The organism is Streptomyces sp. NPDC020884 (genome assembly GCF_044333935.1).
In the GTDB taxonomy this organism is placed as follows: Bacteria; Actinomycetota; Actinomycetes; order Streptomycetales; family Streptomycetaceae; genus Streptomyces.
Window position 1 is genome coordinate 731544 of sequence record NZ_JBIRRY010000001.1, and the last position, 225819, is coordinate 957362.

Annotated in this window: 217 protein-coding genes, 3 tRNA genes and 4 pseudogenes (2 of these 224 running past the window's edge); 107 read left to right on the forward strand and 117 right to left on the reverse strand. The window is 70.2% G+C overall.

Translation table 11 applies throughout. The features are described from left to right. The 3 genes and pseudogenes from xdhB to ACH4UK_RS03350 all read left to right on the forward strand — a co-directional run. Window positions 1-526, forward strand: the final stretch of a protein-coding gene (gene xdhB, locus ACH4UK_RS03340; protein ID WP_398354386.1) for a xanthine dehydrogenase molybdopterin binding subunit. It extends 1889 nt beyond the left edge of the window; 526 of the gene's 2415 nt are visible here — the last part of the coding sequence; the start codon falls outside the window, past its left edge; the stop codon is at window positions 524-526. A gap of 1 nt (window position 527) precedes the next feature. Continuing rightward, window positions 528-1331 (forward strand): annotated as a pseudogene (gene xdhC / locus ACH4UK_RS03345) (xanthine dehydrogenase accessory protein XdhC); the annotation flags it as partial. A 219-nt stretch (window positions 1332-1550) separates the two neighbouring features. Beyond that, window positions 1551-2111 (forward strand): hypothetical protein, encoded by a 561-nt coding sequence (locus ACH4UK_RS03350; protein ID WP_398354387.1) that lies wholly within the window; start codon window positions 1551-1553, stop codon window positions 2109-2111. Between the two features lie 144 nt (window positions 2112-2255). Here the strand turns inward: ACH4UK_RS03350 and ACH4UK_RS03355 are convergent, their stop codons facing one another. Genes ACH4UK_RS03355 through ACH4UK_RS03385 form a run of 7 tightly spaced genes read right to left on the reverse strand, consistent with a single transcriptional unit; the run spans window position 2256 to window position 8177 of the window. After that, entirely contained in the window at window positions 2256-3473 is a 1218-nt protein-coding gene (locus tag ACH4UK_RS03355; protein WP_398354388.1) for a M20 family metallopeptidase, read from the reverse strand. After that, on the reverse strand, window positions 3473-4735 hold the full coding sequence (locus ACH4UK_RS03360; RefSeq protein WP_398354389.1) for an MFS transporter: 1263 nt from the start codon (window positions 4733-4735) through the stop codon (window positions 3473-3475). The genes ACH4UK_RS03355 and ACH4UK_RS03360 overlap by 1 nt, the downstream gene beginning before the upstream one ends. Then, window positions 4732-5439, reverse strand: a complete 708-nt coding sequence (locus ACH4UK_RS03365) for a TenA family transcriptional regulator (RefSeq protein WP_398354390.1) — start codon at window positions 5437-5439, stop codon at window positions 4732-4734. The genes ACH4UK_RS03360 and ACH4UK_RS03365 overlap by 4 nt, the downstream gene beginning before the upstream one ends. 2 nt (window positions 5440-5441) lie before the next feature. Beyond that, entirely contained in the window at window positions 5442-5987 is a 546-nt protein-coding gene (locus ACH4UK_RS03370; protein ID WP_398354391.1) for a GNAT family N-acetyltransferase, read from the reverse strand. Window positions 5988-6044: 57 nt separating this feature from the next. Continuing rightward, window positions 6045-7169 (reverse strand): PLP-dependent cysteine synthase family protein, encoded by a 1125-nt coding sequence (locus ACH4UK_RS03375; protein ID WP_398354392.1) that lies wholly within the window; start codon window positions 7167-7169, stop codon window positions 6045-6047. 46 nt (window positions 7170-7215) lie between these two features. Further along, entirely contained in the window at window positions 7216-7806 is a 591-nt protein-coding gene (locus ACH4UK_RS03380) for a hypothetical protein (RefSeq protein WP_398354393.1), read from the reverse strand. Between the two features lie 56 nt (window positions 7807-7862). Continuing rightward, window positions 7863-8177 (reverse strand): hypothetical protein, encoded by a 315-nt coding sequence (locus ACH4UK_RS03385; RefSeq protein ID WP_398354394.1) that lies wholly within the window; start codon window positions 8175-8177, stop codon window positions 7863-7865. Window positions 8178-9087: 910 nt separating this feature from the next. Between ACH4UK_RS03385 and ACH4UK_RS03390 the strand changes: the two genes are divergently transcribed. Continuing rightward, window positions 9088-9585 carry an IS3 family transposase gene (locus tag ACH4UK_RS03390; RefSeq protein ID WP_398354926.1) on the forward strand — a complete coding sequence of 166 codons (498 nt, stop codon included), beginning with the start codon at window positions 9088-9090 and terminating at the stop codon, window positions 9583-9585. A 605-nt stretch (window positions 9586-10190) separates the two neighbouring features. Here ACH4UK_RS03390 and trxA read toward each other — a convergent pair. From trxA to ACH4UK_RS03405, 3 genes are read right to left on the reverse strand one after another with little or no spacing between them, the layout of a single operon-like run. After that, window positions 10191-10532, reverse strand: a complete 342-nt coding sequence (gene trxA / locus ACH4UK_RS03395) for a thioredoxin (RefSeq protein WP_328777531.1) — start codon at window positions 10530-10532, stop codon at window positions 10191-10193. 8 nt (window positions 10533-10540) lie between these two features. After that, complete coding sequence (gene trxB, locus ACH4UK_RS03400) at window positions 10541-11524, reverse strand: thioredoxin-disulfide reductase (protein ID WP_055643698.1); 984 nt, start codon at window positions 11522-11524, stop codon at window positions 10541-10543. Continuing rightward, window positions 11521-11934 (reverse strand): arsenate reductase ArsC, encoded by a 414-nt coding sequence (locus tag ACH4UK_RS03405; RefSeq protein WP_055643697.1) that lies wholly within the window; start codon window positions 11932-11934, stop codon window positions 11521-11523. The genes trxB and ACH4UK_RS03405 overlap by 4 nt, the downstream gene beginning before the upstream one ends. Before the next feature lie 92 nt (window positions 11935-12026). On the opposite strand from ACH4UK_RS03405, the gene ACH4UK_RS03410 reads away from it, so the two are divergent. From ACH4UK_RS03410 to ACH4UK_RS03420, 3 genes and pseudogenes are all read left to right on the forward strand, one after another. Then, the gene (locus ACH4UK_RS03410) at window positions 12027-12335 is read left to right on the forward strand and encodes a helix-turn-helix transcriptional regulator (protein ID WP_055643696.1); all 309 of its coding nucleotides are present in this window, start codon (window positions 12027-12029) and stop codon (window positions 12333-12335) included. Then, the gene (arsB, locus tag ACH4UK_RS03415; protein ID WP_055643695.1) at window positions 12332-13438 is read left to right on the forward strand and encodes an ACR3 family arsenite efflux transporter; all 1107 of its coding nucleotides are present in this window, start codon (window positions 12332-12334) and stop codon (window positions 13436-13438) included. Before ACH4UK_RS03410 ends, arsB begins: the two co-directional genes overlap by 4 nt. Before the next feature lie 136 nt (window positions 13439-13574). Then, window positions 13575-14632, forward strand: a pseudogene (locus ACH4UK_RS03420) (ArsO family NAD(P)H-dependent flavin-containing monooxygenase). Between the two features lie 17 nt (window positions 14633-14649). Here ACH4UK_RS03420 and ACH4UK_RS03425 read toward each other — a convergent pair. The 3 genes from ACH4UK_RS03425 to ACH4UK_RS03435 all read right to left on the reverse strand — a co-directional run bounded on the left by ACH4UK_RS03425 (window position 14650) and on the right by ACH4UK_RS03435 (window position 17029). After that, window positions 14650-15393, reverse strand: a complete 744-nt coding sequence (locus tag ACH4UK_RS03425; RefSeq protein ID WP_055643694.1) for a TIGR02391 family protein — start codon at window positions 15391-15393, stop codon at window positions 14650-14652. Window positions 15394-15467: 74 nt separating this feature from the next. Beyond that, entirely contained in the window at window positions 15468-15824 is a 357-nt protein-coding gene (locus tag ACH4UK_RS03430) for a helix-turn-helix transcriptional regulator (RefSeq protein WP_055643693.1), read from the reverse strand. Window positions 15825-15955: 131 nt separating this feature from the next. Continuing rightward, window positions 15956-17029 (reverse strand): NAD(P)/FAD-dependent oxidoreductase, encoded by a 1074-nt coding sequence (locus ACH4UK_RS03435; RefSeq protein ID WP_055643692.1) that lies wholly within the window; start codon window positions 17027-17029, stop codon window positions 15956-15958. A 115-nt stretch (window positions 17030-17144) separates the two neighbouring features. Between ACH4UK_RS03435 and ACH4UK_RS03440 the strand changes: the two genes are divergently transcribed. From ACH4UK_RS03440 to ACH4UK_RS03450, 3 genes are all read left to right on the forward strand, one after another. Further along, window positions 17145-18542 carry an NAD(P)-binding domain-containing protein gene (locus ACH4UK_RS03440; protein WP_055643691.1) on the forward strand — a complete coding sequence of 466 codons (1398 nt, stop codon included), beginning with the start codon at window positions 17145-17147 and terminating at the stop codon, window positions 18540-18542. Further along, window positions 18539-19768 (forward strand): MFS transporter, encoded by a 1230-nt coding sequence (locus ACH4UK_RS03445; RefSeq protein ID WP_055643690.1) that lies wholly within the window; start codon window positions 18539-18541, stop codon window positions 19766-19768. The genes ACH4UK_RS03440 and ACH4UK_RS03445 overlap by 4 nt, the downstream gene beginning before the upstream one ends. A gap of 397 nt (window positions 19769-20165) precedes the next feature. Then, window positions 20166-21206 (forward strand): C40 family peptidase, encoded by a 1041-nt coding sequence (locus ACH4UK_RS03450; RefSeq protein ID WP_055643689.1) that lies wholly within the window; start codon window positions 20166-20168, stop codon window positions 21204-21206. 81 nt (window positions 21207-21287) lie between these two features. Here ACH4UK_RS03450 and ACH4UK_RS03455 read toward each other — a convergent pair whose 3' ends face one another. The 5 genes from ACH4UK_RS03455 to ACH4UK_RS03475 form a co-directional block, all read right to left on the reverse strand. Continuing rightward, the gene (locus ACH4UK_RS03455; protein WP_055643688.1) at window positions 21288-22199 is read right to left on the reverse strand and encodes a M56 family metallopeptidase; all 912 of its coding nucleotides are present in this window, start codon (window positions 22197-22199) and stop codon (window positions 21288-21290) included. Then, the gene (locus tag ACH4UK_RS03460) at window positions 22196-22567 is read right to left on the reverse strand and encodes a BlaI/MecI/CopY family transcriptional regulator (RefSeq protein WP_055643687.1); all 372 of its coding nucleotides are present in this window, start codon (window positions 22565-22567) and stop codon (window positions 22196-22198) included. Before ACH4UK_RS03460 ends, ACH4UK_RS03455 begins: the two co-directional genes overlap by 4 nt. Window positions 22568-22819: 252 nt before the next feature. After that, window positions 22820-23614, reverse strand: a complete 795-nt coding sequence (locus tag ACH4UK_RS03465; RefSeq protein ID WP_055643686.1) for an alpha/beta fold hydrolase — start codon at window positions 23612-23614, stop codon at window positions 22820-22822. Window positions 23615-23813: 199 nt separating this feature from the next. Continuing rightward, entirely contained in the window at window positions 23814-26078 is a 2265-nt protein-coding gene (locus ACH4UK_RS03470) for a cation-translocating P-type ATPase (protein WP_055643685.1), read from the reverse strand. Window positions 26079-26169: 91 nt separating this feature from the next. Continuing rightward, window positions 26170-26451: a heavy-metal-associated domain-containing protein gene (locus tag ACH4UK_RS03475; RefSeq protein ID WP_055643684.1), complete on the reverse strand. Its 282-nt coding sequence runs from the start codon at window positions 26449-26451 to the stop codon at window positions 26170-26172. Between the two features lie 179 nt (window positions 26452-26630). Between ACH4UK_RS03475 and ACH4UK_RS03480 the strand changes: the two genes are divergently transcribed. Continuing rightward, window positions 26631-27596 carry a hypothetical protein gene (locus tag ACH4UK_RS03480; protein WP_055643683.1) on the forward strand — a complete coding sequence of 322 codons (966 nt, stop codon included), beginning with the start codon at window positions 26631-26633 and terminating at the stop codon, window positions 27594-27596. Between the two features lie 86 nt (window positions 27597-27682). Here the strand turns inward: ACH4UK_RS03480 and ACH4UK_RS03485 are convergent, their stop codons facing one another. The 4 genes from ACH4UK_RS03485 to ACH4UK_RS03500 all read right to left on the reverse strand — a co-directional run bounded on the left by ACH4UK_RS03485 (window position 27683) and on the right by ACH4UK_RS03500 (window position 34269). Continuing rightward, window positions 27683-28405 (reverse strand): hypothetical protein, encoded by a 723-nt coding sequence (locus ACH4UK_RS03485; RefSeq protein WP_055643682.1) that lies wholly within the window; start codon window positions 28403-28405, stop codon window positions 27683-27685. Between the two features lie 217 nt (window positions 28406-28622). After that, window positions 28623-29927, reverse strand: a complete 1305-nt coding sequence (locus ACH4UK_RS03490) for an MFS transporter (RefSeq protein ID WP_055643681.1) — start codon at window positions 29925-29927, stop codon at window positions 28623-28625. Further along, the gene (locus ACH4UK_RS03495) at window positions 29924-31045 is read right to left on the reverse strand and encodes a PLP-dependent cysteine synthase family protein (protein WP_055643680.1); all 1122 of its coding nucleotides are present in this window, start codon (window positions 31043-31045) and stop codon (window positions 29924-29926) included. Before ACH4UK_RS03495 ends, ACH4UK_RS03490 begins: the two co-directional genes overlap by 4 nt. Window positions 31046-32877: 1832 nt before the next feature. Beyond that, the gene (locus tag ACH4UK_RS03500) at window positions 32878-34269 is read right to left on the reverse strand and encodes an MFS transporter (RefSeq protein ID WP_398354927.1); all 1392 of its coding nucleotides are present in this window, start codon (window positions 34267-34269) and stop codon (window positions 32878-32880) included. A gap of 88 nt (window positions 34270-34357) precedes the next feature. Between ACH4UK_RS03500 and ACH4UK_RS03505 the strand changes: the two genes are divergently transcribed. Further along, window positions 34358-34960, forward strand: coding sequence for a TetR/AcrR family transcriptional regulator (locus ACH4UK_RS03505; protein ID WP_055643677.1), 603 nt, complete (start codon window positions 34358-34360; stop codon window positions 34958-34960). A 430-nt stretch (window positions 34961-35390) separates the two neighbouring features. Here ACH4UK_RS03505 and ACH4UK_RS03510 read toward each other — a convergent pair whose 3' ends face one another. Next, a complete protein-coding gene (locus tag ACH4UK_RS03510; RefSeq protein WP_398354395.1) occupies window positions 35391-36863 on the reverse strand; it encodes an MFS transporter in 1473 nt (490 codons plus the stop codon). A 113-nt stretch (window positions 36864-36976) separates the two neighbouring features. On the opposite strand from ACH4UK_RS03510, the gene ACH4UK_RS03515 reads away from it, so the two are divergent. From ACH4UK_RS03515 to ACH4UK_RS03540, 6 genes are all read left to right on the forward strand, one after another. Further along, a complete protein-coding gene (locus tag ACH4UK_RS03515) occupies window positions 36977-37570 on the forward strand; it encodes a TetR/AcrR family transcriptional regulator (RefSeq protein ID WP_055643675.1) in 594 nt (197 codons plus the stop codon). Window positions 37571-37843: 273 nt separating this feature from the next. Next, entirely contained in the window at window positions 37844-38245 is a 402-nt protein-coding gene (locus tag ACH4UK_RS03520; RefSeq protein WP_055643674.1) for a DUF6153 family protein, read from the forward strand. Window positions 38246-38368: 123 nt separating this feature from the next. Then, window positions 38369-38995: a DUF305 domain-containing protein gene (locus ACH4UK_RS03525; RefSeq protein WP_055643673.1), complete on the forward strand. Its 627-nt coding sequence runs from the start codon at window positions 38369-38371 to the stop codon at window positions 38993-38995. Between the two features lie 46 nt (window positions 38996-39041). Then, window positions 39042-39986, forward strand: a complete 945-nt coding sequence (locus tag ACH4UK_RS03530) for a F510_1955 family glycosylhydrolase (RefSeq protein WP_398354396.1) — start codon at window positions 39042-39044, stop codon at window positions 39984-39986. A 72-nt stretch (window positions 39987-40058) separates the two neighbouring features. Then, window positions 40059-40598: a DUF4396 domain-containing protein gene (locus ACH4UK_RS03535; protein WP_398354928.1), complete on the forward strand. Its 540-nt coding sequence runs from the start codon at window positions 40059-40061 to the stop codon at window positions 40596-40598. Window positions 40599-40737: 139 nt separating this feature from the next. Continuing rightward, window positions 40738-41148 (forward strand): four-helix bundle copper-binding protein, encoded by a 411-nt coding sequence (locus ACH4UK_RS03540; protein ID WP_055643671.1) that lies wholly within the window; start codon window positions 40738-40740, stop codon window positions 41146-41148. 136 nt (window positions 41149-41284) lie between these two features. Here the strand turns inward: ACH4UK_RS03540 and ACH4UK_RS03545 are convergent, their stop codons facing one another. Then, window positions 41285-41704 carry a heavy metal-responsive transcriptional regulator gene (locus ACH4UK_RS03545; RefSeq protein WP_055643670.1) on the reverse strand — a complete coding sequence of 140 codons (420 nt, stop codon included), beginning with the start codon at window positions 41702-41704 and terminating at the stop codon, window positions 41285-41287. A gap of 82 nt (window positions 41705-41786) precedes the next feature. Here ACH4UK_RS03545 and merB point away from each other — a divergent pair, with 82 nt between their 5' ends. Further along, window positions 41787-42761, forward strand: coding sequence for an alkylmercury lyase family protein (gene merB / locus ACH4UK_RS03550; protein ID WP_055646320.1), 975 nt, complete (start codon window positions 41787-41789; stop codon window positions 42759-42761). 107 nt (window positions 42762-42868) lie between these two features. Here the strand turns inward: merB and ACH4UK_RS03555 are convergent, their stop codons facing one another. Together ACH4UK_RS03555 and ACH4UK_RS03560 are read right to left on the reverse strand one after the other, a co-directional pair. Then, complete coding sequence (locus ACH4UK_RS03555; RefSeq protein ID WP_079037620.1) at window positions 42869-43132, reverse strand: SpoIIE family protein phosphatase; 264 nt, start codon at window positions 43130-43132, stop codon at window positions 42869-42871. A 302-nt stretch (window positions 43133-43434) separates the two neighbouring features. Beyond that, the gene (locus ACH4UK_RS03560) at window positions 43435-43872 is read right to left on the reverse strand and encodes a pyridoxamine 5'-phosphate oxidase family protein (RefSeq protein ID WP_398354397.1); all 438 of its coding nucleotides are present in this window, start codon (window positions 43870-43872) and stop codon (window positions 43435-43437) included. A gap of 678 nt (window positions 43873-44550) precedes the next feature. Here ACH4UK_RS03560 and ACH4UK_RS03565 point away from each other — a divergent pair. From ACH4UK_RS03565 to ACH4UK_RS03580, 4 genes are all read left to right on the forward strand, one after another. Next, the gene (locus ACH4UK_RS03565) at window positions 44551-45129 is read left to right on the forward strand and encodes a hypothetical protein (protein ID WP_055643667.1); all 579 of its coding nucleotides are present in this window, start codon (window positions 44551-44553) and stop codon (window positions 45127-45129) included. A gap of 3 nt (window positions 45130-45132) precedes the next feature. Then, window positions 45133-46248, forward strand: coding sequence for an MAB_1171c family putative transporter (locus ACH4UK_RS03570; protein ID WP_055643666.1), 1116 nt, complete (start codon window positions 45133-45135; stop codon window positions 46246-46248). A gap of 23 nt (window positions 46249-46271) precedes the next feature. Continuing rightward, window positions 46272-47459 (forward strand): amidohydrolase family protein, encoded by a 1188-nt coding sequence (locus tag ACH4UK_RS03575; protein WP_055643665.1) that lies wholly within the window; start codon window positions 46272-46274, stop codon window positions 47457-47459. 128 nt (window positions 47460-47587) lie between these two features. Further along, on the forward strand, window positions 47588-48136 hold the full coding sequence (locus ACH4UK_RS03580; protein WP_230883006.1) for a hypothetical protein: 549 nt from the start codon (window positions 47588-47590) through the stop codon (window positions 48134-48136). Between the two features lie 40 nt (window positions 48137-48176). Here ACH4UK_RS03580 and ACH4UK_RS03585 read toward each other — a convergent pair whose 3' ends face one another. Beyond that, window positions 48177-49013, reverse strand: a complete 837-nt coding sequence (locus ACH4UK_RS03585) for a helix-turn-helix transcriptional regulator (RefSeq protein WP_230883007.1) — start codon at window positions 49011-49013, stop codon at window positions 48177-48179. A 375-nt stretch (window positions 49014-49388) separates the two neighbouring features. On the opposite strand from ACH4UK_RS03585, the gene ACH4UK_RS03590 reads away from it, so the two are divergent. From ACH4UK_RS03590 to ACH4UK_RS03690, 21 genes are all read left to right on the forward strand, one after another. Then, complete coding sequence (locus ACH4UK_RS03590; protein WP_063785779.1) at window positions 49389-49703, forward strand: hypothetical protein; 315 nt, start codon at window positions 49389-49391, stop codon at window positions 49701-49703. Further along, on the forward strand, window positions 49703-50077 hold the full coding sequence (locus ACH4UK_RS03595; protein ID WP_230883009.1) for a helix-turn-helix domain-containing protein: 375 nt from the start codon (window positions 49703-49705) through the stop codon (window positions 50075-50077). Before ACH4UK_RS03590 ends, ACH4UK_RS03595 begins: the two co-directional genes overlap by 1 nt. 56 nt (window positions 50078-50133) lie before the next feature. Then, a complete protein-coding gene (locus tag ACH4UK_RS03600) occupies window positions 50134-50715 on the forward strand; it encodes a WhiB family transcriptional regulator (protein WP_079037619.1) in 582 nt (193 codons plus the stop codon). Window positions 50716-50776: 61 nt separating this feature from the next. Next, window positions 50777-51136, forward strand: a complete 360-nt coding sequence (locus ACH4UK_RS03605) for a hypothetical protein (protein WP_152335263.1) — start codon at window positions 50777-50779, stop codon at window positions 51134-51136. Beyond that, a complete protein-coding gene (locus ACH4UK_RS03610) occupies window positions 51136-51996 on the forward strand; it encodes a hypothetical protein (RefSeq protein ID WP_152335262.1) in 861 nt (286 codons plus the stop codon). The genes ACH4UK_RS03605 and ACH4UK_RS03610 overlap by 1 nt, the downstream gene beginning before the upstream one ends. Before the next feature lie 2 nt (window positions 51997-51998). Beyond that, window positions 51999-52724 (forward strand): ATP-binding protein, encoded by a 726-nt coding sequence (locus tag ACH4UK_RS03615; RefSeq protein ID WP_398354398.1) that lies wholly within the window; start codon window positions 51999-52001, stop codon window positions 52722-52724. Continuing rightward, on the forward strand, window positions 52724-53071 hold the full coding sequence (locus ACH4UK_RS03620) for a DUF4326 domain-containing protein (protein ID WP_079037618.1): 348 nt from the start codon (window positions 52724-52726) through the stop codon (window positions 53069-53071). Before ACH4UK_RS03615 ends, ACH4UK_RS03620 begins: the two co-directional genes overlap by 1 nt. Next, a complete protein-coding gene (locus tag ACH4UK_RS03625; protein WP_055643661.1) occupies window positions 53071-53490 on the forward strand; it encodes a DUF6195 family protein in 420 nt (139 codons plus the stop codon). Before ACH4UK_RS03620 ends, ACH4UK_RS03625 begins: the two co-directional genes overlap by 1 nt. Continuing rightward, a complete protein-coding gene (locus tag ACH4UK_RS03630; RefSeq protein ID WP_055643660.1) occupies window positions 53490-54608 on the forward strand; it encodes a DUF2637 domain-containing protein in 1119 nt (372 codons plus the stop codon). The genes ACH4UK_RS03625 and ACH4UK_RS03630 overlap by 1 nt, the downstream gene beginning before the upstream one ends. A 41-nt stretch (window positions 54609-54649) precedes the next feature. Then, window positions 54650-55243: a hypothetical protein gene (locus ACH4UK_RS03635; RefSeq protein ID WP_398354399.1), complete on the forward strand. Its 594-nt coding sequence runs from the start codon at window positions 54650-54652 to the stop codon at window positions 55241-55243. Window positions 55244-55721: 478 nt separating this feature from the next. Further along, window positions 55722-56291 carry a hypothetical protein gene (locus ACH4UK_RS03640; RefSeq protein ID WP_230883010.1) on the forward strand — a complete coding sequence of 190 codons (570 nt, stop codon included), beginning with the start codon at window positions 55722-55724 and terminating at the stop codon, window positions 56289-56291. 10 nt (window positions 56292-56301) lie between these two features. Beyond that, window positions 56302-57279 (forward strand): bifunctional lytic transglycosylase/C40 family peptidase, encoded by a 978-nt coding sequence (locus ACH4UK_RS03645; RefSeq protein ID WP_055643658.1) that lies wholly within the window; start codon window positions 56302-56304, stop codon window positions 57277-57279. Between the two features lie 50 nt (window positions 57280-57329). Next, complete coding sequence (locus ACH4UK_RS03650; RefSeq protein WP_007447287.1) at window positions 57330-57668, forward strand: hypothetical protein; 339 nt, start codon at window positions 57330-57332, stop codon at window positions 57666-57668. Window positions 57669-57671: 3 nt separating this feature from the next. After that, window positions 57672-58982, forward strand: coding sequence for a hypothetical protein (locus tag ACH4UK_RS03655; RefSeq protein WP_230883012.1), 1311 nt, complete (start codon window positions 57672-57674; stop codon window positions 58980-58982). Beyond that, window positions 58963-60594, forward strand: a complete 1632-nt coding sequence (locus ACH4UK_RS03660; RefSeq protein ID WP_230883013.1) for a hypothetical protein — start codon at window positions 58963-58965, stop codon at window positions 60592-60594. The genes ACH4UK_RS03655 and ACH4UK_RS03660 overlap by 20 nt, the downstream gene beginning before the upstream one ends. 6 nt (window positions 60595-60600) lie before the next feature. Then, a complete protein-coding gene (locus tag ACH4UK_RS03665; RefSeq protein ID WP_148901585.1) occupies window positions 60601-62127 on the forward strand; it encodes an SCO6880 family protein in 1527 nt (508 codons plus the stop codon). Continuing rightward, window positions 62124-63560, forward strand: a complete 1437-nt coding sequence (locus ACH4UK_RS03670; RefSeq protein WP_055643655.1) for an ATP/GTP-binding protein — start codon at window positions 62124-62126, stop codon at window positions 63558-63560. The genes ACH4UK_RS03665 and ACH4UK_RS03670 overlap by 4 nt, the downstream gene beginning before the upstream one ends. Before the next feature lie 62 nt (window positions 63561-63622). After that, window positions 63623-63943 (forward strand): DUF6238 family protein, encoded by a 321-nt coding sequence (locus ACH4UK_RS03675; protein WP_230883014.1) that lies wholly within the window; start codon window positions 63623-63625, stop codon window positions 63941-63943. Further along, on the forward strand, window positions 63943-64206 hold the full coding sequence (locus ACH4UK_RS03680; protein ID WP_055643653.1) for a hypothetical protein: 264 nt from the start codon (window positions 63943-63945) through the stop codon (window positions 64204-64206). Before ACH4UK_RS03675 ends, ACH4UK_RS03680 begins: the two co-directional genes overlap by 1 nt. Window positions 64207-64249: 43 nt before the next feature. Next, on the forward strand, window positions 64250-65698 hold the full coding sequence (locus ACH4UK_RS03685; protein WP_055643652.1) for a type IV secretory system conjugative DNA transfer family protein: 1449 nt from the start codon (window positions 64250-64252) through the stop codon (window positions 65696-65698). Next, window positions 65695-66201: a hypothetical protein gene (locus ACH4UK_RS03690; RefSeq protein ID WP_055643651.1), complete on the forward strand. Its 507-nt coding sequence runs from the start codon at window positions 65695-65697 to the stop codon at window positions 66199-66201. The genes ACH4UK_RS03685 and ACH4UK_RS03690 overlap by 4 nt, the downstream gene beginning before the upstream one ends. Before the next feature lie 558 nt (window positions 66202-66759). On the opposite strand, the gene ACH4UK_RS03695 is transcribed toward ACH4UK_RS03690, so the two are convergent. Next, the gene (locus ACH4UK_RS03695) at window positions 66760-67392 is read right to left on the reverse strand and encodes an HAD-IA family hydrolase (RefSeq protein ID WP_055643649.1); all 633 of its coding nucleotides are present in this window, start codon (window positions 67390-67392) and stop codon (window positions 66760-66762) included. 174 nt (window positions 67393-67566) lie between these two features. Here ACH4UK_RS03695 and ACH4UK_RS03700 point away from each other — a divergent pair, with 174 nt between their 5' ends. The 12 genes from ACH4UK_RS03700 to ACH4UK_RS03755 all read left to right on the forward strand — a co-directional run bounded on the left by ACH4UK_RS03700 (window position 67567) and on the right by ACH4UK_RS03755 (window position 79865). Beyond that, window positions 67567-68787 (forward strand): helix-turn-helix domain-containing protein, encoded by a 1221-nt coding sequence (locus ACH4UK_RS03700; RefSeq protein WP_055643648.1) that lies wholly within the window; start codon window positions 67567-67569, stop codon window positions 68785-68787. A gap of 565 nt (window positions 68788-69352) precedes the next feature. Beyond that, window positions 69353-69769 (forward strand): ATP-binding protein, encoded by a 417-nt coding sequence (locus ACH4UK_RS03705; protein WP_262388013.1) that lies wholly within the window; start codon window positions 69353-69355, stop codon window positions 69767-69769. Beyond that, the gene (locus ACH4UK_RS03710; RefSeq protein WP_148901584.1) at window positions 69769-70284 is read left to right on the forward strand and encodes a hypothetical protein; all 516 of its coding nucleotides are present in this window, start codon (window positions 69769-69771) and stop codon (window positions 70282-70284) included. Before ACH4UK_RS03705 ends, ACH4UK_RS03710 begins: the two co-directional genes overlap by 1 nt. Then, entirely contained in the window at window positions 70278-70742 is a 465-nt protein-coding gene (locus tag ACH4UK_RS03715; protein WP_079037616.1) for a DUF6302 family protein, read from the forward strand. Before ACH4UK_RS03710 ends, ACH4UK_RS03715 begins: the two co-directional genes overlap by 7 nt. 53 nt (window positions 70743-70795) lie before the next feature. Continuing rightward, window positions 70796-70999: a DUF5999 family protein gene (locus ACH4UK_RS03720; protein WP_055643646.1), complete on the forward strand. Its 204-nt coding sequence runs from the start codon at window positions 70796-70798 to the stop codon at window positions 70997-70999. Next, window positions 70996-71643, forward strand: coding sequence for a hypothetical protein (locus ACH4UK_RS03725; protein WP_063785778.1), 648 nt, complete (start codon window positions 70996-70998; stop codon window positions 71641-71643). The genes ACH4UK_RS03720 and ACH4UK_RS03725 overlap by 4 nt, the downstream gene beginning before the upstream one ends. A 203-nt stretch (window positions 71644-71846) precedes the next feature. Further along, entirely contained in the window at window positions 71847-73085 is a 1239-nt protein-coding gene (gene fxlM / locus ACH4UK_RS03730) for a methyltransferase, FxLD system (protein ID WP_055643645.1), read from the forward strand. A 51-nt stretch (window positions 73086-73136) separates the two neighbouring features. Beyond that, a complete protein-coding gene (fxlA, locus tag ACH4UK_RS03735; RefSeq protein WP_030881377.1) occupies window positions 73137-73340 on the forward strand; it encodes an FxLD family lanthipeptide in 204 nt (67 codons plus the stop codon). 96 nt (window positions 73341-73436) lie between these two features. Then, complete coding sequence (locus ACH4UK_RS03740) at window positions 73437-76502, forward strand: lantibiotic dehydratase (protein ID WP_055643644.1); 3066 nt, start codon at window positions 73437-73439, stop codon at window positions 76500-76502. Further along, on the forward strand, window positions 76499-77728 hold the full coding sequence (locus ACH4UK_RS03745) for a lanthionine synthetase C family protein (protein WP_055643643.1): 1230 nt from the start codon (window positions 76499-76501) through the stop codon (window positions 77726-77728). Before ACH4UK_RS03740 ends, ACH4UK_RS03745 begins: the two co-directional genes overlap by 4 nt. 2 nt (window positions 77729-77730) lie before the next feature. Next, window positions 77731-78699 (forward strand): thiopeptide-type bacteriocin biosynthesis protein, encoded by a 969-nt coding sequence (locus ACH4UK_RS03750; RefSeq protein ID WP_316248008.1) that lies wholly within the window; start codon window positions 77731-77733, stop codon window positions 78697-78699. A 632-nt stretch (window positions 78700-79331) separates the two neighbouring features. Next, a complete protein-coding gene (locus tag ACH4UK_RS03755; RefSeq protein ID WP_057950454.1) occupies window positions 79332-79865 on the forward strand; it encodes a hypothetical protein in 534 nt (177 codons plus the stop codon). Here the strand turns inward: ACH4UK_RS03755 and ACH4UK_RS03760 are convergent. The 4 genes from ACH4UK_RS03760 to ACH4UK_RS03775 are packed head-to-tail and all read right to left on the reverse strand — an operon-like array spanning window position 79775 to window position 83288. Then, window positions 79775-80380: an isoprenylcysteine carboxylmethyltransferase family protein gene (locus ACH4UK_RS03760; RefSeq protein ID WP_055643641.1), complete on the reverse strand. Its 606-nt coding sequence runs from the start codon at window positions 80378-80380 to the stop codon at window positions 79775-79777. The genes ACH4UK_RS03755 and ACH4UK_RS03760 overlap by 91 nt on opposite strands. 39 nt (window positions 80381-80419) lie before the next feature. Beyond that, window positions 80420-80926 carry a signal peptidase II gene (locus ACH4UK_RS03765; protein WP_055643640.1) on the reverse strand — a complete coding sequence of 169 codons (507 nt, stop codon included), beginning with the start codon at window positions 80924-80926 and terminating at the stop codon, window positions 80420-80422. Window positions 80927-80929: 3 nt separating this feature from the next. Further along, window positions 80930-82894: a cation-translocating P-type ATPase gene (locus tag ACH4UK_RS03770; RefSeq protein ID WP_055643639.1), complete on the reverse strand. Its 1965-nt coding sequence runs from the start codon at window positions 82892-82894 to the stop codon at window positions 80930-80932. Further along, on the reverse strand, window positions 82887-83288 hold the full coding sequence (locus ACH4UK_RS03775; protein WP_055643638.1) for a helix-turn-helix transcriptional regulator: 402 nt from the start codon (window positions 83286-83288) through the stop codon (window positions 82887-82889). The genes ACH4UK_RS03770 and ACH4UK_RS03775 overlap by 8 nt, the downstream gene beginning before the upstream one ends. A 322-nt stretch (window positions 83289-83610) precedes the next feature. On the opposite strand from ACH4UK_RS03775, the gene ACH4UK_RS03780 reads away from it, so the two are divergent. The 11 genes from ACH4UK_RS03780 (at window position 83611) to ACH4UK_RS03830 (ending at window position 96221) form a co-directional block, all read left to right on the forward strand. Further along, window positions 83611-84309 carry a response regulator transcription factor gene (locus tag ACH4UK_RS03780; protein WP_262388159.1) on the forward strand — a complete coding sequence of 233 codons (699 nt, stop codon included), beginning with the start codon at window positions 83611-83613 and terminating at the stop codon, window positions 84307-84309. A gap of 64 nt (window positions 84310-84373) precedes the next feature. Beyond that, window positions 84374-85792 (forward strand): HAMP domain-containing sensor histidine kinase, encoded by a 1419-nt coding sequence (locus ACH4UK_RS03785; RefSeq protein WP_148902888.1) that lies wholly within the window; start codon window positions 84374-84376, stop codon window positions 85790-85792. A gap of 311 nt (window positions 85793-86103) precedes the next feature. Next, window positions 86104-88293, forward strand: a complete 2190-nt coding sequence (locus tag ACH4UK_RS03790; RefSeq protein WP_230883015.1) for an MMPL family transporter — start codon at window positions 86104-86106, stop codon at window positions 88291-88293. 271 nt (window positions 88294-88564) lie between these two features. After that, window positions 88565-89689 carry an acyl-CoA dehydrogenase family protein gene (locus tag ACH4UK_RS03795; protein ID WP_055643635.1) on the forward strand — a complete coding sequence of 375 codons (1125 nt, stop codon included), beginning with the start codon at window positions 88565-88567 and terminating at the stop codon, window positions 89687-89689. A 193-nt stretch (window positions 89690-89882) separates the two neighbouring features. Next, entirely contained in the window at window positions 89883-90938 is a 1056-nt protein-coding gene (locus ACH4UK_RS03800) for an SDR family oxidoreductase (protein ID WP_055643634.1), read from the forward strand. Continuing rightward, window positions 90935-92221: an aspartate aminotransferase family protein gene (locus tag ACH4UK_RS03805; RefSeq protein ID WP_055643633.1), complete on the forward strand. Its 1287-nt coding sequence runs from the start codon at window positions 90935-90937 to the stop codon at window positions 92219-92221. Before ACH4UK_RS03800 ends, ACH4UK_RS03805 begins: the two co-directional genes overlap by 4 nt. Before the next feature lies 1 nt (window position 92222). Next, a complete protein-coding gene (locus ACH4UK_RS03810) occupies window positions 92223-92714 on the forward strand; it encodes a type II toxin-antitoxin system RatA family toxin (protein WP_055643632.1) in 492 nt (163 codons plus the stop codon). After that, the gene (locus tag ACH4UK_RS03815; RefSeq protein WP_063785777.1) at window positions 92711-93238 is read left to right on the forward strand and encodes a flavin reductase family protein; all 528 of its coding nucleotides are present in this window, start codon (window positions 92711-92713) and stop codon (window positions 93236-93238) included. The genes ACH4UK_RS03810 and ACH4UK_RS03815 overlap by 4 nt, the downstream gene beginning before the upstream one ends. Window positions 93239-93285: 47 nt before the next feature. Beyond that, window positions 93286-94128, forward strand: coding sequence for an SDR family oxidoreductase (locus tag ACH4UK_RS03820; RefSeq protein WP_055643631.1), 843 nt, complete (start codon window positions 93286-93288; stop codon window positions 94126-94128). Next, complete coding sequence (locus tag ACH4UK_RS03825) at window positions 94125-94805, forward strand: sterol desaturase family protein (RefSeq protein ID WP_055643630.1); 681 nt, start codon at window positions 94125-94127, stop codon at window positions 94803-94805. Before ACH4UK_RS03820 ends, ACH4UK_RS03825 begins: the two co-directional genes overlap by 4 nt. Before the next feature lie 195 nt (window positions 94806-95000). Next, entirely contained in the window at window positions 95001-96221 is a 1221-nt protein-coding gene (locus ACH4UK_RS03830; RefSeq protein ID WP_055643629.1) for a nitric oxide synthase oxygenase, read from the forward strand. Between the two features lie 20 nt (window positions 96222-96241). On the opposite strand, the gene ACH4UK_RS03835 is transcribed toward ACH4UK_RS03830, so the two are convergent. The 7 genes from ACH4UK_RS03835 to ACH4UK_RS03865 form a co-directional block, all read right to left on the reverse strand. After that, on the reverse strand, window positions 96242-97207 hold the full coding sequence (locus ACH4UK_RS03835) for a sterol desaturase family protein (RefSeq protein WP_230883016.1): 966 nt from the start codon (window positions 97205-97207) through the stop codon (window positions 96242-96244). A 12-nt stretch (window positions 97208-97219) separates the two neighbouring features. Next, on the reverse strand, window positions 97220-97945 hold the full coding sequence (locus ACH4UK_RS03840; RefSeq protein WP_230883017.1) for an AraC family transcriptional regulator: 726 nt from the start codon (window positions 97943-97945) through the stop codon (window positions 97220-97222). Window positions 97946-98485: 540 nt separating this feature from the next. Next, a complete protein-coding gene (mobF, locus tag ACH4UK_RS03845) occupies window positions 98486-102922 on the reverse strand; it encodes a MobF family relaxase (RefSeq protein WP_230883018.1) in 4437 nt (1478 codons plus the stop codon). Between the two features lie 224 nt (window positions 102923-103146). Next, window positions 103147-103944, reverse strand: a complete 798-nt coding sequence (locus tag ACH4UK_RS03850; protein ID WP_055643626.1) for a helix-turn-helix transcriptional regulator — start codon at window positions 103942-103944, stop codon at window positions 103147-103149. Beyond that, window positions 103941-105473, reverse strand: a complete 1533-nt coding sequence (locus tag ACH4UK_RS03855) for a hypothetical protein (protein WP_055643625.1) — start codon at window positions 105471-105473, stop codon at window positions 103941-103943. Before ACH4UK_RS03855 ends, ACH4UK_RS03850 begins: the two co-directional genes overlap by 4 nt. Beyond that, window positions 105470-106234 carry an ATP-binding protein gene (locus ACH4UK_RS03860; RefSeq protein ID WP_055643624.1) on the reverse strand — a complete coding sequence of 255 codons (765 nt, stop codon included), beginning with the start codon at window positions 106232-106234 and terminating at the stop codon, window positions 105470-105472. The genes ACH4UK_RS03855 and ACH4UK_RS03860 overlap by 4 nt, the downstream gene beginning before the upstream one ends. Further along, a complete protein-coding gene (locus ACH4UK_RS03865) occupies window positions 106234-107820 on the reverse strand; it encodes a Mu transposase C-terminal domain-containing protein (RefSeq protein ID WP_055643623.1) in 1587 nt (528 codons plus the stop codon). Before ACH4UK_RS03865 ends, ACH4UK_RS03860 begins: the two co-directional genes overlap by 1 nt. 280 nt (window positions 107821-108100) lie before the next feature. Here ACH4UK_RS03865 and ACH4UK_RS03870 point away from each other — a divergent pair, with 280 nt between their 5' ends. Then, window positions 108101-108766, forward strand: coding sequence for a recombinase family protein (locus ACH4UK_RS03870; protein WP_055646309.1), 666 nt, complete (start codon window positions 108101-108103; stop codon window positions 108764-108766). A 66-nt stretch (window positions 108767-108832) separates the two neighbouring features. Here the strand turns inward: ACH4UK_RS03870 and ACH4UK_RS03875 are convergent, their stop codons facing one another. Then, entirely contained in the window at window positions 108833-109246 is a 414-nt protein-coding gene (locus ACH4UK_RS03875; RefSeq protein ID WP_196479078.1) for a MerR family transcriptional regulator, read from the reverse strand. A 397-nt stretch (window positions 109247-109643) separates the two neighbouring features. Here ACH4UK_RS03875 and ACH4UK_RS03880 point away from each other — a divergent pair, with 397 nt between their 5' ends. From ACH4UK_RS03880 to ACH4UK_RS03890, 3 genes are all read left to right on the forward strand, one after another. Further along, window positions 109644-111146: a SulP family inorganic anion transporter gene (locus tag ACH4UK_RS03880; RefSeq protein WP_055643622.1), complete on the forward strand. Its 1503-nt coding sequence runs from the start codon at window positions 109644-109646 to the stop codon at window positions 111144-111146. 119 nt (window positions 111147-111265) lie between these two features. Beyond that, window positions 111266-112543 carry an APC family permease gene (locus ACH4UK_RS03885; RefSeq protein ID WP_055643621.1) on the forward strand — a complete coding sequence of 426 codons (1278 nt, stop codon included), beginning with the start codon at window positions 111266-111268 and terminating at the stop codon, window positions 112541-112543. 106 nt (window positions 112544-112649) lie between these two features. Next, window positions 112650-113156, forward strand: a complete 507-nt coding sequence (locus ACH4UK_RS03890; protein ID WP_055643620.1) for a DoxX family protein — start codon at window positions 112650-112652, stop codon at window positions 113154-113156. Between the two features lie 13 nt (window positions 113157-113169). On the opposite strand, the gene ACH4UK_RS03895 is transcribed toward ACH4UK_RS03890, so the two are convergent. Further along, a complete protein-coding gene (locus tag ACH4UK_RS03895; protein ID WP_055643619.1) occupies window positions 113170-113475 on the reverse strand; it encodes a PadR family transcriptional regulator in 306 nt (101 codons plus the stop codon). A 166-nt stretch (window positions 113476-113641) separates the two neighbouring features. On the opposite strand from ACH4UK_RS03895, the gene ACH4UK_RS03900 reads away from it, so the two are divergent. Together ACH4UK_RS03900 and ACH4UK_RS03905 are read left to right on the forward strand one after the other, a co-directional pair. After that, window positions 113642-114439 carry a phosphatase PAP2 family protein gene (locus ACH4UK_RS03900; protein WP_063785776.1) on the forward strand — a complete coding sequence of 266 codons (798 nt, stop codon included), beginning with the start codon at window positions 113642-113644 and terminating at the stop codon, window positions 114437-114439. 14 nt (window positions 114440-114453) lie between these two features. Beyond that, window positions 114454-114567 carry a three-helix bundle dimerization domain-containing protein gene (locus ACH4UK_RS03905; protein WP_368082021.1) on the forward strand — a complete coding sequence of 38 codons (114 nt, stop codon included), beginning with the start codon at window positions 114454-114456 and terminating at the stop codon, window positions 114565-114567. A gap of 269 nt (window positions 114568-114836) precedes the next feature. Here ACH4UK_RS03905 and ACH4UK_RS03910 read toward each other — a convergent pair. From ACH4UK_RS03910 to ACH4UK_RS04000, 19 genes and pseudogenes are all read right to left on the reverse strand, one after another. Continuing rightward, window positions 114837-115251: pseudogene (locus ACH4UK_RS03910) on the reverse strand (nuclear transport factor 2 family protein). 501 nt (window positions 115252-115752) lie between these two features. Continuing rightward, complete coding sequence (locus ACH4UK_RS03915; protein ID WP_181396643.1) at window positions 115753-115929, reverse strand: hypothetical protein; 177 nt, start codon at window positions 115927-115929, stop codon at window positions 115753-115755. Between the two features lie 3 nt (window positions 115930-115932). Then, window positions 115933-116586 (reverse strand): hypothetical protein, encoded by a 654-nt coding sequence (locus tag ACH4UK_RS03920; RefSeq protein WP_230883019.1) that lies wholly within the window; start codon window positions 116584-116586, stop codon window positions 115933-115935. A gap of 44 nt (window positions 116587-116630) precedes the next feature. Next, entirely contained in the window at window positions 116631-116909 is a 279-nt protein-coding gene (locus tag ACH4UK_RS03925; RefSeq protein ID WP_055643617.1) for a DUF6211 family protein, read from the reverse strand. A 199-nt stretch (window positions 116910-117108) separates the two neighbouring features. Beyond that, the gene (locus ACH4UK_RS03930) at window positions 117109-117717 is read right to left on the reverse strand and encodes a DUF6349 family protein (protein WP_057950456.1); all 609 of its coding nucleotides are present in this window, start codon (window positions 117715-117717) and stop codon (window positions 117109-117111) included. Next, window positions 117714-118112, reverse strand: a complete 399-nt coding sequence (locus ACH4UK_RS03935) for a DUF6181 family protein (RefSeq protein WP_055643615.1) — start codon at window positions 118110-118112, stop codon at window positions 117714-117716. Before ACH4UK_RS03935 ends, ACH4UK_RS03930 begins: the two co-directional genes overlap by 4 nt. A 44-nt stretch (window positions 118113-118156) precedes the next feature. Further along, the gene (locus ACH4UK_RS03940; RefSeq protein ID WP_055643614.1) at window positions 118157-118585 is read right to left on the reverse strand and encodes a DUF6197 family protein; all 429 of its coding nucleotides are present in this window, start codon (window positions 118583-118585) and stop codon (window positions 118157-118159) included. A gap of 62 nt (window positions 118586-118647) precedes the next feature. Next, window positions 118648-119298 carry a hypothetical protein gene (locus tag ACH4UK_RS03945; protein WP_055643613.1) on the reverse strand — a complete coding sequence of 217 codons (651 nt, stop codon included), beginning with the start codon at window positions 119296-119298 and terminating at the stop codon, window positions 118648-118650. A 72-nt stretch (window positions 119299-119370) separates the two neighbouring features. Further along, complete coding sequence (locus ACH4UK_RS03950; RefSeq protein WP_055643612.1) at window positions 119371-120771, reverse strand: DUF3560 domain-containing protein; 1401 nt, start codon at window positions 120769-120771, stop codon at window positions 119371-119373. A gap of 330 nt (window positions 120772-121101) precedes the next feature. Beyond that, window positions 121102-121524 (reverse strand): DUF6409 family protein, encoded by a 423-nt coding sequence (locus ACH4UK_RS03955; RefSeq protein ID WP_055643611.1) that lies wholly within the window; start codon window positions 121522-121524, stop codon window positions 121102-121104. Between the two features lie 119 nt (window positions 121525-121643). Then, entirely contained in the window at window positions 121644-122534 is an 891-nt protein-coding gene (locus ACH4UK_RS03960; protein ID WP_055643610.1) for a hypothetical protein, read from the reverse strand. A gap of 121 nt (window positions 122535-122655) precedes the next feature. Beyond that, complete coding sequence (locus ACH4UK_RS03965; RefSeq protein ID WP_055643609.1) at window positions 122656-123015, reverse strand: hypothetical protein; 360 nt, start codon at window positions 123013-123015, stop codon at window positions 122656-122658. A 72-nt stretch (window positions 123016-123087) separates the two neighbouring features. Next, complete coding sequence (locus tag ACH4UK_RS03970; RefSeq protein ID WP_055643608.1) at window positions 123088-123720, reverse strand: hypothetical protein; 633 nt, start codon at window positions 123718-123720, stop codon at window positions 123088-123090. 457 nt (window positions 123721-124177) lie between these two features. After that, window positions 124178-124729, reverse strand: a complete 552-nt coding sequence (locus ACH4UK_RS03975) for a hypothetical protein (protein WP_055643607.1) — start codon at window positions 124727-124729, stop codon at window positions 124178-124180. Between the two features lie 897 nt (window positions 124730-125626). Beyond that, window positions 125627-126844, reverse strand: coding sequence for a hypothetical protein (locus tag ACH4UK_RS03980; protein ID WP_055643606.1), 1218 nt, complete (start codon window positions 126842-126844; stop codon window positions 125627-125629). Between the two features lie 135 nt (window positions 126845-126979). Next, window positions 126980-127402, reverse strand: a complete 423-nt coding sequence (locus tag ACH4UK_RS03985) for a hypothetical protein (protein WP_055643605.1) — start codon at window positions 127400-127402, stop codon at window positions 126980-126982. A 62-nt stretch (window positions 127403-127464) separates the two neighbouring features. Further along, window positions 127465-129240 (reverse strand): ParB/Srx family N-terminal domain-containing protein, encoded by a 1776-nt coding sequence (locus ACH4UK_RS03990; RefSeq protein WP_055643604.1) that lies wholly within the window; start codon window positions 129238-129240, stop codon window positions 127465-127467. Between the two features lie 93 nt (window positions 129241-129333). Beyond that, window positions 129334-129797, reverse strand: a pseudogene (locus ACH4UK_RS03995) (DUF6197 family protein). Between the two features lie 72 nt (window positions 129798-129869). After that, window positions 129870-130610, reverse strand: coding sequence for a DUF2786 domain-containing protein (locus ACH4UK_RS04000; RefSeq protein WP_187452135.1), 741 nt, complete (start codon window positions 130608-130610; stop codon window positions 129870-129872). Window positions 130611-131239: 629 nt separating this feature from the next. Here ACH4UK_RS04000 and ACH4UK_RS04005 point away from each other — a divergent pair. Both ACH4UK_RS04005 and ACH4UK_RS04010 read left to right on the forward strand, forming a co-directional pair. Next, window positions 131240-131599, forward strand: a complete 360-nt coding sequence (locus ACH4UK_RS04005; protein WP_055643601.1) for a hypothetical protein — start codon at window positions 131240-131242, stop codon at window positions 131597-131599. Then, window positions 131589-132224, forward strand: a complete 636-nt coding sequence (locus ACH4UK_RS04010) for an HNH endonuclease (RefSeq protein WP_055643600.1) — start codon at window positions 131589-131591, stop codon at window positions 132222-132224. The genes ACH4UK_RS04005 and ACH4UK_RS04010 overlap by 11 nt, the downstream gene beginning before the upstream one ends. 27 nt (window positions 132225-132251) lie before the next feature. Here ACH4UK_RS04010 and ACH4UK_RS04015 read toward each other — a convergent pair whose 3' ends face one another. Together ACH4UK_RS04015 and ACH4UK_RS04020 are read right to left on the reverse strand one after the other, a co-directional pair. Then, entirely contained in the window at window positions 132252-132821 is a 570-nt protein-coding gene (locus ACH4UK_RS04015; RefSeq protein ID WP_055646307.1) for an ImmA/IrrE family metallo-endopeptidase, read from the reverse strand. A 22-nt stretch (window positions 132822-132843) separates the two neighbouring features. Further along, complete coding sequence (locus ACH4UK_RS04020) at window positions 132844-133206, reverse strand: helix-turn-helix domain-containing protein (protein WP_230883020.1); 363 nt, start codon at window positions 133204-133206, stop codon at window positions 132844-132846. Window positions 133207-133355: 149 nt separating this feature from the next. Here ACH4UK_RS04020 and ACH4UK_RS04025 point away from each other — a divergent pair, with 149 nt between their 5' ends. Genes ACH4UK_RS04025 through ACH4UK_RS04035 form a run of 3 tightly spaced genes read left to right on the forward strand, consistent with a single transcriptional unit; the run spans window position 133356 to window position 135152 of the window. Further along, window positions 133356-133616, forward strand: coding sequence for a multiubiquitin domain-containing protein (locus ACH4UK_RS04025; protein ID WP_033248701.1), 261 nt, complete (start codon window positions 133356-133358; stop codon window positions 133614-133616). Then, window positions 133591-134754: a ThiF family adenylyltransferase gene (locus ACH4UK_RS04030; protein ID WP_055643599.1), complete on the forward strand. Its 1164-nt coding sequence runs from the start codon at window positions 133591-133593 to the stop codon at window positions 134752-134754. Before ACH4UK_RS04025 ends, ACH4UK_RS04030 begins: the two co-directional genes overlap by 26 nt. A 50-nt stretch (window positions 134755-134804) precedes the next feature. After that, the gene (locus ACH4UK_RS04035) at window positions 134805-135152 is read left to right on the forward strand and encodes a DUF6527 family protein (protein ID WP_079037949.1); all 348 of its coding nucleotides are present in this window, start codon (window positions 134805-134807) and stop codon (window positions 135150-135152) included. Between the two features lie 74 nt (window positions 135153-135226). Here the strand turns inward: ACH4UK_RS04035 and ACH4UK_RS04040 are convergent, their stop codons facing one another. The 4 genes from ACH4UK_RS04040 to ACH4UK_RS04055 all read right to left on the reverse strand — a co-directional run bounded on the left by ACH4UK_RS04040 (window position 135227) and on the right by ACH4UK_RS04055 (window position 137027). After that, on the reverse strand, window positions 135227-136462 hold the full coding sequence (locus tag ACH4UK_RS04040; RefSeq protein WP_055643598.1) for a tyrosine-type recombinase/integrase: 1236 nt from the start codon (window positions 136460-136462) through the stop codon (window positions 135227-135229). A gap of 101 nt (window positions 136463-136563) precedes the next feature. After that, window positions 136564-136640 (reverse strand) — tRNA-Ile (locus ACH4UK_RS04045). A 236-nt stretch (window positions 136641-136876) separates the two neighbouring features. Further along, window positions 136877-136949, reverse strand: a tRNA-Asn gene (locus ACH4UK_RS04050). A gap of 5 nt (window positions 136950-136954) precedes the next feature. Further along, window positions 136955-137027 (reverse strand) — tRNA-Asn (locus tag ACH4UK_RS04055). 182 nt (window positions 137028-137209) lie between these two features. Between ACH4UK_RS04055 and ACH4UK_RS04060 the strand changes: the two genes are divergently transcribed. The 4 genes from ACH4UK_RS04060 (at window position 137210) to ACH4UK_RS04075 (ending at window position 142845) form a co-directional block, all read left to right on the forward strand. Next, a complete protein-coding gene (locus ACH4UK_RS04060; protein ID WP_398354929.1) occupies window positions 137210-137515 on the forward strand; it encodes a YtxH domain-containing protein in 306 nt (101 codons plus the stop codon). Between the two features lie 77 nt (window positions 137516-137592). After that, entirely contained in the window at window positions 137593-139044 is a 1452-nt protein-coding gene (locus ACH4UK_RS04065) for an FGGY family carbohydrate kinase (protein ID WP_398354400.1), read from the forward strand. Between the two features lie 139 nt (window positions 139045-139183). Continuing rightward, complete coding sequence (locus tag ACH4UK_RS04070) at window positions 139184-140917, forward strand: ABC transporter ATP-binding protein (RefSeq protein WP_398354401.1); 1734 nt, start codon at window positions 139184-139186, stop codon at window positions 140915-140917. Next, complete coding sequence (locus ACH4UK_RS04075; RefSeq protein ID WP_398354402.1) at window positions 140917-142845, forward strand: ABC transporter ATP-binding protein; 1929 nt, start codon at window positions 140917-140919, stop codon at window positions 142843-142845. The genes ACH4UK_RS04070 and ACH4UK_RS04075 overlap by 1 nt, the downstream gene beginning before the upstream one ends. Window positions 142846-142861: 16 nt before the next feature. Here the strand turns inward: ACH4UK_RS04075 and ACH4UK_RS04080 are convergent, their stop codons facing one another. From ACH4UK_RS04080 to ACH4UK_RS04100, 5 genes are all read right to left on the reverse strand, one after another. After that, window positions 142862-143953 (reverse strand): RNA polymerase sigma factor, encoded by a 1092-nt coding sequence (locus ACH4UK_RS04080; RefSeq protein WP_398354403.1) that lies wholly within the window; start codon window positions 143951-143953, stop codon window positions 142862-142864. A 210-nt stretch (window positions 143954-144163) separates the two neighbouring features. Beyond that, window positions 144164-146086 (reverse strand): DNA primase, encoded by a 1923-nt coding sequence (gene dnaG / locus ACH4UK_RS04085; protein WP_398354404.1) that lies wholly within the window; start codon window positions 146084-146086, stop codon window positions 144164-144166. Window positions 146087-146178: 92 nt separating this feature from the next. Beyond that, a complete protein-coding gene (locus tag ACH4UK_RS04090; protein ID WP_398354405.1) occupies window positions 146179-147438 on the reverse strand; it encodes an NAD(P)/FAD-dependent oxidoreductase in 1260 nt (419 codons plus the stop codon). Window positions 147439-147563: 125 nt separating this feature from the next. After that, entirely contained in the window at window positions 147564-148904 is a 1341-nt protein-coding gene (locus ACH4UK_RS04095; RefSeq protein ID WP_398354406.1) for a deoxyguanosinetriphosphate triphosphohydrolase, read from the reverse strand. A 54-nt stretch (window positions 148905-148958) separates the two neighbouring features. Beyond that, the gene (locus ACH4UK_RS04100; RefSeq protein ID WP_398354407.1) at window positions 148959-149885 is read right to left on the reverse strand and encodes a sirohydrochlorin chelatase; all 927 of its coding nucleotides are present in this window, start codon (window positions 149883-149885) and stop codon (window positions 148959-148961) included. Window positions 149886-150333: 448 nt separating this feature from the next. Here ACH4UK_RS04100 and ACH4UK_RS04105 point away from each other — a divergent pair, with 448 nt between their 5' ends. After that, window positions 150334-151080 carry a vancomycin high temperature exclusion protein gene (locus tag ACH4UK_RS04105; RefSeq protein ID WP_398354930.1) on the forward strand — a complete coding sequence of 249 codons (747 nt, stop codon included), beginning with the start codon at window positions 150334-150336 and terminating at the stop codon, window positions 151078-151080. Between the two features lie 65 nt (window positions 151081-151145). Here ACH4UK_RS04105 and ACH4UK_RS04110 read toward each other — a convergent pair whose 3' ends face one another. The 3 genes from ACH4UK_RS04110 to ACH4UK_RS04120 all read right to left on the reverse strand — a co-directional run bounded on the left by ACH4UK_RS04110 (window position 151146) and on the right by ACH4UK_RS04120 (window position 152703). Next, a complete protein-coding gene (locus ACH4UK_RS04110) occupies window positions 151146-151646 on the reverse strand; it encodes a gamma-glutamylcyclotransferase family protein (RefSeq protein ID WP_398354408.1) in 501 nt (166 codons plus the stop codon). A gap of 8 nt (window positions 151647-151654) precedes the next feature. Then, window positions 151655-151996 carry a divalent-cation tolerance protein CutA gene (cutA, locus tag ACH4UK_RS04115; RefSeq protein WP_398354409.1) on the reverse strand — a complete coding sequence of 114 codons (342 nt, stop codon included), beginning with the start codon at window positions 151994-151996 and terminating at the stop codon, window positions 151655-151657. Between the two features lie 71 nt (window positions 151997-152067). Next, complete coding sequence (locus ACH4UK_RS04120; protein WP_398354410.1) at window positions 152068-152703, reverse strand: NADPH-dependent FMN reductase; 636 nt, start codon at window positions 152701-152703, stop codon at window positions 152068-152070. Window positions 152704-152799: 96 nt separating this feature from the next. On the opposite strand from ACH4UK_RS04120, the gene ACH4UK_RS04125 reads away from it, so the two are divergent. From ACH4UK_RS04125 to ACH4UK_RS04140, 4 genes are all read left to right on the forward strand, one after another. After that, entirely contained in the window at window positions 152800-153612 is an 813-nt protein-coding gene (locus ACH4UK_RS04125) for an aminotransferase class IV family protein (protein ID WP_398354411.1), read from the forward strand. 56 nt (window positions 153613-153668) lie between these two features. Then, complete coding sequence (locus tag ACH4UK_RS04130; RefSeq protein ID WP_398354412.1) at window positions 153669-154139, forward strand: DUF5990 family protein; 471 nt, start codon at window positions 153669-153671, stop codon at window positions 154137-154139. A gap of 383 nt (window positions 154140-154522) precedes the next feature. After that, window positions 154523-155068 carry a hypothetical protein gene (locus tag ACH4UK_RS04135; RefSeq protein ID WP_398354413.1) on the forward strand — a complete coding sequence of 182 codons (546 nt, stop codon included), beginning with the start codon at window positions 154523-154525 and terminating at the stop codon, window positions 155066-155068. 82 nt (window positions 155069-155150) lie between these two features. Further along, window positions 155151-155783 carry a class F sortase gene (locus ACH4UK_RS04140; protein WP_398354414.1) on the forward strand — a complete coding sequence of 211 codons (633 nt, stop codon included), beginning with the start codon at window positions 155151-155153 and terminating at the stop codon, window positions 155781-155783. A 32-nt stretch (window positions 155784-155815) separates the two neighbouring features. On the opposite strand, the gene ACH4UK_RS04145 is transcribed toward ACH4UK_RS04140, so the two are convergent. Further along, window positions 155816-156607, reverse strand: coding sequence for a TSUP family transporter (locus ACH4UK_RS04145; protein ID WP_398354415.1), 792 nt, complete (start codon window positions 156605-156607; stop codon window positions 155816-155818). A gap of 177 nt (window positions 156608-156784) precedes the next feature. Between ACH4UK_RS04145 and nirB the strand changes: the two genes are divergently transcribed. From nirB to ACH4UK_RS04160, 3 genes are all read left to right on the forward strand, one after another. After that, window positions 156785-159373 (forward strand): nitrite reductase large subunit NirB, encoded by a 2589-nt coding sequence (gene nirB, locus ACH4UK_RS04150; protein ID WP_398354416.1) that lies wholly within the window; start codon window positions 156785-156787, stop codon window positions 159371-159373. After that, a complete protein-coding gene (gene nirD, locus ACH4UK_RS04155) occupies window positions 159373-159732 on the forward strand; it encodes a nitrite reductase small subunit NirD (protein ID WP_398354417.1) in 360 nt (119 codons plus the stop codon). The genes nirB and nirD overlap by 1 nt, the downstream gene beginning before the upstream one ends. 177 nt (window positions 159733-159909) lie before the next feature. Further along, window positions 159910-161076: an alkaline phosphatase PhoX gene (locus tag ACH4UK_RS04160; protein WP_398354418.1), complete on the forward strand. Its 1167-nt coding sequence runs from the start codon at window positions 159910-159912 to the stop codon at window positions 161074-161076. Window positions 161077-161155: 79 nt separating this feature from the next. On the opposite strand, the gene ACH4UK_RS04165 is transcribed toward ACH4UK_RS04160, so the two are convergent. The 8 genes from ACH4UK_RS04165 to ACH4UK_RS04200 form a co-directional block, all read right to left on the reverse strand. Further along, window positions 161156-161566, reverse strand: a complete 411-nt coding sequence (locus tag ACH4UK_RS04165) for a VOC family protein (protein WP_398354419.1) — start codon at window positions 161564-161566, stop codon at window positions 161156-161158. A gap of 161 nt (window positions 161567-161727) precedes the next feature. Further along, window positions 161728-162759, reverse strand: a complete 1032-nt coding sequence (locus ACH4UK_RS04170; RefSeq protein ID WP_398354420.1) for an ArsR/SmtB family transcription factor — start codon at window positions 162757-162759, stop codon at window positions 161728-161730. A 634-nt stretch (window positions 162760-163393) separates the two neighbouring features. Further along, a complete protein-coding gene (gene ppdK / locus ACH4UK_RS04175; protein WP_398354421.1) occupies window positions 163394-166105 on the reverse strand; it encodes a pyruvate, phosphate dikinase in 2712 nt (903 codons plus the stop codon). A gap of 340 nt (window positions 166106-166445) precedes the next feature. Further along, a complete protein-coding gene (locus ACH4UK_RS04180; protein WP_398354422.1) occupies window positions 166446-167138 on the reverse strand; it encodes an HAD family hydrolase in 693 nt (230 codons plus the stop codon). Continuing rightward, window positions 167135-168289, reverse strand: coding sequence for an ABC transporter ATP-binding protein (locus tag ACH4UK_RS04185; protein ID WP_398354423.1), 1155 nt, complete (start codon window positions 168287-168289; stop codon window positions 167135-167137). The genes ACH4UK_RS04180 and ACH4UK_RS04185 overlap by 4 nt, the downstream gene beginning before the upstream one ends. Window positions 168290-168295: 6 nt before the next feature. Further along, window positions 168296-169192: an ABC transporter permease gene (locus ACH4UK_RS04190; RefSeq protein ID WP_398354424.1), complete on the reverse strand. Its 897-nt coding sequence runs from the start codon at window positions 169190-169192 to the stop codon at window positions 168296-168298. Then, entirely contained in the window at window positions 169180-170097 is a 918-nt protein-coding gene (locus ACH4UK_RS04195; RefSeq protein WP_398354425.1) for an ABC transporter permease, read from the reverse strand. The genes ACH4UK_RS04190 and ACH4UK_RS04195 overlap by 13 nt, the downstream gene beginning before the upstream one ends. Then, entirely contained in the window at window positions 170097-171275 is a 1179-nt protein-coding gene (locus ACH4UK_RS04200) for an ABC transporter substrate-binding protein (protein WP_398354426.1), read from the reverse strand. The genes ACH4UK_RS04195 and ACH4UK_RS04200 overlap by 1 nt, the downstream gene beginning before the upstream one ends. A 279-nt stretch (window positions 171276-171554) precedes the next feature. Here ACH4UK_RS04200 and ACH4UK_RS04205 point away from each other — a divergent pair, with 279 nt between their 5' ends. After that, window positions 171555-172310, forward strand: a complete 756-nt coding sequence (locus ACH4UK_RS04205; protein ID WP_398354427.1) for a GntR family transcriptional regulator — start codon at window positions 171555-171557, stop codon at window positions 172308-172310. A gap of 60 nt (window positions 172311-172370) precedes the next feature. Here ACH4UK_RS04205 and dusB read toward each other — a convergent pair whose 3' ends face one another. After that, complete coding sequence (gene dusB / locus ACH4UK_RS04210; protein WP_398354428.1) at window positions 172371-173519, reverse strand: tRNA dihydrouridine synthase DusB; 1149 nt, start codon at window positions 173517-173519, stop codon at window positions 172371-172373. Window positions 173520-173939: 420 nt separating this feature from the next. Here dusB and ACH4UK_RS04215 point away from each other — a divergent pair, with 420 nt between their 5' ends. Both ACH4UK_RS04215 and ACH4UK_RS04220 read left to right on the forward strand, forming a co-directional pair. Then, window positions 173940-174455: a hypothetical protein gene (locus tag ACH4UK_RS04215; protein ID WP_398354429.1), complete on the forward strand. Its 516-nt coding sequence runs from the start codon at window positions 173940-173942 to the stop codon at window positions 174453-174455. A 33-nt stretch (window positions 174456-174488) separates the two neighbouring features. Further along, window positions 174489-174854 (forward strand): hypothetical protein, encoded by a 366-nt coding sequence (locus ACH4UK_RS04220; RefSeq protein WP_398354430.1) that lies wholly within the window; start codon window positions 174489-174491, stop codon window positions 174852-174854. A 53-nt stretch (window positions 174855-174907) separates the two neighbouring features. Here the strand turns inward: ACH4UK_RS04220 and ACH4UK_RS04225 are convergent, their stop codons facing one another. Then, window positions 174908-175795: a helix-turn-helix domain-containing protein gene (locus ACH4UK_RS04225; RefSeq protein WP_398354431.1), complete on the reverse strand. Its 888-nt coding sequence runs from the start codon at window positions 175793-175795 to the stop codon at window positions 174908-174910. Between the two features lie 101 nt (window positions 175796-175896). Between ACH4UK_RS04225 and ACH4UK_RS04230 the strand changes: the two genes are divergently transcribed. Further along, window positions 175897-177369, forward strand: coding sequence for an MFS transporter (locus ACH4UK_RS04230; RefSeq protein ID WP_398354432.1), 1473 nt, complete (start codon window positions 175897-175899; stop codon window positions 177367-177369). Window positions 177370-177420: 51 nt separating this feature from the next. Here the strand turns inward: ACH4UK_RS04230 and ACH4UK_RS04235 are convergent, their stop codons facing one another. Both ACH4UK_RS04235 and ACH4UK_RS04240 read right to left on the reverse strand, forming a co-directional pair. Continuing rightward, complete coding sequence (locus ACH4UK_RS04235; RefSeq protein ID WP_398354433.1) at window positions 177421-178107, reverse strand: TetR/AcrR family transcriptional regulator; 687 nt, start codon at window positions 178105-178107, stop codon at window positions 177421-177423. A gap of 16 nt (window positions 178108-178123) precedes the next feature. Beyond that, the gene (locus ACH4UK_RS04240) at window positions 178124-178567 is read right to left on the reverse strand and encodes a hypothetical protein (RefSeq protein WP_398354434.1); all 444 of its coding nucleotides are present in this window, start codon (window positions 178565-178567) and stop codon (window positions 178124-178126) included. Window positions 178568-178719: 152 nt separating this feature from the next. Here ACH4UK_RS04240 and ACH4UK_RS04245 point away from each other — a divergent pair, with 152 nt between their 5' ends. Continuing rightward, entirely contained in the window at window positions 178720-179316 is a 597-nt protein-coding gene (locus ACH4UK_RS04245) for an SMI1/KNR4 family protein (RefSeq protein WP_398354435.1), read from the forward strand. A gap of 30 nt (window positions 179317-179346) precedes the next feature. Here the strand turns inward: ACH4UK_RS04245 and ACH4UK_RS04250 are convergent, their stop codons facing one another. The 5 genes from ACH4UK_RS04250 to ACH4UK_RS04270 all read right to left on the reverse strand — a co-directional run bounded on the left by ACH4UK_RS04250 (window position 179347) and on the right by ACH4UK_RS04270 (window position 183544). Then, entirely contained in the window at window positions 179347-180315 is a 969-nt protein-coding gene (locus ACH4UK_RS04250) for a glutaminase (RefSeq protein ID WP_398354436.1), read from the reverse strand. A gap of 68 nt (window positions 180316-180383) precedes the next feature. Beyond that, the gene (locus ACH4UK_RS04255; protein WP_398354437.1) at window positions 180384-181286 is read right to left on the reverse strand and encodes a MerR family transcriptional regulator; all 903 of its coding nucleotides are present in this window, start codon (window positions 181284-181286) and stop codon (window positions 180384-180386) included. 187 nt (window positions 181287-181473) lie between these two features. Next, complete coding sequence (locus tag ACH4UK_RS04260) at window positions 181474-181692, reverse strand: DUF6243 family protein (protein WP_398354438.1); 219 nt, start codon at window positions 181690-181692, stop codon at window positions 181474-181476. Window positions 181693-181866: 174 nt separating this feature from the next. Further along, complete coding sequence (locus ACH4UK_RS04265) at window positions 181867-182070, reverse strand: hypothetical protein (RefSeq protein ID WP_398354439.1); 204 nt, start codon at window positions 182068-182070, stop codon at window positions 181867-181869. A gap of 91 nt (window positions 182071-182161) precedes the next feature. Beyond that, a complete protein-coding gene (locus ACH4UK_RS04270) occupies window positions 182162-183544 on the reverse strand; it encodes a glycine--tRNA ligase (protein ID WP_398354440.1) in 1383 nt (460 codons plus the stop codon). A 229-nt stretch (window positions 183545-183773) separates the two neighbouring features. Here ACH4UK_RS04270 and ACH4UK_RS04275 point away from each other — a divergent pair, with 229 nt between their 5' ends. The 4 genes from ACH4UK_RS04275 (at window position 183774) to ACH4UK_RS04290 (ending at window position 187070) form a co-directional block, all read left to right on the forward strand. Beyond that, window positions 183774-184805 (forward strand): metal ABC transporter substrate-binding protein, encoded by a 1032-nt coding sequence (locus ACH4UK_RS04275; RefSeq protein WP_398354441.1) that lies wholly within the window; start codon window positions 183774-183776, stop codon window positions 184803-184805. Window positions 184806-184852: 47 nt separating this feature from the next. Then, window positions 184853-185647, forward strand: a complete 795-nt coding sequence (locus ACH4UK_RS04280; protein ID WP_398354931.1) for a metal ABC transporter ATP-binding protein — start codon at window positions 184853-184855, stop codon at window positions 185645-185647. Beyond that, window positions 185647-186546: a metal ABC transporter permease gene (locus ACH4UK_RS04285; RefSeq protein ID WP_398354442.1), complete on the forward strand. Its 900-nt coding sequence runs from the start codon at window positions 185647-185649 to the stop codon at window positions 186544-186546. Before ACH4UK_RS04280 ends, ACH4UK_RS04285 begins: the two co-directional genes overlap by 1 nt. 89 nt (window positions 186547-186635) lie before the next feature. After that, window positions 186636-187070: a Fur family transcriptional regulator gene (locus tag ACH4UK_RS04290; RefSeq protein WP_398354443.1), complete on the forward strand. Its 435-nt coding sequence runs from the start codon at window positions 186636-186638 to the stop codon at window positions 187068-187070. A gap of 79 nt (window positions 187071-187149) precedes the next feature. On the opposite strand, the gene ACH4UK_RS04295 is transcribed toward ACH4UK_RS04290, so the two are convergent. From ACH4UK_RS04295 to leuA, 4 genes are all read right to left on the reverse strand, one after another. Next, window positions 187150-187995 (reverse strand): isoprenyl transferase, encoded by an 846-nt coding sequence (locus ACH4UK_RS04295; RefSeq protein ID WP_398354444.1) that lies wholly within the window; start codon window positions 187993-187995, stop codon window positions 187150-187152. Window positions 187996-188056: 61 nt separating this feature from the next. Next, window positions 188057-188803, reverse strand: coding sequence for a DNA repair protein RecO (gene recO / locus ACH4UK_RS04300; protein ID WP_398354445.1), 747 nt, complete (start codon window positions 188801-188803; stop codon window positions 188057-188059). A 100-nt stretch (window positions 188804-188903) separates the two neighbouring features. After that, window positions 188904-189608: a TerB family tellurite resistance protein gene (locus ACH4UK_RS04305; RefSeq protein ID WP_398354446.1), complete on the reverse strand. Its 705-nt coding sequence runs from the start codon at window positions 189606-189608 to the stop codon at window positions 188904-188906. Between the two features lie 224 nt (window positions 189609-189832). After that, on the reverse strand, window positions 189833-191617 hold the full coding sequence (leuA, locus tag ACH4UK_RS04310) for a 2-isopropylmalate synthase (RefSeq protein WP_398354447.1): 1785 nt from the start codon (window positions 191615-191617) through the stop codon (window positions 189833-189835). 289 nt (window positions 191618-191906) lie between these two features. Here leuA and ACH4UK_RS04315 point away from each other — a divergent pair, with 289 nt between their 5' ends. Next, window positions 191907-192983 (forward strand): M4 family metallopeptidase, encoded by a 1077-nt coding sequence (locus ACH4UK_RS04315; RefSeq protein WP_398354448.1) that lies wholly within the window; start codon window positions 191907-191909, stop codon window positions 192981-192983. Window positions 192984-193056: 73 nt separating this feature from the next. After that, window positions 193057-193323 carry a protealysin inhibitor emfourin gene (locus tag ACH4UK_RS04320; RefSeq protein ID WP_398354449.1) on the forward strand — a complete coding sequence of 89 codons (267 nt, stop codon included), beginning with the start codon at window positions 193057-193059 and terminating at the stop codon, window positions 193321-193323. A 31-nt stretch (window positions 193324-193354) separates the two neighbouring features. Here ACH4UK_RS04320 and era read toward each other — a convergent pair whose 3' ends face one another. From era to ACH4UK_RS04345, 5 genes are all read right to left on the reverse strand, one after another. Beyond that, window positions 193355-194320, reverse strand: a complete 966-nt coding sequence (era, locus tag ACH4UK_RS04325) for a GTPase Era (RefSeq protein ID WP_398354450.1) — start codon at window positions 194318-194320, stop codon at window positions 193355-193357. Window positions 194321-194424: 104 nt separating this feature from the next. Further along, window positions 194425-195384 carry a WxL protein peptidoglycan domain-containing protein gene (locus tag ACH4UK_RS04330; protein ID WP_398354451.1) on the reverse strand — a complete coding sequence of 320 codons (960 nt, stop codon included), beginning with the start codon at window positions 195382-195384 and terminating at the stop codon, window positions 194425-194427. A gap of 126 nt (window positions 195385-195510) precedes the next feature. Then, a complete protein-coding gene (locus ACH4UK_RS04335) occupies window positions 195511-196857 on the reverse strand; it encodes a beta-xylosidase (RefSeq protein ID WP_398354452.1) in 1347 nt (448 codons plus the stop codon). Window positions 196858-197096: 239 nt separating this feature from the next. After that, complete coding sequence (locus tag ACH4UK_RS04340; RefSeq protein WP_398354453.1) at window positions 197097-197450, reverse strand: cytidine deaminase; 354 nt, start codon at window positions 197448-197450, stop codon at window positions 197097-197099. 38 nt (window positions 197451-197488) lie between these two features. Further along, window positions 197489-198382, reverse strand: coding sequence for a helix-turn-helix transcriptional regulator (locus tag ACH4UK_RS04345; protein WP_398354454.1), 894 nt, complete (start codon window positions 198380-198382; stop codon window positions 197489-197491). A gap of 101 nt (window positions 198383-198483) precedes the next feature. Between ACH4UK_RS04345 and ACH4UK_RS04350 the strand changes: the two genes are divergently transcribed. Then, window positions 198484-199908, forward strand: coding sequence for an MFS transporter (locus tag ACH4UK_RS04350; RefSeq protein WP_398354455.1), 1425 nt, complete (start codon window positions 198484-198486; stop codon window positions 199906-199908). Window positions 199909-200013: 105 nt separating this feature from the next. On the opposite strand, the gene ACH4UK_RS04355 is transcribed toward ACH4UK_RS04350, so the two are convergent. The 5 genes from ACH4UK_RS04355 to ACH4UK_RS04375 all read right to left on the reverse strand — a co-directional run bounded on the left by ACH4UK_RS04355 (window position 200014) and on the right by ACH4UK_RS04375 (window position 204536). After that, on the reverse strand, window positions 200014-200367 hold the full coding sequence (locus ACH4UK_RS04355; RefSeq protein ID WP_398354456.1) for an MmcQ/YjbR family DNA-binding protein: 354 nt from the start codon (window positions 200365-200367) through the stop codon (window positions 200014-200016). Further along, entirely contained in the window at window positions 200364-201662 is a 1299-nt protein-coding gene (locus tag ACH4UK_RS04360) for a hemolysin family protein (protein WP_398354457.1), read from the reverse strand. The genes ACH4UK_RS04355 and ACH4UK_RS04360 overlap by 4 nt, the downstream gene beginning before the upstream one ends. Beyond that, window positions 201659-202156 carry an rRNA maturation RNase YbeY gene (ybeY, locus tag ACH4UK_RS04365; protein ID WP_003969265.1) on the reverse strand — a complete coding sequence of 166 codons (498 nt, stop codon included), beginning with the start codon at window positions 202154-202156 and terminating at the stop codon, window positions 201659-201661. The genes ACH4UK_RS04360 and ybeY overlap by 4 nt, the downstream gene beginning before the upstream one ends. 12 nt (window positions 202157-202168) lie before the next feature. Continuing rightward, a complete protein-coding gene (locus ACH4UK_RS04370; protein WP_398354458.1) occupies window positions 202169-203233 on the reverse strand; it encodes a PhoH family protein in 1065 nt (354 codons plus the stop codon). Between the two features lie 163 nt (window positions 203234-203396). Beyond that, a complete protein-coding gene (locus tag ACH4UK_RS04375) occupies window positions 203397-204536 on the reverse strand; it encodes a carbohydrate kinase family protein (protein ID WP_398354459.1) in 1140 nt (379 codons plus the stop codon). Between the two features lie 356 nt (window positions 204537-204892). On the opposite strand from ACH4UK_RS04375, the gene ACH4UK_RS04380 reads away from it, so the two are divergent. Continuing rightward, window positions 204893-206269 (forward strand): MFS transporter, encoded by a 1377-nt coding sequence (locus ACH4UK_RS04380; protein ID WP_398354460.1) that lies wholly within the window; start codon window positions 204893-204895, stop codon window positions 206267-206269. Here the strand turns inward: ACH4UK_RS04380 and ACH4UK_RS04385 are convergent. The 7 genes from ACH4UK_RS04385 to hrcA all read right to left on the reverse strand — a co-directional run bounded on the left by ACH4UK_RS04385 (window position 206233) and on the right by hrcA (window position 212801). Beyond that, entirely contained in the window at window positions 206233-207225 is a 993-nt protein-coding gene (locus tag ACH4UK_RS04385; RefSeq protein ID WP_398354461.1) for an adenosine deaminase, read from the reverse strand. The two genes, ACH4UK_RS04380 and ACH4UK_RS04385, sit on opposite strands and share 37 nt — an antisense overlap. 57 nt (window positions 207226-207282) lie before the next feature. Continuing rightward, on the reverse strand, window positions 207283-208194 hold the full coding sequence (locus tag ACH4UK_RS04390) for a ribonuclease Z (protein WP_398354462.1): 912 nt from the start codon (window positions 208192-208194) through the stop codon (window positions 207283-207285). 30 nt (window positions 208195-208224) lie between these two features. Next, the gene (locus ACH4UK_RS04395) at window positions 208225-208584 is read right to left on the reverse strand and encodes a histidine triad nucleotide-binding protein (RefSeq protein WP_398354463.1); all 360 of its coding nucleotides are present in this window, start codon (window positions 208582-208584) and stop codon (window positions 208225-208227) included. A gap of 111 nt (window positions 208585-208695) precedes the next feature. Further along, entirely contained in the window at window positions 208696-209442 is a 747-nt protein-coding gene (locus ACH4UK_RS04400; RefSeq protein WP_398354464.1) for a 16S rRNA (uracil(1498)-N(3))-methyltransferase, read from the reverse strand. Continuing rightward, the gene (locus ACH4UK_RS04405; RefSeq protein ID WP_398354465.1) at window positions 209439-210512 is read right to left on the reverse strand and encodes a nitronate monooxygenase; all 1074 of its coding nucleotides are present in this window, start codon (window positions 210510-210512) and stop codon (window positions 209439-209441) included. Before ACH4UK_RS04405 ends, ACH4UK_RS04400 begins: the two co-directional genes overlap by 4 nt. A 132-nt stretch (window positions 210513-210644) precedes the next feature. Continuing rightward, window positions 210645-211784, reverse strand: coding sequence for a molecular chaperone DnaJ (gene dnaJ / locus ACH4UK_RS04410; protein WP_398354466.1), 1140 nt, complete (start codon window positions 211782-211784; stop codon window positions 210645-210647). Then, window positions 211785-212801, reverse strand: coding sequence for a heat-inducible transcriptional repressor HrcA (hrcA, locus tag ACH4UK_RS04415; protein ID WP_361868511.1), 1017 nt, complete (start codon window positions 212799-212801; stop codon window positions 211785-211787). It abuts the gene before it with no gap. A gap of 165 nt (window positions 212802-212966) precedes the next feature. On the opposite strand from hrcA, the gene ACH4UK_RS04420 reads away from it, so the two are divergent. The 3 genes from ACH4UK_RS04420 (at window position 212967) to ACH4UK_RS04430 (ending at window position 217664) form a co-directional block, all read left to right on the forward strand. Further along, entirely contained in the window at window positions 212967-213698 is a 732-nt protein-coding gene (locus ACH4UK_RS04420) for an MBL fold metallo-hydrolase (protein ID WP_398354467.1), read from the forward strand. A gap of 121 nt (window positions 213699-213819) precedes the next feature. After that, window positions 213820-214638 (forward strand): DUF3097 domain-containing protein, encoded by an 819-nt coding sequence (locus ACH4UK_RS04425; RefSeq protein ID WP_398354468.1) that lies wholly within the window; start codon window positions 213820-213822, stop codon window positions 214636-214638. Between the two features lie 149 nt (window positions 214639-214787). After that, window positions 214788-217664, forward strand: coding sequence for an ABC transporter substrate-binding protein (locus tag ACH4UK_RS04430; protein WP_398354469.1), 2877 nt, complete (start codon window positions 214788-214790; stop codon window positions 217662-217664). A gap of 15 nt (window positions 217665-217679) precedes the next feature. Here ACH4UK_RS04430 and hemW read toward each other — a convergent pair whose 3' ends face one another. From hemW to lepA, 4 genes are all read right to left on the reverse strand, one after another. Continuing rightward, entirely contained in the window at window positions 217680-218921 is a 1242-nt protein-coding gene (hemW, locus tag ACH4UK_RS04435) for a radical SAM family heme chaperone HemW (RefSeq protein ID WP_398354470.1), read from the reverse strand. A gap of 31 nt (window positions 218922-218952) precedes the next feature. Further along, window positions 218953-220953, reverse strand: a complete 2001-nt coding sequence (locus ACH4UK_RS04440) for a SpoIIE family protein phosphatase (protein ID WP_398354471.1) — start codon at window positions 220951-220953, stop codon at window positions 218953-218955. A 354-nt stretch (window positions 220954-221307) separates the two neighbouring features. Then, the gene (locus ACH4UK_RS04445) at window positions 221308-223197 is read right to left on the reverse strand and encodes an AMP-dependent synthetase/ligase (protein ID WP_398354472.1); all 1890 of its coding nucleotides are present in this window, start codon (window positions 223195-223197) and stop codon (window positions 221308-221310) included. A gap of 287 nt (window positions 223198-223484) precedes the next feature. Then, window positions 223485-225359 carry a translation elongation factor 4 gene (lepA, locus tag ACH4UK_RS04450; RefSeq protein WP_398354473.1) on the reverse strand — a complete coding sequence of 625 codons (1875 nt, stop codon included), beginning with the start codon at window positions 225357-225359 and terminating at the stop codon, window positions 223485-223487. A 215-nt stretch (window positions 225360-225574) separates the two neighbouring features. Here lepA and rpsT point away from each other — a divergent pair, with 215 nt between their 5' ends. Next, window positions 225575-225819: the 5' portion of a 30S ribosomal protein S20 gene (gene rpsT, locus ACH4UK_RS04455; protein WP_018961227.1), read on the forward strand. The gene runs 22 nt beyond the window's last position; 245 of the gene's 267 nt are visible here — the first part of the coding sequence; the start codon lies at window positions 225575-225577; its stop codon lies beyond the right edge, outside the window.

Here is a 225819-nt window from a genome sequence, read left to right on the forward strand (position 1 = left end):
CACCGGCGCGTACCGCATCCGGCGGGTGGACATCGTGCACGACGTCGGCGACAGCCTCTCCCCGATGATCGACATCGGCCAGGTCGAGGGCGGTTTCGTGCAGGGCGCGGGCTGGCTGACGCTGGAGGACATGCGCTGGGACACCGGTGACGGGCCGGGCCGCGGCCGGCTGCTGACCCAGGCGGCGAGCACGTACAAGCTGCCCAGCTTCTCGGAGATGCCGGAGGAGTTCCACGTCCGGCTGCTGGAGAACGCAACCGAGGAAGGCGCGGTCTACGGCTCCAAGGCCGTGGGCGAGCCTCCGCTGATGCTGGCGTTCTCGGTACGGGAGGCGCTGCGGCAGGCCGCCGCGGCGTTCGGGCCCGCCGGAGTGAGCGTGGAACTCGCCTCGCCCGCCACACCGGAGGCGGTGTACTGGGCGGTCGAGGCGAGTCGGGCCGCCGCTTCCCCGGACGGTCACCCCGGCGACGGGTTCGCCAGCGGGGCCGGGGCGCCGACCGGGACAGCAGCGTTGAGCGGTGCCTGAGATGACCTGGTTCGCCGCGGTCGCACGGCTGCGAGCACGCCGGGAGCCCGGCGTGCTGGTGACCGTCGCGACCGTGCGCGGCCACGCCCCTCGCAACAGCGGCGCGAAACTCGTCGTGGGGCGGAGCGAGACATGGGGCTCGATCGGTGGCGGCAACGTCGAGGCGGTCACGATCGACCGGGCCCGGGAGCTGATCGCCGCGTCCGCGGCCGAACCGGAGCTGCTGGATTTCGCCCTGAACGACAAGGTGACCAACCGGCACGGTGTCCAGTGCTGCGGCGGCACGGTCTCGGTGCTGCTCGAACCGCTTCCGGTGGTACGGGCGGTGGCCATCTTCGGCGTCGGCCACGTCGGGATGGAACTGGCGCGCGTCCTGGCACGGCAGGACCTCGACCTCCATCTGGTGGACAGCCGCTCGGACATGCTCGCCGAGGAGCGGCTCGCCGTCCTCGCGGACGCGGTGGCGGGGGTGCGGGTGCACCACACCCCGCTGCTGCCCGAGGAGGTCCTCGAGACGTTGCCGCGCGGCACCCACGTCCTGATCATGACCCATGATCACGCCGAGGACGCCGCTCTGTGCGACGCCGCCCTGCGGACGACCCACCTTGGTTCCGTCGGGCTGATCGGGTCGGCGGCCAAGTGGGGGCGGTTCCGCAGACGTCTCCTCACGGAAGGAGGTCACGACGAGGCGGCCATCGATCGGATCAAGACCCCGATCGGGCTGGCCGACATCGCCGGCAAGGACCCCGCGACCATCGCCGTGAGCGTCGCGGCCGATCTGCTACGCACCTTCGAGGCGGAGGGGAACGGGGCGGAGGGCAGCGCGGCGGAGGAACACCACCGTGACGGGCCGATGGACGCCGACATCGACGAGAATGCACAGGCGGCCGCCCAGGGCGGGTTCCGGCCCACAGGTACGAACATCACCTATGTGTCCCCACACTTGAAAACGGTCGTCTGATCGCATGGACGAGGACGGCGCCCGCAGCGCCGTCCTCGTCCGCACTCCGAAAGGCTTCTGACGTTGTCTGTCCAGGGATCTCTCCGACGTCACCGGTTCATCGGCAGGGTCGCCTCCCTGTCGGCCGCCGTCGCCCTCGCCGCCACCCTGTCGGCGTGCTCCGGCGACGAACCGCCCGAGAAGGCGTACACCGTGCCCACCTCCCTGTGTGGGATCACCGTGGACCCCGCACTCGTGAAGGCCGCCCTGCCCGGCGGCGACTCCCTCACCTCGGCCACCACGAAACCGAACGGCGGAACGGTCCGCTGCAACCTGTCCGTGGACGGCAAGGAGGCTCTGAGCCTCGCCCAGGCCTGGTGGGGGGACAGGGACAACGCGGCAGGGGTCGCACAGGGATACGCCAACACGGACGACGGGAGACTGTCGGACGACCTCCGCTTCCTTCACACCGGGAAAGCCGGCGTCGGCAAGACCGTTTCCTCCTGCGAGGTGCCGGAACACCCGGAGCAGGACCTCTACGTGGTGGTGGAGACCCGCGACTCCGGCATCGACGACCCGGCCGCCATCGAGAAACTGCTCATCGCCTACACCAAGGCGGTCGAGAGGTCAGCGGCCTGCCGGTGATCCGCCGCCGGATCTTGATCTGAGCGAAATGAACGGGGGCCGCCGCTGGAGGGCGACGGCCCCGTCCTCAACGTGAGCCAACGCGGTGGAACACCCGCCCAGGCTCAAGGCCAGTCCCAGGGCAGTGTTGATTGCCCTGCAGCACTACCGTCGGCCACAGATCGCAGCAGCCACCGCGGCGTGCAGGGCCGCGCCAGAGGCCAGGACCGACTCGTCCAGACGCATCTGCGGCGAATGGCAGGCGGCCGCCGTCACAGGGTCGGCAACGTCGGGCGGGCACGCACCCAGCAGCACCATGCAGCCAGGCCACCTCTGGAGGAAGTAGGAGAAGTCCTCCGCGGTCATCACCGGTGCGGGCAGCTCCTGCCAAGCCAGCGCCGGCAGACCGGTCACCGCCTTGCGCGCCGTGCTGATCGCCTCAGGGTCGTTCACTGTGCAGGGGTAGTTGACCAGGGAGGACAGCTCGGCCGAGACGCCGTCACCCACGGCTTCCGCCGCCGCCCGGATGCGGCTCAGGGAGAGCTGGCGGCTCGCCTCGTCCAAGCATCGCAGGGTGAACAACAGCCGCCCGCTGTCCGGGATCACGTTGTGTGTGGACCCCGCCGACACCGACGTCACCGTGACAAGCGCGTCATCGCTCGTCCTGCCCGCCTCCCCGTGGATGGCACCCGACGACAGCCGAAAAGCGAGGTCGGCCAGCGGAGGCACCGGGTTGGCGCTGAGCTGGGGCAGCGCCGCGTGCCCGCCCCTCCCGCGCAGCTCGATCGCCAGCCCGTCGGTGGACGCCATCAGCGTACCGGCGCGCGAGAAGACCGCACCCGACGGCAGGTTGGGGGTGATGTGCATGGCGAAGGACTGGGTGACGCCCTCCGGGGTCAGCAGGTCCGCGAACGCTTCGTCCGCGAGCAGTGCTCGTGCCCCGTCGTGCCCCTCCTCGCCGGGTTGGAAGACGAGCAGGACGTCCCCGCACAGTTCCTCTCGCCGGGCTACAAGCAGATGGGCGGCGCCGAGCAGCATCGCGACATGAGCGTCGTGGCCGCAGGCGTGGCAGGTCCCGGGTACCTGGCTGGCGAAGTCCTCCCCGGAGTCCTCCGCCACCGGCAGCGCGTCGGTGTCGGCGCGGAGCAACGCGGTGCCACCGGGGCGTCCCGTGCGCAACCGGGCGACGACGGAGGTACCGCGGCTCCCCCGGCGGACCTCGATCCCCTCGATGGCGGAGAGTTCGTCAACGATGAACTGCTGGGTACGGGGGTTGTCGATCCCCGTCTCGGGCCAGGAGTGCAACGCCCGGCGCACCCGCACGGTGTAGTCGGCGATGCTCTCCGCCTTTTGGTTCGGCGCGCCGGCGGCCGGGCTGGTCATCACGTGGTTGCCCCCATCGGATCAGAGCTCTGCCGCGAAGCAGGCGGTTGCGGGGAGAACGGGGTGGCGGCGACCACGAAGGCGGCGACAAGCCCCATGCAGCCGGTCGCGACCATCAGCGGAACGTACGAGTGCATGAGGTCGTAGATGATGCCGCCCAACTGGCTGCTCAGTGCTGCGCCGATCTGGTGCGCGGTCCAGATCAGGCCCATCGCCACGCCCTTGATCTCCATCGGGAAGACCCGCATCACCCATACCGAGGTGGCGACCACGGTGACCAGGTAACTGGCGCCGAACATGATGCCGAAGACGAGCACGAGGACGGGCGTCGGATCGATCGCGATGACGAACATCGAGGCTCCGCGCAGGAGATAGCCGCTCATCAGCACCCGCTTGACGAGCCCCTTGTCGCACAACTGGCCCGCGACAAGCGAGCCCACGATCTCGCAGGCACCGAGAAGTACCAGACTGGCGGAGGTGACACCGGACGAGATGTGATGGTCCGACAGATACGTGATCTGGTGCACGTCGATGAAGGCCATCGACGCACCGCAGGCGAAGAACGCACCGGCCAGACGCCACAGAACGGCCGAGTGCAGGACCAGGCCCCAGCGGGAACGCAGCGAACTCTCGGCTACTTTCTCACCCGCTGCCGTACGGGCCGGGGACTGGCGCTGAAGCAGCGCGGTCAGCGGCGCGATGACCACCAGGAGGAAGATGCCCAGGCCGGTCAGTACCCGCTGCCAGCTGGTGTGTTGCCCCAGCCAGGTCCACAACGGAACGAGCAGGATGAACCCGCCGGCTGTGCCGTTGGTGAGGAGCGCGTAGAAGAAGCCCTTGCGCCCGTCGCTGAACAGCCGGTCGACCAGCACCCCGATGGGCACGTACGAGAGCATCGTGTACGCGCACGACGCCAGGATCCCGTAGGTGAGCACGAAGAGCGGGAAGGACGACATCTGGGCGCCCCCCAGCATGGAGACCCCTGCGAGGACCGTGCCGGCCAGGAGCACGCGAGCCGGGCCGATGCGGTCGGCGAGCATGCCCGTCAACGGCGCCGCGACGGCGTAGGTGAGGGCGAAGACGGTCGTGGCGAGCGCGAAGGAGCCCCGGTCCTGGCCGAAGGAGTGCGCCATCGGCTCGAAGAACACCTGCACGGTGTTCTTCAGCGATGAGCCGAGCAGACAGACGATGAAGCCGAGCAGGACCGCGAGGGCGAGTCCGATGGGAAGGGTTTTCGTCTGCCGGGGTGTCCGGGCGCTCATTCGGCGGTTGCCAGGTGGCGCTCGGCGACTCCCTCGTACATGCCCTGGAAGAGCTTGCAGGTGTGCTCGATCACTTCGAGGGCTTCCTGTTGCATGGCGGCATCCGTGCACAGGTCGCTCACGAGGGCGATGCCCTCGCGTACGTGGCCGACGTCCTCCTTCGCGTGGACCGAGAAGAACAGGGTGTCCTGCTCGGTGATGCCGTACACCTTGCCGAGCAGCGAGTGGCGGTTCTGACCCGCTGTGTCCTCCAGGTTCTGCCCCTCGCTGGCCACCATGACGGCAGCGGCCCCCAGGTGGTAGCGGGACGTGTCCTTCACCAACTCCATGCGGTAGTCGATGAGTTCCTGGGTCTGCGGGTAGGCGACGGCGGCGTCGCGCATCTCGTCGTCGATGCGGATGGCCCGGACGAAGTCCTCCATGAGCCGCACGTGATTCTTGGTGCCGGACAGGCGGCCGGTCTCCTCTTCGTACATGTTCACCAGCAGTGCCTTCTTGTGCTTCGGCAAGGGGCAGTGGAAGAAGAGGTGCTCGATGTAGGTGAGGAAGTTCTTGGTCAGCTGGTAGCCCTGGAGGGTGAGGGCCTGGAGCAGATCCCAGTTCGCCTCGGGCTTGACCAGTTCGGCCACCAACGGGTGAGCGACGGAGGTGTGCTCGTCAATGATCTCGTAGCACCTGTCACGGAACTCGGGGCGGGTCAGCATGGTTAGGCCTCCTGGTTGGATATGCGGTTCATCAACTGGGCTACGGGTTGGGCCAGGTAGATCCCGGCGTAACTCTCGGCGCCGACCCGGCCGTAATCCGGCAGGCGCCCGTACTCGGTGAAGCCGAACTGCCGCCAGATCCGTTCCGCGGGGATGCCCTCGCGGACGTCCAGGCGCAGCAGTTCGATGCCGCGTTGCTGGCAGCGGCGGCCGACCTCGGCGAACGCCCGGCTGACGAGGCCGCCACCGCGGTGCTCCGGATGGATGGCGCCGGTCGTCAACTCCGCGATGTGGCCTTGGTTCTTCGTCGGTGGCTGGGACAGCGCCACACAACCGATGGTGCGGCCGGCCTCGGTGCGGATGGTCAGCAGGTGCGTACGGCCGGACGCGATTCCCGAGCGCAGGCGTGCGGTGAGTTCCCGCACGTCCTCCTCGGCCGGGTCCGGCGGCAGGCCGATGAACGGATCTGTCCTGGATACTTCGACCACCAGCGCCGGAACGTCCTCGGTCAGGTCATCTGCGGCGTCGATCCACTGGTAGCTGTACACGGATTACTCCAGAGACTTGGGCTCTTGACGGACGGTGAAGGTGATGAGCCCTGCGGCTCACACGGCCGTCAGGGGAGAGCTCACCGGGGCCATCGCCTCGGCGGCCTTCCTGTTCAGCACGGCGGTGGTGGTCGGGGCGAACGAGGAAGTGAACGGCTCTGCGGAGCGCACCGATTCGAGCACGCGCTGCCGCGGCAGCGGGGTCAGCTCCGCGGCCCGGTCACGCAGTTCGGCGAGCGGAACGGAGACCTTCAGACCACGCTCGGCCACCCAACCGTCGTGGTACACGGTTTCGAGGTAGCGCTGGCCGGTGTCGCTCAGCACACAGAGGATGCGCGACTCCGGGGCGACCTTCTGCGCCAGGTGCAGTCCGACGAACGCCACCGCACCGCTCGATGCCCCGGCCAGCAGACCTTCACCGCGTGCAAGGTGGCGGCAGGTGGCGAAGGCATCCTGGTCCTCCACCTTGTACATGAGGTCGATCAGGTCCAGGTCGAGGTTGGACGGCGGCCACGCCAGACCGATGCCGGACTGCAGATACGCGTGCCGGGCGCCTCCGAAGGCCCCGGATCCCACGGCGTCCACGCCCACGACCTGGGTGCTCGGTGAGTGCTGCCGGAGGTATTCCGAGAGTCCGCGCAGTTGGCCGGCCGTGCTGACGGCGACCACCAGATAGTCGAGTCGCCCGCCCATCTGGGCCAAGATCTCGGGCCCCGTCTCCTGGTAGTGGGCGGCCGCGTTCATCAGGCTGAAGTGCTGGTCGGGCCGGAAGGCTCCGTCGATCTCCACTGCCAGCCGGTTGGCCGTTTCCATACGGGTGCGGAAGTACCCGCCGGACTCGTCAGGCTCCGTCACCTCGACCAGCTCGGCTCCGTACGCCTGCATCACCTGCTTGTGCGCGGGCGGCACCTTGGGGTCGACGACGACAACCACGCGGTGTCCGAGCACGGCGCCGACCATGGCCAGGGCGATCCCGAAGTTGCCGCTCGTGGCTTCGACGATGACACCCTGGGGCTTCAGCAGCCCCAGCCGCTTGGCCTCCATGACCAGGTGCCGCGCCGGACGGTCCTTGACGCTGCCTCCGGGGTTGAGAGCTTCCCACTTCGCGTACAGAGCTGCCGAATCGGGCAGCGCCAGCCGGTCGAACTGAACGAGTGGTGTGTCGCCTATGGCATCTAGCACATTCACAAGTTTCCCCCATAGCAATTCTCATGGCAGTTCTGTTCTGTCAGCGCTTGGTGGATATCGGAGTCCCGCGGATGCTGTACCGAAGGCCCGCTTTCCGAAATCCGGAGGGCGGAGTCACTCTCTTTCCGTCTAGACTTACCAAGACCAGCTTGTTACGGAACTCGCCCCTGCCGGGGTCACACCGCTGGGGATCACCTCTCCAGGCGATGAGCGCGTCGTCGTCGACACAGGCCCGGTCGCTCCTCTCATAGGTACCGGTAGCCGAGTCGAGCAGGCTCCACTCGAACTCGACGGACCCGTCTCCGTTCGGCTGCGTCACGGACCTCGACGTGCAGTACTCCGAATCGGCAATCTTCCCTGCGGAGATGAGAGCTCTGGGGGGCGATTGCTCCGGACGCGCCGCCACGCCCGCGGCGGGAAGCGCGTCCTTGGAGCGCCCCTGCGCACGACGCGCACCGCCACTGCCGTCGACGGCCGACGACACGACGAAACCCGAGACAACGCCCCCCGCAACGCCCCCGGTCACCACGGCTACGCGTCCATTGCGCCGACGCCGCGACCGGGACAGCCGCTCGTCGGGAGAACGCCCCGTCTCTTCGGCAGCCTCTAAGGCCGTTTGTTCGCTTGTCATGGGCGTACCTCCGCAGGAAGGAAATCTGATGGCCGCGTAAACGAAATAAACGAGCTCTAAACCACGGAGCCAGGCTCATTCGTTGAACCACCCGGACTGGGCCTGGGGGCCCCGCCATTCCATGAGAGCTGCATCTGGTACGACCCGAACTGGCGACCGACGACGCCGTGGCCGTCCGCCTTGGTGTCGCAGACCTGGAACATGTCCCCGCCATCGAAGATGGTCATCGCGCCCCGGCCGTCCCGGAGAGAGATCGTCTTGTCGGTGGAGAGGGGGCCCGCTTCGGCGGCCTGAGCCGTCGTCACCGTGCCCGCGAAGAAGGTCATGAGGGCTGCGCCAGCCACCGCTATGCGGGTGATGGACTTAGTCATTATCATTGGTTCCTCTTCTGCTCCAGGACTGCGAAGCAGCCTGAGGTACGGACCACCATAAGCACGCAGCGACGAGCAGGGAAACGTTTTTAGCCACCCATGAACATAGGCACTGTTCACGCAATGTGATCGGAATGAAGAATTCCGGGCGCCGGCCTCCGTATCAAAGGGGCATAGAAACGCGCGCAATCGGACCTCAGAGGTGCACGCTCCGGGTACGGGATCGGCGATCAAGTGACCCACATCACGCTCGACGGCCTGCCCCCGAGGTCCGCCACTGGCCATCTGTTGACTGATGTCCCGGCGGCCCAGCGGTTGTTGAGTTGGCGTCAGAAGCCCTAGCTCAACCGATCTTGGAGCGTCCAGACCGAAGGGCAGACGGCTATCTTCGCCCACCCCGAACGTCACCATGTCGCCGTTCTCGCCCGCCATGGCCTGGACACCTTTGAATTGGGCCTCGTGCACCAGGTGTTCGGGCAAGCCGCGGAGGGGGAGAAGAGGCAGGGGGAGGCGCTGTACGAGGTCGCTTCCTGTGCGTTGCGGGCTGGCAGCGTGCGCACCGACGGCGACTTTACGCTCGCTGTCCCGCACGGGCCGGAAGCAAAGGAGAACGCCGAACTCCGCCGCGCGAACGACATCTTGAAGGCCGCGGCGCGTTTCTTCGCGGCCGAGCTCGACCGGCCACACACGCTCGTAGCGTTCATCGACGAGCACGGGACCCGCTTCGGCGCCGTCGAGCCGATCTGCCGCGTGCTCACCGAACACGACTGCAAGATCGCCCCTTATACCTACTACGCCCATCACCAACGGCTGGCCGAGCCGTCCGCGAGGACCGTGCGCGACGCCGAGCCGAAAGGAGAAGATCAAGGAGATCTACGCGTCCAACTACCGCGTCTACGGGGCGCGCAAGATCTGGCGCGAGCTGAACCGCCAGGACATCCCGGCGGCCCGCTGCACGGTCGAGCGGCTGATGCGCGAGCTGAACATCGCCGGCGCGGTGCGCGGAAGGAAGGCCATCACCACGATCCCGGACGAGAAGGCCGAGCGGGCACCGGACCGCGTCGAGCGCGCTTCGTCGCCGACGCACCGGACCGCACCTGGGTCGCGGGCTTCACCCACGTGGCGACCTGGGCCGGCGTCATCTACGTCGCCTTCGTCGTGGACACCGTCTCCCACCGCATCGTGGGCCGGTCCGCCTCCACGTCGAAGGAGACCCAGGTCGAGCCGGCCACCGTTGAATGGGTCGACTGGTACTGCCACCGGCGCCTTCACGATGAGATGGGCCACGTCCCGCCCGTCGAGTACGAGAACAACCACTACCTCGAAACGACGAAACCCCAGGTCACAACCACTATCTGAGGTCTCTGCCGAACCCGGGGCGATGCATAGGCGTTATGTCGACCGCTGAACTCCCTGACCGTCCGAAATCCAGGCGGGTGGGATCCCTCGACGGCGCTCCCACGGAGTCGTCGGCACAAAGCCCCAGGTCAAAGCCCTCCAAAGCTCGTCTTCGCTGTGCGAGGACCCGCGTTCGCCACACCACCGCGAGGCGACCGCCACACGCGAAACGCCCCCGAAAAACGCGTCTCCCCAGGTCAGAACGATTCTGCCTGGGGACGCTCGGTGGGGCGGGTGGGACTCGAACCCATCCAAGTGACGCCTCTCACCTGCAACGATGCCAAAACAACGGACAAAGTGCCCTGTTTCCGTCCGCCTGGATCCCGCTCGATCCGACTGCAACGGGAACCGTGCGGCGTTCGCCGCACCACCGCCTCACGCAAGAACTGCCGCAGAGGAGCCCGGGGGAACGATCGCTCTCGCCATCGCCGGATCTTCATGATCTTGCAATTTCGGCCTACCGCCCCTCACCTGCGCGCAGCTACTTTCCGTAGCGAGCAACTCCCATTTTCGCTGACACGGAAAGCGTTGAGAGGCACAAGCTACGGCTCGGTCGTCGGTCGGGACGGAGCGGTAGGCGGATCCAGCACCGCGCTGGGCCAGCGTGGTGCCCGGTCAGACGATGACGTCGCCGAGGTCGCGTTCGAGCGCGGCTTTCGGCTTGGCGCCGACCATGGTCTTGGCCACCTCGCCGTTGACGTAGAGGTTCATCGTCGGGATCGACATGACGCCGTACTTGGCGGCCGTGGCCGGGTTCTCGTCGATGTTGAGCTTGACGATATCGATCTTCTCGCCGTGCTCGGCCGCGATCGCTTCCAGGGACGGCGCAAGCTGGCGGCAAGGTCCGCACCAGGGCGCCCAGAAGTCGACAAGGACGGGCTTGCCGCTCTTGAGGACGTCCGTTTCGAAGGAATCGTCGGTCACGTTCTTGAGGGCCATCGGAACCTCCTTGCCTATCGGGTCAGTCAGACAGTGGCCGCAGCCGGGGCCGGCTCGGCGGTCTTCTCGGCGTCGGCGAGGGCAGCGAGGTAGCGCTCGGCGTCCAGGGCTGCCGCGCAGCCGGAACCGGCAGCGGTGATGGCCTGACGGTAGGTGTGGTCGACGACATCGCCCGCGCCGAAGACGCCGGGGATGTTCGTGCGGGTGGAGGGAGACTCGACCTTGAGGTAGCCCTCGTCGTCCAGTTCCAGCTGGCCCTGGAAGAGTTCGGTGCGCGGGTCGTGGCCGATCGCGATGAACAAGCCCGTCGCGTCCAGGTCCCGGGTCTTGCCGGTGAAGGTGTCACGGAGCACGACCCCGGCGAGCAAGCCGTTCTCCTCCTTGATCTCGGCGATCTCATTATCGAAGACGAAGGAGATCTTTTCGTCGGCGAAAGCGCGGTTCTGCATGACCTGGGAGGCCCGCAGGGTCGAGCGTCGATGGACAACGGTCACCGACTTGGCGAAGCGCGTGAGGAAGGTGGCCTCTTCCATCGCGGTGTCGCCGCCACCGACCACGACGATGTTGCGGTCACGGAAGAAGAAGCCGTCGCAGGTCGCGCACCAGGAGACGCCACGGCCCGAGAGTGCGTCCTCGTTCGGCAGGCCGAGCTTGCGGTAGCCGGAGCCGGTCGAGACGATCACGGCCTTCGCCCGGTGAACGGTGCCCTCGCTGTCGGTGAGCTCCTTGATGTCACCGGTCAGGTCGACGGAGACGATGTCGTCGTCGATTATCTCGGCTCCGAAGCGCTCGGCCTGGGCCCGCATGTTTTCCATGAGGACCGGTCCGTCGATTCCCTGCGGAAAGCCGGGGAAGTTCTCCACCTCGGTAGTGGTCGTGAGCGCACCCCCGACGAAGATCGAACTGCCGAACACGACGGGCTTCAGCTGGGCGCGCGCGGCGTACATCGCGGCGGTGTAGCCGGATGGGCCGGAGCCGATGACGATGACGTTGTGTATGTCGGCGCTCATGCCTTCTTCTCCGGGGCGATCTCGGCGATCAGGCCCTCGACCATGACCTTGATCTCGTCACGGATCGGGCGCACAGCTGCCACACCCTGACCGGCCGGGTCTTCGAGCTTCCAGTCCAGGTAGCGCTTGCCGGGGAAGACGGGGCAGGTGTCGCCGCAGCCCATCGTGATACAGACGTCCGACTCCTTGACCGCGTCGACGGTGAGGATCTTCGGAGTCTCGGCGGAGATGTCGATGCCGACCTCGGCCATCGCCTCGACGGCGGCCGGGTTCACCGCGTCGCCCGGGTTCGAGCCGGCGGAGCGGACCTCGACGCGGTCGCCGGCCAGGTGAGTCAGCCACGCGGCGGCCATCTGGGAGCGGCCGGCGTTGTGGACACAGACGAACAGCACAGAGGGCTTCTCGGACATCAGGAGGTCTCTCTCGTCTCATGATCAGTTCAGGCACAAGTGACATCAGCACCTGATGGCATCAGCGGCCACTGATGTGAGAGTATCAGTACATGATGACGTCAGTCGACACTGAACTGATCAGGGTGCTGGGCGATCCGCTCCGCTTCCAGATCGTGACCCTGCTCGCCCGCGAGACGCTGTGCGCCAGCCACCTGGTGGAGGAGACCGGCGCCCGGCAGACCAACCTCTCCAACCATCTGAAGGTGCTCCGGGAGGCGGGTGTGGTGGAGACAGAGCCGTGCGGCCGCTTCACGTACTACAAGCTCCGACCCGACGTCATCGCCCAGCTCGCCGACCGGTTCGCCGATCTGGCCGAGTCCGCCCGTACCGCTGCCGAGAACAAGAGGGCCTGTCCGTGACCCCCACCGAAGCACCCACGACGACCGAGGACGCCTCAGTCGTCCAGAAGCTGTCCACCCTGGACCGCTTCCTCGCCGTCTGGATCCTCCTGGCCATGGCCCTGGGCCTTGGCCTCGGCCGCTTGATTCCCGGCCTGAACGACGCACTGGCGAAGGTGGAAATAGGCGGCATCTCACTGCCCATCGCCGTCGGCCTGCTGATCATGATGTACCCGGTCCTCGCCAAGGTCCGCTACGACAAGCTCGACGCGGTCACCGGCGACCGCAAGCTGATGGTCTCCTCGCTGGTCATCAACTGGATCATCGGCCCGGCCGTCATGTTCGCGCTGGCGTGGATCTTCCTGCCTGACCTGCCCGAGTACCGCACCGGCCTGATCATCGTCGGCCTGGCCCGATGCATCGCCATGGTCATCATCTGGAACGACCTGGCCTGCGGTGACCGTGAGGCCGCCGCCGTCCTGGTGGCCCTGAACTCGGTCTTCCAGGTCATTGCGTTCGGTCTGCTCGGGTGGCTCTACCTCGACCTGCTGCCGGGCTGGCTCGGCCTGGGCGAAGGCGAGACGCTCGACATCTCCATGTGGAAGATCGCCCTGAACGTCGTCATCTTCCTCGGCGTGCCCCTGCTCGCCGGCTTCCTCACCCGACGCCTGGGCGAGAAGAGGATGGGCCGCGAGTCCTACGAGGCGAAGTTCCTGCCGAAGATCGGCCCCTGGGCCCTGTACGGCCTGCTCTTCACGATCATCATCCTCTTCGCCCTCCAGGGAAAGACGATCACCTCGCAGCCGCTGGACGTGGTCCGCATCGCGCTGCCGCTCCTCGTGTACTTCGCGATCATGTTCTTCGGCAGCTTCCTTATCGGCAAGGCCATCGGCCTGGCCTACGACCGCACCGCGACCCTCGCCTTCACCGCGGCGGGCAACAACTTCGAGCTCGCCATCGCGGTGGCCATCGGCACCTTCGGCGTGACCTCTGGCCAGGCGCTTTCCGGCGTCGTCGGCCCGCTGATCGAGGTCCCGGTCCTGATCGCGCTGGTCTACGTGTCCCTGGCCTGGCGGAAGAAGTTCACCTCATCCGCGCTCACTACCAGCACCACACAGCACTGATGCACAGCCTCGGCTCTCGCCCACACCCCGCTGCCTGCACTTCGGCCCGCGTCATCATCCGGCCGATGGTGGGGGGAACGCTGCGCAGGGATGCGGCGGGAGCCGAGGTGCCCAGCTTCGGTACGGTGGTGGCCTCGTGACGCGAGCGGTGGATGTAGTGGTGATCGGCGGCGGCCAAGCAGGGCTCGCCGCCGGTTACTACCTGCGTCGCCAGAACCTCGACTTCGTCATCCTCGACGCCCAGCCCACAACAGGCGGCGCGTGGCAGCACACATGGGACTCCCTCCGCCTGTTCTCCCCGGCCGCATACTCCTCCCTCCCGGGCTGGCTGATGCCCGTCCAGGACGGAGCGGAGTACCCGGACGCGGATCACGTCGTCCGGTACCTGTCCGCGTACGAAGAGCGCTACGCCCTGCCCGTTCAGCGGCCGGTCCAAGTAGAGGCCGTACGCCGTGATGGTGAGCGGTTGCGGGTGGAGACGGACACGGGTGCCTGGTCCGCTGCACGGTGTGCAGCTGGCGGCCGGCGAACGTCTCGCGGCCGGGGACGGCAGGGAGAAAGGGCCGCCACCAGGTCCCGGTCGCCGAGACGACCGCGCGGGCGTACCGCAGCCCTCGCGAGTTCGCAGGGCAGCGGGTCATCGTTGTCGGAGGAGGCAACTCCGGGGCACAGATCGCCGCCGACCTCGCAGCGCACACGGACCTGACCTGGGTCACCCAACGGCCTGCGCGTTTCCTGGCCGACGACATCGACGGCCGCGCACTCTTCGACGCCGCCACCGCCCGCCGCCGCGCCGTGGACACCGGGGACACGGATACAGGAGGCGTCGCCTCGCTGGGCGACATCGTCGCCGTCGCACCGGTCCGCGCCGCACGGGATGCCGGCCTCCTCAAGGCACAGCCGATGTTCGCCCGGCTCACCGAGGACGGTGCGGAGTGGGCGGACGGAACGAGAGCGGAAGCCGCAGCGGTCATCTGGTGCACTGGCTTCCGGCCCGCCCTGTCTCACCTCGCCCCGCTGGGCCTGCGCGGCGATCGCGGCCACATCCCCACCCACGGCACCCGGGCGGTGGACGAACCGCGCCTGCATCTCCTCGGCTACGGCGATTGGACGGGACCCGCCTCGGCCACGCTGATCGGCGTCGGCCGCCCAGCCCGGGACGCCGTCCGCGACATCACCACCCTGTTGGGCTGACACTTCCTCGGGCGGAATCAGGGTTCGTCGAGGGCCGCGGCGTCCACCCAGCGCGCCAGGACGCTGAAGGCCGCGAGCTGTTCCAGGGCTTCGTGCTCCGGCAGTTCCGGCAGCCCGTCCTCATGACTGTTGGGATTCCGGATGCCCGCAAAGCAGCCCTCGGCGAAGGACATCGCACCGCGGTGCACACTGCGGAAGGTGTCACTGCCGTCGTCCGCCATCAGACGAAGGCGAGGCTGACCGAGCTTGGCCGCGTCCTTGGAGAACACACTCTGGAACAGGGCGGTTTCGCTCACGTCGCGGCGTGCAACCTTGTTCTGGGTCTCGGCGTTGACCTTCCTGGCGGCGGCGGTGACCGCCTCACGGAAGTGCCCGCTCCGCCACAGGGACCTGGCCCCATCCCACACCCACCGGTGCATGGCCGCCGCACTGACCTGGGGTGCGTCGTCCCCGAGCCGCTCGCGCACCTCCGCCTCCCGCAGCAGGACAGCGTCAGCACGCTGGACCGCTTCACGGTGCTGGCACCAGCGGTTGACGGACTTGTTCCGGTCGTCGGGAACCTCAGTGCGCCATCGCGGCAGGACCCGGTCCAGGATCTGTTCCACGACCTGGGCACTCGCCACGATCTCGCGGCCTCCGCCGCGGTTGGCCAGGCGGCTGCTGAAGACGACCACGCCAGGTGGATCGGGCGGCGAGTACAGCTCGGTCAGCTTCAGGAAGCTGGCCAACTCGGCCCGGGCCCATTCGATATCGATGCTCATCAGAACATCATCCCTGCGGCCACTGACACCACACCGGCCTTTACCAGCAGCGGATGGCGGGCCTGCCAGGGAGGTCAGGCGGCGGCAGACAGCAGCTGCCCCATGGCCGCGAGGACAGAGGGCTCCACGCGGTAGTAGACCCACGTTCCGCGCCGCTCAGAACTGAGCAGGCCAGCCTCCCGCAGCTTCTTCAGGTGATGGGAGACCGTCGGCTGGGAGACGCCTACGTCGGAGATGTCGCAGACGCACGCCTCGCCGCCCTCGTGCGACGCGACAGCGGAGAAGAGGCGCAGGCGGACCGGGTCACCGAGCGCCTTGAACATCTTCGCCGTCCGCTCGGCCTCCTCCGCACTCAAGGGCCGTTCGGTCAGCGGCGGGCAGCACGGCACGACAGCCTCCTCCAGCACGGGCAACGACCTGAGATTCGACATACGCCTATGTTGACACACATCGAATCAGCGGGCGAGGGGTGGCAGCCCACGCCCCTGCGAGCCGGCCGGGCCGGGGGCGGGGCGGGGGGCGTCTTGCCCCTGACCCGCCCCCAGCCTCGCGGGCCGGCGGCTCAAAGGCCGGCGGCGGCCGGTGCCTTGCGGATGTGGGCGGCTAGGGGAGGAATGACGTATGCGGCGTCGCGGCCCACACCGCGCAGAGTGTTGGAGGCGAAGGACCGCTGGAATTCCAGGCCCAGGTAGACCAGGCCGGGATGGGTCAGGGACAGTCCGCCGCGGTGCAGCGGCATGCCGTCGGCGTCCAGGGCGCCGAGCGGCTTGAGATAGTCCAGGCTGGACCGGTATCCGGTGGCCAGCAGCACGGTGTCGGTCTTCTCGCGGCTGCCATCGCCCCAAACGACCGCGTCGCCTTCGAGGGCGGTGAACATCGCGCGCCTGGCCAGGTGACCGCTCTCCAGGGCCTTCCGGTAGCGACCGCCGTCCAGGACGAGGGTGCCACCGATGTAGTGGATCAGCCAGGCCGGCGGCAGCTGGTCGAACCCGGTGGACGTCAGCCAGTGGTGCACATCCCGGCCCTCCCGTATCTGTGCGAGGAACTGCACGGGGTTGCGGCTGGCGAGCGTCACGTCAGCCACTTCCGCGAGTTCGTAGCCGACCTGGACAGCGGTATTGCCGCCCCCCACGACAATGACCCTCTTGCCCGCATACGGTGCGGGGCGGCGGTAGTCGGCGGCGTGCACCACCTCACCGGTGAAGCCCTCCTGGCCAGGCAGGGCGGGCAGCAGTGGATTACCGAAAGCGCCCGTGGCCGCGACGATTCCGGCCGCCTCCACCCTCCGGCCGTCGGCGATTGTCACGCTGAACCCGCCCCCGTCGTGCTCAACGCTGACGACGCGGGTACGCGTACGGACTTCGACATCCAGGCGGTCCGCGTAGCGGCTCAGGTAATCAACCACGTCATCCCGGTGGGGATAGCGGTCTCCGTCCCCGCCGAATGGCAGGCCCGGCAGGGCGCTGAACCGCGCCGGGGAAAACAGCGTGAGGCTGTCGTAATACCGCGGCCACGAACCGGTCGCACGGTCCGAGGCTTCCAGAACGACCGGCCGAAGCCCCTCCCCCACCAGAGCTTCGGCAGCAGCAAGGCCGGACTGCCCGCCGCCGATCACCACAACATCGAATTGCTCCATCACGCACTCACACCAGTCTGGGTTCGACGAATGTCTATGTTGACGTCTATCAATACAGGTGCCATGCTGGCCATGCAAGCCATCGACGGACGTCGAAACAATCTGGGGAGTCACCGTGAACGCGCCCACCACCGCCCTGCCCACCGTGGTGATCGGAGCTGGCCCCGCCGGCTTGGCTGCCGCCGCCCACCTCACCGGGCACGGTATGGAAACCCTGGTCCTGGAGGCCGGCCCCACAGCGGGCAGCGCGGTGCGCGAGTGGGGGCACGTGCGGCTGTTCTCGACGTGGTCCGAGGTTGTGGATCCGGCCGCCGAGAAGCTCCTGTCCCCCACTGGCTGGACTGCGCCCGACGGCGACACCTACCCCTCCGGCGCGGACTGGGCGGAGAAGTACCTCCAGCCGCTCGCCGACCTCCTCGGCGACAAGGTCCGCTACGGCACCACCGTCACCGGCGTCTCCCGCCTCGGCCGCGACCGCATCGTCGACGCCGACCGTGAGCAGCAGCCCTTCACCGTGCGCATCAAGAGCGCGGACGGCACCGAGGAGCGGATTCTCGCCCGAGCCGTGATCGACGCCTCCGGCACCTGGTCCACCCCCAGCCCTATCGGCGCCGACGGACTTCCCGCCCTCGGCGAGCACGCTGCCTCGGCGCGGATCTCCTACCGCATCCCCGACCTCAAGGACCCCGCCGTCCGCGCCCGGTACGCCGGGAAGCGCACCGCCGTCATCGGCTCCGGTGCCTCCGCCTTCACCGCTCTCGCCACGCTCGCCGACATCGCGAAGGACGAACCCGGCACCCACTCCGTCTGGATCCTGCGCCGTGGGATCAGCGGCTCCACCTTCGGCGGCGGCAGCGCAGACCAGCTCCCCGCCCGTGGCGCCCTGGGCCTGGCGGCGAAGGCCGCTGTCGACAACGGGTATGCCGATGCAGTCACCGGTTTCCGCACCGAAGTCATCGAGCGCAGTGACGACGAGCGCCTGACCCTGGTGGCTGAGGACGGGCGCCGCCTCGACCCGGTGGACGAAGTCATCGTCCTGACCGGGCTGCGCCCCGACCTGTCGTTCCTGTCCGAGCTCCGCCTTGGTCTGGACGAGCGCCTTCAGGCACCGGTGGAGCTCGCCCCGCTGATCGATCCCAACCAGCACTCCTGCGGCACCGTCTATCCCCACGGCCACCGCGAACTGTCCCACCCCGAGCAGGGCCTCTACCTCGTCGGCATGAAGTCCTACGGCCGCGCCCCCACCTTCCTCGCCATGACCGGATACGAGCAGGTCCGCTCCATCACCGCAGCCCTCGCCGGTGACGTGGAGTCCGCCGACCGCGTCGAGCTCACTTTGCCTGAGACCGGAGTCTGCGGCGGCGCCGGGCTCTTCGACGATCCTTCTGCGGGAGAGGCGGACGGCGGCGGTTGCTGCGCTCCGGCACCCGCTCTGGTGCAGATCGGTGCTTCCTCGCCCGCCTCCGCTGCGAGTGCCGAGGAGCCCGCGCCGTCCGGTGGCTGCTGCGCGTGACCGAGATCGACGCCCGCGGGGCCGCGACCGGAACAGAGGACCGGTCGCGGCCCCGCGCCGTACTCCCAGCCCTGTGCGCCACACAGATCACCAGCTGGGGCATCGTCTTCTACGCCTTCCCCGTCCTCAACCCCCAGATCACCGCAGACACCGGCTGGTCGGCCGGGGCGACCACGGCAGCGTTCTCCCTCGCCCTGCTCATCTCCGCCTTCGCCGGAATACGCGTGGGCCGGATCATCGACCACCGCGGCCCCCGTACCGTCATGACAGCCGGCTCCGTGGTCGGCGTACTCGGCATCCTCGTCATCGCCGCCGCCCCGAACCTGCCGGTCTTCTTCGCCGGTTGGGTACTGGCGGGCTTCGCCATGGCGGCCACCTTCTACCAGCCCGCCTTCGCCGCCATCACCCACTGGTGGGCCCCCGACCACGTCCGCGCACTGACCATCGTGACCCTTGCCGGCGGACTGGCCTCCACCCTCTTCGCACCCCTCACCGCAGCACTGGCCGAACACCTTTCCTGGCGCGCGACCTATGCCGTGCTCGCCGTCGTCCTCGCCGCCGTCACCATCCCCGCCCACGCCCTGGCACTCAGAGCCCCATGGCCCCCCGCGCCATCCCCCTCGATGGCGCATGCCGGAGCATCCGCGGAAGAAGCGGCCCGCAGCCGCCCGTTCCGCGTGCTCGCGGTGGCACTCACGCTCTCCGCCTTCGCCGTGTCCGCCGTGGTCGTCGCCCTCGTCCCCCTGCTCCTGGAACGCGGCTACTCGACCAGTGAGGCGGCATGGGCTCTGGGACTGGGCGGCGCAGGACAGACCCTCGGACGCACCCTGTACGCAACCCTCGCCCGCCGCACCGCAGTCACCGCCCGCACCACCACACTGATCGCCCTCGGCGGCCTCACCACCGCCGCACTCGCGATCACCCCCGGCCCGTACGCCCTCCTGATCGCTCTTTCGATCATCGTCGGAATGGTCCGCGGCAACCTCACCCTGCTCCAAGCCACCGCGATCACCGACCGATGGGGCACCACCCATTACGGCCGTCTGTCGGGACTCCTGGCGGCACCGACCACCACCGCCTCCGCCCTCGCCCCCTTCGCAGGAGCTGCACTGGCGATACGGCTGGGCGGCTACCCCCAATTGTTCGGAGCGTTGGCAGCTGTTTCCGTAATCGCCTCCGTGGCCGCACTTCGCGCCGCTCCGCGTAGCACTGTCCCTGGTCGGTAGGGGCGCGCTGACGGAACCAGGAAAGCTGGCCTCGCCCGCTTCCGAGGCCGGTACATCCGTAGCACCAGCCCGCTGGCCGGCGCTGGCATAACTGCTGTGCCCCGTCCGGTGGGCGGTGCACGGAGACCTCTTCTCAGCCTGCCGACAGGACCATGCCGACGGGTCAACCCACACCGACGAGCCTCTACATGCTCTGCAAGCGGGGCTGAGCTTACGGCGACGACATTGAAACTAAGCTACTTAACAGATTAGTGTGATGCCTCGAACCTCTGCACGGTCGGCCGCTCAGCCGGGGCGGCAGCGGGGGGTGCCGCCACATCCGCCACCTTCAGGCGGGTCAGGCGGGGGCGTCGTCCCTCGCTGGACAGGCGGGTTGAGCAAGAAGGAGTTCGCCTCAGTGGCGTCCCACCGTCGTCCTAAGCAGCAAACCCGGAGCTTCGCGACCGCGCTCTCCGTGACAGCAGCGGCGGCCGTCGCCCTGTCGACACAGTCGGCTTCGGCCGACCCCCTTCCCGACCCGAACAAGAAGGGCGTCAAAGCTCAGGTCGACCGCCTGTACGAGGAAGCCACGCAGGCTACCGAAAAGTACAACGGGGCGAAGGAGAAGTCCGACGGGCTCCAGAAGCAGGTCACCAATCTGCAGGAGGCGACCGCGCGCAAGCAGGCTGAACTCAATGAGCTGCGCGGCAGCCTGGGAGCGGCAGCGGCGGCACAGTACCGGTCCGGTGGACTGGACCCGTCGGTACAGCTCTTCCTCTCAGCGGATCCTGACGCCTACTTGGAGCAGGCGTCAGGTCTCGACCGCATAAGTTCCAGGCAAGCCACCGCCCTGGAGCAGTACCTGAAGCAGCAGCGTGCGCTCCAGCAGCAGCGCAGCCAGGCATCGCAGAAGTTGAAGGATCTCGACGACACACGCAAGGAACTGGGGACCAAGAAGAAGGAGATCCAGGGCAAGCTGGCCGAGGCGCAAAGGCTGCTGAACACGCTGACCGCCAAGGAGCGCGCGAAGATCACCGATGAAGAGGACCGCGCCAACCGCTCCAGCGACCGCGTCGACCTCGGCAATGAAGCCAGCGCGTCCCAGCGCACCGCCTCGGCATTCAGCGCGGCCAAGAGCCGCGTCGGCATGCCCTATGTCTGGGGAGCGACCGGCCCGTCCTCCTTCGACTGCTCCGGACTGACCTCCTGGGCGTTCCGCCAGGCCGGGGTCTCCCTGCCTCGCACCTCCCAAGCGCAGGCCAACGCCGGAACCCGCATCAACTCCCTGAGCGCCCTCAAGCCCGGCGACCTCATCATCATGCGCAGCGACCTGAGCCATGTCGGCTTCTACGCCGGCAACGGACAGATACTTCACTCCCCCAAGCCCGGCGCTCAAGTACGGTACGAGTCCATCGCCCGCAGCGGGATGCCCTTCATGTGGGGCGTACGGATCAGCTGACGCACCACAAGCGAACTGGCGAGATCCGAAGACCGCTTCAGTGAAAGCGCCCCGGCGCCCCGTGAGATCGTGCGGGCGACGTCAGGCGAGGTTCGGCGGGCACGCCAGGAGCAGGGGAAGCAGCGGTGCAACAGCGGCAGCGACAGCCGCAGCGCCGATGACGACGGGGTGAGGATCACCGTCCGGTCCCAGAACGCGGCGCAAGCGGATGAGTACGGTGTGGCCGCCCACCGCGAAGGCGCCCCGCGGGGCGCGCACCGCCGCCATCTCGTACATCGCGGTGGCGAAGACGGCATGCGAGTGCGTGCGCACCGCGCGGTCGTCGGCGATCATCTCCAGCAGGAGTGCGGTCTGTTCCCGGGTGTGCCGTGCGAGTGGCACCCGTCGGAACACTGAAACGAATGCCTCCGCTGTCGCCAGTACCAGATGGTGGCGGCCCGCTACGTGGGCCCGCTCGTGTTCCAGGACAGCGTCGAGCTGCCGAGCCGAGAGCAGCCGCACAGCCGAATCGCTGACGACGATTCGAGGAGCGTGCCCGGGCAGGCAGTAGGCCGCCGGGGCGCCGTACGGAAGCACCGTCGCGTGCAGGCGGTCCGAGCGGTAGCCCACGATGTCCAGGGTTCTCCGGTGCCGGTTACGCGCCCTGCGCGCTCGCACCACATGCCATACGAAGCTGCCGAACAGCGACAGCAGAACGACTCCCGGCAGAGCGGTTGCCAGTTGTTCCGCGGTGCCAGGGTCCGGCCTGCCGACGCCATCATGCAGTCCGCACGCGTGCAGCACACCAACGAAGCCAGCGTGAAGATGTTCCGTGGGAGTGGCGAGGTGGTACGCCGTAAGCGCGGCCGAGAGGGAGAACGACAGCGCCAGGGCCTGCCACACGAGCACCGCCAGGACAGGTGCTCGGTGCGGCCATTTGCTGCGCAGCATCAGTGGGGGCGCAGCGAAACCGACCATGGCCATGTAGCCGATCAGGGCCGGTGCCGCGTTCATTCCTCGGCCTGCATACCGACAGTCCGCAGCGCTTCACGCAGCGCGGCCACCTCTTCCTCCGACATGTTTTCGACGAAGTGAAGAAGAGTGGCGGGGCGGTCGGTGCTGGCGCCCAGGCCGTCCTCCATGAGCGCCGCCGCGTATGCCTCACGGCTGCGGACCGGCGTGTAGAGCCAGGCCCGCCCCTGCTTCTTGTCGCGCAGCAGCCAGCCCTTGCTGTGGAGGATGTTGGTCACCGTCATCACGGTGCTGTAGGCAACAGGCCGCTGAGTGTTGATGTCGTCAACGATCTCGCGGACGGTCGCCGGACGGTCCCACGCCCAGAGACGGTCCATGATCTCCGCCTCCAGATCCCCCAGCCGTCGCATGACCCCGTTCCTTCCTCAGCGTATTTGCGAACTCATAGTAGGTGCCGACGGGACGGCCTGCCGCTGCGCCTGCGGTCCGAGCCGGGCCGCACCCGCTTCCCTAAGATCAGCTCGGACCGCAGAGATCGAACTCACGGACTGTGCAGGCCCAGGTGCACCAGGACATGGAGTACAGCAGTCCGGCCTCGTGATCGTTCTTGCCGAAGTCCGTCGCAGTGCTTGTCTCCGAGGCCAGACACGCTGTGTGCACGGTCAGCGATGTGTGATCAGAAAGTCCCGGATGGCTGGTGCCAGAGCTTCGGCCAGGTCAACCGCCGTTTCCAGGCTGGCTGACAGGGATACGTCGGCGAGATGACCGTGCGGCAGGATGCGAGCTGCCTCGCTGGCCAGGGCTGCGGGGTGGCGTGCGTCGGCACCCGCAATGACCAATGTGGGCACGGTGATCGAAGCCAGTTCGGTGACTTGGGTGAAGGCCCGGTCTCGGCCGATGGCACAGGCGGCGGCGATGCTCGCCGGGTGCGAACGCGGAATGGCATCACGTACGAGGGCCCCGATGACGGGAGCCAGCATGGGCAGAATGGGCTCCCATGCCGCGTCGATGCCGCGCTGGTTCACGCGTACGGCGAACGCATCGAGCATCGCCGACTCCGCTTCCTTTGCAGCGTCGTCCTCGATGTCTTCCATGCTGATGACCACGGCGGCACGGATGCTGTCCGGGCAGGCGGCTGCGGCCCGCAATGTGACGGTGCCGCCCAGCCCTGTACCTCCCACTACCGCCCGGTGCCATCCGAGATGGCCCAGCAGGGCCTCGACATCGTCGGTGTACTGGGCCCAGTGGTGACGGTCAGGGTCAGTGCACACCGAGCGGCCGTAGCCGCGCACGTCGGGCAGGACGACGCTGAAATCGTCGGCGAGCAAACGTGCAAGCGGCAGCAGGCTGTAACGGTCGGGGCCGCCGCCGTGCAGCAGGACAATTCCCGGTCCTTGCCCGAGCGCCGTGGCATGCAGTTGGCAAGCGTCGCTGCCGTGATAGACGAAGTCGCGCATCTCTCTCCCTCGAACAGCGCACCGGCCGGCTGAAGCAGGCCAGGGTCCTCCCAGACGACCCCACCCCAGCAAGAGCACGGCCAGCACCGTACAAATACTGGCCGGGTATTCAGCATCCAGGACCGTCGCTCGGCGCTAGTGACATCGCGTCGGCGGGGCAGGGCCGGATGGCCTGCCCCGCCGACGCGATGTTGCGTCCTCAGTCGGCGGCGCGGAAGCTACGCAGGCGCAGGCTGTTGCCGACGACGAAGACGGAGGAGAAGGCCATGGCCGCTCCGGCGATCATCGGGTTGAGGAGGCCGGCCGCGGCGAGCGGCAGGGCGGCGACGTTGTAGGCGAAGGCCCAGAAGAGGTTCGAGCGGATGGTGCCGAGGGTCTTGCGGGAGAGCCGGATAGCGTCGGCGGCGGCCCGCAGGTCTCCGCGTACAAGGGTCAGGTCGCCGGCTTCGATGGCGGCGTCGGTGCCGGTCCCCATCGCCAGCCCGAGGTCGGCCTGTGCGAGGGCGGCTGCGTCGTTGACGCCGTCGCCGACCATGGCCACGCTGCGGCCCTCGGCCTGGAGCTTCTTGACGACATCGACCTTGTCCTGCGGCATGACCTCGGCGATGACTTCGTCGATGCCCACCTCGGCTGCGACGGCCTCGGCGACGGCCTTGTTGTCGCCGGTCAGCAGGATGGGGGTCAGGCCAAGGTCACGCAGGCGGCGGATCGCTTCGGCGCTGGTCTCCTTGACGGCGTCGGCGACATCCAGGACCGCGCGGGCCTCTCCGTCCCAGGCGACCGCGATGACGGTCCTTCCCATCCTCTCGGCCTCGGTCTTGGCGCTCCGCAGCTCAGCGGGCAGTTCCATGGCCCACTCGGCGAGCAGCTTCTCGCGGCCCACCAGTACCGCGTGGCCGTCGACGACGCCCTGAACGCCGAGCCCGGGGATGTTCGCGAAGTCCTCGGGGGTGGGGAGCGGACCGACCTTGTCGGCCGCTCCGGTGGCGACGGCCTGGGCGATCGGATGCTCGGAGGAGTGCTCCAGGGCACCCGCGAGGCGCAGGACGTCGGTCTCGTCCGTGCCGTCGGCCGTGTGCACCTTCAGGAGTGTCATCTTGCCGGTGGTGACGGTGCCGGTCTTGTCGAGGACAATCGTGTCGACCTTGCGCGTGGTCTCCAGGACTTCCGGGCCCTTGATGAGGATGCCGAGCTGGGCGCCGCGGCCGGTGCCGACCATGAGGGCGGTCGGGGTGGCGAGGCCCAGGGCGCACGGGCAGGCGATGATCAGTACGGCGACGGCCGCGGTGAAGGCGGCGGTGAGACCGGAGCCGTTTCCGAGCCAGAAGCCGAGCGTGGCGAGCGCGAGCCCGATGACGATCGGTACGAACACCGCGGAGATCTTGTCGGCGAGACGCTGCGCGGCGGCCTTGCCGTTCTGCGCGTCCTCGACCAGCTTGGCCATCCGGGCCAGCTGGGTGTCGGCGCCGATCCGCGTGGCCTGGACCACCAGGCGGCCACCCGCGTTCAGCGTCGCGCCGGTGACCGTGTCCCCGACGGAGACCTCGACGGGTACGGACTCACCGGTGAGCATCGAAGCGTCCACGGCGGAGGACCCCTCCACCACGGTGCCGTCCGTGGCGATCTTCTCCCCGGGACGGACCAGGAAGCGGTCTCCGACCTGCAAGTCCGCTGTGGGTACGGTGACTTCGCGGCCGTCGCGCAGGACAGTGACCTCCTTGGCTCCCAGTTCCAGGAGGGCCTTGAGGGCGGCGCCTGCCTTGCGCTTGGAGCGGGCTTCGAAGTAGCGGCCGGCCAGGATGAAGGCAGTGACGCCAGCCGCCGCTTCGAGGTAGATGTTCCCGGCGCCGTCGCTGCGAGCGATCGTGAACTCGAAGGGGTGGGTCATGCCGGGTGTACCGGCCGTCCCGAAGAACAGCGCCCACAGCGACCACAGGAACGCGGCCGACGTACCGACCGAGATCAGCGTGTCCATGGTGGCCGCGCCGTGCTTGGCATTGGTGAACGCGGCGCGGTGGAAGGGCCAGGCCGCGTAGGTGACGACGGGCGCGGCAAGGGTGAGGGAGAGCCACTGCCAGTACTCGATCTGCAGAGCCGGGATCATCGCCATCGCGATGACGGGTACGGCGAGAACAGCGGCGGTGACGAGCCGCTGGCGAAGGGGCCGTAGCTCGATGTCCGCGCGCTCGTCCTCGCTCGGACCGCCCGTCGCTCCGACCTGGTCGGCCCGCGGGAGGGCGGGCTCCTGGGCGGAGTAACCGGTCGCTTCGACGGTGGCGATCAGGTCCTGCACCGAGATGTCATCGGCGAAGCTGACCTTGGCTTTCTCAGTGGCGTAGTTGACGGTGGCCTCGACCCCGTCCATACGGTTGAGCTTCTTCTCGATACGGGCCGCGCACGAGGCGCAGGTCATGCCGCCGATGGCGAGCTCGACCTGGGCGGCGCCCTGAGTCGTGGTGGACATTTCCTGCTCCTCGTTCGGACGGAACTACGGGGCGGTGGCCGGGGCCCGGCCTGCGAACAGGGCCCCGGCGGCCGGTGGACTGTGGCGCGGGTCAGGCGCGGCCGGAGAGCTCGTAACCGGCGTCGTCGACCGCTGCCGCGATCGCTGCGTCGTCGGACGTGCTCTTGGTGGTGACGGTGACCAGGCCGGCGGTCACGTCCACGTCGACGGCCAGGACCTCGTCCAGCTCGCCGACCGCCTTCGTGATGGCGGTCTTGCAGTGCCCGCAGGTCATGCCTGAGACGCGGTAGACGGTGACGGTGGCGTCCGTGACGGCGGTCGCAGCCTCGCCGGTGCTGGTCGAGCAGGTGCCATCAGGAGTACAGCAGGACATGAGTTCCTCCTCGGATTCTTATACCCCTAGGGGGTATCGGTGCTGATTCCATGTATACCCCCAGGGTGTATTTCTGGCAAGCGCCAGAGAGACGGTCGCTTATACCCCCTAGGGGTATAAGCTCGTGAGTGCGAGGCCACCCAGAGGCCCGCCGGGTACGAACCCCAGAGGGAGCAGCCATGAACACCGCAGTGAAGATCACCGCATTCACCGCCGCACTCGCAGCGTCGTTCGGCGCCGCGTACGGGCTCGGCGGCTCCGTGGACCCGATCGCGGGTGGCACCGAACCCGCCACCCATGCCGGGCATGCAAAGGACGCCCCACCGGAGAGCGGGAGCGGCGACGGCGGCCACACGGCCCCACCGGCGGGAGGGCTCCAGATCTCCGAGGCCGGATACACCCTCGATCTCAAAACCCCTCGCGTGCAGGCGGCACAGACAAGTGAACTGCGCTTCGCCATACGCGACAGGTCCGGCCGACAGGTCACCGCCTACCAGCGAGAGCACGACAAGGAACTCCACCTCATCGTCGCGTCACGCGACCTGGCCACATACCAGCACCTGCACCCCACCAGGGCCAAGGACGGCGTCTGGAGCACCCCCGTCGACCTCCCCGCCGCCGGCGACTACCGGGTCTTCGCGGACTTCACCCCCACGGCGAAGAACGCCACCAACCTCACACTCGGGGCCGACCTCGCCGTCTCTGGGGCGTACAAGCCCGCAGAACTGCCCAAGCCATCCCGCACCGCCACGGTCGACGGGTACTCCGTGACGCTGAACGGCAACCTCCGTCCCGATACAGCGGAAGAACTCACGCTCAGGGTCAGCAAGGACGGGCGCCCGGTCACCGACCTCCAGCCCTATCTGGGCGCGTACGGGCACCTTGTGGCGCTGCGCGACGGCGACCTCGCCTACCTGCACGTCCACCCCCACGGCGAACCCGGCGACGGCACCACCGAGTCCGGCCCGGAAGTCTCCTTCACCGCGACCGCGCCCAGCCCTGCGGCCTATCGCCTCTTCCTCGACTTCAAGCACAAGGGCACCGTTCGCACCGCGGCGTTCACCGTCCACGCCGGAGCGCCCGCCGACACCTCTCAGCTTGACGAGCCGGCGGCCGAGACCGAAGTCGGCGGCCATCAGCACTGAGCATCAAAACGACATGCGAGGTCACAAGACGCCCACGGCCTGCCAGTAGCGCACGTCGCGTAGAGCAGCCGCGTAACACCAGCGCGTCAGTGGCTGTGCCCGTCATCGATTCCAGATTCCGCTGGGGTTTCCCCTGCTGCCGGCGAGACACTCCCCTCCGGGGATCCGGCGGGGCCCGGCCGATCAGGCTGCGACTGCTGCTCTTCGGACTGAGGTTCCGTGCCGCCCCCGTGGCTGTGGCCACCTGCGCCAGGCTGCTCGGACAGCGCGGACGCCAGTTGGCGCAGTCCGAAGAAGCTGATGAGTACCACCATGAGGACGGAGAGGCCGGCCAGGCCGAAGACGCGGCGCCAAGAGGTTCCTTCGTCCTTGATCACGTATGCCAGGAAGGACAGTGCGATGCCGGCCGGTATGAGGACGGCCGCGCGTGCGGGGAAGTCCTCGAAGTGCTGGAGACCGCCGCTCAGCATGCCGATTCCGAAGGACAGCAGCAGCGAGGCTCCTATGACGACGAGCATCCGCGGCAGGGCCGGCTTGTGCCGGGCGAGGACGAATTCGTTGAGGACTGTGGCGGCGAGGAAGACCAAGACTCCGTACCCGGCGATGCGGGTGTAACGGGTGGGGTCGAGTGGGTGGTGGACCACGGCGCCGCTGATCAGTCCGGCCCCGACGAAGTAGCCAACGTAGCCGAGGTATCGCGCAAGCAGGGCGCTCTTCCGTGAACGGGCCTTGCGCAGGGCCGCTCGCCCGGGTCTCTGTGCGGGACCTTCGAGCGTGGCAGGGCGGTCCGCGAGCTGGGAGGTGGGCACCAGTTGCTCCTTGTTAGGTGGGGTCGTTGAGGCCAGGCGTGGGCGCCCAGGCGGCCTAAAAGGCGGGATTTCGCTACCGCTCGGCGCTGCGGCGCCCAGGGTTCGCAGTAACCGGCTGGGCAGGGGGCACATCAGTGCCCCCGAGGTGGGGGTCGACCCGGTGCGGGGGAGGCCGGGTGGCACCCGGCCTCCCCCGCACTTGCCACGACCGTTCGGGTCAGGCGGTTGCAGGTACGGACTCGGATGCGGACTTTGGCGTTGCGAGGCGGCCGGTGCGGTCGAGTCCGTACAGCGCTGCTGCGCAGCCGAGGCCCAGCAGGGACAGGACGATCCACGGCAGCGCGGACATCCCGGCGTTGCGGGCAGCGTCAAGGGCGGCTCCGGTAAGGAGGTTCCCGACGGTGATGCCGATACCGCAGATGGTGTTGTACAGGCCGTAGTGGGTGGCGACGAGGCGGTTGCCGGAGAGACGGACGATGGTGTCCATCTCGAACGGGTAGGCGATCATCGTGCCCAGGGCGAGCAGCAGTGCGGACAGCGCGGGTGGCACCGCGGCAAGCAGCCACAGGCCAAGCCCGCCGTCCGGAACCGGCACAGCCGTGGCCAGCAGCAGCGGTACGAACGCCAGCCCCATGGCCAGCAGGCCCCACACGAGTGCGCGGCCGGGCTCCATACGGGCCTTGCACCAGGCAGTCACCCGCGTCTGGCCCAGGATGGTGCTGAGCCCGGACACGGCGAACAGCACCGCCACCGCAGCCGTGCCGAACTGGCCCTCGCCGCCCAGACGTCGCACCTCCAGCGGCAGCGCGAGATAGACCTGGAAGGTCATGACGTACGAGCCGACCATGGCGAGCGAGAACAGCAGGAACGGCCGGTTGGCCAGGATGCCGCGCCACTGCACCAGGACACTCTCCCGGCGGCTGTCCGCCCCGGACTTCGTGTCGTCGGCCCTGCGCGCGGGCAGAGCCCGGATCTGCACGATGCTCAGGACCGCGAAAATCCCGGCGGCTGTGAGACAGGTGACGCGGAAGTCGATGCCGGTCAGCGCCATTCCCACCAGCGGGCCGAGGAGGATTCCGGCCTGGTAGAAGACGTTGAACAGCGCGAACGCCTCCACTCGCCGTTCCCCCGCGTCCGCCGCCAGGTAGGCGCGGGTGGCCGGGTTGAACAGCGCACCAGCCAGACCGGTGGCGGCGGAGGCGGCGATCAGCGCGGGGACCGACTCCACGAGCCCTAGGGTCGCGAAGCCGACGATGCGCAGCACCATACCGGCGATGATCATCGGCTTGTACCCGAACCGGTCGGCCAGGGTCCCGCCGACCAGGAACATGCCCTGCTGGCTGAAGTTGCGGACACCGAGGATCAGACCGACGAGCCACCCGGCCAGCCCGAGGGGCCCGGCCAGGTGGGTGGCGAGGTACGGCATGAGCATGTAGAAGCCGAGGTTGATGGTGAACTGGTTGACCATCAACAGCTGGACACTGCGCTCGTAGGTGCGGACCTGCGCGAGGGTGCTCTTCACCGCGCCTCCCCCGCACCAGTCCGGTCACGCACGTCGTCGCTGCTGAGGGTGAGCGGGTCGACCACGCTCGTACACCGGGCCCATCGGGTGACTTCCTTCTCGTCCAGGCGGCCGATCACGTCGGGCTCGGCAGCAGGCGGGCTGTCGAGCAGACCATGGGCCGCGCAGTAGTCGTCGTCGTAGACGGTGCCGAGGTAGCGCTGAGGCCCGTCGGGGAAGATCGCCGCGATCCGGGTGTCCTCGGGCATCTCGCGGGCGAGCCATCCGGCGACCAGGGCAACCGCGCCGACGCTCCATCCGCCGGTCGCGTAGTGCGAGGCAGCCAGCTGACGGCAGGACCACACCGCTTCGGCCGGGGCGACCCAGTGCACTTCGGAAAAACTGTCGTAGGCGACGTTGCGCGGGTAGATGCTGGATCCGAGCCCGCGCATCAGCCGGGGCCGGGCGGGCTGGCCGAAGATCGTGGAGCCGACGGTGTCCACGCCCACGACTTTCAGATCCGGGTAGAGCTGCCGCAGCACCCGGGAGACGCCTGCAGAGTGGCCGCCGGTACCGACACTGCACACCAGAACGTCGATGTGAGCGAGCTCGGTAGCCAGTTCCAGCGCGAGCGGCGTGTAGGCCGTGGTGTTGTCGGGGTTGTTGTACTGGTCCGGGCACCAGGAATCCGGGTACTGCTTCATGAGTTGGGTGACGCGGTCGCGGCGGGCCTGTTGCCAGCCGCCGGTGGGGTGGGGCTCGGAGACGACGTTGACCTGGGCGCCGTAGGCGGTGAGCAGCCGGGTCATGGACATCTCCAGGCCCGGGTCGGTGACCAGGGTGACCGGGTGGCCGTGGACCATGCCCGCCAAGGCCAGGCCGAGGCCGAGGGTGCCACTGGTGGACTCGATGATCCGCGCTCCGGGCTTCAGATCGCCACGGGCTCGGGCGCGTTCGACCATGTACAGACCGGGGCGGTCCTTTATGCCGCCGGGGTTGAAGCCTTCCAGCTTCGCCCAGAACCCTCGTCCGACCGGAGCGAAGGGCTCGCTGACGTGCAGGAGCGGCGTGTTGCCGACCAGGCCGGACAGGGCGGCGTGACCGGGCTTGGGGGGATGGGTGACGTTCGGAGAGTGCATCAGTCGGCCCTCATCATTCGGTGAATGGCGCGTCGGGTACTGGTCTCTCGCACGCCGCCCGGCCCCGAACCGGTGATCCGGTCCCAAGGGCGGAGCGACGGCCGCGGCATGCTGCGGCGGGAAGAGGCGGCCTACCTCCGCCACCGGCAGAGCGAACACAAGGTTTCTCGGCCTGAGCCAGCTCCTGGCACCGCCACCTGTGCCTGCCGAACGCCGGCGTCAGCTGACGGCGAGCACCCCGTTGTCGCTTCGGGGGCGGTGGCGGCGGACGTCGGCGTACGCGTCTGCTGGCCGGCAACCACAGCGGTGTCCGCGCCGGCCGGCGAGCAGGACGAGTCAGCGGGTGCGGCAGCGTGCGGCAGTTGCTCAACGCCCTGCTGGGCAGCCGAGACCGCGCGGGGCACGCCGTGAGCATCGCTGGGCTCGTGGAGCGGTAGCGCACAGCCGAGGATGCTCAGGAGCAAGCCGCTCAGGAGCAGGGCCATGAGCCGTTGCTGTACCGGTGCGATCACGGGACGTCGGCGAATACGGGTGGGGGACGGCACAGTTCCTCCGCAGGCGGCCGTCGCGCGCCCCAAGGGCAGCGCAGCGGCGGGCGGGACGTTCCATGGCAGGGGCGACGTCGCAGGAACCTGCCTCGCGACACAACGCGGCGCGTCGGAGCAAGGAGAGAGACAGCGACGACCGGCCTCATCGCGCCCACAGCCGCAGAGGGCTGCCCGAAGTCACGTCACACGGGAAGGCGTGGAGGGCCGGGGAAGGTCGCCGGTGCTAGATCTGCAGGACTGTGGCTCTTATCGACGTGCTCGGCAACTGCTTGGCTGCCGCGACGTCACCGAACGCGATCGGAGTAGGTCGCGGCAGTGCAGGAGCGTCTGCCACGACCAGGGCGCAGAGGCTCGGGACATCCAGAGTCGGTGCCTGCTGCGGCTGACCGGGTACGCACTCCGCAGCCGTATGAGACGAGCCGTCATGCTCACCACCATGGTGATCAGCCGGCCCGTCCTCGACAGCGAGGCCGTGACCCACGTCCACAGCGGGCGCAGTCACGCTAGCGTCCAGGTGAGCGCTGACCGCTTCCTGGCTCACCCCGTGCGCGTATACGAAGGTGAACAGCGTGACGGCCACCCACAGCACGCGCAGCGGACCCGCTGACGAGCGGGCCCGTGCCACACGGGGAGAGGACCAAGCCGTGACCATGCCGTGATCCTAGTCGCTCGTGCTGCCGTCCATTCGCCGCCCCGGCCTCGAACGGAGCCCGAACAGACGGTCCTGTCCGGACACGCGTATCGGCAACAGCACAGGTGATGAGCAGACGACGGCTTCCGTGAGGGGTCCGAGACGAGCGCAAAAATAGGACGTGCGTCACACCCGGCCTGGGGCGCCACCCATCGGCGCGATCACGACTGCCTTGGAGTACCGAACGGTCTGCTAGTCGTGCAACGGAGCCGGGCCTCACCGCCCACTCCGGGGAGCGGCAGGCGGCCCCGGGTGCCCAGGCCCGCCCGTCAACAGCTGTTCAGCTATGTCTCTTTGCCCGATACGAGGGCCACCAGGATGTCAGCGACCGGTCGTTCGGCCGCATGGGCCTCCGGCGCGCGGCAAGCAGCGCAGAAGGTACGGCCTTGGTCGGAGCTGATCACCAGGCGATCCGCAGTGCCGACTCGTACCTGCGTCCTTATCGACCTCCGCCGGCCTGCGGACTGACCGGTCACCGAGGGGTGGCGCAGACGGAGCAAGAGCTCGCGCAGGGGCGGAAAGCGAGTGCCCGGGCGGGCTCTCCTAGGGACCCGCAGGGGCGTGGTTGCCGTCGGTTCAAGCGCCGCGCCTGGTCACGGGGAAGGCTTCTTCGGGGTCAGGAAGAAGGTCAGGAGCGCGGCTACGGCAGCGACGACCGCGCCCGCGGCGAACCCGGGGGCGAAAGCAGCTGCGTCACCTCCGGCGATACCGGCTGCGGCCATGCTTGAGACCACAGCAGCTCCCAGCGATGCGCCAAACTCGTGGAACGTGCTGAGAATGCCCGAAGCAAGGCCCGCCTCGTGCGGTTCGATCTGGCCCAGCGCAGTGGCGGAGGCGACCACGAAGAGCACTCCCGTGCCCGCGGCGGCCACCGCGATACCCGCAACTGTGGCTGCCGTGTTCTCCCACAGGGCGGGAGCAGTCATCCCGGCGGCGGCAACCAGCAGACCCGCCACTCCCAGCGTCCTGGATCCGGTCCGCCCGATGACGCGGCCGGCGGCGTTCGCGCCGATCATGGTTGCCAGTGCAACGGGCAGGAAGAACAGGCCGGTTGCCAGCGGCCCGTGTCCGCGGTGGTCCTGGAGGTAGAAGGTGCCGAGGAAGAACACCATGATCATCAGAGCTGTGGCCACCAGGATCAGCAGCGTGCCCGTGGCCACCGGCCGACGCGTCAGAAGGCGGATGTCCATCAGAGGCGTCGCCGTCCGCCGCTGCCAGGCCGCGAAAGCCCAGTACAGCAGCAGAGCCGCAACCACCAGACCCGCCGTCGCCATGGTGATCCACCCCTTGTCGCCGGCGCGTATCAGCGCATAGGTCAGCGTGCCGGTGGCAGCGGTGACCAGGATCGCGCCCACGGCATCCAGGCGCCCCGAGGTGGCACGCCGCTGTGGCGGCAGGTAGGCCCTCAGCGCGACGACCAGCGCCAAGCCCACGGGGACGTTGACGAAGAACACCCACGGCCAGCCTGGTCCCGCGGTCAGCAGGCCACCCAGCAGCACGCCCAGGGCGGCGCCGCTGCCACCGAGGGACGACCAGATCCCCAGGGCCTTGTTGCGCTCCTCGCCCTCGAAGAGTGTCACGACCAACGACAGGGCCGCCGGGGACAGCATGGCCGCGGAAAGGCCCTGGATCACCCGGCCGGCGAGCAGCATGCCTCCCGATTCCGCAAGACCCGCCAGCAGGGAGGCGCCGGCGAACAGCACGAGGCCGAGAAGGACGAGGCGCCGTGCGCCGAACAGGTCCGCAGCCCGGCCCCCCAGTAGGAGAAGACCTCCGAAGGCCAGGGTGTACCCGCTCACGACCCAGGTCAGCGCCTCGCGCTCCAGACCGAGGTCCGCTCCCAGGTGCGGCAATGCGATGGCCACGACCGTGACGTCCAGGATGAGCATCAGCTGCGCGACGCCGACCAGGCCAAGAATCTTCCACCGACGTGGATCCGGTGTGCGGGTGGGACTGGTGGAGATCTCTGCTTCGCTCACGACGATCTACCCCCTTGCAGGTAAGTCGAACAGGCTTGTACGAGTTATGGACGCTACTATAACTCGTACAAGCGTGTTCGACTTATGGAGTGAAATGCCTCGCTCGACACCGTCAGGAGCACGTCGGGCCGACGCGCAGCACAGCGTCGAGAAGATCTTGGACGCGGCCATCGACTGCCTCAGCCGCAACCACGACGCGAGCGTCGTACAGATCGCGCAGGCCGCGGGCGTCGGCCGAGTCACCCTCTACGGCCACTTCCCCTCCCGGGAGGGTCTCGTCGAAGCCGCCCTGGCACATCTGCTGGAACGCGGCGAAGAGGTCCTGTCCGGGCTGGACCTGACGGGCGAGCCGGCCCAGTCGTTGCGCGAGCTCATCGGCTCCAGCTGGCTGCTCATCGCGCAGTCCGGTGCGATGCTGGAGGCCGCTCAGAAGGTCCTGCCTCCCGGACGCATCCATGAACTGCACGCCGGACCCGAACAGCGTGTGCGCGAACTCATCGTGCGCGGGCAGGCACAGGGCGCGTTCCGTGACGACCTTCCCGCCGCCTGGCTGGCCAGCGCCCTCCACCACGTCCTCAAGGGCACGGCCGCGGACGTCAGGAGCGGCGCCATGACCGCGGAACAGGCCCCGGAGTTCATCGCACAGATCACTCTCGCCGCCTACGCGCCCCAGCCGAGCTGCTCGCACAGGCCCTGACCTGCGTACCCCCCTCCCGTTGGGCGCAAGTGGCACTTCACCGGCTGACCCGATGGAACATCCATCCAGAGTGCGGACTCGTGGGGGTGACGCTCGGACCAGTGACTGGTGGTACGCGCGAGCCGAGCCTCCGACCGATGGTCGGCGCTCCAGCCAGACGACCCGACCTGCTGCAGCTGGCCCCCAGACGCCGGGTGGATAGGTCCACCTCATGGACCTTGACCGCTTCGGCGACGCCGCGGAGGCCCACGGACGGGATGCGTACACCGCGCAGGTCGCATCGAAAGGGCAGATCCTGCACGAGGGCGAGGCCCGATCTTCCGCCCAGAGGGGTTCGCGCGCCCGCCGCTGCCTGGTCGACCGGGTTCGGTGCAGCCCACCGGCGCATGCTGATCGTGCGCCGGCCCGCTGTGCAGCGACGATCGACGGTTCAGTGCGCCATAACGCGGCCCTGAGAGAGGTCCGGCCGGCCGGCGGGAAGAAGGAACCAGCCGGCAATCCCCGCGGCCACGGCGATGGCGGCGGATGTCGTGAAGGCGGCTGCGTAGCCACTCAGGTCGCCCGCCCCTTCCAGGCTCGCCCCCGCGACCATCGCGATGACGGCGACTCCAAGGGCGGCGCCGAGTTCGTGTGCGGTGGTGACAAGGCCGGACGCCAGACCGGTGTCCTGGTGGCCGAGGCCGTTCATGGCGGCGGTGGTGGCGCAGACGAAGGTGGTGCCGAGGCCGAAGGACATGAGAGAGAAGCCCGGGGTGAGGCCCGTCCACAGTCCGCTGTCGGCCGTGAGGCCGGTGAGGAGGAGTGCGCCCAGCGCCGTCAGGGCGAATCCCGCCACTGCGGCGAGTCGCCAGCCGATGCGGCCGACCGTTGTTCCGCCGAGGTGGGCGCCCAGGGTGACGGCGACGGCGACGGGGAGGAAGGCCAGTCCGGTGGTGAGGGCGTTCTCGCCGAGGATGTGCTGCACGTAGAAGGAGTTGAGGAAGAAGGCGGAGATGAGCAGGCCGCTCGCGGCCAGCATCACCAGCGCGCCGCCGAGCAGGCTGCGCCGGGCGAGAACCTCCAGGCGCACGAGCGGCACCGCGACGCGGCGTTCCACGGCGAAGAAGGCGACGGTGAAGACAGCCGCGCCGGCCAGGGGTAGCCAGACGTGGGCGGTGTCGAAGCCTCGGTCGCGAGATTCCACGAGGCCGTAGATCAGGAGAGCGGGGGCCGTGGTCAGGGTCAGGGCACCCAGCGGGTCAAGGCGCTTACGGGAAGGGGCCGGAGTTGCCGCGCGGTGCGTCCGGCCGAGCAGCGCCGGTACCGCGACGAGGGCGACCAGGCCGACAGGGATGTTGATGTAGAAGATCCAGGACCAGCCGGGTCCGGACACCAGTACCCCGCCGAGCAGTACGCCCGCGGCGGCGCCCGCGCCGCCGATCGCCGCCCAGAGTCCGAGGGCTTTGTGCCGGGCGGGGCCGTCGAACAGGACGGTGACCAGCGCCATCGCGGCCGGGGAGAGAAGGGCCGCCCCGACTCCTTGGACGGATCGTGCGGTGATGAGTGCGGGACCGCTCGCGGCAAGGCCCGAAGCGAGGGATGCGGCGGTGAAGAGGGACAGTCCGACGAGGTACATGCGGAGTTTGCCCAGGGTGTCCGCGAGGCGTCCGCCCAGGAGCAGGAGGCTGCCGAAGAACAGCGTGTACGCGGTGACGATCCACGTCAGCGCGGAGCCGGAGAGGGAGAGTTCGGCACCGATCGTGGGCAGGGCAACGTTCACCACCGTCACGTCAGCGATCAGCATGAACTGTGCGAGGCAGAGCAGGGTGAGCACCCACCAGCGATGCCGGTGAACAGGCGACGGCGGCCCCTCGTGTGGGTGGTGCACGTGCTGTGACGCCGATGTGGTGTGCCGCGGGTCCACGGAGGATCTCCCTAAACTTTACACTGCTGTCAGGGATAAGGTACGCGCCGCTCGGCCGAATGTGAACAGCACTGTAAAGTTTGACGCCGACGACTACTTCAACGGAGGTGCCGATGGCGGACGAGAGTTCCCCCCGTCGGAGGGCGGACGCCGAGCGCAACGCGACAGCGATCATCGACGCGGGGGTGGAGTGCCTGCTGGTGGACCCGCAGTCGAGCATGGCGGCCGTCGCACGAGCGGCGGGGGTGAGCCGGGTGACGCTCTACTCCCACTTCCCCACACGCGAGAGCCTCCTCGAGGCAGCACTGGAGCGCTCCGTCGCGCAAGCCGTTCACGCTTTCGACGCCGAAGCGGGTGACGTCGGGCTCGCCGATGAGGCACTGGCGCGGCTGATGCGCTCGTCCTGGCAGGTGCTCGACCGGAACTTCTCCGCTTTCGCAGCCGCCGCGGCGGCTCTACCCCCGGATGTCATTCGCGGCCGACACGACCGCATCCTTCGCCCCGTGCGCGACCTGATCCTGCGCGGTCAGCAAGAAGACGCGATCCGCAGGGACCTGTCGGCGGACTGGCTGGTCACCGTCGTCTATCAGCTGATGCACGCCGCTGCGGGCGAAGTCCAGGCGGGACGGCTCACCAGCGCGGCGGCCCCCGACGTTCTGACGGCAACCGTCCTGGCGGCGTTGCGGACCACAGACGGGCAGCAATGACCATCTCCGCGCGAGGTCGGCCGACTGAGAGCGTCTCTCGACGGCGGCGCATCCCGCAGAACGGTCAAGCACCGCCGACGAGTCAGCGAGCACCGCACCCTGACCCGCCTGGTCGCGTCCTGGTGAAGGGCGGTGTGAGCAGCTCGCGGTGCGAGCGGCGTCGCACCGCCCAGGCAGAGTCCAGCCGCCCGTCACGCCCTCGCCCCGGCTGCTCGCCGTAGCATCCGGCCGGCCAGTAAGCGGTTCGTGGGCAGCTGCTCATAGGATGGGCGCATGACCGGCAGCACAGGATCCAGCCGCCGCCCCACCGGGCGGCTGTTCGTGCTGCTCATGCTGGCCGTGCTGACCGGCCTGCTCGGCATGCATGCCCTGGGCCCCGGAGGGGCACCGGCAGGGCGATCGGATGCCACGCACGAGATGGCGATGGCTCAAGTGGCCGACGCACCGCACCTGAGCAGTGGGTGCTCCCACACAGACGGCGGCAACGACCATCTCGACCACGCGGACGGGACATGCGCGGCGGCCGGAATCGGCTCCGCGTACGCGCCACCCGCACTGACCAGCGCCCTCATGGACACGCCTGCCGCTTGCACTCCGGTGGCGGGCACGGCGCGGCCCGCCGAAGGCTGCCGAGCGCCTCCCGACCTGTCCGAGCTGCAACTCCTGCGGATATAGAGCGGCCCGCACGGCACCCCGATGCCCGGATGTTCCCGGGACCGGTGCCGCGCCTTCGTACGCCCTCATCCCAGATCCCTCGCGCGCCGCCGCGCAGCCGCCGCGCGCACAAGGAGTTGCACCATGACCAGCAAGCGATCCCTCGTCCGCCGTACCGCCGCTGTGGCCGCTTCGGCAGCCGCCGCCCTCGTCCTCGCCGCCTGCGGTGGGAACGGTGACAGCTCGGCCGGACACGACGGGCACAGCAAGGAGTCCCCGTCTGCCTCGGCGTCGGCCTCACAGGGCCAGCAGAACGCGGCCGACGTAGCCTTCGCCAAGGGGATGATCCCCCACCACCGCCAAGCGGTCGAGATGGCCGACCTCGCGCCGTCCCGGGCCGGGTCGGCTGAGGTGAAGGCGCTCGCCGAGCAGATCAAGAAGGCCCAGGACCCGGAGATCAAGACGCTGTCCGGCTGGCTGACTTCGTGGGGCGAGGAGGTGCCCGCGGAAGGCGCCATGGACCACTCCGAGCACGGCATGAGCGGCATGATGACGGCCGAGGACATGGACAAGCTCAAGGACTCCTCGGGCAAGGCGTTCGACACCGCCTTCATGGAGATGATGATCAAGCACCACGAAGGTGCCGTATCGATGGCCGAGACCGAGAAGGCCGACGGTTCCTACGAGCCGGCCAAGAAGATGGCAGACGCGATCATCACGTCCCAGACAGCCGAGATCACCCAGATGAACGAGCTGCTCGGCAAGAACTGACCGCACCTCGGCAGGGGCGGGCGCCCACCGACGCCCGCCCCTGCCCGTGCAGCCCCATCCGCCGTCGGCTTTCCCTCAACAGCTTGGATCGCACGTGATCGCCTCCGTACACATACCCCGGCGCCGCGGGCGCGCCGCGCTTCTGGCCGCAGCCTCCCTGCTGCTCGCCGCCTGCACCGGCCCCGAAACGGACGCCGGCAACCCGGCCGCCGATCCTGGGACCGGGCATCTGCACGGCCTCGGCGTCGACCCGGCCGACGGCACCGTCTATGCGGCGGGCCATCTCGGAGTCTTCCGCCTCAGCGACGGCGAGGCGGTTCGGGTGGCCGACCGCTACCAGGACACCATGGGCTTCACCGTCACCGGTCCGTCCACCTTTCTGGCCAGCGGCCACCCCTCCCCGACCGACCCGGATGCCCGCTCGCCCCACCTGGGCCTGATCCGCAGCACCGATGCCGGCCGCACCTGGAAGACCCTCTCCGCCGAAGGTGAGGCAGACTTCCACGCCCTCCAACAGGCCGGCGCGTCCCTCTACGGATTCGACAGCCAGAGCGGTCGACTGTGGGCCAGCGCCGACCACGGTCGCACCTGGAACAAGCGCGCCAAGCAGCCGCTTCTCGACCTCGCCGCCCACAGAAAAAACCCAGAGACGGTGTGGGCCTCCACGGGAAAGGGCCTTGAGCTCAGCACCGACGGCGGGCGCACCTTCGACGCCGTTCCCGGTGCCCCCGCCCTCGTCGCCGTCGCCGCAACCGGGCCCGGCATGCTCGTCGCCCTCGCGGCGGACGGCCGCGTGTTCAGCAGTCAAGGCGGTCGCAACTGGACCGAGCACGGCCGCCTTCCCGGCGGTGGTGTTCCCACCATATTGACCGCAGTGACCACGCAGCGGCTGCTGGCCGCCGACAGCACCGACACCATCTATCACTCCAGCGACGCCGGGCGCACCTGGAAGATCCTCCACCAGTCGACACAGGCGACAGAAGACCACTAGAGGAATACCCCTAGGGGGTATACGGTTGATATGTGGAGCCCGGCGAACGGACCACACTGGACGGGAATGGGGATGAAGGTCATGGACCACAACACTCACCGCACCGGCACCGGACACGACCCGGCCACCCACGAGGGCCACCACGCGCACGCCGATCACCACGGAAAGCACGCGCAGGGCGCGTCTTGGCCGATGGCCGCGAAGGCCACCCTGCACTGCCTGACCGGCTGCGCCATCGGCGAGATCCTCGGCATGGTCATCGGCACCGCGCTGCTGTGGGGCAACGTGGAGACCATGGTCCTGGCAATCTCGCTGGCGTTCCTTTTCGGCTACTCGTTCACGCTGTTCGCGGTCCTCCGGGTGGGCCTGGACCTCAAGAGCGCGGTCAAGGTGGCACTGGCCGCCGACACCGTCTCGATCGCCGTGATGGAGCTGGTCGACAACGGCATCATCGCCCTGACCCCCGGCGCGATGGAGGCCCACCTGTCGGACGGGCTGTTCTGGTCGGCGCTCCTGGGCGGATTCGTCGTCGCGTTCCTGATCACGACGCCGGTGAACAAGTGGATGATCGGGCGCGGCAAGGGCCACGCCGTCGTCCACGCCTACCACTGACCTTTACGAGCAACGCGCCCGATGCACCTCACATGCGCCGGGCGCGTTCGCGCTGATGGGAGTTAGCTGGAGGTATACCGGGGACTCGCGAGGCGACCAACCGGATCCGCCGGTCCCACGGAGAGACAGAGGCATCCTGATGTCCACCACCGTGAAGGACATGCTCGCCACATACCCGGCCGACCTGGGCGACGTCGACCGCAAGAAGCTCACCCGTTGCATCGAAGAATGCATCGCCTGCGCCCAAGCGTGTACCGCGTGCGCGGACGCCTGCCTCTCGGAGGGCATGGTCGGCGATCTCACCAAGTGCATCCGCACCGACATGGACTGCGCCGACATCTGCAACGCCACCGCGTCCGTACTTTCCCGGCACACCGGCTACGACGCCAACGTCACCCGCGCCATGCTCACCGCCTGCGCCACTGCGTGCAGAGCCTGCGCCGACGAATGCTCCTCGCACGCCAGCATGCACGAACACTGCCGCCTGTGCGCCGAAACCTGTCACTCCTGCGAACAAGCGTGCAACGAACTGCTCCAGACCCTCGGCTGACGGCCCCAGGGCTCCCTGGCCAGACGGGTAACCCGCCCTTCTGTGTATCGCCCTGTCAAGGCGATGGGAATCCTTGGAAACGGCAAGGGATGCTCCTCGCCTCACTCGCTCCGGGGGTTCAACGAAGTGGGGAGTTTCAACGATCGACCTTCGGGTCGTGGGCTGGGGCGAGGATGGTGCAGATCTCGTCCTCGGTGCAGGCGGCGGGGTCGGTAGCGGCGGCACGCCGGGCGAGGCCGCGCAATACCTCGCGGGTGGCGGTCAGTTCGGCCAAGCGGCATTCGATGTCGGCGAGGTGCTGGTCGATAAGTGCGGTGACGTGTGCGCAAGGGGCCTGGCCGCCGTCACGCAGGGCGAGGACGGACCGGATTTCGGCGAGGCTGAGGCCGGCCCCCTGGGCGTCGCGGATGAAGTCGAGCCGGGCTTTCGCCTGCTCGGGGTAGTCGCGGTAGCCGCTCGGGGTGCGGGGCGGGCCGGGCATCAGGCCGGTCTGCTCGTAGAAGCGGATGGTCTTGGTGGTCAGCCCGCTGGCCGCCGCGAGCTCGCCGATGCGCATGCCTCCACGTTACTGCTTGACCTTCCAGTGCGCTGGAAGGTCTAGCATCGGGGCAGGATGATGAGCTGGGAGGGTGAGCAGGATGCGGATCACGGTGCTGACGGTTCCGGAGTGCCCGAACGCCCCACTGGCCTTGGAGCGGATCACCGCGGCACTGGCGGGGCGGGCGGCGCAGACGGAACTGGTCGAGATCCACGACCCGGACCAGGCCGCCACGCGCGGGATGAACGGCTCGCCGACAATTCTTCTGGACGGCGTGGACCCCTTCGCGTCAGCCGGGGCGGTGCCGAGCGTGTCGTGCCGCCTGTACCGGGACGCCGACGGCGAAGTTACCGGCGCCCCCAGCGTGGCCGCGCTGCGCGAGGCCCTCACCGGTGCCAGCCAGGTGAGCGCTGCCGCACCGGTGGACTGCTGTGAGAGAGACGCTCTCGATGCGGTCGGGCGGGCCGGGCGGGGACGCCGTGCACCCGCCGAGCAGGGCCTGCGGGCGGTGCACCAGGCGGTGCTGCGGTACTTCGCCGAAACCGGGACGGCCCCCGGTCCCGAGGTGCTGGAGCCGGTAGCCGAACAGGCGGGCCGGACGGCCAGAGAGCTGCTGGCCAAGCTGGCCGCCGAGGACTTCCTGACCCTGGACGAGGCCGGGCAGATCCACGCGGCGTACCCCTTCTGCGCCGTACCGACCCGTCACCGCGTACAGATCGATGGCGGTGTAGAGGTGTGGTCCATGTGCGCGATCGACGCACTCGGAATTCCCCCCATGCTGGAAGCGGATGCGGTGATCACTTCCTCGGACCCGGTGAATGGCGAGCAGGTCACCATCACGACCCGGGGCGAGGCGGCCACCTGGGAGCCGGAAGACGCGGTGGTGTTCGTCGGGCAGCGACCAGGCGGCGGGCCCGCGGCTACCGCATGCTGCGACGCCCTGAACTTCTTCACCTCCACCGCCTCCGCCCAAACCTGGATCAACGATCACCCGGGTATCCCCGGCCAAGTAGTCACCCAGGCGCAGGCCGAGGAGATCGCACAGCAGACTTTCGGTCCGCTGCTCGCCCCCTGAACTCGCACCTATTGGTCACGGTGATGCGGCGGCCCCGCTCTAACCGTCGTGGGTGGGGAGATCCATCGAGCAGGTCTTGGCTCACCCCGAGTGGGTGGTGGGGATTTTCAAGGAGCCCCATCAAAGGCGCGCGGGCCGTGCCATTCGCAGACATGGACGGTGGCGTCGTCCTCCAGTCGTCCCTGGTGGTAGTCCATGACGGCGTCCTTGAGACGGCGCAGCGTCTCGTCCACGGGGAGGTTGTCGGTGTGGTGTCGGATGATGAAGTCGATGAAGGGCTCCACGCTGAACGCGCGGGCTTCGGTGATGCCGTCGGTGAACAGCAGCCGGTCGCCGAGCTCCAACTGCTCGGTACTTTGTTGGATCGGCAGATTGAATGCACTGCCGTAGCGGTCGCCATAGCATCATCGGTCCCAGAGCCGACCTCGGGCGAACGAGGAAGCGATCCCGATGGGCGCCCGGGTCAGGACACCGGCCGGCGATTCAGGCAACATGCCCAGCACGGTGTCCGTGGCGAAAAAGAGATTCGTCTCCTTGACCAAGTGCCGTGGGTTGCCCATGCAGGTCGCTGAGCGCGCACAGGAGATGGTGCCAGCCCAAGCCGCTGAGCCCGGTGCCCTGAAGACTCGGCGGCACAGGGTGTGCATATGCCTATGTCGTGGATCGCTCGACGCTACGCAGCGGCCTGGGCTGGCTGGGGTCGGGCGCCCAAGGTCTGGCCCAACGCCCGTTCGACCGAGACCAGGATGACGACCCGCTCCGGGTCCGGAGCCGGCGTACGGCCATATCGCTTTCCGTAACGGGCAACCGCGTCTTCGACCACATCGTCGTCGGTACACACCTCCGCCACCCCTTCGAGGGTGGCCCACCAGCCTCCGTCGACCTGACACAGGGCCACGCGGGCTTCGCCCCCACCCGCGAGAATGTTGGCCACTTTACGACTCGATTTGCGGGTGATAACCCGGGCCACTCCAGCGTCGACATCCACCGTCACACCGACGGGCACGACATGCGGTCGCCCATTGGGCCGCAGCGTGGTCAATGTGCACAGATGGTACTCATTCCAGAACTCCAGGTAACTATTCGGGTGGGTGGATATCGCGTTCGACATGGCTGAAAGCGTAAACGCCTCAGTTGCCCGAACTGCCCCAGAGTGACCGCCGCCACACCCCTTCCCGTCAGCCATTTTGTCCACTTCGCCGCCGTTTGCGCGCCCCCTCGCCTGACCTAAAGTCTCAGCTTGATAACGGAGTCGCCCATCGACTCGCAAAAGTTGATCCGTTCACGCCAGGCATTAAAAACGCAGTTCAGAGGCTCGTACGGGATTAAACAAGGTTGTTTTACGTCACTTTGACCGGTCGAAGTTACCTGCCATCTACACGAATCGATCATGTTCTTCAGGCCATGTCTTGCCTGAAGCGTCACGTACTGTCCAAAGAGGTTCCCGGGAGCTCCACGGGGCAGCCCCGCTCGGGATGTCAGCGCGTATTCGCGTACGTGACATCCGAGCGCGGCGGGAAGCCCTGGATGCCCTGGCATCCCTTCCCCTGCGAGGGGGTTTGGTGGGGCGCAGGAGCACCGACCGCGGTCGGTTCCGGCGCCGGGAGCCGGTCGTCATCGACATGGGCGCGGTGTCGCCCGGCTCGGGGGAGCCATCAGAGCCGGTTGGAGGTATAACTCAGTGTGGTCGGATAAGAGTGGTCGAGACACGTCGGAGCCCAAGGTTCCCGCTCAGGACGGAGTCAACCGCCGTCGCCTTGGGCGCTGGCGTACAGCCACAGCCCGGACGGTGGAGAAGGATCTGCACCGTCTGATTCGGCGGGAGCTGCAAGACCTCGGGGTGACTCCCCCGCTCGACGTTCACGGCCTTTGCGAGAAGCTGAGCCGACGGCGCGGGCGCCCGCTGTTTCTGCGTGCAGCTCCGCTGCCCAAGCCCGGGCCCTCGGGCATGTGGGCGGAGTACGACACCTACGACGTGATCCTGTACCAGCAGGAGACGACCGAGCTGCACCAGGATGGGATCATCCTGCACGAGGTCGGACACATCCTCGTGGCAGAGAACGAGAAGGCAGCCGAGGACTCCGCCCGCGAGGTGGAGACGGATACGCCGGATACTGCCCCTGACGAAGACGCGGCGGCCGTCGACGTGGAGGGGTGGGCCACCCTGTTGCCGGTCTTCGGGACCGAGGCGGTCAAGCGTGTCGCCCAGCGTTGCTCGTACGACGACGGCGAGGAGTGCTCCGTCGAACTCGTGGCGACGATCATCTTGGAGTGGTCGGCCCTGCTCGCAAACTCCACTCCTCCGGCTGATGATCCCGCCCTGCGCCGGGTCGAGGCGGCTCTTGGCGACCGGCGGGGATGGCTGTAACTCGTGGAACTCCTGCTCCTGGGGCTCCTGGCCGCACTGGTCTGGAAGCTCTACCAGTGGAAGCGAAGCCCGCATGACCCACCTCTTCGCTCGGTCACCCTCTGCCTGCTCTGCGCTGCGCTCTCGTATCCCGTAGCGATGCCCGGCGGCGCGTCCGGAGTCGACACCGTCGCCGGCCACGGGACGGCGAAGCTGATCCAGAACGTGCTGTTGCTCCTGACGGTCTACTTCCTCATGTGCTTCTACCTCTACTCCGCCGCTGACGAAGAAGCGGGGCGTCGGCGGGCGCGCAGGGAAGCCGTGCTCGTCGTGGTCGTCGCAGTCGCGATCACCGTGGCTGCGGTGTCGGTGCCGCACGAGGTCTTCGCCGGCAGCTTCAGCACAGCCGACATGACGATTTTCCAGATCGCCTTCTTCTACGGCGGCGCTGGCCTCTACCTCATGTATGCCCTCGGCATGGCGTTTCGGTGGACTCGCCGATACGCCCGCATGTCCCGACGTCCGCACTCCACCGGGCTCTGGATGACCGCCGTCGGCCTGGGAGCGATGGCCGTAGCGTGCGCGATTCGAGCCGTCATTGTCGCCGTTCGCTCAGCAGACGTGGACGTGCCACATCCCCTTATGGCGGCCGTGGCCTTCCTCTTGGTCGCATCAATCCTGCTGTTCGCCGCAGGTGTCACCTACTCCGGAGCCCGAGCGCGAATCTCCTCCCTACGGCTCTGGCTTCAACACCGGCGTGATCACCGTCGCCTCTCGCCTCTGTGGGAGTTGTTGGCGGAGGCGTATCCGGACAACGTGCTGAGGCTGGCGTCCTCTGCTGCACTGGACCGATGGCGGGCCCGTGGCGTGCACCGGCGCTACCACCGCCGCATCGTGGAGTGCCGCGACGGCCTGGTGGACATCAGCCCGTACCTGTTGGACGAGGGTGACGACAGCACAGTCCTCAACATCGACTCCGCCGAGCTTGCCGCCAGGCTCCGCCGGGCCTCCGCTCGGATCGAGAAGGGGGTCCCCGCGCCCCGCCGCGCGGTCCCGCTCGCGATGGCGCTGGGGAGCGACCGCGAGTCGGATGTGAAACAACTGATTGCGGTATCCGACGAACTGCGCGCAGCCGCATGACCTCGCAAGATCAAGGAGTCACGATGCTGATTACCGGTGGACGAGTGCTCGTCGACTCGGGGACCTACCTGGAAGACGGTGCCGTTCTCATCGAGGGCGACTCGATCTCTGCCGTCGGGCCGCGCAAGGAAATCGAGAAGCGGGCCGGGGCCGACGTGCCTCGATTCGAGTTCGGCGGAACCGTGCTGCCGGGGCTCATCGACGCTCACGTTCACCTGGCCTTCGATGGCGGGCCTGACCCGGTGTCCACCCTCCAGGGCTCGACGGATGAAGCCCTGTTCGAGGACATGCGGCGGCGCAGCGAACAGCTCCTGCACAGTGGCGTCACCACCGTCCGCGATCTCGGCGACCGCGGCGGACTGGCGCTTCGTCTGGCTGCGGAAATCAGCGATCGGCATACACCAGGACCGAGGATCGTCTCCGCGGGCACCCCGGCCACCACCGTGGGCGGACACTGCCACTTCCTCGGCGGCGAAGTCTCCGGCGAGACCGAGATCCGCGAGCTCGTACGGCGCAACCTCGCGGCCGGGGCAGGCGTCATCAAGGCGATGGTCACCGGCGGCGGTCTCACGAAGGACGGCCCCAGGAGCCACCAGTCTCAGTTCACGGCGGAGGAACTGGCCGCCCTTGTGGAGGAAGCCCACAAAGCGGGCGTGCCTGTCGCGGCCCACGCGCACGGTGCCGACGGCATCGCCTCAGCCGTAGAGGCCGGCGTCGACACCATCGAGCACTGCACTTGGATGTCGAGCGATGGCCTGGACTTCCGGCCCGACGTGGTTCAGCAGATCATCGCGAAGGACATCACCGTCTGCCCGGCCGTAAGCCCGCACTGGCAGATGCTCCCGCGCTTCTTCGGCGAGGAGCGCGCCAACGCGATGTTCGACCTGGTGGGGCAGATGGCCGACGCCGGAGTCCGCCTGATCGCGGGGACGGATGCAGGCGTGCAACGTGCTGGCTTCGACGGACTTGCTCAGGCCCTGTCGTTCTACTCGCACCTGGGGCTGTCGAACGCCTCGATCATCGACATGGCGACGTCGCGGGCGGCTGCTGCCCTGGGCCTGGGCGAGATCACGGGGAAGGTCGCTCCCGGTTTCCGAGCGGATCTCCTCCTGGTGGACGGTGACCCGCTCGCGGATCTCGCCGCACTGAACGGGGTCCACACCGTGTTCGCCTCCGGTGTGCGCCACGAACCGAACAGCACGGGACAGTAAGAACCTCACCTGGTGCCCTGTTTCCTGACCCTCGCGGGTTTCTTGGGGAACAGGGCACCAGTGCCGCTCCAGGAATAATTGGCGATTAGATGCGCATTAGGTCGGCTAGTACCGTAGGCGGCATATATGTGGATATTCGTACTGTATTGCGTAAGCAGGAGGATGAGCTGCGGTACTTTCGCCGGAACCTGTTCTCGACCGAGCCGGCTGGTAGCGGCCTGGCCTCTGCACTGCCTAAAGACGTGCTGGAGCAGTTGCGGGCGGAGGGAAAGACGGTGCCGCACCGCTTCGGACCGGTGCGCTCGGTGACCGACCGGCATGCTGTCCTCACCATCGTCGGGGACATCGTCGACCAGGCCGTACTCCTGGACCGCCCTGGCCGGGAAGGGGCTGTGCTGACACTGTCGGTCGCCGCGCGGCATAAGCAGCTCGGCACTCGCCAGGCAGTTGACCCGGGGGAGGCGCGGGCCTGGGTAGAAGCGATCGTGGGCCCCAAGTGGCTGCCGCACTTCTACTCTGCTGGGGCCTTGAGCGGCTCCACAGCGGGCATAACCTCGCCGTCGAGGCCGTTGACGACGCAGTACTTCTACCTGTTCCTCGGCGCGGACGGCGTCCCGCACGGTGAGCCAGAACATCAGCTCGGCGTGCAGTTGACCCCGCTCACCCATACGCCCTGACGATCACCACATCCCAGGGCGAACGTCGCCTGGTGCGGCGCTAGTTGTTGGTGCTTGGACCGGCCTTCTTGTCCAGCTCGGTGGCGAGGTCGTTCAGGATCGAGAGGACATCGGCCGGCAGGCCCTCGGCGCCCATCCCGCGGGCCCGAACTCGGCCCACCTTGCCCTGCTTGTTCGCCGACATGAGGCGGAGTCCTTCGTAGACCTGCCGGGCGACGGACTCGTTCGGCTCGAAGTACAGCTTGGAGACATCGAAGAAGTTGGCCAGACCTTCGAGGACCACGGGCACCGGTGCGTCGTCTCCACCCGTCCGCAGGGCCTCGATGTCCTCGGCCGATGTGACCTGGGAGCCCGCGTAGGCGTTCACCGAGTCCGCGATCTCCTGATCCCCCGGAGCGCTTCGGCCCGGGTAGGAGCGCTCCAGCAGGAGAGTGATCTTCTCTGCCAGCGTCTCCGGCACCTTCTCGGCCTCGGCGGCGTCCTCGTCAGCCTCTCCGAAAGACCGGTCCTGGGCGCGCTTCAGCTCGTCCTCGGTCACCCCATATGCAGCCACCAGGAGAGGGACGTACCGGTCCTTGAGCCGTCGTACGCCCTGCTCAGCTCCAGCCACCGGCCCATCGCTCTTGGTTCCGATGACCGCCCGCGTCTCGTACCGGTAGAGGCCGGCGTCGCACCGTAGGTCGGTCAGATCTGGCAAGCCGTCGCGCGGGAACAGGTCGTCCAGATCCCGGTTCAGCACCCTGGCGAGAGCAGGCAACTTCTCCTGATCGGGTGTCGTCGCTCCCGACTCCCACCCCGCCACGGTCGAGTCCGCAGCACCGAGGGCGGACGCCACGTCGGCCTGCGAGACGTTGGCGGCTCGACGTACCGCACGCACACGTTCTCTGTCGAAACGGCGAGCTGGCATCGGACCTCGTTTTTTGGGTGACCCGAGGAATCCTCGGACTGTTGACTTTTAATGCGAACCAAGATAGCTTCATCTTAGCGAAAAACGAGGGGGTTCGCACCCCTCTCAGCCTTCGCACACCTGCGGTTCGCATCGTGGACCGACTTGGTGGAGAGGGGCTACCGCGCATCACTCGGGTGCGCTCCCTCCCCTGAAAACGCCATCGGCGTCCGAGAGTTCGCACCTCTCGGACGCCAAACAGCTCGTGATCCGCAGCCCCCGACAAGGGCGCTGGTCACTCGCACGGCCACTCCGTGTCCTTTCGCACGGCACGACGGAGCGGCGTACCACATAAAGGAGTGTCGCATGTCCCCTACTACGGACTGCAACCCGAAGGTGGAGATCCCTTCGGGCCCGGCCGAACGGCTGGCGGCGCAACTGTCGTCCCTGCTGCCGGAAGCCGCTGTCGTACAAGTTCGCCTTCAGGGGCCTCGGACTCTGTGGCCTCACCTCGGGCTGACCGCCGTGAACGCCCGTGGACGGACCCTTCGTATCCCTCGGGCGAAGGCGCTCACCATCGCCCGGTGGATCATTCGCTCGTTCCCCCAGGCCGGATGGGCGGCCTCCGGCGGGCATGCCTTCGACCTGCGGACCGCCGAACTGCGCGGGCTGGAGGCGTGATGGCGGCCGTGGCACCGGCGAACGCGGGCCCGGCCGTGGACTTGCAGGGACTCGCGGCCATGGTCGGCCTCTTGGCTCAGGCCGGCGGCCTGGACGCCTTGTTGGGCAGTCAAGCTACGGACTCCCGCGACAAGCGTCTGCACATCGGGTACAGCGAAGCCGCTGAACGGTTGAACATTCCCGAAAAGTGGCTTCGTGAGCGTATATCGACGCTCCCGCACCGGAAGTTCGGGAAATTCGTGCAGTTCACGGAGGACGACCTCCACGCGATTTCCGATATGCACTTCGTCAGCCCTGGTGCAAGGACCCAGAGGGATGACGAGTCGGCACTGATGGCGCTTCAGCCGTCCAAGCGCTCTCGTAAGCGTTCCTGATCTCCTCTCGCGCCCGATGGAACCATTCGCGGCGCTGCTAACATCGCGAGACACAAATGAGCACTGACATATCCAGCCTTATCAAGGCTGTGCATCAGGGAAACTGGCTGCCCCTCCTGGAGGAGTCGAAGAAAGCTCCGGGTAAGCACTGGGCCGAATCTGCCCGATGCGCCAACCAGGACATCAACATGTTCGTCCCTCTCGCAGACGGCCCGCGGGAAGACCCCGACGTGGTGAAAGCCAAGTTGGGAATCTCCCTCAATCGTCCTCGCAATTTCTGCGCGTCATGCCCTGTGGCCGTCGCTGCCCGGTGCCTGGTGGAATCCCTCAAGGATGACGACGAGTACGGCATTCGGGGCGGCCTTCTGGCTTCGGAGCGCTCAGAGTTGCGGCGTGCTTGGCAAGACCGGGACACCGAGAAAGCCGTAGAAGGCGCCCTTAGAGGGTGCACCTCACCTCTGACAAAGCCCGCCCGCGACGCGGTGATTGCGCGCTTCGCCACTGATCCCTCACTGGAAGCTGCCGCCGTCGCCCGCGGGCTTGGCGTGACGCACGAGTATCTGCTGAAACTCGCCCGTCGCTACCGAAAGTCTCAAGCCGGGCAGGGCACGCCCCCGCTCCGCGTCGTAGCAGCCTGACTCCGCTCTCGAAGAAACGATTCTTCCGCAAGGCGGACCCTGCGTTCACGGGAGTTCTCCCATGCTTCAGAACAGCCCCTCCGGATTTCGCCGTACGAACATCGGTGCTCAGATCCGAGAAATTGCACCTACGGCCGTGCTCGTACGGGTCTTTCCCGTAAGTCGGTCTGTTACCCACCTCTTCGAATCGGATTTCTACCGCATGCTCATCGACCGCAGGACCGAAGAGGAAGTGGCGCGAATGGTCAGGCGCGGTTTCGGCAGGGCAGCCGACTGGCGTCGTGCCCACGATTTCTACCTCCCTACCGAAACGCTGTACCTCACCCCGGAGCCGCATCAAAACGGCTACGTCCCGGAAGATGACCAGTCTTTTGGTCTTTCCCTCAGCCGTCGCATATTCATAGGCCGCGGTGAGCGCTGATGAGCGACATAGCGACCGAACTGGTCTGGTCACAGTCAAAGTCGTGTCGGGGCTCACGCCTCGTCATGCTGGCTCTGGCCCGTGAGGCGGACGACGACGGCAAGGCGACGCTGACCCTGGAAGAGATATCGACGCTTACCCGTCTTACTCCCCGGTCGATAACAAAGTGCCTCGGAGAGCTGGCGAAGCTCGGAGAACTGAGCCACGAGCGGGGAGGGGGTGCTTCCAACCCGAATGCCTACTCGATACTGCTGTGCAGCAATGGCGTTGGCCGTGTCGGTTCAGAGAAGGAGCTTCCTACTCCCAACCCTGAAGATTCCGAAGAGGGAACTAGGTTCCAGGAACTTCCCTCCCAGAACTCCACTCCGGAAGCCGGAAGTGGGAAGTTTCAGCACACAGACTTGGAAGTTTCTTCCTCGCGCGGGCATGGTGGTAATACTCCCGTAGGGAGTATTACCACCACCAAAGAGCAAGCTAGCTTGCTGGGGTCGTACCGAGAGAACAGCACCGTCAAGCAGGACTCGGTGAAGGTTCCGGACGGAGCCAAGGACCTGGTAACAGCCATAACAAGCGCTGGAATGCTCGTCGGCTGGCGACTGACCGAATCGGAATGGGATCGGGTAACAGCTCTCGCAGCACGTTGGGGAAATGAACGGCTGGTCGAGATGGTGGCGCGGCGATGGAACGCTGACCGCCCGCCACAGTCCGCCCGCTATCTGCTGCGTATCTGGGCTGATCTGCCCTCGCACGCTCCCGCAGCAGCCTCCCCAGGGAATGTCGTGCCGTTGCGTCGACAGTCCGGAGGCTGGATTCCCTTTCAGAACACCGCTGCCCCCAGCGCTTACCAGAACGGATTTTGATCATGGCAGAGCCGGAACGCGCGGGCAGCGCCAGGTCGATGCGCGCCATGGAACGAATACTCGCTGCGAAAGGACTTCAGGCCGTGCCGGACGTCAACCCCGACGAGGCACCGGAAGAGAACCCGGGAGACCGCGAGTGGCACTGCCGGGCTCGGGCCGACTACGCCGTGAGCCGCTGGCAGCGGGCAACCCCTCCCCGCTTCCGTGATGCTGAGGCCACGCTGCCGGAGGTCATCAGCTGGGCCGACCGGGCACTCACGGACAACGCTGCCGCTGGCGCTCTGCTCCTCACCGGTCTCACGGGGACGGGCAAGACGCACCAGGCGTACGGGGCCTTGCGGAGGATCGCGGCCGGCGGACCGGACCGGTTCGAGCTGATCGCCGTGAACTCAGCGGACATGTACGGCAACCTGCGCCCGTCACAGGTCATGGGGGCAGCAGAACACGAGCTGCAACGGCTCAGCCGGGTTCAGTACCTGCTCCTCGATGACCTCGGCACGGCGAAGACCTCGGAATGGACCGAAGAGGTCACGTACCGGCTGATCAACTTCAGGTACAACCACTGCTTGCCAACGATCATCACGTCCAACCTTCCGGCCCGTGATGAGAACGGCCCGGACCTGAGCGACTTCGTCGGGGCCCGCGTGGCGAGCCGTCTGGCCGAGATGGTCACGACCCTCGTGCCGATGATCGGCGCCGATCGGCGCCGTGGTGGGAGGGCGGCGTAATGCCCGTCCGCCTCCGCGGAGCGTCCCGCGACGCCGCAGCGCTGTCCACAGCCTGTGCATACGTCGGTCCTCGCAGCCGGTACGCGAACCCGTTCACAGCCGGGGTGCGGTCCCCGCTCGGCCCTCCGATGGACGCTGCGGAGTCGGTGGACCTCTTCGCCGCCACGCTCCGGGGCCCGGTCGGACGTCACTACGCCGCTCGCTTCGCCCGAGTCCTGCGCGGGCTCGACCTGATGTGCACATGCCCCCTTGACGCTCCGTGCCACGCGGACGTTCTCCTCCGCCTCGCCAATGAGCCGAGCGGCAGCACCGCACCCTGCACTACCGATCTTCTGGAAGGCCCCTGATGAGTCACCCGATCATGCTTGCTGCGGCCAAGCACCTCACCACCGCAGAGAAGCGGCGCAAGACCGCTCGGGAGGCCGCGTTCCGCGCCTGGGGTCCGAGGTCGATCACCGCAGCGTCCAAGTACGCACGCACCCTCCTGGGGGACGCCGCAGTCACGCTCGATTGGGAGGTACTGGGGCTTCTCAGCTTCGAGGAACACCTGCAAGCCTTCGCGTCGCTCGACACGACCGGGGGCCAGCACCTGGAGCTGTACTACACCGATCAGGGCGGCACGGAACGAATCTCGCTGCGGGTGTCGTGCGTGAGCTGCCCGAGTCAGCACGTGCACGAGGTCACGTCCTTGGAACAGCTCGGACAGCTCCTCTCGCAGACCCCTGCCTGGCAGGACATCAGCCCGCGCGATGGGGGCAACCTCTGATGTCACACGCGCACATAGACACGGCGGCGGGAACCGAACAGCAGGAGGGCTACAGCCTGCGCGGAATGACGGCCTGGGACCGCAGTGCGATCATCCTGCTCGGCGCGGCCGGCTTCGCCTTCTCGTACGACGCACTGCGTCAGATCGCCCTCGCGATCCACGCCAGGGAGACCTTGTCCTACCTCTTCCCGGTGTTCATCGACGGGTTCATTGCCTACGGCGTGCGGGCGATCGTGCTCCTTCGGCACCAGCGGTTCGCCGCACGGCTCTACGCCTGGTTCTTGTTCCTCGCGGCGACCGGGGCGAGCCTCGGCGCGAACGCTCTGCACGCCATCACGTTGAACGATTCTCCGCAGGCCGGACGGTCCGCGCTGCACCTTACGGACAGCGTCGTCGGTGTGCTGTCGATGCTCGCGCCCCTCGCACTGGCCGGATCGGTCCACCTCTACATCCTGATGGCGCGGACGGCTGAGCGGGCGGTCCCGGACCGGGCTGACACTGGTCCCGGACCGGTCCGCGAGGAGTCTCCGACGCTCGAACGCGTCACGGTCCAGCAGGGTCCTCGTCCGCTCGAAGCACCGGCACCGATGCCTCTGCGGCGGTTGACGAGCGGTCCGTCCGCGCCGCAGGATGCCGCCGCAGTAACCGTTGACCTGCGGAAAGCCGAGCCCCTGCCCGACGTGGAACCCCGTACGGAGGACGCTGCGGCTCACCCGTCCGCGGGAGCGGACGGAGAGGAGACGGAGGGTAAGAGCGCGGACGGACCGGGCGGCGGACCTGCGGACCACGCGCCGACCACAGCAGTGCCGGAGAGCACGAAATCCTCCGGCCCCACGGCGGTCCGGACCCCTACGGACGGCGAAAAGCCGTCCGTCCCGGACGACTCGGAGTGCCCCCAGGACCGCGAGGCGGACGACGACTGGTTGGCAGAGTTGCTGCCGATCGCGCGGGCCGCTACCGAGCGGGCCGGACGGACCAGTCGTGAGGTTGTAGGGGACGCCGTCCGCAAGCACCAGGCGATCAGCAACGACCGTCTTGGTGTGCTGCTGGCGCGGCTGAAAGAAGAGGACGACGAGGCAACGAGGACACCCGCCGCTGCCTCCACCGCCCTCTGGTGATCTCATCTCATGACGGGCCCGGGGCCTACGTGGCTCGCGCCGTGCATGCCCCGGCCGGTCAGCTTGATCAGGAAGGAACGACGATGTGGTCTCGCCGACGGGAGCGGGCGGAGGACGCCGTTCGCGCCGATGCCGTACAGGCAGCGTCCGCCCTCACGGTTCACCTCCAGGGCGGCGGCAATCTTGTGCCGGTCCAAGCGGGCGGCGTTGCACTTGCGGCCGGTGAAGTCGCCTTCGCGGACGTGGCGTGCTCCGCCGCCCGCTTCTTCGGGACAGAGGTCGACTACCCGACTTCGGCCAGCGGGTATTTCGAGGATCACCCGACCTTCGGCCGGCGGTGGGTGAGCAACGGTCGCCTCGACGCCCGTCGGCGCCAGGAAGCGGAGGATGCCGCCCTTCCGCAGTGGCGCGATCACACCGCCGCCCGAGTGGTGCTCACCTCAACCGGGGTACGGCTCCTGCCGCTGAGGGCTCGCGAGTGGATGCCGTTCGACCACGCCCTTCTGACCGGAGTCGCTGCTGAGCCGTCCGCCGTCGTCCTCTCGTACAGCACGTGCGCACCCCTGCTTCTTTCCGGCCCGGCCGCGCCGTGGCTCGGCGTGGCGATCGAGCACCTTCGCCACGGGGCCGCATAGGGCCCGCAAAGCCTTCCCCCGAGCGAAAGCCGGAACTTAATTCCTGGAATTAAGTTCCGGCTCTTTTCGTGATTCGAGTTGTCCGCGAACCCCTGCAAGGATTCAGGCACGGCCAACGCCACAAGGCGTTTTCCGGCCGTAGAGATCTGCTCACGATCTCGCCCGAATCACGGAAGGGGCTGATGGCCTTGATATGAGTAACGCGCCCGTCAGCTCAACCGTCTCGCAGATGCGAAACAAGATCGAACTCTTCCGCAGATGAGACAGGCAGATAGAGCTATACGCTCCGGCCTGCTTTTCGATTTCCCCGGCATTCGCCGGTAAAGCCCGCAGGAGGAATCCCCCTCCTTCCTGCGAAGGAGCGGCGCGGCCCCCAGCCCCCGCGGGACCGCGCCGCTCGCACTTCCGAAATCTCTTGCACCAAGGTTGTGGTTCCCGCATGCCTCGATCCACCCGTTTCATACCCATATCAGCCGCAATGGGTGTGGCTGGTTCCCTGACCCTTCTGTCGACCGGCTGCTCCAGCTCGACCAACGACGCCTCCGCGGCCTCGACCGTGTCCGCGCAGCCGCACTCCGTCTCGGCGGGCATCCCCGACACGGCCACGCCGCACAGCAGCGCTACCTCCTCCTCGTCAGCTACCGGACTCCCCAAGGACGTTGAGCGGACGGCGCGGGCCTTCACTACGGCCTACGCGGAGCACGATGCGCGCGACGGTGCCGACAGCTCGTACGCGGATGCCGGCGCTCGGGCAGCCCGGCTCGCCTCGGGGGAACTCGCTGGCGTGCTCGCCCAGAAGCGGCCGAGTCAAGACGCCGCCTGGGCCGCCCTGCGGGCCGAGAAGGCACATCAGACGGCCAAGATCACGTCAGCAGTCGTCCCCGACGGCGCACCTGCGGCAACGGCCTCCTCCGCTCTCGTCCGCGTGAGCTACACCCTCACGACCGCCCCGAAGTCCGGTCACACGCGCAGCAGTAGCGAACAGCTCGCGCTCCGCCTGGAGCACACCTCCATGGGCTGGCGCGTCACCGCCTTGCCCTGGGCGTGACGGGGCCGCGATGAACAAGGGCACGCAAGCTGGCCTAGGACTCGTCACGGCCGGGCTCATCACCGGTGTCGCCATGCTGACCACGTTCGGAGGGGCCGACAGCGCCTCCGCGCAGGAAGCCGGTCCGGGCGGCGGCATCACGACGGACGCTCCCGTGCCGGGCTGGGTCCGTGAGCTGATCAACAAGCACGCGGGCGAGTGCCCGCAGGTCACAGCTTCGCTCCTGGCGGCTCAGCTCTACACGGAAAGCCACTTCAACTCCGGCGCGACGTCACCCGTCGGCGCTCTCGGGATCGCCCAGTTCATGCCGGGGACCTGGGCCCAGCACGGCAAGGACGGCGACGGCGACGGGGTCAAGGACGTCCGCAACCCCGCCGACGCCATCGCCGCGCAAGCCGCGTACGACTGCACCTTGGCCGACGAGGTCAAGAAGGTACCGGGCGACTCGACGGACAACATGCTGGCCGCGTACAACGCGGGCGGCGGCGCGGTGATCAAGTACGGCGGCATCCCCCCGTACCCCGAGACCCGCAACTACGTGCGCAGCATCCGCGCTTTGGCCTCGAAATGGGCCGACGCCGTCAGCCCGGACGCACCGGCCGGCAAGGGCGCCGCCCGCGCGATCTCGGCCGCGAAAACGGCCCTGGGCACTTGGTACCGGTGGGGCGGCAGTTGCGTCATGCCGTACGAGGGTGTGGGCGGCTGCGACTGCTCCTCGCTCACCAAGATGGCCTGGTCAGCGGCGGGAGTGAACCTGCCGCGAACCACGTACGACCAGGTCCACGCAGGGACAGCCGTCAAGGCCGTCTCCCAACTCGTCCCGGGCGACCTGCTGTTCAGCGTCCCGGGCAGCGCCGGCCCGGAGCACGTCGGCATGTACATCGGCGGCGGCCAGGTCATCGACGCACCGCACACCGGGGCTCAGGTGCGGATCAAGCCGCTCAGCTACTGGAAACCGCAGATCATCGCGATGCGGCACGTCGGCTAATCACGCTAAAACATCCCAAACCATTCCTCACAGCACCAAGGGGCTGAACCATGCACAACCTCCTTTCTGCCGCTGCCGATCCCTCCCTGCACACGACCCTCGCCGCCGGAGCCGATGTTGTGTCCGGCGTGAAGCCGGACTGGGGCCCCTTCGGGAAGCTCGGCGGCACGGCGAAGGTCATCCTGGGTGTCATCGCCGCCGTCGTCCTCGTCGTCGGCGCTGGCGCCTTCCTCGCCGGTGTCGGCAAGTCGAAGGGGTGGTTCGGTGAGGGCCACTCCACGATGGACAGCTCGCGCGGCAAGGGCATGATGGTCGGCGGCCTGACCTGCGTCTTCCTCGTGGCCAGCTTCGGCACCATCTTCGCCATCACGTACGGCATGGGTGTGTGACCCATGCCTATCCGATCCCGGAGGAACGTTTCCTCCTCGAAAACCAGCGGAGCGCGCCGCTCGTCGGCCAAGCTCTGGGGCATCGCGGCTGGCGGCGCGGCCGTGGTCACCGCGGCCGGGGTGGTCGTCAGCATGACGACGGGCACCCCTCCGGCCACGGCACCCTCCGCGTCGACACCCGCCCACTCGGCTCCGCAGGCGAGCGGGGAAGGCGTGCGGGAGCTGCACGGCGTCCCCGTCGGCTACCCGCACACTCGATCCGGCGCCAAGGCGGCAGCGGCCAACTACACGACGGTCAGCGGGAGCTCGCAGTTCCTCACGGACAAGGACGCGCGGCACCGTGCGGTGGCAGTTATGGCGGCGAAGGGCTCGGCTGATGCGGCGGTGAAGAAGGCCGACCACGCTGCGGAGGACGCGGTCGGCTCCCTGCGGGGCGACACCTCCAAGGTCTCCGTCAAGAAGACCGTCGCGCGTACCGGTGTCCTCTCGGCGCATGTCCTGGGCTTCGACGCCCACGGGGCGATGGTGCGGCTGTGGACGACGACGGTTCGCGGCAGCACGGCCGGGCACGCGACACCGAAGACGGGCTTCCAGTCGGTGACGGTCACCCTCACCTGGGAGTCCGACGACTGGAAGCTGAAGGACAGCTCGGCCTCGACGGGACTGGTCGCTCCGATCGACGTGCGGCAGGCATCCAACGTACCGGGCGACTTCTCGGACTACGTTCCGGCCGCTGCAGAAGACCCCGTGCTGAGCGGCGCCGAAGACCGAAGTGGATTCCCGGCACCGTACGGACACAACGAGCGCGGCGCTCGTGCCGCTGCCGTCAGCGCCACCATGCTCTACGGCGACCCGCGGTTCTTCACCGATGAGGACTGGCGGCACCGGATGCTGTCGGCCACGGCCGCGTCGAGCGTGCTGCACTCGGTCACCTCGGACACCGACTCGACGGCTCGTCTGGTCATGGAGAACCGCGGTGTCGGTGCGGACGGGACGACCGCCGACGGCGGCGAGCTGATCACGCGGACTGCGGCGCTCGCCACCCGCTCGATCTCCTACTCCGACCAGGCCGCGAGCATGGAGCTGTGGACGGCGTCGGTTGGGGGCGTCGCCGGGAAGGACGAGACGCAGCGCCCGCAGGTCGCCTTCCTGCGGATGACCGTGGATCTGGTCTGGGAGGACGGCACCTGGAAGACGACGGCCGTCACGCCGTCCGAACCGCTCGTGCCGTCTCCGCCGGCCATGCAGGAGGCGGCCCCGGCCGACAGCTTCGCGGACGTGGGGGGTGCCAGTAATGCGCCTGCGACTGCGTGACGACGCCCCCGGCCTGCTGACCATCGAGCGGGGAGCGCCGGGTCGCTGGCGCCGCCGCCTCCAGGCGGTGGCGATGGTCAACGTGATTATCGGGTTCGTGTTCGTGCCCTCGGCGGTGGCGAACCCCTTCTGCTACATCCCGATGGTGTGTGAGGCGAAGGCGGCCATCGACTTCGTCAAGGACCCGCTGGGGTTCCTGCTCCAGAAGCTCACCGAGGCGAACATCTGGTTCCTGCGCAAGATGCTGGAGCTGATCCAGAACACCACGAAGATCGACCTGACGAGCCCCGGCTTCCTGAAGCAGTACGCGATCATCTTCGCGGCCTCCAGCCTGCTCACCGTGGCCCTCTGGTTGATCGCCGTGGCCAAGCGGGCGGTCCGCGGAGTCGCCCTGACCACCGCCGTCTCCGAGGCGATCGGCTTCCTGCTCCTCCAGTTCGTAGTCAACGCCATGACGCCGGGCGCAATCGCGCTGCTGATGAAGGCCATTGACGAAGTCACGGCCGTCTTCGAGCCGTACGCGACGAGCAACTTCAAACCGTTCCTGGAGAACATCCTCAAGGTCATGGCAGCCAACCCCACGGAGGGCGTGGGACAGCTGCTGGTCGTCAACCTCATCATGATGTGCGGCGCCCTGCTGATGTGGATCGAGCTGCTGATCCGCAGCGCGGCCATCTACGTGGCCGTCGCGCTCGGGCCGATCGTCAACGCCGGGCTGGTCGATCGCGACCTATGGGGCAAGTCGAAGAAGTGGTTCGGCGCCATCTTCGCCATCGGCCTGAGTAAACCGATCTTGTTCGCCCTGCTGGGCCTGGGCGGCGCGATCCTCAGCGACACATCGGGGAGCATGTCCGACGCGGTCTCCAAGACCCTGGTCGGCGCGTTGATCCTCCTGCTCGCCGTCTTCGCGTCCGCCACGCTCTACAAGTGGGTGCCCGCCTTCGGCGACGAGATGGCCAGCCTCCACCACGACCGGAAGAGTGCACAGTCCTCCGGCCCGGCCGCCGCGATCGACGGCCCCGCCCAGCACGCCAACAGGGCGATGGGTGCTCGTGTCCAGGACTCCTTGGTCGGCGGCTCCAAGACCGCTGGCGCCAAGACCGCTGGCGCGAAGATGGGCGGCGGAACTGCTGTGGCCGGACCGGTCGCGGCCGGGGCCGCCATTGCCAAGGCCGGCGTCGACATGGCGAAGAACAAGGCCACCAGCTCCCCGGGCGCACAGGGCACCGACGCCGCCGGCGGCGGCAAGCCCGAACAGCCCGAAAGCCAGCAGGGCGGCGAGGACACCGCCGGAACGTCCGGTGCACCGGCCGCCGCTCGTCCCCAGGGAGCGACCTCCGACCCGGTCGTCAGCTCTTCTCCGGACTGGTCCTCGGCCGGTGGCCACGCCTCGGCCGGACGCGCACCGGAAGCCAACGGGGCACCGAGCACAGCACAGCCGCCATCCCCGCCGTCAACCGGCACGGGAACCTCGGGCCCGACACCACCCGCCTCCCCCTCCTCCGCATCAGGAACCACCTCGGGCACCGGGCCCTCCGTCACGCCCCCGCCGCCGTCGCGGCCCTCGGGCGGCCAGGCACCCGGACGACCGAACCCCAGCAAGGATCAGTGACCCTCCATGTCGACTCGTACGTATCAGTTCGGAAAGCACCGCCCCACAGGGCTGGTCGGCCGCCGCGACCTCGGCGAACAGGTCGTCTTCGGCGGCGGCGCCGTCACCGGCATCCTCTTCGGCTACCTCTTCAACGGCGTGACGGCCATCGCCGCAACGTGCCTGGTCGTGCCGATCCTGCTCGCCCTGGTCATCGTGTACGCCCCGTACCGGCCCAAGGGCACGTCCCAGCGGCGCACCCTCTACCGCTGGTGGCGGATCAACCGCTACCACCGCAAGGCGCTCCGCCGTACCGGCGGCGTGTGGGTGTCCCCGGCTGTCGAGGCCGGCGTGCATGCCAACGGCACGCCCCCGGACGCCGCTCTTGTAGAGCCGGAAGGCGTCACGGGCATGACGTGGGTGCCGGTCACGGTCCGCGGTCAGCAGGCCGTCGTGGTCCTCCAGCCTGAGGCGGGGTGCGTCACAGCCACGCTGGAGATCGCTTCTCCCGGCCTCGGCGGCAAGGAAGTCGGTGAGCAGATCGTGGCCCTGGAGCGCTGGGGCGAACTTCTCGACGCCTTCGGGAACGTCGAGGAACACCCGGTGAAGCGCATCCAGGTCCTGGCCCGGCAGATGAAGTCGGACCCCTACGCCCACCAGCGTTACATCGCGCAGCGCGACGAGTCGGCCGCGACGACGGACGCCCCGCAGTGGCTGAAGGACTCGTACGACGTACTGGCCAACGCCGTCTCCACCAGCGCCGAGGAACATCGCTACTACATCACCATCCACGCCCGGTTCACCCGCGACCTGGCGGCCGAGGGCGCCGCCCGCGGCACTGGGGACGAAGGGATCGCCGCGGCCATGGCCGCGTACCTGGATGAGCTGTGGTCCCGCGCGGAGGACGCCGACCTCTCCGTGATCGCGCCCCTGGACGAAGGCCGGATGACCGCGTTCATCCGCAACTCCTACGACCCTGACCACGCCATCTGGGACACCGACCTCCGACAGGCGCACGCCTTCCCCCGCAACGTCGACGTCCGCGACGGTGCCCACGTTGCCACCCGCGCGGCAGGCTCCACGGACAGCTGGTACCACGCCACGGCCGCCGTCGTCGGATGGCCCACGACCCCCGTCGGCCCCGACTTCCTCTCGCCTCTGCTGATCGGGATGCCCGACGTCATCCGCACCATCTCGATCACGCAGCAGCTCGAACCCAACGACAAGGCCGTGGAGCGGATGCTCGCGGAGGACACGAACAACCAGGCCGAGATCGACCGCGACCGGAAGCGCGGCAAGAACATCGACCCGCGCGACCAGATCGCCGCCAGCGCCACCGGATCACGCGGCATGACCCTGGCCTCCTCCGGCGCGGCCGGCTCCGCCGTCGTCGGCTACATCACCATCTCCTCGCGCAGCGCCGAAGAGCTGGAGCGCACCAAGCGCACCACCGCCTCCCGCGCCCGCAACGCGCACCTGCGGATCGAATGGCTCGACCTCGAACACGCCCGTGCCTTCGCCACGACCCTGCCCCTCGCCGGAGGCATCAAGTGACCGACCTCCTCGACCTCGCCCCGCTGTCGCCGATGCACGAGACGGTGCGCCGTCCCCTCTACACCGAGACGACCACCAGCCAGGCCCTGTACCTGCCGATCGCCCCGCCGACCCTCGGCACGGCGGGCGCGATCATCGGCCGGGAGCTGTACTCGGGCAAGGCGTTCATCTACTGCCCGTTCTCGGCGTTCGGTGACGGCCTGCCCGGCGGCAACATGATCGTCATGGGGGACACGGGCCGGGGCAAGTCGGCTCTGACCAAGACGTACGCGGCCCGGCAGATCCGCCTCGGGCGTCAGGTGGTCGTCCTCGACACCAAGGAGCAGAAGGAGCGCGAGGAAGGCGAGTGGGCCGCGCTCGGCCGCTCGCTGACCGGCAAGGCCCCGGTGAAGTTCGCGCCCGGCGGCGGCCGTGGTGCCTCGTGCATCAACCCGATGGACCCGGCCATCGCGGGCAAGCGGCAAGTCGAGCTGGTGCGCACGATCGTTGAACTCGGCCTCGGCAAGGCCCTGGACGAGTTCGCCGGCTCTGCCCTGCGGATCGCGATCCGCAGGGCCCACCAGCGGGCGGGAGAACTCGGCCGGACCCCGGTCCTGGCCGACGTCTCCGCCGCGCTGCGGTCCCCGGAGGAGTCCGACGCGACGGCCAAGAAGCGTACGCGGGACGAACTTCTCGGTGACGGCCTGGAGGCGTCCTACGTCCTGGACCGTCTGTGCGGCAGCGAACAGGACGACACCGGCGACCTGACGGGCATGCTCGACGGCCCGACCAGCCTGGGCGTGGATCTCGACGCCGACATGATCGTTTTCGACCTGACCAAGGTCCCGTCGGGCGGCGTCGCCATGACCATCCTCGTCGCCGTGATCTCGGTCTTCCTCGAAGAGGTCTGGCTGCGCCCGCTGTGCGAATGCGGGACGGAGCCGGGGCAGCACGACCGCGTCGTGGTCGACGCGAACTCCGGAGCCTGGGAGCTGGGGCCGAACCCCGCCTCCGGCTGCCGCCGCTACACGCAGCGCAAGCGCATCCTCGTCTGCGAGGAAGCCTGGCACATCCTCGGGACCCCCCAACTCGCTTCGTTGCTTGAGAAGTTCCTGAAATTCGCGCGGGGATACGGGCTGAGCTGCATCTTCATCGTCCATCACCTGTCCGACATCGACGACAGCCCGGAGACCCAAGCGGCGTTGAAGATGGCCGACACCATCGTGATCTACAGCCAGAAGAAGGCCGAGGCCGAAGCGACGGTGGCCCGGCTGGGTCTGCCGTCCTGGACGGCCGAGCACATCATGCGCCTGCGCCGCGGAATCGCGCTGTGGAAGGTCGGCGAGGTGATCTACCCCGGCGTCCAGCACCTCTTGGTGGAGGCCGAGCAGCACCTGTGCTTCTCCTCCGGCTCGATGACCGACCTGACCAGCACCTCCCCGGACGCCGAATGAGCGGGCACCGCCTCCTGTCGACCGCCGACCCCTTCCACGCAGATTCGGAACGAGCCCTCGCCATGACCGTCACCACCGACCACACCGCGCTTCCCGCCGACGAGCGCGCGGTGCGGCAGGACCTCGACCAGCTGCACGCCGAAGCGCTCGACCTCGCCCGGCGTATGAAGGAGCTGGCCCTCGTCCTGGACCACGGCGACTACTCCGCCGCTGGAGGACGCGTACGTACGGCCGTCGCCCACATCTGGCGAGCCGCCGAGGACCTGCACAGCGCCTTCCACACCGCGCCCCCGCGCTGTGCCGGGCCCGACGCGTCGATGTCGCGGCTGTGCGGCCGGCGGATGCGCTACCTGGCGGCCCGCGTCGCCCGGAGGGCCGAGTAATGGACATCATGCCCGGCGGCATCTCCCTTGTCCTGTACGCCGTGACGGCCGTGTGCGCGGTAGCCCTGGTGACGCTCTGGTTCCTGCTGAACCGCGGACGGCGCAACGCCGGATTCGCGAGCAAGGGACAGCTCAAGCGCCAGATGTCGGCCAAAGCAGTCCTGAAGGCCACCGAGATCCGCCCCTCCCTCACCAGCGACGACCGCCACCCCAGCCGCGCAACCAGGGTGAGTTTCGCGAAGGACCGCCCCGCCGGTCACTGACCCTCTTTCCTCGTCGCCCGCCCACCTCGCTCCGGAGTACGTCATGCACCACCCCCTCGATCCTCACGATTTCGGCTACTCGCTGGGCACGTCGCAGCGCCCGAAGGGCGTCGAGCTGTGGTCCCGCGCCGACAAGGCATGCCGGGTCATCGGCCCGATGGGCAGCGGAAAGACTCTGCGGTTCTTCGCCCCGCTCGTCCGCAACTGGGCCGGGCCGGTCCTGGCCACCTCGACCAAGCCCGATCTGGTCGAACTGACCCTCGACGCGCGACAGCGGGACGGCCGCCCCGTCGCCGTCTTCGACCCGCAGAACATCGCGCCGAGCCTCCCGCGCTTCCGGTGGACGCCGATCAACGGCGCAGCCGACACAGAGGTGGCGATAATGCGCGGGAAGGCGTTCGTCGCGGGCTCGCGCACCCCCAACGGTGCGGCACAGTCCAGCGAGGGCAGCGCCTTCTACAAGGGGCAGGCGTCCAAGATCATCGCTGCCTTCTTCCACGCCGCCGCCCTCGACGGTGCCTCACTCGACTGGGTTCTGCGGTGGGCCCGCAAGCTGACCGACCCGGCACCCCTCGGCATCCTCAACGCTCACCCGGGCGCCGGCCCAGGTTGGGCGGACATGCTCCGCACGGCCACCACGGGCGACAGCCGCACCGTCGGCAACACCGCCTCGACCCTCGACGCGGCTCTCGAACCCTTCATGCACCAGTCGGTGATCAACGCCCTTCAGGGAGACGGAGAGGACCCCACGGACTTCGGCGCGTTCCTCGACGCCGGGGGCACCCTCTACCTCCTCGGCAAGGACAGCGAGGTGAACAGCGTCGCGCCGCTGACCACCGCGATAGCCGAAGACCTTCTGGATTTCGCGGAGGCGCACGCCCTCGCGTCCCCGGCCGGGCGGCTCGACCCCGCACTCCTCGCGGCCTTGGACGAGGCACCGAACATCGCGCCTATCCCCTCCCTCCGCCAACGCGTCGCCGACGGTCGGGGCCGAGGCATCACAGTGGTCTACGGCCTCCAGGCGTGGGCGTCGGCTCGTGCCCGTTTCGGCGAGGACACCGCCAAGGAGCTGGCGGCCTTCACCAACAACGTCATCGTCCTGCCCGGGGACAAGGACCCCGACTTCCTGAAAGACATGTCCGACCTGTGTGGTCAGGTCGAGCGAGAGCGCACGACGAAGACCACGTCCGGCGGAGACCGCGGCGGCCACTCGACGGCCACGCACATGGCGCTCGAACCCGTCCTTCGAGGAGACGAGATCAGGGGCCTTCCCGAGGGGCACGCCCTGGTCCTCGCGGACAACCTCCCGCCGATCGTCACCCGGCTCGACGGCATGTGGACCTGGGATTCCTGGGCCGAGATCGAGGGTCACGTCCGTGACCTTCGAGCCGCCAATGAAGCCGAGCGGACCCTGCGGGCTACGGAGAAGAAGAACCGGGCCAAGGCCCACGCGGTGGCGTGGGCAGGCCGTGAAGGAGCGGCTGCCGCATGATCGAGACCCTGACCCACTTCGAGCCTTTTCCCGAGCCGCCCGCACTGATCTTGGAGTACATCGCGGAGCGGAGCACGGAGGAGTCCGTGGCCGCCGACGGTCCCGTCCCGTGGGACATCGGCGCCCTGTCAGCAGAACTGATCAAGCCGATGCCCGCGTGGCTCGATTCCGTGTGCCGTTGGCTGAACCGGACGTACGCCTGGCAGCCGCAGGACGTCATCCCGCCCTGCTGGGCGAAGCACGAGGGCCTGGCATACGAGATCGCGGCCCTGGCCTTCGCCAGGGGAGACGCGTACGCGGAGGCGGGCTCGTCCGTGATCTGGCACGAGCAGTACGACCGCTTCCTCACCCGAATGAACAAGTCGTTGGGCAAAGCAGGCGACGAATGCCGCGTCGGCAGGCACGACGACCGTCCGGCGCGTTTCCAGCTCGCGGCCTGGCCCACGGCCAAGGGCGAGGAGACGGGATCTGCGGGACGAGTCGAGGAGATGGTGGCCGGATGATGAGGGACCCGAACATGGTCTTCTCGACGGACCCTCGTCACGGACTGGTGGCGCGAAGCGGCTGGGAACAGGAGGAAGCCCGGACCGTGCTCCGTGATCTCGGTTGGGAGTGGACGGAGGAACTGCACGCCCTCGTCCCACCGGACGACGTGCCGGAGGTCGACGCCGGCCTTCAGGCAGTGGAGGAACTGCACCTGCATGGGCACCGGACCGGATACGCCGCGGGGCCTTACGGCACGATGCGGTTGACCCTGGATCGCGCGGAGCAGGTGTTCACGAAGGTCGCCGCCCGGGAGCCTGGTGAGGTCACCCCCGACCCGGGCGCGCAAAATGATCAGCCTGGAAGAGCGGACACCAGGCGGCCTACGTACGGGGGAGTGTCCCCTTCAGAAGGGCCGGTTGAACCCGACGGGCCCGAGTCCCCAGCAATCTAGAAAGTCCTACAGCAGGAGCCCGTACCTGTCCTTCAGCGTTCGAGGAGCCCTAGGGGTTCCTCGAACGCTGCTGCCGTTCGTTGGCCGGAGTGACGTCCCCGGCGAGCTGCTTCGCTCTGTTCGTTCAGGCGGGAGCGGGGTCGAGGAGAAGCGAGTCGAGGATGGCAGCTGTGCCGGTGGGGTCGGTCGTGTGGTGCACGGTGCGGATGCCCAGGGTCTCGGCGGGCGGCAGGTTCTCCGCGTGGTCATCAACGAAGACGCACTCAGGACCGGTCAGGTCCAGGGCGTCAAGCGCACGCTGATAGATGAGCGGCGACGGCTTCCGTACGCCCTCCAGCTCCGACAAGATCACGGCATCGAAGAAGTCCGTCCACATGCCCTTGTCCTCGTACGGGTTGTAGGGCTCGATCCCGAACGAGTTGCTGAGCATGGCCACCTTGATCCCTGCCGCACGAGCGCGCTTCGCGGCGGCGACTATCTGAGGCTCCGGATGGAGGTTGGCCAGAGCGCGCCGCATCAGGTCGGTGGAGTCGATACCGAGGATGCCGCCGATGACACGGTTCCAGTCCTCCTGGGTTGCCTCACCGACCTCCAGCGCTGCGTAGATCGCGACGCCGTCGGGATGCTCATTCAGCGCCGCGAAATACGCGCCTGGAGTCAATCCCTCCGTCCTCTCGAACGCCTGCCCGTTCAGTCGCATCCGAGTGGTGAGCACACCACCGAAGTCGAGAATCAGACCACGGTATGGGGCTGGCAAAGCGGCCTCCTTGCCGATCTTTCCTACGTGTACGCGGTCCCCCGGCCGCAGGGCGACAGGGGGACCGTTGAGTGCCCTCCCCAGAGGGAGAGACCCCCAGTATCGCCCCTCCCCGAAGCACCTGGGCCTACGCTTGACACGAGTGCCCTGTCCACTACGGCGAACGGTCAACCCATGGTGTATGACGGAGAGTTGTTCAGCATCGGCCAGCGGATCAAGTGGTGGCGTGAGCGCCGGGGCTTGTCCCAAAGGATGCTGGGAGACCTGATCGGCAGGTCAGAGAACTGGGTCTACAAGATCGAGAATGACCGGATGCCCTTGGATCGGCTTCCGATCCTGATCGCTCTGAGTAAGCAGCTGCGATGCAGTCTGGAGGACCTGACGGGCGGCTACGTGTCCGGAATCGTTACGGCGGGCACGGAGCACGAGCACGTTCCGCTCATCCGACAGGCCCTGTCGCTGCCCGCCTCCCTCCTTCCGCAGCGGATCGGGTCGGTTACCTCCGACGACTTCGAGTCCTCGGTTACGGACGCCTGGAAGGTCTACGAGACGCAGGCTGACGACCGGTACCGCGACGTCGGCGAGCGGCTGCCCGCCCTGTTGCGGCAGGGACACGCCGCTCTGCGCGACGCCTCGCCTGAGCAGGAGGGCACCGTCCTCCGGCAGCTCATCAGTCTCTACGGCCTGCACCAGATCTGGCTTCGCCGCGTCGGTGAACCAACACTCGCCCGCATCGCGGCCGACCGCGGCCTCTCCCTCGCTGACAACGCCGGTGACCCGGCCCTCCTCGCAGCTGCGGCCTGGAACCTGGCCTGCGTTCTCACTTCCGCCGGAGATGTGGAAGACAGCTACGAACTTGCCCGACAGACCATCGCCCAGTGCCGGCCGCACGACGACTCCAACGCGGAGCACTGGTCCGCGTACGGCGCGCTACACCTGCAAGGTGCCGTCGCCGCCGTACGCGCGACAAAGGGCCCGAGGGCGTGGGACCTGTACAACGGCGCGCAGCAAGCCGTGGACCGGGTCGGCGCGGACCTCAACCACTGGCACACGTGCTTCGGTCCGACCAACTTCGCCATGCACGAGGTACACCTGAAGGCGGAGGAGGGCGATACCAGCGAAGCGCTTCGCGCCGCCGATCACGTCCTCGTCAACGAAGAGGTCCCGCTCGAACGTCGAACCCGGTACCTGATCGAGGTGATGAACCTCAACCGCATCCAGCGAGACGACTACGCGACGGTGCACATTCTCGGCAAGCTGCTGAAGCAGTCTCCGGAGGAGATCGTGTTCTCGCCCCTGGTCAGGGAGGCGGTGGCCGACCTGCTGAAGCGCGAGAAGCCGATGTGGCGCGACGACCTTCGTGAAGTAGCGAAGCACATCGGGCTTGCCGCGTAGGCATATGCCAACCCTGAGCGTTACTCAGCCCTGATTTTTTCTCAGGGGTGGCGCCTTGAAGTGGCCCTACGTTTACGGGTCATGACGACAAGTCACGCTCAGACGGAAGCTGGCGCGGCGCCCTTACCGCCAGCCAAGCGCCACCTCCGCCTTGCTCGTGAGGCGAAGGTCGCGCACACGGAGGCCGGTCGTTTCGCGGTCCCCCTCGACCTGCACGAGGGGGCCGCGGAGCCCGCGACCATTCCGCTGGTCCTGACGGCCGATGAAGCGGTTGCTCTGCACGGCAGGCTCGGTGCCCTCTTCCCGTTCGCGGAAGGGGACAACCGATGACCACACGAACTCCCTCAGATCGTGAGCGCCGCCGCAACCTCGCAGACGCTTCGATCACGCCGTTGCCCGCTTTTGCCGGGCTGCTCCGACACGTCCCGGGCCAGCAGCGTCGGACGGGGCCGCTCGCTTCCCTTGACGACCGGGCCGCCCCGGAAGACGGGGCCTCACAGATCGGGACGGAGCGGTGATCGGCCCGGCGTCGCAGCGCCCGACCGCAACTCGTGCCGGCGGCCTGGTGGAGGAGCGCTTCTCCATCACCAAGCACTCCCCGGGCGAGCGCCCCCCTCCCGTAGACGAGTCCCGCGTCCGCGCCATGAGGCTCGTGACCCGCGAACGTCTCACCTCCCGCGGTCTGACCTGCGTCGCCGACGACGCGACACTCGTCGTCTCTGAGCTGATCACCAATGCCATCGTGCACAGCGGTGGCAGGCAAATCCGGCTGACCCTTGACGTGCGCGATGGCGTCCTGCGCATCCGTGTCCATGACGGCGTGCCCGGACCTCGCCCCACTGCTCAGTGCCCCGAGGACGACGCCGAGAACGGTCGCGGCCTGGTGCTCGTGCAAGAGATCGCCCGAAGCAGACAGGGCGCGTGGGGTGTCAGCGACGACGGCGCCACCACGTGGTGCGAGCTGAGTTTGGTGGCGTGCTGATGACGAACACCGCATTACGCGACGAGACGACTAGCCCGGAGACCATGCCGGTCCGCGTTAAGGACCCGACGGTCCCCACGAACCCTTGGACTCCTCCACACGGTGAGGAGGAGGCCCGGCGGTACCTGAGCGCAGTGCGCGAGTGGGCAAGCGTGGATTGGAACGAGGTGTACGACGACCTCGACACCATCCTGCACGGCGAGGAAGAGATCAGCCACCACGCCGCGGGCCCGTCCGGCGGAGCACCATTACCCAACTACAACAACGATGCCCTTACTCAGCGCTTCCTCATGGCGCTCAAGCTGCTTGTAGCTCGCGCCTTGCGAGACAAAGCCGACGAGAAGCACCCGGACATCGCCGCTCTGATCGGGCAGGCCTGCACGCTGCGTGCCGAGGTAGTGGCCGGCGACGCGGGGCAGACCATCGGACTCGTTCGGAAGCTGGCGCGGCTCACCCTCGATCTCGCCGAGCTTCTGGAAGAGGCCGGGATCGTCAGGGGGCTGGTCGAGTGCTGACGACCACCAAGGCTTCGACGCGTTCGTTCGGCCCTTCCCTCTGCCCTGCCGAGGAGGCGTACGACTTCGAGCACTTCCGGAACCGCCTTGCCCGGCCCGAGGTCCTTGCTCACGCTGTCGCGGTACGCGTCTTCCGGGCACCACTGCTTGCCGTGCCGGTCGGCGGCCCGCGTCGCGGCGGATACATGTCCTTCGATCTGCTGTCCCTGGCAATAGGGGCACGCGACCTTCTCACGAACCGGCCGGGGTTTCCGGACCTCCGCGTCCGATGGTCGCCGTACCGCGATACCTGCCACACCGTCGAGTGGGGCGATCCCGCTCCCGGGTGGTGGGAGGACGACGCGGTCTTCGGCCGCTTCTACGGCTACAGCGAGTCCGCCATCACCTCGTTTGTAGGTGCACGCCCACAGACACCCTCTTCGGCAACCTCCACTCCGTGTTCCCCCACGGCTTCGTAGTCGCCGAAGAGGGCCCAACTTCCCCACACTGCCTTGAGAGGACGACGAGTACGATGTGCCAGCACACCCCGCCGTGTCCCACGGCCGAGGCTTCCGACCGAGAGGCCGCCCGCCCCACGGTGGCCCACCCTGAACAGGGCTGGAGCCTGCTGTGCAACGGGGTGTTGCTCTTCGAGGACACCGGCGAGCTGTTGCCGGACGGCCAGATCGTCGCTCCGCACCGGCCGGTCGCGCTCGCCGCCGGGAGCACCGCGTGACCACCGCTCCCCAGATCGTCGTGCCCTACATCACCGCCCGGGAGGGCGAAGAGGCCGACTCATTCCTCAATCTGCGCATGGGCCGCGGTCCGGACGGCCGGCCACGTCTCCGATACGTGGATGAGGCGCCGCCGGACCGGGACCTCAAGGGCGTGCTCTGGGCCCGCTACTCCATGTCGCTCGACACCTTCGGGCAGCCCTGCGGGACACCGCGCTGGCGGATGGTTCACCCGCACCGTCAACGCGTGACGATGGCGCTGCTGCGGTGCCAGGTATGCACCGTCCAGTTGAAGCGCACCGACGGCGTCCTCTTCCTGGAAACGGCGGGTGAAGAGGGCTACGACGGTCCAGTGAAGACCGCGCAGCCGCCGGTATGTCTGGAGCACGCCCGGATGGCGGCAGGCCGGTGCCCACGGCTCAGGGCAAGGGGCCACGTAGCGCTTCTCGCCACCCGTTTCCCGCTGTACGGCGTGATCGGCCACGCGTACCAGTGGAGCGCGAACGGCCTACAGGCACTCTCGGACATGGACTCCCCCATCCCTTACCGCCATCCCCAGATCGGCATGTTCCTGGCCTCCCAGCTCGTACGGGAACTGCGGGAGTACAAGGTCGTCAACCTGGACGATCTTGTGCCCGCCGCCTAGACGGCCGCCCGGCCCTCCTGAGTGGTACAGACAGGACCGCCGGGCGGCTCACCACCGGCGCCGGACCTGCGCGCGCCGTCCAGCACGAACCCGCCAACTTTCGGCGGTCCGACGAGAGCGGAGAGCTTTCGCCGATAGCCTCCCGGCCCCCGGCACGCGTGCCGGCCCACCCGCCCCCGAACACGAACGACCGAAGGAAGTCCATGACGAACACGACCGTCGAGCCCGACGAGGCGACCCGCCTGCGGAACAAGGTGGTGGACGAGCTCTGCGCGGACGGCAACATCTCCTCGCCGGAGATCGAAGCGGTGATGCGCAAGGTGCCCCGGCACGAGTTCACCCCCGCCGACACGCCGCTGGACAAGGCGTACGACACGTACGCCGCCGTGATCACCAAGACGGACGAGCACGGCGTGCAGCTCAGCTCCGTCTCCGCCCCACAGATCCAGGCCATGATGCTGGAGCAGGCCCAGGTGAAGCCCGGGATGCGGGTCCTGGAGATCGGCTCGGGCGGGCTGAACGCGGCCTACCTCGCCGAACTCGTCGGCGAGGACGGTGAAGTCGTCACCGTGGACATCGACCCCGTCGTCACCGATCTCGCGCGCCAGCTCCTGAACGAGCACGGCTACGGCCGAGTTCACGTCGTCACCGCCGACGCCGCCGAGCCCATCCCGGACCTCGGTGAGGTCGACGTCGTGATGGTGACCGCCGGGGCCTGGGACGTCTCCCCGGCGTGGACCGCGCAGCTCAAGCAGGGCGGCCGGCTCGTCGTCCCGCTGCGGATGCGCGGCCTGACCCGGTCGGTCGCCTTCATCCAGGTCAAGGGCGAGCACGGTCCCTACCTGGAGAGCGAGTCGGCGCGGATCTGCGGCTTCGTCCCGATGCAGGGCTCGACCGCCCACCGGGAAGAACTCCTCCTGGTCAACGGCACCCCGGAGATCGGGCTCAAGTTCGATGACGGCCTGCCGGCCGACCCGCACCGGCTCGACAACGCCGTCACGTCTCCGCGCCATGAACTGTGGACCGGCGTCACTGTTCGCATCCAGGAACTCATCGACACCCTTCAGATGGCGATGGCGATCTCCCTGCCGGGCTTCTGCACGATGGCCGTCGATGAGAACTCGGACTCGGGGATGGTCGCCCCCGTGAACAAGCGGTTCGCCCTCGCGGCCGTCGAGGACGACACCTTCGCCTACCTCGTCACCCGCCGCACCGAGGACAACAAGCACCTGGAGTACGGCGTGCACGCCCTCGGCCCGCACGCGGAGCAGTTCGCCGACAAGATCGCCGACGTGCTCCGCGACTGGGAGGCCAACCGGCGCGGCGGCCCCAGCCCGGTCATCCGGGTCTATCCGGATGGCACCCCCGATGACCAGATCCCAGCCGACCGGGTCATCGACAAGGTGCACAGCCGGGTCTCGCTCTCCTGGCCCTCGGCGTAACACCGGGAGCCAGGTAATCCCGCACCACCCCGACAAGAAGAAGGGCACATCATGACGAGCGCCACTCTCGCCCCGCCCCCGGTCGCGCCCGCGCCGTCGGCGGACCTGGACGACGACTTCGCGCCCCTGGACGTGAAGGTCGTCATCGCCGAGCACTCGTACGGCCATCTCATGTGCTCCACGGGCGACGGCTGCGGCACCACCTGCGCGACCGGTGCCTCCGCCTGCGGTTCCTTCACGGAGGACCCGGCCTGATCCAGGCCGACCCCCTCACCTGTGGGCCGGGCGAAGCGCTTCGCCCGGCCCACAGGCCCCTCTCCCCCTCCCCGCGCCGCCTCATGGAAGGGCCTCATGGCTTCCCGAGCAGCCGCCGGATACCAGTGGCAAGGCGTTGCGATGCTGCGCGCCACCACCAGCCCCGGGCCGGCAGACATCCCCCGTACCCTCGACCTGGACAACGTGGCCGTCACCCGCGGATGGCTGAACCGCATCTGGCAGCGCGAGGACTTCCGCAGCGCGCTGGAGCTGGCCACCCCCGTCCTGTCCGACGCCATCGAGGCAGTCGTCCGGGGCCGGCAGACCGAGCCCCGGCACGTCCGCCGCACCGCGCTGTCGACGGTCTCCTACCTCCTACGGTGGCAGCACCGGCCGACCCCGCTCGGGCTGTTCGCCGGCACCGCCCCGGTGTCGGTCGGGCCCCGAGCGAGTGCGCGGTGGCGCGACAAGCACCGCGCGATGATCCGGCCGGACGCCGAATGGGTCACCGACATGGTTCTCCGGCTCCAGCGCACCCCCGCGTTGCTGAAGCGGTTACCGCTCGTCGCCAACAACGCCGCCCGCGCACGCGGTGACCGGCTCGTGGCACCGGGTCCGCCCTCCGACGGCCACGCCGTCCTGCTGGCCCCGGTCGAGATATCCGTCCGCAACGCCCGGCCGGTGGCCGCCGCCATGGACGCGGCCCGCACCCCCATCCTCTACAGCGGACTCCACAGCCACCTGCGCGACCGCTTCCCGCAGGCGACACCGGAGAAGATCGACGCCCTTCTCACCAGCCTGGTCGAGCAGCAGTTCCTCATCACCAGCCTCTGGGCGCCCATGACCACCGTGGACGGCTTTCAGCACCTGTGCCGCGAACTGGACCGGCTCCAGGCGGACGACGTCCCCGAGGTGCGGGACCTGGTCCACGCGCTGTACGCGCTGCGCGACGACGTGTCCGCCCACCAGCCGACGCTTTCCGACACCAGCGTGAGCGCCGTCGCCGCGCGGATGCGCGCACTCACCACCGTCACCCCGACCCCGCTGCTCATTGACACCGCCCTCGACTGCGAGACCCAGCTCCCGCAGCCCGTGATCGCGGAAGTGCAGGCAGCCGTGTCGGCCCTCTACCGGACCACCCCGCAGCCCTACGGCTACCAGCACTGGCGCGACTACCACCGCCGCTTCCGGGCCCGGTACGGCGTCGGGGCCCTGGTGCCGGTAATGGACCTGGTCGCCGACAGCGGTCTGGGCCTGCCCGCCGGATACGTCGGCTCCGAACGCGGCGCCGCCCTGAAGGTGCGCACCGACCGCGATGAACTGCTGCTCGCGCTGATGCAGCAAGTCCTCCTGGACGGCCGCGATGAACTGCGGCTGACGGACGACATGGTCGACGCCTTGGAGAAGGCCGCCGGAGAGGACGAGCGGCTGTTCGTACCCCGGGTGGAGGCCGCCTTCGAAGTCCACTCACCCAGCACCCGGGCACTGTCCAGCGGCACCTTCGATGTCCTCCTCACCGCGGTCCCCCGCCCCGGCAGCAGCATGGCCGGCCGGTTCGCCCACGTCCTGCCGCCCGAGCATCAGGACGCGCTCGCCGCCACGTACCACGGGGCGCCGGACGCCCTCACGGCGCAGCTCGTGTTCCCGCCGCGCCGCCACCGCAACGAGAACGTCACCCGTACGCCGCGGCTGCTGCCGCACGTCATCGAGCTGTCCGGCCACCAGGAGACGGACGAGACAACGATCCCGCTCGCCGACATCGCCGTCACCGCGGACCCGCGCAGCTTCCACCTCGTGCAGCTCTCCACCGGCCGGCGCATCGACGTGCGGGTCCTGCACGCCCTGGAGGGCGGGACACAGACCCCACCACTGGCCCGGTTCCTCGCCGAAGTGGCCAACGGGCGGTACGCCGCCTACAAGCCGTTCGACTTCGGCGCCGGCGCCCGGCTCCCGTTCCTCCCCCGGGTGCGCTACCGCCGCACCATCCTCACGCAGGCCCGATGGCTGCTGAGGGCCGACGACCTGCCCGGCCGCAAAGCCTCGACCGAGGAGTGGGAGGACGCCTTCACCGCCTGGCGGGACCGGCTACGGGTCCCCATGCAGGTCGCGATCATCGAGTACGACCAGCGCCTTCCCCTCGACCTGTCCCACCCGGTCCACCGCCGGGCCCTGCGCGCCCACCTCGACAACGCCCGGCGCCTGGAGCTGCGCGAGGTCCCGGACGCAGACGCCCACGGCTGGATCGGACGGGCACACGAGATCTGGCTCTCCCTGGGCCGGTTGCAGCCGGACACCGCCGATGTGCCCCGGCCGCGCCCCGCCGCCCCGCCGGCCCCCGGGCGGCACCTTCCGGGCGCCGGTGACGTCCTGCTCGCGCAGCTCCACGCCCACCCGCGCCGCTACGACGAGATCCTGAGCCGCCACCTGCCCAGCCTCCTCGCCGCGTTCGGCGACACCCCGCCCCTCTGGTGGTTCACCCGGCACCGGGAGATGGCCCGCCCGGACGCCGACCAGCACCTCGACCTCACGCTGCACCTGCCGCCGGACGCATACGGGGCCGCCGCCCAACACGTTCGTACCTGGGCGGACAGCCTGCACGGGACCGGTCTGGCGGCCGGGCTCGTCCTGGCTCCCTACCAGCCGCAGACCGGGCGCTTCGGCAGCGAGGCAGCCATGGACGCCGCTCACCAGGTGTTCGCCGCAGACTCCGCCGCCGCCCTCGCACAGATCCAGCTCACCGAGCGCACCGACGCCGTCGCCCCGCAGGCCCTCGCCGCGGCCAGCGCCCTGCACCTCGTCACGCCCCTGGCGCCGGACACCGCGGCGGCCGAGGAGTGGTTGGTGCGCAACCTCCCCCAGGGCAAGGGGCGACTGAACCGGGCCCTGCGTACCCAGGTGCTCGAACTCGCCGCGCCGAACGGCGCCTCCGCGCTCGCGGCCCTCCCCGGCGGCTCTGCGGTCGCCGAAGCATGGCGGGCCCGCGTCGTCGCCGTGGACACCTACCGAAACGCCTTGACCGGCCAGCGTGATCCCCTCGGCGTCGCCCGGTCGCTCCTGCACCAGCACCACGTCCGGGCCCTGGGCGTCGACCCGCGCGCCGAGGAGACCACGATCCGGCTCGTACGAACTGCGGCCCTCCAGCACAGGATGGCGGCCCGATGACCGCGCCGGCCGTCACCACTGCGGCGATCCTGGAGCAGTACACCGCCCGCCTCGCACAACCCGCTCCGCCGTCCCCGGACGAGCCTTGGGCGGTGCAGTCCCTCGCCGACGGCGCCGCCGGAATCAGCCTGCTGCACATCGAGATGGCCAGCCGTCACGGCGGCTCCTGGCGCCCCGCCCACCGATGGATCACCGCCGCAGCGGCCGGGCACATCAGCGCGGCCGACACCGCCGGACTGTTCCTCGGCGCCCCGGCCCTCGGCTTCGTCCTCACCACCGTCCCGCCGTCCTTCCAGCACCTGTACGAACCGGCGCGCCGGACCCTGCACCAGCACATCACCGACCTGACCCACCGCCGCGTGGACGCCGCGCTCACCCGCATCCGCAAGGGCGACCTGCCCACGTTCGCCGAATACGACCTGTTCTACGGCCTCACCGGCATCGGGGCGTACCTCCTGCGGACCGACCCCGAAGGGCTCCCCCTGGAACGGGTCCTGAAGTACCTCGTGGCCCTGACCCGCCCCCTTGTCCCCGACGGCCGCGGCCTGCCGGGCTGGTGGGTCCGCCACGACCCGGCCCGTGGCGAGTCCCTCCACTACCCGGGCGGCCACGGCAACTTCGGTGCCGCCCACGGCATCACCGGCCCGCTCCTCCTACTGGCCCAGGCCGTGCGCCGCGGCATCACCGTCAGCGGCCACCGCGAAGCCATCTGGAGCATCTGCGAACACCTTGACGCCTGGTGCCAGCTCAGTCCCTCCGGTCCCTGGTGGCCCGAGCACATCTCGCGCCGCGACCTCAACCTCGGGCGCCCGCACCACGACGCTCCCACCCGGCCGAGCTGGTGCTACGGAACCACGGGCATCGCACGAGCCGGGCAACTCGCCGGGCTCGCCCTGCGCGCCCCCGACGTCCAGGCGTTCTACGAGGACGCCCTGTACCGCGCCCTGACCGACCCCGAACAGCTCGCCCACGTCACCGACTCGGGTCTGTGCCACGGCTGGGCAGGCATCTACCAGACCGCCACCCGCGCCGCTGCCGACGCCCGCGACCCCCGCCTTCAGACCCTCCCGAAGCGCCTCGGCAACATCCTCGCAGCGAACGCCCAGCCGTGCCTTCCCGAGCCCGGCCTGATCAACGGCGACGCCGGTACCGCGCTCGCCCTCACCACCTACGCCTCACAGCAGGCCCCGATCTCCGGATGGGACGCATGTCTCTTGATCAACTGATCTTGACGGAGCCGAGCCCGGTCCAGCGCGCGGTCTCCGCTGCCCTCACCGGCTTGCCGATCCCCGAAGTCGCAGCTCAGTACGGGATGGAACCGACGATCCTGTCCGACGCCGTGGCGGTCTACGACCAAGCCGGCCGGGAGGCCCTGGCCCGCCACGCCGCCGCCACCGACTGGTGGCATGTGTACCTCCACTTCACCGACTGGACGGCCGCCGACACCACCTTCACCACGCACGTGCTCCCCGTGCTCGGGGAGGCAGAGGCCACCGGGCTCATGAGCGGCTGGTGGTACACCCGCAAGCACCCGTGCTGGCGCCTGCGCCTTCGTCTACAGCCCGAGGCCGGAACCAAACTGACCCTCGGCGACGGCTTCGACCGTCTTGTCTCCGACGGGCATCTGCACCGGTGGTGGCCCGGGATCTACGAGCCGGAGACCGCAGCGTTCGGGGGCGCGGTCAGCATGATGGCTGCGCACGCGCTGTTCGTCACCGACAGCCGAGAGGCGCAGCAACTAAGGCAGCGCGGGGACCTGGCCGTGGGACCGCGCGAGCTGTCCGTTCTCCTCTGCACGATCATGATGCGCGCCGCGGGTCTGGAGTGGTACGAGCAGGGGGACGTGTGGCACCGCGTCATCACGGAAGAGCACCGATCGGCCGTGAGCGACGTCCCGGCAGACCGGCTCGACGCCCGCGCGCAGGAGATCCGGCCGCTGCTCTTCGCCGACAGTGATGTCCTGCTGCGCCCCGGCGGGCTGTTGGAACCCGTCGCCGAGTGGGCCGCCGCCTTCCGCAGCACGGGGCAGGAACTCCGCCGTGCCGTACAGGACGGGACGCTCGACCGGGGGCTGAGGCAGGTGCTCAGCTATCACGTGATCTTTCACTGGAACCGGCTTGGGCTGTCCATGCGGGGACAGAGCGTCTTGGCCTGGGCAGCGAGGGCGGCGATCCTGCACCGGGAAAGCGGGACATAGGTGGGCCGCGAGCCGTGTAAACCGCCAGGGGCCACCAGCTGTAGGCCCCGGAGAAGCGACCCATAGTCGTGCGAGATAGGACTTGCCATGACCGTTCCATCGCGGCAGAAGCAATGAGTGAGCCTCGGATTGCTGTTCGGGGGCCACCCACAGGGCTTCGAGCTCCCGCCGCCCGTCTCCGGTGGCTACGGCGTCTTCGAACGGCCCCACCCGTCTCCAGGGCAGATGACCGGTGGGGCCACTTCAAGCCGCCCCTCGATCTTCACGAAGTGCGGCCGACTCGGGCCGCCCTGGTGGGGCCGTTCGAAGACGCCGTAGCCAGTCTCCGGGCCCCCGCCCGCCACCGAGGTGACCGCCGATGAGCGGGAGGCCAAGGAGGTGATGCGTACGGCCGGCTACGAGCCGAGGGGGCCTTACCCCGGTGCCCGCTCGATGCCTTGGCCGAGCGAGTGCACCGACTGCGGGGCGTCCCGTAAACCCTCGCTCCAGGCCCAGGGCACCACGCTGCGGATCCTGTCAGGCAAGGTGATCACCACCGCCCAGGATCACTGGTTCCGCAGGGCGATCGATGGGCCGACCGTGATCGCATCCGACTCGGCCGAGGCGGGCATCGACACGCACAGCTACAGGAGATGGGACTGGACGAGGATCAGGCGCAGCGGCTGGTGCAGGGTGAGCTCGACATGGGCGTCTCGCACTGCAAGGACCCGTGGGACTCACCGTTCAGCCCGCGCGGCGAGTTGTGCGCGGTCGCGCCGCTGCGCTGTCTGGAATGCCGCAACGCGTGGGTGCTGCCCAGCCAACTGCCGCAACTGATGCTGTTCGCCGAGCATTTGGAGAGGGTGCGCCGCAGGCTCGATCCAGTGACGTTCACCCGCCAGTGGGGCCAGTCCTACGTCAACCTACAGGCCGCCCTGGACGAGCGTACCGATCAGGAGAAGGCCCTGGCACAGCAGCACATCGACGCGGGGACGGGCCCGTCTGGACCTGCCGCTGTCCGCGCACGTGGAGTTCGACGCGTGATCATCCCCAATACCGGCGGGCACACACATTCCCTTTTCCGGCAGGACACCGATCAGCCCGGGCGCCTGCCGATTGCGGGCAGGAAGCGGCCGGTACGTGCGGCGTACTGCACGTACGCGGGGCCGTGGACACGACGCAGGTAGGGCTCCTCGACATAGCGGACCTGGATTTCCAGGCCGACCAGGAGCAGCAGTGGGCCGGGCAGCGCGATGAGGTTGGGAACGAGGAGGGCCAGGCCCGCCGCCCAGGCGAGGGCAGCGGTGTAGATCGGATTGCGGACGAGGGAGAACGGGCCATGGGTGATCAAGGCGGTGCGCTCGGCCGGGTCGACATCGTCGCGCCAGGAGGCACCCATGGCGTTCTGCGCGCCGACGACGGCGGCGATGCCCAGCGCGGCCAGCACTGCGCCCGACGCCCGAAGACCCGGCTGGTCGAGAACGGGGGCCGCCGGAAGACCCAGCAGTTCGGCAACGGGAGCAGCCACCCCCGTCAGGAGACTGCCGGCTATCAAGGCGGCGCGGGCCCACTGCTGCGCAGGCCCCGCCGCACGGGCCCGCCGGACGCCGGTATCCCCAGTCCGGTGGTACTGGATGAGGATCCTGGCCACCCCGGCCAGCAGCAAGAACGCGGCGAACAGGACAAGCGCAAGGACGGCCACGACTTCTCACCTCCTCCTTCGTGTCTTCGTGTCCCGCCGTCAGGCGGCTGGGGAACTCGCCCTGCCGGGTTTGGGGGCCGGGCGGCGCCAGGACAGAGCAACGACGGCCAGACCGCCGCAGACGATGAAGACGTCGGCGAGGTTGAAGGTGGGCCACCAGCCAGTGTGTAGGTAGTCGGTGACGACCCCGTCGCCGGCACGGTCGACCAGGTTCGCGGCCGCACCGGCGAGGATCACGGCGAGTGCCGCGGCCGCGGCCTTCGACTGCGGGGCGGTCCGCCAGGCGAACACGCCGACCCCGGCGGTGATCAGGGCAGTGAAGGCGACCACCACCCAGGAGGGCAGAGTGTCGCCCATGGAGAAGGCGACACCGGGGTTGAACGCCAGGCGCAGCTGGGCGAAGTCGGGGCCGATCGGTGCGTCGGCCAGGGCGCTTTGGGCCCAGGTCTTCAGGGCGAGGTCGGCTGCGGCCAGGGCGGCGGCGCCGGCCGCGAGGGCCGTGCGCCGCCGGGCCGCCGAGGACACGCGAGTGGTGTGCTCGGGCATATTTCAGACTCCTGCCGCCGCGGGGACGGGCTGGTCGGCTGCCTTGGCCACCGGGGCCGGGGGCAGGGGACGGGTGCGTCCGGCGCGGACGCCGTTGCCGATGACGACGACCTCGAAGAGTTCGTGGACGGCGACGACGGCGGCCAGGCTCATGACGCCGAACGCGGCGAGCGGGATGAGCAGGGTGATCAGGCCCAGGGACATGCCGACGTTCTGCAGCATGATCGCGCGGGAGCGGCGGGCGTGGTCGAGGGCCTGGGGCAGGTGGCGCAGGTCCTCGCCCATCAATGCGACGTCGGCGGTTTCGATGGCGACGTCGGTGCCCATGGCGCCCATGGCGATGCCGGTGTCGGCGCTGGCCAGGGCGGGGGCGTCGTTGATGCCGTCGCCGACCATCGCGGTCGGCCGCTTCTCGCGCATGGACCGGATGAGGGTGGCCTTGTCCTCGGGGCGCAGGTCGGCGTGGACCTCGGTGATGCCGGCCTGGGCGGCCAGGGCGGCGGCGGTGCGCTGGTTGTCGCCGGTGAGCATGGCCACGGTGTAGCCGGAGGCGTGCAGTCGGGAGACGACCTCGGCGGCCTCGGGGCGCAGTTCGTCGCGTACGCCGATGGCGCCGATGACGTGTCCGTTGTATTCGACGAGGACGGCGGTGGCGCCGGCGTTCTGCAGGGCGGTGATGTCGTCGGCGAGGGTGCCGGGCTCGATCCAGCCGGGGCGGCCCAGGCGTGCGGGGCGGCCGTCGACGGTGCCGGTCAGTCCGGCGCCGGTGACCGCTTCCACGGCGTCCGCGTGCGGGTGCTGGGGTGCGGCGGCCAGGATGGCGCGGGCCAGGGGGTGCTCGCTGCGGGACTCCAGCGCCGCGGCGATCTCAAGGACGCGCTTGTCGCTGCGGCCGTCGACGGAGACGGTGCGGATGACGGTGGGTTCGTTGCGGGTCAGGGTGCCGGTCTTGTCGAGCGCGACGGCTCGGATGCGGCCGAGGGCTTCGAGGGCGGCGCCGCCCTTGACCAGGACGCCGAGGCGGCTGGCGGCGCCGATCGAGGCGACCACGGTGACCGGGACGGAGATCGCGAGCGCGCACGGCGAGGCGGCGACGAGGACGACCAGGGCGCGTTCGATCCAGGTCTGCGGGTCGCCGAGGATGCTGCCGGTGACAGCGATGATCGCGGCGAGGACCATGATGCCGGGCACCAGCGGCTTGGCGATCTTGTCGGCAAGCCGCTGGGCGGCGCCCTTGCGGGACTGCTCGGCCTCGACGATCTTCACGATCCGGGCCAGGGAGTTGTCGGCCGCGGTGGCGGTCACCTCGACCTCCAGCACACCGGTGCCGTTGATCGACCCCGCGTACACCGCCTCGCCCACGCCCGCCTCGACGGGGACGGACTCGCCGGTCAGCGCGGAGACGTCGAGCGCGCTGCGGCCGGAGCGGATCGTGCCGTCGGTGGCCACGCGCTCACCGGGCTTGACCAGCAGCAGATCGCCCATCTTCAGGGTGGCCGGGTCCACGGTGACCTGGGCCCCGTCGCGCAGCACGGTGGCCTCGCTGGGCACCAGGTCGAGCAGGGCGCGCAGGCCGCGGCGGGTGCGGGCCAGGGAGTACTCCTCCAGGCCCTCGCTGATGGAGTAGAGGAAGGCGAGCATGGCCGCTTCCTCGACCTGGCCCAGGATGACGGCGCCGACGGCGGCGATCGTCATCAGCGTGCCGACGCCGATCTTGCCCTTGGCCAGGCGGCGCAGGGTGCCGGGCACGAAGGTCCAGGCGCCGGCGGCCAGGGCTATCGCGTTCAGGACCAGCTGGACCGTCTCCGACCCGCCTGCCAGGCCGGTGAGGAAGCCGGCCAGCAGGAACACTCCGCCGACGGCGGCCCACTGCAGTTCGCTGACCTGCCAGATCTTCTCCGGCGCGGCCTCTTCGGCCTCGTCACCGGTGCGCGGCTCGTCGCCGCTGCATCCGCAGGCGTCACCCATGGTTGTTCTCCTTGCGCTGAGCGGCCGCCGGGGTGCGGCCGTAGGTGGGGCACAGGTCGACTGCCTCGCCGGTCGCGGCCAGCAGGTCCTCGGCCGAGGCCAGCAGGTCCAGCAGCTCGGGGCGGGCCAGGAAGTAGAACGAGGATCGGCCCTCGGCGCGGGAGTCGATCAGTCCGCACTCGCGCAGGCAGGCCAGGTGCGCCGAGACCGTGGACTGCGCCAGGCCGAGCGCCTTCACCAGGTCGACCACCCGCGCCTCGCCCTCGGCCAGGCGCATCAGGATCGCCAGGCGGGCCGGCTCGCCCAGGGAGCGGAACAGGGCCACGGCAGCCGACGGCGCCCCGCACGACGTCGTGGTGGCCGCCGGGGCCACCCCCATGTTATTCATCGTCATGCAACGATGATAGCGAACCTGGACGATGCATTGACAAGGGGCCGGACCGCACTGATGAACTAGGTCCGAGGCGCACCGCGCGCGCCTCGCCTTCGGGGATGCCACCGAAGGGCGGCCGCCCGTGATGATGGACAGCGAGTGCAGTTGACGCCCACCCTGCCCGCGACACCGCACTCACGACGGGACTGGACGAATCGCCCGGATTTCACACAACGAAGCCGCGAAGGGCGCGAAAGTTACTTTCTGGTTTCATCGCCACAGGTCGATGATATCGCTAGGATCCGATATCGGAACGGTCGGCGGGGGGTCGGCCGCATCGCCTATGGGGGTTGAGATGCACGTTCTGATTGTTGAGGACGACCAGCGGATCGCGGATGCGCTCGGGGAAGCCATGCAGCGATTCGGCCACGACGTGACCAGGGTGGCCACCGGTCGTGAGGCGTTGACGGTGGCGGAGAGCACCGAGTTCGTTCTACTTGACCTGGGGCTTCCGGACTTGGACGGGCAGGAGGTCTGCCGCCGGCTGCGGGAGCGGTCGTGGGTGCCGATCATCGCGGTCACGGCCCGCGCGGAGGAAGTGGACCGGATCCTGCTGTTGCAGGCAGGGGCGGACGACTATCTGATCAAGCCCTACAGTATGCGCGAGCTGCTGGCCCGGATGGATGCGGTGGCGCGCCGGGTCACCGGCCCCGCTGCCGCCGCCGGTGGCGAGTCCCGTGAGGACCGCTGGGCTGCGGGTCCTTTGGTGTTGGACCTGCGTACTCGTCAGGTCGAGGTGCACGGTGTGCCGGTGGGTTTGACGCGGCGCGAGTTCGACCTGCTGGCGGCCCTCGCGGCCGACGCGGGGGCCGTCCGTGCCCGCGAGGACCTGATCAACGAGGTGTGGGACGTCAACTGGCACGGGTCGACTAGGACGTTGGACGTCCACGTCGGATCTCTGCGCAACAAGCTCGGCGTCCGGGAGTGGATCGAGTCGGTGCGGGGAGTCGGGTTCCGCCTGGCGGTGCCCGATGCGGCCTGACGCCAGCGACAGGGCGGGGCCGCGCCGCGGGTTCGGCGGGCAGACCGGATGGAAGGTAGGCAGCGTGCGGGGTCATCTGGTCGCTGCCCTGGTCGTGTTACCGACGGTGGTGCTGGTGGTGCTCGGGCTCCCGCTGGCCGCGGAGCGCGACGACCGGGCAGTGCGGCAGCTCACGCAGATCCGCACCCAGCAGGCACGGGAGATGAAGGACCTGGCCGCCGGTGTGGTGCGCAGCGGCGACTCGGACCGGGCCCGCAGGCACATCGCCGACTTCCAGGACCGTACCGGCGGACGGATCCAGCTCTATGACACGACGGGCCGGGCGTTACTGGGGGCGCTGTGCATCCTCTCGCCCGAGGAGCTGCGGGACGAGGAGCCGGTACAGGCGGCGCTCAGGGGTGACTTCAGGGACTCGGCTGAGCAGCGGGTGTCCTGGCAGGCGGGGGAGCTGGTGGTCGCCGTGCCCGTCGTCGACGGTGGGGTGCTGGTGGGAGTGGTGGTGATCTGCTCGTTCCTCGACGACCTGCAGATCGACGTGCTGACGGCATGGGTCATCATCGCTGTCATCGCTCTTCTGGCACTGGCGGTGGCCGCCTTCCTGGCGGAGCCGCTGGCCCGTTGGATCTTGAAGCCCATCCGGTACTTGGAGCGGGCCGCGCTGGATTTCGCCGCCGGGGATCACGATGCGCGGGTCCCTGTGGATCAGGGGCCGCCGGAGCTTCGGGTGCTGGCGGAGACGTTTAATCATCTGGCACAGCAGGTCCAGCATCAGGTCCAGGTCCAGCAGTCGTTCGTCGCCGATGCCAGTCATCAGCTGCGCTCACCGCTCGTGGCGCTGTCCTTGCGTCTGGAGAACCTTGAACCGTATGTCGACAAGGACGGCGCCGCGCGCCTGGCTCAGGCGCTGGCCGAGGCGGAGCGGATGAGCCGCATCCTCAACGCTCTTTTACTCCTGGCCCGTTCGGAGACCGAGGATCAGCCCGCTCACCCGGTCGACGTTCTCGCGGTGCTGGAGGAGCGGGTGGCGTCCTGGCGGACGGTGGCGGCCCCCCGGGCGGTGGAGATCGACATCGTCGAGGGGCGCGAGCTGCTGGGCGCGGCGATCCCGGGCACGCTCGACCAGATCCTCGACGTCTTCCTCGACAACGCTGTGCGCGTCTCCCCAAGGGGCAGCTCGATCCGATTGCGGGTCGTGGCCGACGAGGGGGTCGTGGCGGTGCAGTGCCAGGACCAGGGGCCGGGCATGAGCGCCGCGGATCGCTCGCGGGCTTGCGACCGGTTCTGGCGTGGCCCCGACGCCGAACCCGGTGAGGGATCCGGGCTGGGGCTGGCGATCGCCGCGAGTCTGGCGCGCGCCAACGGCGGCGAGGTGCTGCTGGAGCGTGCACCCGCCGGCGGCCTGCATGCCGAGGTGCGGCTCCCCAACTGGCAGCCAGCCCTCACCTGCTCGGGTCCCGCCGCACTCGAATCGAGGCGGAGGTGATCTTGTCCCCTTTCCTGTACGTGCCTTGCATGTGCGCTGCCGGTTTGCTGACCTGCGGCTCTTTACGCTGACGCCGTGCCCGCAGCGTGACGCACTGACTGCACGCGCGGATGAATGTGGCAGGCGTCCCTGCCCCTCCGGTGCCCACTGTGTGCGCCGGCCCTTGATTTCTTCCATCTGTCGGCCCCGTCGTGGGCCGGACTCACCCCCTAGGAGGAGGCGTGGGAACCCGACCCACTGCCCGCACCACCGTGACAACCGAACCGGCCAGCCCTGCTCCGCCACCACCGTCCCCCGCGGGACTCGCGCGCTTGGGCACATGGCTCGCCCGGCGCCGGGTGCTGGTACTCCTTCTCACCCTCGCCGCACTCGTGGTCGCGGTTCCCTTCGGCTCCGACGTGGAGAGCCGCCTCTCCGAGGGTGGCATCACCGCCCCCGGCTCGGAAGCCGCGCGCGCCGATGAGCTGCTCAACACCCGCTTCGAAGGCGGCTCCCCGCACCTGGTGTTCATCGCCAAGGCCGCCAGTTCCGTCGACGCAGCCGACGCCGCGAAGGAGGGCCAGGCCCTGACCGACCGCCTGGCCAAGGAACCGGGCGTGGTGCAGGCCGCCTCATACTGGTCTCTGGGCAACTCCGAGGCACTGAAGGCCAAGGACGGGAAATCGGCCCTGATCATGGTGCGACTCGCCGGAGACGAGGACCAGGTCCGCAAGCACGCCAAGCGCGTGATGCCCACCGTCATCGGCGAGCAGGGCCCGTTTAAGCTGACCGCCACCGGGGCCACCGCGGTGCGCATGGAGATCGAGAAGCAGAGCGAGGAGGACCTGGTCAAGGCCGAGATGCTGTCCGCGCCTCTGGTCCTGATCATCCTGCTGCTGGTGTTCGGCAGCGTGGTCGCCGCCAGCACACCGCTCGCCGTGGGCGTGCTGGCCGTGATCGGCTCGTTCGTCGTCCTGCGGCTGCTCGACATGGTGGTCCAGGTGTCGGTGTTCTCGGTGAACATCACCACCGCGCTGGGCCTCGGCCTGGCCATCGACTACAGCCTGTTCATCGTCACCCGCTTCCGCGAGGAACTGGCCGCGGGGCGTGAGGTGCACCCGGCGATCGCCGAGACCATGCGCACCGCCGGCCGCACCGTGCTGTTCTCCGCACTGACGGTCGCCCTGTCGCTGTCGGCGATGCTCGTCTTCCCCATGTACCACCTGCGCTCCTTCGCCTATTCCGGCATCGCGGTGGTGGCCCTGGCCGCGCTGGGCTCGGTCATCGTCCTGCCCGCCCTGCTGGCGGTGCTCGGCCGCCGGGTGGATGCGTGGAACGTACTGTGGTGGCGCCGCAAGTCGAAGAACAGCGGCGCGCGCAGTGACCGCGAAGGGTTCTGGCACCGGCTGGCCATGGCCGTCATGCGCCGCCCGCTGCCCTTCGCCCTGACCGTGACCGCGGTACTGATCGCGCTCGGCATCCCCTTCCTGCGGGTCGAGTTCGCCGACAGCGACGACCGGGTCCTGCCCGCCAGTTCTGCCGCCCACCAGGGCGCGCAGGTGCTGCGCGAGCAGTTCGACAGCCAGGAAGGCTCACCCATCGCCGTCGTCCTGCCCGACCTGGACCCCCAGACGGACTCCAAGGACGTGGCCGCCTACGCCACCGCACTGTCCAAACTGCCCGATGTGACCCGGGTGGACGCCGCCACCGGCTCGTACAACGCGGGCCGTGAGGTGGCTCCGCCCAGCGAAATCTCCCAGCGGTTCGCCGCCAAGGGCACGGGATCCGGCACCTGGCTGTCGGTGACGTCCGACACCGAGCCGTACTCCCAGCGCGGCATGTCACTGGTCTCCACCGTGCGAGCCGTCCCGTCGCCCTCAGAAAGCCTGGTCGGCGGGCAGGCGGCCCTGCTGGTGGACTCCAAGGACACCCTGGGCGACAAATTGCCCTGGGCGCTGGGCATCATCGCCGCCTCCACCCTGCTGCTGCTGTTCCTGTTCACCGGCAGCCTCCTCATCCCACTCAAGGCCATCGTGCTGAACCTCCTCAGCCTCACCGCCACCTTCGGCGCCATGGTCTGGGTCTTCCAGGAAGGGCATCTGCGCTGGTTGGTCGGTGACTTCACCGTCACCGGGGCGATCGACATCGACACACCGGTGCTGATGTTCTGCGTCGCTTTCGGCCTGTCCATGGACTACGAGGTCTTCCTGCTCTCCCGGATCAAGGAGGAGTATCACCGCACTGGCGACAACGTCTCCGCGGTCGCGTGGGGCCTGGAGCGCACCGGCCGCCTGGTCACCGCTGCGGCCGTCCTGGTCGCTACCGTCCTGCTGGCATTTGCCACCTCCGGACTCACCCCGCTGAAACTGCTCGGGGTGGGCCTGGCGCTGGCCGTCATCGTGGACGCCACTCTGGTACGAGGCATCCTCGTGCCCGCCTTCATGCGCCTGGCCGGCCGCGCCAACTGGTGGGCCCCCCGCCCACTCGCCCGCCTGCACAAGCGCATCGGCCTCGACGACTGACTCCCCTCCACCCTCCAGCACCTACCTGCCGCCCCGGCGTCCTCGACGACACCGGGGCGGCCTCGTGTCCCTGGCATCCGCCCGGCTGGCAAGTTCAAGGAACGACACATTCCCATTCATGCGAAGCCCTGTTCGAGAGCTGCATATGCGTTGGGCGGGTTCTGCATGGCCGGTTCGTAGCGTCATGGGTGTCGCCTCAAGCACGGCCCAACCAGCCTGTGGTAAGCGGCAGTTCGTTGATCAGCACACGACACGGTGGGGGACGCCGGGAATGAAGTTCTTGCAACGCGAACGCGCCGCTCTTGAAGAGGCGATGCCCGGACTGGACCAGCAACTGGCCGACCACTCACTCATGGACCTGGAGAGGGCCGGCGGGCCGGGACTGGCCGCCTTCACCGAGGCCGGCGGGCCCGCGCTCCTGGTGCCCGCCGAACACGGCGGCAGCGGCGCGAGCCTGCTGACCGCCGTACGGGTCCAGCGCGCGATCGGCGCCCGCTCGCCCTCGCTGGCCGTGGCCACCACCATGCACCACTTCTCCGTCGCCTCCCTCGTCGAGGCAGCCGCCATGACCAACGGCCTGGAGTGGATGCTGCTGGCCGCCATTGCCAAGGACCGGCTCCTGCTCGCCTCCGGATTCGCCGAGGGCCGCACCGGTCAGGGCATCCTCTCCCCCAACCTCACCGCCCGCACCGAGGGCGAGAAGGTGTGGCTTAGCGGGTCGAAGAAGCCCTGCAGCCTGGCCCGGTCGATGAATCTGCTCACCGCCTCCGTCGCGCTGCCGGGCCCCGACGGCACACCCCAGCTCGCGATCGCCCTGATCCCCGCGGAAGCCCCCGGGGTGAGCGTACGGCCGTTCTGGGGCAGCCCGATCCTGGCCGGAGCCGAGAGCGACGAGGTCGTCCTGGAGGACGTGGAAGTGCCGGCCGAACTCCTGGTGCGCACCGGTGTCACCAACGACGGACGCCTCGACCACCTGCAGACCGTCGGCTTCGTCTGGTTCGAACTGCTGATGACCGCCAGCTACCTGGGCGCGGCCTCCGCGCTGGTCGAACGCACCCTCGCCAACACCAAGGTCGACGCGGCGGTGCGCGCCGAGGCCGCCACCGCCCTGGAAGCGGCCGTCCTCGCCGTCGAGGGGCTGGCCGCGTCCACTGAACCGATCGGGCAGGACGCCCTCGCGTCCGCCCTGATCTGCCGCTACGCCGCCCAGGACGCGATCAACCGGGTTCTCGGGCTGACCATCGAAGCCCTGGGCGGTATGGCCTTCATCTCCTCCGCAGACATCGCGTACCTCAATTCCGCCTGTCGCGCGCTGGCCTTCCACCCGCCCTCGCGAGCCCGCATGGCCGCGCCTCTGGTGGACGCTCTGGCAGGCGATCCGCTCCGCATTCCCTGAGCCCGGCCTCAGTCCTTCTGCTCCGCTTCCCCGCCCCGCTCCGGCTGCCGCCGGGGCGCGGGGGCGGATTCTGCGGCGCTCCCCTGGCCTCGTGCCGGAGCGCCGACTACCCGCGCCGCCTGCCCAACTCGGACTCTCGGCGGCGCCTGTCCTCTCGTACGCGCAATCCTGCCCATCCGTGAGGTGCTCGCTCGTGTCTAGTGCTCCCACCGTCCTGCTCACCGGCGCTTCCGGCGTGATCGGTACGGCGCTCCTTCCCGAACTCTCCGACTGCCACGTCATCGCCCTCATCCACCGCACCGCCGTTCCGGGTGCCGACGAGCTGGTTGCCGGAGATCTGACCGCACCGCTCCTCGGCCTGGACCCGGCCGCGTACAGCAACCTGGTCCGACGGGTGGACGCCGTCGTCCACTGCGCGGCGGTCACCGACTTCTCCAGCGGCCCGGAGGCCACCCACGCGCTGAACGAAGCGGGCACACGCCAGATCGTGCGGCTGGTGGCCGACGCGGACGCCGTGCTCTACCACGTCTCGACTGCGTTCGTCGCACGCACCGATCTGACCCGCTCCTCCCTCGGCCACGATTCGGGGGATGCCAGTGCCCGCCCCGAGGACTACCTGGACTCCAAGCGGGCCGGCGAAGAGGTCGTACGTACCTCCGGCATCCCGCACGTGATCATCCGCCCGTCCGTCGTCATCGGCGACTCGCGCACCGGCGAGATCTCCGCTTTCCAGGGCATGCACGGAATGCTCACCGGCCTGCTGAGGGGCATGCTGCCGCTGGTGCCGCTGCCGCCCGACTCGCCCGTCGACTTCATATCGCAGGACGTGGTCGCCGCCACCATCGCCGCCCTCGTCCGGTCGGGGCGACGCGAGGGTGAGATCTGGGTGACCGCCAGCGCGCACGCGCCGAGCACCGGCCGGGTCCTTCAGCTCGTCAGCGAGACCGCGAGCGAGGTCGGTCTGGACGTGGCCGTGCCGCGCACCGTCGGCCCGGAGATGGTCGACCGGCTCATCCGCCCCGTGTTCATCGCCGGCCTGCACCCGCGTGCCCGCCGCCGCTTCGACGACATGCTCGCCATGACCGCACTCTTCGCCGGCGCACAGCCCTTCCCCAGCAGCCTCGGCCTGCCCGGTCTGCCGCCCCATCCCGGCCCGGCCGGTACGGAATCGGCGCTGCGGGCCACCGTGCTGCACCTGGTCCAGGCCCGCGGCCTGGGCCGCCGACTCGCCGAGCAGGTGCCCGCATGAGCGCCCCGACCCTGAGCACTTCCACGGCCGAGGCCGCGACCGTGCCAGAGGTACTGGCCATCTACCGCCGCCACCTCAGCCGCGGCCGGGCCCGCCTCGCCTCCCTGACCGGCGGGGCCATGGAAGTCGCCTCCGACGGGGCCTACGTATGGGACTCCGAAGGCAAGCAGTACCTCGACTGCGGCGGCTACGGAGTCTTCCTGCTCGGCCACCGCCACCCCAAGGTCGTCGAGGCAGTCATCGACCAGATCCGGCGCCACCCCATGGCCACCCGGATCCTGCTGGAGCCGGTGGCGGCCACCGCCGCACAGAAACTGGCGGCCATCACCCCGCCCGGCCTGGACTACGTCCACTTCGTCAACTCCGGCGCGGAGGCCACCGAGACCGCCATCAAACTCGCCCGCGCCCACGGCAAGCACCGCCTGATCTCCGCGACCGGCGGCTACCACGGCAAGACCACCGGAGCACTGGCCGTCACCGCCAAACCGCTCTACCAGGACCCGTTCCGCCCCCTGCTGGCCGCCGAGCACGTGCCCTACGGTGACGCCGAGGCGCTGGAGAAGGCCCTGGCCGGCGGGGGCCCGGCCTGCGTCATCCTCGAACCCGTTCAGGGTGAGGGCGGTGTCGTCATCCCCCCGCCGGGCTATCTCGCGCACGTCCAAAGGCTGTGTGCCGAGCACGGCACTTTCTTCGTGCTGGACGAGATTCAGACGGGGCTCGGGCGGCTCGGATCCTGGTGGGGCGCCGACGCCGAGGACATTCGCCCCGACGTGCTGCTGGTCGGCAAGAACCTCAGCGGCGGCGTCATCCCCGTCGCCGCGGCCGTCGCCACCGAAACGGCGTACGCCCCATTCAACAAGGACCCGTTCCTGCACACCTCCACCTTCGCCGCCGCCCCCGTGGCCATGGCCGCAGCGGCAGCCTCAGTCGCGGCCATCGGCGGTGAAGGGCTCGTCGAACGCGCCGCCCTCCTGGGCGCTGACATCCTCAGCCGCATCGAGAAGACCCTCGCCCCGCTGCTCGGCGGGCCGGTCACCGACATCCGCGGCCAGGGCCTGCTGCTCGGCATCGAGCTCGCCAACGCGCACGCCGCGGGCGAACTCGTCCTCCACCTGATGGAAGCGGGCCTGCTGGTCAACCACTCGCTCAACGCCCACACCGTGGTCCGCCTGACCCCGCCCGCCGTGCTCAGCGACGCCGACCTCGATCGCATCAGCGACGCGTTCACCGGCGCCGCCACCGCCCTGTCCCGCACCGCTCTCTCCCGGAAGGGAACACTCTGACATGCCGCAGGTCACTCTCGACGCGCTCATCCCCGCCGCGACCGCAGGATCCGTCTTCGATCTCCTGCGCGACTTCGCCGCCTACCCCAAGTACACCGACGCCGTCCGCGAAGTGATCGTCACCGACACCGGATCGGACACAATCGACTCCCAGTGGTCGGTCAACTTCCGCAACGGCGTGCTGTGCTGGACCGAGCGCGACATCATCGACGCCGAGGCGCTGACCATCGACTTCACCCAAACCGACGGCGACTTCGACACCTTCTCCGGCAGCTGGAACGTCATACAGGACGACGAGGCGACCACCGTACGGTTCACCGCCACCTTCGACCTGGGCATGCCCAGCCTGGCCGCTCTGATCGACCCGATCGCCTGCGACGCCCTGCTGGAGGCCATCACCCTGATCCTGCGCGGCCTGCTCGGCGAGCACATCACCCTGACCGTCCCCGAACCCGCCCAGGCCGGCGCCGCCGTCACCGGATCCCAGCCGTGAGCGGATCCGTCGCCCTGCACACCCCACACGCGCAGGCCGCGACCGGCGACGCGTTCCGGGACGTCTTCGCCCAGCTGCCCGCCGGAGTGACTGTGGTGACCACCAGCGGTCCCGGCGGCATCGAGCCCAGCGGGATGACGGCCAGCGCCGTCTGCTCGCTGTCCCTGGACCCGCTCCTGGTGCTGCTCTGCCTGAACAACCACAGCAACACCCTGGCCCGCCTCAAGACCACCGGCGCGTTCGCCATCAACATCCTGCGACACGACCAGGCCCACTGCGCCGCACAGTTCGCCGACCGCCGCATCAGCCAGGCCGACCGCTTCGCCCGCACCCCGCACCACCACACCGACGGGCTGCCCGTCCTGACCGAGGCGCTGGCCTGGCTGACCTGCCAGGTCGCCAAGACGCACCCGGGAGGCGATCACACCATCGTCACCGGAGAGGTCCGCACCCTCGGAAGCGGAGCAGGAGACGGCGGCCAGCCGCTGGTCTGGCACTCCCGCACCTTCCGCACCCTCGCCTGACACCGCCCACGCCCCCCTTTCGCCCGATCACGCCAGCAGGAGGACCAGTGCCCAGGGACATCAAAAACAAGGTCGTAGCCATCACCGGCGGCAGCCGCGGCATCGGCCGCGCCACCGCCGAACAGTTCATCGCCGCCGGCGCGAAGGTCGCCATCGGCGCCCGCAACTACGACTTCGCCGCCAAGGTCGCCGCCGACATCAACGCCCACGCCTACGCCCTCGACGTCACCGACCCGGCCAGCATGCGCGCCTTCTGGCAGCAGGTGGAGAGCGACCTCGGCGAGATCGACATCCTCGTCAACAACGCCGGCGAAATGATCGTCAGCCGGTTCGAGAACGAGAGCGACGAGGACACCGCCCACCAGATCGGCGTCAACCTGCTGGGCACCCTCAACGGCATGAAGACCGCGATCGGCCCGATGCGAGCCCGCGGACGCGGCCACATCATCAACATGGTCTCCGCCGTCGGCATGATCGGCCTGCCCGGCTGCGCCACCTACTCCGCCGCCAAGCACGGCGTGGTCGGCCTGTCCGAAGGCGTACGCGCCGAACTCCGCGGCAGCGGCGTCGACCTCTCCATCATCCTGCCCATCCCGGCGCAGACCGAGCTGACCTCCGGAGTCGGCAAGGGCCGCTTCGTACCCCTGCTCACCCCCGACGACATCGCCGGATCCGTACTGCGCACCGCCCGCCGCCCCGTCTACAACCGGTACGTGCCCGGCTGGACCAACCCCGTCACCCGCTCCCTGTTCCTGCTGCCGCAGCCCTGGCGCGACGCGATGGGCCGCTTCCTCAAGGCCGACCAGCTGCTGCGCACCACCGACTTCCAGGCCCGCACCCGGTACGAGACGCGGGTGAAGGTCCCCACCGCGGAAGGAGCCGGTGCATGACCTCCGCACCTCCCACCCCCAACACCAGCAGCAGTAAGGGGGCCGTACGCCGAGGCAACGCGCCCGCCGTCGTCGGCTGGCGCTGGCTGGACAACCTCATCCACGTGCACCCCGCCACCACGGTCGCCATGTTCACCCCGGTCATTGCCGCCGGCATCTGGCTTGCCGTCACCCGCGAACAGGCCGACAACTGGGCACTGGCCGGATGGGCCGGCGCCGGCTACCTGACGTGGACGCTCTCGGAGTACTGGGGCCACCGCATCGTGCTGCACTACGAGCCCGAAAAGGGCTTCGGCGCACGGCTGCACTACATCCTGCACGGCGTCCACCACGACTACCCGCAGGACGCCCGGCGCTCCATCCTCAGCCCCATCCTGAGCATCCCCATGGTCGGCGGAACGATCTACCTCGCCTCCGGGCTGGGCTCGCTCCCGCTGACCTTCGGCGCCGGATACACCTTCGGCTACCTCACCTACGACCTCTTCCACCTCTACCTGCACCACGCCAAGCCGAAGAACCGGCTCATGCGCCACCTGCGCTCCCTGCACATGCGCCACCACTTCCGCGACGACACCCGCGGATTCGGGATCTCAGCCCCCTACTGGGACGAGATCTTCGGCACCTCCATCGCCCGCGAATCCCGCACCACCACAGGTCCGGGCGGCCAAGCAGCCTGAACCCACCCGCCCGGCCAGGTTCGGCCAGGGCCTCAAGACGGCGCGGGCGCCTACGCGGCGAGACGGCTACCCCCCCGAAGTCGTCGATGCCCCCCGCGTGGGCGCCCGCGCCCACCCCCGCGCCACAGCACATCCGGCAATACCGCCTCATGCAGGTGGGGTGACCGGAGCCGAACGCCACCCGCGAGGAAACCCATGAACTCCGAAACCCTTCTGGCGCGAACCACCCTCCACCCCTCACCCGCCCGCAACTCACGGCCGGCTGAGGAGCCCCAGACACTCACAGCCACCCGCCCGGCGGCCACCGCCGACCGCGACGAAGCCGAAGAGTTCGTGCGCCTCTTCCACACCGAACATCCCGACCAGCCCACCCCGCTGGCCACCCGGCTGCACCAGATCCGCACCCAGATCGACCAGAACGGCACCTACACCCACACCGAGGACGAGCTCACCTTCGGCTCGCGCGTCGCCTGGCGCAACTCCAGCCGCTGCATCGGCCGCCTGTACTGGAAGAGCCTGCGCGTCCTGGACCGCCGACAGACCACCACCCCCGAACAGATCCACCAGCACCTCTGCGAGCACCTGCGCCAAGCGACCAACGGCGGACGCATCCGTCCCACGATCTCCGTCTTCGCCCCCGACACACCCGCCCGCCGTGCCCCGCGAGTGTGGAACGACCAGCTCATCCGCTACGCCGGCTACCGGCAGGAAGGCGGTGGCGTCCTCGGCGATCCGACCTACCTCGCCTTCACCGACACGGTCCGCCGCCTGGGCTGGCAGGCCCCCCAAGGGCCGTGGGACGTGCTGCCGCTCGTCATCGACGCCGACGAGGACAAGCCGCAGCTCTTCGACGTCCCCCGCGGCCTCGTCCTCGAAGTCCACCTCACCCACCCCGACCACCCGCATTTCGCCGACCTCGGCCTGCGCTGGCACGCGGTACCCGCCATCTCCAACATGCGCCTGCGCATCGGCGGCATCGACTACCCCCTCGCCCCGTTCAACGGCTGGTACATGGGAACCGAGATCGGCGCCCGCAACCTCGTCGACACCGACCGCTACAACCTGCTGCCCGCGATCGCCGAGAACCTCGGCCTCGACACCAGCAGTGAGAGCACCCTGTGGCGCGACCGCGCCCTCATCGAACTCAACCGGGCGGTCCTGCACTCCTTCCAGGCGGCCGATGTCAAGATCAGCGATCACCACACCGAGTCCCGGCACTTCCTGACCCATCTGGAGAAAGAAGAGCGCCAGGGGCGCGCCGTGCCGGCCGACTGGAGCTGGATCGTGCCCCCGGTCTCCGGCGGCATCACCCCGGTCTTCCACCGCTACTACGAAGATGCCGACCAGCGCCCCAACTTCTACCTCGACGAGGACGCCAAAGCGCGGGGCCGGGGCGGATGCCCCTTCGGACACTGACCGACCGGGAACCGGCCGGATCACACCTTCGCCCGGCCCTGGCCGAGGTCGTCAACCGGCTCATCAGCAGCGCAGGCGCCACGAGCCCGGAACGGTTCGCTCAGCTGAGCGAGATAGCCGCTCGGGTAACGGGGCTTGTCCGCCATCCCGAGATCGTCGCTGGAGAAGCGTCGGCCGGGGTCGAACGAGTACGTGCCGAGCATCCGGTCCCAGATGAGCGTGAAGAGGCCGAAGTTGACATCACCGGCCCCAGCCCACTTCAAGTGATGGAAGCGGTGCCCCTCGTTCAGGGAGAGCACGGCCCGCAGCGGCCCGACGCGGTAGTCGGCGTTGGAGTGCTGCAGGAGCAGCTGCACCGCCACCGCGAGGGCGAGCACAGCGGCGACGTCGACCGGCAGGCCGACCGCGAGGAGAGGAGCCACCCCCGCGGTCAGTTCCACACTCTGATGCAGAGGGTGCTTCATCAGGCCGTTGAAGCCGTAGAAACGTCGCACCGAATGGTGGACCGCATGCAACCGCCACAAGACGCCCACCTTGTGGCTCGCGAAGTGCACCAGCGTGATCCCCGCATCCGCCACCAGAATCGCGAACAGCACCTGCACGGCGAAGGGCCACCCACCCGGCCACACATCGGCCACGGTGACGAAGGCGGCCAGAACCGGGACCGCCGTGACACTGACGAGAATGAGAGTCTCGTTGACCACCGCGTGCGCGGCGTCACGTCCACCGTCCCCCGCGGAGTCGTTCCACTCCGGCTCGTAGGGAATGAAGCGTTCGGCGGCGAACGATGCGGAGACCGCAGCCGCCAGGAGCGCGAACAGCCACCATCGGGAGGCACCCGCAGCTACGAGAGCGATACCAGCCCCGTTGATCCCCAGCAGCAGGAACGGGGCGTAGAAGTAACGTACGAAGTCGTTGCCCATGCCCGTCAGCGTGCGCCGCGCCGACTCGCACCGCTTGGACGGATCCGCTGCGGTCGCGTCCATGAAAATGGAGCATCAGGTGTTCCATCGGATGGAGCGGAGAACCACCGAGGGGGCGAGACCGAACATCTCGTGAAAGACCCGCGTGAGGTGCGAGCTGTCCGCGAAGCCGGCCCGGTGCGCTGCTTCCGTCAGCGTAGCCCCTTCCCTCACCAGCTCCATCGCACGACGCAATCGCGCCCAGCGCAGGTATACGGGAAACGACAACCCCAGCTCCTCGGCGAACAGGTGGCCGAGCCTGCTCGGGGAAAGATCCACGGCCGCAGCCAGATCCTGCAGCCGCACCGGGCCGCCCAGCAGGGACTGCGTACGGTCGATGGCACGGCGTAATGCTGGGTGACCAACGCGCACCGGACGCGGCCCGCCTGCCAGTGCCCGGAGTGACTCCTGGCCGACCCGGTCCTGAGTGGGCGCCTCAGCCGCACGCTGAGCCGGCCCAGCTGCGGCGGCCCACGCGCCGAGGCGATCCCGCTGCTTACCCGTGAAACAGTCCTGGAGCGTACGTCCGAGGAGCGCGTCCGGGTCGCAGTAGACGAATACGGCCGTAGCTCCCGGACCGTGAACGGCGTGAACAGCCCTCGTGGGAATCAACGCGGCCCGCACCACCAGGCGCTGCCCGTACAAGTCCTGCAGTTCCACCTGCCCCTCCGTCACCACCATCAGCTGTACCGCGGCGTGCGAGTGAAGACCCGTGATGCCGACCCCACCAGCGAACATCAGGCATCCGGGCTCGAGCGTCACGGCGCCACACCAGGCAGTGAGCTTCGAGTCCCGAGCGCTCACGGCCGAGCCGGAGGGACACGCAGCGGCAGAGCAACCCTCCTGCTGATTACGCCTAGAGGCCGTGCCGGTCGCGAACTCGGAAGCTGTCTTGGAACTGCTCACCGCGATCACCTCAATCAGTCAGCGAACGCTGGGGCGTCAGACCCCGGCAATGCTGTTCTTCCCACCCTCCGCTCCGTCCACGAGCGACTATCCGCCAGATCCCCAACCAGCCTCTTCCGAGTGAACCTCACGGCCGACCACTTTCGAGTACGGCCTGTCTCAACCACCACCGCAAGGGCCTGGCTCCAAGGCATCCTCAAGACCCGCGCTGGCAAGCAATGTGAGGGGGCCAGACCGTCTCATAAGGCATGCAGAACGCGGAGAACTCGATCCGACAGGCACCGTGCACGTGACGCACCGGCTCTGGTTCATGGGCACCATCCCGGACGCGTTCCGCGACCGGATGCCCGACAACGCGGTCTTCGCTCTGCCGACCTAGGCACTCTCAGGCACCTTCTACACGGGCGGTGCGTCCTGAGCGCTGTCCGGCGGCGGGCCGGGCTGTGTGTGGTCCATCGCGGTTCGGTTGGCGTACCAGGACTCGGGTTTCGGAGATGACGGCGCCACGGACTCGTCGGCGTCGAGGTGCTGACCCCCGCGCTGGGTTCGCAGACGCCCCTCCTTCTGGAGGCTGGACACTCGGTGGTCCGCGCCGCGAGCAGTGCTGCGAGCCTTGATGGCCTCGGCCCGAAGCTGCTTGGCTGACTCGTTGTCCTTGTCCTTGGCTCGCCGAAGCAGCACGGCCTTCTCCTGCTGCGGCATGTCCGCTTCCGTAAGCACAGCTTCGTGTTCGCTGACGGGTCCGGCCTGCTCGGCAACTTCCTGAAGCCGCGCATTCATCTGCTCCAGCTCCTGTCCGGTCGCCTCACAGGTACGAAGTAGTGCCTCCCGGTCCGCCTCAACCGCAGCACGCTCGTCACCGCGGAGCGCTGGGCGTCGCCCGAAACGACCCGTCGCGGCCAGCTGCTGTTCGAGACCTTCGATACGGGCCTGCGTGCCGTTCAGTCGGGCGGTGCGTTCAGCAATCGTGCTGTCCAGCGCTCGGACTTCGCGGATGGCTGCGGCCCGTTCGGCAACGTCCTGATGGCGGCGGTGGAGTGCGAGCGAGTTCGGGCCTGATCCGGCAGCAGCCTCCCGTTCGGCACGGTCCGCAGCGGCCTCCGCCTTCTCGGCCGCCGTGCTGGTGGCGCGAGCCGCCGTCGCCGCCTTGCGCACAGCGTCGCGCAGGGCTGAATTACTGAGGTGGGCGTACGGACGATCAGCCGTCGGCGCCGCTTCAGGAAGAGTAGTCAGCGCCTCGCGCCGCCCGGCCGTGGCCGGGGTAGATCGGACCTCGGGCTCCGCGCCCTCTCGGAGGGCGTCCGCGTCGTGTAGTTCTCCCGCACCGGGGCCGCGCGGGATCGGCAGATCCGCTACCGCCTGGCGAACATGGGCGGGCACCGCGTTCTTGGGGAGTTCGGAGAGGATCATGCGTTCCTCGGTGCCGTTCTCGATCTCGCGGATGAGGCCGGCGACGGCGCGGTCAAGCTGTTCCTGCTCGGTGAGTGCGTCGCCGCTGCGGGCGCGGTCGGCGTCGGTTTCGTAGACGGAGAGCGGCAGGAAGAGGTGGGACTCCTTCTTGTCGCGACTCATCATCGTGTAGAGCGCGTTTGCCTGGGCTCCGGGACCGTAGACCAGGGCCTCTTGCACGCTGAGACCCTGCGACTTATGGCCGGTGATCGCGTATCCGAGGCTGAGTCCGCCCTGTGCGATGTAGTCGGCCTCGACCCATTCGGCAACGTCACGGTGGCCGTCGGCGGTCTTCTCCCGCCACTCGATCAACACCCGGCGTTCCTCGTCCACGGCCCGCACGATTCCGCGGAGGCCGTTCAGCACGTCTTCGTTCTCGCCTCGGGTCCGCTTGCCCCGGTAGTCGTTGATCCGAAGGAGGACCTGGTCACCGACGGACAGCATCAGCTCACCGCCGCCGGGCAGCGCGTAGGCGTGCTCGGGACCGGTGAGGTCGCCGTTCTCCTTCCGCAGGGCACGAGCCCCGACGTTCAGTTCCTCCACCACCTCGTTGGTGGCGGCAAGCATGAGGAGCTGCTGCACGGCGGTGTGGTCGTCGGTGTGCGCGGCGCGCTTGTCGGCCCAGATGGTGAGCATCGCGGCGAGGGTGGCGTCCTTGTCCGCGAGGGCGTGCACGCGGCCGGTCCCGGCGAATGTGCGGAGTGCTTCCACGCGGTTGTCGTCGCGCCACAGCTCCAGGGCCCGCCGCTCGATCGCGTCCTTCTGCCGGAAGTTCTCGTTGAGACTGAGTCCGCCCACGATGTGGTGCACGGCGGCGAAGGAACCGCCGATGCCGGGCGAGTGCAACTGCTTCGGGTCACCGATGCCGACGACCTTTGTGCCGGTCATCGCTGCGTGGGTGAGGAGTTCGGCGATGTCGCGGTCATCGCACATGGCCGCTTCGTCCACGACTAGCACGTCAACGCCGGTGAGGCCGGGGCCGCCGTTGCGGATGCCGGTAAGCCAGGACGCGAGGGTGCGCGACTCGATGCCTGCCTCGGCCTTCAGGTTCGCGGCGGCGACGGCGGCCGTGCTCGCGCCGGCGATGACGAGACCGTGGGCCTCCCATGCCTGCCGGGCGGTGTCCATGATCGTGGTCTTGCCCGCTCCGGCGATGCCCACGACTGCGTCGATTCCGTGCCCGGCCGTGAGCAGCCGTTCGAGGACGGCGCGCTGTTCGTCGGAGAACGCGAAGGTGCCACCGTGCTGGGCCTCGACGGTGGACAAGGTCATGTCGACCGTGTCGCGGCTGACGACGGCGGCCTGCGTGCCGAGCCGGTTCGTTGCCTCGGAGACGATCAGCGCTTCCGCCGCCACGACGTCCGCCGTGGTGTACCGGTCGGCGTGCGTGAAGTGTTGAGCGCCCTTCGGATTCAGCTGAACCGCGTATCCGGCGTGACGGAGGACGGAGGTGGTGAGTTGTTCGGCTTCCTCGGCGTTCGCGACTCCGTACGGGAGGGCGTCCAGCACGGCGGCGATTGCGGCGGCGTGGGTGAACTCCTTGGAGTGGCTGGTCAGGCCGGTCTTAGGGTCGAAGACCTGGGCGCACAGCTCGTCCAGAGAGGGGTTCTGGTCCGCTCGGTCCCGCTCCATCGCACTCGCTGCGATGGCGTCGGGGTCGTCACCGACAGCACGCCCCTCGGCCTGCCAGTAGGCGCGAAGGACGTCGTCCCCGACTCCGGCGGCCTCGCCGTTCTTCGCGGCCTTGGATGCGGTGGAGGCGGCGGTACGCTCGCGGGTCGTGGCGCTGTCGTAGTCGATTCCCAGCTTCGTCAGCAGATCCCGGACCTGACTGTCGCGCTTGCTGAACAGGCGGATCGTCGCCTCGGGAATCGCTGCGATCTCCCATGCGCCGGTCCTCTCCTCGCGACGGAAGCTGATGCCGAAGTTGTCGGTCAGCTCTCGGCGGATACGGGCGTTCATGAGGGACTGGGTCGCGCGGGTGTGTCGGTGGAGGTCACGGCCTCCGCTGGCCATGGTGGACCACTTGCCGTCGGCGCCCTTGACCATGTTGGCCAGGGTGAAGTGCAGGTGAAAGTGGGGGTCGCCGTACGGGGCACCGTCCACGGGCCGGGCGGCACGGTGCACCATCATCCAGCCGGAGAACCCGCTCGTCTCCACGGTCTCCGCTTCGTCGCCGTCACCGTGGTGACCACGCATGGCGTAGGCGGTCCACCGTTCGAGGGCGGTGATGGACTCGCGGCCGGCGGAGGTGTAGATGCCCTCGACCTGAGCGGCGATCTCCTCCGGGGCGTAGGCGAGGAACGCGGACTTCGACTTCGCGAGGTCCAAGGTGACGTCGGCGCCGAAGTTGCCGACCTGCACTCGGCCTTCGAGGAGAGCGGCCTTGATCTCCTCGGCGTCCCACACGTCCTCGGGCGAAAGTCCCGCTGCCTTGGCCATGGCGACGGCTTCGCGTACGTCCATCGGCAGATCCCGAAGACGGCGTTCGCCTTCGCCTTCAGTCTGGGTGTACCGCCGCTTCATCGACGCGGCGGTGAACAGGTCGCCGGGCTGTTGTCCGGTCTCGGTGGCGCGGGCCTCGACGGCGCGAAGCAGAGCACGGGCGTCCAGGTGGCCGCCCGCCTCAGCGGCCACGGCCTTCTCCAGCGTGTCTTCGCCGTACAGGTCGACGGCGTCGATGCCGACAGCATCGGCGAGCTTCAGCACGGTGGAGGCTGGGACGCGGTGCGATTCCCCGAACCGCTTGAGCTGGCTCTCCATCCTGCGAAAGGCGTCCTGCTTGCGCTTGGAGTCGAGCAGGGAGACGGGCTTCACGCTGCGTTCGGCGGCGGCGCGGCGGATGGCGCGGGCCAGCGGGGCAGCGGGGAGCTTGGCGGCCGGCGCAATGGCGAGCTTGGGTTCTACGAGAGTCTGCCCGCTCCGGGGGTCCTCGCCATGCATGAGGCGTCGGGCGGCCTGGAAGTGCTCGGGGGCGAGGACGCTGCCGGGGGTGATGTCGAACTCGGTGAGGCCGTTTCCGATCCAGACCAGGGGGCGTTCGCTGGCATCGAGGTGGTAGTCCACCTGTCCGTCGGTCGGCCGTGGGGGAAGGGCCTGGTCGCCGTAGAGGTCGCGGGCGTCGAGTCCGGCTGCGGCAGCGACTTCGACGGCGTCGAAGCCGGTGAACCGCGCGGTGCCCTTGCTGCGGATGAGTCCGCGGGCGCGGAAGAAGGCGCGCTTGGCCTCGCGGTTGCCGAGCAGGGAGGCGACGGGGGCACCAGCAGCTTCGGCCTTGGCCTCGATGGCGGCGACGAGAGGGGCGGCGTCGACCGCTAGGGACTTCCCACAGCCGTGGCCGCCGGTAAGGCGGTACTCAACCTGCTCGTCGGAGGGGCCGATCATGGTGACCCACCCCATCGGCCCGCTCACCCCCCGCTCTCATCCGGTCAGATTCGGTCGTCTTGGCTGATTGTATCGTCACGAAGTGACGATACCTTGGTCCTCTAAATTCAAGATCATGATCAACGAGAGGGACCTCGGGCACTCTGATCGGCCTCGTTGTCGGGCGACATCAGGATGCCAGTGGGTTCCGACAGTTGATTTCAGTGGTTCCGACATGAGGTGTGTCAGTAGGTAGTCGACTCGTTGGAGTCGAGGAGACGTAGGCCGTACTGGACGTCGTCGGCGAGGACGGCGGTGTCGCCGTCGGCGCGTACGAGGAGGCCGGAGTTGATGAGCCCCGCGATGGCGGTGGCCCACTCCGGGGTGTTCCGGTCGTGCGGGGAGACGCTTCCGGCATGGTGCGCGTGGAAGAGCACCATGGCGTCGAGGTCGGTGAGGACGTCGCGGTCCGGGGGCCGGTGGGGGGTGCGCCAGGCCGGGGTGTGGTCGGCGGGGTGGAGCCAGTCCATCTGCTGGTCGGTGAGGACGTCGTTGCGCGGGCTCAGGGTGAAGTGGTGGGGTGCCGCGCGGCGTAGGGCGTACGGGCCGCCGAGGTCGGGGTGTGCCCAGGCGTGGGCGAGGGCGTCGGCGGTGCGGTCGTAGGTCCAGCGCAGTGACTCGGCGAGGTAGTCCGCGGTGAGCGGGCGGCCGGCGTGGGCGAGCGCGTTGAGGACGCTGGCGGCGTCCGCGTCGGCGCTGGGGTCCCCCGGCGGGTGCTCGGCGTCGCGGTAGCGGGGCAGCTGGTAGACGGCCTCGGCGTACGGGGTGAGGTCGGCGGGGTGGAGGTCGAGGCGCCGGGCGAGTTCGAGGATGACGTGCAGCGGCTGGTTGGGCAGGGCGTCCATGGTGATGGCGCTCTCGTGGACGCCGAGGAGGTCGGCGAGTTCCCATGCGGAGAGGCCCGCGTTGTGCAGGCGGCGGCGCAGTTCGATGCCCCAGCCCCGTGGCTGGTGGCGTGAGGGTTGGTGGAAGCGGTCGCTCACCGGTCGGGGCCGTCCTCGGAGAGGAGCACTACGTCCATGCGGCGTGCGGCCATCCAGTCGGTCAGGGGCGCCGGGCCGCCGCCGATCCCGGAGACTTCGCACATGCCGCGGTGGAGCCAGAACGGGTTGACGCCGATCCGGCGGCAGGTCCGTTGAATCGTCTCGACCAGCGAGCGGTCGGAGGCGTCGAGGGTGGGGTTCTTGGGGTCGGCGAGGTAGCGGCGCCGGGTGCCGGAGCCGTCCGTGCGGCGGTGGGCGAGGTGGGCGGCGAGGAGTTCGGCGGCGTACGGGGGCAGGGGTGTCTTGCCGGTGGTGTGCCCGTAGCTGGGGCACTCGTCCTCGGGGCGTCGGTCGAGCTGGTGGGCCCAGTCGGCGCGCAGGTAGAGGGCTGCGTCCTCGAACGTCGGCAGGTACAGGTAGCGGCCGGCCTCGTCGATGTTGCGGCACAGCAGGTGGGAGAACCGGTCGGGGGCGGCGGCCAGGTGCAGGGAGAGCACGGTGGCGGCGGCCGCGTGGGTGGAGACGGTGGCGCGCAGGGCCCGGCAGATGCCGGGGGTGAGCCAGGTCGTCAGCTTGTCGGCGGCGGCCGGCCCGAACGCGGTGGACTGCCAGCGCAGCAGGATGCCGCGGGTCAGCAGGGATGCTTGGATCGCGCGGAGTCGGATGAGCGCGAGGCGTCCGCCGGTGGCGGGGCCGAGGCGTTCGTCGCGCAGGTAGGCGTTCAGGGCCAGCTTGAAGGCGTTGCCGGTGCGGCCTTCGGCGAGGTCGTTGCGGTGACGGCGTACGAAGGCGTCGGTGGCCTGGGCCTCGGTGCGGTAGGCGTGGTGGATCTGCTCGAAGGTGTCCCCGGCGAGGCGGCGGCGGCAGGAGGCGAGGAAGAGGGGGAAGTCGACGGTGGGCAGGGCGGGCCAGTCGGCGTCGGGGTCGGCGTGCTCGTCGGGATGGAGAGGTAAGGAGAGCGCCGGGGCCGGCAGCGGCAGGACGCGTTCGAAGGTGTCGCCGCCCATGGCCCGTACGGGCCGGTGGGGTGCGCCGAAGGGTATGTGCCCGCGGGCGGCGCCCTTGCGCTCGGATCGGCCCAGGCTCTCGATCGCGTTGCACATGCGGGCCGGATCTCCGCCACCGGACCAGATCAACCACAGGTCGGCGTCGGCCCGGTCGGCGAGCTCGGCAAGCTGGAGCGCCTCGCGGGAGCTGAGCCGGTGGGCGCGCTCGACAAGGATGTCGGTGACGTGGGCGGCGGTGATCCACGCGGTGGCGGCCTTCCAGGCGTCCGCGATGCTCAGGCGGCAGGTCCGTACGGCGGCCGGGTTCTTGCCCGCGCCAGCCAGGATGTCCCACACGAGATCGTTGGGAGAGCGCACCGGGTTGGGGCGGACCACGATCCGTTCCGCGGCCTCCAGCGCGGCCAGGCGGCGGGAAAGGCCCGGGTCGTCATTGCCGTCGATGACGACGCGCACCGTGCGGTGCGGGGCGGGCGGGTCCGCGGCGGGATCGTCGGTCTGCGCCGCGCCCAGGGTCTCCGTCACTGGAGTCCGCCGCCGAGGAGGGAGTAGGCGTTGTGGACGGTGGTCTCGTCGACGGTGGTGATGCCCTGCTCGGCGCACAGGGAGGCAGCGGTGTGGGTGAACACCGCCCAGTCGCGCATGGTGCCGTGACCGTACGAGCTGTCCACCTCCAGGAGGAGATCGGCGTCGGCCTCGGCGTAGATGGGGTGGTAGCGGCGCATCAGGGCGGGGACCTTGACGGGGTCGAGCGGGGAGAAGGGCAGGCGGCGGAAGACCCGGGAGCGGAGCATCGGCTCCTTGGAGAGAACTTCCCAGCAGCCGTCACCGCCGACGTAGAGCAGGGCGAAGCGGGTCTTGGGGTGGTCGTGGAGGTGGCGCAGCAGCTCGATGCAGTCGCCGGTCAGCCGCTGAGCCTCATCCACGACGACCAGGCGCATCGGGGTGGCGAGCAGGCCGACGAGCTTGGTGGTGAGGTCGAAGCGGTTGCGAGAGGAGGGGTTCTCCGTGCCGGTCAGCTCGCGCAGCAGCTGGTCGGCGATCATCCGCATGGTGGGGCGGGCGGGGAAGGTCAGCACAGACACCCGCGGCCGCGATATGGGGTCGAGCAGGTCGAGGGCTTCCAGGGCGGCCTCGACGGCGAACGTCTTGCCGGTGCCGGCCGGGCCGTGGACGACGCCGGTCGCGGCGTTGGCGACGAGGTCGGCCACGATCCGGGCGGTCATCTGGAAGTGGCCGGTGGGCAGGGCGGCGGCCCCGGTCAGGTCGACGAAGTGGCGCGGCATCAGCTCTCCGGGTCGGCGGTGGGGTCGATCAGTCCGAACAGGCTCGTGCTGGCCCTGGCGGCCAGCGCCTGGTCACGCTCGCGCTGCGTACGGGCACGGCCGTCGCCCTCCGATACCAGACGGGACTCGGCGGGCGCGGTGCCATCGCCGGTCATCGGCGCAAGGGTGCGGCGGGCCTGGCGGGAGGCGCGGCGCCGCTCCCGGCCGAGGCGTGTCGCCTCCACGCGGGCGTGCTCGCGGAACGCGTCGGTCTGGGCCGCGGTGAGCTGCCCGGTCGGGTACGCGGTGCACAGGTGCCTCTCGCCGTCGTAGACCTCGATGCTGCGGTCGTCGTGTGGCATGTACCGGATCTGGACCCGCTGCCCGCCGCACCCGTACAGCTCGGGAGCGACGTAGGCCAGGCCGTGGAAGTTGATGCCGTCCTTCTGCACGATCCGCTCCGCCCCGGCGAGCATGAGGTGGCGCAGCTGGTCGGCGCCGATCCGCCGCAGCGGCGCGGTGTCCTCGCTCCAGGCCGCCAGCGGGGTGCGCCCGGCCAGGGAGCGGTGCGGGCGCTCGGTGTTGTACCAGCGGGCCCAGGCGGCGAAGCGGTCGACGAACCGCTCGATGCGCAGCGGGCCGGTGCCTTCGGCGGCCGTCTCGGCGGCGTGCTGGGCGGCGACGGAGTCCTTCACCGGCCCGTACAGCTTCCCGCCGGCGTCGCGCGGGCCGCCGGTGAAGCCGGGGAGCTGGGAGATCAGCGTCTGCTCGATCGTGAGATTCAGCCGCTCCACCTTGCCCTTGCGGTGCGGGGTGAACGCGGGCAGGCGGTGCATGACCACGGCCAGGCCGCCGAGGACCTCCTTCACGGAGCCGGCGGCGAACTCCAGGCCGCGGTCGATCCGTACGCGCTCGGGCACCGCACCGAACGGCGAGAGGTCGCTCTCGTGGGTGAGCGCCATGCGCATCGCGGCCAGGACGGTGCCGGAGGTCGGGGTCACGGCGATGGCCCAGCCGAGCAGGGCCCGGGTGCCGTCGTCGACCACGGTGGTCAGCCACGGTGCGAGCGCCTTGCCCTTGGGCGGCAGGACCAGGATCGGGAGCTGCTTGTGGTCCATCTCCCAGGTCCGCCCGCGCAGCGCGTCCGGGCGGCGCAGGTAGACCGCGGCCGCCCGGCGCCCCGCCTCGCCGGTCCGCCACGCCGCCCGGTCCGCGGCGCTCATGTCGGCGAGGAACGCGCGTTGCAGTGTCCGCTCGGTGACGGTCTTCGTCTGCGCCCACCCCTCGGCGAGGAAGTCGGGCACCGGCGCCCCGGCCGTGGTGCCGTTCCCAGCGGTGACCGCGTGCCGGGCGCGGGCCAAGGCGGCGACGTTGCCCCGGTAGAACGCGAACGCCGCCCGGTCGGTGTCGCTCAGCTCATAGCGGAGCCGCGCGGCGGTCGGCTCGACGGGCTTCGGCGGCGCGAGCCACCGCCACACCGTCCGCTCCGAGACCTCCAGCGCGTCCGCGACCGTACGGACGTGCGCGGCCGTGAGCGCATCGTCCTCTCGTAGCCGGGACAGCCGTTCGACGGCCGCCCGGCGCTTCTCCTGCGACACCCTCCCCATGAACCGAAGTGTCAGTGGTGTCGGCGCCGCCGTCCCCGAACATGCGCCCGCATCCACACGTCCGGGTGGACCTTGGTCGAATCGGTGGCGTACGCGGGTCCGGCATGATCCAAATACGGCCGGAAGGGCCGGATTCCCTCATCAAAGGGTGGTGCGGGCTTTCTGACGGAGCGGGGTTTTTGAGGGAGTTGTTGAAGGATCTGGAGCCTCTTCCGGTGATCGTCTGCCGATCCTCAGAAAACGTTGGTTACTTGAGGGCAGACTGCCCACCGTGACGACCTTGACCGACGCCCTCGGCGCCGACGACGACCTCCTCGGCATCTTCCCGTCCCGTCCGACCGAGATCCGCATCGGCTACGCCCGCGTGTCGACCGGCGGGCAGAAGCTCGACCGCCAGATGGACGCGCTCACCCTCGCCGGGTGCCGGCGCATCTTCCCCGAGAAGAAGTCCGGGAAGAACGACCTGCGCCCGGAGCTGAAGGCGTGCCACGCCTTCCTCCAGGGAGGGGACACCCTCGTCGTCCCCTCCCTGGACCGGTACGGCCGCAGCCTCCAAGACCTGGTCAACATGGTCGCCGAACTCCGCAAGCGGCAAGTCGGCTTCACCTCCCTGCACGAGAAGCTCGACACGATGACGCCGGGCGGGCGTCTGATCTTCCATGTCTTCGCCGCATTGGCGGAGTTCATCCGGGAGCTGATCGTGCAGGGCACCAACGAGGGTCTGGCCGCCGCGCGGGCCCGCGGCCGCGTCGGTGGCCGGCCCACCGTCGTCAACGACAAGCTGCTGCGCGCCGCCCGCGACATGCTGCCCAACCCCGAGAACAGCATCGAGACCATCGCGGCCCTGCTCGGCGTCTCGGTCGGCACCCTCTACAACCACATCCCCGACCTCAAGGAACTGCGGACCTCCCGCGTCCCCGCCCAGCTCGAAGGGGGCACCCGGTGATCCGCCCGAGGCGCTGACGCCGACAAGTACACGTCGCGGGCCGCACCGACCGGCAGCCCTGTGCCGTCAGGACCGGACAGCTGGTACATCCAGTTCCAGGCGGGCCCCCAGAGTGGCGGCGAAGTCCTCGGCGCGTTCCAGCTGGACGCGCAGCTTCTCCACCTGCTCGGCGGCGGCCTGCCAGTAGGTCCGCACCCGCTCCAGCAGCGCCTCACGCTCGCCGTCGTCGAGGGCGTCGCCGCCGTCGAGGCGGTCGGTGGCGTCCAGGAGGTCGCGCATCTGGTCCAGGGTGAAGCCCAGCGGCTTCATCCGGCGGATCACCATCAGGCGGGCGACGTCGGTCTCGGTGTAGAGGCGGAACCCGCCCTGGGAGCGGGCGGAGGGGATGACCAGGCCGGTCTCCTCGTAGTGCCGGATGGTGCGCAGGGACAACTCCGTCCGCGCGGCGACTTCGCCGATCTGCATGTGCTTGTCGTCCACGCCCGTGATCCTGGTCCTCCTCGTCGTGGCGGGCCGCGTCTCGTACGACCCCACCAACCTCTACTCTAACGTTAGGGTAGAGTCGCTGATGGCGAGGGCGGGCCGGCTGCCCCGTCACTGCCGTTTCGGGGCCGGTGGCGCCCCCGGCGAAGATCCGATTCTTGCAGGAGAGAGCGTGCGCGAGCCCATGACGCCAATCGCCGCCGTCTGCCCGCCGTGACCCTTCGCCCCCGGATGTGAGCTTCCCGGCCGCGCGCCCGCGCCCGGCTCCGTCCTTCTCTTCGACTTCCGGCCCGCCTGGGCTGTCCGCGGGGTGCCGGCCCGGCCCCTGCGCGTCCTTCCCGCACACCCCGGCCTGCCAGCGGGGTGTGCCCGAGCACGACAGGTACGCATCTCCTTGTCTTCTTCCCTGCTTACTCCCGCCGTGCGGCTGCGCGGCCTGCGCCCCGACTGGCTGAACAACCCGAAGGTCTGGCGCACCGAAATCCTGGCCGGCCTGGTCGTCGCCCTGGCCCTGATTCCCGAGGCGATCTCGTTCTCGATCATCGCCGGTGTCGACCCCGCGGTCGGCCTGTTCGCCTCGTTCACCATGGCCGTGGTCATCTCCATCGTCGGCGGACGGCGCGCGATGATCTCCGCCGCCACCGGCGCAATCGCCCTCGTCATTGCCCCCCTGAACCACGAGTACGGCCTGGGCTACCTGATCGCCGCCGTCATCCTCGCCGGCGTCATCCAGGTGATCCTGGGCGCGCTGGGAGTGGCGAAGCTGATGCGGTTCGTGCCGCGCAGCGTGATGGTCGGCTTCGTCAACGCCCTTGCGATCCTGATCTTCATGGCGCAGGTGCCCGAGATGCACGACGTGCCCTGGGCGGTGTACCCGCTGATCATCGGCGGGCTCGCGCTGATGGTGTTCTTCCCCAAGGCCACCAAGGTGATCCCCGCCCCGCTCGTCTCCATCGTCATCCTGACCGTCATCACGGTCGCGGCCGGCATCGCGGTGCCGACCGTCGGAGACAAGGGCGAGCTGCCGTCCTCCCTGCCGGTGCCGGGCCTGCCGGACGTGCCGTTCACCCTCGACACCCTGACGACGATCGCGCCGTACGCGTTCGCGATGGCGCTGGTCGGCTTGATGGAGTCGCTGATGACCGCCAAGCTGGTCGACGACATCACCGACACCCACTCCTCCAAGACCCGCGAGTCGATCGGTCAGGGCATCGCCAACGTGGTCACCGGCTTCTTCGGCGGCATGGGCGGCTGCGCGATGATCGGCCAGACGATGATCAACGTGAAGGTCTCCGGTGCCCGTACCCGCGTCTCGACGTTCCTGGCGGGCGTGTTCCTGATGGTGCTATGCATCGTCTTCGGCCCGGTCGTCTCCGACATCCCCATGGCCGCCCTGGTCGCCGTCATGGTGATGGTGGCCTTCGCGACGTTCGACTGGCACTCCATCGCCCCCAAGACGCTGAAGCGGATGCCCGCTGGTGAGATTGCCGTCATGGCCGTCACCGTGGTCGTGGTGGTCGCCACCGAAAACCTCGCCATCGGCGTCGTCGTCGGCTCCGTCACCGCCATGGTCATCTTCGCCAAGCGAGTCGCCCACCTCGCCCGCGTACACAGCGTCCTCGACCCCGACGGCACCACAGTCGTCTACTCCGTGACCGGCGAGCTGTTCTTCGCCTCCTCCAACGACCTCGTCGGCCAGTTCAACTACGCAGGCGACCCCGACAAGGTCGTCATCGACCTCAGCGCGGCCCACATCTGGGACGCCTCATCGGTCGCCGCCCTCGACGCCATCGAGACCAAGTACAAGCAGCGAGGCAAGACGGTCGAGATCATCGGCCTGAACGACCCCAGCGCCGACCTCCACGGCAAGCTCACCGGCGAACTCACCAGCCACTAGCGTCCCGCGGAGTACGAGGAAGCGTGGACCGCGAGAGCCGGTTGGTCGCGGTCCCTATATCGTATGCCGATATCGGGTTTCGTTACACGTGTGCGGTACTGCCGCCGAGGGAGTGGGTCATGAGCAAGCAGCCATCAGTCGCAGCGGTTCCGGAGGAGTTGCGGCGACGGCTGGGGGTGGTCGATGCGGTGGTGATCGGCCTGGGGGCAATGATCGGTGCGGGCATTTTCGCCGCGCTCGCTCCGGCGGCGGATGCGGCCGGGTCCGGGCTGCTGTTCGGCCTCGCCCTCGCGGCGGTGGTCGCTTACTGCAACGCGACGTCCTCGGCCCGGCTCGCCGCGCGTTATCCGGCCTCGGGCGGCACCTACGTCTACGGCCGCGAGCGGCTGGGCGACTTCTGGGGCTACCTCGCCGGCTGGAGCTTCGTGGTCGGCAAGACCGCGTCCTGCGCGGCCATGGCCCTCACGGTCGGCTCATACGTGTGGCCCGGTCAGGCCCACGCGGTCGCGGTCGCGGCGGTGGTGGCGCTGACCGCGGTGAACTACGCCGGGGTGCAGAAGTCGGCCTGGCTCACACGCGCAATCGTCGCGGTCGTCCTGGCGGTGCTGGCCGCCGTGGCCGTCGCCACGCTGACCTCCGGCGAGGCGGACACCGTCCGCCTCGACATCGGCTCGGATGCCACCTTCGGTGGCGTGCTCCAGGCGGCGGGGCTGCTCTTCTTCGCGTTCGCCGGATACGCGCGCATCGCCACCCTCGGCGAGGAGGTCCGCGACCCGTCCCGCACCATCCCCCGAGCGATCCCCATCGCGCTCGGCATCACCCTGGCCGTCTACGCCGTCGTCGCCGTCGCCGTCCTGACGGTGCTGGGCCCGAAGGAACTGGCGGGTGCGACCGCGCCGCTGTCGGACGCCGCGCGCGCCGCGGGCGTCACCTGGCTGGCCCCGGTCGTACGCGTCGGTGCCGCGGTGGCTGCGCTCGGCTCGCTCCTGGCACTGATCCTCGGTATTTCCCGCACGACCCTCGCCATGGCCCGCGACCGGCACCTGCCGCACGCCCTGGCAGCCGTCCACCCGAAGTTCAAGGTGCCCCACCGCGCCGAACTCGCGGTCGGCGCCGTGGTGGCGGTGCTCGCGGCCACCACGGACGTGCGCGGGGCGATCGGCTTCTCCTCCTTCGGCGTGCTGGCGTACTACGCCGTCGCGAATGCCTCCGCGTGGACCCTCACCCCGCAAGAGGGCCGTCCCGTACGGATCATCCCCGTCGTCGGGCTGGCCGGGTGCCTCGTCCTGGCCTTCGCTCTTCCGGTCTCCTCGATGATCTCCGGGGCCGCTGTGCTGGCCGTCGGCGCCGCCGCCTACGGCATCCGCCGCACGGTGATCTTCCGCCAAGCGTCGTAGGAGCCTGCGACGCGCGCCCGGAAACGGCGCGAAACCACTGGCGCCCTTCTGCCTCGCGGGACGATATCGGTCACCGATACACCGCGAAGGCAGAAGGGCATCTCATATGACGCGGCTCAGCAACTGGCAGGCCCGGCTGACCTCGACCAACGCGCCCGCCGCGGTGGTCCTCATCCGCGCCTACGTCGGCGCGGTCTTCCTCTTCGAGGGCATCCAGAAGTTCCTCTACCCCGACGACCTCGGCACCGGCCGGTTCGACAAGGCCGGCATCCCCTTCCCCGGATTCTTCGGCCCCCTGGACGGGGCCTTCGAGATCGCCTGCGGCGCGCTGATCCTGGCCGGGCTGCTCACCCGGCTCGCCGCCGTCCCGATGGTGGTCAACATGCTCGGCGCCCTGCTCATCACCAAGCTGCCCATCCTGTGGGGCGACGCCCCGCTGTTCGACGGCGAGTCAGGCTGGTGGGACTTCATCCACGAGTCCCGCACCGACCTCGCCCAGCTGTGCGGCAGCCTCTTCCTGCTCATCGTCGGCGCGGGCGCCTACTCGATCGACGCGCGCCTGCACCCCAGCGCCACCGTCGCCCGCGCAGCGGCGGAGCCGGTCCGGGGGTGAGCGGTTCACTGCCCTACGGCGCGTCGTCGCCGAGGACTTCGCGGGCCAGCTCCTTGAGCGCCCTGCGGTCCTCGGCCAGGGCCTGCTTCCCGGTCTCGGTGGCCCGGTACACCCGCCGCGTGCGGCCGTCGACCACCCGCTGCTCGGAGACCAGCAGGCCGTCGGCCTCCAGCCGGTGCAGCGTCGGGTACAGCGTGCCGGGGCTGATCTGATACCCGTGGGAGGCCAGTTCGTCGGTTATCCACGCACCGTGGATCTCCTCCTCGGCCGCATGATGAAGGATGTGCAGCCGCACCGCGCCCCGCTGGAACTCCCGCACCCTCAACCCGCCTTCCCCGCCTGCCTGGCAGTGACGAAACCGATATCGGGTACCGAGTCTACGTCGCTTCACCGTCCTTCCCGGCTCTGATCGCACGCCGCCCTGGTCGGCGCTGCCTGTCCGGGGCACATGAACAGGACCCCCACCGATCGAGGAGGAACCCGCGATGACCCACCCCACCGGGCCCCGCCGACAGCCCAAACAGGCCAGTCGGGCGCTGGCCGGCTGGATTGCTGAGCCGGCCGGTAAGGCCGCTCTGCTCTTCATCGCGGCTGCGGCGCTGACCATCGCCCTGGTCGTCGCCGGGGTGCAGCCGGTCCTGCGCATGGACCGGGCGGTGGCGGCGCATCTGCACACGGTGGCGCTGGAGCATCCCGGCTTCACCCACGCGGGCCGGATCGTCACCGACTGGGTCGTCGACCCATGGACCATGCGCCTGCTGCTCGCCGTTGCGGTGGTATGGCTGTGGCACAGGCGGCAACGACTCATCGCCGTATGGGCAGCCTGCACCTGCGCCGCGGAATGGGCGCTGCGCGGGGTGCTGCGCTGGACCATCGGCCGTGAACGCCCCCAGTGGGAACGCCCCGTCGACTCCGCCGAGTTCGCCGCCATGCCCTCCGGTCACGCCATGACCGCGGCCGCCACCTGCGTGCTGCTGCTGTGGCTGGCCCGGTGGGCGGCACTGCCCGCCGCCCTGCTGCACATCGGTGTCGCAGCGGCCGTTCTGACCGTCGCCGCGGCCTGCCTCACCCGCGTCTTCCTCGGCGTGCACTGGCTCACCGACACCCTCGCCGGATCCCTGCTCGGCACCGGCCTGGCCATGGCCTCCGTCGCCGCCTGGTACACCGCCCACCCGAGCCGCAACGCCTCCAGCGCCGGGGTGGGAGCCGAATCCACCACCCGCCCCGGCCGGCCCCTACCGCGCTCCAGATATCGTGAGCCGACATCGGATTCCGATATCTGAGAGCGATCCCCGTCGTGGACAGCGAGCACTCCCTGGAACGCGTCATCGACACCCTCACCGCCCGCTTCCCCCACCACGACCCGCAGACCATCACCGAGACCGTCTATGCCACACACACGGCTGCGTGAGAACGCCACCGTCACCACCCACCTCGCGGCCCTCACCCAGCGCCAGGCCGGCGACACGCTCACGCATCTGCGGCCACGCCGCACCCAGCAGACTTGATCAACAGAGCAGCTGAACTCCTACGGCTCTGAACGGCCTGGCCGCTACAGCTTCACCGCCTCCCAACCGGTCGACGGCCTGCGCCCGCTGCGCGACCCGGCCGCCGTCGACCTCGACGACGATGACGCCGGCCACCACGCCAAGCCCGGCGGCCAACGGGGGCGTGTGAGGTTCAGGCGGTCACGGCCGCACGGACAGAAGCCGAGTCGACGAACTGCTCGAACCGCACGATGAGTCCGCCGCGCACGATGAAGCTGTGCGCGACCCTGACCTCCATGGCCTTGCCGGTGCCCTTGCTGACCGCGCTGTAGCGGGCCAGGACGACGACCCGCTCCCCGTCGACGACGTAGGTGTCATCGTGTGACCCACTGGTCCCACGCGGCGGCCAACTGCTCCATGACCCCGGCGATGACGCCGTCCTGGGTGCGGTAGGTGCCGCCCAGGGGGAAGCCGGCCGCCTCGGTCCACTGCACATCGGGGGCGACGGTGGCCCGGAAGGCATCCAGGTCGCCGGTGGCCGAGGCCAGGTACTGGCGCCGCATCACGTCGGCCGCCGCGGTCGAGGTCTGGAAGTCGGCGGGACCCATGCTCACCAGGCCGGCAGGCCGGTGTACATCCAGGCCCCCCACGGCGCTGACGCATCTCATGTCGGAACGACTGACACTCTCCCGTCGGACGACAGCTGAGGTGGTGTGGCGATCCGATGTCGGTGCGGTACCTACGCGGGGCTGTGTCGTTGGTCCGCGTATGGAGCAGTCCCCGAATCCGGCGGCTTCCCGCCGGTTCGCTGAGGTGTTGGGCCCGTACTGGATGGCCTCGGATTCCCCGGCGTACGGGCCCGGCGTGGAAGGCCGATTCGGGCCGGGACGTGGGACTCCGCCGCTGCACCCGGGCGATCGGCCGGAGAGCGGGATCGGGCTCCGGACCGGCGGAGGGCCCGTAGCCGCTGGTCCGTCGCCCTGCTGTCGGGTCGAGCGGTCTTGGTTGGGCCCTGCCCGACCCGCCAGCACCTGGTGACATGACGAAGGTCCCCGCTCCGGGTCGGAGCGGGGACCTTCGCGTTCGCCGTGTGGCCTCTCGGCCGACGGCTATGTGGTCAGGGGCCATTCGCCGAACGGCACCGGCGCCTGACCTTGCGCTTCGCGCACGGCTTCCTCCGTACCGCACGTGGTGCAGATGAAGACCTCGCGGTCGGTGGTCAGCCGGGAACGGGCGGGCCGTTCACCGAGCGGGCCGCCGCAGCGCGGACAGCGGGTGTCGGGCACGGGTCACTCCTCGGGGTGCTCGCGAGCGGACTTGAGGATCAGGTTCCAGGTCGGGCGGGAGTAGGTCTTCTCCGTCTGCCCCTGAAGCTCGGGGATCAGGTCGGCGTTCTTCGCCCCGGGGTTCGCCGCGATGGCCTGCCGGGCAAGGGTCAGCCGCTCATCTCCCTGGTAGGGGTAGGCCAGTCCGCGGCGGCCGGTGGGCCGTCCGCCGGCGTGCCCGCGGCCCTTGCGGTCCGCGAGGTACTGCCACAGCCTCCAGCGCTTCCACTTCGGGCGGCGCCGGGTCGGAAGCTCGTCCCAGTCGTCCGGTGCCGGCCACCCCTCTGGCGGGTTCTTGACGTAGTGGGAGACGGTGGCGGAGTCGGCAAACCCGCAAATCTTCGCCGCCTCGGCCGGGCCCACCATCTCTTCGGGGTCGCCGTCGAGCTTCGGCGGGTTGGTGGTGTTCGCGGCGGCGCGCTGCCGCTGAAGCTCGTGGTGCCACGTCGCCCATGCGTCGCCGTCCCAGTGCATGACGCCGTCGATGGTGTCCGCGACGGGCGGGTGCCCGTTGTTCTCCCGGTCGGTCCAGAGGTTTTGAAGGGTCGGCTCGCTGATGCCGTGGACCTTGCGTAGGTCCGCGCGTGAGTAGAGCGTGCGGCCGGTCTTGGAAGACACGGTCGTCTCCTGTTCTTGGTCGGGGTCGTGCCCGCTCGGCGCGGTCACTGGATGTCGTCCGGGTCCGGGGCCGGCGTCCACGTACGGGTGCCTGCCGGTTCGAGCCGGGTGAGGGTGGCTATGTCGGCCAAGGGGACGGCGGCGGCCCAGTCGGCGCGGCCGGGGTGGTCGACGGGCCGGTTGAGCACGAGGTGTCGGCCGGTCGGAGGGAAGTCCTCGACGATGACGAAGATGTCGGCCTGATCAGCGCCGATGCTGTTACCCCCCTTGAGCTGGGCGATGTCGCCTGGCTGGGGACAGTCGGGGTGTCGGTCACATAGCATGGTGTGGTCTTTCTGGTGAGAGACACCGACGGCCAGCGCCTTGTTGCCCTTGTGCGCTGGCCGTCATCTGTTGTCTGGGGGTGCGTGGCGCCCCGTGGGACGCACGGCCGGTCGGAGGTTGCCCGCTCCGCTGATGGCGAAGTAATTAAACCACCTTTGGATTGAGCGGGTGGGGCCCTGCTCCGGCGGACGGCGGTCATCAGAAGAGGGCCCCCTGATCTGCGGGGTGGTGGCGCCGGCTGCTCGGTGGTCGGGTGACGCGGAGTTCGTAGCGGGGGCGTCTCGCGTGCGGCGGAACGTGCGCTTCACGGCGGTACCGGCTCCACGCCACGACGGGAGCGCCCTGGTCGATCCAGTCCGCCGGGTAGCGGGCGGTGAGCTGAGCCCAGCGGCTCCGGCTCCGCGGCACTGCCCATCGGTCCTCGACCGTGGTGATCGGCGGCAGCGTCCTCCAGTCGGGGAACGCATGGTCGTGCGCCTCCTCCACCGCCTCGTTGTCACCGTCCCCGAACCCGTCGCCGCAGTGCACGGGGCCCTCCCATTGGCACGCGAGACACCCGCCGCGGAACTCCTGCTTCTCCCCCCGGCGGCCGGTCAGCCGGCTCCGGGAGAGCAGGGTCGGGGTGTGGCGCGCGGGCGGGTCCAGTTCGTGGCCGAGATCGCTGTACGCGCCGCCGGGATGTCCGGGCTGGATGTGCCACGCCTGGGCCGCGCTCTCGGGCCGGTGGCGTGTCCGTGCGTTGCGCACTCGCCAGTAGTACGTCTGCCGTGCCCGTGCTCCGGTCGGCTCGGCGACGGTGGCGGTCACGACGTCCTGCTTCCGGCGGCCAGCACTTCGCGGAGCGGGTCAGCGAGCACGGCTTGTTCGTCGGGGGCGTCGAGGAACCGCGGCCCGTATGCACGGCGCACGGCGCGGCGGGCGTCCTGGTGGCGGTCGAGCTCCGGGTAGTACGGCGACCGGTCAAGCACGTCATAGCCGTGCTTGGTGAGCACGTCTGCGATGAGCGACCGGACCTGTACGGGGTCGAGGGCGGAGAGGTCAGTTTCCCCGGGGGCCGCGAGGAGTACGCGGATCAGCTCGGTCGCGCTGAGCCGGGGGTGGAGGGGAACGCTGAGTCGGTGGACGCCGTCCCGGCTGGGGGTGGCGGCTCCTCGGCGGCTCGGTGTCCTGGTGGTGCTGCGGTCTTCTGTCGTCTCGTCCATCGCGTGGGCCTTCGGTGGCTCGGGATTCTGGCGGGCGTCGGGGGTCAGAACAGGGCGTACTCGGCGCGAGCGGCGGCGGTACGAAAAGCGCGGGCGGCGTCGGAGGCAGTACGGCCGGGCTCGGCGCTCCACCGGTCGATGGCATCGCGGTGCAGGGCCTTGGCGGCGGTGGGGTCGTCGGCGGCGACGGGGTGACCGGCGAGGGTCTCCGCGAGGATGGCGAACGCCTGGTCGCGGGCCCGGTCGATGCGGTCCCAGTCGTACGTCCGGCTGGCGGCTCCCCGCCCGTGGCCGGCGGCGACTTGGAGTGCGCCCCGCGGCCAGCATGGCAACGTGGCCGTACGGCCGGGACCGTCGAAGAGGCGCGGGCCCTGGTGGATGCCGACGTGTTCGACGTGGCGGGCGGCCCATTCCAGGATGGCGGCGGGGGTGTCCGCGATGACGATGCTTTCGGGGGTGTGTCGGGTCGGCACGGTGCTGTCCTTCGGGAAGGGCAGGGGCGGCGGCGTGCTGCCGCCGCCCCTAGGTCGGGCTGCTAGTGGTAGGCGGGGATCAGTCGGCGGACCTTGTCCTCTCCGATGCACCCGCCCTTGTGACGGCGCGCGCTCGGCGGCTCTCCGTTGCGCCCGCGCAGGTGTGACCAGAACTTCGGGCCCTCCCACGGGCACAGTTCACAGCTGAGGAACCAGTGGTTATCGCTGCCGGGAAACCCGGTGAGGACTGCCCGCCAGTGGTGGGCCCGGAGTCCCGCGAACGCGACCTGCGCGCCTTCGATGTTGCGATCGTTGACTGGCATCCGCGGGTGCAGGAGGGGCACCGGCCCGCACAACGGCGTGGGGGCCTCGGCGAGCACCTGTTCCAGGGGCACGGTGCCGATCCGACCGGCGGCGTACTCCTCGGCGAGATGGGCGGCGGCCATGTCGGTGCCGGGGGTCCCCTTGGGCGGGCGGCGGAGGTTGCGTTCGCCTGCGGTGGTGAGGACGAGCCAGTCTCGGTGCCACCGGTAGGCGCGGCCGATGACCTGGTCTTCGCCAACGATCACGGGGTATCGGCACTGGATGTCGGGGGTGCCGACGCGGTACGTCGGGACGGTGGTGGTGCCTGCGGTCGCGGGGACGATGAGCCTGCCCGCTTCGGTGTCGGGGGCGGTGATGGTCGCGGGTCGTTCGAGGAGTTGCGTGGTCATGGTGGTGCCCTGTTCTGGTGAGAGAGGGGCCCGCCCCGGCGCGCTCGGCCGCCGGGGCGGGCGGGGGCGTCGTTACGCGGCTTCGGCGGCCGGGGCCTGCGGCGCGGCGATCCACTCGCGGCGCGGCGTGATGCCCAGCTCGTTGAGGACTGGGGCGTGGCTGCCGTTGTCCGGGACCCATTCCCAGTCGGCGCTCTCGGTGCCGGGCCGGTCGGTCCAGGTGAGCATGTAGGAGCGGCCGGAGGTGCGGGGGTCGCCGCACACGGCCTGTGCTTCGCGGCGGGTCATCGCCCACAGGGCACGCCGCTTGCGGGAGCGGCTGGAGTCCTTGGAGGCGATCAGCACAAGTGCCATGCTGTCCTGCCAGTTCGTACCTGCGGCGGGGGCCGCCGCGGGAGTCGGCTTCGCCGCCGGTACCGGTTCCTCGACCGGCGCGGTCTGCTCAGCCTGCTCGTGCTGTTCCGCGGTTTCGGCCTGGGGCGGCTGCTGCATCTCGGCGGCGCTCTTGCGGCCGGACACGTCGTCGTAGGGGGCGGTCCATGTCCAGTCGTCGTGCCGGTTGCCGGTGGCGCGGACGATGCGCTTGCCGGTGCCGTTGTGGATGTGGGGGATGGTCACCGACTTCGGGTTGACCCGCAGGACCTCGTACCAGGTACCGCGGTAGAGAACGAAGTCCCCGCGGGTGAAGTCGGCCTTCGACCACACCTTGAAGCCCTCGGCTTCGGCGTCCTTGATGACCTTCTCCCAGTGGGCGATCTCCTCGGTCAGCTCCTGGTGCTCGATCTCCAGCTCTGGGTCTGCCGGCTTCCGGGAAAACCCCTTGGCGGACTCGCCGCGCTGCCACTTCTCGACCGCGCGGAGGTCGGCCCGCAGCTTGTCGAGACGGCGGAGCGTGCGGCCGGGGTCCTTCTTGAACTGCTGGTAGTTCGCGGCGGCCTGTGCCCGGCCGGTCCAGTGGGCGGCGCGGTCGCTCTCGCCGATGCTCTTGCGCATCGCGTCGTCCATCCGCGCGTGATCGCGGCGGGCGCGACCCTCGGAGTGGTGACCGATGAGGATCGGCTGACCGAAGGCGAACCGCTCGGATATGTCGTGGCTCGTCTTCCACGCGGCCTCGGAGGACTGGGCGGCGCTGGCGGCGTACCCGCCGAACCGATCCGCGCGGCCTTCGGCCTTCTCCTCCCGCTCCTCCTCGGCCTCGCTGAAACTCCGGCGGTCGGCGTTGTCGATGGTCAGCGTGGCCTCGAAGCCCGCGTCTCGGAGTCGCTGCGCGAGGAGTTCGAGCGAGGGGGTGTAGGTGGCGTGGTCGCGGCTGTGCGGGAGGTACCAGCAGTCAAGGTTCCGGCTCCAGCGGAAGGGCTGGCGCTGCGTGCGGCCGTACTCGCGAAGTCGCAGGATCTCTGCCGATCCGTCGCCCCGGCTGGTCCCCTCGATCAGGGTTCCTTCTCGGCGGGTGTGGGTGATCTCGATAGTCACTGAACTGGTCCTTTCTGGTGAGAGTTTGTGGTCCGGCCGCAGGGCGGACCGTGCGTTGGCAGCGGCGCTGCACCACCGGCGCGGGCCGTGAGGGACGATCGGCTCGCGGGTCGTCGCGCCTGCGCGACGACAGGGGCTGTCGCGCCCCCGCGGGGCGCGTCCGCTGCGGTCCGGTGCCCGTCGTCGGTCGGCGGAGCCGCCTGCGGCGGAGTCGGCCGGCGGCGGTGAACGCACCGGACCTGTCCTGCCGCCCCGAAGGGGTGTCCGCTGGGGTGCTGGGGGCCTGCCGGTCCGGAGGTGTTGCCCTCCCCCGGACCGGCGGGGCCTTGGTCAGCTGCGGTGGAGCGTGTGCCGGGCGGCCGGGTCGGCGTCGGCCAGTCCGGTCCGCTCGCGCCACGCCTGACGGACGGCGGCGCGGAGCGCATCCCCGTCGTCGTAGGCGAACCGACCCCGTCGCAGATTGCGGACGATGTCGCGGAACGTGTCGCCGTGCATCGTGGTCAACGTGTCGTCCAGCGGGGTCAGCTCGTGCGGGAACATCGCCTGGACGCTGTCGCCCGGCTGCGGGGCGCCGAGAGTGAAGAACCAGACCACGGACATGGTGGCCTCGTCGGCGAACTCCGGGCCGCCGAACGGGCCGACGACGACGGCGGGGCGGGTGTCGAGTTGGTGGCCCCGGAACCAGGGTCCGCCGATCACGAGCGTCGCGGTGGGGAAGTCCTGGACGGTGGGCTTCTTGTCGGTGGCGAGCATGTCGTGTCCTGTCTGGTGAGAGATTCCGCCGGGGCCGGTCGGCCCCGGCGGGGGTGTCGGTCGGGGGGTTGCCCTCCCCCTTCCGACACCATTAATTAAACCATGTTCTTAGGTCTGGGTCAACCGGTCACGGCAAGTTCGCGGCGGCGCTCGGCGGCCATCGTGACGGCGCGGGCGATGGCGCGGCCGGTCTCGATGGCCCGGACGGCGGACTCGTGCACCGGGGGCTTCTTGTCCTGGGTGATGATGCCCGCGAGCGGCGGCATGACGGCGGGGCCCGGGGCGACGTTCAGGATGAGCGCGGCGACGTGGGCGGCTGAGGCGACTTCGGCCGCGTGCTGGCCGGGAAGGGGGGCGTCCGCCTCGGTGATGCGTCGCCACGCGTGGCCGTACAGCAGGATGCGGACGGCGTTGTCGGGGGCGTCCTGGGTGAAGTCGAACCCTCCGGCCCGCTCGGGGTCTTCGTGGTACTGGTCGCGGTACTGGTTCACCAGGACATCGCGGATGACCTCGGCGGCGAGCGGGGCGGCGGCGGGCGGCTCGTAGGCGTCGCCGTCGGTCTGGCTGATGTCGAAAACCGGCCCGGCCTTGAAGCCGGACACCTTGCGCGTCTCGCCCTCGGCGGCCTCGCTGGCGGCGTCTCGCTGCCCGCCGTCGGCGGCTGCGGCCGTGGCCTCCTGAGCCCCTTCGGTCCGCCGCTTGATCGGCGTCCAGATGCGGAGGGAGGTGGACCCCTTGGCCGGAAAGCGTCCGACCTTTCGCCAGTCTCCGGAGCTGAGTACGTGGGTGGCGTTGGGGTACTGGGCGGCGATGGCGATGCAGTTGGTGGGGCTGCGGTCGTCGCGGTCCGGGTGGGTCAGGTTCGCGGCCGTGCGCATGACGGCGGCCCAGAATTCTTCACTGCCGACCATCGCGCCGTATGCGCGATCCATGACGGCTTCGAGTTCGCCGCGCATCTTGGCGGAGTAGGCCCGGCGCTCTTCGTCGGTCATCTTCGGCTTACGGGGCATGTCGCGGTCCTCCTGGTGAGAAATCGGCCGGGGCCGGCTGGCCCACGGTGTCGGTCGGGGGGTTGCCCTCCCCCTTCCGACACCACTAATTAAACCATGTTCTTGGGTGATTGGCAACCCTCTAAATCCAGTACAACCCTGCTTCGTTACTCACGGCCCGATATGCGGCTATCACCTCATCCTCTATCTGTGTCCAGTGTTCGAGGACATCGGGGGCGGTTTTCTTGTCGCTGGCCGCGCGCTTGGCCCTGCGCCACTCAATGGCGATTTTGAGTGTGCAGAGTTGGGACCGGGTCAATTCCCATCGACCGGAGTCCGGGAGCTGATCGCCGTAAACCATCGCCACGGCGTTGTTGATGTGCTCGGTGCCGGACCACACATTCTGTGTGGCCTGGAGAGCAAGGGCGCGTTTGAGGGTGCACCGGAGGTGCGGGGCCTGAACAATCCATTGCGGCTCGATAATGAATATGTCGGCGCTCATCGTGGTGCCTTTCCGCGTGAGGGGGGAGGGCGGCGCGCTGCGGGAGCGCGCCGCCGGGAAGCATGGGGGAGGTTAGAGGGCATACCCATCGACGTATTCGCCGCGCTCACCCTCGGGGGTCTGAACGTGGGGAAGGAATCGACTCACCGCGAATACGACGGCGTCGGCGATGATCCGGGGGGCGTCGTTGAGTACGAGGCTCACAGTGTCGCCGTCGAGTCCAATACGGACCTCTCCCGGCTCAAGATTCATGTAGACAAAGGCGGTTGTGCCGTCGACCCGGGTCCGCGCTCCGGGGAGTCGCGCCGAGAGATCGCGTGCGGCCTCCTCGACGTCTCGGCGCATCTCGGCCTGTGCGCGGTTGTGCTCCTTCACCCGCTCGTGGACGTCCCGGTGCACGGGGATGAGGTCGGCGGCAATCCGGGCCGCGATGTCTGCCGGGTCCTCGTTCATGGCGACTCGGACGGTGTCGCGCTCGCCCCTGCGGAACGGGTAGTCGGTGGCGGGAAATGCCCCTCGGATGTGCAGGTGGCCGGGGTCATCGAACCGCTCGGAGAGGTGAAGCTGTCGGCCGTCCATGTGGGTGAAGGTGGCGGCGTGGTCCAGCTCCTGGACGCCGTGGTGCGCGGGCTGCGGTCGCCAGTTTCCGCCGAGTTCGAGAGCGATCGGGTGGGCCAGCTCTGCGACGGTGAGAGGCGTGTTCATCGTTCGTTCTCCTGGTGAGAGAGGTTGTCGGCGGCCGGTCGGCCCGCCGTGTGCCGGTCGGGGGTTGCCCTCCCCTTCCGACATCACTAATTAAACCATGTTCTAGGGATTGGGTCAACCCGGATAAGGGCTCTGAGCTGGCCTTTTCTTGCACCCCACGGCCCGCACCCGCCCGGCCGGGCCCGGCCACAACGGGCCTGGGCGGGGTTCCCTCCTCGGTCGGACAGCTCCGCCGTACCAGGGTTCCGGGCGCGGCGTCCTGGCTCGCGTAGCGACCGCGCAGCGGCTCGGCCTGGACGCCGTGTCCGGGTTCCTGGTACGCCCCTTGGGGTGTCCGGCCGAGGAGGGAACCCCGCCTTCACCCGCACCACAACGCTCCCGCACCCGACCAACCATCCCCCACCCCCTCCGAGGAGGACCCGCCGGAGGCTGCCTTTCGCTCTGGCCGGCACCCCGTTCACCACAAGGTGGACTGCACGGCGGACTTCCCGCTCGACCATGACCTTGTCGGGATCGAGGACTGCTCGGCTGGGGTGGCTGCAGCGTTCGGCACCTTCACCGCGGGGCAGTAGCCGCCTTCGTCTTCCCATCGGTCGGCGGCTTCGCGCTCGGCGCGTTCGTGCTGTTCGGTGAGCGTGACCGGCCTCCGGTAGAGCTTCCGTGCACTGGAGTCGAGCGGCGGCAGCAGGCGGGCGGCGGCCTTCTGGTCGTCGCGGCGCTTGTGGCGTCGCCGAACCTTGGCGAACCGCGCCTCGTAGGCTTCCCGGTCGGTGCGTTGCAGACCCGCCGGGTGGAGTCGCGCGAGTTCTAGGGCAACCTGGCCCATCGGGCTGGGGATCAGGGTGCGGGTGCCGTCGTCCTGGCGGACGGCGACGAGGAATCGGGCGGCGAACAGGGCCTGCGTCCGTTCGCGGTTGATCCGCCGGCCGCCGTCCCAGACGCCACGTCGTGCTGCCTGCCGGGCCCGTCCGCCCTGCCAGTACAGACGGCCGGACTCGGCGGCCTCCATCACACGGACGTGTCCCGCCGTCCAGCCGAGTTCGGCAACATGCCCTTGGGCGAGATACCGGTTCCGCCGCGCGGTCCCGGTTCTCCTGGTCCATGCCGGTGGCCGCCCGTTCCTCGGCCTCCTGCTCGGCCTCTTGCTGACGGCGGGCGCTCTCCTGCTCGGCGTACTCGGCCGCCGTCAGCTTCCGCTCCAGCTCGGCCCGCAGGTCGGCGGCGGTCGTCTCGACCCCGGCGGCCGACTGAGCACGCACGGCGTGGTCGACGGCCTGGCGGGCGCAGTACAACGGGGCGCTGCTTGGCATCGCGGGGTCGTCGGCGTACTGCTCCGCACGGTCGGCGTGGCGCTCGGCCTCGACGGCTTCCTTGTGGGCAGCGCGCATGACCACCTCCAAGCGGGCCGAGGCGCCCGATCGGCTGTGGCACACGGCGGTCATGGCGTCGTCGGCGGCGGTGACTGCGAGGATCGCGGCCTGCCTGGCGACCTGGATGCACGTCTGCGGAGACGGTTCTCCTGCCGTGGCGGCCTGGGGACGGACGGCGCAAGCGTTCTCGGGCATGGGGGTGTTCCTCGGGTGTCTCAGTGGTGCGGGCGGCGGCGAGCCGTGGCCTCGTCGTACGGGTGCCGCCCGTGGTCGCGCGGAGCGCGACGGACAGTGCCGTCGTGCCCGAAGGGCACGCCCTTCGGCCCGGACGCTCCGGCCGGCTGCGAGCCGGGCCAGGCTGAGCCGTCCCGGAGGGACGCCCTTCGTACGGGGGCCAGTGAGTGGGGGCCGGCCGCCGACGCGGTCGGGCCCGGACGGCGGTGGGCGGAGCGTGGGGTGGGCGGTTCGACGCCGCCCACCCCACGGCCCGGCGGCCGGGGTCCGGCCGGGCAGTGCTTCCCGCCCGGCCGGGCCTGCTACGCGGCGACCGGTTCGCGTGCGGCGACGCGGCACCGGGTGAGAACCGTCTGTACGGTCTCGCCGTAGATGCTGTGGTCCTTGACCGTGCCGGTCAGCTCGACCTCGTCGCCCTGGTCGGGGACGTCGGCGGCGCTGCTGAACCAGACGAACACGTTGCCCTGCGGGTCCTGGAACTTCACCAGTCGACGGCGCTGGGTCTGGTAGCCGTACGTCCGGCCCTCCAGCTCGATCACGGTGGTGACGGTGGCGGGGGTGGTGATGCGCTCGCCCACGGTGCCCTGCGGCTTGCTGTTCTGGGCGGCCCGCTCGGTGGCCTCCTTCTCCTGGTCGCGGTACCACCCCGCGATGGCGGACACGAGCGTCGGCAGGTGGCGCGGGTCAACGGTCTCGCCCTTCGCCAGCTGGCCCACCTTGTGTCGGTAGTCGGAGAGGCTGCCGTATCCCTGGACGGCCCACGCCCGGACGGCGGCGGCGGTGGTCGGCGCGTCGGGGTCGGCGTCGATGGCGGCCCGCCACTCCATCGGGGCCTTGCGGTCGAAGAAGTACGCTTCGACGCCGTCGGCGGTCGGCTGGGTGTTCTTCCACTGCTCAGACCGGCTGTAGAAGCGGCCCTCCGTGTTCACGATGGCGGCGGTCACCCGCAGGACCTCGGCCACCGGGACGCGGAGATCGGCCGGGATGCCGCCCTCTTCGCCGTCCCAATCGGAGTCCTTCAGCGTGCCGAACCGCCACAGGGCCTCAAGGCCCTTGATCGGCAGGCCGGTGTACGGCTCGACGCACGTGGTGCCCAACTGCCGCATCTCGCCGTTCTCGTGGCGGGCGAGATAGGTGGCGGTGCGGTGCCTGGCGATGTTGCAGCCGTGACAGACGTTCGCGATGGCGTGGTATCCGCGCACGGCCTCGGCGTCCTGCTCGGGCAGGCCGGGGAACAGGCTGGTGATCGTCTCGCCCTCCTCGTCGTGGTCCAGACGGGCAAGGACGGTCCAGCCGTGGTGACGGGGGATGTCACCGGAGATCGTCACGGTGACGGTGGGGCGCTTGCCGATCAGGCGGCCGTCGATGTCGTGGTAGTCGGCCAGGAAGGGCGCGGAGACATCGAGCGTGTAGGCGGTGAGCTTGTGGATGGCGGCGCGGGCGTTGGTGGCCTCGACAAGCTGGCGGACGCGGGCCTGGGCCGTGGCGGGGATGGAAAACCGCATGGCTGCGCTGGTCATCGTGGGTGCTCCTGCTGGTGAGAGAGGAATCGAGCGCCCGGCCGGGCGGGTTGCCCTCCGCGTACGGCCGGGGTCGGGCCGGCTGGCGGCCCGTGGGACCGGAGGGGGGTTGCCCTCCCCCTCCGACACCATTAATTAAACCATGTTTTGGGGTGTGGGGCAAGCATCCCGGCCGGGGATGTCGAGTGCAGCGCGGTCGCGCAGGAACGCGGCGAAATGGGCGGCGGTGTAGCTGTCGGCGGTGCCGTACGTGCGGCGGCAGTCCAGCGCACCGATGCGTTCGCCCCGGTGGCGGACGGGGAACGGCTGGCCGGGGGCCGGGATGGCGAGCGCGTACAGTCCGCGCGGGGTGTCCACGCGCAGGACGACGGCGGCGGCCTGGTGGTCGTAGGCGGCAGACCAGCGGGCGGGGCCAATGCCGAACTCTGCGAGTCCGCCCGCGATGGCGCGGGCCTGCATGATGTCGGCGGTGGTGCCGGGGTCGGGCTCGGCGGGGGCGGGGACGCATCCGCAACCGTGGTCGTCGGCGTGGGTCTCGAACAGAGCTGTACGGGTCACTGTGGGGCTCCTGGGGGTGCCGGGGGCGGTTCCCGCCCCCGGCGTCGGGCGGCTTGAGGTGGTTAGGCGGCGGCTTCGTCGTCGCTGGCCGGGTCGTCGGCTTCCTCGGCCTCCGGCTCGCCCGCCTCCTCGTTGGTGCCGGGCTCCTGCTCGGTCTCCGGCTCGCTGCCGGACGTGATCGCGGCGCGGGGCTTCTTCTTCGACGGGTCGTAGGGCTCCTCATCCACGACCGACTGCTCAATGGGTGTGAGCGGGTACCCGAGGGACGCGAGCACCTGGAACCACCGGCCGGTGGGCTTCCGCGTCCACGGGGCGTGCTGGCTGTCCGTCCGCCACGCCGACCGGTTTGCGCACTTCTCCCGGACGGCGGCGATGGCGGCGAACTGGAGCTGAGGGGCCCGGCGCGGGTCCTTGGCGACGTGCCCGGCGAAGCTGCCCCGGTCCTTGGCCTGCTCGGCGTTCAGCCCCAGGAATCCGGCCAGGATCTCCGTGGTGCCCTCCTTGTTCAGGTCGTCGGAGATACCCCAACTGCCGTTCAGGAGAGCATTATTGACGTGTCCGATCAGGGTGTTGGTGGTGTTCTTCGGGAGGTTGCGCCGCTTGATCAGGTCCGTGATCCACTTCCGGCGCAGGGCCTCGGCCGCGTCCCAGTCGATGTTCCCCTTCTTGACGGCGGCGCGGGCGGCGCGCTCGGCCTCCTTGTCGGCGGTGGTCATCGTGCCGCCGCTGGCGCTGGCACCCTCGGGCACCGTGTGCCCGTACAGGCCGGGGGCGGAGCAGTAGGGCTCGTACCGGTCTGCCCGCCGGTCGTCGAACACCCACACCAGCCCCTTGCAGTCGGCGTGCTCCTCGGTGCTGATGCCGCGCAGTCGCCACACGGGCATGGCACGCTCGGACAACTCCTCGGCGTCCCGGATCTTCTGCCCGGCCGCCTCCAGCTCCGCGCGGTGGGCCTCGGCCTTGGTCCGCTTGTCGCGCTTGGTCCGCTCGACGGCGATGACCCAGTCAACGTCTCCCTCGTCGGCGTCATCGTCGGCGGCGGCCTCGGTGATCGCGGCGAGCGCTTCGGCGTCGTCCGCGAACTCCGACAGCGCGGCCAGGTGCTCGAACGTCCACTCGCAGCTGCTCGCGCCGCTGACGACGGCCGACAGCTTCTCGTCGGACCGGACCTTGACCAGCGTCTTGACGTCCTTCTGCCGCACGCCTGCGGCCTTGGCGATGCGGCCCACCTGCGCGCCCGCCTCGGCCGCGCTGAACATGGCCTGGTTCACCTCGGAAGTGCTCAGGCTCTTGCGGTGCTGAGCGGTCGTGATCATGTCGAGGAACTGTCCGGCCGCGTCGCGGTCGTCGTCCTCCCACTCGTACGGCACGTGGGTAAGGCCCGCGTCCGTCGCGGCGTGGTAGCGGCGGTTTCCGTCGTTGACCTGAAGGACTCCGCCGTCAAGGCGCTGGATCTTGACGGGGATGCGGCACCCCTCGGTGCGGAGCGATTCCACGAACGGCGCGTTGAGGTCCAGGTCTTCGCGGGCGTTCTTCGGGTGCGGGGTGAGCGCGTCAATCCGGATCACGGGGCGCGGGGTGACCGGCACGGCCTCCAGCCCTGCGGCGACGGCGGCGGCCAGTCGCTGGAACCCGTCGATGACCTGCGGCACGTCGCCGTGGGTGCGCACGACGTACAGCGGCTCCACGACGCCGTTGTCCTTCACGTCGGCCAGCAGATCGGCCGGGGCCTCGATGTCGCGGACGTTGCCGGGGTGCGCGGCCAGCTCGGCGACCGTGAGGGTCGGCCACGGGGCAGGGGCAGTCTGGACGCCGGCCTGGGTCTTGGTGTTCGTCATCGATCCTTCTCTTTCTGGTGAGAGTTCTTCGGGCCGTTCGGCCCGGTGACGGTGTCGGTCGGGGGGTTGCCCTCCCCCTTCCGACACCATTAATTAAACCATGTTCTTGAGGTTGGGGCAACCGGGGAGGTTGTGATCGCCGTCACTCGGGTGCAGGGCTGCGGCGGCGCGGATCATGGCGGCGGCCTCTGCGGTGGTCCGCTCGGGTTCGTCCCCCCAGCACCACAGGAGGGTGCGCCGGTAGGCGTCCTCCGTGAGCCGCAGCTTTCGCCACCGGACCCCGGACACGGGACGGCCGTTGACCTGGTTGCTGAGCACCACAAGGGAGTCGAACAGGGCGCGTTGGAAGATGTTCCAGGGTTCACCGCGTACGGACCAGCGGGGCCGGACGGAGCGCACGCCGCGCTCCCATGCGTGCAGCACGGGGCGGTGTCGCCAATCCGGCCAGGCTGCCAGAGGTGGTCACCCTGGTAGAGCCCGACGCGTTCGATGTGGTCGGCGGCGGCCGCGAGGATGCGGGCGGGGGTGGCCGGGGGCTTTCGAGCGGGCACGGTCATGCCTCCTGGGGTAGGGCGCGGGCTCGGCGGCCGGGGGGGGCGGCGGATGACCACCCCCCGGCCTTGACGGGGTTACGCGGCTATGGACCCGGCCATGGTGCGGCCGATCTGCTTACCGCCGATGTCGGCGCGGCTTCCCGCCGTCCACCCGGCTCCGTACCCGTTGCCGGTCATGGTGGTGGTGCCACCCTTCCGTGCACGGGGGTACGCCTGCTGATAGCTGCGCGAGACGACGGCCTTGCGGTCCGCGAGCACGAGGACCGCGCTGCGGCCGGTGGCGGTGGTCTCGCCCTTGGCCTCGTCGCGTGCGCCGCGCTCGGCCTCCTCGATGCGGTCGCCCACCCGGTTGATGAAGCCGAGAAGCCAGGATCGACGCCAGGCACGCGCACCCTGGCCCGGCGGGACCGACTGAGCGGCCAGTCCGCTGTTCATCTGGAGGAGAAGGGAGGTGTAGAGCAGTTCGACACGCTGAAGGTCGCTCGCGTACCCGAAGATGTGCACTCGGCGGGCCGGGCCGCTGCCGTCCCGGCCGAGGTGGATCAGCTCGCAGCCGAGGGCGAGCGCGATGCGGTTGATGAGGCGGACACGCTCCATCGCCCACGGATTATCCAGAACGATCTTGCGGTCCGTCGGGGCGTCGCTGGCCGGGTTGGCGTCGTTGAGCATCGCCTGTTCGACGCCATACTTCGCCATCATCTCGAACGCCCGCTTCCGGGCCAACTCCGCCTCCGCCTCCGGAGTACGGGGATCCTCCGCCTTAGCGAGAAGGGCGCGGATGGTTTCGAGCTTCGCGGGTGCCTTCGTGGTGCTCACGTTCATTCTCCTGGTGAGAGAGGTTGTCGGCGGCCGGTCGGCCCGCCGTGTGCCGGTCGGGGGTTGCCCTCCCCTTCCGACATCACTAATTAAACCATGTTCTAGGGATTGGGTCAACCCGGATAAGGGCTCTGAGCTGGCCTTTTCTTGCACCCCACGGCCCGCACCCGCCCGGCCGGGCCCGACCACAACGGGCCTGGGCGGGGTTCCCTCCTCGGTCGGACAGCTCCGCCGTACCAGGGTTCCGGGCGCGGCGTCCTGGCTCGCGTAGCGACCGCGCAGCGGCTCGGCCTGGACGCCGTGTCCGGGTTCCTGGTACGCCCCTTGGGGTGTCCGGCCGAGGAGGGAACCCCGCCTTCACCCGCACCACAACGCTCCCGCACCCGACCAACCATCCCCCACCCCCTCCGAGGAGGACCCGCCGGAGGCTGCCTTTCGCTCTGGCCAGCACTCAACGAAGGCGTGGTTCGAGATGTCCGCGGACCTGTGCCTACTGTGCGCACGACGAGCACTGACTTCGAACAGAACTGGGGGCATGGGTGAGCACGAATTCGGCAGGACCGGTGAGCGCGTCGGAGCTGCGGCGGCGGGTTCGCGCTGCTGAAGCGGTGAAGGCGAGGACGCGGGAGATGGCCGCCGAGCACGCGCTGACTGCACGCGAGGCTGCGGTGAAGGCGGCCAAGGCGAAGGAGGAAGCCGACGTCACGGCACGGGAGGCTGCTGCTGTAGTCCTGCGGCTGTTCGACAACGATGCCGAGTTGGTCTCGGAACTGCTGGGCGTCCCAGCGGAGGAGTTGGAACGTGAGGCGAAGCCTGTTACCGCTGCTCGGGCGAAGGAGATCATCGAATCGCTGCGTGCCCGCGCCGAGCGGCCCCGCACCACCCGAATCCGAAAGCCTCGGACAGATGCGGCAGACGCAGCTTCCTCGACCTCGGGCGCCCCGGCCCCGGTCGTCACGGCGGACGACAGCCGGGCTGATGCCGCCTGAGAACAACATCGGGCCCGGACTCTTCCCGCTCGCGGCGGTGAACGGGTCCGGGCCCGTTCACGTTGACGAGCAACTTTCCCTCATCGGTGAGCCAACGCCCGTTCGTATACCGGCTGTTGAGTGGATGTCCTGGCTGGCCAACGAGTCCGTTCAGGCCCGGTACTGGGCAAAGGTCTACCGAACCTCGTCAACCGAGGACTGCTGGTTCTTCTTCGGCGGGATCTCCAGCACCGGCCACGCCAGCTTCAGGGCCGCCTCGCGGCCGGGCAGGACGCGACGCGGCACGGTGCCGGGCCACCTCTACGGGTACCAGCTCGCGCACGGTGTCATCCCTCGGCTCGGCTGGGGTACCGACAGCCCGACCGTCTGCCACACCTGCGACAACCACTCCTGCCAGCAACCAGCACACCTGCGACTGGGCACTCCGGCCGAAAACCGCGCGGAGTGGCTCGCCCGGCGCCACGACCCTCGCAGCCCTTTGGCAGACCTTCGCGGCCCCGCCCACCGATCGCGCGCGATCGGTGCCGCGATCCGCGCAGGTCAAGCCCACGACGAGTCCGAGGAGGAGATCGCCCGCCGAATCAAGGCCGCCGTCGCTGCGGGGCGACCCTTGAGCCTGTGGTGAGCGGCCTCGCCTACAGACGGACCTTCCTCAAGGCCGGGCACGTCCCGTGGATGAACTAAATCCGTACTTCTGCGCTGCCCGCTGCGCCCGCACCCGCGGCCCCTTCATCTGCATCTGCGCGAACTGCTCACTCACCACATAGGCAGCCGCGACGCGCGCGTTGTCCCAACCGTCATACGCCATGCGCTGGGCTGCCGCCAAAGGCACCAGCAGTTCACCGGCCATGAACGTGGCCTGCTTCTCCTGTTCCGGATTGAACTGTCGCTTATGATCCTCACCGAGAATCACGCCGTCGAAGGAGTGCTCCAACAGGTGGTGGCCGAGTTCATGGGCAATGTTGGAGCGGCGGCGGACGAGTATGTGGGACTCGTTCTCGACGATCACCCGCGCCGTGCCGAGCGGCACCAAGGCAGCCGACCAGACCGAGGAGCTGCTCACCGTGAAGTGCTGGAGAGCGACGGCGGTCATCTCGAACTTCTGTAGGTCTTCGAGGGTGTACACGCCGATACCGTGTTCCTCCGCCAAGACGTAAGGGTCGAGGGGGTCTTTGGGCCCCAACCCAAGTCCGGCCCGTTCCTCCTGTGCGACCTCGCGCATCAGCGCCTGCGTCCAGCGCAACTTAATGGCCCCGGGATTCGCGTTCCGCACGGAACCGCCGTGCGGCGGCGCCGATGACCTCCTCAAGGTAGGCCACGTCGTCGCCGCTGAGGTCGCTACGCGCCCGCAGCAGGGGTACGAGCGACGCGACGAGCTCCGGGTCGCCCTTCGCGCTCTCGCCTTCCGAGCTGACATAAAACGTCTCCGCCGGCATCCGGAGCCACGTCGTCATGGCTGCGAACGCGCTGACATCCGGTTTCAGTCCATTGGCCATACGCGAGATGGTCGAGGCGCTCACCCCGAGCTCCTTGGCCAGCTGCCGCCAGGACAGCCCTTTCTCCGTGCGGGCCGCATCCAGCGCTGCGTGCAGGGTCTGCACGTTCACACCCGGACTCTCACTCATCAATGTCCCCGACTTCATCCACTGCTCGACTTTTCGATCACCTCTGCTACAGTCTACCTGCTCGAACTTTCGAGCAATGACCGACTCTCGCACGACTTCGGCTACATGAAGTACGAACAGGAGGACTTGCGATGCCGCAGGAAAACCAGGGGCCCAAGCCCGTCACGATCATCGTCAATACCCGCCCGCACGTTTGGGAGGCGAAGGAGATCACCTACAAGCAGGTCGTCGAGCTCGCCTACCCTGGCCAGCCGCCGAACGACCAGGACACCTACACCGTCCGCTACAGCCGCGGGCACGACGGACACGGAACGGGCAGCCTCACCGACGGCCACGATGTCCGAGTGAAGAAGGGGATGGTCTTCGATGTCTACCGCACTTCTCGCTCGTGACCCCGACCTCTCGCGCCTCCTCGATGACGGCTACAACGTCGTCCTTCAGGCGGGTCACATCATCGTCCAGATCCCGTACGTCACTGAGAGCCGCACCGTCGAGCACGGCTTCCTCGCCCACCCCGTCACCGTCGCCGGAGACCGCCTCGTTTCCGAGACCGACCACCGCATCTGGTTCGGTGGCTCTACCCCCTGCGACGAGCGCGGCCGTCCCCTGACCGTCGCCAACCCGGACCCCAGGGAGATCGCCGGCGGCAGGCAGGCGAACTTCATGCTCTCCAGCAAGCCCCCGGACGGCTACCCCGACCAGTACGCGAAGATCACCGCATACGTGCGGATCGTCGCCGACCACGCTCACGCCCTCGACTCCTCAGCCACACCCACCCCCGGCGCGGCGTGGCAGGAGATCGACGACGACAGCCCCTTCGCCTACCGCGACACCGCCACTTCACGTGCAGGCATCTCGGCTGTCAACCGCCGGTTCAGAGGTCACCGCGTCGTCATCATCGGCCTTGGAGGCAGCGGAAGCTACATTCTCGACCAGGTGGCCAAGACCGAGGTCGACTCGATCCTCCTCATCGATGGCGACACCTTCGACAACCACAACGCCTTCCGCGCGCCCGGTGCCGCTGCCCTCGACACGCTGCGCGAACGGCCGCTCAAGGCCACCTACTTCGCTGCGGTCTACGCCAACATGCATCAGGGTGTAGCTGCCTGCCCGAAGTACCTCGACGAGGACAATCTAGATTTGCTTGAAGGAGCGACATTCGCGTTCCTCGCCTCGGACGACGCTGCCAGCAAACCGGCCATCATCGGCTGGCTCGAAGCCCACGAGGTGCCCTTCATCGACGTCGGCATGGGTATCGAAGAGATCGACGGGCGCCTCAGCGGACTCCTCCGCATCACCACAAGCCTCCCCGGGCGCCGAGACGCCGCCCGCGACCGCATCCCCCGGTCAGCAACCGAACGCGACGCCTATGCAAGCAACATCCAGACCGCGGACCTCAACGCGCTCAATGCCGTCCTGGCCGTCATCCGCTGGAAACGCTCCCTCGACATCTACGCCGACGCCACCGGCGAGAGCCACACCACTTACTCACTGATCACCAACGAGATCGCCAACGAGGACCTGCCGTGACGAGGCAGGACACCCTGCGGCCGGTGTTCACCGAGACGTTTCCCTCAACAATGGACACAGGCGTGCTCTACGTCTCGGTCCCCTACCGCACGTGCGGCCACCTGTGCTGCTGCGGATGTGGCCAAGAAGTGGTCACACCCCTCTCCCCGGTCCAGTGGTCTTTTACCTATGACGGCGAAAGCGCGTCCCTCGCCCCCTCTATCGGCAACTGGTCACTCACGTGTCAGTCGCACTACTGGATCCGTAACGGCCACGTCCGCTGGAGCCGCCGGTACTCGCCGGCGGAAATCGATCAAAATCGGGACCGGGACCGTCGCCTGCTGGCCCAAGGTCCAGAGACCCCCGAGCCAACGCAGCCCTCCAGACTCCGTCGCCTTCTGCAGTTCTGGCGTTCATAGGTCGACGAGTGCAAAACAGTGGAAGCCGGACACCCTCGAAGGATGTCCGGCTTCCTTGCGTTCCGGGACCTACTTCAAGCTGCCTGGGTCATGGCATCCGGAATCGTGGCACCCATCGCCCACTCGACGGCGGCCACGACTTCATCATCCGAGGCCTCCAGCAGGTGTCCATACCGGTCGACGGTCGTCGTGATCGACTCGTGGCCGAGGCGGGCCTGAATCACGGGCAGCGGGACCTTGCCGGCGATGAGCCAGGAGGCGTGCGTGTGGCGGAGGTCGTGGACGCGCGGACGCTTGGTGAGGCCGACGGCGTTGGCGGCGTCGATGGCAGGCTTCCAGCGGTGTGCGTAGAACACGCCGGAGTGCCAGGCCCCGCCTTCTGGCGCGGTGAAGATCAGGTCGGTCGGCTTCTTCCCCCGGCAGCGGCGCTGGAACAGTTTCACCTGCTCCGGGGTGAGCACGAGCGTCCGGCGTGACTTCTTGGTCTTGGGGGCGCCGAGGAACGTCCCGCCCTCTCCACGCCGCTTCCAGGCGCGCTGCACGCGGAGCGTCGGCCGCTTCGACGCGAAGGTGAAGTCCCGGGGTTGCAGAGCGGTTATCTCGCCCCATCGGAGGCCGGTGCTCACCAGGGCATCGACGATGTCGACGGCGTCGGCGCGCACGTGTGTCTTGAGGAGTGCGTATTCCTCGGGTTCAAGGAAGACCTCGTCATCCTCGGTGTCGTTCCCCTTGGGCAAGCGCGTGTGGGCGCACGGGTTCGAGTCGCGTAGGGCGGGATCGGCGCTCACGGCGGACTGGAAGATGCTGTAGAGCAAGCCGTGGAAGTTGGCGATGGTCTTCGGGGCGTACGCCCGGCGCTTCGTACCCGCAGGGTGCAGCGGGCCGGGCCTCCCGTTCTGAAGGTCCAGAATCCACTGGCTAACGTGGTTCCGGGTAAGCCTGCTCCCGCGGTCGGAGACTGACAGCTCCCCGAACCACGGGATCATGTGGTTATCGATGAATCTCGTGTAGTTGGTTCTGGTGTGCTCAGATATGTCCGTCAGTAGCCCCACGTAGGCGTGCGCGTAGACCGCGAACTTCTCCGAGTCCGGCAGCGGAGGCTCGTTCGCCTCAACGAATCCCTCGCCCTTGACCCACCCCGGCGGCCATTGCTGTCCGTGACCGTTGACCAGGTCGCGGAACCGCTTCGCCGGATCGTCATCGTCGAAGGTCTCGCGACACCACGCCCCTGTTCGGGAGCCGCCGGCCCGCCACATGACGGTGTACGAGGGGGCTCCGGACAGCCGGGAATTGGTCTTGATGTAAGCCATGGGAGCAAGCGTACGAGGCTTCGGTGCGGCGTTCGTGCGGCGAATGCCTCGTCTGCGCTAGCGTGAAACCTACGTTTTCGCAGGTCACGACGTTTCTGCTGTGGTGGGGCGGGTGGGACTCGAACCCACGGCCGACGGATTATGAGTCCGCTGCTCTAACCGGCTGAGCTACCGCCCCGTTTCGGCGTGGCGCGTACAAGTGTGCGCACCGTCTGCCGCAGCATAGCCGGTCATACGATCTCTCGCTTCGGATGGTCGGCTTCGCCTGATCATGAGGACTTCGCTGCGTGCTGCCCGGTTCCGGGTGGGGCCGAGGAGACCCGAAAGGGTGATCGCGGGGCCCCGTGCGGGCGTCCGGAGAGCCTCCGCACGGCCCCACGCGAAAGAGGACCCCGAGGGGTCCTCTTCCGTCCGCTCCCCCGACTGGACTCGAACCAGTAACCCTCCGGTTAACAGCCGAATGCTCTGCCAATTGAGCTACAGGGGATCGCGCTCCCCCGACTGGACTCGAACCAGTAACCTGCCGGTTAACAGCCGGCTGCTCTGCCAATTGAGCTACAGGGGATTGCTGCGCTGCTGCGAAATCGTACCTGCCTGGCGGCTGCCGGGCGGCGCGCGTTCGCTGCGACACATACATTAGCGCAAGCAGGGGGGTGCTCCGCCAATCGGTATCGCCCGGGGTGATCTCGGGCGCTCGCGGGTAGGCGGGCTGCACACGTCGCACCAAGCGTAGGAAGGGTGGCAGCCATGCGGTACCGGCTCACGTTCATCGCCGGAGTGGCCCTCGGTTACGTGCTCGGCACGCGAGCCGGGCGCGAGCGTTACGAGCAGTTGAAGAAGTCGGCCCGGCAGTTCGCGGAGAACCCCGCCGTGCGCAACGCCGCCGAGAGCGCCGCCCACAGCGGCCGGGACATCGCGGGCAAGGCGTACCACTCGGTCAGCGACAAGGTCGGGGACAAGGTGCCCGCGTCCGTCGCCGAGCGGGTCAGGTCGCTGCGGGACCGCAGCAGCCAGAACGGCGGCGAGGACGACTGGGGGACCACCAACACCTAGGCCCCGGGACCCGGGGTCGCGGTCGGGACCCGCGGCGGCGGTTACGGGAAAGTCGCGGGGTGCGGCAGAATCTCCCCATGGGCATAGTCGCGGGGTTGGACAGTTCTTCCGCCTTCACTCACATCGTCGTCTGCGACACGGATACGGGCGCCGTGCTCCGGGAGGGGTATGCCACCCATCCGGTCGAGGCCAAGGCAACCGAGGTCGATCCGCAGGCATGGCTGCTCTCCCTCGGTGAGGCGGCCTCCGGCGGGCTGCTCGAAGGCGTGCAGGCCATCGGCGTCTCGGCCCAGCAGCACGGGCTCGTGCCGCTGGACCGGCAGGGCAATCTCGTACGTCCCGCGCTGCTCGGCAACGACCGGCGGGCGCAGGTCGCCGCGGCCGATCTCGTCGACGCGCTGGGCGGGCGGCAGGCCTGGGCGGAAGCCGTCGGGGCCGTGCCGGGGGCCGCACAGCCGGTGGCGAAGCTGCGCTGGCTGGCGCGGACCGAGCCGGAGAACGCCCAGCGGGTGGCCGCCGTGCTCCAGCCGCACGACTGGCTCGTGTGGCAGTTGCTGGGTCGGCCCGCCCGGCGGACCACGGACCGGGGCGCGGCCTCGGGCACCGGGTACTGGTCGGCCGGGTCCGGTTCCTATCGGCCCGATCTGGTCGAGCTGGCCCTCGGTCACGCCGCCGGACTGCCCGAGGTGCTCGGCCCCGCCGACTCCGCCGGGATGACGCCCGAGGGGCTGCTGATCTCCGCGGGCACCGGCGAGACCATGGCCGCGGCCTTCGGGCTCGGGGTCGCGGTGGGCGACGCGGTGGTCTCGCTGGGGGCCTCCGGGTCCGTGATGGCGGTGCACCACGAGGCGCTCGCCGACCCGGACGGGATGATCACCTCGTTCGCCGACGCCACCGGGATGCATCTGCCCGTCGTGCATCTCTCCAATGCCGTACGCGCGCTGCGCGGGACCGCCGAGATGCTGGGCCTGGAGGGGATCGAGGAGCTTTCGGCCCTGGCGCTGAAGTCGACGCCCGGAGCCTCCGGTCTGGTGCTGCTGCCGTATCTGGAGGGCGAGCGCACCCCGCAGCTCCCGCACACCGCGGGCACCCTGAGCGGGCTGCGGCGCGAGTCGATGAAGCCGGAGCACCTGGCGCGGGCCGCGTTCGAGGGGATGCTGTGCTCGCTGGCCGACGCCCTGGACGTGCTGCGCGGGCGGGGTGTGGAGGTGCGGCGGGTGTTCCTGCTGGGCGCCGCCGCCGAGCTCCCGGCCGTACAGGCTCTGGCTCCGGCGGTGTTCGGCAGCCAGGTCGTGGTGCCGCAGCCCGCCCAGTACGCGGCGATCGGCGCGGCCCGGCAGGCGGCCTGGGCGCTCGGGGTCTCGCAGGGCTCCCTCGACCCGCGCACTCCCCCGGCCTGGCAGGGCGCGGCGGCCCAGGTGCTGGAGCCCGGCGACGAGCTGGCGGTCGGCGGTGCGGTGCGTCAGCAGTACGCGGCCACCCGGGACCAGATCCACCCCGGCGCCTTCCGCGGGGCGCACCCGGAGTGAGGCGGTGAATCCGGAGCGCGCGGGTCCTGTTCGCGCGCTCCAGGTTTGACCTGGGCTTGGCGAAAAGGGTTCGCTCTCGGAGTACGGCGTACGCGAAACTGGGTCGGCCTCTGCCCTCCGCCGATTCCGAGAGACCCGCGTGCTCATAAAACTCCTGCGGGCCCATCTGGGCCCGTACAAGAAACCCATCCTGCTGCTGGTGTTCCTTCAGCTGCTCCAGACCTGCGCCACTCTGTATCTGCCCAGTCTGAACGCCGACATCATTGACAACGGTGTCGTCACGGGCGACACCGGCTACATCCTGGAATTCGGCGGTCTCATGATCGCCGTCAGTGTTCTGCAGGTCCTCTGCAATGTGGGGGCCGTGTACTACGGAGCCCGGACCGCCTCCGCCCTCGGGCGGGACGTGCGGGCCGCCGTCTTCGACCGGGTGCAGTCCTTCTCCGCCCGTGAGCTGGGGCGCTTCGGGGCGCCCTCGCTGATCACCCGGACCACCAACGACGTCCAGCAGGTCCAGATGCTGGTGCTGCTGTCGTTCACCCTGATGGTGTCCGCCCCGATCATGTGCGTCGGCGGCATCATCATGGCGCTCGGCCTGGATGTGCCGCTCTCCGCCGTGCTGCTGGCGGTCGTGCCGGTGCTCGGTGTCTCGGTCGGCCTCATCGTGAAGAGGATGCGGCCGCTGTTCCGCAGCATGCAGGAGCGGCTGGACTCGGTGAACCGGGTGCTGCGCGAGCAGATCACCGGCAACCGGGTCATCCGGGCCTTCGTCCGGGACGGGTACGAGGAGAAGCGGTTCCGGGGTGCGAACACCGAGCTGACCGATGTGTCGGTGGCGACCGGGCGTCTGATGGCGCTGATGTTCCCGACCGTGATGACGGTGGTCAACCTGTCGTCGGTCGCGGTGGTGTGGTTCGGTGCGCACCGCATCGAGAGCGGCGGGATGCAGATCGGTGCGCTGACCGCGTTCCTCGCCTATCTGATGCAGATCGTGATGGCCGTGATGATGGCCACCTTCATGTTCATGATGGTGCCGCGCGCCGAGGTGTGCGCCGAGCGCATCGAGGAGGTGCTCGGCACCGATTCGAGCGTCGTGCCGCCCCTCTCCCCCGTCACCGAGCTGCGGCGGCACGGGCATCTGGAGGTGCGGGGCGCGGAGTTCCGGTATCCGGGTGCCGAGGAGCCGGTGCTGCGGGCCGTGGATCTGGTGGCGCGGCCCGGGGAGACCACCGCGATCATCGGGTCGACGGGCAGCGGGAAGTCCACGCTGCTCGGACTCGTACCCCGGCTGTTCGATGTGACGGACGGGGTGGTGCTGGTCGACGGCGAGGACGTGCGGACGCTGGATCCGGTGCTGCTGGCGAAGACGGTGAGCCTGGTGCCGCAGCGGCCGTACCTCTTCTCGGGGACGGTCGCGACGAACCTGCGGTACGGGAATCCGGACGCCACGGACGAGGAGCTGTGGCACGCGCTGGAGGTGGCGCAGGCCAAGGAGTTCGTCGAGGCGCTGGAGCACGGGCTCGACGCGCCGATCGCGCAGGGCGGCACCAATGTGTCGGGCGGTCAGCGGCAGCGGCTCGCCATCGCCCGGACGCTGGTGCAGCGCCCGGAGATCTATCTGTTCGACGACTCGTTCTCCGCGCTGGACTACGCGACGGACGCCGCGCTGCGGGCGGCGCTGGGGCGGGAGACGGCGGGGGCGACCGTGGTGATCGTGGCGCAGCGGGTGTCCACCATCCGTGACGCGGACCGGATCCTGGTGCTGGACGAGGGCCGGGTCGTGGGGACCGGCACCCATCACGAGCTGATGGACGGCAATGAAACGTACCGGGAGATCGTGCTCTCCCAGCTGACGGAAGCGGAGGCCGCGTAATGGCCGGTCCGGGCGGACGGATGATGGCCGGGGGCGCGCCCACCGAGCGGTCGATGGATTTCAAGGGGTCGAGCAAGCGGCTGCTGAAGCGGTTCGGGCGGGAGAAGTCCTCGCTCTGGCTGATGCTGGGCGCGGTGACGGTGAGCGTCGCGCTGTCGGTGGCCGGGCCGAAGATCCTCGGCAGGGCGACCGACCTGATCTTCGCCGGTGTCGTCGGGCGCCAGATGGCCGAGGGCACGACGAAGGCACAGGCGATCGAGGGGCTGCGTGAGGACGGCCGCGGGTCCATGGCCGACATGCTCTCGGGGGTGGGCTTCACCCCCGGCGAGGGCATCGACTTCGGCGCGGTGGGGAACGTCCTGCTGCTGGCCCTGGTGATCTACGTCGGGGCCGGGCTGCTGATGCTGGTGTCGACGCGGTTGTCGATCCGGGTGATCAACCGGGTCGTGTTCCAGTTGCGTGAGGACCTCCAGACGAAGCTGGCGCGGCTGCCGCTGTCGTACTTCGACCGGGCCAAGCGCGGTGACGTACTGAGCCGGGCGACGAACGACATCGACAACATCTCGCAGACGCTCCAGCAGACGATGGGCCAGCTCATCAACTCCCTGCTGACCATCATCGGCGTACTGGTGGTGATGTTCTGGATCTCGCCGCTGCTGGCCCTGGTCGCGCTGGTGACGATCCCGCTGTCGGTGGTCGTGGCCACCCAGGTCGGCAAGCGGTCGCAGCCGCAGTTCGTGCAGCAGTGGCGGGTGACGGGGAAGCTCAACGCCCACATCGAGGAGATGTACACCGGGCACAACCTGGTGAAGGTCTTCGGCCGGCAGGAGGAGTCCGCGCGGGACTTCGCCGAGCAGAACGACGCGCTGTACGAGGCGGGCTTCAAGGCCCAGTTCGCCAGCGGGATCATGCAGCCGCTGATGATGTTCGTCTCCAACCTCAACTATGTGCTGGTCGCCGTGGTCGGCGGGCTCCGGGTCGCCTCGGGCACGCTGTCGATCGGTGACGTCCAGGCGTTCATCCAGTACTCGCGGCAGTTCTCGATGCCGCTGACTCAGGTCGCCTCCATGGCCAACCTGGTGCAGTCCGGCATCGCTTCGGCGGAGCGGGTCTTCGAGGTGCTGGACGCCGAGGAGCAGGACGCGGATCCGGAGCACGGCGAGCGCCCGGAGCGGCCCGAGGGCCGGGTCTCGCTGGAGAAGGTGGCCTTCCGCTACGAGCCGGAGAAGCCGCTGATCGAGAATCTCTCGCTGAGCGTGGAGCCGGGGCAGACCGTCGCGATCGTCGGTCCGACCGGTGCGGGCAAGACGACGCTGGTCAACCTGCTGATGCGGTTCTACGAGGTGACCGGCGGGCGGATCGCGCTCGACGGGATCGACGTGGCGAAGATGTCCCGGGACGACCTGCGGTCCTCCATAGGCATGGTGCTCCAGGACACCTGGCTGTTCGGCGGTTCGATCGCGGAGAACATCGCGTACGGCGCTTCGCGCGAGGTCACCCGGGAGGAGATCGAGGAGGCGGCCAGGGCGGCGCACGCGGACCGGTTCATCCGGACGCTGCCCGCCGGGTACGACTCGGTGATCGACGACGAGGGCAGCGGGGTCAGCGCGGGCGAGAAGCAGCTGATCACCATCGCGCGGGCGTTCCTGTCCGACCCGGTGATCCTGGTCCTCGACGAGGCGACCAGTTCGGTGGACACCCGGACCGAGGTGCTGATCCAGAAGGCGATGGCGCGCCTGGCCCACGGGCGTACGTCGTTCGTGATCGCGCACCGGCTCTCCACGATCCGGGACGCGGACGTGATCCTGGTGATGGAGAGCGGCTCGATCGTCGAACAGGGCACGCACGAGACGCTGCTGGCGGCCGGCGGGGCCTACGCCCGGCTGTACGCGGCGCAGTTCGCCGAGGCGTTGTCCGAGGTGGACTGAGCACCGGTCGGCCGGATCAGTCGAGGTAGCCGCGGAGTTGGTCGGCGAAGGCGTGGTCCCGCAGCCTGCTGAGGGTCTTGGACTCGATCTGGCGGATGCGTTCGCGTGTCACGCCGAAGATCCGGCCGATCTCCTCCAGGGTGCGGGGCCGCCCGTCTTCCAGGCCGTACCGCAGTTGTACGACCTTGCGTTCGCGTTCGCCGAGGGTGGAGAGCACCGCCTCCAGGTGTTCGCGCAGCAGCAGGAAGGCGGCGGACTCGACGGGTGAGGTGGCGTCGCCGTCCTCGATGAGGTCGCCGAAGGAGACGTCGTCCTCCTCGCCGACGGGGGCGTGCAGGGAGACCGGCTCCTGGGCCAGGCGGAGGACTTCGGTGACCCGCTCGGGCGTCAGGTCGAGTTCGCCGGCGACGTCCTCGGCGCTGGGTTCGACGCCGCGTTCCTGGAGCTGCCGGCGCTGGACCCGCACCACGCGGTTGATCAGTTCCACGACATGGACCGGGACCCGGATGGTGCGGGCCTGGTCGGCCAGCGCGCGGGACATGGCCTGGCGGATCCACCAGGTCGCGTACGTGGAGAACTTGTAGCCCCGGGCGTAGTCGAACTTCTCCACGGCCCGGATCAGTCCGAGGTTGCCCTCCTGGACCAGGTCGAGCATGGTCAGCCCGCGGCCCACATAGCGCTTGGCGACGGAGACGACGAGGCGGAGGTTGGCCTCGATGAGGCGGCGTTTGGCCGTGCGGCCCATGACGACCAGCCGGTCCAGGTCCCCGGCGAGGCGGGAGTCGAGGTCCGGGGTGCCGGCGAGGCGTTCCTCGGCGAAGAGCCCGGCCTCGACGCGGCGGGCGAGTTCGACCTCCTCGGCGGCGGTGAGGAGCCGGATGCGGCCGATCTCGCGCAGATACTGCCGGAACAGGTCGGAGGTGGGGCCGCCGGAGTCCGCGCGGTTCCGCGGCTCCGGGGGGTCCGGGAGGTGCGTTGCTTCCACCATGACTGCCTCGGGTGCGTGTCCGGGCGGGCCGGCTGGGGTCTCCGGGTGGTGCAGGGCCCTGTTCTGCGCCGGGATGGCCGCGATGGGCTCGGTCGTGGTCGTCACGGTCCGGGTCTGCACGGGGGCGACCTCCAGGTGATCGCTGCCGGATGACGGGGGTGGAGGTCTGTCCGGGCCCCCGGGGGTGTCCTCCCGGCGGACCGGCGCGCTCCGATGACTCAGAGACCCCAGTGTGGGGTACGACACACGACTGTCACGAGGGGCGTGCGGTGACTTTTTGATTCCGGTCGGTCACCGGGCGACTACCGGCCCTGCCGGGGCACGGGTGGTTCAGAGCGCGGCGGCGCCATGGGCGCGCAGGGACTGGGCGTACTGCTGGAGCACCCAGACCTCGTTCTGCGCGGCGGCCAGATCCTGGGGGGCCACGTGGCTGCCGAGGCGGGCGAGGCTGCCCTGGACGTCGTTGATGCGGCGGTCCACGGCGCGCAGCCGGACCTGGACGAGCTGCATGCCCGCGTAGGTCTCGTCGATGGACTTGCCGTGGAACACCTCGACGGCCAGCTCGGTGACGAGGCTGCGGACGGTGTCGTCGGGGGCGGCGTCCATGACGGCGACCAGATACTCGCGGTTGTCGGCGAGACCCTGCTCGGCGCCGCCCGCCTCCTCGACGCACCGGCGCACGGCGGCGTACGGCGGGGCGGTGAACTCGTCCATGCCGTACGCGTCGAAGGCCGGGGAGACCAGGGCGGGCTTCTGGAGGGCTAGCTTGAGGAGCTCGCGCTCGGTGCGGTGGGCGGGGCTGCGGAGGTTGAGCGCGGGGCCGGAGAAGCCGGGGGCGGTGGCCGTCTGCTGCGGGGCTCCCCCGCGGATGCCCGAGGGTCCGCCCCGCCGGCCGCCGCGCTCCCCGTGGTCGCCGCCCTTGTCGCGGGCCCAGCGGGCGAGCTGGGCGACGCGGTGGACGACGAACTCCTGGTCGAGGATGCCGACGAACCCGGCGAGCTGGACGGCGACCTCGCGCTGCACGCTGCTCGTCTTGATCTTGGCGACGACGGCGGCGGCCTCGTCGAGGGCCGCGGCGCGGCCGGCCGGGGTCTCCAGGTCGTACCGGCCGACGATCTGGCGCAGGGCGAACTCGAAGAGCGGGGTGCGCGGCTCGACCAGGTCGCGTACGGAGTCGTCGCCCTTGGCGAGCCGCAGGTCGCAGGGGTCCATGCCGTCCGGGGCGATGGCGATGTAGGTCTCGGCGGCGAACTTCTGGTCGTCCTCGAAGGCGCGCAGGGCGGCCTTCTGGCCGGCCGAGTCGCCGTCGAAGGTGAAGATCACGCGGGCGCTGCCGTTGTCCATCAGGAGGCGGCGCAGGATCTTGATGTGGTCGTTGCCGAAGGCGGTGCCGCAGGTGGCGATGGCGGTGGTGACGCCGGCGAGGTGGCAGGCCATGACGTCGGTGTAGCCCTCGACGACGACCGCGCGGCTGGCCTTGGCGATGTCCTTCTTGGCGAGGTCGATGCCGTACAGCACCTGGGACTTCTTGTAGACCGGGGTCTCGGGGGTGTTGAGGTACTTCGGGCCGTTGTCGTCGTCGCGCAGCTTGCGGGCGCCGAAGCCGACGATCTCGCCGGCGGTGTCGCTGATCGGCCACATCAGCCGGCCGCGGAAGCGGTCGATGGGGCCCCGGCGGCCGTCCTGGGAGAGGCCGGAGGTGATCAGCTCCTTGTCGCTGAAGCCCTTGCCGCGCAGATAGCGGGTGAGGTGGTCCCAGCCGGCCGGGCTGTAGCCGACGCGGAAGTGGGTGGCGGCGTCCTGGTCGAAGCCGCGCTCGGCGAGGAACTTCCGGCCGATCTCGGCCTCGGGGCTCTCCAGTGCGCGGACGTAGAACTCGGCGGCGGCCTGGTGGGCCTCGATCAGCCGGATCCGTTCGCCGCGCTGGTGGGAGGGGTTGTAGCCGCCCTCCTCGTACCGCAGGGTGATGCCCGCCTTGGCGGCGAGGCGCTCGACCGTCTCCGAGAAGGAGAGGTGGTCGATCTTCATCACGAAGGCGATCGTGTCGCCGCCCTCCTGGCAGCCGAAGCAGTGGAACAGGCCCTTGCCGGGACTGACCTGGAAGGAGGGGGACTTCTCGTCGTGGAAGGGGCAGAGGCCCTTGAGGTTTCCGCCGCCCGCGTTGCGCAGCTGAAGGTATTCGGACACGACGGAGTCGATCGGGACCGCGTCCCGTACCGCCTTCACGTCGTCGTCATTGATCCTGCCAGCCACGTGTGAAGTCTACGGGTGGACTCAGACAGTCGGATCCGGGGCAAGGGCCGCTCCGGGGCGCGGGCGGTGCCGCCCGCGCCCCGGAGCCGTCCTCAGAGCAGGGAGTCCAGCGGGACCGACGGGTCGCCGAGGGCTTCCGGGTCGTGCTGCTGACGGGCCCGGATGAGCTCCTGGATCGTTTCGGTGACATCCCACACGTTGACGTTCATCCCGGCGAGGACGCGGCGGTCCTTCAGCCAGAACGCGATGAACTCCCGCTTCCCGGCGTCGCCCCGGATGATCACCTCGTCGTAGGAGCCGGGCGGGGCCCAGCCGGAGTATTCCAGGCCCAGGTCGTACTGGTCGGAGAAGAAGTACGGGACGCGGTCGTACGTCACGTCCTGGCCGAGCATGGCGCGGGCGGCGGCCGGTCCGCCGTTCAGGGCGTTCGCCCAGTGCTCGACGCGCAGCCGGGTGCCGAGCAGCGGGTGGGCGGCGGCGGCGACGTCGCCGGCCGCGTAGATGTGCGGGTCGGAGGTGCGCAGCGAGGCGTCCACCGCGATGCCGCCGCCGTGGGCGCGCTCGGCCATCTCCAGTCCGGCGGCCTCGGCGAGGGCGGAGCGCGGGGCCGCGCCGATCGCGGCGAGGACGTCGTGGGCGGGGTGCTCCTCGCCGTCGTCGGTGCGGGCGGCGAACACCATGCCGTCCTGGCCGGTGATCTCGGTGAGCCGGGCGCCGAAGTGGAAGCGGACGCCGTGCGCGCTGTGGAGTTCGGTGAAGATCTGGCCCAGCTCGGGGCCGATGACCTGGTGCAGCGGGGTGGGTTCGGCTTCGACGACGGTGACCTCGGCCCCGTAGCCGCGGGCGGCGGCGGCGACCTCCAGGCCGATCCAGCCGGCCCCGGCGATGACCAGGTGGCCGTTGTCGCGGCCGAGGGCGGCGAGCACGTTGCGCAGCCGGTCGGCGTGGGCGAGGCGGCGCAGGTGGTGGACGCCGGCCAGGTCGGTGCCGGGGACGTCCAGGCGGCGCGGTTCGGAGCCGGTGGCCAGCAGCAGCTTGTCGTAGTGGATGACGGTGTTGTCGCCGAGCTGCACGGTCTTGGCGTACCGGTCGAGCACGGTGACCGGCTGGCCGAGGTGCAGCTCGATGTCGGCGCCCGCGTACCAGGGGCGCTCGTGGGTGAAGACGCTGTCCCGTTCGGCCTTGCCCTCCAGGTAGCCCTTGGAGAGCGGCGGTCGTTCGTAGGGGTGGTCGCGCTCGTCGCCGATGAGGATCACCCGGCCGGTGAACCCCTCGGCGCGCAGCGTTTCGGCCGCCTTCGCCCCTGCGAGTCCTGCTCCGACGATGACGAACGTCTGGTGTGCGTCGACCACTTGATGCCTCCTCAGTGCTGTGCTGCGCGGCGCCCCCAGCTGCGAGCGTCCCGCACGCAGCGTGATGACGAAAGAGGGAGTGCCCGGGACAGGTCACCCCCAGTGGTCAGGTTCCAGTCTGCCGGTCACCCGCGACGGGCGGTGAGCGCGGCGTGCAGGGATCGTGCGGAGGCGTCGGTGAGGGCGGCGATCTGGTCGACGAGGACGCGCTTGCGGGCGTGGTCGTCGGATGCCTGGTCGAACAGGGCGCGGAAGTGCGGTTCAAGGCCCTCGGGGGCGCGGGCGGTGAGGGCGGCGGCCAGCTCGGCGATGACGATGCGCTGGTCGGCGCGGATGGCCTCCTGTTCGGCGCGCTGCATCACGTACCGGTCGGCCACCGCCTTGAGCACCGCGCACTCGTGGCGGACGGCGCGCGGGACGACCAGCTCGGCGGCGTACCGGCCGAGGCGGCCGGGGCCGTACACCGCGCGGGTGGCGGTCTCGGCCTCCGTGCAGAAGCGGCCGATGAGCTGGCTGGTGGCGTCCTTGAGGCGGGCCTGGGCCACGGCGGAGCCGTCGTAGCCGTGCGGCCACCAGTCCTGGTCGATCAGCCGGTCCAGGGCCGCGGACAACTCCTGCGGGTCGGTGCCGGCCGGGACGTAGCGGCCGATGGCGACCGCCCAGATCTCCTCGCGCTCCGGCTCGGCGTAGAGGCAGTTGGGGTCGATGTGTCCGGCGTGCAGCCCGTCCTCGAAGTCGTGGACGCTGTACGCCACGTCGTCGGACCAGTCCATGACCTGGGCCTCGAAGCAGGTGCGGTCCTCGGGCGCCCCCCTGCGGGCCCAGGCGAAGACCGGGAGGTCGTCGGCGTACACCCCGAACTTGGCCGAATGCGGGTCGGTCGGGTGGTCGCCGCGCGGCCAGGGGTACTTGGTGGCGGCGTCCAGGGCGGCCCGGGTCAGGTTGAGGCCGACGCTGACCAGGTCGCCGGTGCGCGGGTCGCGGACGAAGCGCTTGGGCTCCAGGCGGGTCAGCAGGCGCAGCGACTGGGCGTTGCCCTCGAAGCCGCCGCAGTCGGAGGCGAAGTCGTTGAGCGCCTGTTCGCCGTTGTGGCCGAACGGCGGGTGGCCCATGTCGTGGGCCAGGCAGGCCGTCTCCACCAGGTCCGGGTCGCAGCCGAGGACCGCGCCGAGCTCGCGGCCGACCTGGGCGCACTCCAGGGAGTGGGTGAGCCGGGTGCGGGGGCTGGCGTCCCAGACGAGGGAGCGGGTGCCGGGCGTCACCACCTGGGTCTTCCCGGCGAGTCTGCGCAGGGCCGCGGAGTGCAGGACCCGGGCGCGGTCGCGCTGGAAGGCGGTGCGGCCGGGGCGCTTGTCCTCCTCGGTGTCGAAGCGCTCGGTGTCGGCGGACCGGTAGGGGCTCGCCCCCCATCCGCTCTGTACGCCGTGTGTCCGGTCTGCCCCGTGTGCGCCCTGTGTGCCGTCCATGGTCCCGACAGTAGCGACCGGGACGGACAACAGGGCGTGAGCGGGTCCGGGATGTCAGGCGGAAGCGAGCAGGGTCACCGCGTCGGAGGGGGCCTCGACAGACCGTGCCTGGTCGTAGCGGTGCAGCACCAGGCGGGCCAGCGCCGGGTGGGCGCCGAGCGGGGCGGCGGCCCGGCGCGGTGCGGCGTCGGCGGAGGCGCTCGCGAAGCGGCCGGGGGCGGTGAAGTACGAGGCGACGAGGGTCCGGTGGCGGCCCCGTGCGGCGAGCGCGCGCAGGGCGGCCGGGACGGTGGGCGTGGTGGCGGAGGCGTACGCGGGGACGACGGGGACCCCGAGGCGTTCGGCCAGCATGCGGGCGGTGCGCCGGGTGTCCTGGGCGGAGTCGGGGTCGCGGGACCCGGCGGCGGCGAGGACCACGGCGGCGCCCCGGCCGCCCTCGTCGGCGGGGTCCCAGCCGGCCTCGACGAGCCGCCCGTACAGGGCCTCGACGAGGAGGGGGTGCGGCCCGAGGGGTGCGGCGATCCGGGTGCGCACGTCGGGGGCGGCGGCCGCCCTGGCGGGCAGGTCGCGCTTGACGTGGTGGCCGCGTCCCAGGAGCAGCGGTACGAGGACGGCGTCGGCCCCGCGCAGGCCGTCCAGGGTGTCCGGGAGCAGCGGCCGGTTCAGTTCGATGTGGCCGAGCCGGACGTCGAGGCCGGGGCGCAGGTCGCGCACCCGGTCCAGGAGGGCCAGCACGGTGCGCAGGGCCTCCGGATCGCGGCTGCCGTGCGCTACGGCGACCAGGGACGGGGCGGGCGCGCCGCTCCGGTCGTGTGCGGGGCGGGCGGGCTTCCGGGTGCGGTGCATGGGCCTGCGGGTTCCGTTCCGGGAGACGAGGCTGAGCTGGGCGCCGAGCTGGACGCTGATGCGGGTGAGGAGGTGCGCGGTGGTGTCGGTCATCGGGGGCGACTGGGGAGGCTGTTCCGGGACCTGCTCCGTCATGGACCGATGGTGCCGGGCGGAGGTTGCCGGGCCGTTGCGCGAGGGTCACAGGCGTTTTCCGCGGCCTCACGGCCGGGGCGGGGGCGGTGTGCGTACGGTCTGCCGTCCGGTGCTGCGTCCGTCCGCCGGGGCCCGCCGTCCGGGCCGCCGTCCGGGCCCTCCGCCGGGGCCGGACGCCGGTGGCGGATGCCACAAACCGGGGCGGCCGGCGAACCTTTGCGGCTTGCCGGTCGTCAGGTGGGGTGGGGGGCACGGAGCGCATCCGGCGCGACGGACGGACGAATGACCGGGGGGACCTGTGCGCGGGAAGAGCGGGAAGACCGGGACGAGCGGGAAGAGACGGAAGGTGCTCGAGCGGCTGAAGAGGCTGCGGCGGACGATGCGGCCCGCCGCCCTACGCCTGCCGATGCGGCCCGCCATCCTGCGCCTGCCGCGTCGGCCCGCCATCCTGCGCCTGTCCGGCCGGCCCGCCATCCTGCGGCTGCCGCGTCGGCCCGCCGCCCTACGACTGCTCAGCCGGCCCGCCGCCCTGCGCCTGCCGCTTACCCGGCGGGTCCAACGGCGCCTGGTCCAGGGGCTGATGGTCGCCTGTGCGCTGGCCCTGGTGCCCGCGACCTGGATGCGGCTGGAGGCCGGCGACCGGGTGGGCACGACGGCCGGGGCTCCGGCGCGGGAGGTCGCCGTGGTGTTCGGCGCCGGGCTGTGGAAGGGCCGGCCGACCCCGTACCTCGCGCACCGGCTGGACGCGGCGGCCGAGCTGTACCGCACCGGGAAGGTGAAGGTCGTCCTGGTCACCGGGGACAACAGCCGGGTGGAGTACGACGAGCCGGACGCGATGCGCACGTATCTCACCGGGCGCGGGGTGCCCGACGAACGGATCGTGAGCGACTACGCCGGGTTCGACAGCTGGGACTCCTGCGTCCGGGCCAAGAAGATCTTCGGGGTCGACCGGGCGCTGCTGGTGAGCCAGGGCTTCCATATCCACCGGGTCGTCACGTTGTGCCGGTCCGCCGGGATCGACGCGTACGGGGTCGGGGTCGACGAACCACGGGACTCCACCTGGTACTACGGCGGGGTCCGGGAGCTGGCGGCCTCGGGCAAGGCGGCCCTGGACGCCCTGGTCCGTCCCGACCCGCGCTTCCTGGGGCCCGAGGAGCCGGGCGTGACGGAGGCGCTGGCCGCCGGGGCGCGCTGACGGGCTCCGGGGCGCGGGCCCGGCCGTTTGCGCCGGGCGGGTGAAGCCCCGGGACGGGGCAGGCCTCAGAGGCTGTCCCGTACGGGTTCGGTGATCCACCGCCCCTCGGGGATGAGGACGCCGCCGGTCCGCAGCGAGCGGGTGACGGCGGCCGCGGCGAGGTAGACCCAGGCCCGCACGGACTCCCCGGCGCCGGGGAGCTCGCCGTCCCGACCCGGCCGGTCGCCGGGGGCCGGCAGCTCGACCTCGCGGACCACGCGTTCGTACAGGTTGCGCGGGTGGCCGGGGGCGAGGAACTCCTCCAGGTGGTCCAGCAGCCCGAGGAGTTCCCCGTACACCCCGGGCGCGGCGACCAGCAGGGTGCCGTGGACGCGGCCGTGGCCCTCGATCGCGTACGGGTAGCCGGGGCCGTCGTAGAGCAGGGCCCGGGGCAGCACGGCCGGCCGCTCCCCCGCCGTACGGCCCCGGAGGAACAGGTCGTGGTTGGGTTCGCCGGGCAGCAGCGTCCCGTACACGAAGAAGGGCAGCTCGGCGGCGACGCGGTCGCCGGGGGCGGTCGTGGTCATGGCCGCCGTCACAGGGCTGCCGCGGACGCCGTCTCCGCCGTCACCCAAGCGAGGTAGCGGGCGCTGCCCCGGATCACCGGCAGGGCGATGATCTCCGCTGTGTCGTAGTCGTGCTCCCGCTGGAGGTGCGCCTCCAGCTCGTCGTAGCGCGCCGCCGTCGTCTTGAAGAGCACCTGCCACTCCTCGGTCGTCTCGATGGCGTTCTGCCACCGGTAGACGGAGGTGACGGGGGCGGAGATCTGCGCGCAGGCCGCCAGCCTGGCCTCCACCGCCGACCGGGCCAGGGCCTGGGCCTTGTCCTCGCTGTCGGTGGTGGTCAGTACGGTCAGCCATGCCGGCGGCGCTGTCATCGTCGGGTCTCCTCGTGTGCGGCGGGCTCCCTGCCCGTGGGCCTTCGATGCGATTGTCGGCCCACGGCGGGTCAGCCGCCGTACGGACGGAGATTTCTGGCGTCGCGCAGGGCGACGCCCCACCACACCAGCTGGTCCAGCAGCGCCTTGGCCGCCGCGTCGGCGGGGCCCGGGTCCAGGTGGCGTCCCGTGTCGTCGAAGAGGGCGCCCGCGTTGTGGAAGGACACGGTGTCCCGGACGGTGACGGTGTGCAGTTCGGCGAAGACCTGCCGGAGCTGTTCGACGGCCCGCAGCCCGCCGGAGATGCCGCCGTAGCTGACGAAGGCGACGGGCTTGGCCCGCCACTCCGCGCTGTGCCAGTCGACGAGGCTCTTCAGCGGCGCGGGGAACGAGTGGTTGTACTCGGGGGTGAGGACGACGAAGGCGTCGGCCGCCGCGAGCCGGGCGGAGACCGCGCCGATCCGCGCCGCGTCCTCGGGTCCGGGGTTGAAGGTGATCGCGGTGGGGAGAGCGGCCTCGGCGACGTCGACGAGTTCGGTCTCGATGCCGGGGTGGCCCGCCGCGCGGGCCAGGAACCATTCGGCGACGACGGGACCGAAGCGGCCGTCGCGGTTGCTGCCGAGGATGACGGCCACCTTGAGGGGCGTGGGCTCGGTGGGAGCGGTGGCGGGCTCGGTGGATGACGTGGGTGCGGCTGTGGTGTTCATGGGGCCGAGCTTTCCGCCTCAACCATGGTTGAGGTCAAGCGCGGTCACCCGGAGCCCGCCGGGCCCGGTTCCGGACGGCCCGCCTACGGTGGCCGCATGACGACGCACCCGCCGAGCACGCAGCTGCCCCACGTCGAGCTCGACGGCCGGCCGGCGACCGAGGAGACCCTGCGGGTCCCCGCCCTGTACGGCTTCGGCCACTTCACCGCCCTCCAGGTGAGGGGCGGTAGGGCGCGCGGGCTCGCACTGCATCTCGCCCGGCTGGACGCCGCGAACCGGGAGCTGTTCGAACAGCCGGTGGAGGGCGAGCGGGTGCGGGAGCTGATCCGGCACGCCCTGGCGGGCGCGGGGCTGCGGGACGCCTCGGTGCGGGTGAACGGCTACCAGCCGCCCGGCGCGACGCGCACGACCCTGATGGTGACGGTCCGGGAGCCCGCCGTCATGCCCTCCGGGGCGCGGAGCCTGATGTCGGTGCCGTACGCGCGCACGGCCCCGCACATCAAGCGGCCGGGCGAGTTCGGGCAGACGTACTACGGGCTGCTGGCGGAGCGGGCGGGGTTCGACGAGGCGCTGCTGACCCTGCCCGGCGGGGTGGTGGCCGAGGGCGCGGTCACCAACATCGGCTTCTGGGACGGGACCTCGGTGGTGTGGCCCGACGCCCCGGCGCTGGACGGCATCACCATGGTGCTGCTCGCGCGGGGACTGGAGGGGGCCGGGCGGCCGTCGGTGCGCCGCCCGGTGACGCTGGAGGGCCCGGACGGGGTGGGCCGCTACCGCGCCGCCTTCGTCTGCAACTCGCAGGGGATCGCACCGGTGCGGCGGATCGACGGCGTCGGGTTCGCGGTCGACGAGGAGCTGATGAAGGACCTGGGCACGGTGTACGCCTCCGCTCCGCAGGACATCGTGTGAGACCCCCGTACGGGAGGGCGGGGCCCGGCGGCCCGGCCGTGCCGGACCATGGGGGCATGCAGATCCATATCGAGGCCTCAGCCCTCCCCGGCCGCAGCTGCGGCCCGGACAGCGACTTCCCCGGGTTCGAGAACATCCACGTCGGCGTCCAGCGCAAGGACCGGCCGGGCGAGCTGCTCGGCCCGCGCCCCGGGGACGCCCCCTCCGCCTCGTGGACCCTCGACTGCACGGCTGCCCCGGGGGCGGACGGGATCGAGGTGTCGGGGCCCTACGTCCAGAACCGGCTGGGCGGGCGGTTCGTCTATCTGTCGTGGGGCACGGTGGACGACGCCGGGCTCTTCACCATGTTCCGGCGCGCCAAGCTGATGTTCGGCGACATCGGCCCGGACGTCCTCGAAGCCGCCGCGCGCTCCGGGCATCTCACCGGGCGGCTCGGGCTCACCGACGCCAAGGGGCAGCCGCTGTGCGGCCGGGTGCGGCCGCCGCAGATCATCTGGAGCGCCACGGGCGGCGCGGGCGGGGCGTGACCGCCACGCGCGGCGGGCCGGAGGCGGATCCGACACCGCCCCCACCGGAACCAGGGGGGAGTGGTCCGGTGAGGGCGGGTGCCGTGGGGGGCGGGGATCCGTCCCGTGGGGGGTGTCTTGCGTGTGCCCGGGGTCCGCGAGGTCATTCATGTGACCTGCGTCACACCTGAGGTCCGGGCCTCACCCGATCGGCACCCGGGGCGACAGCACGGACCGAACGGCCCAGCCGCACCGCCATGACCTGCGGTGATCCATTCCGGCAAGGGTGCCGCGCCGGTCCGTACGGGTGAAAGCTGACCCGACGTCAGAAGGCGTGGCGGGCCGCGCCCCCGTTGGCTCGGGGCAGGACACACCCGCTCGTGCCGTCTGCCCGGAGGATCCCCATGCGCAGTCCTGCCCGCCTCGTGACCGGCGCCGTCGGCGCCGCGTTCACCGTCATCGCGTTCGGTCTCACCGCCGCCGCTCCGTCCGCGTACGCGGGTGACTTCGGCCGTCTGGAGATCACCCCGTCGACGGCGGCCCCCGGCGCCACCGTCACCGTGAACACCACCGCCTGCGGGCCCAAGGGCTCGGGCATCGGGGACGCGAACTCCCTGGACGCCGGGGACTTCGAGGTACGCCCCGGCACCCACAAGGAGGTCGTGGTCGGCCAGTTCACCGTGCCGCACGACACCCGGCCCGGCACCTACGAGATCGTCGTCTCCTGTGACAACGGCAAGGACGCGGTCGGCGACCTCAAGGTGATCGGCGGCGGCAAGCACGACAAGCCCATCCACGACCGCCCGATCGGCCATGTGCGGACCGGGGTCGGCGGCAGCGTCGAACCGAACTCCACCCAGGTCGCGCTCGGCGTCGGTGTGATCGGCCTGGCCGCCGTCGGCGGGCTGTGGCTGCTGCGCCGCCGCTCCGAGGGCGCCGAAGGAAGCTGAACCGCCGCTTCCCCCCTGACCGGGCGGGGCGCGTCCCCGAGCGCGCCCCGCCCGCCCCGGACCACCGATCGAGGACGACGCCGTGTCCCAGAGCGCGCAGAAGGCCAAGGGCTGGCTGGTGGGCATCGCCGTGCTGTGCGGGATCTGGCTCGTCCAGAACGGCCCCGGCGGCCAGCTGATCCCGCCGCAGCCCTCCAGCGCCCAGGCCTTCGCCGCCGGGCCCCAGCTCCAGCCCGGCTCCCCGGTCGCCGAGCCGCTGAACCCCTCCGAGCCGGTCCGCATCCGCATCCCGAGTATCGAGGTGGACGCGCCGATGACCCGGCTGGGGCTGGCCGCCGACGGCAGTCTCGACGTACCGCCGGACGAGGACCGCAACCTCGCGGGCTGGTACGAGGACGGCGTCCCGCCCGGCGCGCGGGGCACCGCGATCGTCGCGGGGCACGTGGACAACGCGAAGGGCCCGTCCGTCTTCTACGCCCTGGGGGCCCTGACCAAGGGCACCAGGGTCGAGGTGGTCCGCAAGGACGGGCGCACGGCCGTGTTCTCGATCGACGCGATCGAGGTCTACGACAACGACGACTTCCCCGACCAGCGGGTCTACGGCGACTCGCCGCACGCCTCGCTCCGGCTGATCACCTGCGGCGGCGGCTTCTCCCAGGAGACCGGCTACCAGGGCAACGTGGTGGCGTACGCCCACCTCACCGACGTGCGCTGACCGCCCGGCAGGCGGCAGTTCGACGACAGGTCCTAGGCGTTCCACTGGTCGAAGCCGAGCTTGGCGACCAGCGAGAACACCACGGTCAGCAGCACCGCCCGGACGAAGCCGCTCCCCCGGCTCAGCGCCATCCGGGCCCCGATCATCCCGCCCGCCAGGTTGAAGAGCGCCATCACGGCCGCGAGCTGCCACAGCACCGTGCCCTGGTACGCGAACATCGCCAGCGCCCCCGCGTTGGTGCACACGTTGACGATCTTCGCGGTGGCCGAGGCGGTCACCAGGTCCAGATGGAGCACGGCGGTCAGGGCCAGCACCAGGAAGGTGCCGGTGCCCGGCCCGAACAGCCCGTCGTAGAAGCCGATCCCGCCGCCGACCAGCACGATCGCGGTGACGATCCGGGCCCGGGTGACGGGCCGGTCCGTGCCGTCGTCCGCCGCCGCGGTGCCGAAGGACGGGCGCAGCATCACGAAGGCCGCGACCCCCAGCAGCACGACCATGATCACCGGACGGAGCACCTCGCTGCTGATCCCGGCGGCGAAGAACGCCCCCGTCATCGACCCGGCGAGCGCCATCAGCCCGACCCGCACCGCCAGCCCCACCCGTACCGGGGCTTTGCGCAGGAAGGTGACCGCCGCGCCGGAGGTGCCCACAATCGCGACGGCCTTGTTGGTGCCGAGGACATGGGCCGCCGGGACGTGCGGCAGGCCGAGCAGCAGCGCGGGCAGGAGCAGCAGTCCGCCGCCGCCCACCACCGCGTCGATCCAGCCCGCGACGGCCGCGGCGAGGCAGAGGAGAAGCAGCGTGGTCAGAGTTATGTCAGGCACGACCCGACATTAGACACCTGTCGTCGGACCGCTCCGCCCCGCCCCTCCCCGATCCCTCACAGGGGCCCGGCACGGGCGCTGAGCGCAAGGTTCCGCCCGGGAAACAGACGGGATGCGGCCGGGTAACACCTCCCGCCCAGGCTCATGGCATCAGGACAACCGACGGAGGCCACTGAGATGCCGGAGCCCACCACCCCGAACGCCCAGGCGCACACCGCCGTTCCGACGATCGTGGTCGTCGGGCACGGCATGGTCGGCCAGCGGTTCCTGGAGGACCTGGCCGGCCGCGGGCTGACCCCGGCGGCCGGCGGCGCCCGGGTCGTCGTGCTCTGCGAGGAGCCCAGGCCCGCCTACGACCGGGTGCAGCTCACCTCGTACTTCGACGGGCGCAGCCCCGAGGACCTCTCCCTGGTGGAGCCGGACTTCATGGCCCGGCACGGCTTCGAGCTGTACGTCGGCGACCCGGCGACGGGCGTCGACCGGGCGGGCCGGACGGTGACCGCGCGGTCCGGGGCGGTGTTCCCGTACGACACGCTGGTGCTCGCGACGGGCTCGTATCCGTTCGTGCCGCCGGTGCCGGGGAAGGACGCCCGGGGCTGCTTCGTCTACCGGACGATCGAGGACCTGCTCGCGATCGAGGAGTACGCGAAGGGCGCGGCGACCGGTGCGGTGGTGGGCGGCGGGCTGCTCGGCCTGGAGGCGGCCGGGGCGCTGAAGGGGCTCGGGCTGCGCACCCATGTGGTGGAGTTCGCGCCCCGGCTGATGCCGGTCCAGGTGGACGACGGCGGGGGCGCGGCGCTGCTGCGCACGATCGAGGACATGGGCCTCGCCGTGCACACGGGGGTCGGCACCCAGGAGGTGCTGGCGGACGCGGACGGCGCGGTGAGCGGGATGGCGCTGTCGGACGGGTCCTCGCTCGCCGTGGACCTGGTGGTCTTCTCGGCGGGGGTGCGGCCCCGGGACCAGCTGGCCCGCGACTGCGCTCTGGCCGTCGGGGACCGCGGCGGGATCGTCGTGGACGAGGAGTGCCGGACGTCGGACCCGGCGGTGTTCGCGATCGGCGAGTGCGCGCTGGCCGCCGACGGCCGGGTGTACGGGCTGGTGGCACCGGGCTACGAGATGGCCCGGACGGCGGCCGAGGTGATCGCGGGCGGGCGGTCCGCGTTCACCGGGGCGGACCTGTCGACGAAGCTGAAGCTGCTCGGGGTGGACGTGGCCTCGTTCGGCGACGCGCACGGGAGCGCCGAGGGGTCGCTCGACGTCGTCTACTCCGACGCCCGGTCGGGGGTCTACAAGAAGCTGGTGATCGGGCGGGACGGGACCCTGCTGGGCGGGGTGCTGGTGGGGGACGCGGACCAGTACGGCACGCTGCGGCCGATGACGGGCACGGTGCTGCCGGTCGCCCCCGAGCAGCTGGTGCTGCCGGCCGGGGCGGGCGGCCCGGTGGCGCTCGGCCCCGCCGCGCTGCCCGACGACGCGGTCATCTGCTCCTGCCACAACGTGGCCAAGGGGGCGATCTGCGAGCACACCTCGCTGCCCGAGGTGAAGAAGTGCACCAAAGCCGGTACCGGCTGCGGCAGTTGCCTGAAGGTGATCGGTCAGCTGATGCCGCCGCCGCAGGACGCGGGGCTGTGCGGCTGCTTCCCGTACAGCCGCAGCGAGCTGTACGAGATCGTCCGCACCCTGGAGGTCACCTCGTTCGCGGCGCTGCTCGACTCGCACGGCCGCGAGGAGGCGCGCGGCGGCGACGGCTGCGAGGTCTGCAAGCCGACGGTCGGCTCGGTCATCGCCTCGCTCGCCCCGACGGTCGGCGCGAGCGGCTATGTGCTGGACGGAGAACAGGCGGCACTCCAGGACACCAACGACCACTTTCTGGCCAACCTCCAGCGCAACGGGTCGTATTCGATCGTGCCGCGCATCCCGGGCGGTGAGATCACCCCGGAGAAGCTCATCGTCATCGGCGAGGTGGCCCGCGACTTCGGCCTCTACACGAAGATCACCGGCGGCCAGCGCATCGACCTCTTCGGCGCCCGGGTCGACCAGCTCCCGCTGATCTGGACCCGCCTGGTGGACGCGGGCTTCGAGTCCGGCCACGCGTACGGCAAGTCGCTGCGCACGGTGAAGTCCTGCGTGGGACAGACCTGGTGCCGCTACGGCGTGCAGGACTCCGTGAAGATGGCGATCGACCTGGAGCTGCGCTACCGGGGCCTGCGCTCCCCGCACAAACTGAAGTCGGCGGTCTCCGGCTGTGCCCGCGAGTGCGCGGAGGCCCGGGGCAAGGACTTCGGGATCATCGCCACCGCCCAGGGCTGGAATCTGTACGTCGGCGGCAACGGCGGGGCCACCCCGCGCCACGCGGACCTGCTGGCCCAGGACCTCTCCGACGCCGAACTGGTCCGGCTGATCGACCGGTTCCTGATGTTCTACATCCGTACCGCCGACCGGCTGGAGCGCACCTCGGCCTGGCTGGAGCGGATCGACGGCGGCCTGGAGCACGTCCGGGACGTGGTCGTCCACGACTCGCTGGGGCTCTGCGAGGAGCTGGAACGGCTGATGGCCGACCATGTCGCCGGATACCGCGACGAGTGGGCCGAGACCATCAACGACCCGGAGCGCCTGCGCCGCTTCGTCACCTTCGTCAACGCGCCCGACGCCCCCGACCCCTCGGTGAGGTTCGTCCCCGAGCGGGACCAGATCAAGCCGGATCTGGAGCTGCTCGCGGGGCCCGTGCTCGCCGTCCGCACCCTCGAAGGGACCGCATCCTGATGACCACCGCAACGATCACCACGGCACAGCACACCGGGTCCGTCCGGCTCGCGCACGGGAAGGACTGGCTGACGGTCTGCGACCGGGCCCTGCTGACCCCCGGGCGGGGCGTCACGGTGCTGCTGCCGGACGGGGACCAGGCAGCCGTCTTCATGGACCGGGCCGGCCAGGTGTACGCGATCGGCAACCGGGACCCGTTCACCGGCGCGTACGTCCTCGCGCGCGGACTGCTCGGCTCCGCCGCCGGGCGGCCGTTCGTGGCATCGCCGCTGCTGAAGCAGCGTTTCGACCTGGCGACGGGAGCCTGCCTGGACGACGAGGGGGCGGCAGTGCCGGTCTTCGCCGTACGGGCGGACTGACCGCACCGACCGAGGCCGGTACAGGCGGACGGACCGCGGGGGCCGCGTCCTGCGCGATGTCTCCGCCGCCCGTTCACCTGTTCGTGAAGCCCCGTCAACTCCGTGCTCCTACAGTCCTGACGCGCGACCCGCCGGTCCGTCCGGAGCGGCGGCCCCTCACTCATGCGTGGAGTGATCGTGGAACGTCGGACCTTCTTGCGCACCGCGGTGATCGGCAGCTCGGCGGCGGCCTTCGGCGGCACGCTGTGGCGGGGCGCCGCCTTCGCCGACCCCGCCCAGCCGGCCCCCGGCCCGTACGGCGCGCTCCAGGCCGCCAACGGCGACGGGATCCAGCTGCCGAACGGCTTCACCAGCCGTGTCGTCGCGCGTTCCGGGCAGAGCGTGCCCGGCACCTCCTACCGCTGGCACAGCGCGCCCGACGGCGGGGCGACGTACGCCGACGGCGCGGGCTGGATCTACGTCTCCAACGCCGAGGTGTCCTCGGGCAGCGGCGGCGGCGCGAGCGCGGTGAGGTTCGACTCCGCCGGGACGGTGACGTCCGCGTACCGGATCCTGGCCGGCACGAACAACAACTGCGCGGGCGGCGCCACCCCGTGGAACACCTGGCTGTCCTGCGAGGAGGTCACCCGGGGGTATGTGTACGAGACCGACCCGTGGGGGGTGGACGCGGCGGTGCGGCGTCCGGCGCTGGGCCGGTTCAAGCACGAGGCGGCCGCCGCCGACCCGGACCACGGCTACGTCTACCTCACCGAGGACGAGACAGACGGCCGCTTCTACCGCTTCCGGCCCACGACGTGGGGGGATCTGGCGAGCGGCACCCTTCAGGTGCTGGTGGCCGGCACGGCCACCTCCGGTCCGGTGACCTGGGCGAATGTGCCGGATCCGGCCGGTTCCGCCACCCAGACCCGGCACCAGGTGTCCGGGGCGAAGGTGTTCAACGGCGGTGAGGGCTGCTTCTACGCGGCGGGCACCTGCTGGTTCACCACCAAGGGCGACAACCGGGTGTGGGCGTACGACGCGAACGCCTCGTCGATCTCGCTCGCCTACGACGACTCGCTGGTCACGGGCGGTACGGCCCCGCTGACCGGCGTGGACAACGTCACCCGGTCCGGATCCGGGGACCTCTACATCGCGGAGGACGGCGGGAACATGGAGATCTGTCTGATCACGCCGGACGACACGGTGGCCCCGTTCCTGCGGATCACCGGCCAGTCCGGTTCGGAGATCACCGGCCCGGCGTTCTCACCGGACGGCGGCCGGCTCTACTTCTCCTCGCAGCGCGGGACGAGCGGAAGCTCCTCCGGGGGCATCACGTACGAGGTGAAGGGCCCTTTCCGCAGCTGACGCCCGGCGTGCGCCGGGCGCCCCGCACCGGCCCCGGCGCACGGCCCGCCCTGCGGTCCCAGCGCATGCGCCCTGCGGCTCAGGCCTGGCCCTCGACGGCGGCCGGGTCCATCCACATGACCTCCCAGATGTGGTGGTCGGGGTCCTGGAACGAGCGGCCGTACATGAAGCCCATGTCCTGCGTCTCGCCCGCGGGGAACCCGCCGGAGGCCAGCGCCGCGTCGGCCAGCTCGTCGACCTTCTCGCGGCTGTCGGCGCTGAGCGCGAGGATGACCTCGGTCGCCTTCGAGGCGTCGACGACGTCCTTCTTGGTGAAGTCCTTGAAGCGCGGCTCCGTCATCAGCATCGCGAAGATCGTGTCGCTGATCACCAGACACGCGGTCTTGTCGTCGCTGAACTGCGGGTTGGTCGTGAAGCCGAGCTTCCCGAAGAAGCCCACCGTGGTCTCCAGGTCCTTCACCGGCAGGTTCACGAAGATCATCTGAGCCATGATCGTTTCCTCTTTCTCTGTCCCGTGGCGCCTGCGGTGGTCCGTCCGGCGCTTTCGATGGGTAGACGGCGGTGCCGCACGGAACTCATCGCCGTACGGCGGACGGATTCTCGCGGCCCGCCGGAGGACGGCGGACGGCGGACACCGGGCGGCGGCAGGCCCTAGGGCAGAGCGAGCGGGGCCCCGCCGCGCAGCAGGGAGCCGCCGAGCGGGGTCAGCGTGTGCAGGACCGAGCTGCCGTGGCGCAGCGTCAGGACCAGGCCCGCCTCGCGCAGCACGGAGGCGTGCTGGCTCGCGGAGGCCATCGAAACCCCGGCCCTGCGGGCGAGTTCACTGGTGGTGCAGCCGTTGCCGATGGACGACAGGACGGCGGAGCGGGTGTGGCCGACGAGCCGGCCGAGCCAGGGTCCCGGCTCGGCGAAGACCGGGGCGCCGGGGTTGGTGACCGGGTAGACGAGCACCGGCGGGAGCGACGGGTCCCGGTAGACGACCGGGGTGCCCCGGCAGAAGAAGGACGGCTGGAGCAGCAGTCCGCGCCCGTCCAGATACAGATCGCGGTCGACCGGGTAGTCCGCCTCCAGCACGGGCGAGCGCCACCGGATCATCGGCGGCAGGGTGGCCAGGAGCCCGTCCGCGCCGCCGTCCAGCAGGGCCCGGCCCCGGACGGCCCGGTCCGCCTCGACGCTGGCCCGGATGTGCGGCCAGTAGGGCTCGACGGCCGCGTGGTGGTAGCTGCGGAGGGCCCCGATGAGCCGGGCGAGCGGCTCGGCGCGGTCCTCCATGAGCGCGGCGGGCAGCGCCGCGCTCGCTCTTCCCGCTCTGGCGTCCTGCTGGCGCCGGCCGGCCCGCTGTCGCAGCCGCCCGGCGGCCAGGAGCTCCAGCTCCGCGTGGACGCGGTCGGCGGGGGTGTCGCGCAGGGCCTCCATTCCGACGTCGAGCCCGAATGGCTCGGCGTCTTCCTGGCAGGGCGTCAGGAAATCCGGGAAATAGCCCCGGGGCGGAACGACCGCCGCCAGCAGCTGTGCTTCACCATTCAACCGCGCCCGGGATTCCGTACGCCATTTTCCGAACACCGTCGAAGCACGCCGGTCCCTGAGCCGGTGAAAACTGAGAATGGTTTCCCACAGCGCGTCCGGCCTCGTGGCCATCCGCACCCGCGAAAGGTCCAGCCTGGACACATGGATACGCAGCACTACTCCCCCACCTGTTGCATCCGCAATTGCCCCCACCGAAGGGTATGCGGACCGTCACAGGAGGTCACCACGGGGTTTCGGCCAGAAGTGAAAGGTCTCGCCCCGTTCCGCTTCACCCGAAAGGCTGTACGACGTCGGGTACGCATCCGGTGCCCACCGGATGAGCACGTGAAGGCCGTGGGGGGCTTTGTGTGTTCGGCGGCGGTGGGCGACGGTGCGGCTCCGTACCCGACGGGGGTAAGCCGGGTGCGGTCCATGGGTGGGGATCCATGGACCGCACCCCGGTCCCCCCGGCCGTCACCCGAATTTCTTTGCGCATTAAACGAAGCAATGTGCTCTGCGCCACATTCCTTGCACGATATTCGGTGCGCACTCCTGACGGCTTCCCCGTAGCGCCGGTCACTTCCGCGCACACCACTCCCGTACCGCCGGCCTCTCCGCGCACATCGGGCCCTCTTACCGCCGGTCACTTCCGGTCAGCACCGGCGCGTACGACGAAGCGGCGGCACCCCCGCACAGGGTGCCGCCGCTTCTCGGCGGGGCCTTTGAGGCCCTGGTCGATGGGCAGGGCTGTTCGTGCAGCCCTGCCCGTGAGGGTCCGGGCTGTTCGTGCAGCCCGGACCCGGAGCCCGGGTCAGCGGCTGTCGCTGCCCCGGGACTCGGCTGCGGCCCGGCCGGCTTCCAGCCGGGCGACGGGGATCCGGAACGGCGAGCAGGAGACGTAGTCGAGGCCCACCTCGTGGAAGAAGTGCACCGACTCCGGGTCGCCGCCGTGTTCGCCGCAGACGCCGAGCTTGAGGTCCGGGCGGGTGGCCCGGCCCGCCTCGACGGCGCTGCGGACCAGCGCGCCGACGCCGTCCCGGTCGATCGTCTCGAACGGGGAGACCCCGAAGATGCCCTTCTCCAGGTAGGCGGTGAAGAACGAGGCCTCCACGTCGTCGCGGGAGAAGCCCCACACCGTCTGGGTCAGGTCGTTCGTGCCGAACGAGAAGAACTGCGCGGCCTCGGCGATCTGGCCCGCCGTCAGCGCGGCGCGCGGCAGCTCGATCATGGTGCCGATGGTCAGCTTGAGGTCGGTGCCGGTGGCCGCCTGGACCTCGGCGATGACCCGGTCGGCCTCCTCGCGGACGATCTCCAGCTCCTGGACCGTGCCGACGAGCGGAATCATGATCTCGGGACGCGGGTCGCCCTTGGCGTTCTTGCGCTGGGCGGCGGCCTCGGCGATGGCGCGGACCTGCATCGCGAACAGACCGGGGATGACGAGACCCAGGCGCACGCCGCGCAGGCCCAGCATCGGGTTCTGCTCGTGCAGCTTGTGCACCGCCTGGAGCAGCCGCAGGTCGTTCTCGTTGGCGTCCTTGCGGGACTCGGCGAGGGCGACGCGGACGGACAGCTCGGTGATGTCGGGGAGGAACTCGTGCAGCGGCGGGTCCAGCAGCCTTACGGTGACGGGCAGTCCGTCCATCGACTCGAACAGCTCGATGAAGTCGGCCTTCTGGAGCGGGAGGAGAGCGGCCAGCGCGCTCTCCCGCTCGTCGTCGGTGTCCGCCAGGATCAGCTTCTCGACCATCTCGCGGCGCTCGCCGAGGAACATGTGCTCGGTGCGGCACAGCCCGATGCCCTGGGCGCCGAAGCGGCGGGCCCGCAGCGCGTCCTCGGCGTTGTCGGCGTTGGCCCGCACGCGCAGCCGGCGCACCCGGTCCGCGTACGCCATGATCCGGTGCACGGCGGCGACCAGCTCGTCCGCGTCGTCGGCCCCGGCGTGCATCCGGCCCTCGAAGTACTCGACGACCGGGGACGGTACGACGGGTACCTCGCCCAGGTAGACCTTGCCGGTGGAGCCGTCGATGGAGACGAGGTCGCCCTCCTCGACCACCTTGCCGCCGACCGTCATCCGGCGGCGCTTGGTGTCGACCTCCAGGTCCTCGGCGCCGCAGACACAGGTCTTGCCCATGCCGCGCGCCACGACCGCCGCGTGCGAGGTCTTGCCGCCGCGCGAGGTCAGGATGCCCTCGGCAGCAATCATGCCCTCGAGGTCGTCGGGGTTGGTCTCGCGGCGGATCAGGATGACCTTCTCGCCGGAGCGGGACCACTTGATCGCGGTGTACGAGTCGAAGACCGCCTTGCCGACAGCGGCGCCCGGGGACGCGGCGATGCCCCGGCCGAGCAGCTCGGTGGTGGCCTCGTCGTCGAAGCGCGGGAACATCAGCTGGGCGAGCTGGGCGCCGTTGACCCGCTGGAGGGCCTCGGCCTCGTCGATCAGGCCCTGGTCCACGAGCTGGGTGGCGATCCGGAAGGCGGCGCCGGCCGTGCGCTTGCCGACCCGGGTCTGGAGCATCCAGAGCTGGCCGCGCTCGATGGTGAACTCGATGTCGCAGAGATCCTTGTAGTGGTTCTCCAGCGTCTTCATGATCTGCATCAGCTGGTCGTACGACGTCTTGTCGATCGACTCCAGATCGGCGAGCGGCACCGTGTTGCGGATACCGGCGACGACGTCCTCGCCCTGCGCGTTCTGGAGGTAGTCGCCGTAGACGCCCTGGTGGCCGCTGGCCGGGTCGCGGGTGAAGGCGACTCCGGTGCCGGAGTCGGGGCCCAGGTTGCCGAAGACCATGGAACAGATGTTGACGGCCGTGCCGAGGTCGCCGGGGATCCGCTCCTGGCGGCGGTAGAGCTTGGCCCGGTCGGTGTTCCACGAGTCGAAGACCGCGTTTATGGCCAGGTCCATCTGCTCACGCGCGTCCTGCGGGAACTCGCGCCCGGCCTCGGACTCGACGATCTTCTTGAACTGCTTGACGAGCTTCTTGAGGTCGGCCGCCGCGAGGTCGGTGTCGACCGTGACCTTCTTGGCGTGCTTGGCCGCCTCCAGGGCCTCCTCGAAGAGGTCGCCGTCGACCCCGAGGACGGTCTTGCCGAACATCTGGATGAGGCGGCGGTAGGAGTCCCAGGCGAACCGCTCGTCGCCGGACTGGGTGGCGAGGCCGGCCACCGAGACGTCGGAGAGGCCGATGTTCAGGACCGTGTCCATCATGCCGGGCATGGAGAACTTGGCGCCGGAGCGGACCGAGACCAGCAGCGGGTCGTCGGCCTGGCCGAGCTGCTTGCCCATGCGCTCTTCCAGCGCCTTGAGGTGCGCACTCACCTCGTCGCGCAGGGCGGTCGGCGCGTCGCCGCTGTCCAGGTAGACCTTGCAGGCCTCGGTGGTGATCGTGAAACCCGGAGGGACGGGCAACCCGAGGTTGGTCATCTCGGCGAGGTTGGCGCCCTTGCCGCCCAGAAGATCCTTCAGATCCTTGTTGCCCTCGGTGAAGTCGTAGACGAACTTCTGGGGATCTTTGTTTTCCGACACGGGTCTCGACTCCTCGAGGACGCGGTGGCTGCCCTGACGGCGAGGAACATACCCAGATCGAAGGTGTATGGGTACGTCCACTTGGTCGTCATACGGCCGCAACCACCCGTCCGCCAGCAGATCGAAAGGGTCGCTCGGCCGAAGCCGGTCATCCGCTGTTTTCATCTCTTGAAAGCAACATGGCCGAAACTTGACCCTGCCCGCTCACCTGAGCGGCTTGCTCAGCAGATGAGTCCACTTCTCGAATTCAACGACGTGGCACTGAGTGCCACGTCTTCCAGAAGTGCAGCCATGCCCAATTCGCTCATCTGAGCGCAACCCCGATCAAGGGTGGCGTGAATCACGCCCGATTCGGACCCCGGATTTCAGGATCCGGACGCCTCAGGCAGTCGCTGAGCACCCCGAGGTCCACCTCTTCCAGGCTACGGGCGAAGGTCCGCCCCCGCGCGGGCTCCACCGGCAGCAGCGAGGGCACCACCAGGACCGCGCAGCCCGCGGCGTGCGCGGACGCGGTGCCGTCCGGGGAGTCCTCGATGGCGACGCAGGCCGAGGCCGGGACGCCGAACCGGGTCGCCGCCGCCCGGTAGGGATCCGGATGCGGCTTGGTCCGTACGGTGTCGTCGGCCGACAGCGTGAAGGCGAAGTCCGCGCCGGCCAGCGACCCCGCCACCACCGCGTCCACCACACTCCTCGGCGAGGCGCTCACCAGGGCGAACGGCACCCGGGACCGCTCCAGTGCGGCCAGCAGCGCGGCCGCCCCGGGGCGCAGCGGGGCGCCCGCGTCGACCTTGCGGAAGAAAGACGCGGTCAGCTCGCCGGCCACGGCGTCCAGCGCGGCGGCGGCCCCGCCCGTCACCTCGATCAGATGAGCGGCGGTGTCCGCGACGGCCCGGCCGACGACCTCCGGCGCGTCCTCGCCGGACAGCCGGTGGCCGAGTCCGGCGGCGACCTCGTGCGCCGTCTCCCACCACAGCACCTCGGTGTCGACGAGGGTGCCGTCCATGTCGAGGAGCACGGCCGCGGGCCTCGTCATGCCCCGGCCTTCCCGGCCGACGGCGCACGTACCGGCGCCGCGGGCACGACGAGCACCGGACGCGGCACGGGCGTGACCCGGGCCCGTACGCCGGGCAGCAGGTCGGCCGCGTCCCGGGAGGGGAGGTCCGCCTTGACCGCGACGCCGTCCGGGAGGTCGAGCAGGACCCGGGTGACCGAGCCGAGGAACGACGCGGAGACGACGGTGGCGGTGCCGTCGGGGTCGGCCTCGGCCCGGATGTTCTCGGGCCGGATCAGCACGTCGAAGGGCCCGCTGCCCGCCGGGATCGCGCCGTCGACCGGCAGGGTGCTGCCCGCGACCTCGACCGCACCGGCTGCCGGGCGGCCCGGCAGCCGGTTCATCGTGCCGACGAACTCGGCGACGAACGCGGTGGCGGGGCGTTCGTACAGCTCGGCCGGGGGTGCGCACTGCTCCAGGCGGCCCGCGTTCAGGACAGCGACCCGGTCGGCCATGGAGAGGGCCTCCTCCTGGTCGTGGGTGACGAAGATGGTGGTGATCCCGAGCGACAGCTGAAGGCGGCGGATCTCCTCGCGGAGCGAGAGCCGGACCTTGGCATCGAGTGCCGAGAGCGGTTCGTCGAGCAGCAGCACCCGGGGCCGCAGCGCGAGGGCGCGGGCCAGGGCGACCCGCTGCTGCTGGCCGCCGGACATCTGGTGCGGGAAGCGTCCGCCGTGGTCGGGCAGCCCGACCAGGTCGAGGAGCTCGGCGGCGGTGGCGTGCCGCCGGGCCGCGGGCACCTTCCGTACCCGCAGGCCGAAGGCCACGTTGTCGCGGGCGTTCAGATGCGGGAAGAGGCTGTAGGACTGGAAGACCATGCCGGCGTCGCGCCGGTTGGCGGGGATCGGCGTGATGTCCTCGCCGTCCACCAGCACCTCGCCGGAGTCGGGCTGCTCGAACCCGGCCAGCACCCGCAGCGCGGTGGTCTTGCCGCAGCCGGAGGGGCCGAGGAGAGCGAGCAGTTCGCCGGGCTCGGCGGTGAGGTCGAGTCCGTCGAGGGCCACGGTCGGGCCGAACGCCCGGCGCAGCGAGCGGAACTCCACCCGGGCTCCGGTGGCGGCGCGCCCGTCGGCGGGCGACGCGGGCCGGGACGGCTCGGGGCGCTGGGCGGCGGCGGTGGGCAGGGCTGACATGGGTGGCTACTCCTTGCCGGGTACGGGGGTGGCGGCGGGGACGGCGGTGGACGAGCTGGTTCCGGCGCGGGAGAGGACGAGCAGCAGGGCCCAGGTGATCAGCAGGCTGAGCAGGGACACCGCCACCGACATCCGGGCCTCGGCGCCGGAGACGGAGACGATCCACACCGCGAAGGGCCGGAAGCCCAGCAGTGAGGCGACGGTGTACTCGCCGAGCACCAGCGCCAGCGTGAGGAAGGAGGCCCCGGCGAGCGAGGAGCGCAGGTTGGGCAGGATGACCCGCAGGATCACCTGCGCCCGGCTCGCCCCGCAGTTGCGGGCGGCCTCCACCAGCGTGGGGACGTCGACGGCGCGCAGTCCCGCGTCGAGCGAGCGGTGCACGAACGGCAGCGCCAGCACGGTGTAGGCGAGGACCAGCACCACCGGGAACGACTCGTTCTGCACGGCGAGGAAGGTCTGGAAGAGCGGGGTGCGCGAGAAGTGGTCGGGTCCCCAGCGCAGCACGGTGGCGATGCCGGTGACCAGCGCGATCGGCGGCACCACCAGCGGCAGCATGCAGACGATCTCGACGACGGCGCGCAGCCGGGGCGGCCCGAGCCGGACCGCGACCAGGGCGGGCACCACGAGCAGCAGGGCCAGCGCGATCGTCGCGGCGGCGAGGGAGAGCGAGAGGAGCAGGCTCTCGGTGAAGCCGTCGGCCGACAGGATGCCGCTGTACGCCGCGAAGGTGAGGCCCTGGCCCGGTACGTGAACGGTGAAGACGAACGAGGAGAGCAGGGGGGTGACGAAGTAGAGCCCGGCCGTCGTCAGGACGGCGCCGCGCCAGTAGCGCGGGCGCGTACGGCGAACCGTCCTCGCCGTGGCGGGGGCCTCGGGAAGAGGGGTCGTCGTCAGTGCAGCCATCGGGAGCTCCGTCGCTGGAGGGGCAGATAGACCGCCATCACCAGTCCGGCGATCACGATCATGTCGAGGCTCAGCGCCAGGGCGACGTTCTCCTGGCCGACCAGGACGTTCCCGGAGAGCGCGTCGGCGATCTTCAGGGTGACCAGCGGTACGGAGCCGCCGACCAGGGCGGCGGCCGTGGCGTGCGCGGCGAAGGCGCTGCCGAAGAGCAGGACGAAGCCGCCGAGCAGCGAGGGCGCGAGCACCGGCAGGCCGACGTGGCGCCAGAACTGCCGGGTGGTGGCCCCGGTGTTGAGCGCGGCCTCCCGCCACTGCGGGCGCAGCCCGTCCAGCGCCGGGACGACGACGATCACCATGAGCGGGATGAGGAAGTAGAGGTAGATGACGGTGAGCCCGGTGAAGGAGTAGAGGTTCCAGCCGAGCGCGTCCAGGTGCCCGAGCTGGGTGACCACCCCGGAGATGCCGAGGGTGGCGACGAAGGCGAAGGCCAGCGGGATCCCGCCGAAGTTGGCGAGCACCCCGGAGGCGGTGAGCACAGCCCCGCGCAGCGCTCCGCGCCGGGAGGTGACGACGGCCTGGGCGATCAGCACCCCGCAGACGGTGGCGAGGGCGGCGGTCAGCGCGGACAGCTCGACGCTGCCGGTGAGCGAGGTGAGGTAGGGCCCCTGGAGCGAGCGCCGGAGGTGTTCGCCGGTGACCTCGGTGCTGCCGGAGACCGGGTCGCTCCGGGTGATGGCCCCGTACAGCAGGGCCCCGGCGGGCAGTCCGAAGCAGACCCCGGCGAAGACGAGCAGCGGCAGCGCGCCGAGCCAGGCGCGGGGCGGCCGGCGGCGGGAGGTGCGGCCACCGGCCCGCGGGGCGGCCGCCCCGGGGCCCGGGGCGGCGGCGGAGGGGGGCACGGTCATCAGGAGACGGCCTTGTCCCAGTTCTCGGCGAGCGTGGCGTTGGCCCGGTCGAGCTCCTCGGAGCTCGGGAAGGCCGGGGTGCCCGCGACCTCGGGCAGCTTGGCGACGAAGGTCTTGTCGGCGGTGCCGTCCTCGGTCATGGCGGGCAGCAGCACGGGGCGGGCGTACCCCTTGAGCCAGAGGTTCTGGCCCTCGGCGCTGTACAGGTACTCCATCCACAGGCGGGCGGCTGCCGGGTGCGGGGCGTCCTTGTTGACGGCCTGCGAGTAGAACTGGGCGTAGACGCCGTCGCTCGGCACGGACACCTTCCAGTCGACACCCTTGCCCTTGAACTGGTCGGCGTACCCGGCGTTCAGGTAGTCCCAGTCGATGCTGATCGGCGTCTCGCCCTTCTCGACGGTGGCCGGGGTGGACTCGACGGGGATGAAGTTGCCGCTCTTCTTCAGCTTCCCGAAGAAGTCGATGCCGGGCTGGATGTCCCCGAACGAGCCCTGGCCGGCCAGCGAGGCCGCGTACACCCCGCCGAACGCGGAACCGGACTTGGTGGGGTTGCCGTTGAGGGCGACCTTGCCCTTGTACTCGGGCTTCAGCAGGTCCGCGAAGGTCTCGGGGCAGGCCTTGATGCGGGCGGCGTCGCAGCCGATGGAGACATAGCCGCCGTAGTCGTTGTACCAGCGGCCGTCCGCGTCCTTCTGGCTGTCGGGGATCTTGTCCCAGGCGGTGACCTTGTACGGGGCGAAGAGGTTCTCGGCCGCGCCGCTGCGGGCGAAGGCGATGCCGAGGTCGAGGACGTCGGGGGCGCGCTTCTGGCCCTTGCGGGACTTGACCGCGGCTATCTCGTCGGAGCTGGAGGCGTCCGGGGTCTCGCTCTTGATCCTGACCTTGTACTTGGCCTGGAAGGCCTCGATGATCTCGCCGTAGTTCGCCCAGTCCGGCGGCAGGGCGATCACGTTCAGCTCGCCCTCCTTCTCGGCGGCGGCGACCAGCTTCTCCAGCCCGCCGAAGTCGGCGACCGAGGTGGCCTCGGCGGACTTCACCCCGTTCACCCCGGTCGCGGACTTCTCCTCGGGTGCGGCGCCGCAGGCGGTGAGCGCGGTGAGGGCCGCGGTGGAGAGGGCGAGAGCGGCAACGGCACGGCTGTTGGCGCGGATACGGGGGCGGGGTCGGGCTCTGCGCACGGTGTGTCTCCCGGGAGCGAAGTGAGTGCCACTTGTTCATACAAGCTGGCATCAGTTCGCCCGGTTCAGGTGTCCGTGGAGTTAACGTCCGATGTCCGGTGCCGCAAGAGCCGAGGAAGAGGAAAGCCGGTCATATCGGGGTTGTGGTAGGTACGGAACCGTTGCGCGGTGCCGGTCCGCAGGGACGTTAGAGTGAGCTGCCGGACCGTGGCGATGACCTGGACCTGTGCACAGCCCAGGGTGCGCCCTGGACCCGTACAGCCGACCGATGGGGGGCGCGTGGGCCGTTCACGCTACGAGGAGATCGCCGAGTCGCTGCGGCAGGCGATCCGCGGCGGCGTCCATCCGCTGGGCTCCCGGCTGCCGTCGGAGAGCGACCTCGCCGCCCGCTGGGAGGTCTCGCGCGGCACCGTGCGCCAGGCGGTGGCCCTGCTCGCGTCCGAGGGCCTGATCGGCTCCCGGCAGGGGGCCCGGCGGGTGGTCCTGCGCCAGGAGCGACGCCAGAGCTTCCAGCAGCTCAACAGCTTCGCGCAGTGGGCGCAGGCGATGGGCTGCGAGGTCTCCAGCCGGATCCTGGTCCGCACCACCCGGGCCGCGACCGACGAGGAGGCGGCCCGGCTGGACGCCGAGCCGGGCAGCGAGGTGCTGTACGTGCTGCGGCTGCGCCGGCTGGACGGGGAGCCGGTGATGGTCGAGCGGACCGTGTACGCCCAGTGGGTGGCCCCGGCGGTCCGCGCGCTGCCCGAGGACTGCGTCTCGATCATGGACAGCATCGCGGAGCGGGCCGACGTCGTCGCGCACTACGGCGAGCATCTGATCGACGCGGTCGCGGCGGGCAGCGAGGACGCGCGGCTGCTGCGGGTGCGCCGGGCCAGCCCGCTGCTGCGCCAGCGGCATCTGACGTACACGGCGGCGGGCCGGGCCATCGAGTGGACGGACGACCGCTACCGGGCGGGCAGCGTCGTCTTCAACGTGATGAACTCCGCGGCGGCGGCCCCGCTGGAACGCCACGCGGGCCCGGACGTCACGCGCTGAGGCCCTGGCGCACGGCGTCGGGAACAGCTCCGTACGGCGTCGGCACGACTCCGTACGGCGTCAGCCGCCCGAGGTGTCCAGCTCCGCGTCGGCGCTGATCCCGGCGCAGTCGTACGGGTCCTTCAGCCAGCCGTCCGGCAGGACGACCCGGTTGTTGCCCGAGGTGCGCCCGCGCGGACCGTCGGCTCCGTCCGGCCAGGGCTGATCGAGGTCCAGCTCGTGCAGCTGGCCGCTCAGCTCCTCCAGCGAGGAGGTGATCGCCAGACTCCTGCGCATCTCGGAGCCGACCGCGAAGCCCTTCAGATACCAGGCCACGTGCTTGCGGAAGTCGATCACGCCACGAGCCTCGTCGCCGATCCACTCCCCCAGCAGCGTCGCATGGCGCACCATGACGTCCGCGACCTCGCGCAGCGCGGGCGCGTGCCGGGCCTCGCGGCCCTCCATGGCGTTCACCAGGTCGGCAAAGAGCCAGGGCCGGCCGAGGCAGCCACGCCCGACGACGACGCCGTCGCAGCCGGTCTCGCGCATCATCCGCAGGGCGTCGTCCGCACACCAGATGTCGCCGTTGCCGAGCACGGGAATCTCGGGCACATGCTCCTTGAGCCGGGCGATGGCGTCCCAGTCGGCGGTGCCGCCGTAGTGCTGGGCGGTGGTGCGGCCGTGCAGGGCGACGGCGGTGACGCCCTCCTCCACGGCGATGCGGCCGGCGTCGAGGAAGGTGATGTGGTCGTCGTCGATGCCCTTGCGCATCTTGATGGTGACGGGGAGGTCCCCGGCGTTGGCGACGGCTTCCTTGAGGATGGCCCGCAGCAGGGGCCGCTTGTACGGAAGCGCGGAGCCGCCGCCCTTGCGGGTGACCTTGGGGACCGGGCAGCCGAAGTTCAGGTCGATGTGGTCGGCCAGATCCTCGTCGACGATCATCCGGACCGCCTTGCCGACGGTGACCGGGTCCACCCCGTACAGCTGGATCGAGCGCGGGGTCTCGGCCGCGTCGAAGTGGATGAGCTGCATGGTCTTCTCGTTGCGCTCGACCAGCGCCCGCGTGGTGATCATCTCGCTGACGAACAGCCCCTTGCCGCCGGAGAACTCCCGGCACAGCGTCCGGAACGGGGCGTTGGTGATACCGGCCATCGGGGCCAGCACGACCGGCGGCTGCACGGTGTGCGGGCCGATACGGAGCTGCGGCAGGGCGGGGGCGAGCGTGGTCATGGCTCCATTGTCGCGTACGCCGGAGGGGTGGCCGCATCGCCCGTTCGACAGCGGTCGCCCCCGGCGGTCCACCGCGCCCTTCGGGCAGACCCTCGCACGACCTGCCGAGGATCCGCGCGCCCCACGGACACGGGCACGGGCACAGGGACGGGCATGGACAGCCGCACCGGCTGATATATCGTCATGACCCTTTCCACAGAACGTCATTGAGAATATCCGCGGATCACCCCGCGAAATCCCCCGGCCCCCATCAGCGGCCCGACGGAAATACCACGCCCGGGGTTGCCTTTGCGCGCAATGACTCTTTTCACTGCCGAGCGGTCTTCTGCGCACCTTCCCCGCACTGAAAAGGTCTCTCCGTCGCCACCCTCCTGACCTGTGGGTGGCGGCAGCGAAAACAACCAATAGGGGGAAACAGTCGTGTCGAAAACCACCACCCGTCGAATGACGCTGTCCGGCATCGCCGTCCTCACCAGCGGGGCCCTGCTCGCCACCGTGGCTCCCGCCGCCATGGCCGCCGACCGCGCGCGGGAAGGGACCGTCGCGGCGGACGCGGCGGAGCAGACGCCGCCGCTCACCGCCGAGCAGCGCCGGTTCATCGAGACGGAGATGGGCCCGGAGGCGATGGCCGAGCTGGAGAAGGCGATGAGCCAGGGCTCCTCCGGCACCGTCCAGCCGCGCGCGTTCCCGATCGCCGCCGCGGCCATCGCCGCTGCCGCGTGGTGCGCGAAGGGGGCTCTGGGCTCCATTCCCACCTCCGTGCTCAGCGATATCGCGGCGGGCAAGTCGTCCGGCAAGAAGACCTATGTCCGCAATGCCATCATCGGCTGTATCGGCGGGGAGATCGGTGGCGTCGTCTGGAAGTTCCTGCCGGGCTGGGTGAAGGACAAGGCCGTCAATATGGTCATCGCCTTCATCATCAAGTACGTCCGCTAGGGTTTCCCGGCACGACGAGCCCGCGAGGTGTATATGGCCTACCTGTTTCTCTTCGGCTGCTTCCTCCTGCTGGGAGTGGCCGGCTCGCTGGCGGCCCGCGTCGGATATCGGGGCAAGGCCTGCGACGGGTCCGTCGGATACGAGGTTCCCGCCGCGGTGAAATCGGACCCCGCACTACGGAAGCGGGCGAACGACCTGGTGGCGTTCTGGTGCACCGGGGCCGCGATTCTCAGCTTCGCTCCCCTGGTGCCCCTCGGAAGCGTCATCCTGAGCGGCGGCGGCAAGTCGGTCTCCACCTGGGGGCTGGTCGCCTTCGCGGCCTACGGCCTGGTCATCGCGACCGTGGGCGGCTACCCCTTCGAGAAGATCAAGCAACTCGGCGCGTCCGTCGAGCGCTGAGAACACCAGGAGCCCGAGGAGTGGTCCGCCTCGGGCTCCTGTGCGTGCCGCGTCTACCCGGCCGCGAGCGCGATCCGGTGCAGCCGCTCCAGCCGGGCGCGGGTCTCCTCGTCCACCGGCGGATAGCTGACCAGCCGCGGCCCGCTGGACGGGCCGAGCCAGAGGTTGGTGTGCTCGACGTGCAGCAGCCCCACGTGGGCGTTGCGGAAGTACTTGGTCCGGCCCCGCTGGTCGACCACCTCGTGGCGCTCCCACATCTCGCGGAACTCCGGCGACCCTGTCTCCAGCCGGTGCAGCAGCGCCTTCCACGCGGGCTCGGCCAGGTGCCCGGCCATCGAGGCGCGGAATTTGGCGGCCATCATCCGGGTGACCTCGGGCAGATCGACGATCGAGGCCCGCCAGTCGTCGTGGGTGAAGGCCAGCAGCAGGCAGTTGCGGTCCTCGGGCGGCAGCGCGTCCAGGTCGCAGAGCAGCCGGGCGTAGGTGCGGTTGTACGCGAGGACGTCGTACCGGCTGTTCTGGACGCAGGCCGGGATGGGGTCCAGCTGCTCCAGCATGGTCCGCAGCGCCGGGGTCACGGTGGGGCACTCCGTGCCGGGGGCCGGGTCGGCGGCCTCGGAGAGCGCGAAGAGGTGGGCGCGTTCGCTCGGGTCGAGCAGCAGGGCACGGGCCAGGGCGTCCAGCACCTGGGCGGAGACCTGGATGTCCCGGGCCTGTTCGAGCCAGGTGTACCAGGTGACCCCGACCGCCGAGAGCTGGGCGACCTCCTCGCGGCGCAGCCCGGGGGTGCGACGGCGCCGGCCCCGGACGAGGCCGACCTGTTCGGGGGTGATGCGCTCGCGGCGGCTGCGCAGGAAGGCGGCGAGCTCGTGCCGCCGCATCTCGGACGCGGACTCGGTGCCGGCCGGCGCGGTCGGCGGATCGGCTGCCATGGTCGTCATGCCTCCAGCGTGCCGGATGCCCCGGCCTGTTGCCAGGTAGCGCTGGTACCAGGATAAAGAGACTCTGGTACCAGGCTGGGATCGGCGGCACAGTCGACAGCGTGAGTGAATCATCCGTACACGCATCCCTCGGCACGACGGCCCGAGCGACCCCCGTCCGCCACGACCACCCCGCCCCGGTGCTCGGCGCGCTGGGCCTGTTCACGGTGCTGCTGGGCGCGGCGCTCCCGCTGATCGACTTCTTCATCGTCAACGTCGCGCTGCCCACGATCGACCGCGATCTGGCCGCGGGCCCGGCCCTGCTCGAACTCGTCGTGGCGGGCTACGGCCTCGCGTACGCGGTGCTGCTGGTGCTCGGCGGCCGGCTCGGCGACATGGTGGGCCGGCGGCGGCTGTTCCTCATCGGCATGGCGGCCTTCGGGATCACCTCGCTGGCCTGCGGGCTGGCCCCCGACGCCTGGACGCTGGTCGGCGCCCGGGTGGCGCAGGGGGCCGCCGCCGCGCTGATGCTGCCGCAGGTGCTGGCCACGATCCAGGCCGCGACGCGTGGCCGGCGCCGGGCACGGGCGATGAGCCTGTACGGGGCGACGGCGGGGCTTTCGATGGTCGCGGGCCAGATCCTGGGCGGGGTGCTGGTCGCCGCCGCCCCGATGTCCTCGGTGTTCGGCGAGAGCGCGGGCTGGCGGTCGGTGTTCCTGGTGAACGTGCCGGTGGCGGTGGTGGGGCTGATCCTGGCCGCCCGCGTGCTGCCGGAGACCCGTTCGGACCGCCCCGCGCCCGTCGACGTACCCGGAACGCTGCTCCTCGCGCTGTCCCTCGTGACGCTGCTGGCCCCGCTGACGGAGGGCCGGGCCGCCGGCTGGCCGCTGTGGACGTGGCTCTCGCTGGGCCTCTTCCCCTTCTCCGCGTACGCCTTCTACCGCGTGGAGCGGCGGGCCGACCGGCTCGGCCGGGTGCCGCTGGTCCCGCCGAGCCTGCTGCGGCTGGACTCGCTGCGGCGCGGCCTCGCCCTCGTGGTGCCGTTCTCGATCGGCTTCGGCGGCTTCATGTTCGTGATCGCGGTGGCGCTCCAGCAGGGCCTGCGGCTGGGCCCGGCGGCGGCCGGCCTCTCGCTGGCCCCGATGGCGCTCGCGTTCTTCGGCGCCTCGCTCGCCGGGCCGCGCCTGGTACGCCGTTACGGCAGCCGGGTCGTCACGGCGGGCGGGCTGATCCAGGCGGCCGGTGTGGTGGTGCTGGCGCTCACCGTGCACTACGCGTGGCAGGGCCTGGGGCTCTGGGGCCTGCTGCCCGGGGTGGCGCTCGCGGGCCTCGGCCAGGGGCTCCAGCTCCCCGTCCTCTTCCGGATCGTGCTCTCCGACGTACCGCCGGAGAAGGCCGGGGTGGGCGGCGGCGTGATGACGACGACGCAGCAGGCGGCACTGGCCCTCGGGGTGGCCACGCTGGGCACCCTGTTCCTGGCGCTGATCCCCGGCCTGGGCATGCGGGACGCACTGGTCGTGACACTGCTGGTGCAGCTGGCGGCGGTGGCGCTGACGGTCGGGCTGAGCCTGCGGCTGCCGCGCGCGATAGCCTGAGATCCGGACGTACACCCGGGAGCGCTGGACCGCCCTCCACCGTCCGCCCCGTCAGAGGCCTACGGTGTCCGCGAGACCGTCGGTGTGGGCGCGGAGGAACTCCTCGGGATCGCTCAGCGTATCCGCCGCGTACTGGCCGAAGGCGTCGAACAGGATGGCGCCGATGACCGCGGACCACAGGCCGTAGGCACGGGCGACGTTGCCCACCGGCATCTCGAAGCCGAACGCCTCCCGCAAGCGCTCCATGTCCGCGCGGACGGTCGCGTTGCGCGGCGCCTCCACCGCTCGCAACTCGCCCGCCTGCCAGGCGTTCTCGACCAGGCCGGCGAGCGCGCGGGCGAAGCGGGTGCCGGGCTCCACGGTCTGGTCGCCGGGAGCCGCGTAGCCGGGCACCGGGGTGCCGTAGAGCAGGGCGAACCTCGACGGTTCGCGCACGGCCCAGGCGCGCGCCGCGAGCGCCGCCACCTCGAGCCGCTTGCGGTACGACAGGCTCGACGCCGCATCGAGGGCCGCGTCGACCTCGTCGGCCAGTTCGTCGTACGCGTCGACGATCAGCAGGGTGATCAGCGCTTCCCGGTCCTGGACGTAGCGGTAGAGCGCCGACGGGACGACGCCGATGTCCCGGGCCACGGCCCGCAGGGACAGGTCGGCCGGACGTACCGTCGCCAGGTGTCCGCGCCCCACACGCACGATGTCACGCATCATCTGCTCGCGTGCCGCCTGCCGTGGAGTGACCATGCGTCCACCCTATAAGTCAGCGGCGCCCCTTCCCGGACCCGCCGTTGTCCCCTCCCCGCAGGACCCGCCACGATTCCCACCCGCGGCAGACGACGTACGCGAAGATCGTGAGCGCCGCGACCGTGGTGTCGGTGATCGAGGACTGCGCCCCCTCCGTGGTGTCCAGGATGGTGAAGGCGAGCACCGCCGCGGCGACCTTGTGGAAGATCACCATTTCCCAGATCGCCGGCGCCTGCCGGGGCCGGTACGCGAGCATCGCCCACATCGCGCTGAACACGAGGTACCCGAAGGTTCGCCACCCCTCCACCATCATGCGGTCGTCGCTCGCGTCCGCCATCAGGAAGAGCCCGTTGACGAACACCGCGAAGGTGACCGCGGAGTTGAGGGCCATCAGGCCGCGGCCGATGCGGTCCCAACGCCGGGACGGGGTGCTGTGGACCGCGAGGGGGGCTGTGGTCACGACGGACATCCTTACGCTGGGAACCCGAGAAGCGAGAACACTGTTCTCTGTCGAGTCAGACGATGCCCCACCCGTCGACCCGAAGTCAAGAACAGTGTTCTCTCTTTTGGTGGCGCCGGGGTGCCTCCGCAACGCCCGCCTACCATCGTGAGGTGACCACAGAGGAAGGCGCCCGCCTGGGCTCGGAGGCCGCACGCAGGTTGGCACGACTGGGGCGTGCCGACGTGCTGCCCGGCCTGTCCGCGGAGGAATTCGCCCGGATCGAGGAGGAGTTCGGGTTCGCCTTCAGCGACGACCACCGGGCGTTCCTGGCAGCCGGGCTGCCCGTGGACCGGCCGTCCCCGACGGAACACCGGCGGTCATGGCCGAACTGGCGCGACGGCGACCCGGACGAACTGCGCGAACGCTTGGCGCGGCCGGTCGAGGGCGTGCTGTTCGACGTGGAGCACAACGCCTTCTGGTCACCGCACTGGGGCGCGAAGCCGGACACGTCGTCCCGGGCCCTCGACGTGGCGCGCCGCGAACTGGCCTCCGTGCCGCAGATGGCCCCCGTCTACGCCCATCGCTATCTGCCGGCCGCACGCGGCACGTACGGGCACCCCGTCCTGTCGATGCACCAGACCGACGTCATCCACTACGGCGCCGATCTGGCCGACTACATCGACCGGGAGTTCAACGGGCCGCCGCGCGGGGAGAACGCGTCACACCCGCGGTCGACCGTGGCGTTCTGGCGCGACCTCGTGGAGTGATCGGACCGGGTGGAGCGCGGGAATCAGCGGTCAGAAGACGGACAGCCCGGTCAGCGTGGTGAAGCGGTCGAGCGCCGACACGCCCGCCACCGAGTTGCCGCGCCGGTCGAGGCCCGGACTCCAGACGCACAGGGTGCACACCCCGGGCACGATGGCGATGATTCCCCCGCCGACGCCGCTCTTGCCCGGCAGCCCCACCCGATAGGCGAACTCCCCAGCCGCGTCGTACGTCCCGCAGGTGAGCATGACCGCGTTGACCTGCTTCGCCTGGCTGCGGGTCAGCAGCGCGGAACCGTCGGCCCGGACACCGTGCCGGGCGAGGAACCCGGCGGAGAGGGCCAGGTCCGCGCAGGACGCCTCGATCGAGCACTGCCGGAAGTAGGCGGCGAGCAGTTCGGGGATGGGGCGCGTGATGTTGCCGTAGGAGGCCATGAAGTGCGCCAGCGCGGCGTTGCGGTCACCGTAGGCGGCTTCGGAGGCGGCGACCTCCGGCAGGAAGTCGATGGCGGGATTGCCGCTCTCCGAGCGCAGCAGTTCCCGCACCTGGCCCGCCGCGTCCCCGGTCAGGGTCTGCAACCGGTCGGTCACGACCAACGCCCCGGCGTTGATGAACGGGTTACGGGGAATCCCGCTCTCGTACTCCAGCTGCACCAGGGAGTTGAAGGGATTGCCCGAGGGCTCGCGGCCCACGCCCCGCCAAATCTGTTCGCCGTCCAGGGAGAGCGCCAGGGCCAGGGCGAACACCTTGGATATGGACTGCGTGGAGAAGGGCTGCTGCCAGTCGCCGACACCGTAGACGGTTCCGTCCGGCTCCGCGACAGCCATGCCGAAGCGCCGGGGGTCGGCACCGGCGAGCATCGGAATGTAGTCGGCGGGGGTGCCGTGGTCGGCGAGTGCGGCCATCTCCTCGGCTATGCGGCTGATCACGGCGCTGAAGCGGTGGGAGCCGGCGCGCGGAGCCGGACTGCCTGCCCGCGGGTCGGCGGAGGTGTGGGACACGGGGAGTTCCTGACGGAGAGGGGAGCGAGGGGACCGGGGCCCGGGTGGGAACGTCGAGCGGCCGTGTTTCAGGAAGCGGGTGGCTCGTGGGCGGCGAGCTCTTCGGCCAGTTCCATGCAGCGCAGGCGGGCCGGTGACATGTCGTAGGGCAGCTTTCCGATGGCTTCGAGTGCGCTCATGGACTTCTGTCCCGTGCCGGAGCCCTGGCCGGCCCCGCCCTCACCCCCGTCTGCGGGATCGGGGTGCAGAGCGTCCCAGGCGTCGAAGAGCGCGTCGTCGCCGTCCGCCGCGCCGGAATCCTCGATGGCGGTGTGCAGCGCCTCTTCGAAGGCGTGCCGCTCGGCAGCCACCCGGGCCACGCGGGGGTCGTCGACAGCGACCGTGTCATCGAGCGCCTCCTCGGCGGCATCGACACGGTCGGATTCCTCCCGCAGCGCCGGGTGCGTGGCCAGGGTGATGAAACGGCCGGCCTGGACGGCCGCACCGAGCGGGCCGAAGATCCGCTCGGTGACCAGCAGGGTGTCCAGGTCCGCCTGGCGCAGGGAGCCCTCGGGCAGACTCTTGAGGCGGTCGGTGACGAAGTCGGAGAGCAGGCCCATCCTGCTGCCCTCGGTGCGCATCCGCTGCACGGCGGTCCGCTGCCGGCGCAGCTCCGCTTCCTGCGCGACGAGGGTTTCCTCCAGCCGTTCCAGGGTGCCCGCGAGGCCGTCGTCCCCGCCGGCGGCGGAAGCCGTGTCGGCGAAGGCGTCACGGATGTCGCCCAGAGCGATCCCGGCATCGGCCATCCTGCGGATCCACAGCAGCCGGATCAGGTCCTCGTAGCCGTAGCGGCGGCGGTCGTCCCCGCCGCGCACGGGCTCGGGGAGCAGGCCGATCCCGTGGTAGTGGCGGATCGCCCGCGGGGTGGTTCCGACGAAGGCGGCCGCGTCACCGATCTTGACCCGGCGCGGTGGGATGAAGGACGCATGCACAGGCGGGGCCTTCCTCGGAGGGGCGGGACAGGAGTCCACGGGACCACATACCGCTGCGGAAGGTGCAACCCGGGCCACCGGGACGAGGACGGAGGACGGTGCGGTCCACCGCGGGTCGGTCCGAACGGGGGTGGGCCCGGATCATCCCTGATCCGGGCCCACCGTCGTACGGCGTACTGCTCAGGTGTCAGCTCTGCGCGGGCGGTGCGTCCTGCTCGCCCGGCTCGGCGGTGGTGGCCGCCTGGGCCTCGGCGCGCTCGCGCATCTTGCGGACGAGCTCCTGCTTCTTGTCCTCGGCGGCCTTGCGGTCGGCGCCTCGCGCGGAACCCGCGCCCTGCTGTTCGGCGCGGGACAGCTTCTTGCGCTGTCCGCCGACGCCGAGGAGGTTGTTGCGGCTCTTGGCCACGGCGTTCTCCCATTCGGAGTGTGAAGTGAGTCAGGCAGAGGTGATCGGGTCCGGTCGCGCCGGTCCCGGGCAGCGGCGGGGTGGTCGCACCCGCCGCGCTCTCACTCGTAGATCTGGAAGAACGAAGACATGCCGGAACGGTACCGCGCTCCCCGAGCGCGCCGCACCGGATTTTCAGGCCGTCGGATCGACCGTCGCCTGATGGGCCTCGGCCAGATGTTCCTGGGCCTTCAGCCAGGGCAGGAACTGCGCCGAGCGGCGCCACGCGCAGGTGGCGCACGTCAGCTGGCGCGTCATGCCCGACTTCCGTACCTGCACGACGTGTTCACGGCCGTGCTGGTCCCATCTGCTGACCTTGCTGGTGGTGATGGACGGCATCGCGTACCTCCCGGATCGGCGGGGCTCCGGTGGACGACGAAGCCCCCGGTTCCGTACCCGGAACCGGGGGCCTCACTCGCGTACGGGAGGGTCAGCAGCCGATCAGACGGGAGCCGAGGTACGCCTGGATCTGGTCCAGCGAGACGCGCTCCTGCTTCATGGTGTCGCGCTCGCGCACAGTCACCGCGTTGTCGTCGAGGGTGTCGAAGTCGACGGTGACGCAGAACGGGGTGCCGATCTCGTCCTGACGGCGGTAGCGGCGGCCGATGGCGCCGGCGTCGTCGAACTCGATGTTCCAGTTCTTGCGCAGGTCGGCCGCCAGGCCCTTGGCCTTCGGCGAGAGCTGCGGGTTGCGCGACAGCGGCAGGACCGCGACCTTGACCGGGGCCAGACGCGGGTCGAGGCGCATCACGGTGCGCTTCTCCATGACGCCCTTGGCGTTGGGGGCCTCGTCCTCGACGTAGGCGTCCAGGAGGAACGCCAGCATCGCGCGGCCGACACCGGCCGCGGGCTCGATGACGTACGGCGTCCAGCGCTCGCCGGCCTCCTGGTCGTAGTACTGGAGGTCGGTGCCCGACGCCTCGGAGTGCGCCTTGAGGTCGTAGTCGGTGCGGTTGGCCACGCCCTCCAGCTCGCCCCACTCGCTGCCGCCGAAGCGGAAGCGGTACTCGATGTCGGCGGTGCGCTTGGAGTAGTGGGAGAGCTTCTCCTTCGGGTGCTCGAACCAGCGCATGTTCTCCTCGCGCATGCCGAGGTCCGTGTACCAGTTCCAGCGCTGGTCCATCCAGTACTGCTGCCACTCCTCGTCCTCGCCCGGCTTGACGAAGAACTCCATCTCCATCTGCTCGAACTCACGGGTGCGGAAGATGAAGTTGCCCGGAGTGATCTCGTTCCGGAAGGACTTGCCCATCTGCGCGATGCCGAACGGCGGCTTCTTGCGGGAGGTCTGCTGCACCTGGCCGAAGTTGGTGAAGATGCCCTGGGCGGTCTCGGGGCGCAGGTAGGCGACCGAGCCGGAGTCCTGGGTCGGGCCGAGGTGCGTGGAGAGCAGACCCGAGAACTGCTTGGGCTCGGTGAAGGTGCCCTTGTTACCGCAGTTCGGGCAGTTGAGGTCGGCGAGGCCGCCCACCGGGGGCTTGCCGTGCTTCTCCTCGTACGCCTCCTCCAGGTGGTCGGCGCGGTAGCGCTTGTGACAGGAGGTGCACTCGGTCAGCGGGTCCGAGAAGGTGGCGACGTGACCCGAGGCGACCCAGACGTCCGGGGCCAGGATGACCGACGAGTCGAGACCGACCACGTCCTCGCGCGCGGTGACCATGTAGCGCCACCACTGACGCTTCAGGTTCTCCTTCATCTCGACGCCCAGCGGCCCGTAGTCCCAGGCGGCGCGCTGACCACCGTAGATCTCACTGCAGGGGTAGACGAAGCCACGGCGCTTGCTCAGGCTGACGATGGTGTCGATCTTGTCGGCGGCCACGGTGCTCTCTTCATTGCGACGGCGAAATAGGACAGGGGCGGCGCGTAGCGCCTCGGTGGGGGGTGGTGGTCGGGAGACGGGCGGGCGAATGCCTCAGATTACCGGCGGGGGCAGCCTTGGGATCAAATCGGTGGGGCGTGAAGGATCTTCTCGGCGTCCCTATGTGACCTTCCGGGCATCTCATCTGCCTTGTTGACAATCGTTTCCACTTTAGTTGAAAATGACTGTCATGAACGTACGCCGCCTGATACCCACCACCGCCGTCGCCGGAGCAGTCGTCCTCGGTCTGACCGCTCTCTCGGCCTGCTCCACCTCCGACGCAGCGGACGGGAGCGACGGCGGCAAGCTGAAGGTGACGGCGTCGTTCTACCCGATGCAGTTCCTGGCCGAGCGGATCGGCGGCGAGCACGTCGCGGTCACCAGCCTCACCAAGCCGGGCGTCGAGCCGCACGACCTGGAGCTCACCCCCCGCCAGATCGGCTCCATCAGCGAGTCCGACTACGTGCTGTACCTCAAGGGCATCCAGCCGGCCGTGGACGACGCGATCGCGCAGTCCGGTGTGAAGAACACCGTCGACGCCGCGACCCTCACCACGCTGGAGAACCACGGCTCCGAGGTCAGCGGCCACGACCACGGCCACGAGGGCGAGGGCGAGGGCGAGGAGGAGCACGGCCACGAGGGCGAGGAGGCCCACGAGGAGCACGCCGAGGGCGACGGCCACAACCACGGCGAGGAGGGTGGCGCCGACCCGCACATCTGGCTGGACCCGGTGAAGTACGCCGAGGTCGCCAAGGGCGTCGGCACGTCGCTGGGGAAGGCCGACCCCGACCACGCCGCCGACTACAAGAAGAACACCGACGCCCTCGTCGCCGAGCTGGGCGAGCTGAACACGGCGTACGAGACCGGGCTGAAGAGCCCCGCCACCAAGACCTTCATCACCACCCACTCCGCCTTCGGCTACCTCGCCGAGCGCTACGGGCTCACCCAGCAGGGCATCGCGGGCATCGACCCCGAGGCCGAGCCGAGCCCCGCGCGGGTCCAGGAGATCCACACCATCGCGGAGAAGGAGAAGGCCACCACGGTGTTCTTCGAGACGCTCGCCAGCGACAAGACCGCCAGGACCCTCGCGAAGGACACCGGACTGAAGACGGACGTCCTGGACCCGCTGGAGGGAATCACGAAGCAGTCCAAGGGCGCTGACTACATCGAGGTCATGGAGTCCAACCTCGCCGCGCTGCAGAAGGCACTCGGCGCGAAGTGACCCGCACCACCCTGTGGACCCGCATCATCCCCGGATCGGAGGCGCTCGTGCCGGAGCGTGAGAACACCACCCGCGAGCCCGCCCAGCAGGCCGTGATCGCCCTGCGCGGCGCCACGGCCACCCTCGGCGCGCGCCCCGTGCTGCGCGGGGTGGACCTCACCGTGCACCGCGGCGAGGTCGTCGCCCTGCTGGGCGCCAACGGTTCCGGCAAGTCCACCGCCGTACGGTCCGTCATCGGGCAGGTTCCGCTGACCGGCGGGACCGTCGAGCTGTTCGGCACCGAGCTGCGCCGCTTCCGCCGGTGGGGCCGGATCGGCTACGTCCCGCAGCGCACCACGGCCGCGGGCGGCGTGCCCGCCACGATCCGCGAGGTCGTCGCCTCCGGCCGGCTGTCCCGCACGGGGCTGCGGTGGCCCGGGAAGGCGGACCGGGCGGCCGTGGACCGCGCCATCGCACTGGTGGGCCTGGCCGACCGGGCCAAGGACTCCGTGAGCGCCCTGTCGGGCGGCCAGCACCAGCGGGTCCTGATCGCCCGCGCCCTGGCCGCCGAGCCGGAGCTGCTGATCATGGACGAGCCGATGGCCGGGGTGGACCTGGCCAGCCAGGAGATCCTCGCCTCGACCCTGCGCGAGCAGGTGGCGCTGGGCACCTCGGTGCTGCTGGTGCTGCACGAGCTGGGCCCGCTGGAGCCCCTGATCGACCGGGCCGTCGTCCTGCGCGACGGCTGCGTGACGCACGACGGGCCGCCGCCCGAGGCGCTCGGCCAGCACGCGCTGCCCGGCCACGACCACGTACACCCCCACGCGGCCGCCGAGCCCGTCCGGACGGGACTGCTGACCTGATGCTGTTCGAATTTCTCAACCCTCCCTTCATGCAGCGGGCGCTGATCGCCGCCGTCCTGGTCGGCATCACCGCCCCCGCCATCGGCATCTACCTGGTGCAGCGGCGGCAGGCCCTGATGGGCGACGGCATCGGGCACATCGCCATGACCGGCGTCGGCCTCGGCTTCCTGCTCTCCACCAGCCCGGTCTGGATGGCCACCGCCGTCGCGGTGGCCGGTGCGGTCGTGATGGAGCTGATCCGCTGGTACGGACACACACGCGGCGACCTCGCCCTGGCGATGCTCTTCTACGGGGGCATGGCGGGCGGCGTCATGCTGATCAACCTGTCCGACACGGGCTCCAACGCCAATCTGACCTCGTACCTCTTCGGCTCCCTCGCCACGGTCTCCGAGTCGGACGTCATCGCGATCTGCGTGCTGGCCGCCTTCGTGGTGCTGGTCACCGTGGGGCTGCGGCGGCAGTTGTTCGCGGTCAGCCAGGACGAGGAGTTCGCCCGGGTCTCCGGTCTTCCGGTGCGGGTGCTGAACCTGCTGATCGCGGTGACCGCCGCCGTGACCGTGACCGTCGCGATGCGGGTCGTCGGCCTGCTCCTGGTCAGCGCGCTGATGGTGGTACCGGTGGCGGCGGCGCAGCAGATCACCAAGTCCTTCAAGGTCACCTTCGTGCTGTCGGTGGTGATCGGCACGGCCGTGACCCTCACCGGCACCGTGACCTCGTACTACCAGGACGTTCCGCCCGGCGCGACGATCGTGCTGCTGGCCATCGCGGTGTTCGTCGCGCTGACCGCGCTCGCCGCTCCCCTCGCCAGGCGCCGGGCACGGGCGAGCGAGGCGAAGGGGGCCGAGTGCACCCTGGAGGTACCGGCCGCCCGCCGGGACAGGGACGACGTACGCGTGTGACGGCCTCGCGCCGTACGTGTTCGCCGGCCCAGCCCGGCCGGGCTGGCACAATGGCCCGACACATGTACGGGCGACACGAGGAGGCACCTGTGGCCACGGCGCCGATCAGTGGCACGAACGCAGCGCCGGTACGCGGCCGGTCCACCCGGCAGCGGACGGCGGTCTCGGCGGCGCTCGACGAGGTCGACGAGTTCCGCAGCGCCCAGGAGCTGCACGACGTCCTCAAGCACCGCGGCGACTCCGTGGGCCTCACCACGGTCTACCGGACCCTGCAGTCCCTGGCCGACGCGGGCGAGGTCGACGTCCTGCGCACCACCGAGGGCGAGGCCGTCTACCGCCGGTGCTCGACCGGCGACCACCACCACCACCTGGTCTGCCGGCTCTGCGGCAAGGCGGTGGAGGTCGAAGGGCCGGCCGTCGAGCAGTGGGCCGAGACGATCGCCGCCCAGCACGGCTATGTGAACGTCGCGCACACCGTCGAGATCTTCGGCACCTGCGCGGAGTGCGCCGCGAGCAAGGCGTAACGCACGGACGAACGGACAAGAGGCGGGCCCGGGGCGCTGTACGCGTCCCGGGCCCGCCTCTTTCACGTCACTTTTCGCGTCACTTCTTAGCGGCCTCCGCGGCCTTCGCCGCCTTCGCCGCTTCCACCGCCTCCGCCCCGCCGAAGCGGCGGTCGCGCTGGGCGTACTCCAGGCAGGCCCGCCACAGGTCCCGGCGGTCGAAGTCCGGCCAGAGGACGTCCTGGAAGACCATCTCGGCGTACGCGCTCTGCCAGATCAGGTAGTTCGAGGTGCGCTGCTCGCCGCTGGGGCGCACGAAGAGGTCCACGTCCGGCATGTCCGGGTAGTAGGTGTACTTCGCGAAGGTCTTCTCGTTGACCTTGGACGGGTCGAGCTTCCCGGCCGCCACGTCCTGGGCGATGCGCTGCGCGGCGTCCGCGATCTCGGCGCGGCCGCCGTAGTTGACGCAGAAGTACAGCGTCATCTTGTCGTTGTCCTTGGTCTGCTCCTGAGCGACCTGGAGCTCCTGGACGACGGACTTCCACAGCTTGGGCATACGGCCCACCCAGCGGATGCGGATGCCGAGCTCGTCCATCTCGTCGCGGCGGCGGCGGATCACGTCACGGTTGAAGTTCATCAGGAACTTCACCTCGTCCGGCGAACGCTTCCAGTTCTCGGTGGAGAAGGCGTAGAGCGAGAGGTTCTTCACGCCCATCTCGATACAGCCCTTGAGAACGTCCATGACGACGCCCTCACCGACCTTGTGGCCCTCGGTGCGGGGCAGACCCCGCTCCTTGGCCCAGCGGCCGTTGCCGTCCATCACGACGGCGACGTGCTGGGGCACCAGCTCGCCGGGGATCTTCGGAGGCGTCGCGCCCGAGGGGTGCGGCTCGGGGGTCTTATACGTGCGCCGGTTACGGCCGCCGAGGATCCCGCGTACTGCCATGAGCTTCTCAGTCTCCCTGTGTCACTTCTCTACGTACCGCGTCGCTTCTCTACGCACCGCGTCACTTCTCGACGTACCGCAGCGAGCGCAGTCCGCGCTCCAGATGCCAGTGCAGATAGGCGGACACCAGCCCGCTCCCCTCCCTGACATGACGCGCCTCGCACGCGTCCGCCGTCGCCCAGTCGCCGCTGAGCAGCGCGCTCAGCAGGGCCAGGGCCTGTGCCGAGGGTACGACGCTGCCGGGGACCCGGCAGTCACCGCATATGACGCCCCCCGCCGCGACGGAGAAGAACCGGTTCGGACCGGGCATTCCGCACTTGGCGCAGTCCTCGAAGCTGGGCGCGTACCCGTTGACCGCGAGCGAGCGGAGCAGGAACGCGTCCAGGATGAGGTGCGGCTCGTGTTCGCCGCGTGCGAGGGTCCGCAGGCCGCCGACGAGCAGTAGATACTGCTGGACGGCCGGTTCGCCCTCGTGGTCGGTGAACCGCTCGGCGGTCTCCAGCATCGCGGTGCCCGCCGTGTAGCGGGCGTAGTCGGAGACGATCCCGCCGCCGTACGGCGCGATGGTCTCGCTCTGGGTGCAGAGCGGCAGCCCGCGGCCGACCAGCTCGCTGCCGCGCGCGAAGAACTGCACGTCGACATGGGAGAAGGGCTCCAGGCGGGCGCCGAACTTGGACTTGGTGCGGCGCACCCCCCGGGCGACAGCGCGGACCCGGCCGTGGCCGCGGGTCAGGATCGTGATGATCCGGTCGGCCTCGCCCAGCTTCTGCGTACGGAGCACGACGCCGTCGTCCCGGAACAAGCTCATGGGCCCATTGTCGCCCACCGGGGGCCCTCGGCGGGGGCCGTGGGCCGGCACGGCTGCGCGAGGGGTGTGCGGGCGGCGCCAGGAGGGCGTGCGGGCGGCTCTAGGAGGGCGTGCGGGCGGCGGCGGCCAGCAGGCGGGCGGTGTCGTCGACGGGGAGCTGGAGGGCGCTGCCGACCGTGGTCAGCACCTGGCGCTCGGCGGCGCAGTAGGGACCGTCGGCCAGCGCGATCCTGGCCCCCTGGAGGAGGACGGCCTCGCGGCCGGCGGTGACCAGGTGCGGGGCGAGCGGGGCCAGCACCTCGTGCAGCTCGATGGCGAGGGTCGGGCCGCAGGCCTCGGCGGCCGGGTCGGATCCGGAGCCCCGCCCGGTGTCGGCGGCCAGCACTTCGGCGACGGTGTACAGCTGCTCCTGGGTGCAGTCGTCGAGCCCGGCGTCGCGCACGGTGGCGACGGCGGCCTCCAGGACCGTGCGGGAGGTGGTGCCCCCGGCGGCCAGGACGGCCAGGGTGACCGTGTGGACGGCCTCGCGGAGCATCGTGGAGAACCGGGTGGTGGTGGGGTGGTCCAGGGCTTCCGGGGCGTAGTGGGCGAGGCAGGCGGCGCACTCGACGACGGGCTCGGTCTCGCCCCGGCGGACCAGCGGGACGCCGAGGACGGTGAGCCGGCGGCGGCCGGTCAGCCGGCGGTAGTTGCGGTCTCCCCCGCAGCCGGGGCAGAAGAAGGCGCCGTCGCCGACGGCGTCCCAGACGGTGCGAACTCCGCAGAGGACCGGCCTCAGAGCGCGTTGTCCTTTGGCTGACTGCACGTCGCACACCTCCGTAACGCTCCGGCAACATTGCCGTGTGTTGGACGTGATGTTAGCCACATGCGTGATCCGGCGTCAGCCTCTCGGAGGTCACAACCCTCGGATATGGCCGAACCCCGACCACCCGGAGCGGGCGGTCGGGGTCCGTCAATGCCGTCGTACGGGGTCGAACCGGACTTCCGTACGAGGAGGAGAGCGCACGGGCCGAGGGGGCTCCGGACGGGTCAGCGGGCCGCGCGGTTGACCGCGGAGACGACCGCCTTGAGCGAGGCGCGGGTGGTGTTGGCGTCGATGCCGATGCCCCACAGGACCTTGCCGTCGATCGCGCACTCGATGTACGAGGCGGCCTGGGAGCTGGCGCCCTCGCTCATCGTGTGCTCGGTGTAGTCCAGCAGCCGGGCGTCGATGCCGATGGCCTGCAGCGCTTCGAAGAACGCGGAGATCGGGCCGTTGCCGGTGCCGCTCAGCACGGTGTCCGCGCCGTCGACGGTGGCCTCGACGGTCAGGGTGTCCCGGCCGTCGGTGTCGGTGGTGGTCTGCCCGGAGCGGATCTGGACGCGTCCCCATCGAGCCGCGGCGTTCTCGGGGTTCGGCAGGTACTCGTCCTGGAAGGCGGTCCAGATCTGGGCCGGAGTGACCTCGCCGCCCTCGGCGTCGGTCTTGGCCTGAATGATCCGGGAGAACTCGATCTGCATCCGGCGCGGCAGGTCCAGCTTGTGGTCGTTCTGCAGGACGTAGGCGATACCGCCCTTGCCGGACTGCGAGTTGACGCGGATGACGGCCTCGTAGGAGCGGCCGACGTCCTTCGGGTCGATCGGCAGGTACGGCACGGCCCACTCGAGGTCGTCGACGGTCTTCCCCTGCGCGGCGGCGTCGCGCTCCATGGCGTCGAAGCCCTTCTTGATGGCGTCCTGGTGGGAGCCGGAGAAGGCGGTGTAGACCAGATCGCCCGCGTAGGGGTGGCGCGGGTGGATCTCCATCTGGTTGCAGTACTCGCTGGTGCGGCGGATCTCGTCGATCTGCGAGAAGTCGACCTGCGGGTCGACGCCCTGGGAGAACAGGTTCATGCCCAGGGTGACCAGGTCGACGTTGCCGGTGCGCTCGCCCTGGCCGAACAGGCAGCCCTCGATGCGGTCGGCGCCGGCCATGATGGCCAGCTCCGCGGCGGCGACGGCGGTGCCCCGGTCGTTGTGCGGGTGGACCGACAGACAGACGAACTCGCGGCGGGTCAGGTTGCGGGACATCCACTCGAAGCGGTCCGCGTGCGTGGAGGGCGTCGAACGCTCCACGGTGGCGGGCAGGTTGAGGATGATCTCGCGGCCCTCCTCCGGCTGCCACACGTCGCAGACCGCCTCGCAGACCTCCAGGGCGAAGTCCAGCTCGGTGTCGGTGAAGATCTCCGGGCTGTACTGGTAGCCGAAGATCGTCTCCGGGCCCAGGATCTTCTCGGCGTACTCCATGACCAGCCGGGTGCCGTCCACCGCGATCTGCTTGACCTCCTCGCGCGAGCCCCGGAAGACGACGCGGCGGAAGGTGGGGGCGGTGGCGTTGTACAGGTGGACGGTGGCCCGGTGGGCGCCGACCAGCGACTCCACGGTGCGCTCGATCAGCTCCTCGCGGGCCTGCGTCAGGACGGAGATCGTCACGTCCTCGGGGATCGCGCCCTCTTCGATGATGGAGCGCACGAAGTTGAAGTCGGTCTCGCCGGATGAGGGGAAGCCGACCTCGATCTCCTTGTAGCCCATCGCGACCAGCAGGTCGAACATCTCGCGCTTGCGGGCCGGGGACATCGGGTCGATCAGGGCCTGGTTGCCGTCACGCAGATCGGTGGACAGCCAGCGGGGCGCCGCGGTGATCCGGTTGTCGGGCCAGGTGCGGTCGGCGATGTCGACGGCCTCGTAGCCGCCGTACTTGTGGACCGGCATCCCGGACGGCTTCTGCAGCTGCGTCGCGTTGGTGATCGGCGTGGGGCGGCCGACAGAATTACCGGCGGGATTCACGGTGGTCATGGCGTAGGGCTCCTCGGTCCAGCGGGGATCGGCCGACTGTGTCGCTGCAGCACCAGACTCCGCGGGGAGGGGGTCGGCCTACGACTACAGGCCCTCGCCGCGGCAGCTAAGGAGAAGCAGCCCGAAACGCATGATGCGACGAGCGTAACCGAGTGTGGCCCGTGGTGTCGGTCCGTATCAGTATGCGGGACCAGGCAGCTATGCCGGGTAAACAGTGACTCATCACTCCATTTCATCAATCGTCGTCGCAACCAGTGACAGCACGGTGACGGAGTGCCACAGTCTTTTCATGCACCTTCGAACCGACGGCGAGCTCCACCCCGTCTTCTGCACCATCGTTCCGCCCCACGTCCTCGATCACCTGTCCCGGTCCGCCGACGCCCGGCTCGCGGATCCGGCCCGCCGCACCCTGGAGGCCGACGGCCTGCGGCGCAACCGCCGCCGGATGACGGCGCTCGCCGCCGCCCCGGCCGCCCCCGGCGTGGGCGCGGTCCCCACCAAGCCCCACCGCACGCTGTACGACTGCGAGAACGACACCGTCCTGCCCGGCCGCCAGGTCCGCGACGAGGGCGACAAGCCCACCTCGGACGCCAGCGTCAACCGCGCGTACGCCGGCCTCGGCGCCACCTTCGAGCTGCTGCTCTCGGCGTACGGGCGCAGCTCGATCGACGGCAAGGGCCTGCCGCTGATCGGCTCCGTGCACTACGGCGAGGAGTACAACAACGCCTTCTTCGACGGCGAGCAGATGGTCTTCGGAGACGGCGACGGCGAGATCTTCCTCGACTTCACCGTCGCGGTCGACGTGATCGCCCACGAGCTGGCCCACGGCCTGACGCAGTACACCGCCAACCTGCGGTACGAGGGCCAGTCGGGCGCGCTCAACGAATCCGTGTCCGACGTCATCGGCTCGCTGGTCAAGCAGTACTCGCTGGGCCAGAGCGCCGAGCAGGCCGACTGGCTGATCGGGGCCGGGCTGCTGGCGCCCCGGGTCAGCGGGGACGCGCTGCGCTCGATGAAGGCCCCGGGCACGGCGTACGACGACGACGTTCTCGGCAAGGACCCGCAGCCGGGCTCCATGGACGACTACATCGAGACGGAGGAGGACAACGGCGGGGTCCACCTCAACTCCGGGATCCCCAACCGCGCGTTCTATCTCCTGGCCACCGCGCTGGGCGGCAACTCCTGGGAGCGCGCCGGGCAGATCTGGTTCGACGTGCTGACCGGCGGCGAACTGACGGCGAACGCGGACTTCGCGGAGTTCGCCCGGCTGACGGTCGCGGCGGCGGGCGACCGCTTCGGGGCGGCCGACGAGCGGGAGGCGGTGCTCAAGGCCTGGTCGGAGGTGGGCGTTTCGACCCGGGCGTGACCCGGCCGTCCGCAGAGACAGGATCGGGCAGGCGGGGTTGAGCGCCTGTACGGCCCCCGGTAGACAGGACCCCATGCGTATTCAGGTCAGCCGGACCGGCGGCTTCGCCGGCATCGCCCGCCGCCATGAGGTCGATACCGAGGGCCGGGCGGACGCCGCCGAGTGGCGCGCGCTCGCCGAGGAGGCACTCGGCTCCGCCGGGGACGCCCCGCCGACGGGAGTGCCGGACGGCTTCCGGTACGAGATCACGGCCGGGGACCGCACCGGATACTGCGCTGACCCCGATCTGACCGGGGCGCAGCGCACGCTGATCTCACGCGTCCTCAAGGAGGGCGCGTGAGATCGGCCCCGGCGTCGGACAGGGCGTGCGGCTAGAACCCCAGCTTGCGCAGCTGCTTCGGGTCGCGCTGCCAGTCCTTGGCGACCTTCACATGCAGGTCCAGGAAGACCGGGGTGCCGAGCAGCGCCTCGATGTGCTTGCGGGACTTGGTGCCGACGTCCTTCAGCCGCTGGCCCTTCGGGCCGATGATGATGCCCTTCTGGCTGGGGCGCTCGATGTAGACGTTGGCGTGGATGTCCAGCAGCGGCTTGTCCGCCGGGCGGTCCTCGCGCGGCAGCATCTCCTCGACGACGACCGCGATGGAGTGCGGCAGCTCGTCGCGCACGCCCTCCAGCGCGGCCTCGCGGATCAGCTCCGCGACCATGACCATCTCCGGCTCGTCGGTGAGGTCGCCCTCCGGGTAGAGCGGCGGGCTCTTGGGCAGCAGCGGGGCGATGAGGTCGGCGAGCAGACTCACCTGCTGGTCCTTGACCGCCGAGACCGGCACGATCTCGGCCCACTCGAAGCCGAGCTCGTCGGCCAGCGCGGAGACGGCGAGGAGCTGCTCGGCCAGTGCCTTGGACTCGACCAGGTCGGTCTTGGTGACGATGGCGATCTTCGGGGTCTTCTTGATCCCCGCGAGCTCCTTGACGATGTACTTGTCGCCCGGACCGAGCTTCTGGTCGGCGGGCAGGCAGAAGCCGATGACGTCGACCTCGGCCCAGGTCGTCCGCACGACGTCGTTGAGCCGCTCGCCCAGGAGCGTGCGCGGCTTGTGGAGGCCGGGGGTGTCGACCAGGATCAGCTGCGCGTCGTCACGGTGCACGATGCCGCGCACCGTGTGCCGGGTGGTCTGGGGGCGGTTGGAGGTGATCGCCACCTTCTGACCGACGAGAGCGTTCGTGAGGGTGGACTTGCCCGCGTTGGGGCGGCCCACGAAGCAGGCGAAGCCGGCCCGGTGGGAGGAGGTGGTCTCCGCTTGCGGGACAGCGGATTCTTGGTTCGGTCGGGCACTCATGGCGACCATTCTCCCCGATCCCGGCGGCGCTGCCGCACAGTGGGCCGGGCCGGGGGGTGTCCGGCCCGTCCGGCCCTGGTCCGCCGGGCCCGCCCCGGGGCCCGTCACGGGCGCCGGTCGGCCGTCCGCGCACGGCGTCGGCGGGCCCGCGCCCACCGGGCCGTGCCGGCCGCGACGAGCACGGCGAGCAGCCCTGCCACGAGCCACGGCACGGCCAGGAACGTCACGGCCGCCGACTCCCGGGTGCCCTTCGCGGTGGCGGTGAGTTCGACCTCGGCCCGGTCCAGCTGCGGCGCGCCGTCCCAGGTCTCGGTCAGCCGGACCCGCTGCCGGGGCAGCAGCTCGGCGGGGAGCCTCGTCAGGCCGCGCTCCAGCAGGGTCCGGCCGAAGAGGCCTTCGGCGCGCAGGGCGACGGCAGGGCTGAGCGTGACGTTCCCCCGGTTGTGCAGGGTGTACGAGATGACGGCGCGGCTCGTGCCGGTGCCGGGGACCAGCGGGCGGTGCCGCACGATCCGGATGTCCTCGACGGAGAGCGCGGGCACGGTGGGCCCGTTCACCCGCAGGTGGATCCGGGCGCCGACGGCCCTGCGGACCCCGACGGCCACCGAACCGCGCCGGGTGGCTTCGACGCGCTCGTCCAGGGCGATCAGGGCGCCCGGGTGGTCGCCCGGCTCGGCGTTCTCAGGGACGGTGATGGTCAGGGGCACGGTGACCGAGGCCTTGGGGCCCACGGTGACGGTGTCCCGGTCGGTGCGGGCCCAGGCGCCGACGGAGCGCTGCTTCTCGCTCCGGTCGCGGACCGCGAAGCCGCCGTCGCGCGGGGTGTTGTAGGCGTCGGCCGCGTACAGCCGCAGGGTGAGCTGTTCGGCGGTCTTGTTGGTGACGGTGACCCGGTCGGTGAGCGTGGTGCCGGGGGCGGCGAAGAGGTAGAGGGAGGGGCGTTCGCCGGACGGGCCGGAGGCGGGCTGGACGGACCAGCTGCCGTTGTCGGCCGGATGGGCGGCGGGCGCGCCGAGGAGCAGCAGGAGGGCGGCCGTCGGGAGGAGTACGGAGAGCGTGCGCACGGTGCGGGACCCCCAGGACGTGTCCGGGTGGAATGGGCCGGCCGGGTGCGCGCCCGGCCCACGGTGGATCAGGAGCGGGACCTCAACGGTGCGTGCGGACCGGCGCTCCCGAGCTGGTGCCGGATCTCACGTGAGCGTGAGGGTCAGCACTCCCGAGTAGGCGCCGGCCCCGGTGAAGGCCGGCACATCCAGGGAGAGCCCCGCGTCGACGGCGAACTCCCCTCCGGTGGCCGCCCCGTCGGGGGTGGACGCCAGGGTGGCCCCGGCGCTGCCGACGGTTCCCGCGCTGCCCGCCGCGCAGGTGCTCGGGCTGCCCGGTCGCGTGGCGCAGGACGGGGTCCAGCCGAGCGCGTCGGCGCTGATCCGTGCTCCGCCCGGACCCGTGAAGTCGGTGACCTTGCCGGTGAGGGACCAGCCGGCGGGGCCGCCGCGGAAGTCCTCGACGGTCACCGTGCGCAGGTCTCCGGTGGACGCGCCGCCCCGGCCGAAGTCGACCCCGGACAGCTGGACGCTGTCGCCGGCCTGGGTCATGGACAGGGTGCCCGCCCGGACGGTGGTGGTGAGCTGCTGGCTGCCGTCGGGGATCTCGCCGCCCCCGGTGACGGTGTACGCCTGGGGGCCCGCGCCCTTGTCGGCGTCCCAGGCGCCGCCCTCGTAGGCGACGACGCCGGTGGTGTCCGGGTCGGTGACGGCGAGCCGGGCGGTGAAGGCCCCGGATCCGTCGGCGGTGGCGGAGGCGGTGTCGCCGGTCTGCGCGTCGCCGTGGCGGCCCGCCACGGTGATGCCCGCGCCCGGGGTGAACTTCGTACCGGTGACGGTCACCTCGTCGCCCGGCTGCCCGGAGGCCGCCGAGAGCCGAAGGGCACGTTCGTTGCCCTGGCCGCCGCCGATGGCGACGACGGTCTCCGACACGGGGGCGGGCGGGCCCGTCACCGTGCAGGGGGTGTCCAGCTCCATGATGTAGCTGGTGTGGATGTTGTAGTCGCCGGGCGACAGGGTGATCGCACCGGGCGCGGTGACGGTGAACGTGCCGGTCATGGAGAACGGCGGGAAGGTGCCCTTGCCGGGGACCGGGTCGTTCTTCTTCGGCCCCGCGACGGTGACGTCGCCGCTCTGCGCGCCGCCGAGGGTGACCTTCCCGGTAGGCGTCATGATGTCGGCGGGCAGCGCCAGGTCGACGGGGTTGCCGGCGGCGGGTTCGACCACGGTGTAGGTCACGGCGACGGTGTCGCCGACCTGCGGGGTCGCGTTGTCGACGGTGATCTGCGCGGCCGTGGTGCCGTCGATGGGCGGGATCCCGGCGATGGGCGGCGGGATGCAGTGGGTGGGGAAGTCGACCGCGACGGAGGCCGTCGCGGCGGCGTGCGCCGGACTGCCGAGCAGCCCTCCCCCGGTGACGACGAGTGCGGTGATGCCCAGGGCGGCGGCCCAGCGGCGCCGCGGATCGGTGGATCTTCGCATGGTCGGTCGCATGAATTCGGTGCCCTCCTGCGGAAAGCGGTACGGCGGCTCTTCCGTACCGGCAGGGGCCATTGACGACCCGGGCGAAAAAGAAGTCAATGCGGACGAAATGCGGTGACTGATGGCCCATCAGGTGATGTCAAGATCGGCGGCCGGGACAGCGTGACGGGCCCTTTTCGGCCACCCGTCACACGGGCCCGCCGGTCCCCCGTCACGCGGACCCCGTCCGGCCCTCCGTCACCCGGACCGGCTCAGCCCGCGGTCACCCGGACCCGCAGCGTGCCGTCCGGCCCCGCGAGCAGCACCGGGGTGTCCGGCCCGCCCAGGTCCCGCACCGCGGCCCGGTCGTCGTCGGAGGGCGTACCGGCGGCGGAGACGACCGCTGCCGCCTCCAGCGAGGTGGCGCCGCTGGCCACCGCCATGGCGACGGCGGCCTGCAGGGCACTGAGCTTCAGCGACTCCAGCGCCACCGTGCCCGCGACATACGTACGTCCCGTCTCGTCGCGCACGGCGGCGCCCTCGGGCACCCCGTTGCGGGCGCGGGCGCTGCGCGCCAGGGTGACGATCTTGCGGTCCTCGGCGTCGAGGTCGGTGGTGTCGGTCATGGCACGAGCATACGAAGCCGCTCCCGGACCCGCGCGGGTCACCCCGGCACCGGGTACATCGAGCCGCGCCGCCCCTCGGGCGAGGCGAGCCACTGGAGCCTGGCCTCGCAGCCGGTGTCGGGCAGCGGGGTGTGCAGCACGATCGCCAGGTCCGGCCGGGCGGGCACCCGCAGCTGGGTGGCCTCCAGGAAGAGGCGGCCGACCACGGGGTGCTCCACCTCCTTGCGGTTCTGTCCCGCGGGAGCGATGTCGCGCCGCTCCCACAGCTCGGCGAAGAGGGGGCTGGCCGCCTTCGCCTCCTCGACCACGGCCCGGAAACCGTCGTCCTCCGGGGAGTCCGAGCAGGCCGCCCGGAACTGGGCCACCACCTGCGGGGCCAGCGTTTCCCAACCGGGCGCGGTGCGCGAGCGGTAGACCGGGTCGGTGAAGAAGGCGACCAGGCAGTTCTGCCGGATGCCGGGGCGCATCCCGAGGACCGCGGCGGCCGCGTCGTTGTACAGGACGGTGTTCCAGTAGCGGTCCATGATGTGGGCCGGGTAGGGCATCCAGGCGTCGATGAGCCGGGTCAGCCCCTCGCACATGTCGGCGTCGGCCGGGTCGACCTCGGGCGGGGGCGGGTTCAGCCCGGCCAGCGCGTACAGATGGCGGCGCTCGGCGCTGCTCAGCCGCAGCACCCGGGCGACGGAGTCCAGGACCTGCGGGGAGACGGTGATGTCCCGGCCCTGCTCCAGCCACTGGTACCAGGAGACGCCCACCCCGGCGAGGACGGCGACCTCCTCGCGGCGCAGTCCCGGGGTGCGTCGGCGGGCGCCGCCGGGCAGACCCGCCTCGTCGGGGGTGACGCGGGCCCGTCGGCTCCTCAGGAACTCGCGCAGTTCGGCGAGGCGGTGGGCTTTCGTGTCGTCCGTCGCCTGCTGGGCCGGTGTGGCCACGTACTCCCCCTGGTGTCCGTGTATGTGCCCGCCTGGTGGTGCGGGCAACAGGATAAGTTCCCGCTCCCCACGGTTATTCCGGTCGCCGCAGGGTGGGACGCATGGCGATCGAAACCCCTCCCACCTCTGCTTCCCCCGCTTCTCCGCTGTCCCCCGCGCGCGCCGGGACCGCCCCGCCCCGGCTCTCCGGCCGGGCCCGGCTGGTCCTCTTCGTGCTGTGCGCCGCCCAGTTCATGGTGGCGCTCGACTTCTCGGTGCTGAACGTGGCGCTGCCGGTGCTCGGCAGGGACCTGGGGCTGAGCACCACGGGCCTCCAGTGGGCGGTCACCGCGTTCGCGCTGCCGTCGGGGGGCTTCCTGCTGCTCTTCGGGAGGATCGCCGATCTGTACGGGCGGCGCAGGCTCTTCCTCATCGGGCTCACCGTCTTCGGCACCTCGTCCCTGCTGGCGACGCTGGCCTGGGACCCGGCCTCCTTCCTCGCCGGGCGGGCGCTCCAGGGCCTGGGGGCGGCGGTGATCGTGCCGACCGGGATGTCCCTGCTGACGACGACGTTCCCGGAGGGGCCGCTGCGCGACCGGGCGCTCGGGATCAGCGGGACGCTGATGTCGCTCGGCTTCACCGTGGGCATGGTCGCGGGCGGTGTGCTGACCGAGACGCTGGGCTGGCGCTCCACGATGGGGCTGCTGGCGGTGGCCTCGGCCGTGGTGCTGGTGCCGGCCCCGAGGGTGCTGAAGGAGTCGCGCACCACGGACCGGCCCCGGCTGGACGTGCCGGGCGCGGTGAGCGTCACCGGCGGTCTGCTGGCGCTGATCTACTCCCTGTCGACGGCGGCGGAGCGCGGCTTCGGCGGCATGGACGTCCTGGTCACCCTGGTTCTCGGCGTCGCGCTGCTCACGGTGTTCGTCGTGGTGGAGTCCCGTTCGGCGGCCCCGCTGGTGTCGCTGCCGATGCTGCGGCGGCGGACGGTGGCGTTCGGCAACCTGGGCGGTCTGGTGACCTTCTCGATGATGAGCACCGTCGTCTTCGTCCTGACCCTGTACCTCCAGGAGGTCCTGGACCTCTCGCCGTTCTCCACCGGTCTGGTCTTCGGGGTCCAGGGCGTGCTGTCGGTGGTGGCGGGGATGTACGCGCCGAAGCTGATCGGCCGGATCGGCGCCCGCCGGACCCTGGCGCTGTCGCTGCTCGGCCAGGGGCTGTTCATCGGCGCGCTGCTGGGCCTGGGCGCGGAGTCGGGGGTGTGGCTGGCGACCGCCGCGGTGTCGCTGGCCAGCATGTTCCACCTGGGCGCGATCATCGCGTACGGGCTGACCGTGACGTCCGGCGTCCCGGACGAGGAGCAGGGTCTCGCGACCGGTCTGGTCACCACGACCCAGCAGGTGGGCCTCACGGTCGGGATCCCACTGCTGGGGGTGCTGGCCACGACGCAGGACACGCTGTTCGACGGCGTACGGACGGTGGTGGCGGTGGCCGCGGCGATCCTGCTGGCGGCGGGCGCGGCGGTGGCGGCGGGACTGCGCCGGGGCTGAGCGCCCGGCCGGTACGCGGACGGGCCCGCTCCCCACGGGGGAGGAGCGGGCCCGTTCTCCTGTGTGCGCGGCGGCCCGCAGGACGGTCGCGTACGCCTACGGGGCCTAGGGGCGGTCCAGGCGCAGCCGCTCCGCCTTCGGGAGTCCGGCGACCACCAGGTCGTAGGAGTCCTCGACCAGCTCGCGCAGCAGCCGGTCCGGGACGCCGGAGACGGTGACCGTGTTCCAGTGGCGCTTGTTCATGTGCCAGCCGGGCACGATCGCGGGGTGCGTCTCGCGCAGCCGGATCGCCTCGTCGGGATCGCACTTGAGGTTGACCGTGAGCGGCCGCCCGTCCAGCGCGGTGAGGGCGAACATCTTGCCGAGCACCTTGAAGACGGAGGTCTCCGGTCCGAACGGGAACGCCTCCACGCTCGCGTTGAAGTCCAGGCAGAAGGCCCGCAGCCGCTCCGGCGTCATTCCGCTTCCTTCTCCTCGGTCTCCTTGTGCTCCGGCTCCACCAGCACGGTGACGATCTTGTTCCGTCGGCCCGCCGGGGACTCCGCGGTGAGCCGGAGCCTGCGGCCGTCGGGCAGCTCGACCATCGCCGACGCACCGGCGATCGGGACCCGGCCGAGCGCCTTGGCGAGCAGGCCGCCGACGGTCTCCACGTCCTCGTCGTCGTACTCGTCGAGGCCGAAGAGGTCGCCGAGGTCCCCGATGTCGAGCCGGGCGGTGACCCGGTAGCAGCCGTGCTCCAGCTCCTGGACGGGCGGCAGCTCCCGGTCGTACTCGTCGGTGATCTCGCCGACGATCTCCTCCAGGATGTCCTCGATGGTGACGATGCCCGCGGTGCCGCCGTACTCGTCGATGACGACCGCGACATGGCTGCGGTCCTGCTGCATCTCGCGCAGCAGGTCCCCGGCGTTCTTGGTGTCGGGGACGAAGGCGGCGGGGCGCATCGCGGTGGAGACCGGATCGGCCTCGGACTCCCGGTTGATGTGCGTCTTGCGGACCAGGTCCTTGAGGTAGACGATCCCGACGACGTCGTCCTCGTTCTCGCCGGTGACCGGGATCCGGGAGAAGCCGGAGCGCAGGGCGAGGGTGAGGGCCTGGCGGATCGTCTTGTAGCGCTCGATGGAGACGAGGTCGGTGCGCGGCACCATGACCTCGCGGACCAGGGTGTCGCCCAGCTCGAAGACGGAGTGCACCATGCGGCGCTCGTCGTCCTCGATCAGCGACTCCGCCTCGGCGAGGTCGACCATGGCGCGCAGCTCGGCCTCACTGGCGAACGGCCCCTTGCGGAACCCCTTGCCCGGGGTCAGCGCGTTGCCGACGAGGATCAGCAGCTGCGGGATCGGTCCCATGATCCTGGCCAGCGGCAGCAGCACGTACGCCGAGGCGGTGGCCGTGTTCAGCGGGTGCTGACGGCCGATGGTGCGCGGGGAGACGCCGATGGCGACGTAGGAGACGAGGACCATCACGCCCATGGCGACGGCCAGGGCCTCCCAGGTCTCGGGAAACTCCTGGAGGCAGGCGTAGGTGACGAGGACCCCGGCCGACATCTCGCAGGCGACCCGCACCAGCAGGGCGACGTTGAGATAGCGGGTCGGGTCGGCGGCGATCTGCGCCAGCTTGGCGCTGCCGCGCCGGCCCGAGCGGACCGCCTCGTCCGCCCGGAAGCTGGAGGTGCGGGCGATGCCGGCCTCGGCGCAGGCGGCCAGCCAGCCGACGACGACCAGCAGGACGGCGCCGAGGATCAAGGGCGCGCTCACGAGACGGTGGGGGCGGGGGACGCGCCGGTGAGCCCGTGCTCCCCGCGCCAGCCGTCCACGATGGCGGCCTGGAGACCGAACATCTCGGCCTTCTCGTCCGGCTCCTCGTGGTCGTACCCCAGCAGGTGCAGCACTCCGTGGACGGTCAGGAGCTGGAGCTCCTCGTCCATGGAGTGCTGTGTCGGGGCCTCTTCGCCCTGCTTCTTGGCGACCTCCGGGCAGAGCACGATGTCACCGAGGAGCCCCTGCGGGGGCTCCTCGTCGTCCTTGGCCGGCGGACGCAGCTCGTCCATCGGGAAGGACATGACATCGGTCGGACCGGGAAGGTCCATCCACTGGATGTGCAGCTGCTCCATGGCGTCGGTGTCCACCACGATCACCGAGAGCTCGGACAGCGGGTGGATCCGCATCCGGGCCAGTGCGTAGCGGGCGATGTCGAGGATCGCCTGCTCGTCGACCTCGGTTCCGGACTCGTTGTTGACGTCGATCGACATGGTGCGCTGCGACTACTTCCCTTTACGGCGGTCGCGTCGGCCGGCTTCCGGGCCTTCCGCCTGACCGTCCTGTTGATCGTTTCGGCTGTCGTACTTCTCGTACGCGTCGACGATACGGCCGACGAGCTTGTGCCGGACGACATCCTGGGAGGTGAGGCGGGAGAAGTGGACGTCGTCCAGTCCCTCCAGGATGTCCTGGACCTGCCGCAGCCCGCTCTTGGTGCCGCTCGGCAGGTCGACCTGGGTGACGTCACCGGTGATGACGATCTTGGAGTCGAAGCCGAGGCGGGTGAGGAACATCTTCATCTGCTCGGCGCTGGTGTTCTGCGCCTCGTCGAGGATGATGAACGCGTCGTTGAGCGTCCTGCCCCGCATATAGGCCAGCGGCGCGACCTCGATCGTGCCCGCCGCCATCAGCCGCGGGATCGAGTCGGGGTCGAGCATGTCGTGCAGCGCGTCGTAGAGCGGGCGCAGATACGGGTCGATCTTGTCGAACAGGGTGCCCGGCAGGAATCCGAGCCGCTCCCCCGCCTCGACCGCGGGCCGGGTCAGGATGATGCGGCTGACCTGCTTGGACTGGAGCGCCTGGACCGCCTTGGCCATGGCGAGGTAGGTCTTGCCCGTACCGGCGGGGCCGATGCCGAACACGATCGTGTTCTTGTCGATCGCGTCGACGTACCGCTTCTGGTTGAGCGTCTTGGGGCGGATGGTGCGGCCGCGGCTGGAGAGGATGTTCTGCGTGAGCACCTCGGCGGGCGTCTCGCCCTGAGGCTCCCCCTGTCCGGTGCCGGCCGCCCTGAGCATGGCGATCGACCGTTCCACTGCGTCCTCCGTCATCGGCGCTCCGGTGCGGAGCACGAGCATCATCTCGTCGAACAGGCGTTGGATGAGAGCGACGTCGGCGGCCTCGCCCGTGGCACTGATCTCGTTGCCCCGGACATGGATGTCGGCCGCCGGGAAAGCCTCTTCGATCACGCGCAACAGCGAGTCACCCGATCCGAGGAGCATCACCATGGGGTGTGCGGCCGGGATCCTGATCTGGGCACGCGCCTGCGGCTGTGTGGGTGTCTGAGTCATGGGCCGGCCCTCGGGCCTGCGCATACCTCCCGTTGCAGGGTTCTCGCTGCTCGACAACCTCTGGATGACCAAGCCTACGACCTGGCAGTGACAAGACCGAGAGGTTTTACCGGCCGTGTGTACGACCCGGGCCGCCACGGTGCACAGCCCGGCCGGCGTCCGGTCACTGGCGGAAGCCGATCGTGGGCACCGCGCGCCGCAGCGGCCAGGCGCGGGCCGTGGTCGGCAGCAGGTCGTGCAGGAAGGCGTAGCGCTCCAGGGCGGCCGGGTCCTGGCTGTCGCAGGTGCGGATCAGCTGCCACCAGGCGGCGACCTCGGCCCAGCCGGGGGCGGAGAGCGATCCGCCGAACTCCTGGACCGAGAGGGCCGCGGTGAGCCCGGCGAAGGCGAGCCGGTCGGCGAGCGGCCAGTCGGCGAGGGTGCCGGTCACGAAGCCGGCGACGAACACGTCCCCGGCGCCCGTCGGGTCGAGGGCCTCCACCTCGATGGCGGGGACCGCGGCGGCGGCGCCGGTGCGGCCGTCGACGGCGTACGCGCCCTCGGCGCCCAGGGTGACCACGGCGAGCGGGACGCGTTCGGCGAGCGCGTGGGCGGCGGCGCGCGGGCAGTCGGTGCGGGTGTAGCGCATCGCCTCCTCGGCGTTGGGCAGGAACGCCTCGCAGTGCGCCAGGTCGGGCAGCGCGTCCAGGTCCCAGCGGCCGGTCTCGTCCCAGCCGACGTCGGCGAAGATCAGCGCGCCGTTCCGGGCGGCGGTGGCCACCCAGGGCTCGCCCCGGCCCGGGGCGAGCGAGGCGATGGCGGCGCGGGCCCGCGGCGGGCAGTGCGGGAAGGCGGGGCCGGGCGCGGCGGCCCCGGTGGGCGCGGACGTACCGGTGGGTGCGGCGGCATCGGTGGGCGCGGGCGCCTCGTGGCCGTGCGAGACCATCGTGCGCTCGCCCTCGTACGCCATGGAGACGGTGACCGGGGAGTGCCAGCCGGGGACGGTGTGCGACATCGACAGGTCGATGCCCTCGCCCTGTTCGAGGGCGTCCCAGCAGTACTCCCCGTAGTGGTCGTCGCCGAAGGCGGCGGCGAGGGAGGTGCGCAGGCCGAGGCGGGCGAGGGCGGTGGCCATGTTGGCGACGCCGCCGGGGCTGGAGCCCATCCCCCGGGCCCAGGACTCGGTGCCGCGCACGGGGGCGCTGTCCAGCCCGGTGAAGACGATGTCGAGGAAGACCGGGCCCGTCAGGAAGACGTCACAGGCGGGGTCGCGGGGGGCGCGCAGCGCCAGCAGCGGGTCGATGCCCGGAGTGTCTGTGCTCACCGTGCGCTCCCGGGGGTCGTGCGGCGGATCTCGGCGGGATCCGGACCGTGTGAGATACGGCCAGTCTGCCCGATCCGTCCAGGGAACAGAGGCTCCGCGCCCGTGTGTTCGCCGTACGCCTGACCTGCATAAACATGCGCTAATACCCGGGGTTTCACTGCATAAACGCATAAGTGACCCAGATCACATCGGGGCAGCTTTCGGGGAGCCGGGGGCGCTTGATACAAATTGCCCCGCGAGCACCTTCGGGGACATTCTCCGACGAGAGCCGCATATCTCAGCATCTCGCTGTAAAACACCCCCGCTCCACCCCCTCCCCTCCCCCTGCCTGCTCAGGCATGTCTTCAGGAACGCCCATGTCCTCGCGCCCCGGTGCCGCGTGGCCCCTGGTTGCCGTGTTCACCGCCGGCTACCTCGCCTCCTATCTGCTTCCCACCGTCGTCGGCCGGCTCAGCGCCCATCTGGGCCTGAGTCCCGCCCAGGCGGGCCTGGTCGGGAGCGCCCTGCTGCTCAGTTCGGCCGGCGCCGGTTTCGCCCTGGCGGGCCGGGTCGAGCGGTACGGGGCCCGTACCCCCGCCCGCGTCGGACTGGCGCTGGCCGCCGTCGGTTACGGCTGCGCCGCGCTCGCCGGGTCCGTGCCGCTGGTGGTGCTCTGCGTGATGGTCGGCGGTCTCGGCTCGGGCACGGCGACGGCGGTCGCCGCGGCACAGATCGCCGCCCGGCGCGACCCGCACCGCACGTCCTCGCTCGGGCTGCTCACCGTGTCGGCCACGGCGGGCCTCCTCTACCTGACGATCCCTCACTTCGGCGGCGGCCACCGGCTTCCGTTCGCCGCGATCTCCCTGGTGGCCCTGCTCGTCTGGCCCGCGACCGCCCGGCTCGGCGGAGCGACGGCGGGGGCGGGGGCGGAGGAAGAGGAGACGACCTCACCGGTCACCGGCCGGCTCCCGCACCGCCGCTCCGGGCTCGTCCTGGCGGGCGGCATGCTCGTCTGGTCCATGGCGCAGAACGCGCTGTGGGGGGTGAGCAACCGCATCGGCGTGGTCCAGGCGGGGCTCTCGGAGGTCACCGTCGGCGCGGTGTTCGCCGCCGCGCTCGGCGCGGGGCTGCTCGGGCTGACGGGCGCCGGGCTGCTCGGCGCGCGGCTCGGCCGGGCGGTGCCGATCGGGCTGGGGACCGTGGTCATCGCGGCGAGCATCGTGCTCAGCTCCTCGGCCCGCGACCTCGGCTCCTTCGCGACCGGCGAGATCCTGTGGAACACCGTCTACCCGGTGGTCCTCTCCTACCTGATCGGGCTGGCCGCCTCCCTGGACGCACGGGGACGCTGGGCGGTGCTGGCGGGCTCGGCCTCCTCCGTCGGGGTGGCCTGCGGTCCGCTGCTGGGCAGTCTGCTCTCCGAGGAGGCCGGCTATCCGGCGATGGGGCTGATCCTGGGCGCGGCCACCCTGCTGGTCGCCGCCCCGGTGACCGCCGTGGCCCTGCACACCGGCGGCCGTCCGCTGGTGCCCGGTTCGGTGCGCCGCCGCGGTGGCGCCCCGGCCGCCCTGCTGGCCGCCACCACCGGCAGCCTGCCCGGCGCGGTGCCGAAGCTCGGTGCGCCGGAGCAGGCCGTCACGGAGCTGCGCGTCCCGGCCCTGCGGCGCGGGCGGCTGGTGCGCAGCGCGATCCGGACGGCCGGTCCGGACAGCGGTTCCGGTCAGTCGAACGCGTACGCCTCGACCTCGGACAGATAGCGCGCCCGGCGCTCCTCGTCGTGGTCGAGGAAGGCAGCCTCGAAGGAGTTGCGGGCCAGGGTGCGCAGCTGTTCCCGGTCCAGGGCGAGCGCGTCTTGGACGGCGTCGAAGTTGTCCCCGGCGTACCCGCCGAAGTAGGCGGGGTCGTCGGAGTTCACCGTGCAGAGGAGTCCGGCGGCCATCATCTGCGGCAGCGGGTGGTCCTTCAGCGTGTCGACCGTCCGCAGCCGGACGTTGGACAGCGGGCAGAGGGTGAGCGGCACCCGGTCGGCGGCCAGCCGCCGCACCAGCTCCGGGTCCTCCAGGCAGCGCAGTCCGTGGTCGATGCGCTCGACGCCGAGGACGTCCAGGGCTTCCCTGATGTACTCCGGGGGCCCCTCCTCCCCCGCGTGGGCCACCTTGCGCAGGCCGAGGGCGGTGGCCGCCTCGTACACCGCGCGGAACTTGGCGGGCGGGTGACCGACCTCGGCGGAGTCCAGGCCGATCGCGCTGATCCGGTGCAGATACGGCTTCGCGGCGTCCAGGGTGCCGAGGGCCGACTCGGCGGAGAGGTCGCGCAGGAAGCACATGATCAGCTGGGTGGAGACGCCGTGCGTCTCCTCGCTGTGCTCCAGCGCCCGGCCGAGCCCTTCGATGACGGTGCCGATCGGGACGCCCCGGGCGGTGTGGGCCTGCGGGTCGAAGAAGATCTCGGCGTGCCGGACGCCCTGGGCGGCGGCGCGGGCGAGGTAGGCGTCGGCGAGTTCGGCGAAGTCCTCCTCGGTGCGCAGGACGGCCATCAGCGCGTAGTACAGGTCCAGGAAGGACTGGAGGTCCTCGAACTCGTAGGCGGCGCGCAGTTCTTCGGTGGTGGCGTACGGCAGGGCCACCCCGTTGCGTGCCGCGAGGGCGAAGGCCTGCTCGGGTTCGAGGGTGCCTTCGATGTGCAGGTGGAGCTCTGCCTTGGGGAGGTGCACGGTGTCTCGCAGACGGTGGTGCCGATGGGGGGCGCGGAGGGAGAGGAGGGAGAGGGGTCAGTGGTGCCGGGTGGGGAGGGGGACCCGGATCAGGTCCTGTGCGACCGTCAGTTCGCCGTCGAACCCGGCGGCGCGGGCCTGGGTCTCGAAGAGCTCGGGGTCGTTGTAGCGCTGGGAGAAGTGGGTCAGCACGAGGTGGCGCACGCCCGACTCCTGGGCCACCCGGGCGGCCTGTCCGGCGGTCAGGTGACCGTGGTCGACGGCCAGCTTCTCGTCCTCGTCGAGGAAGGTCGACTCGATGACGAGCATGTCGCACGCCTCGGCGAGCGCGTACACCCCGTCGCAGAGCCGGGTGTCCATGACGAACGCGAACCGCTGCCCGCGCCGGTGCTCGGAGACCTGCTCCAGCGTGACGCCGTCGAGGACGCCCGCGCGCTGGAGGCGGCCGACGTCCGGTCCGGCGATGCCGTGCTCCTTCAGGAGGGCGGGCAGCATGCGCCGGGTGTCGGGCTCGGTGAGGCGGTAGCCGTACGACTCGACGGGGTGCGAGAGCTTCGCGCTGTCCAGGGTGTACGAGGGCGTGGCGGCGAGGACTCCGCCGGTTCCGGCGGCCGGGACGCAGGTCAGCTCGACGCTCTCGCGGTAGGCGGTGGCGTACCGCAGCCGGTCGAAGAAGTGCTGCCCGCTCGCCGGGTAGTGGGCGGTGACCGGGTGCGGCACCTGGTCGAGGTTGATCCGCTGGATCACGCCGGCGAGCCCGAGGGAGTGGTCACCGTGGAAGTGGGTGACGCAGATCCGGTCGATGTCGTGCGCGGCGACCCCGGCCCGCAGCATCTGGCGCTGGGTGCCCTCGCCGGGATCGAAGAGGAGTCCCTCGCCGTCCCAGCGCAGCAGATAGCCGTTGTGGTTGCGGTGCCGGGTGGGGACCTGGCTGGCGGTGCCGAGCACCACCAGCTCGCGTACGGACATGGGGAGACGCTCCTACTGTGCGGAAAGGGGCTAGCCGGGGGGCCACTGGAGGCCGCGGCCTCCCAGGACGTGGGCGTGCGCGTGGAAGACGGTCTGGCCCGCGCCGGAGCCGGTGTTGAGGATGATCCGGTACCCGCTGCCGTCGACCTTCTCCTCGGCGGCGACCTCTCCGGCCTCGCGCAGGACGTCCGCGGCGATCCGCGGTTCGGCGGCGGCGAGGGAGGCGGCGTCCGGGTAGTGGACCTTCGGGATGACCAGGACGTGGGTCGGGGCCTGCGGGTTGATGTCGCGGAAGGCGACGGTGGTCTCGCTCTCGCGGACGATGGTCGCCGGGATGTCTCCCGAGACGATCTTGCAGAACAGGCAGTCGGACTGCGGCTCTCCCGCCATGGCCGGGCCTCCTCGTCGCTGGTGGTCGGTTCGCTTCCCCGGGGAACGGGACTTCGCCGAAGATCGGTACGCGTTACAGGGGCATGCTAACGCCGGTCCGGCGGGCCCCGGTCACCCCCAGCGGCCGGTGCGTCCCAGCAGCAGGGCGGTCGCGGCCGTCCCGGCGGTGGAGGTGCGCAGCACGCTGCGGCCCAGCCGGTAGGGGCGGGCGCCCGCCTCGGCGAAGACGGCCAGTTCCTGCGGGGAGACGCCGCCCTCGGGGCCGACGACGAGCACGATCGAGCCGGTGGCGGGGAGTTCGGCGGTGGCGAGGGGGGTGCTGTCGTGGTCGCGGTCCTCGTGCAGGACGCCGGCGAGGTCCGCCCCCGCGAGCAGGGCGGCGACCTGCTTGGTCGTCATGGCCCCGGCCACCTCCGGAAAGCGCACCCGGCGGGACTGCTTGCCCGCTTCCCGGGCCGTGGCGCGCCATTTCGCCAGGGCCTTCGCGCCCCGGTCGCCCTTCCACTGGGTGATGCAGCGGGCCGCCTGCCAGGGCACGATCGCGTCGACGCCGGTCTCGGTCATCGTCTCCACGGCCAGCTCGCCCCGGTCGCCCTTGGGGAGCGCCTGGACGACGGTGATCCGGGGTTCGGGCACGGGCTCCTCCTGGGCGGCGGCGCCGAGGGCGACCGTGAGGCGGTCCTTGCCCTCGGCGGCCCGTACGACGCCCTGCGCCCAGTGGCCGAGCCCGTCGGTGAGCACGACCTCCTCGCCGGGCTGGAGCCGCTTCACCGAGACGGCGTGCCGCCCCTCGGGTCCCTCCAGGACGAACTCCGGCCCGGTGGGCATCCGTTCGACGACGAAGACCGGTGCGGTCACCGGGGGCTCCTCATGCTCAGGGCCGCCCTGGCGGCCTCCAGTTCGGCGGCGAGCAGCTCGATCAGCTCGCCGGCGGGCAGTTCGCGGGCCATCCGGTGGCCCTGCCCGGCCCACAGGGCCATGCCCTGGGCGTCCCCGGCCTTGGCGGCGGCCTGGCGCAGCCCGCTGGTGACGTAGTGGACCTGGGGGTAGGCGGCGGGGGCGTACGGGCCGTGTTCGCGGACGAAGCGGTTGACCAGGCCGCGGGCGGGCCGCCCGGAGAAGGCGCGGGTCAGCTCGGTGCGGACGAACAGCGGGTTGGTCAGGGCCTGCTTGTGCAGCAGGTGCGCCCCGGACTCGGGGCAGATAAGGAAGGCGGTGCCGAGCTGGGCGGCGTCGGCGCCCGCGGCGAGGACGGCGGCGATCTGCGAGCCGCGCATCAGGCCGCCGGTGGCGACGATCGGGATCTGCACGGTCTCGCGGACCTGGGCGACGAGGGAGAGCAGCCCGGTGCCGGCGTGGTCGACCTGCGGGTCGTCGCGGTGGGTGGACTGGTGACCGCCCGCCTCGAAGCCCTGGACGCAGACGGTGTCGGCGCCCGCCCACTGGGCGCTCTGGGCCTCCTCGGCCGAGGTGACCGTCACGATGGTGTGCGTTCCGGCCTTGGCGAAGGCGTCCAGCGTGTCGCGGGTGGGGCAGCCGAAGGTGAAGGAGACCACCGGTACGGGGTCCTCCAGCAGGATCGCGACCTTCGCCTCGTAGCCGTCGTCGCCGCTGCTGTCGGGGTCGCCGAGCGGAGTCTCGTACCAGGAGGCCTCACCGGCGAGCTGGTGGCGGTAGACCTCGACGGCGCTGGGGTCGGCGAGCGTGGGCTGCGGCATGAAGAGGTTGACGCCGAACGGCCCGCCGGTGAGCCGGCGCAGCTGTTTGATCTCGTTGTACATCCCGTCCGCCGTTTTGTACCCGGCGGCCAGGAATCCGAGCCCGCCGGCCCCGGCGACGGCCCCGGCGAGCTGGGGTCCGGACGCGCCGCCCGCCATCGGGGCCTGCACGATCGGATACCGGCAGAGATCGGTCAACTCGGAGGACATGACCGCATCGTGCCACGTCCCGTGCACGGGGCCGAATCAGCCAGCCGACGGCCTGACCGGTTCTCCCGCCGTACGACGCACCGCCCGCCGGTAGGGAACCGGCGGGCGGTGCGGTGAAAGGCCTAAAGCGGTTCAGCGGCCGTTGAAGGCGTCCTTCAGACGGGAGAAGAGCCCCTGCTGACCTGGCTGAAACTGGCCCAGGGGCCGCTCCTCGCCGCGCAGCTTGGAGAACTCCCGAAGGAGCCGTTCCTGTTCCGCGTCGAGCTTGGAGGGGGTCGTCACCTCGACGTGGACGATCAGGTCGCCCCGGCCGCCACCGCGCAGATGCGTGATCCCGCGGCCGTGCAGGGGCACGGACTGGCCGGACTGGGTGCCGGGCCGGATGTCGATCTCCTCCAGGCCGTCCAGCGTCTCCAGCGGACACTTGGTGCCGAGGGCCGCGGCGGTCATCGGGATGGTGACCGTGCAGTGCAGGTCGTCGCCGCGCCGCTGGAAGACGGCGTGCGGCAGCTCGTGGATCTCGACGTACAGGTCGCCGGGCGGGCCGCCGCCGGGGCCGACCTCGCCCTCGCCGGCGAGCTGGATGCGGGTGCCGTTGTCGACGCCCGCGGGGATCTTCACGGTCAGGGTGCGCCGCGAGCGGATGCGGCCGTCACCGGCGCACTCCGGGCACGGGGTGGGCACGACCGTGCCGAAGCCCTGGCACTGCGGGCAGGGGCGCGAGGTCATGACCTGGCCCAGGAAGGACCGGGTGACCTGCGAGACCTCGCCGCGGCCGCGGCACATGTCACAGGTCTGGGCGGAGGTGCCGGGGGCCGCGCCCTCGCCGCTGCAGGTGGTGCAGACGACCGCCGTGTCGACCTGGATGTCCTTGGTGGTGCCGAAGGCCGCCTCGTTGAGGTCGATCTCCAGCCTGATCATGGCGTCCTGGCCCCGCCGGGTCCGCGAACGGGGCCCGCGCTGCGCGGCGTTGCCGAAGAACGCGTCCATGATGTCGGAGAAGTTGCCGAAGCCGCCGGCTCCGAAACCGCCCGCGCCACCGCCTCCGCCGCCGGCCGAGAGCGGGTCGCCGCCGAGGTCGTAGACCTGCTTCTTCTGCGGGTCCGAGAGCACCTCGTAAGCGGCGTTGATCTCCTTGAACCGCTCCTGGGTCTTCGGATCGGGGTTGACATCCGGGTGCAGCTCGCGGGCGAGCCGACGGAATGCCTTCTTGATCTCGTCCTGAGATGCGTCGCGGCGCACGCCGAGTACGGCGTAGTAGTCCGTGGCCACTTACGACTCCGCCAGGATCTGTCCGACGTAACGTGCCACTGCGCGTACCGCTCCCATCGTTCCGGGGTAGTCCATGCGGGTCGGTCCGACCACGCCGAGTTTGGCGACTGCCTCGTCGCCCGAACCGTAGCCGACCGCGACGACGGACGTGGAGTTGAGTCCCTCGTGGGCGTTCTCGTGCCCGATTCGTACGGTCATGCCGGAGTCCGTTGCCTCACCGAGCAGCTTCAGCAGGACGACCTGTTCCTCCAGTGCTTCCAGCACCGGCCGGATCATCACCGGGAAGTCGTGTCCGAAGCGGGTGAGGTTGGAGGTGCCGCCGATCATCAGCCGCTCCTCCGTCTCCTCGACCAGTGTTTCGAGGAGGGTGGAAAGAACCGTGGAAACCGTTCCCCGGTCCTCGCTGTCGAAGGATTCCGGCAGCTCCTGCACCAGCTGCGGGACATCCGCGAAGCGGCGTCCGACGACCCGGCTGTTGAGCCGGGCCCGCAGATCCGCGAGCGATGCCTCGCCGAACGGCGCAGGACAGTCGATCATACGCTGTTCGACCCGGCCGGTGTCCGTGATGAGGACGAGCATCAGCCGGGCGGGGGCGAGCGCCAGCAGCTCCACGTGCCGCACCGTCGAGCGGGTCAGCGAGGGGTACTGGACGACGGCGACCTGCCGGGTCAGCTGCGCGAGCAGCCGAACCGTCCGGCCGACCACGTCGTCGAGGTCGACCGCGCCGTCGAGGAAGTTCTGGATGGCCCGGCGCTCGGGCGAGGACAGCGGCTTGACGCCCGCGAGTCTGTCGACGAAGAGGCGGTACCCCTTGTCGGTGGGGATGCGCCCCGCGCTCGTGTGCGGCTGGGCGATGAAGCCCTCGTCCTCCAGCACCGCCATGTCGTTGCGGACGGTGGCCGGGGACACCCCGAGCCGGTGCCGCTCGGTCAGCGCCTTGGAGCCGACGGGCTCCTCGGTGCCGACATAGTCCTGGACGATGGCGCGCAGCACTTCGAGTCTGCGTTCGCTGAGCATCGCGCACACCTCCAGCTGTGTCTCTCCGGTGTCTGTCTGGCACTCGGTGCGTTCGAGTGCCAGCAATCCCCGCGGTCAGTGTACGGGGGTGAGGTGGGGCCGGGGCAAGGGCGACCGGCCACGCTCCCACGAGACTGCGCAGGTCGTTGCCGATAGCGTCCTGGTATGGACGTCGCTTGGGAAGACTTCGGCTGGGAGCGGTTGGGCAACGGTATCGGCAGGCGGCGGCTCCCCGGCTGGGACGCCACCGCCGGGCTGGTCGCCGGGCCGGACGGCGTATTGCTGTACGACACCGGCGCCACGCTGCGCGAGGGCGTCGAGCTGCGGCGGCAGGCCGAGGCGCTGCTCGGGCGGAGGGTGACGCATATCGCACTGAGCCACCCGCACTTCGATCATGTGCTGGGCACCGCCGCGTTCGCCGGGGCCCAGGTGTACGGGGCGGTGGGCGTCGGCGCCCTGATGCGGGACGAGGCGGAGGGGCTGTGCGCCTCGTCGGTGCACCAGGGGATCCCGGAGGACGAGGCGGCCCGGTCGGTGGACACGCTGGTGGTCCCGCACCACGAGGTGTGCGGCGACTGGACGCTCGATCTGGGCGGCGGCCGTGAGGTGCTGCTGGTGAACGTGGGCCCGGGGCACAGCGGCCATGACCTCGTGGCGCTGGTGCCGGGCGCGGACGGCGGGCCTCCGGTGGTGTTCTGCGGCGACCTGGTCGAGGAGTCGGGCGAGCCGCAGGCGGGCCCGGACGCGATCACCTCGCGCTGGCCGGCCGCGCTGGAGCGGCTGCTGGCCCTGGGCGGCGAGGACGCGCTGTACGTGCCGGGGCACGGGGCGGTGGTGGACGCGGCGTTCGTCCGGGCGCAGCGGGCGTCGCTGGCGGAGCGGTTCGCGGTGGCGTGAGCCACTGGGGGCCGGAGGGGGCGCGAGGGAGGCGCGGAGGGGTACGGGGACCGGGCCGGTCACCGCGTGTCGCGGGCGGGGCGCGAATGGCCGTACGGGCGGCGCGAATTATCGTCGTGCCATGCGCAGCTACCAGCCGGACCTGACCCCGCCGTGGAAGAGGTCCGCCCCCGTGCCCGAGGTGCCCGCCGAGCCCGACCTGGTCGTGGAGGAGGTCTCCACCGGCTTCTGCGGGGCGGTGATCCGCTGCGAGAAGACGGCCCAGGGGCCCACGGTGACCCTGGAGGACCGCTTCGGCAAGCACCGGGTGTTCCCGATGGAGCCGCGCGGCTTCCTGCTGGAGGGCAAGGCCGTCACGCTGGTCCGCCCGGGGCCCGGCGGCCCGGTGCGCCCCACCCGTACGGCCTCCGGTTCGGTGGCGGTGCCCGGGGCGCGGGCCCGGGTGGCGCGGGCCGGGCGGATCTATGTGGAGGGCCGGCACGACGCCGAGCTGGTGGAGCGGGTGTGGGGCGACGACCTGCGCATCGAGGGCGTGGTCGTGGAGTACCTGGAGGGCGTGGACGACCTTCCGGCGATCGTCGGGGAGTTCGCGCCGGGGCCGGACGCCCGGCTGGGGGTGCTGGTGGACCATCTGGTGCCCGGCTCCAAGGAGTCCCGGATCGCCGAGCGGGTGACGGGCGCGCATGTGCTGGTGGTGGGGCACCCGTACATCGACGTGTGGGAGGCGGTGAAGCCGTCCTCGGTGGGGATCGAGGCCTGGCCGGTGGTGCCGAGGGGGCAGGACTGGAAGACGGGCGTGTGCCGGGCGCTGGGGTGGCCGGAGAACACCGGGGCGGCCTGGCAGCACATCCTGTCCAAGGTCCGCAGCTACAAGGACCTCGAACCCCAACTGCTGGGCCGGGTGGAGGAATTGATTGACTTCGTCACCCTTCCGGACTGATGTCCGGGGCCTGACGCCGACCCGTTGAAGAGGATCACGTACCGATCCCTGTGAATGCCTGCGTCCCCCACGCACCATCGGTTAGTGAGAGGGAAGAACGGGCAGGCGGTTCACGGGCCGAAGGGCTCACGGGGGAAGGGGACGGGTCGATGGTGCGCGAGGTCTGGCGGGACAGTGCGGACAACGAGGCGGCCTCGGCCGTCTTCCACCTGATGCAGCAGCTGATCGACCGGTACCGGGTCAACCGGCCGGTGATGCCCCTCGTGGTGGCCCAGGCGGCGGACGCCGGGGCCGGCCCGGAGATCGACGCCCGGGTGGAGCGGGTCGTCCACCAGGTGCACAGCGCCAACGAGTTACGACGGGTGCCGGTGCGGCTGCTGGACGGCGAGGGGCCCACCCCCTACGAGGCGGCGCTCGACATGGTGCGCACGCTCTCCGAGAAGCCGTGGGAGACCCGCGAGAACACCCAGTACAAGAACTTCGCCTTTCCCCGTTCCCGACTGCTCGGGGCGATCGAGCAGGCCACCGCGACGGTGGTCGAGCAGTCCGACGGGAACCCCTCCGAGGTGCGCGGGGAAAGGATTCTGGAACAGCTGAGCCGGCTGCGCTGGCGGGCCGGCCGGCCGCGCCGGGGCACCTGGTGGAACTCGCTGCGGGAGTCGGTGCGGCCCGAGACGTTCGTCGGCGCGCTCTTCATCGCCCTGCTCAGCGTGCTGCTCGGGGAGATCGACTGGCTGCTGACCGCCCTGGTGGCGGCCGTCGCGCTGATCGGGCTGGCCGTGGTGGGCCTGGCGAGCCGGGCCGCGCCGCCGCTGCTGTGGCTGCGCCGGGCCAGCCGGTGGTTCGCCACCACCTCGTCCCTGGCCGCGTCCAGCACGGGCTATCCGTCGGACGGCTGGTCGTGGGTCTCGCCGAGCGGTTCGTGGCGGGTGATCCGGGCGCGGGCGGCGGCGGTCGCGGAGCGGGTGGCGGACGCGGGGGCGGGCGACGAGCACGCGCGCCAGTTCCATCTGGAGCTGCGGGTGCAGGCGCTGCTGGAGGACCTGCGGCACAACTACCGCCCGCACTCGCTGGACTGGCGGCGCAGCAAGCGCACGGTCCCGCCGGTGGTGTTCCTGCCCCGGGCCACCCAGGACAACGGCGGCATCCTGCTGATCAACGCGATCAACAACGTACGGTCGCGGCGCAGCGAGGTGGACCCGCTGCTGCTGCTCGCCTCGCTGCCGGCCCCCGAGATCATGCGGCACACCCCGCCGCTGCCCCCGGAGCGGCCGGGTCCCGGGGCACCGGCCGGCTCCTCCGGGGCCCGCGCCCGCTACAAGCGCTGGGTCGACGATCTGAGTCTGGGCCAGTCGCCGGTGGCGGCGGCGACCCTGGCGTGGGTGCTCCTGCTGCCGCTGTCCACCGAGAAGCTGACCCATGAACACGCGCACGCGCAGCTCGTCACCCACCGGGTGCGGCGCACCTGGGCGTGGTGGGCGATGTCACGGGCGAGCATCGCGGTGGTCGTCGTGGGCAGTCTGCTGGGGGCGTTCCTGTGGGCCGGGCACTGGCGCGAGACGTACTGCCACGGGCCGCTGACCGACCGCAACACGGACGCGATCTGGGAGGGGCAGGACGGCGACCGGGAGTGCGTCGGGGTGGCGACCGCGCCCGAGGTGCTCTTCGCGCAGGGCAACGACCTGGAGCTGAACGGGGCCGGGAAGGGCATCACCTTCGAGCGGATCGAGCAGGAGATCCGCGAGGAGAACGCCGACATCGAGGCGGGCGACGCGTACGTGACGGTCGTGTACGCCGGTCCGCTCACCGCCACCGGCAAGGACCGGGAGGCGACCCGCAAGGGCCTGGAGGAGCTGACCGGCGTCTACCTCCAGCAGCGGGCGGTGAACAAGACCGTGCGCCGGTCGGTGAAGCTGCGGGTGCTGACCGCCAACGGCGGCGAGGACATGCTCCGGCAGCTCACCGCCGTCAGGAAGATCATCGAGGTGGCCCGGCGGGACCCGACGGTGGTCGGCGTGGTCGGCCTCGGCCGCAATACCAACGAGAGCGACTACGCGACGAAGCTGCTGCGCGAGGCCGGGCTGCCGCTGGTGAACACGACGAACTCCAGCAGCGACATGCCCCGCGAGCACCCCAACTACTTCGGCCTCGCGGCGACGGACGAGGAGCAGACGTACGCGCTCGGGCTGATCGCCCGGCAGATCGCGAAGGGCCTGGACCGCCCGCAGGCGATCGTGCTCTCGCGCCGGGACGACAACGGCGACCTGGACCGGTACACCGCCGAGCAGCGGGCGGCGGGCAAGGAGATGCTGGAGAAGTCGGGCTTCGCGCTGGACAAGGACGTGATGTACGACCTCGTCGGCGGGGCGAGCCTGAACGCCCCGCTGACCACCATCTGCCGGGCCGAGCGGGTTCCCGACGCGCTGTACTTCGCCGGGCGGGTCGAGGACGTGCCGACGCTGATGCGGGGCCTGTCGGAGACCACCGGGTGCTCGGACCGGCGGATGACGGTGTTCACCGGGGACGATCTGACGAAGGGCACGTTCGACGACAGCACGTCCATCGCGACGAACGTCACGCTCTACCACAGCTCGCTCGCGCCGCTGGACCGGGGAAAGAACCTCGGCTTCTACGGGGACGCGTACCGCACGCTGCGGGCGCTGCACCCCAAGGGGGAGGTCACCACGCTCGCCTCGGGGCGTCCGGCGTACGAGGACGAGCTGTTCGCCAGCGGGCAGACCGTCATCTCCTACAGCGCGACGGCCGCCCTGTACGACGCCGCGGCGCGGGGCGACAAGCGCCGGAGCGCGGCGGAGACCTGGGCGACGCTGCACACGGTGGACCTCAACAGCATGCCCACGGGGACGATCTCGTTCAGCCGGGAGCGGTCCTCGGTCTCGGACAATGTGCACGGCCTCAACATCGTCAAGGTGGTCCGGCCGGGGCCGAGCGCCGAGCGGACCCTGGTGTGCGGCAAGCCGGCCGGGGTCACGCCCCCGCTGACCGCGAAGGACTGCAAGCCGTGAGCTCGCCCGCCGGGGTCAGTCGACCAGGTCGCGGACGACCGCGTCGGCCAGGAGCCGGCCGCGCAGGGTGAGGACCGCGCGGCCCTTCCCGTACGGCTCCGGGTCCAGCAGCCCGTCGGCCAGGGCGCGGCGGGAGGCGGTGAGGCCGTCGGGCTTGAGGAGCGAGAGCGGGCAGCCCTCGCGCAGCCGCAGCTCCAGCAGGATCCGCTCGACCCGGCGGTCCTCCTCGGCGAGGATCTCGCGGCCCGCGCCGGGCGAGCGGCCCTCGGAGAGCGCCTGGGCGTACGCGCCGGGGTGCTTCACGTTCCACCAGCGGACCCCGCCGACGTGGCTGTGGGCGCCGGGACCGGCGCCCCACCAGTCGGCGCCGCGCCAGTACAGCTCGTTGTGGAGGCAGCGGCCGGCCTCGGTGGTGGCCCAGTTGGAGACCTCGTACCAGTCGAAGCCGGCGGCGGCGAAGGCCTCGTCCGCGATGAGATAGCGGTCGGCGTGCGCGTCGTCGTCGGTCATCGGGATCTCGCCGCGCCGGATGCGGCGGGCGAGCTGGGTGCCCTCCTCGACGATCAGGGCGTACGCGGAGACGTGGTCGGGGCCCGCGCCGATCGCGGCGTCCAGGGTGGCCCGCCAGTCGTCGTCGGACTCGCCGGGGGTGCCGTAGATCAGGTCGAGGTTGACGTGGTCGAAGCCCGCCGCGCGCGCCTCGGCGACACAGGCCTCGGGACGGCCGGGGGTGTGTGTGCGGTCCAGGATCTTCAGGACGTGCTGCTTGGCGCTCTGCATGCCGAAGGAGACCCGGTTGAAGCCGCCCTCGCGCAGGGCGGCGAGATAGGCCGGGTCGACGGACTCCGGATTGGCCTCGGTGGTGATCTCCGCGTCCTCCGCGAGCCCGAACTCCTCCCGGATCGACGCCAGCATGCGCACCAGGTCGGCGGCGGGCAGCAGGGTGGGCGTGCCGCCGCCGACGAAGACCGTGCGGACCGGGCGCGGGTCGTCGCCGAGGACCTTGCGGGCCTGGCGGACCTCCTCGATGAGGTGGGCGGCGTAGTTGTCGCGGGAGGCCAGCGCCCCGCCGGAGCCGCGCAGCTCGGTGGCGGTGTAGGTGTTGAAGTCGCAGTAGCCGCAGCGCGTGGCGCAGTACGGGACGTGCAGGTAGAAGCCGAGCGGGCGGTCGGCTGCGCCTTCCAGGGCGTGGCGGGGCAGCGCCCCGTCGTCGGGCACGGGCTCACCATCGGGCAGTACGGAAGGCATAGCGTCCATTGTCGCTCGCCGCGGAAGCGGTTGCGTCCGCTCACTCCGCGTGCAGCACCAGCAGGGCCACGTCGTCGTCCGGGGGCTGCTCGGCGAACTCGTGGACGGCCCGCCGGATCCGCTCGGCCGTCGCCTCGGCGGGCAGCCCCGCGCACCCGGCCAGCACCCGGGCCAGCCCGTCCCCGTCGTCGAACATCAGCGGGCCCGACCGCCGCTCGGTCACCCCGTCCGTGACGCAGAGCAGGGTGTCCCCGGGCGCGAGGTCGAAGACCTGGCTCTCGTACGCCACGTCCTCGACGACCCCGAGCAGCACCTGGGGCTCGGCCGCCGGGCGTACCGAGCCGTCGGGGCGCAGCAGCAGCGGCAGCGGGTGCCCGGCGCTGGCCACGGTGCAACGGACCCCGCCGTCGGGGAGCGGCACGACCTCCCCGTACAGCAGGGAGAGGAACCGCGACTGGGTGCCGTCGTGGAGCTGACGGCCCCCGGCGGCGGCGACCATCAGGGCGGCGGCCTCGGCGGCCTCCATGGCGTCGTCGAGGAGCAGCCGGTTCAGCCGGTCCAGGACTTCGCCGACGCCGAAGCCCTCCCGGGAGAGCAGCCGCAGCCAGGGGCGGGCGAGGCCGGTGACGACGGCGGCCTCGGGACCGGAGCCCTGGACGTCGCCGAGGACGAAGCACCAGCGGTCGCCGGGGCAGGGGAAGATGTCGTAGAAGTCACCGCCGACCACCCCGTCGTCACTGGGTTCGTAGACGAGGGCGCTGGTGACGCCGGGGATCTCGGCGACCTTGCTGGGGAGCAGGCCGCGCTGGAGGATCCGGCTGATGGTGGCCTGCCGGGTGTAGGCGCGGGCCGCGCCCACGGCGAGGCCGAGACGGCGGACGAAGTCCTCGATGAGCGACGCGACCGCCTCCGGGACCTGGGCGACGCCCTCACGGCCGACGAGAACGGTCCCCAGCGCCCGGCCGCCCGCGGTGATACGGAAGGCGAGCGCGGCCCCGTCCCGGGCGCCGGGATGCGGGGGTGGGGCGTGCTCGGCCCCCTCGGGGCGGTGGGGATCCTCGGGATGCGGGGCGTTCTCGGCCTGGTGAGCGTGCCAGGGCACGGGAACGGAGACCGGGCCGGAGCCGATCCCGGACGGGAGGCGCAGCGGCTCCCTCTCCAGGGCGGTGCGCAGGGGCTCCGTGCCGGTCTCGTCGCTGTGCCAGACCCGGGCGAGCCGGGGTTCGGCGGCCGGGCCCCCGCCCTCGGTCTCCAGCCAGATCGCGCACCAGTCCGCGAGCCGGGGCACCAGCAGCTGGCCCGCTATGGCGGCCACCAGGTCCTCGTCGAGCTGCCCGGCGAGCAGGTCGGAGGCCTCGGCGAGGAAGGCCGGGGCGCCCCGGCTGTCCCAGACCGCGTCGTCGCGCTCGGTGCGCCGGGCGGCGGGGGCGAGGATCTCGGCGGCGCGCAGGCCGCGTCTGAGGGCTTCCCCGTCGGGCGGGGCGGGCGGGGCGCTCCAGTCGTCGACGGGGAGGCGGGCCCAGACGGTCTTGAGGCCGGTGCGGTAGGTGATGCCCCAGGAGTCGGCGAGGGTGGCGACGAGCTGGAGGCCCCGGCCGTACTCGGCAGGGTCGGGCAGCTCCCCCGCGACCGTGCCGGCCGGTCCGGGGTCCGCCCCGGGCCCGTCGCCGCTCACCGGGCGGGCGGGGTGATGGTCGGTGACCTCCAGGACGAGGGCGGCGGACGGCTCGTCGCCGCTCTCCTCCTCCAGCCTCAGGACCAGGTCGACCGTGGTGCCGGCGTGCACGACGGCGTTGGTGACCAGCTCGTTGGTGACGGTCACGGCGTCGTCGGCCAGCCGGTCGCTGAAGCCCACGGCGGCGGGCACCCCGAGCCCGGTCCACTCCGCGAGCGCGGCGCGCACGAACCGGCGGGCGGCGGACGGGGCGAGCGGTATGCCGGGCAGGCTGGTGCGGCTGGCCAGGCGCGGGCCGTGCGCGTACCCGGCACGGGTGGTGCCGGGTCGCTGCACGGTGTCCCGCTGCAAGGGAATGGGCGCCACGGTGCGGCTCCTACGGTCCGACGACACCGACAGAGTGACAGACCGGCCGCATCCATAAGCATCGAGTTACCGAAGTGAGCAGAAAATCGAGCAGAATCGAACGCAACGCGGCGAGAAGAACGCCGGGAAACGTCACGGGAAACGCCATGGGAAGCAGGTCGTCCAGCACGCCGTGCAGAGCGCCGTCCAGCGCGTCGTCCAGAGCGCCGTCCAGCAGGTCGCGAACCAGCCCGGGAAACGCGCTCGGGCGGGACGGACGGACACCGAAGCATCCGACCGTCCCGCCCGTACCGTCCGGGGCCGAGCCCCCGGACGGCGTCCGTGCGTCCGGGAGCGGACTCCCGGATCTCCGCGCTACGCCTCGCGCGAGCCCGCGTACATCTCGTCGATCAGACCCCGGTACTCCCGCTCCACGATCGGCCGCTTCAGCTTGAGGCTCGGGGTCAGTTCGCCGTGCTCGACGTCCAGGTCGCGCGGCAGGAGGCGGAACTTCTTGATGGTCTGCCAGCGCTGGAGGCCCTCGTTGAGGCGCTTGACGTACCCCTCGATCAGCTCGACGGTCTGCGGGGCGGCGACCACCTCCGCGTACGACTTGCCCTCCAGGCCGTTCTCGGCGGCCCAGCCGAGGACGGTGGGGCCGTCGAGCGCGATGAGCGCGGTGCAGAAGTTACGGTCCGCGCCGTGCACCAGGATGTTGGAGACGAACGGGCAGACCGCCTTGAACTGGCTCTCGACCTCCGCCGGGGCGACGTACTTGCCGCCGGACGTCTTGATCAGGTCCTTCTTGCGGTCGGTGATGCGCAGATAGCCGTCCACGGACAGCTCGCCGATGTCCCCGGTGCGGATCCAGCCGTCCGACTCCAGGACCTCGTCGGTCTTCTCGGGCTGCTTGTGGTAGCCCTGCATGACGCCGGGGCTCCGCAGCAGGATCTCGCCGTCGTCCGCGATGCGCACCTCGGTGCCGGGGAGCGGCTTGCCGACGGTGCCGGTGCGGTACGCCTCACCCGGGTTGAGGACGGAGGCGGCACTGGTCTCGGTGAGGCCGTAGCCCTCCAGGATGTGGACGCCCGCGCCCGCGAAGAAGTAGCCGATGTCCGGGGCGAGGGCCGCGGAGCCGGAGATGCAGGCACGCAGCCGGCCGCCGAAGGCATCGCGGATCTTGGCGAAGACGAGGACGTCGGCCACCTTGTGCTTCGCGCCGAGCGCGAAGGGCACGGACGCGTTGCCGGTGCGCTGGAAGTTGTCCTGGGAGACCTGGGCGTACTCGCGGGCGACCCCGGCCGCCCACTGGAAGATCTTGTACTTGGCTCCGCCGCCCGCACGGGCCTTGGCGGCGACCCCGTTGTAGACCTTCTCGAAGATCCGGGGCACGGCGGCCATGTACGTCGGCTGGACGACCGGCAGATTCTCGATGATCTTGTCGATGCGGCCGTCCACCGCGGTGACGTGGCCGACCTCGATCTGGCCGGAGGTGAGGACCTTGCCGAAGACGTGGGCCAGCGGCAGCCAGAGGTACTGCACGTCCTCCGGGGTGATCAGCCCGGTGCCCACCGTGGCCTTGGCCATGTACGACCAGTTGTCGTGCAGCAGCCGCACGCCCTTGGGCCGGCCGGTGGTGCCCGAGGTGTAGATGAGGGTGGCGAGCTGGTCGGCCGTGATGGCGGAGACCCGCTCGGTGACCGCGTCCGGGGTCTTGGCGAGGAGCTCGTTGCCCCGGGCCTCCAGGTCGGCGAGGGTGATGACCCACCCCTCGGGGTCGCCCTCGGCGGGCTCGACGCCGGCCGGGTCGATGACGACGACATGGGCGAGGTCGGGCAGCTCGGTGCGGCGTTCCCGGGCCTTGGCCAGCTGTACGGCGTCCTCCGCGATGAGGATCCGGCTCTCGGAGTCGGCCAGGATGAAGGCGGACTCCTCGGCGTTCGTGGAGGGGTAGATCGTGGTGGTCGCGGCGCCCGCGCACATCACGCCGAGGTCGATGAGGATCCATTCCACCCGGGTGGCGGAGGAGAGGGCGACCCGCTCCTCCGGCCGCACCCCCAGCGCGATCAGCCCGGCGGCGATGGCGAACACCCGCTCGGCGGCCTGGCCCCAGCTCAGCGACTTCCAGTCGTCGGGACCCGCGCCCGAGGCCGACGGCACCGGGTAGCGGTACGCCTCCCCGTCCGGGGTCGCCGCCACGCGGTCGATGAAGAGGGACGCCACGGAGGGCGGCCGGTTATCGATCAAGGTCTGTGTGTCGCTCACGACGTCCTCCGGGCCTGCGGCATTGCTACGACCGGCTTCTTTGATACGGCGACTTACTGCTGTCGTCCTGCTGCTGTCGTCCTGCTGCGCAACCTGCTTGTTCGGCTTGTTTAACTGGCCAGTAACCATCGAGTCGTGATCAGAGTAGAGCGCACATGTCCGCCACGTAAGGGGCAACAGGCCGCCGCTTGATAACGAAAAGGCCCACGCCGAAGGGCCCCCACACCGCACGGTACGGCGGTGTGGGGGCCCTCGGGACCGCCGGCCGGCGGAGGGGCGGAGCGGGGCTACTTCTTGCCCTTGCTCTCCCCCGCGGACTCGTCGGTCGACAGGACGGAGATGAAGGCGTCCTGCGGAACCTCCACGTTGCCGACCATCTTCATCCGCTTCTTGCCCTCCTTCTGCTTCTCCAGCAGCTTCCGCTTACGGGAGATGTCACCGCCGTAGCACTTGGCGAGGACGTCCTTGCGGATGGCGCGGACGGTCTCACGGGCGATGACCCGGGCGCCGATGGCCGCCTGGATCGGCACCTCGAAGTTCTGCCGGGGGATGAGCTTCTGCAGCTTGGCGACGAGCCGTACGCCGTACGCGTACGCCTTGTCCTTGTGGGTGACGGCGGAGAACGCGTCCACCTTGTCGCCGTGCAGCAGGATGTCGACCTTGACGAGCTGGGCCGACTGCTCGCCGGTGGGCTCGTAGTCGAGGGAGGCGTACCCACGGGTCTTGGACTTCAGCTGGTCGAAGAAGTCGAAGACGATCTCCGCGAGCGGCAGGGTGTAGCGGATCTCGACCCGGTCCTCGGAGAGGTAGTCCATGCCGAGCAGGGTGCCGCGCCGGTTCTGGCAGAGCTCCATGATCGCGCCGATGAACTCGCTCGGGGCCAGCACCGTGGCGCGCACCACGGGCTCGTGCACCTTGTCGATCTTGCCCTCGGGGAACTCGCTCGGGTTGGTGACGGTGTGCTCGGTGCCGTCCTCCATCTCGACGCGGTAGACCACGTTGGGCGCGGTGGCGATCAGGTCGAGCCCGAACTCGCGCTCCAGCCGCTCGCGGACCACGTCCAGGTGGAGCAGGCCGAGGAAGCCGACGCGGAAACCGAAGCCGAGCGCGGCGGAGGTCTCCGGCTCGTAGACCAGAGCGGCGTCGTTGAGCTGGAGCTTGTCCAGCGCCTCGCGCAGGTCCGGGTAGTCCGAGCCGTCCAACGGGTACAGCCCGGAGAACACCATCGGCTTGGGCTCCTTGTAGCCGCCCAGCGCCTCGGTCGCCCCGTTGTGCAGCGAGGTGATGGTGTCACCCACCTTGGACTGCCGCACGTCCTTCACGCCGGTGATGATGTAGCCGACCTCGCCCACGCCGATGCCGTCGGCCGGGGTCATCTCCGGGGACGACACCCCGATCTCCAGCAGCTCGTGGGTGGCCCCGGTCGACATCATCCGGATGCGCTCGCGCTTGTTGAGCTGACCGTCGATGACACGGACGTAGGTGACGACGCCGCGGTACGCGTCGTAGACCGAGTCGAAGATCATCGCGCGGGCGGCGGCGTCCGCGACGCCGACCGGGGCCGGCACGTCCCGCACGACCCGGTCGAGCAGCGCGTCCACGCCGACGCCGGTCTTGGCGGAGACCTTGAGCACGTCCTCGGGCTGGCAGCCGATGAGGTTGGCCAGCTCCTCGGAGAACTTCTCCGGCTGCGCGGCGGGGAGGTCGATCTTGTTGAGCACGGGGACGATCGTGAGGTCGTTCTCCATCGCGAGATAGAGGTTGGCCAGCGTCTGGGCCTCGATGCCCTGAGCGGCGTCGACCAGCAGGACCGTGCCCTCGCAGGCCGCGAGCGAACGGGAGACCTCGTAGGTGAAGTCCACGTGGCCCGGGGTGTCGATCATGTTGAGGATGTGGGTGGCGCCCGTGTCCTCACCCGTGGTGGGCGCCCAGGGCAGTCGGACCGCCTGGGACTTGATGGTGATGCCGCGCTCGCGCTCGATGTCCATCCGGTCGAGGTACTGAGCACGCATCTGCCGCTGGTCGACCACTCCGGTCAGCTGAAGCATCCGGTCGGCAAGGGTCGACTTGCCGTGGTCGATGTGCGCGATGATGCAGAAATTGCGGATCAGCGCCGGGTCGGTACGGCTCGGCTCGGGCACGTTGGAAGGAGTCGCGGGCACGCAGGGTCCTGATTCTTGAGACGCCGAACGCCGTGTCTCGGGTCGATGTCGGGTCGGTCGGATCGATACGCAGGCTCCATCGTCCCACGCCTGCGGGACCGCGACCGGTTTGGGCCGGTCGGAGGGTCACTGCTAACGTGGACAGCTGTGCCTCGTGGCTCTCACGAGCGGCGTGGCTCACCTAGAAGATCCAACGAACCTGAAAAGGCTCTTTCGTGGCGAACATCAAGTCCCAGATCAAGCGGAACAAGACCAACGAGAAGGCGCGCCTGCGCAACAAGGCCGTCAAGTCGTCGCTCAAGACCGCGATCCGCAAGGCCCGCGAGGCCGCCGTTGCCGGTGACGTCGAGAAGGCCACCACGGCCGTCCGCGACGCCTCCCGTCAGCTCGACAAGGCTGTCTCGAAGGGTGTCATCCACAAGAACGCCGCCGCCAACAAGAAGTCGGCGCTGGCGTCCAA

Excerpts from the sequence above, each read along its gene's own strand:
- ACH4UK_RS03620 (WP_079037618.1), top strand. The coding sequence starts at position 52,724 with ATGCCCGTCCGCCTCCGCGGAGCGTCCCGCGACGCCGCAGCGCTGTCC.
- ACH4UK_RS04370 (WP_398354458.1), bottom strand. The coding sequence starts at position 203,233 with ATGACTCAGACACCCACACAGCCGCAGGCGCGTGCCCAGATCAGGATC.
- ACH4UK_RS03990 (WP_055643604.1), bottom strand. The coding sequence starts at position 129,240 with ATGACGAACACCAAGACCCAGGCCGGCGTCCAGACTGCCCCTGCCCCG.
- ACH4UK_RS03680 (WP_055643653.1), top strand. The coding sequence starts at position 63,943 with ATGGACATCATGCCCGGCGGCATCTCCCTTGTCCTGTACGCCGTGACG.
- ACH4UK_RS03795 (WP_055643635.1), top strand. The coding sequence starts at position 88,565 with ATGAAGTTCTTGCAACGCGAACGCGCCGCTCTTGAAGAGGCGATGCCC.
- ACH4UK_RS03470 (WP_055643685.1), bottom strand. The coding sequence starts at position 26,078 with ATGTCCACCACGACTCAGGGCGCCGCCCAGGTCGAGCTCGCCATCGGC.
- fxlM (WP_055643645.1), top strand. The coding sequence starts at position 71,847 with ATGACGAACACGACCGTCGAGCCCGACGAGGCGACCCGCCTGCGGAAC.
- ACH4UK_RS03885 (WP_055643621.1), top strand. The coding sequence starts at position 111,266 with ATGAGCAAGCAGCCATCAGTCGCAGCGGTTCCGGAGGAGTTGCGGCGA.
- ACH4UK_RS04390 (WP_398354462.1), bottom strand. The coding sequence starts at position 208,194 with ATGTCCGTACGCGAGCTGGTGGTGCTCGGCACCGCCAGCCAGGTCCCC.
- ACH4UK_RS03625 (WP_055643661.1), top strand. The coding sequence starts at position 53,071 with ATGAGTCACCCGATCATGCTTGCTGCGGCCAAGCACCTCACCACCGCA.
- ACH4UK_RS04425 (WP_398354468.1), top strand. The coding sequence starts at position 213,820 with ATGCGCAGCTACCAGCCGGACCTGACCCCGCCGTGGAAGAGGTCCGCC.
- hrcA (WP_361868511.1), bottom strand. The coding sequence starts at position 212,801 with ATGCTCAGCGAACGCAGACTCGAAGTGCTGCGCGCCATCGTCCAGGAC.
- ACH4UK_RS04340 (WP_398354453.1), bottom strand. The coding sequence starts at position 197,450 with ATGACCGACACCACCGACCTCGACGCCGAGGACCGCAAGATCGTCACC.
- cutA (WP_398354409.1), bottom strand. The coding sequence starts at position 151,996 with ATGACAGCGCCGCCGGCATGGCTGACCGTACTGACCACCACCGACAGC.
- ACH4UK_RS03805 (WP_055643633.1), top strand. The coding sequence starts at position 90,935 with ATGAGCGCCCCGACCCTGAGCACTTCCACGGCCGAGGCCGCGACCGTG.
- ACH4UK_RS03640 (WP_230883010.1), top strand. The coding sequence starts at position 55,722 with ATGGGTGTGGCTGGTTCCCTGACCCTTCTGTCGACCGGCTGCTCCAGC.
- ACH4UK_RS04285 (WP_398354442.1), top strand. The coding sequence starts at position 185,647 with ATGCTGTTCGAATTTCTCAACCCTCCCTTCATGCAGCGGGCGCTGATC.
- ACH4UK_RS04010 (WP_055643600.1), top strand. The coding sequence starts at position 131,589 with ATGCCGCCTGAGAACAACATCGGGCCCGGACTCTTCCCGCTCGCGGCG.
- trxB (WP_055643698.1), bottom strand. The coding sequence starts at position 11,524 with ATGAGCGCCGACATACACAACGTCATCGTCATCGGCTCCGGCCCATCC.
- ACH4UK_RS03890 (WP_055643620.1), top strand. The coding sequence starts at position 112,650 with ATGACGCGGCTCAGCAACTGGCAGGCCCGGCTGACCTCGACCAACGCG.
- ACH4UK_RS03365 (WP_398354390.1), bottom strand. The coding sequence starts at position 5,439 with ATGCTGACCCGCCCCGAGTTCCGTGACAGGTGCTACGAGATCATTGAC.
- ACH4UK_RS03495 (WP_055643680.1), bottom strand. The coding sequence starts at position 31,045 with ATGCACTCTCCGAACGTCACCCATCCCCCCAAGCCCGGTCACGCCGCC.
- ACH4UK_RS04355 (WP_398354456.1), bottom strand. The coding sequence starts at position 200,367 with ATGACGCCGGAGCGGCTGCGGGCCTTCTGCCTGGACTTCAACGCGAGC.
- ACH4UK_RS03545 (WP_055643670.1), bottom strand. The coding sequence starts at position 41,704 with ATGCGCATCGGCGAGCTCGCGGCGGCCAGCGGGCTGACCACCAAGACC.
- ACH4UK_RS03590 (WP_063785779.1), top strand. The coding sequence starts at position 49,389 with ATGTCCCCTACTACGGACTGCAACCCGAAGGTGGAGATCCCTTCGGGC.
- ACH4UK_RS03535 (WP_398354928.1), top strand. The coding sequence starts at position 40,059 with ATGAAGGTCATGGACCACAACACTCACCGCACCGGCACCGGACACGAC.
- ACH4UK_RS03520 (WP_055643674.1), top strand. The coding sequence starts at position 37,844 with ATGACCGGCAGCACAGGATCCAGCCGCCGCCCCACCGGGCGGCTGTTC.
- ACH4UK_RS03655 (WP_230883012.1), top strand. The coding sequence starts at position 57,672 with ATGCCTATCCGATCCCGGAGGAACGTTTCCTCCTCGAAAACCAGCGGA.
- ybeY (WP_003969265.1), bottom strand. The coding sequence starts at position 202,156 with ATGTCGATCGACGTCAACAACGAGTCCGGAACCGAGGTCGACGAGCAG.
- ACH4UK_RS03425 (WP_055643694.1), bottom strand. The coding sequence starts at position 15,393 with ATGAGCATCGATATCGAATGGGCCCGGGCCGAGTTGGCCAGCTTCCTG.
- ACH4UK_RS04185 (WP_398354423.1), bottom strand. The coding sequence starts at position 168,289 with ATGTCAGCCCTGCCCACCGCCGCCGCCCAGCGCCCCGAGCCGTCCCGG.
- ACH4UK_RS03810 (WP_055643632.1), top strand. The coding sequence starts at position 92,223 with ATGCCGCAGGTCACTCTCGACGCGCTCATCCCCGCCGCGACCGCAGGA.
- ACH4UK_RS03355 (WP_398354388.1), bottom strand. The coding sequence starts at position 3,473 with ATGACCAGCCCGGCCGCCGGCGCGCCGAACCAAAAGGCGGAGAGCATC.
- ACH4UK_RS03960 (WP_055643610.1), bottom strand. The coding sequence starts at position 122,534 with ATGCCCCGTAAGCCGAAGATGACCGACGAAGAGCGCCGGGCCTACTCC.
- ACH4UK_RS04100 (WP_398354407.1), bottom strand. The coding sequence starts at position 149,885 with ATGACGGAGCAGGTCCCGGAACAGCCTCCCCAGTCGCCCCCGATGACC.
- ACH4UK_RS03675 (WP_230883014.1), top strand. The coding sequence starts at position 63,623 with ATGACCGTCACCACCGACCACACCGCGCTTCCCGCCGACGAGCGCGCG.
- ACH4UK_RS03865 (WP_055643623.1), bottom strand. The coding sequence starts at position 107,820 with ATGGGGAGGGTGTCGCAGGAGAAGCGCCGGGCGGCCGTCGAACGGCTG.
- ACH4UK_RS03755 (WP_057950454.1), top strand. The coding sequence starts at position 79,332 with ATGGGACTGGACGAGGATCAGGCGCAGCGGCTGGTGCAGGGTGAGCTC.
- ACH4UK_RS03460 (WP_055643687.1), bottom strand. The coding sequence starts at position 22,567 with ATGCGACGGCTGGGGGATCTGGAGGCGGAGATCATGGACCGTCTCTGG.
- ACH4UK_RS04065 (WP_398354400.1), top strand. The coding sequence starts at position 137,593 with ATGGGCATAGTCGCGGGGTTGGACAGTTCTTCCGCCTTCACTCACATC.
- fxlA (WP_030881377.1), top strand. The coding sequence starts at position 73,137 with ATGACGAGCGCCACTCTCGCCCCGCCCCCGGTCGCGCCCGCGCCGTCG.
- ACH4UK_RS04015 (WP_055646307.1), bottom strand. The coding sequence starts at position 132,821 with ATGCGCGAGGTCGCACAGGAGGAACGGGCCGGACTTGGGTTGGGGCCC.
- ACH4UK_RS03615 (WP_398354398.1), top strand. The coding sequence starts at position 51,999 with ATGGCAGAGCCGGAACGCGCGGGCAGCGCCAGGTCGATGCGCGCCATG.
- ACH4UK_RS04225 (WP_398354431.1), bottom strand. The coding sequence starts at position 175,795 with ATGACGACCATGGCAGCCGATCCGCCGACCGCGCCGGCCGGCACCGAG.
- ACH4UK_RS04235 (WP_398354433.1), bottom strand. The coding sequence starts at position 178,107 with ATGGTCACTCCACGGCAGGCGGCACGCGAGCAGATGATGCGTGACATC.
- mobF (WP_230883018.1), bottom strand. The coding sequence starts at position 102,922 with ATGATCGGCCCCTCCGACGAGCAGGTTGAGTACCGCCTTACCGGCGGC.
- ACH4UK_RS03595 (WP_230883009.1), top strand. The coding sequence starts at position 49,703 with ATGGCGGCCGTGGCACCGGCGAACGCGGGCCCGGCCGTGGACTTGCAG.
- ACH4UK_RS03965 (WP_055643609.1), bottom strand. The coding sequence starts at position 123,015 with ATGAGCGCCGACATATTCATTATCGAGCCGCAATGGATTGTTCAGGCC.
- ACH4UK_RS03525 (WP_055643673.1), top strand. The coding sequence starts at position 38,369 with ATGACCAGCAAGCGATCCCTCGTCCGCCGTACCGCCGCTGTGGCCGCT.
- ACH4UK_RS03860 (WP_055643624.1), bottom strand. The coding sequence starts at position 106,234 with ATGCCGCGCCACTTCGTCGACCTGACCGGGGCCGCCGCCCTGCCCACC.
- ACH4UK_RS03505 (WP_055643677.1), top strand. The coding sequence starts at position 34,358 with ATGCCTCGCTCGACACCGTCAGGAGCACGTCGGGCCGACGCGCAGCAC.
- ACH4UK_RS04075 (WP_398354402.1), top strand. The coding sequence starts at position 140,917 with ATGGCCGGTCCGGGCGGACGGATGATGGCCGGGGGCGCGCCCACCGAG.
- ACH4UK_RS04275 (WP_398354441.1), top strand. The coding sequence starts at position 183,774 with ATGAACGTACGCCGCCTGATACCCACCACCGCCGTCGCCGGAGCAGTC.
- ACH4UK_RS03935 (WP_055643615.1), bottom strand. The coding sequence starts at position 118,112 with ATGGACGAGACGACAGAAGACCGCAGCACCACCAGGACACCGAGCCGC.
- ACH4UK_RS03980 (WP_055643606.1), bottom strand. The coding sequence starts at position 126,844 with ATGACCAGCGCAGCCATGCGGTTTTCCATCCCCGCCACGGCCCAGGCC.
- ACH4UK_RS03410 (WP_055643696.1), top strand. The coding sequence starts at position 12,027 with ATGATGACGTCAGTCGACACTGAACTGATCAGGGTGCTGGGCGATCCG.
- ACH4UK_RS04335 (WP_398354452.1), bottom strand. The coding sequence starts at position 196,857 with ATGCGACCGACCATGCGAAGATCCACCGATCCGCGGCGCCGCTGGGCC.
- ACH4UK_RS03435 (WP_055643692.1), bottom strand. The coding sequence starts at position 17,029 with ATGGAGCAATTCGATGTTGTGGTGATCGGCGGCGGGCAGTCCGGCCTT.
- ACH4UK_RS04005 (WP_055643601.1), top strand. The coding sequence starts at position 131,240 with ATGGCCGCCGAGCACGCGCTGACTGCACGCGAGGCTGCGGTGAAGGCG.
- ACH4UK_RS03955 (WP_055643611.1), bottom strand. The coding sequence starts at position 121,524 with ATGCTCGCCACCGACAAGAAGCCCACCGTCCAGGACTTCCCCACCGCG.
- ACH4UK_RS04220 (WP_398354430.1), top strand. The coding sequence starts at position 174,489 with ATGGCCTACCTGTTTCTCTTCGGCTGCTTCCTCCTGCTGGGAGTGGCC.
- ACH4UK_RS03975 (WP_055643607.1), bottom strand. The coding sequence starts at position 124,729 with ATGGAGGCCGCCGAGTCCGGCCGTCTGTACTGGCAGGGCGGACGGGCC.
- ACH4UK_RS03970 (WP_055643608.1), bottom strand. The coding sequence starts at position 123,720 with ATGAACACGCCTCTCACCGTCGCAGAGCTGGCCCACCCGATCGCTCTC.
- ACH4UK_RS04380 (WP_398354460.1), top strand. The coding sequence starts at position 204,893 with ATGTCCTCGCGCCCCGGTGCCGCGTGGCCCCTGGTTGCCGTGTTCACC.
- ACH4UK_RS03770 (WP_055643639.1), bottom strand. The coding sequence starts at position 82,894 with ATGGGTGACGCCTGCGGATGCAGCGGCGACGAGCCGCGCACCGGTGAC.
- ACH4UK_RS03645 (WP_055643658.1), top strand. The coding sequence starts at position 56,302 with ATGAACAAGGGCACGCAAGCTGGCCTAGGACTCGTCACGGCCGGGCTC.
- ACH4UK_RS04025 (WP_033248701.1), top strand. The coding sequence starts at position 133,356 with ATGCCGCAGGAAAACCAGGGGCCCAAGCCCGTCACGATCATCGTCAAT.
- ACH4UK_RS03600 (WP_079037619.1), top strand. The coding sequence starts at position 50,134 with ATGAGCACTGACATATCCAGCCTTATCAAGGCTGTGCATCAGGGAAAC.
- ACH4UK_RS03685 (WP_055643652.1), top strand. The coding sequence starts at position 64,250 with ATGCACCACCCCCTCGATCCTCACGATTTCGGCTACTCGCTGGGCACG.
- ACH4UK_RS04060 (WP_398354929.1), top strand. The coding sequence starts at position 137,210 with ATGCGGTACCGGCTCACGTTCATCGCCGGAGTGGCCCTCGGTTACGTG.
- ACH4UK_RS04095 (WP_398354406.1), bottom strand. The coding sequence starts at position 148,904 with ATGGACGGCACACAGGGCGCACACGGGGCAGACCGGACACACGGCGTA.
- ACH4UK_RS04180 (WP_398354422.1), bottom strand. The coding sequence starts at position 167,138 with ATGACGAGGCCCGCGGCCGTGCTCCTCGACATGGACGGCACCCTCGTC.
- ACH4UK_RS04120 (WP_398354410.1), bottom strand. The coding sequence starts at position 152,703 with ATGAACACCACAGCCGCACCCACGTCATCCACCGAGCCCGCCACCGCT.
- ACH4UK_RS04035 (WP_079037949.1), top strand. The coding sequence starts at position 134,805 with ATGGACACAGGCGTGCTCTACGTCTCGGTCCCCTACCGCACGTGCGGC.
- ACH4UK_RS03630 (WP_055643660.1), top strand. The coding sequence starts at position 53,490 with ATGTCACACGCGCACATAGACACGGCGGCGGGAACCGAACAGCAGGAG.
- ACH4UK_RS04110 (WP_398354408.1), bottom strand. The coding sequence starts at position 151,646 with ATGACCACGACCGCCCCCGGCGACCGCGTCGCCGCCGAGCTGCCCTTC.
- ACH4UK_RS04395 (WP_398354463.1), bottom strand. The coding sequence starts at position 208,584 with ATGGCGGGAGAGCCGCAGTCCGACTGCCTGTTCTGCAAGATCGTCTCG.
- ACH4UK_RS03900 (WP_063785776.1), top strand. The coding sequence starts at position 113,642 with ATGACCCACCCCACCGGGCCCCGCCGACAGCCCAAACAGGCCAGTCGG.
- ACH4UK_RS03475 (WP_055643684.1), bottom strand. The coding sequence starts at position 26,451 with ATGTCCTGCTGTACTCCTGATGGCACCTGCTCGACCAGCACCGGCGAG.
- ACH4UK_RS03650 (WP_007447287.1), top strand. The coding sequence starts at position 57,330 with ATGCACAACCTCCTTTCTGCCGCTGCCGATCCCTCCCTGCACACGACC.
- ACH4UK_RS04350 (WP_398354455.1), top strand. The coding sequence starts at position 198,484 with ATGGCGATCGAAACCCCTCCCACCTCTGCTTCCCCCGCTTCTCCGCTG.
- ACH4UK_RS03945 (WP_055643613.1), bottom strand. The coding sequence starts at position 119,298 with ATGACCACGCAACTCCTCGAACGACCCGCGACCATCACCGCCCCCGAC.
- ACH4UK_RS03360 (WP_398354389.1), bottom strand. The coding sequence starts at position 4,735 with ATGAGCGCCCGGACACCCCGGCAGACGAAAACCCTTCCCATCGGACTC.
- ACH4UK_RS04265 (WP_398354439.1), bottom strand. The coding sequence starts at position 182,070 with ATGCCGTCCATCACCACCAGCAAGGTCAGCAGATGGGACCAGCACGGC.
- ACH4UK_RS04320 (WP_398354449.1), top strand. The coding sequence starts at position 193,057 with ATGCGTATTCAGGTCAGCCGGACCGGCGGCTTCGCCGGCATCGCCCGC.
- ACH4UK_RS03515 (WP_055643675.1), top strand. The coding sequence starts at position 36,977 with ATGGCGGACGAGAGTTCCCCCCGTCGGAGGGCGGACGCCGAGCGCAAC.
- ACH4UK_RS03665 (WP_148901585.1), top strand. The coding sequence starts at position 60,601 with ATGTCGACTCGTACGTATCAGTTCGGAAAGCACCGCCCCACAGGGCTG.
- ACH4UK_RS04135 (WP_398354413.1), top strand. The coding sequence starts at position 154,523 with ATGCGCAGTCCTGCCCGCCTCGTGACCGGCGCCGTCGGCGCCGCGTTC.
- ACH4UK_RS03560 (WP_398354397.1), bottom strand. The coding sequence starts at position 43,872 with ATGTCGAACGCGATATCCACCCACCCGAATAGTTACCTGGAGTTCTGG.
- ACH4UK_RS03480 (WP_055643683.1), top strand. The coding sequence starts at position 26,631 with ATGAACACCGCAGTGAAGATCACCGCATTCACCGCCGCACTCGCAGCG.
- ACH4UK_RS04195 (WP_398354425.1), bottom strand. The coding sequence starts at position 170,097 with ATGACCGTGCCCCCCTCCGCCGCCGCCCCGGGCCCCGGGGCGGCCGCC.
- ACH4UK_RS04295 (WP_398354444.1), bottom strand. The coding sequence starts at position 187,995 with ATGGCAGTACGCGGGATCCTCGGCGGCCGTAACCGGCGCACGTATAAG.
- ACH4UK_RS03775 (WP_055643638.1), bottom strand. The coding sequence starts at position 83,288 with ATGACGATGAATAACATGGGGGTGGCCCCGGCGGCCACCACGACGTCG.
- ACH4UK_RS03925 (WP_055643617.1), bottom strand. The coding sequence starts at position 116,909 with ATGCTATGTGACCGACACCCCGACTGTCCCCAGCCAGGCGACATCGCC.
- hemW (WP_398354470.1), bottom strand. The coding sequence starts at position 218,921 with ATGGACGCTATGCCTTCCGTACTGCCCGATGGTGAGCCCGTGCCCGAC.
- ACH4UK_RS03380 (WP_398354393.1), bottom strand. The coding sequence starts at position 7,806 with ATGACAAGCGAACAAACGGCCTTAGAGGCTGCCGAAGAGACGGGGCGT.
- ACH4UK_RS03385 (WP_398354394.1), bottom strand. The coding sequence starts at position 8,177 with ATGACTAAGTCCATCACCCGCATAGCGGTGGCTGGCGCAGCCCTCATG.
- ACH4UK_RS03455 (WP_055643688.1), bottom strand. The coding sequence starts at position 22,199 with ATGAACGCGGCACCGGCCCTGATCGGCTACATGGCCATGGTCGGTTTC.
- ACH4UK_RS03405 (WP_055643697.1), bottom strand. The coding sequence starts at position 11,934 with ATGTCCGAGAAGCCCTCTGTGCTGTTCGTCTGTGTCCACAACGCCGGC.
- ACH4UK_RS03740 (WP_055643644.1), top strand. The coding sequence starts at position 73,437 with ATGGCTTCCCGAGCAGCCGCCGGATACCAGTGGCAAGGCGTTGCGATG.
- era (WP_398354450.1), bottom strand. The coding sequence starts at position 194,320 with ATGAGTGCCCGACCGAACCAAGAATCCGCTGTCCCGCAAGCGGAGACC.
- dusB (WP_398354428.1), bottom strand. The coding sequence starts at position 173,519 with ATGACCACGCTCGCCCCCGCCCTGCCGCAGCTCCGTATCGGCCCGCAC.
- ACH4UK_RS04405 (WP_398354465.1), bottom strand. The coding sequence starts at position 210,512 with ATGTCCTCCGAGTTGACCGATCTCTGCCGGTATCCGATCGTGCAGGCC.
- ACH4UK_RS03700 (WP_055643648.1), top strand. The coding sequence starts at position 67,567 with ATGGTGTATGACGGAGAGTTGTTCAGCATCGGCCAGCGGATCAAGTGG.
- ACH4UK_RS04030 (WP_055643599.1), top strand. The coding sequence starts at position 133,591 with ATGTCTACCGCACTTCTCGCTCGTGACCCCGACCTCTCGCGCCTCCTC.
- nirB (WP_398354416.1), top strand. The coding sequence starts at position 156,785 with ATGCCGGAGCCCACCACCCCGAACGCCCAGGCGCACACCGCCGTTCCG.
- ACH4UK_RS03430 (WP_055643693.1), bottom strand. The coding sequence starts at position 15,824 with ATGTCGAATCTCAGGTCGTTGCCCGTGCTGGAGGAGGCTGTCGTGCCG.
- ACH4UK_RS04040 (WP_055643598.1), bottom strand. The coding sequence starts at position 136,462 with ATGGCTTACATCAAGACCAATTCCCGGCTGTCCGGAGCCCCCTCGTAC.
- ACH4UK_RS03605 (WP_152335263.1), top strand. The coding sequence starts at position 50,777 with ATGCTTCAGAACAGCCCCTCCGGATTTCGCCGTACGAACATCGGTGCT.
- ACH4UK_RS03465 (WP_055643686.1), bottom strand. The coding sequence starts at position 23,614 with ATGCGCGACTTCGTCTATCACGGCAGCGACGCTTGCCAACTGCATGCC.
- ACH4UK_RS04420 (WP_398354467.1), top strand. The coding sequence starts at position 212,967 with ATGGACGTCGCTTGGGAAGACTTCGGCTGGGAGCGGTTGGGCAACGGT.
- ACH4UK_RS03835 (WP_230883016.1), bottom strand. The coding sequence starts at position 97,207 with ATGGACGCGACCGCAGCGGATCCGTCCAAGCGGTGCGAGTCGGCGCGG.
- ACH4UK_RS04190 (WP_398354424.1), bottom strand. The coding sequence starts at position 169,192 with ATGGCTGCACTGACGACGACCCCTCTTCCCGAGGCCCCCGCCACGGCG.
- ACH4UK_RS03765 (WP_055643640.1), bottom strand. The coding sequence starts at position 80,926 with ATGCCCGAGCACACCACTCGCGTGTCCTCGGCGGCCCGGCGGCGCACG.
- leuA (WP_398354447.1), bottom strand. The coding sequence starts at position 191,617 with ATGACCACCGTGAATCCCGCCGGTAATTCTGTCGGCCGCCCCACGCCG.
- ACH4UK_RS03745 (WP_055643643.1), top strand. The coding sequence starts at position 76,499 with ATGACCGCGCCGGCCGTCACCACTGCGGCGATCCTGGAGCAGTACACC.
- ACH4UK_RS03540 (WP_055643671.1), top strand. The coding sequence starts at position 40,738 with ATGTCCACCACCGTGAAGGACATGCTCGCCACATACCCGGCCGACCTG.
- ACH4UK_RS04130 (WP_398354412.1), top strand. The coding sequence starts at position 153,669 with ATGCAGATCCATATCGAGGCCTCAGCCCTCCCCGGCCGCAGCTGCGGC.
- ACH4UK_RS04125 (WP_398354411.1), top strand. The coding sequence starts at position 152,800 with ATGACGACGCACCCGCCGAGCACGCAGCTGCCCCACGTCGAGCTCGAC.
- nirD (WP_398354417.1), top strand. The coding sequence starts at position 159,373 with ATGACCACCGCAACGATCACCACGGCACAGCACACCGGGTCCGTCCGG.
- ACH4UK_RS04165 (WP_398354419.1), bottom strand. The coding sequence starts at position 161,566 with ATGGCTCAGATGATCTTCGTGAACCTGCCGGTGAAGGACCTGGAGACC.
- ACH4UK_RS03720 (WP_055643646.1), top strand. The coding sequence starts at position 70,796 with ATGTGCCAGCACACCCCGCCGTGTCCCACGGCCGAGGCTTCCGACCGA.
- ACH4UK_RS03710 (WP_148901584.1), top strand. The coding sequence starts at position 69,769 with ATGACGAACACCGCATTACGCGACGAGACGACTAGCCCGGAGACCATG.
- ACH4UK_RS03830 (WP_055643629.1), top strand. The coding sequence starts at position 95,001 with ATGAACTCCGAAACCCTTCTGGCGCGAACCACCCTCCACCCCTCACCC.
- ACH4UK_RS03690 (WP_055643651.1), top strand. The coding sequence starts at position 65,695 with ATGATCGAGACCCTGACCCACTTCGAGCCTTTTCCCGAGCCGCCCGCA.
- ACH4UK_RS03575 (WP_055643665.1), top strand. The coding sequence starts at position 46,272 with ATGCTGATTACCGGTGGACGAGTGCTCGTCGACTCGGGGACCTACCTG.
- ACH4UK_RS03660 (WP_230883013.1), top strand. The coding sequence starts at position 58,963 with ATGCGCCTGCGACTGCGTGACGACGCCCCCGGCCTGCTGACCATCGAG.
- merB (WP_055646320.1), top strand. The coding sequence starts at position 41,787 with ATGCGGATCACGGTGCTGACGGTTCCGGAGTGCCCGAACGCCCCACTG.
- ACH4UK_RS03610 (WP_152335262.1), top strand. The coding sequence starts at position 51,136 with ATGAGCGACATAGCGACCGAACTGGTCTGGTCACAGTCAAAGTCGTGT.
- ACH4UK_RS04315 (WP_398354448.1), top strand. The coding sequence starts at position 191,907 with ATGCACCTTCGAACCGACGGCGAGCTCCACCCCGTCTTCTGCACCATC.
- recO (WP_398354445.1), bottom strand. The coding sequence starts at position 188,803 with ATGAGCTTGTTCCGGGACGACGGCGTCGTGCTCCGTACGCAGAAGCTG.
- ACH4UK_RS04430 (WP_398354469.1), top strand. The coding sequence starts at position 214,788 with ATGGTGCGCGAGGTCTGGCGGGACAGTGCGGACAACGAGGCGGCCTCG.
- ACH4UK_RS03825 (WP_055643630.1), top strand. The coding sequence starts at position 94,125 with ATGACCTCCGCACCTCCCACCCCCAACACCAGCAGCAGTAAGGGGGCC.
- ACH4UK_RS03780 (WP_262388159.1), top strand. The coding sequence starts at position 83,611 with ATGGGGGTTGAGATGCACGTTCTGATTGTTGAGGACGACCAGCGGATC.